188 protein-coding genes and 4 pseudogenes (1 of these 192 cut by a window edge) are annotated in these 216,622 nt (G+C 57.4%); 81 read left to right on the top strand and 111 right to left on the bottom strand.

Annotated elements, in window-relative coordinates; all coding sequences use genetic code 11:
* From QE435_RS09390 to QE435_RS09360, 7 genes are all read left to right on the top strand, one after another.
* Positions 1–521 (top strand): carbohydrate kinase family protein (locus tag QE435_RS09390; RefSeq protein ID WP_349041093.1); only part of this gene is annotated, 521 nt, incomplete at its 5' end.
* Complete coding sequence (locus QE435_RS09385) at positions 518–1,363, top strand: BtpA/SgcQ family protein (protein ID WP_349041092.1); 846 nt, start codon at positions 518–520, stop codon at positions 1,361–1,363. The genes QE435_RS09390 and QE435_RS09385, both read left to right, overlap by 4 nt.
* Positions 1,360–2,094, top strand: coding sequence for a hypothetical protein (locus tag QE435_RS09380; RefSeq protein WP_349041091.1), 735 nt, complete (start codon positions 1,360–1,362; stop codon positions 2,092–2,094). Before QE435_RS09385 ends, QE435_RS09380 begins: the two co-directional genes overlap by 4 nt.
* A 1-nt stretch (position 2,095) precedes the next feature.
* Entirely contained in the window at positions 2,096–2,395 is a 300-nt protein-coding gene (locus tag QE435_RS09375) for a hypothetical protein (protein WP_349041090.1), read from the top strand.
* Positions 2,392–3,156, top strand: a complete 765-nt coding sequence (locus QE435_RS09370) for an ATP-binding cassette domain-containing protein (protein WP_309770572.1) — start codon at positions 2,392–2,394, stop codon at positions 3,154–3,156. Before QE435_RS09375 ends, QE435_RS09370 begins: the two co-directional genes overlap by 4 nt.
* Entirely contained in the window at positions 3,153–4,190 is a 1,038-nt protein-coding gene (locus tag QE435_RS09365; RefSeq protein ID WP_349041089.1) for an ABC transporter permease, read from the top strand. Before QE435_RS09370 ends, QE435_RS09365 begins: the two co-directional genes overlap by 4 nt.
* Before the next feature lie 39 nt (positions 4,191–4,229).
* A complete protein-coding gene (locus tag QE435_RS09360; RefSeq protein WP_349041088.1) occupies positions 4,230–5,183 on the top strand; it encodes an ABC transporter substrate-binding protein in 954 nt (317 codons plus the stop codon).
* Between the two features lie 405 nt (positions 5,184–5,588).
* Here the strand turns inward: QE435_RS09360 and QE435_RS09355 are convergent, their stop codons facing one another.
* Positions 5,589–6,068, bottom strand: a complete 480-nt coding sequence (locus tag QE435_RS09355) for a MarR family winged helix-turn-helix transcriptional regulator (RefSeq protein WP_349041087.1) — start codon at positions 6,066–6,068, stop codon at positions 5,589–5,591.
* A 317-nt stretch (positions 6,069–6,385) separates the two neighbouring features.
* Between QE435_RS09355 and QE435_RS09350 the strand changes: the two genes are divergently transcribed.
* From QE435_RS09350 to QE435_RS09305, 10 genes are all read left to right on the top strand, one after another.
* Entirely contained in the window at positions 6,386–7,435 is a 1,050-nt protein-coding gene (locus QE435_RS09350; RefSeq protein ID WP_349041086.1) for a substrate-binding domain-containing protein, read from the top strand.
* Positions 7,436–7,507: 72 nt separating this feature from the next.
* A complete protein-coding gene (locus QE435_RS09345) occupies positions 7,508–8,746 on the top strand; it encodes an ABC transporter substrate-binding protein (protein ID WP_349041085.1) in 1,239 nt (412 codons plus the stop codon).
* 70 nt (positions 8,747–8,816) lie between these two features.
* Positions 8,817–9,683, top strand: coding sequence for a branched-chain amino acid ABC transporter permease (locus QE435_RS09340; RefSeq protein WP_306927426.1), 867 nt, complete (start codon positions 8,817–8,819; stop codon positions 9,681–9,683).
* On the top strand, positions 9,683–10,735 hold the full coding sequence (locus QE435_RS09335) for a branched-chain amino acid ABC transporter permease (protein ID WP_349041084.1): 1,053 nt from the start codon (positions 9,683–9,685) through the stop codon (positions 10,733–10,735). Before QE435_RS09340 ends, QE435_RS09335 begins: the two co-directional genes overlap by 1 nt.
* A gap of 1 nt (position 10,736) precedes the next feature.
* Positions 10,737–11,465 (top strand): ATP-binding cassette domain-containing protein, encoded by a 729-nt coding sequence (locus QE435_RS09330; protein ID WP_306927428.1) that lies wholly within the window; start codon positions 10,737–10,739, stop codon positions 11,463–11,465.
* Entirely contained in the window at positions 11,462–12,166 is a 705-nt protein-coding gene (locus QE435_RS09325; RefSeq protein WP_306927429.1) for an ATP-binding cassette domain-containing protein, read from the top strand. The genes QE435_RS09330 and QE435_RS09325 overlap by 4 nt, the downstream gene beginning before the upstream one ends.
* A gap of 78 nt (positions 12,167–12,244) precedes the next feature.
* Positions 12,245–13,759: an amidase gene (locus QE435_RS09320; protein WP_349041083.1), complete on the top strand. Its 1,515-nt coding sequence runs from the start codon at positions 12,245–12,247 to the stop codon at positions 13,757–13,759.
* Positions 13,759–14,058 (top strand): antibiotic biosynthesis monooxygenase, encoded by a 300-nt coding sequence (locus QE435_RS09315; protein WP_306927432.1) that lies wholly within the window; start codon positions 13,759–13,761, stop codon positions 14,056–14,058. Before QE435_RS09320 ends, QE435_RS09315 begins: the two co-directional genes overlap by 1 nt.
* 57 nt (positions 14,059–14,115) lie before the next feature.
* Positions 14,116–15,699: a GMC family oxidoreductase N-terminal domain-containing protein gene (locus QE435_RS09310; RefSeq protein ID WP_306927434.1), complete on the top strand. Its 1,584-nt coding sequence runs from the start codon at positions 14,116–14,118 to the stop codon at positions 15,697–15,699.
* Positions 15,700–15,709: 10 nt separating this feature from the next.
* Entirely contained in the window at positions 15,710–17,215 is a 1,506-nt protein-coding gene (locus QE435_RS09305; RefSeq protein ID WP_349041082.1) for an aldehyde dehydrogenase, read from the top strand.
* 196 nt (positions 17,216–17,411) lie between these two features.
* On the opposite strand, the gene QE435_RS09300 is transcribed toward QE435_RS09305, so the two are convergent.
* Positions 17,412–17,801 carry a response regulator gene (locus QE435_RS09300; protein WP_349041081.1) on the bottom strand — a complete coding sequence of 130 codons (390 nt, stop codon included), beginning with the start codon at positions 17,799–17,801 and terminating at the stop codon, positions 17,412–17,414.
* A gap of 96 nt (positions 17,802–17,897) precedes the next feature.
* On the opposite strand from QE435_RS09300, the gene QE435_RS09295 reads away from it, so the two are divergent.
* Both QE435_RS09295 and QE435_RS09290 read left to right on the top strand, forming a co-directional pair.
* Entirely contained in the window at positions 17,898–18,215 is a 318-nt protein-coding gene (locus QE435_RS09295; RefSeq protein ID WP_349041080.1) for a hypothetical protein, read from the top strand.
* 427 nt (positions 18,216–18,642) lie between these two features.
* Positions 18,643–18,873, top strand: coding sequence for a hypothetical protein (locus QE435_RS09290; RefSeq protein ID WP_306927442.1), 231 nt, complete (start codon positions 18,643–18,645; stop codon positions 18,871–18,873).
* 122 nt (positions 18,874–18,995) lie between these two features.
* Here the strand turns inward: QE435_RS09290 and QE435_RS09285 are convergent, their stop codons facing one another.
* Positions 18,996–19,373: a helix-turn-helix domain-containing protein gene (locus QE435_RS09285; protein ID WP_349041079.1), complete on the bottom strand. Its 378-nt coding sequence runs from the start codon at positions 19,371–19,373 to the stop codon at positions 18,996–18,998.
* 98 nt (positions 19,374–19,471) lie between these two features.
* On the opposite strand from QE435_RS09285, the gene QE435_RS09280 reads away from it, so the two are divergent.
* Positions 19,472–20,533, top strand: a complete 1,062-nt coding sequence (locus tag QE435_RS09280; protein ID WP_349041078.1) for an SDR family oxidoreductase — start codon at positions 19,472–19,474, stop codon at positions 20,531–20,533.
* Positions 20,534–20,890: 357 nt separating this feature from the next.
* On the opposite strand, the gene QE435_RS09275 is transcribed toward QE435_RS09280, so the two are convergent.
* On the bottom strand, positions 20,891–21,238 hold the full coding sequence (locus QE435_RS09275; RefSeq protein ID WP_349041077.1) for a helix-turn-helix transcriptional regulator: 348 nt from the start codon (positions 21,236–21,238) through the stop codon (positions 20,891–20,893).
* Positions 21,239–21,339: 101 nt separating this feature from the next.
* Here QE435_RS09275 and QE435_RS09270 point away from each other — a divergent pair, with 101 nt between their 5' ends.
* Positions 21,340–22,440, top strand: coding sequence for an NADH:flavin oxidoreductase/NADH oxidase (locus tag QE435_RS09270; RefSeq protein ID WP_349041076.1), 1,101 nt, complete (start codon positions 21,340–21,342; stop codon positions 22,438–22,440).
* A 506-nt stretch (positions 22,441–22,946) separates the two neighbouring features.
* Here QE435_RS09270 and QE435_RS09265 read toward each other — a convergent pair.
* From QE435_RS09265 to QE435_RS09230, 8 genes are all read right to left on the bottom strand, one after another.
* A complete protein-coding gene (locus QE435_RS09265) occupies positions 22,947–23,360 on the bottom strand; it encodes a DUF3830 family protein (protein WP_309770564.1) in 414 nt (137 codons plus the stop codon).
* Positions 23,361–23,487: 127 nt separating this feature from the next.
* The gene (gene hydA, locus QE435_RS09260; protein WP_349041075.1) at positions 23,488–24,897 is read right to left on the bottom strand and encodes a dihydropyrimidinase; all 1,410 of its coding nucleotides are present in this window, start codon (positions 24,895–24,897) and stop codon (positions 23,488–23,490) included.
* 13 nt (positions 24,898–24,910) lie between these two features.
* Positions 24,911–25,639, bottom strand: coding sequence for an amino acid ABC transporter ATP-binding protein (locus QE435_RS09255; RefSeq protein ID WP_306927456.1), 729 nt, complete (start codon positions 25,637–25,639; stop codon positions 24,911–24,913).
* Entirely contained in the window at positions 25,636–28,569 is a 2,934-nt protein-coding gene (locus QE435_RS09250) for an FAD-dependent oxidoreductase (protein ID WP_349041074.1), read from the bottom strand. Before QE435_RS09250 ends, QE435_RS09255 begins: the two co-directional genes overlap by 4 nt.
* Before the next feature lie 12 nt (positions 28,570–28,581).
* On the bottom strand, positions 28,582–29,472 hold the full coding sequence (dapA, locus tag QE435_RS09245; RefSeq protein WP_349041073.1) for a 4-hydroxy-tetrahydrodipicolinate synthase: 891 nt from the start codon (positions 29,470–29,472) through the stop codon (positions 28,582–28,584).
* A 19-nt stretch (positions 29,473–29,491) separates the two neighbouring features.
* Complete coding sequence (locus tag QE435_RS09240) at positions 29,492–30,184, bottom strand: amino acid ABC transporter permease (RefSeq protein WP_306927461.1); 693 nt, start codon at positions 30,182–30,184, stop codon at positions 29,492–29,494.
* A gap of 65 nt (positions 30,185–30,249) precedes the next feature.
* A complete protein-coding gene (locus QE435_RS09235; RefSeq protein ID WP_309770560.1) occupies positions 30,250–31,083 on the bottom strand; it encodes an ABC transporter substrate-binding protein in 834 nt (277 codons plus the stop codon).
* 104 nt (positions 31,084–31,187) lie between these two features.
* On the bottom strand, positions 31,188–31,835 hold the full coding sequence (locus QE435_RS09230; protein ID WP_349041072.1) for a GntR family transcriptional regulator: 648 nt from the start codon (positions 31,833–31,835) through the stop codon (positions 31,188–31,190).
* A gap of 102 nt (positions 31,836–31,937) precedes the next feature.
* Between QE435_RS09230 and QE435_RS09225 the strand changes: the two genes are divergently transcribed.
* Positions 31,938–32,618 carry a GntR family transcriptional regulator gene (locus tag QE435_RS09225; RefSeq protein ID WP_349041071.1) on the top strand — a complete coding sequence of 227 codons (681 nt, stop codon included), beginning with the start codon at positions 31,938–31,940 and terminating at the stop codon, positions 32,616–32,618.
* 69 nt (positions 32,619–32,687) lie between these two features.
* On the opposite strand, the gene QE435_RS09220 is transcribed toward QE435_RS09225, so the two are convergent.
* The 9 genes from QE435_RS09220 to QE435_RS09180 all read right to left on the bottom strand — a co-directional run bounded on the left by QE435_RS09220 (position 32,688) and on the right by QE435_RS09180 (position 43,906).
* On the bottom strand, positions 32,688–32,867 hold the full coding sequence (locus QE435_RS09220) for a hypothetical protein (RefSeq protein WP_349041070.1): 180 nt from the start codon (positions 32,865–32,867) through the stop codon (positions 32,688–32,690).
* Positions 32,868–33,159: 292 nt separating this feature from the next.
* On the bottom strand, positions 33,160–33,942 hold the full coding sequence (locus tag QE435_RS09215; RefSeq protein ID WP_349041069.1) for an ABC transporter permease: 783 nt from the start codon (positions 33,940–33,942) through the stop codon (positions 33,160–33,162).
* Positions 33,942–34,598 carry an ABC transporter permease gene (locus QE435_RS09210; protein WP_349041165.1) on the bottom strand — a complete coding sequence of 219 codons (657 nt, stop codon included), beginning with the start codon at positions 34,596–34,598 and terminating at the stop codon, positions 33,942–33,944. The genes QE435_RS09215 and QE435_RS09210 overlap by 1 nt, the downstream gene beginning before the upstream one ends.
* 198 nt (positions 34,599–34,796) lie before the next feature.
* Positions 34,797–35,861, bottom strand: coding sequence for an ABC transporter ATP-binding protein (locus QE435_RS09205; protein WP_349041068.1), 1,065 nt, complete (start codon positions 35,859–35,861; stop codon positions 34,797–34,799).
* A gap of 111 nt (positions 35,862–35,972) precedes the next feature.
* Positions 35,973–37,010 carry an ABC transporter substrate-binding protein gene (locus tag QE435_RS09200; RefSeq protein ID WP_349041067.1) on the bottom strand — a complete coding sequence of 346 codons (1,038 nt, stop codon included), beginning with the start codon at positions 37,008–37,010 and terminating at the stop codon, positions 35,973–35,975.
* 68 nt (positions 37,011–37,078) lie between these two features.
* Complete coding sequence (locus QE435_RS09195) at positions 37,079–38,044, bottom strand: 2-oxoglutarate and iron-dependent oxygenase domain-containing protein (protein ID WP_349041066.1); 966 nt, start codon at positions 38,042–38,044, stop codon at positions 37,079–37,081.
* A gap of 74 nt (positions 38,045–38,118) precedes the next feature.
* A complete protein-coding gene (locus tag QE435_RS09190; RefSeq protein ID WP_306927477.1) occupies positions 38,119–38,940 on the bottom strand; it encodes an enoyl-CoA hydratase/isomerase family protein in 822 nt (273 codons plus the stop codon).
* Positions 38,937–42,449: an indolepyruvate ferredoxin oxidoreductase family protein gene (locus QE435_RS09185; protein WP_349041065.1), complete on the bottom strand. Its 3,513-nt coding sequence runs from the start codon at positions 42,447–42,449 to the stop codon at positions 38,937–38,939. Before QE435_RS09185 ends, QE435_RS09190 begins: the two co-directional genes overlap by 4 nt.
* Positions 42,449–43,906 (bottom strand): FAD-binding oxidoreductase, encoded by a 1,458-nt coding sequence (locus QE435_RS09180; protein ID WP_349041064.1) that lies wholly within the window; start codon positions 43,904–43,906, stop codon positions 42,449–42,451. Before QE435_RS09180 ends, QE435_RS09185 begins: the two co-directional genes overlap by 1 nt.
* Positions 43,907–44,040: 134 nt before the next feature.
* Here QE435_RS09180 and QE435_RS09175 point away from each other — a divergent pair, with 134 nt between their 5' ends.
* Positions 44,041–44,793 carry a FadR/GntR family transcriptional regulator gene (locus tag QE435_RS09175; RefSeq protein WP_309770550.1) on the top strand — a complete coding sequence of 251 codons (753 nt, stop codon included), beginning with the start codon at positions 44,041–44,043 and terminating at the stop codon, positions 44,791–44,793.
* 39 nt (positions 44,794–44,832) lie between these two features.
* Positions 44,833–45,828 (top strand): MDR family oxidoreductase, encoded by a 996-nt coding sequence (locus QE435_RS09170; protein WP_349041063.1) that lies wholly within the window; start codon positions 44,833–44,835, stop codon positions 45,826–45,828.
* Positions 45,829–45,895: 67 nt separating this feature from the next.
* Here QE435_RS09170 and QE435_RS09165 read toward each other — a convergent pair whose 3' ends face one another.
* The 8 genes from QE435_RS09165 to QE435_RS09130 all read right to left on the bottom strand — a co-directional run bounded on the left by QE435_RS09165 (position 45,896) and on the right by QE435_RS09130 (position 56,138).
* Positions 45,896–47,086, bottom strand: a complete 1,191-nt coding sequence (locus QE435_RS09165; protein WP_349041062.1) for an amino acid aminotransferase — start codon at positions 47,084–47,086, stop codon at positions 45,896–45,898.
* A 65-nt stretch (positions 47,087–47,151) separates the two neighbouring features.
* Complete coding sequence (locus QE435_RS09160) at positions 47,152–48,144, bottom strand: ABC transporter ATP-binding protein (protein WP_349041061.1); 993 nt, start codon at positions 48,142–48,144, stop codon at positions 47,152–47,154.
* Entirely contained in the window at positions 48,141–49,157 is a 1,017-nt protein-coding gene (locus QE435_RS09155) for an ABC transporter ATP-binding protein (protein ID WP_349041060.1), read from the bottom strand. The genes QE435_RS09160 and QE435_RS09155 overlap by 4 nt, the downstream gene beginning before the upstream one ends.
* Positions 49,157–50,038, bottom strand: a complete 882-nt coding sequence (locus tag QE435_RS09150; protein ID WP_349041059.1) for an ABC transporter permease — start codon at positions 50,036–50,038, stop codon at positions 49,157–49,159. The genes QE435_RS09155 and QE435_RS09150 overlap by 1 nt, the downstream gene beginning before the upstream one ends.
* 7 nt (positions 50,039–50,045) lie before the next feature.
* A complete protein-coding gene (locus QE435_RS09145) occupies positions 50,046–50,999 on the bottom strand; it encodes an ABC transporter permease (protein WP_349041058.1) in 954 nt (317 codons plus the stop codon).
* Positions 50,996–52,567 (bottom strand): ABC transporter substrate-binding protein, encoded by a 1,572-nt coding sequence (locus QE435_RS09140; RefSeq protein ID WP_349041057.1) that lies wholly within the window; start codon positions 52,565–52,567, stop codon positions 50,996–50,998. The genes QE435_RS09145 and QE435_RS09140 overlap by 4 nt, the downstream gene beginning before the upstream one ends.
* A gap of 330 nt (positions 52,568–52,897) precedes the next feature.
* Positions 52,898–53,833: an isocitrate lyase/PEP mutase family protein gene (locus QE435_RS09135; RefSeq protein WP_349041056.1), complete on the bottom strand. Its 936-nt coding sequence runs from the start codon at positions 53,831–53,833 to the stop codon at positions 52,898–52,900.
* 421 nt (positions 53,834–54,254) lie between these two features.
* Positions 54,255–56,138: a LysR family transcriptional regulator gene (locus tag QE435_RS09130; RefSeq protein ID WP_349041055.1), complete on the bottom strand. Its 1,884-nt coding sequence runs from the start codon at positions 56,136–56,138 to the stop codon at positions 54,255–54,257.
* A gap of 254 nt (positions 56,139–56,392) precedes the next feature.
* Here QE435_RS09130 and QE435_RS09125 point away from each other — a divergent pair, with 254 nt between their 5' ends.
* The 12 genes from QE435_RS09125 to hutH all read left to right on the top strand — a co-directional run bounded on the left by QE435_RS09125 (position 56,393) and on the right by hutH (position 69,944).
* Positions 56,393–57,736, top strand: coding sequence for a UbiD family decarboxylase (locus QE435_RS09125; protein WP_349041164.1), 1,344 nt, complete (start codon positions 56,393–56,395; stop codon positions 57,734–57,736).
* Positions 57,733–58,311: a UbiX family flavin prenyltransferase gene (locus QE435_RS09120; RefSeq protein WP_349041054.1), complete on the top strand. Its 579-nt coding sequence runs from the start codon at positions 57,733–57,735 to the stop codon at positions 58,309–58,311. The genes QE435_RS09125 and QE435_RS09120 overlap by 4 nt, the downstream gene beginning before the upstream one ends.
* Before the next feature lie 103 nt (positions 58,312–58,414).
* A complete protein-coding gene (locus QE435_RS09115; RefSeq protein WP_349041053.1) occupies positions 58,415–60,028 on the top strand; it encodes an ABC transporter substrate-binding protein in 1,614 nt (537 codons plus the stop codon).
* A 68-nt stretch (positions 60,029–60,096) separates the two neighbouring features.
* Entirely contained in the window at positions 60,097–61,029 is a 933-nt protein-coding gene (locus QE435_RS09110; protein WP_349041052.1) for an isocitrate lyase/PEP mutase family protein, read from the top strand.
* A 168-nt stretch (positions 61,030–61,197) separates the two neighbouring features.
* Entirely contained in the window at positions 61,198–62,160 is a 963-nt protein-coding gene (locus QE435_RS09105; RefSeq protein WP_349041051.1) for an ABC transporter permease, read from the top strand.
* Positions 62,157–63,080, top strand: coding sequence for an ABC transporter permease (locus QE435_RS09100; RefSeq protein ID WP_349041050.1), 924 nt, complete (start codon positions 62,157–62,159; stop codon positions 63,078–63,080). Before QE435_RS09105 ends, QE435_RS09100 begins: the two co-directional genes overlap by 4 nt.
* Position 63,081: 1 nt before the next feature.
* The gene (locus QE435_RS09095) at positions 63,082–64,098 is read left to right on the top strand and encodes an ABC transporter ATP-binding protein (protein WP_349041049.1); all 1,017 of its coding nucleotides are present in this window, start codon (positions 63,082–63,084) and stop codon (positions 64,096–64,098) included.
* Positions 64,091–65,086, top strand: a complete 996-nt coding sequence (locus QE435_RS09090) for an ABC transporter ATP-binding protein (protein ID WP_349041048.1) — start codon at positions 64,091–64,093, stop codon at positions 65,084–65,086. The genes QE435_RS09095 and QE435_RS09090 overlap by 8 nt, the downstream gene beginning before the upstream one ends.
* 9 nt (positions 65,087–65,095) lie before the next feature.
* Positions 65,096–65,608: a TIGR02444 family protein gene (locus tag QE435_RS09085; RefSeq protein ID WP_349041047.1), complete on the top strand. Its 513-nt coding sequence runs from the start codon at positions 65,096–65,098 to the stop codon at positions 65,606–65,608.
* A 5-nt stretch (positions 65,609–65,613) separates the two neighbouring features.
* Entirely contained in the window at positions 65,614–66,990 is a 1,377-nt protein-coding gene (locus QE435_RS09080) for an amidohydrolase family protein (protein WP_349041046.1), read from the top strand.
* A gap of 4 nt (positions 66,991–66,994) precedes the next feature.
* A complete protein-coding gene (locus QE435_RS09075; protein ID WP_349041045.1) occupies positions 66,995–68,266 on the top strand; it encodes a Zn-dependent hydrolase in 1,272 nt (423 codons plus the stop codon).
* 64 nt (positions 68,267–68,330) lie between these two features.
* On the top strand, positions 68,331–69,944 hold the full coding sequence (gene hutH, locus QE435_RS09070) for a histidine ammonia-lyase (protein ID WP_349041044.1): 1,614 nt from the start codon (positions 68,331–68,333) through the stop codon (positions 69,942–69,944).
* Between the two features lie 249 nt (positions 69,945–70,193).
* Here hutH and moaA read toward each other — a convergent pair whose 3' ends face one another.
* The 4 genes from moaA to QE435_RS09050 are packed head-to-tail and all read right to left on the bottom strand — an operon-like array spanning position 70,194 to position 75,035.
* Positions 70,194–71,219, bottom strand: a complete 1,026-nt coding sequence (gene moaA, locus QE435_RS09065; protein ID WP_349041043.1) for a GTP 3',8-cyclase MoaA — start codon at positions 71,217–71,219, stop codon at positions 70,194–70,196.
* Positions 71,213–72,553, bottom strand: a complete 1,341-nt coding sequence (locus QE435_RS09060; protein WP_349041042.1) for an FAD-dependent oxidoreductase — start codon at positions 72,551–72,553, stop codon at positions 71,213–71,215. Before QE435_RS09060 ends, moaA begins: the two co-directional genes overlap by 7 nt.
* Positions 72,550–72,855, bottom strand: coding sequence for a ferredoxin family protein (locus tag QE435_RS09055; protein ID WP_306927491.1), 306 nt, complete (start codon positions 72,853–72,855; stop codon positions 72,550–72,552). The genes QE435_RS09060 and QE435_RS09055 overlap by 4 nt, the downstream gene beginning before the upstream one ends.
* Before the next feature lie 53 nt (positions 72,856–72,908).
* Positions 72,909–75,035 carry a molybdopterin-dependent oxidoreductase gene (locus tag QE435_RS09050; protein WP_349041041.1) on the bottom strand — a complete coding sequence of 709 codons (2,127 nt, stop codon included), beginning with the start codon at positions 75,033–75,035 and terminating at the stop codon, positions 72,909–72,911.
* Positions 75,036–75,228: 193 nt separating this feature from the next.
* On the opposite strand from QE435_RS09050, the gene QE435_RS09045 reads away from it, so the two are divergent.
* On the top strand, positions 75,229–76,122 hold the full coding sequence (locus QE435_RS09045) for an AraC family transcriptional regulator (RefSeq protein WP_349041040.1): 894 nt from the start codon (positions 75,229–75,231) through the stop codon (positions 76,120–76,122).
* Positions 76,123–76,320: 198 nt separating this feature from the next.
* Here QE435_RS09045 and QE435_RS09040 read toward each other — a convergent pair whose 3' ends face one another.
* The 3 genes from QE435_RS09040 to QE435_RS09030 form a co-directional block, all read right to left on the bottom strand.
* On the bottom strand, positions 76,321–76,941 hold the full coding sequence (locus tag QE435_RS09040) for a BA14K family protein (RefSeq protein ID WP_349041039.1): 621 nt from the start codon (positions 76,939–76,941) through the stop codon (positions 76,321–76,323).
* A gap of 137 nt (positions 76,942–77,078) precedes the next feature.
* Positions 77,079–77,936: a DUF1236 domain-containing protein gene (locus QE435_RS09035; RefSeq protein WP_349041038.1), complete on the bottom strand. Its 858-nt coding sequence runs from the start codon at positions 77,934–77,936 to the stop codon at positions 77,079–77,081.
* A 20-nt stretch (positions 77,937–77,956) separates the two neighbouring features.
* Positions 77,957–78,262 carry a DUF1236 domain-containing protein gene (locus tag QE435_RS09030; RefSeq protein WP_306927502.1) on the bottom strand — a complete coding sequence of 102 codons (306 nt, stop codon included), beginning with the start codon at positions 78,260–78,262 and terminating at the stop codon, positions 77,957–77,959.
* Positions 78,263–78,494: 232 nt separating this feature from the next.
* Here QE435_RS09030 and QE435_RS09025 point away from each other — a divergent pair, with 232 nt between their 5' ends.
* From QE435_RS09025 to QE435_RS09015, 3 genes are all read left to right on the top strand, one after another.
* The gene (locus tag QE435_RS09025; RefSeq protein WP_349041037.1) at positions 78,495–78,890 is read left to right on the top strand and encodes a DUF1236 domain-containing protein; all 396 of its coding nucleotides are present in this window, start codon (positions 78,495–78,497) and stop codon (positions 78,888–78,890) included.
* A 181-nt stretch (positions 78,891–79,071) separates the two neighbouring features.
* Positions 79,072–80,442 carry a sensor histidine kinase gene (locus tag QE435_RS09020; protein WP_349041036.1) on the top strand — a complete coding sequence of 457 codons (1,371 nt, stop codon included), beginning with the start codon at positions 79,072–79,074 and terminating at the stop codon, positions 80,440–80,442.
* Entirely contained in the window at positions 80,439–81,068 is a 630-nt protein-coding gene (locus tag QE435_RS09015; protein ID WP_349041035.1) for a response regulator transcription factor, read from the top strand. Before QE435_RS09020 ends, QE435_RS09015 begins: the two co-directional genes overlap by 4 nt.
* Positions 81,069–81,168: 100 nt before the next feature.
* Here QE435_RS09015 and QE435_RS09010 read toward each other — a convergent pair whose 3' ends face one another.
* The 24 genes from QE435_RS09010 to QE435_RS08895 all read right to left on the bottom strand — a co-directional run bounded on the left by QE435_RS09010 (position 81,169) and on the right by QE435_RS08895 (position 103,551).
* Entirely contained in the window at positions 81,169–81,441 is a 273-nt protein-coding gene (locus QE435_RS09010; protein WP_349041034.1) for a hypothetical protein, read from the bottom strand.
* 368 nt (positions 81,442–81,809) lie between these two features.
* Positions 81,810–82,010: a hypothetical protein gene (locus QE435_RS09005; RefSeq protein ID WP_349041033.1), complete on the bottom strand. Its 201-nt coding sequence runs from the start codon at positions 82,008–82,010 to the stop codon at positions 81,810–81,812.
* A gap of 498 nt (positions 82,011–82,508) precedes the next feature.
* Positions 82,509–83,603 carry an ABC transporter ATP-binding protein gene (locus QE435_RS09000; RefSeq protein ID WP_349041032.1) on the bottom strand — a complete coding sequence of 365 codons (1,095 nt, stop codon included), beginning with the start codon at positions 83,601–83,603 and terminating at the stop codon, positions 82,509–82,511.
* Positions 83,600–84,400, bottom strand: coding sequence for an ABC transporter permease (locus tag QE435_RS08995; protein ID WP_349041031.1), 801 nt, complete (start codon positions 84,398–84,400; stop codon positions 83,600–83,602). Before QE435_RS08995 ends, QE435_RS09000 begins: the two co-directional genes overlap by 4 nt.
* Before the next feature lies 1 nt (position 84,401).
* Positions 84,402–85,277: an ABC transporter permease gene (locus QE435_RS08990; protein WP_349041030.1), complete on the bottom strand. Its 876-nt coding sequence runs from the start codon at positions 85,275–85,277 to the stop codon at positions 84,402–84,404.
* A gap of 74 nt (positions 85,278–85,351) precedes the next feature.
* Positions 85,352–86,362: an ABC transporter substrate-binding protein gene (locus QE435_RS08985; RefSeq protein ID WP_349041029.1), complete on the bottom strand. Its 1,011-nt coding sequence runs from the start codon at positions 86,360–86,362 to the stop codon at positions 85,352–85,354.
* Positions 86,363–86,420: 58 nt separating this feature from the next.
* Complete coding sequence (locus QE435_RS08980; RefSeq protein ID WP_306927522.1) at positions 86,421–86,735, bottom strand: NIPSNAP family protein; 315 nt, start codon at positions 86,733–86,735, stop codon at positions 86,421–86,423.
* A 4-nt stretch (positions 86,736–86,739) separates the two neighbouring features.
* Positions 86,740–88,206, bottom strand: a complete 1,467-nt coding sequence (locus tag QE435_RS08975) for an aldehyde dehydrogenase (RefSeq protein WP_349041028.1) — start codon at positions 88,204–88,206, stop codon at positions 86,740–86,742.
* Between the two features lie 4 nt (positions 88,207–88,210).
* Positions 88,211–89,251 carry an LLM class flavin-dependent oxidoreductase gene (locus QE435_RS08970; RefSeq protein WP_349041027.1) on the bottom strand — a complete coding sequence of 347 codons (1,041 nt, stop codon included), beginning with the start codon at positions 89,249–89,251 and terminating at the stop codon, positions 88,211–88,213.
* Entirely contained in the window at positions 89,248–90,186 is a 939-nt protein-coding gene (locus tag QE435_RS08965) for a flavin reductase family protein (RefSeq protein ID WP_349041026.1), read from the bottom strand. Before QE435_RS08965 ends, QE435_RS08970 begins: the two co-directional genes overlap by 4 nt.
* Complete coding sequence (locus QE435_RS08960) at positions 90,183–91,028, bottom strand: alpha/beta fold hydrolase (RefSeq protein ID WP_349041025.1); 846 nt, start codon at positions 91,026–91,028, stop codon at positions 90,183–90,185. Before QE435_RS08960 ends, QE435_RS08965 begins: the two co-directional genes overlap by 4 nt.
* Before the next feature lie 11 nt (positions 91,029–91,039).
* Entirely contained in the window at positions 91,040–91,642 is a 603-nt protein-coding gene (locus QE435_RS08955; protein ID WP_349041024.1) for an amino acid synthesis family protein, read from the bottom strand.
* A gap of 116 nt (positions 91,643–91,758) precedes the next feature.
* Positions 91,759–92,937, bottom strand: coding sequence for an iron-containing alcohol dehydrogenase (locus tag QE435_RS08950; protein WP_349041023.1), 1,179 nt, complete (start codon positions 92,935–92,937; stop codon positions 91,759–91,761).
* Between the two features lie 77 nt (positions 92,938–93,014).
* Complete coding sequence (locus QE435_RS08945) at positions 93,015–93,746, bottom strand: amino acid ABC transporter ATP-binding protein (protein ID WP_306930131.1); 732 nt, start codon at positions 93,744–93,746, stop codon at positions 93,015–93,017.
* 28 nt (positions 93,747–93,774) lie between these two features.
* Positions 93,775–94,464, bottom strand: a complete 690-nt coding sequence (locus tag QE435_RS08940) for an amino acid ABC transporter permease (RefSeq protein WP_306927534.1) — start codon at positions 94,462–94,464, stop codon at positions 93,775–93,777.
* A 74-nt stretch (positions 94,465–94,538) separates the two neighbouring features.
* On the bottom strand, positions 94,539–95,399 hold the full coding sequence (locus tag QE435_RS08935) for an ABC transporter substrate-binding protein (protein WP_349041022.1): 861 nt from the start codon (positions 95,397–95,399) through the stop codon (positions 94,539–94,541).
* 179 nt (positions 95,400–95,578) lie between these two features.
* Positions 95,579–96,277, bottom strand: coding sequence for a GntR family transcriptional regulator (locus QE435_RS08930; protein ID WP_306927537.1), 699 nt, complete (start codon positions 96,275–96,277; stop codon positions 95,579–95,581).
* A 152-nt stretch (positions 96,278–96,429) separates the two neighbouring features.
* Complete coding sequence (gene purU / locus QE435_RS08925) at positions 96,430–97,314, bottom strand: formyltetrahydrofolate deformylase (RefSeq protein ID WP_349041021.1); 885 nt, start codon at positions 97,312–97,314, stop codon at positions 96,430–96,432.
* Positions 97,315–97,398: 84 nt separating this feature from the next.
* On the bottom strand, positions 97,399–98,706 hold the full coding sequence (glnT, locus tag QE435_RS08920; RefSeq protein WP_306927540.1) for a type III glutamate--ammonia ligase: 1,308 nt from the start codon (positions 98,704–98,706) through the stop codon (positions 97,399–97,401).
* Between the two features lie 85 nt (positions 98,707–98,791).
* Positions 98,792–100,120, bottom strand: coding sequence for an FMN-binding glutamate synthase family protein (locus tag QE435_RS08915; RefSeq protein ID WP_306927541.1), 1,329 nt, complete (start codon positions 100,118–100,120; stop codon positions 98,792–98,794).
* Between the two features lie 15 nt (positions 100,121–100,135).
* Positions 100,136–100,822, bottom strand: coding sequence for a GXGXG domain-containing protein (locus tag QE435_RS08910; RefSeq protein WP_349041020.1), 687 nt, complete (start codon positions 100,820–100,822; stop codon positions 100,136–100,138).
* Positions 100,823–100,858: 36 nt separating this feature from the next.
* Entirely contained in the window at positions 100,859–101,764 is a 906-nt protein-coding gene (locus QE435_RS08905) for a glutamine amidotransferase family protein (RefSeq protein ID WP_349041019.1), read from the bottom strand.
* Positions 101,765–101,860: 96 nt separating this feature from the next.
* Positions 101,861–102,541, bottom strand: a complete 681-nt coding sequence (locus QE435_RS08900; RefSeq protein WP_306927546.1) for a helix-turn-helix domain-containing protein — start codon at positions 102,539–102,541, stop codon at positions 101,861–101,863.
* Between the two features lie 35 nt (positions 102,542–102,576).
* Positions 102,577–103,551, bottom strand: a complete 975-nt coding sequence (locus tag QE435_RS08895) for a GlxA family transcriptional regulator (RefSeq protein WP_349041018.1) — start codon at positions 103,549–103,551, stop codon at positions 102,577–102,579.
* A gap of 91 nt (positions 103,552–103,642) precedes the next feature.
* On the opposite strand from QE435_RS08895, the gene QE435_RS08890 reads away from it, so the two are divergent.
* Genes QE435_RS08890 through QE435_RS08875 form a run of 4 tightly spaced genes read left to right on the top strand, consistent with a single transcriptional unit; the run spans position 103,643 to position 108,694 of the window.
* Positions 103,643–104,893, top strand: coding sequence for a sarcosine oxidase subunit beta family protein (locus QE435_RS08890; protein WP_349041017.1), 1,251 nt, complete (start codon positions 103,643–103,645; stop codon positions 104,891–104,893).
* Positions 104,894–104,917: 24 nt separating this feature from the next.
* Positions 104,918–105,193 (top strand): sarcosine oxidase subunit delta, encoded by a 276-nt coding sequence (locus QE435_RS08885; RefSeq protein WP_349041016.1) that lies wholly within the window; start codon positions 104,918–104,920, stop codon positions 105,191–105,193.
* Entirely contained in the window at positions 105,190–108,153 is a 2,964-nt protein-coding gene (locus tag QE435_RS08880; RefSeq protein ID WP_349041015.1) for a sarcosine oxidase subunit alpha, read from the top strand. The genes QE435_RS08885 and QE435_RS08880 overlap by 4 nt, the downstream gene beginning before the upstream one ends.
* Positions 108,146–108,694 (top strand): sarcosine oxidase subunit gamma, encoded by a 549-nt coding sequence (locus QE435_RS08875; RefSeq protein ID WP_349041014.1) that lies wholly within the window; start codon positions 108,146–108,148, stop codon positions 108,692–108,694. The genes QE435_RS08880 and QE435_RS08875 overlap by 8 nt, the downstream gene beginning before the upstream one ends.
* A 34-nt stretch (positions 108,695–108,728) precedes the next feature.
* On the opposite strand, the gene QE435_RS08870 is transcribed toward QE435_RS08875, so the two are convergent.
* The 4 genes from QE435_RS08870 to QE435_RS08855 are packed head-to-tail and all read right to left on the bottom strand — an operon-like array spanning position 108,729 to position 114,528.
* The gene (locus tag QE435_RS08870) at positions 108,729–110,078 is read right to left on the bottom strand and encodes an FAD-binding oxidoreductase (RefSeq protein ID WP_349041013.1); all 1,350 of its coding nucleotides are present in this window, start codon (positions 110,076–110,078) and stop codon (positions 108,729–108,731) included.
* Between the two features lies 1 nt (position 110,079).
* Positions 110,080–110,781, bottom strand: coding sequence for an SDR family NAD(P)-dependent oxidoreductase (locus QE435_RS08865; RefSeq protein ID WP_349041012.1), 702 nt, complete (start codon positions 110,779–110,781; stop codon positions 110,080–110,082).
* 34 nt (positions 110,782–110,815) lie between these two features.
* Positions 110,816–112,438 carry a hydantoinase B/oxoprolinase family protein gene (locus tag QE435_RS08860; RefSeq protein WP_349041011.1) on the bottom strand — a complete coding sequence of 541 codons (1,623 nt, stop codon included), beginning with the start codon at positions 112,436–112,438 and terminating at the stop codon, positions 110,816–110,818.
* Positions 112,435–114,528 carry a hydantoinase/oxoprolinase family protein gene (locus tag QE435_RS08855; RefSeq protein WP_349041010.1) on the bottom strand — a complete coding sequence of 698 codons (2,094 nt, stop codon included), beginning with the start codon at positions 114,526–114,528 and terminating at the stop codon, positions 112,435–112,437. Before QE435_RS08855 ends, QE435_RS08860 begins: the two co-directional genes overlap by 4 nt.
* Between QE435_RS08855 and QE435_RS08850 the strand changes: the two genes are divergently transcribed.
* Entirely contained in the window at positions 114,517–115,368 is an 852-nt protein-coding gene (locus tag QE435_RS08850; RefSeq protein ID WP_349041009.1) for a TetR/AcrR family transcriptional regulator, read from the top strand. The two genes, QE435_RS08855 and QE435_RS08850, sit on opposite strands and share 12 nt — an antisense overlap.
* Here QE435_RS08850 and QE435_RS08845 read toward each other — a convergent pair.
* From QE435_RS08845 to QE435_RS08835, 3 genes are all read right to left on the bottom strand, one after another.
* Positions 115,341–116,105, bottom strand: a complete 765-nt coding sequence (locus QE435_RS08845) for a helix-turn-helix domain-containing protein (RefSeq protein WP_349041008.1) — start codon at positions 116,103–116,105, stop codon at positions 115,341–115,343. The genes QE435_RS08850 and QE435_RS08845 overlap by 28 nt on opposite strands.
* Before the next feature lie 167 nt (positions 116,106–116,272).
* Positions 116,273–117,922, bottom strand: a complete 1,650-nt coding sequence (locus QE435_RS08840) for a hydantoinase B/oxoprolinase family protein (protein WP_349041007.1) — start codon at positions 117,920–117,922, stop codon at positions 116,273–116,275.
* On the bottom strand, positions 117,922–119,973 hold the full coding sequence (locus QE435_RS08835; protein ID WP_349041006.1) for a hydantoinase/oxoprolinase family protein: 2,052 nt from the start codon (positions 119,971–119,973) through the stop codon (positions 117,922–117,924). The genes QE435_RS08840 and QE435_RS08835 overlap by 1 nt, the downstream gene beginning before the upstream one ends.
* Positions 119,974–120,448: 475 nt before the next feature.
* Here QE435_RS08835 and QE435_RS08830 point away from each other — a divergent pair, with 475 nt between their 5' ends.
* From QE435_RS08830 to QE435_RS08810, 5 genes and pseudogenes are all read left to right on the top strand, one after another.
* Complete coding sequence (locus QE435_RS08830) at positions 120,449–121,978, top strand: ABC transporter substrate-binding protein (protein ID WP_349041005.1); 1,530 nt, start codon at positions 120,449–120,451, stop codon at positions 121,976–121,978.
* Between the two features lie 129 nt (positions 121,979–122,107).
* Positions 122,108–123,055 carry an ABC transporter permease gene (locus QE435_RS08825; protein ID WP_349041004.1) on the top strand — a complete coding sequence of 316 codons (948 nt, stop codon included), beginning with the start codon at positions 122,108–122,110 and terminating at the stop codon, positions 123,053–123,055.
* Positions 123,052–123,612, top strand: a pseudogene (locus QE435_RS08820) (ABC transporter permease); the annotation flags it as partial. The gene QE435_RS08825 and the pseudogene QE435_RS08820, both read left to right, overlap by 4 nt.
* A gap of 40 nt (positions 123,613–123,652) precedes the next feature.
* Positions 123,653–123,889, top strand: coding sequence for a hypothetical protein (locus QE435_RS08815; protein WP_349041167.1), 237 nt, complete (start codon positions 123,653–123,655; stop codon positions 123,887–123,889).
* A gap of 12 nt (positions 123,890–123,901) precedes the next feature.
* Complete coding sequence (locus QE435_RS08810; protein WP_349041003.1) at positions 123,902–125,725, top strand: ABC transporter ATP-binding protein; 1,824 nt, start codon at positions 123,902–123,904, stop codon at positions 125,723–125,725.
* Between the two features lie 187 nt (positions 125,726–125,912).
* On the opposite strand, the gene QE435_RS08805 is transcribed toward QE435_RS08810, so the two are convergent.
* On the bottom strand, positions 125,913–128,261 hold the full coding sequence (locus QE435_RS08805; RefSeq protein ID WP_349041163.1) for a LuxR C-terminal-related transcriptional regulator: 2,349 nt from the start codon (positions 128,259–128,261) through the stop codon (positions 125,913–125,915).
* A gap of 138 nt (positions 128,262–128,399) precedes the next feature.
* Here QE435_RS08805 and QE435_RS08800 point away from each other — a divergent pair, with 138 nt between their 5' ends.
* From QE435_RS08800 to QE435_RS08760, 9 genes and pseudogenes are all read left to right on the top strand, one after another.
* Positions 128,400–129,428 carry an ABC transporter permease gene (locus QE435_RS08800; protein ID WP_349041002.1) on the top strand — a complete coding sequence of 343 codons (1,029 nt, stop codon included), beginning with the start codon at positions 128,400–128,402 and terminating at the stop codon, positions 129,426–129,428.
* On the top strand, positions 129,428–130,309 hold the full coding sequence (locus tag QE435_RS08795) for an ABC transporter permease (RefSeq protein WP_349041001.1): 882 nt from the start codon (positions 129,428–129,430) through the stop codon (positions 130,307–130,309). Before QE435_RS08800 ends, QE435_RS08795 begins: the two co-directional genes overlap by 1 nt.
* Positions 130,310–130,313: 4 nt before the next feature.
* Positions 130,314–131,960 carry an ABC transporter ATP-binding protein gene (locus QE435_RS08790; protein WP_349041000.1) on the top strand — a complete coding sequence of 549 codons (1,647 nt, stop codon included), beginning with the start codon at positions 130,314–130,316 and terminating at the stop codon, positions 131,958–131,960.
* A 17-nt stretch (positions 131,961–131,977) separates the two neighbouring features.
* Positions 131,978–133,534: a hydantoinase/oxoprolinase family protein gene (locus tag QE435_RS08785; RefSeq protein ID WP_349040999.1), complete on the top strand. Its 1,557-nt coding sequence runs from the start codon at positions 131,978–131,980 to the stop codon at positions 133,532–133,534.
* Complete coding sequence (locus tag QE435_RS08780) at positions 133,527–134,660, top strand: DUF917 domain-containing protein (protein WP_349040998.1); 1,134 nt, start codon at positions 133,527–133,529, stop codon at positions 134,658–134,660. The genes QE435_RS08785 and QE435_RS08780 overlap by 8 nt, the downstream gene beginning before the upstream one ends.
* Before the next feature lie 43 nt (positions 134,661–134,703).
* The gene (locus tag QE435_RS08775; RefSeq protein ID WP_349040997.1) at positions 134,704–136,299 is read left to right on the top strand and encodes an ABC transporter substrate-binding protein; all 1,596 of its coding nucleotides are present in this window, start codon (positions 134,704–134,706) and stop codon (positions 136,297–136,299) included.
* 114 nt (positions 136,300–136,413) lie between these two features.
* Positions 136,414–137,490, top strand: a complete 1,077-nt coding sequence (locus QE435_RS08770) for a DUF917 domain-containing protein (protein WP_349040996.1) — start codon at positions 136,414–136,416, stop codon at positions 137,488–137,490.
* Positions 137,487–139,032: pseudogene (locus QE435_RS08765) on the top strand (hydantoinase/oxoprolinase family protein). The gene QE435_RS08770 and the pseudogene QE435_RS08765 overlap by 4 nt, the downstream one beginning before the upstream one ends.
* 37 nt (positions 139,033–139,069) lie before the next feature.
* Positions 139,070–140,014, top strand: a complete 945-nt coding sequence (locus QE435_RS08760; protein WP_349040995.1) for an isoaspartyl peptidase/L-asparaginase family protein — start codon at positions 139,070–139,072, stop codon at positions 140,012–140,014.
* Between the two features lie 322 nt (positions 140,015–140,336).
* Here QE435_RS08760 and QE435_RS08755 read toward each other — a convergent pair whose 3' ends face one another.
* The 22 genes and pseudogenes from QE435_RS08755 to QE435_RS08650 form a co-directional block, all read right to left on the bottom strand.
* The gene (locus tag QE435_RS08755; RefSeq protein ID WP_349040994.1) at positions 140,337–141,776 is read right to left on the bottom strand and encodes an FGGY family carbohydrate kinase; all 1,440 of its coding nucleotides are present in this window, start codon (positions 141,774–141,776) and stop codon (positions 140,337–140,339) included.
* Positions 141,776–143,038, bottom strand: coding sequence for an FAD/NAD(P)-binding oxidoreductase (locus QE435_RS08750; RefSeq protein ID WP_349040993.1), 1,263 nt, complete (start codon positions 143,036–143,038; stop codon positions 141,776–141,778). The genes QE435_RS08755 and QE435_RS08750 overlap by 1 nt, the downstream gene beginning before the upstream one ends.
* On the bottom strand, positions 143,035–144,432 hold the full coding sequence (locus tag QE435_RS08745; RefSeq protein WP_349040992.1) for an NAD(P)/FAD-dependent oxidoreductase: 1,398 nt from the start codon (positions 144,430–144,432) through the stop codon (positions 143,035–143,037). Before QE435_RS08745 ends, QE435_RS08750 begins: the two co-directional genes overlap by 4 nt.
* Before the next feature lie 102 nt (positions 144,433–144,534).
* Entirely contained in the window at positions 144,535–145,311 is a 777-nt protein-coding gene (gene eutC, locus QE435_RS08740) for an ethanolamine ammonia-lyase subunit EutC (RefSeq protein ID WP_349040991.1), read from the bottom strand.
* Positions 145,311–146,711: an ethanolamine ammonia-lyase subunit EutB gene (locus QE435_RS08735; protein WP_349040990.1), complete on the bottom strand. Its 1,401-nt coding sequence runs from the start codon at positions 146,709–146,711 to the stop codon at positions 145,311–145,313. The genes eutC and QE435_RS08735 overlap by 1 nt, the downstream gene beginning before the upstream one ends.
* An 8-nt stretch (positions 146,712–146,719) precedes the next feature.
* Complete coding sequence (locus QE435_RS08730) at positions 146,720–147,514, bottom strand: ABC transporter permease (RefSeq protein WP_306927601.1); 795 nt, start codon at positions 147,512–147,514, stop codon at positions 146,720–146,722.
* Positions 147,515–147,526: 12 nt separating this feature from the next.
* Positions 147,527–148,407 (bottom strand): annotated as a pseudogene (locus QE435_RS08725) (ABC transporter permease).
* Positions 148,404–149,477, bottom strand: coding sequence for an ABC transporter ATP-binding protein (locus QE435_RS08720; RefSeq protein ID WP_349040989.1), 1,074 nt, complete (start codon positions 149,475–149,477; stop codon positions 148,404–148,406). The pseudogene QE435_RS08725 and the gene QE435_RS08720 overlap by 4 nt, the downstream one beginning before the upstream one ends.
* Before the next feature lie 242 nt (positions 149,478–149,719).
* Positions 149,720–150,760, bottom strand: a complete 1,041-nt coding sequence (locus QE435_RS08715; RefSeq protein ID WP_306927607.1) for an ABC transporter substrate-binding protein — start codon at positions 150,758–150,760, stop codon at positions 149,720–149,722.
* A gap of 62 nt (positions 150,761–150,822) precedes the next feature.
* Positions 150,823–151,488, bottom strand: coding sequence for an RraA family protein (locus QE435_RS08710; RefSeq protein WP_349040988.1), 666 nt, complete (start codon positions 151,486–151,488; stop codon positions 150,823–150,825).
* Between the two features lie 14 nt (positions 151,489–151,502).
* A complete protein-coding gene (locus tag QE435_RS08705; protein ID WP_349040987.1) occupies positions 151,503–152,306 on the bottom strand; it encodes a carbon-nitrogen hydrolase family protein in 804 nt (267 codons plus the stop codon).
* 126 nt (positions 152,307–152,432) lie between these two features.
* Positions 152,433–153,341: a LysR family transcriptional regulator gene (locus tag QE435_RS08700; protein WP_306927614.1), complete on the bottom strand. Its 909-nt coding sequence runs from the start codon at positions 153,339–153,341 to the stop codon at positions 152,433–152,435.
* A gap of 285 nt (positions 153,342–153,626) precedes the next feature.
* Positions 153,627–154,376, bottom strand: coding sequence for a GntR family transcriptional regulator (locus QE435_RS08695; protein WP_349040986.1), 750 nt, complete (start codon positions 154,374–154,376; stop codon positions 153,627–153,629).
* 90 nt (positions 154,377–154,466) lie between these two features.
* On the bottom strand, positions 154,467–155,705 hold the full coding sequence (locus QE435_RS08690) for a Zn-dependent hydrolase (RefSeq protein WP_349040985.1): 1,239 nt from the start codon (positions 155,703–155,705) through the stop codon (positions 154,467–154,469).
* Between the two features lie 38 nt (positions 155,706–155,743).
* The gene (locus QE435_RS08685; protein ID WP_349041162.1) at positions 155,744–157,057 is read right to left on the bottom strand and encodes an aminotransferase class III-fold pyridoxal phosphate-dependent enzyme; all 1,314 of its coding nucleotides are present in this window, start codon (positions 157,055–157,057) and stop codon (positions 155,744–155,746) included.
* A 41-nt stretch (positions 157,058–157,098) separates the two neighbouring features.
* Entirely contained in the window at positions 157,099–158,166 is a 1,068-nt protein-coding gene (locus QE435_RS08680) for a phosphotransferase (protein WP_349040984.1), read from the bottom strand.
* Between the two features lie 69 nt (positions 158,167–158,235).
* On the bottom strand, positions 158,236–159,663 hold the full coding sequence (locus QE435_RS08675) for an amidase (protein ID WP_349040983.1): 1,428 nt from the start codon (positions 159,661–159,663) through the stop codon (positions 158,236–158,238).
* 19 nt (positions 159,664–159,682) lie between these two features.
* Positions 159,683–161,035 (bottom strand): aspartate aminotransferase family protein, encoded by a 1,353-nt coding sequence (locus QE435_RS08670; protein WP_349040982.1) that lies wholly within the window; start codon positions 161,033–161,035, stop codon positions 159,683–159,685.
* Positions 161,036–161,156: 121 nt separating this feature from the next.
* Positions 161,157–162,857: an ABC transporter ATP-binding protein gene (locus QE435_RS08665; protein ID WP_349040981.1), complete on the bottom strand. Its 1,701-nt coding sequence runs from the start codon at positions 162,855–162,857 to the stop codon at positions 161,157–161,159.
* A gap of 2 nt (positions 162,858–162,859) precedes the next feature.
* Positions 162,860–163,699: an ABC transporter permease gene (locus QE435_RS08660; RefSeq protein ID WP_309770451.1), complete on the bottom strand. Its 840-nt coding sequence runs from the start codon at positions 163,697–163,699 to the stop codon at positions 162,860–162,862.
* Positions 163,696–164,667 (bottom strand): ABC transporter permease, encoded by a 972-nt coding sequence (locus tag QE435_RS08655; protein ID WP_349040980.1) that lies wholly within the window; start codon positions 164,665–164,667, stop codon positions 163,696–163,698. The genes QE435_RS08660 and QE435_RS08655 overlap by 4 nt, the downstream gene beginning before the upstream one ends.
* A 69-nt stretch (positions 164,668–164,736) precedes the next feature.
* Positions 164,737–166,284, bottom strand: a complete 1,548-nt coding sequence (locus tag QE435_RS08650) for an ABC transporter substrate-binding protein (RefSeq protein WP_349040979.1) — start codon at positions 166,282–166,284, stop codon at positions 164,737–164,739.
* Positions 166,285–166,538: 254 nt separating this feature from the next.
* On the opposite strand from QE435_RS08650, the gene QE435_RS08645 reads away from it, so the two are divergent.
* Positions 166,539–167,486 (top strand): glyoxylate/hydroxypyruvate reductase A, encoded by a 948-nt coding sequence (locus QE435_RS08645; RefSeq protein ID WP_349040978.1) that lies wholly within the window; start codon positions 166,539–166,541, stop codon positions 167,484–167,486.
* Here QE435_RS08645 and QE435_RS08640 read toward each other — a convergent pair.
* Complete coding sequence (locus tag QE435_RS08640) at positions 167,480–168,139, bottom strand: GntR family transcriptional regulator (protein WP_349040977.1); 660 nt, start codon at positions 168,137–168,139, stop codon at positions 167,480–167,482. The genes QE435_RS08645 and QE435_RS08640 overlap by 7 nt on opposite strands.
* 12 nt (positions 168,140–168,151) lie before the next feature.
* Here QE435_RS08640 and QE435_RS08635 point away from each other — a divergent pair, with 12 nt between their 5' ends.
* Positions 168,152–168,448, top strand: a complete 297-nt coding sequence (locus QE435_RS08635; RefSeq protein ID WP_349040976.1) for a hypothetical protein — start codon at positions 168,152–168,154, stop codon at positions 168,446–168,448.
* A 46-nt stretch (positions 168,449–168,494) separates the two neighbouring features.
* Here the strand turns inward: QE435_RS08635 and QE435_RS08630 are convergent, their stop codons facing one another.
* Complete coding sequence (locus tag QE435_RS08630; protein WP_306930137.1) at positions 168,495–169,214, bottom strand: SDR family oxidoreductase; 720 nt, start codon at positions 169,212–169,214, stop codon at positions 168,495–168,497.
* Positions 169,215–169,625: 411 nt separating this feature from the next.
* Here QE435_RS08630 and QE435_RS08625 point away from each other — a divergent pair, with 411 nt between their 5' ends.
* On the top strand, positions 169,626–171,095 hold the full coding sequence (locus QE435_RS08625; RefSeq protein ID WP_349040975.1) for a sensor domain-containing diguanylate cyclase: 1,470 nt from the start codon (positions 169,626–169,628) through the stop codon (positions 171,093–171,095).
* 171 nt (positions 171,096–171,266) lie between these two features.
* On the opposite strand, the gene QE435_RS08620 is transcribed toward QE435_RS08625, so the two are convergent.
* The 10 genes from QE435_RS08620 to QE435_RS08575 all read right to left on the bottom strand — a co-directional run bounded on the left by QE435_RS08620 (position 171,267) and on the right by QE435_RS08575 (position 180,712).
* Positions 171,267–172,133 (bottom strand): D-amino-acid transaminase, encoded by an 867-nt coding sequence (locus tag QE435_RS08620; RefSeq protein ID WP_349040974.1) that lies wholly within the window; start codon positions 172,131–172,133, stop codon positions 171,267–171,269.
* A gap of 59 nt (positions 172,134–172,192) precedes the next feature.
* The gene (locus QE435_RS08615) at positions 172,193–173,128 is read right to left on the bottom strand and encodes a glyoxylate/hydroxypyruvate reductase A (RefSeq protein ID WP_349040973.1); all 936 of its coding nucleotides are present in this window, start codon (positions 173,126–173,128) and stop codon (positions 172,193–172,195) included.
* Positions 173,129–173,160: 32 nt separating this feature from the next.
* The gene (locus QE435_RS08610) at positions 173,161–173,574 is read right to left on the bottom strand and encodes a VOC family protein (protein WP_349040972.1); all 414 of its coding nucleotides are present in this window, start codon (positions 173,572–173,574) and stop codon (positions 173,161–173,163) included.
* A 121-nt stretch (positions 173,575–173,695) separates the two neighbouring features.
* Positions 173,696–174,919 (bottom strand): gamma-glutamyl-gamma-aminobutyrate hydrolase family protein, encoded by a 1,224-nt coding sequence (locus QE435_RS08605; protein WP_349040971.1) that lies wholly within the window; start codon positions 174,917–174,919, stop codon positions 173,696–173,698.
* Between the two features lie 24 nt (positions 174,920–174,943).
* Positions 174,944–176,113 carry a Xaa-Pro peptidase family protein gene (locus QE435_RS08600; protein WP_349040970.1) on the bottom strand — a complete coding sequence of 390 codons (1,170 nt, stop codon included), beginning with the start codon at positions 176,111–176,113 and terminating at the stop codon, positions 174,944–174,946.
* Complete coding sequence (locus tag QE435_RS08595) at positions 176,110–177,207, bottom strand: mandelate racemase/muconate lactonizing enzyme family protein (protein WP_349040969.1); 1,098 nt, start codon at positions 177,205–177,207, stop codon at positions 176,110–176,112. The genes QE435_RS08600 and QE435_RS08595 overlap by 4 nt, the downstream gene beginning before the upstream one ends.
* Positions 177,204–178,367: a M20 family metallopeptidase gene (locus tag QE435_RS08590; RefSeq protein WP_349040968.1), complete on the bottom strand. Its 1,164-nt coding sequence runs from the start codon at positions 178,365–178,367 to the stop codon at positions 177,204–177,206. The genes QE435_RS08595 and QE435_RS08590 overlap by 4 nt, the downstream gene beginning before the upstream one ends.
* A 13-nt stretch (positions 178,368–178,380) precedes the next feature.
* Positions 178,381–179,145 (bottom strand): amino acid ABC transporter ATP-binding protein, encoded by a 765-nt coding sequence (locus QE435_RS08585; RefSeq protein WP_349040967.1) that lies wholly within the window; start codon positions 179,143–179,145, stop codon positions 178,381–178,383.
* Positions 179,142–179,870: an amino acid ABC transporter permease gene (locus QE435_RS08580; protein WP_306927654.1), complete on the bottom strand. Its 729-nt coding sequence runs from the start codon at positions 179,868–179,870 to the stop codon at positions 179,142–179,144. Before QE435_RS08580 ends, QE435_RS08585 begins: the two co-directional genes overlap by 4 nt.
* Before the next feature lie 32 nt (positions 179,871–179,902).
* Complete coding sequence (locus QE435_RS08575) at positions 179,903–180,712, bottom strand: ABC transporter substrate-binding protein (protein ID WP_349040966.1); 810 nt, start codon at positions 180,710–180,712, stop codon at positions 179,903–179,905.
* A 278-nt stretch (positions 180,713–180,990) separates the two neighbouring features.
* Between QE435_RS08575 and QE435_RS08570 the strand changes: the two genes are divergently transcribed.
* Positions 180,991–181,920 (top strand): GntR family transcriptional regulator, encoded by a 930-nt coding sequence (locus QE435_RS08570; protein ID WP_349040965.1) that lies wholly within the window; start codon positions 180,991–180,993, stop codon positions 181,918–181,920.
* Positions 181,921–182,040: 120 nt separating this feature from the next.
* On the opposite strand, the gene QE435_RS08565 is transcribed toward QE435_RS08570, so the two are convergent.
* Positions 182,041–182,637, bottom strand: coding sequence for a TetR/AcrR family transcriptional regulator (locus tag QE435_RS08565; RefSeq protein WP_349040964.1), 597 nt, complete (start codon positions 182,635–182,637; stop codon positions 182,041–182,043).
* Positions 182,638–182,911: 274 nt separating this feature from the next.
* Between QE435_RS08565 and QE435_RS08560 the strand changes: the two genes are divergently transcribed.
* The 4 genes from QE435_RS08560 to QE435_RS08545 all read left to right on the top strand — a co-directional run bounded on the left by QE435_RS08560 (position 182,912) and on the right by QE435_RS08545 (position 187,837).
* Positions 182,912–183,871: an XdhC family protein gene (locus QE435_RS08560; RefSeq protein ID WP_349041161.1), complete on the top strand. Its 960-nt coding sequence runs from the start codon at positions 182,912–182,914 to the stop codon at positions 183,869–183,871.
* A gap of 146 nt (positions 183,872–184,017) precedes the next feature.
* The gene (locus QE435_RS08555) at positions 184,018–184,551 is read left to right on the top strand and encodes a 2Fe-2S iron-sulfur cluster-binding protein (protein WP_349040963.1); all 534 of its coding nucleotides are present in this window, start codon (positions 184,018–184,020) and stop codon (positions 184,549–184,551) included.
* Positions 184,548–185,537, top strand: a complete 990-nt coding sequence (locus QE435_RS08550; RefSeq protein WP_349040962.1) for a xanthine dehydrogenase family protein subunit M — start codon at positions 184,548–184,550, stop codon at positions 185,535–185,537. The genes QE435_RS08555 and QE435_RS08550 overlap by 4 nt, the downstream gene beginning before the upstream one ends.
* On the top strand, positions 185,534–187,837 hold the full coding sequence (locus QE435_RS08545; protein WP_349040961.1) for a xanthine dehydrogenase family protein molybdopterin-binding subunit: 2,304 nt from the start codon (positions 185,534–185,536) through the stop codon (positions 187,835–187,837). The genes QE435_RS08550 and QE435_RS08545 overlap by 4 nt, the downstream gene beginning before the upstream one ends.
* An 85-nt stretch (positions 187,838–187,922) precedes the next feature.
* On the opposite strand, the gene QE435_RS08540 is transcribed toward QE435_RS08545, so the two are convergent.
* Positions 187,923–189,983 (bottom strand): TonB-dependent siderophore receptor, encoded by a 2,061-nt coding sequence (locus QE435_RS08540; RefSeq protein WP_349040960.1) that lies wholly within the window; start codon positions 189,981–189,983, stop codon positions 187,923–187,925.
* A 364-nt stretch (positions 189,984–190,347) separates the two neighbouring features.
* Here QE435_RS08540 and QE435_RS08535 point away from each other — a divergent pair, with 364 nt between their 5' ends.
* From QE435_RS08535 to QE435_RS08515, 5 genes are read left to right on the top strand one after another with little or no spacing between them, the layout of a single operon-like run.
* On the top strand, positions 190,348–191,169 hold the full coding sequence (locus QE435_RS08535; protein ID WP_306927673.1) for an ABC transporter ATP-binding protein: 822 nt from the start codon (positions 190,348–190,350) through the stop codon (positions 191,167–191,169).
* On the top strand, positions 191,166–192,182 hold the full coding sequence (locus tag QE435_RS08530) for an iron ABC transporter permease (RefSeq protein ID WP_349040959.1): 1,017 nt from the start codon (positions 191,166–191,168) through the stop codon (positions 192,180–192,182). The genes QE435_RS08535 and QE435_RS08530 overlap by 4 nt, the downstream gene beginning before the upstream one ends.
* On the top strand, positions 192,182–193,216 hold the full coding sequence (locus QE435_RS08525; protein ID WP_349040958.1) for an iron ABC transporter permease: 1,035 nt from the start codon (positions 192,182–192,184) through the stop codon (positions 193,214–193,216). Before QE435_RS08530 ends, QE435_RS08525 begins: the two co-directional genes overlap by 1 nt.
* A 13-nt stretch (positions 193,217–193,229) precedes the next feature.
* The gene (locus QE435_RS08520) at positions 193,230–194,168 is read left to right on the top strand and encodes an ABC transporter substrate-binding protein (protein WP_349040957.1); all 939 of its coding nucleotides are present in this window, start codon (positions 193,230–193,232) and stop codon (positions 194,166–194,168) included.
* A gap of 46 nt (positions 194,169–194,214) precedes the next feature.
* A complete protein-coding gene (locus tag QE435_RS08515) occupies positions 194,215–195,114 on the top strand; it encodes a MurR/RpiR family transcriptional regulator (RefSeq protein ID WP_309770418.1) in 900 nt (299 codons plus the stop codon).
* Between the two features lie 138 nt (positions 195,115–195,252).
* On the opposite strand, the gene QE435_RS08510 is transcribed toward QE435_RS08515, so the two are convergent.
* From QE435_RS08510 to QE435_RS08485, 6 genes are all read right to left on the bottom strand, one after another.
* A complete protein-coding gene (locus QE435_RS08510) occupies positions 195,253–196,662 on the bottom strand; it encodes an HD domain-containing phosphohydrolase (RefSeq protein ID WP_349040956.1) in 1,410 nt (469 codons plus the stop codon).
* 215 nt (positions 196,663–196,877) lie between these two features.
* Positions 196,878–197,153, bottom strand: coding sequence for a transcriptional regulator (locus QE435_RS08505; RefSeq protein WP_349040955.1), 276 nt, complete (start codon positions 197,151–197,153; stop codon positions 196,878–196,880).
* A gap of 59 nt (positions 197,154–197,212) precedes the next feature.
* Positions 197,213–198,112 carry a glycine betaine ABC transporter substrate-binding protein gene (locus QE435_RS08500; protein WP_349040954.1) on the bottom strand — a complete coding sequence of 300 codons (900 nt, stop codon included), beginning with the start codon at positions 198,110–198,112 and terminating at the stop codon, positions 197,213–197,215.
* A 66-nt stretch (positions 198,113–198,178) separates the two neighbouring features.
* Positions 198,179–199,063 (bottom strand): proline/glycine betaine ABC transporter permease, encoded by an 885-nt coding sequence (locus tag QE435_RS08495; RefSeq protein WP_306927687.1) that lies wholly within the window; start codon positions 199,061–199,063, stop codon positions 198,179–198,181.
* A 42-nt stretch (positions 199,064–199,105) separates the two neighbouring features.
* A complete protein-coding gene (gene proV, locus QE435_RS08490; RefSeq protein WP_309770412.1) occupies positions 199,106–200,338 on the bottom strand; it encodes a glycine betaine/L-proline ABC transporter ATP-binding protein ProV in 1,233 nt (410 codons plus the stop codon).
* A 580-nt stretch (positions 200,339–200,918) separates the two neighbouring features.
* Entirely contained in the window at positions 200,919–201,731 is an 813-nt protein-coding gene (locus tag QE435_RS08485; protein WP_349040953.1) for an ATP-binding cassette domain-containing protein, read from the bottom strand.
* 178 nt (positions 201,732–201,909) lie between these two features.
* Between QE435_RS08485 and QE435_RS08480 the strand changes: the two genes are divergently transcribed.
* The 7 genes and pseudogenes from QE435_RS08480 to QE435_RS08450 all read left to right on the top strand — a co-directional run bounded on the left by QE435_RS08480 (position 201,910) and on the right by QE435_RS08450 (position 211,708).
* Positions 201,910–202,791, top strand: a complete 882-nt coding sequence (locus QE435_RS08480; protein WP_349040952.1) for an AraC family transcriptional regulator — start codon at positions 201,910–201,912, stop codon at positions 202,789–202,791.
* Between the two features lie 212 nt (positions 202,792–203,003).
* Positions 203,004–205,153 (top strand): annotated as a pseudogene (locus QE435_RS08475) (TonB-dependent siderophore receptor).
* 86 nt (positions 205,154–205,239) lie between these two features.
* Positions 205,240–206,106, top strand: coding sequence for an ABC transporter substrate-binding protein (locus QE435_RS08470; RefSeq protein WP_349040951.1), 867 nt, complete (start codon positions 205,240–205,242; stop codon positions 206,104–206,106).
* On the top strand, positions 206,033–208,090 hold the full coding sequence (gene fhuB / locus QE435_RS08465; protein ID WP_349040950.1) for a Fe(3+)-hydroxamate ABC transporter permease FhuB: 2,058 nt from the start codon (positions 206,033–206,035) through the stop codon (positions 208,088–208,090). Before QE435_RS08470 ends, fhuB begins: the two co-directional genes overlap by 74 nt.
* Before the next feature lie 139 nt (positions 208,091–208,229).
* On the top strand, positions 208,230–209,084 hold the full coding sequence (locus tag QE435_RS08460; protein WP_349040949.1) for a ferric iron reductase: 855 nt from the start codon (positions 208,230–208,232) through the stop codon (positions 209,082–209,084).
* Positions 209,085–209,408: 324 nt separating this feature from the next.
* On the top strand, positions 209,409–209,810 hold the full coding sequence (locus QE435_RS08455) for a molybdopterin-dependent oxidoreductase (protein ID WP_349040948.1): 402 nt from the start codon (positions 209,409–209,411) through the stop codon (positions 209,808–209,810).
* Positions 209,807–211,708: a bifunctional diguanylate cyclase/phosphodiesterase gene (locus QE435_RS08450; RefSeq protein ID WP_349040947.1), complete on the top strand. Its 1,902-nt coding sequence runs from the start codon at positions 209,807–209,809 to the stop codon at positions 211,706–211,708. The genes QE435_RS08455 and QE435_RS08450 overlap by 4 nt, the downstream gene beginning before the upstream one ends.
* Positions 211,709–211,851: 143 nt before the next feature.
* Here the strand turns inward: QE435_RS08450 and QE435_RS08445 are convergent, their stop codons facing one another.
* Positions 211,852–212,490 carry a TetR/AcrR family transcriptional regulator gene (locus tag QE435_RS08445; protein ID WP_349040946.1) on the bottom strand — a complete coding sequence of 213 codons (639 nt, stop codon included), beginning with the start codon at positions 212,488–212,490 and terminating at the stop codon, positions 211,852–211,854.
* A gap of 142 nt (positions 212,491–212,632) precedes the next feature.
* Here QE435_RS08445 and QE435_RS08440 point away from each other — a divergent pair, with 142 nt between their 5' ends.
* Together QE435_RS08440 and QE435_RS08435 are read left to right on the top strand one after the other, a co-directional pair.
* Entirely contained in the window at positions 212,633–214,669 is a 2,037-nt protein-coding gene (locus QE435_RS08440; RefSeq protein ID WP_349040945.1) for an NADH:flavin oxidoreductase, read from the top strand.
* 448 nt (positions 214,670–215,117) lie between these two features.
* A protein-coding gene (locus tag QE435_RS08435) for a DEAD/DEAH box helicase (protein WP_349040944.1) crosses the window boundary here: on the top strand, positions 215,118–216,622 show its start. The gene runs 1,507 nt beyond the window's last position; the window shows 1,505 of its 3,012 coding nt (coding positions 1–1,505); it begins with the start codon at positions 215,118–215,120; the stop codon falls past the right edge of the window.

The following is a 216,622-nucleotide window of genomic DNA, read 5'->3' as shown; positions in this document are numbered from 1 at the left end:
ATATCGCTCATATCCATACGTCCTTTTTCGGGCCTGCTGCACACGGCTTGGTCGAGCGTGCCCGCTCCGCAAATCTGCCCTGGTCCATCGATCTTGAGCCCGCGACGTTTTCTAGTGGCATAGACGCGCTTGCAGATGCCCTGCTAGGCGCCAGTGTCGTCTTTGTGAATGACAGGGCCGCAGCCGCTTTGGGTGACGATCCTGTTGCAAAGCTTCATTCAATGGGCGCCCAGACAATCGTTCGCAGCCGTGGCGCAGATGGAGCGGAGCTCTATCAAAGCGGCATCGTCATCACCGCCCGACCACCTCTCGGCGTGCCCATTATTGACACCACAGGTGCGGGCGACTGCCTCGCGGGATGGTTTCTCTCCGGACAGGCGGCCAGCTGGGCGCCCGAGGTCATAATACGCCGCGCCGTGATCGCCGCCACTCTGTCCTGCAGGAGCGTCGGCGCTCAATCCGGCTATCCGAGCCTGGAAGAAGTCAAAAGTTACTCTGTAAATACGGAAGAGATCGCATGACAGCCCCCATCGTATTGCCTGCGAAAGCCAACGCACTACAGGCACATTTCACTAAACCCAAACCAATCATCGGGGTAATTCATCTCAGGGCACTCCCGGGGGCACCGCGCTACGAGGGCGAAGCAATGGCCTCAATCATCTCCGCGGCGATCAAAGACGCCAAGACACTCGCCAACGGTGGTATCGACGGCATCATGCTCGAGAATGCCAGCGACATGCCGTTCTCTCGCCCCGAGGATATCGGTTTCGAGACCGTAGCAGGCCTTACCGCCGTTTGCCAGGAAGTGCGCAATGCGGTTGATACACCAATTGGCATAACATGCGTTGCCAACGGAGCAATCCCAGGTCTTGCGGTGGCAAAAGCCGTCGGAGCGAAATGGGTGCGAGTGAATCAGTGGGTTAATGCCTATGTGGCCAATGAAGGATTTCTCAATGGGCCGGCAGCCCAGGCGTTGCGATATCGCTCCAATATCGGCGCGAAGGATGTTTCGATCTTTGCCGACGTTCATGTGAAATTCGGCGCTCACGCGATCACCTCCGACAGATCAATTACCGAACAGGCAACCGACGCAGAATGGTTCGATGCCGATGTATTGATTGCGACAGGCACGCGAACGGGATCTCCCACACAGCCGGATGAGGTGAACGAGGTGCGCGCAGGAACAAACCTCCCTGTTATTGTCGGTTCGGGATTATCTTCGGAACAGGTCCCTGCCCTGATGCAGGTCGCGGACGGTGCCATTATCGGACAGTGGCTCAAGGTCGATTCCCGCTGGTGGAATCCGGTCGATCCCGCCCGTGTCGAGGCCTTGATGACTGCAATGGAAAAGGTGCGGCGATGACGAGCCTGACGGGAGATACGGACGTCTTCTCGTCGGCGGCTGCTTCCGGGCCTCCTAAGGCTTCGGTTATGTTCCTTGCCTATCGACAGGACGATCTACCTGGAATTTATGCTGAACATCACCGAGAGGCGGTCCTTTCGGTGCTGCACGAACTGGCGAATGAGGGCTGGACGCTGGCCCTGCGCAAAGTGTTCGATCCAGCGTCGAACAATGATCCGATGGGTATCGATACCGGCTTTACACATGACCACGATATCGCTGGCGTGTTTGAAGCCCCGAGCCTTGAGGTAGCGATCGAAGGCACAATCAGGTTGGAAAAGGCTGGCTGGGCCCGGGCTTTCCGAACAGAATGGCTCATGGGCGTGAAGGAGTTTGCGCCGGTGATGGGTGACGGCGCAATCTCCGATCACGCATGGGTCTTTCTCGCACTTTGGGAATGGAACGACCAATGGTGTGAAGCAACGCCATCGGAACGCACCGAATACGACTTTGAGTGCGATATAGCCTTCAAAGGTGACCTCGCCCACAAAGTAAACATTGCGGGCCGCCATCGCATGGACTGGTCGCATCGCTGGCACCATCTCGGCGCCTGGGAAGTGGCCCATCCGGATATCGCAGACTCCGCCATTCGCGGCCACGAGGTCGTCGCTGATTTCAAATTCACCACATCCCGACACATCGTGGGCCGCCTGACGCCGCTCTCCGACCTTCTTGCGCCGAGGTTTCTTTGACATGACAAACTCGATATGGATCCATTATTCCCGCCCACGCCCGCATTGGTATCTGCTCAGTGATCCCGAAAAGACCGCACTGGAAGAGAGCTGGAACGCAGTTCGCGACAAGGCGAAAGCAATTGGTGGAGCGACGCAGGGACGCTTTCACATCCGTGGTCAGCACGATTTTCAGGAGGTCGAGATATGGACCTTTCCGCAGACAACGGATGCCTTTGATCATTGGGCGAATCTGTGTGTCGCGCGTTACAACGAGTTCTACGCCTTCTCCAACAATATCGGGCTGGAGCTGGACGTATGAGCCAGCCCCTGCTCGAAGCCATCGGCATCCGTCGCACCTTTGGGCATGTTCAGGCTTTGAGAGGGGCGGACTTCAACGTCTTTCCAAACGAGATCGTGGCGCTGATCGGCGACAATGGCGCAGGAAAGTCGACTTTGGTGAAAATCCTGTCGGGCGCGGAGCGCCCTGACGGCGGCTCCCTTAAAATTGATGGCCAGGAGGTCCGTTTCGGATCGCCACTTGATGCCCAACTCAATGGCATCGCGACGGTATATCAGGACCTGGCGCTCGCGCCCGATCTGACGCCGGCCGAAAATCTATTTCTCGGCCGGGAAATCCTCAAGCCCGGCGTCCTCGGGAAGCTAGGCTTCATAGACCGCAGCACGATGCGGACCCGCGCTGTCGAGCAATTCGCCAAGCTTGGCGTGCAATTGAAATCCCAAAGGGTCGCCATCGATACACTGTCGGGAGGACAAAGACAGTCCGTGGCAATCGCCAGGGCTGCGATGTGGGCACGCAAGCTCGTCATCCTCGATGAACCAACCGCCGCCCTGGGGGTGATTCAGACGCAACGTGTGCTTGACCTATGCAAGAGGGTTAGAGACGCGGGAACTTCCGTCGTGCTCATCAGCCACAACATGACGCAGGTTCTTGACGTTGCAGATCGGGTTCAGGTGCTTCGACTTGGCCAGACCGTCGCCGACCTGCGCGCCAGCGAGACCAATGTCGAAAACCTTGTTCGGGCGATGACCAGCGGACAGGTAACGGAGAAAACTGCATGAGCGACGAAACGACCGTAGCAGATGTCAGGTCGACCGGAGACCGCTTTCTGCGCCTCGTTACAGCCGGTTGGATCTTCTTTCTACTGATGGCGCTGATCATGATCTTCGCCGTATTGCGGCCTGCGCAATTCGGCTCTGGCTACAATCTCCAGCAATTGGCGATCAACGCCGCAATCCTCCTCGTCCTGGCAACGGGACAAACTTATGTCGTCATCACGTCCGGGATCGATCTGTCTATCGGTTCGGTGCTCGTATTTGCATCCGTGGTATCTGCCAAGGTTATGCTTGCGCTCTCCGGCGCCGATGGGGCCACTTACGGCACAACGGCTGCCGGCTGGGACATTATCGCTATCGGCACGGTCGCAGCACTCATTAGCGGCGGCCTGTGGGGAGCGCTCAACGGGTTTCTGATCGCGGTCGCCCGCATACAGCCGCTCATTGTCACGCTCGGCACTCTCGGCATGGCGCTCGGCGGCGCGCAGATCCTGTCAGGCGGCGTGGACGTTCGCGCGATGCCGGAGCTTCTGGTGAGCCATGTCGGTTCCGGTCGCCTATTTGGAATACCAATGCTGGTCATCATCGCGGCCATCACGGTTGTCATTGCCGGAATTGTTCTTCATCTGACGCGTTTCGGTCTGCAGGTCTTCGCGGTGGGCTCGAATGCAGAAGCCAGCAGACGGTCCGGCATCCCAACGACTGCGCGCCTCATCCAAGTCTATACGATCTCGGGAGTGATGGCGGGCATAGCCGCGGTCATGGCGAATGCTCGTTTTGCCACGACCACGATCAACGGTCACGCCATGGACAATCTTGCAACGATATCGGCCGTGGTGCTCGGCGGAACCAGTTTGTTCGGAGGAGCCGGCACAGTCTTTGGGACGGTCGTCGGCGTCTTTATTCCAATCATCCTTCTCAATGGCTTTGTCATCCTCGGCATTCCGCCGTTCTGGCAGACTGTCGCGATGGGTGCCGTGCTGATCCTCGCCGTCTGGATCGATCAACTCAAACGACGGCTTCGCAAACGCGGCAAGTGACGCCACTGCCGTAATGAAAAGGGGAACAAAGGAAAAGCCATGAAAAAAGCTATCGTCGTCACCACCATCACATCTGCCTTGCTTGCAGCATCCGCCTGGACTGCGACAGCCCAGGAAGAAAAGAGCGTCTCGCTTGTTCTCGGATCTAGCGGCAGCCCCTTTTATCAGGCCATGCAGTGCGGAGCCAAAGCCAAGGCCAAGGAGTTAGGACTGTCGTTGACTGTCTCGGCGGCAGACCAATTCGCAACAGATGCACAGATCCCAGTGATCAACGCCGTTACTGCCGCGGGCCCGAAAGTTGCGGCCATTGTCCCCACCGACATGCAGGCGTTGATCCCGCCGATGCGCGAACTATCCACACGCGGGACCAAGGTTATCACGGTCGATCAGACGATCGCAGATACGAGCTTTGTCCATACGCAGATCCTGACCGACAACGAAGCTGGCGGCGGAATGGCGGCTGACCAAATAGCATCATTGATCGGCAAAACCGGCAAGGTGCTGGTGATCACCCAGCCACCAGGCTCGTTGGCACAGGACGCGCGCGCAGCTGGTTTCGAGAAGACATTGAAGGAAAAATACCCACAGATCACGTTCCTGGGTGCCCAATACCAGTCGAATGATCCGCAAAAGGCGGCGGAAATCGTCACCTCGACGCTATCCGCTCATCCCGATCTCGCTGGCATTTTTAGCACCAACGATCAGGGCGCGATTGGCGCAGTAACCGGATTGCGTCAAGCGGGCGCTGTCGGGCGTGTGAAAATGGTCGCCTATGATGCAGCAAGTGCCGAGGTCGCAGCTCTGAAGAAAGGTGACATTCAGGCGCTTATTGCGCAAAATCCAAAACTTGAAGGCGAAGTTGCAATGGAGACGGCGGCCAAACTGATCGCCGGTGAGAAACTGCAACCCGTTACCATGACTGAAATTGTCGCCATCACCAGCGGTAATCTGGAGTTGGCGAAAAAGTACGAATACATCGCCGACTGCATGTGAGTTGACGAGGGTTGCAGTACAGCGCTGCAGCCCTCCATTTTGGGGCTGGAGCGGCGTCGGAGCGCGGATCGTTAATGGCGTTATCGCAGGTGATCGGCGATCACAGTAACCGGTTCACGCAAGCACGCCATTCAGACACCGCACCTCCCATCGCCATTGTATCGGCAAGAATTAAGTTCAAGGTCACGAACTAGGCGGAATACGAAGCAGGTTTTCGTCGGCGTGACAGCCTGACAATTTGGATAACGCTGGAGCCGGTGCCGTCCTGATAGGCGCGGAGGTGGCAACCGCGCAATTCCAATCCACTGGTCGAGATATCAAGCATGGTGATCGCTAGATGCTTTGCGACATAGCGAGACATTGGTCAGAGCCCGACTCCGCGTGGTGAAGTTCGCGCAACACCTGTCAGACTTCCTGTGACCCGCTGAAAGCTAAGGTATCATGGCTTTTTTCACCACCACTCTTGTCGGCGGCAGGTCGCCTGGATTCGCGCAAGACCGACCTCAGGAGTCCTGACAGGTCGTTAAGAGCCGCCGCACCCAGAGATTGCGTAAAGCTTCTCTCTACACCTTCACCGATAGACGCCAGTTGTGCAAACGTCGCACTACCCTTTTCAGAAAGGAAGACAAGAACCCGGCGCCTGTCATTCGGATCCGGACCGCGGAACACGTCGGCGGACGCAACCATCTTATCTACGATCTTCGTCAACGTCGGAGAATCGACGAAAACCTGTGCGGCAAGATCACCCATCGGAATGCCACTGCGGGCCGCCAGGGCCTTGAACACGCGATATTGCTCAAGCGACACACCGTGAGCTTTGAGAGGGCCTTCGAGGGCCTGCTCAATCTGACGGTTAACGCCTGAAATAAGGTCAGCCAATTGCATGCGACTACCTTCCATTCACAATACATCGCGTTTCAATATTTCATTCTACATATAATTTTCGATATGCGTCGCGCAAGTCGTGCCAAGCGCTAAAATTTCGCACAAGAATTGTGCAACGCAGCGAACAGCTGAACAGGTTTTCCGCTTCCCGCCGCCTCCCAAAACCGGAGAGACCTAGCCTATTTAGCAAAAAAGAAGCAAAATCATCATGTTCATTCCATTTTGACAACAGCCGCCGCCGATCTGGATATGGCATAGTTCCTGCTTCTCATTAAGCCGTGTTCCATTCAGAGGAAACACCAATAGGAGCGCGGACATTGAAGCCTGTGCGGATAGGTCTACTCATCGCCCAACAGGGATCCGCCGGACTGTGGGCTCCCTCTGCTGAGGCATGCGGTCGTCTGGCGGTTCAGGAGATCAACCAGAATCAGGGAATCCTCAAACGCCACATTGAATTGCATGTCGTCGATGCAGGTTCCACCGCGGAATCCGCCGCGGAGGCGGCCCGACATGCCGTCGAAGAACGCCGAGTGGCCGGCGTCGTATCGATGATCCCCAGCTATGCACGCGAGTCGGTCGCACGCGCGACGAGCGAGCGGGTCCCGCTGGTTTACACTCCCCAGTTCGAAGGCTATGCCCGGGAGCAAAATATCCTCACCACCGGCGAAACCGCCGAGGAACTCATGGCCCCTGCCTTGCGCTGGCTGATGGCACGGAAGAATGCGCGCCGCTTTTTCCTGTGCGGCAACGACTATATCTGGCCCCGATCCAGTCTGAAGATCGCGCGCGCGTTCATCGAACGCGCAGGTGGAATCGTAACCGGCGAATTATATTCGCCGGTTGGAGTGCTCGACTACGACGAAATGCTGGACCGGATAAAGACCACCCGCTCCCATGTGGTTCTTCCGTATTTCCTCGGCTCGGACAGCATCGCATTCAACCGTGCGTTCTACGAAATGGGTCTTTCGCCGAGCGTCTTGCGCTTCAGCTCCGCGATCGACGAAACCATCGTATACGGTCTGAACGAAGACGAAACGGAAAATGTCTTCGTTGCCTCTGCCTATTTTTCGGCAATGCGCTCGCGCAATAACGGCGCTTTTCTCGAACGGTACCACACGGCCTATGGAGACAATCCACCGCCAGCCAACGCTTTCGGGCAATCGTGCTACGAGGGGATCTATTCCCTTGCAGCAATGGTCGAGGAGGCAGGCAGCTTCGATGTGCACCTGCTCAAAAAGGTTTATGGACGGGTACCCCTCCAGAAGACAGCCCGCGGCAACGAAGCCAAGCCAGCGGTTGGCAGCAGCCACCCAGTCCATGTTGCCCGGCTGGACGGCTACGATTTCTCGATCCTGAATGCACCTTAAATAATAGTTGCTTTTTCAATTATTGTATTTTTAAATAACCCCATAGTGATCATCACAAGGGGAACTCAAAACATGATCCTGTCTCGCCGCCGCTTCCTCCACCGCACCGCGTTGACCTCCGCCGCGCTCGTCGCGGCCCCCGCCATCCTCCGTCAGGGCGCACTAGCCGCCGACGATACCATCCTGCTGGGCTCGCTTCACGATCAGTCCGGCCCTCTTGCCGCATCCGGCGTTCCCATGGTCTACGCGCTGAACCTCGCAGTCGAGGAAATAAATACCGCAGGCGGCCTGCTCGGACGCCAAGTCAAGGTCGTCCATTACGATACTCAGTCGAACATCCAGATGTACTCACAGTACGCCCAGCAACTGGCCCTGAAGGATAAGGTGGCCGTGGTGCACGGAGGCATTACCTCTGCCTCGCGCGAGGCCATTCGGCCGACATTCGACCGCTTCAAGGTGCCGTACTTCTACAACGTTCTCTATGAAGGCGGCGTCTGCGACCGCAACACCTTCTGCACCGGAACGACACCAGCACAGACCGTGGAAAAGCTCGTTCCCTCCGCTATGAAGAAGGCGGGTAAGAAAGCCTACATCATCGCCGCCGACTACAATTACGGGCAGATCACCGCCAAATGGATGACGAAATACGTCAAGGACAATGGCGGCGAGGTGGTCGCAGTCGACTTCTTCCCGCTTGACGTTACGAACTTCGGCCCGACTATCTCCAAGATTCAGGCCGCCAAACCTGACCTGATTCTGTCAGCGCTGGTGGGCGGCAATCACACCGCCTTCTATCGTCAATGGACATCGGCCGGCATGAAGAGCCAGATTCCGATCGCGTCCACGACATTCGGCCTCGTCAACGAACCTTCGACGCTCGACGCCGCCGAAAGCGACGCCATTCTCGGTGCTTACGGCTACTTCGAGGAACTCAACTCGGCGGCCAGCAAGAGTTTCGTGGAGAAGATCAAGAAGGCTCATTCCGATACGCCCTACATCAGCGAGTTGGCTGCCGCGACTTATGAAGGCGTTCATCTCTGGGCACTTGGCGTGAAAAAGGCGGGCGCGATGGACCGGTTGAAGGTCGTCGAAGCCCTGGAATCCGGCCTTTCCTTCGACGGACCGACGGGCAAGGTGACGATCGATAAGGCGACCCACCACACGACACGCAACGCCTTCCTGGCAGAGGTGAAGGATCGAAAGTGGTCGGTGCTGGAAAGCTATCCAGATGTCGCTCCGGCCGACACTGCAAGCGTCTGCGACCTGGTGAAAAACCCGAACGACACCAAGCAATACGTCATCAATCTCTGACGATCCCGCCGGACGGCGCGCAGGCGCGCCGTCAACCCGCAATCCCTCCCTTATAAGGAGAAGGATCGACATGGATATCTATCTGATCCTGCTGCTCGACGTCATCAACGGCGCAGCCTCTCTCTTCCTGCTTTGCCTTGGACTGGCGATCATCTTCGGCATGATGAAGATCATCAATCTCGCCCATGGCGAATTTATCATGCTCGGCGCCTACGCCACCGTCATCTCCACCAATGCCGGCGTCAATATCTGGGTGTCGATGCTCCTCATCGCCCCACTTTTCGTCGGCCTTGTCGGGCTGGTCATAGAACGTTGCCTTATCCGTTTCCTTTATGGCCGCCTGGTCGATTCCATGCTTGCCACCTGGGGGCTCAGCCTGCTCATCATCGGCATCGTAACGACCGTGTTCGGCAACACGATACAGGGCGTCCCGACACCTCTCGGCGGCTTTTCGATCGGTAATTACCGGTCGAGTTACTACACGCTCTTCCTCATGTTCATGGCCATCGTGATGATGGCGGTCATCTACGGCGTGATGCGTTATACGAGGCTCGGCCTGATTGCCCGCGCCACTATGCAGAACCCGGCGATGGCCAACACGCTCGGCATCAATCCGGCACGCGTCTACATGGGGACCTTTGCCGCAGGTGCCGCGATCACCGGCCTTGCCGGCGGATTGCTCGCACCGGTCTCCGGCATCACACCGGTCATGGGCGGCGCCTATGTCGCCAAGGCCTTCATCAGCGTGGTCGGTGGCGGCAGCGCCATTCTCTCCGGCACGCTTTCGGCGGCAACCCTCTTCGGTTCAATCAACCAGATAGGTGCCTATTTCACCACTCCTGTCTTCGGCGAGGTACTCGTGTTCACTGCCGCCATCGTCCTCATCCGCCTCCTGCCCCAAGGCATTTCCGGCCGGTTCTTCAAGGGGAATCTCTAATGGCAAACCGTCTTGCTCTTTCTGCGCAGGCTGCGGCGGTGGTTGTCGCTATCGCGGTTATCATGGCAGCCCCCTCCTATCTGGAAATCTTCTCCCTGATGCAGGTGACATTGTTTGCGGCCATGGCCGTGCTCTCGCTGAGCCTCGCCTTCATCTGGGGTCTTGGCGGCATCCTGTCATTCGGACAGTCCGCCTTTTTCGGCCTCGGCGCATATACTTACGCCATCGCGGCAATCAACTTTCAGGACTCAACGCAAGGGATCATGCTTGCCATCCTCGTACCGTCCATCTTCTCCGCCATCCTCGGGTACTTCATCTTCTACGGTCGGATCTCGGATGTCTATCTGGGTGTCATTACCCTGACCGTCACGCTCATCCTATTCAATGTCGTCAACTCGACGTCGGGTGACGAGTACAGGATCGGCGATGCAATGATCGGCGGTTTCAACGGCATTCCCGCGGTACCGACCTTCAACATGCCCTTCGACCCCACCAGCCCCTTGTCGCCTGAAGCCGCCTGGTGGGCAACCGCCGGGACACTGCTCTTCGTCTATCTTGCATTGCGGCTCCTGCTTGCCAGCCCCTTCGGTCGCGTGATCGTGGCGGTACGAGAAAACGAAACCCGTGCCTCACTGCTCGGCTACGATCCGCGCCTTGTCAAACTAATGACCTTCATCATCGGCGGTGCCGTCGCTGGACTGGCCGGAGCACTCTACGTTAATTGGGGTGCGTTCGTGGGGCCGACGATCTTCAGCCTGAGCCTGTCGGCGGAAATCATTATCTGGATCACAATCGGTGGCCTTGGCACCCTTCTTGGCCCATTGGTGGGCTGCGTCCTTATCGAGTACATCGTCGCCAGCATTGGCAGCCAACAGACGCTGAATTCCAATCTGGTGCTCGGAGCGGTTCTACTGGTCTTTGTCCTTCTTCTTCCGAGGGGTCTCGTGCCAACCATAAGGGATATCCTTCTGCGTCTCATTTCCCTCCGCACACGCGTTCGGCAGAGCGCACCGGCCCCGACTGCAAATCCGCAACCCGCAGGAGCAGACTGAAATGACGGAACCTCTCCCCCTCCTCAAAACTGAGCACTTGACCATGCGCTTCGGTGGAGTGGTCGCCAATGACGACATCAATTTCACCTTACAGGAGATGGAATTAAGGTGCCTGATCGGTCCGAACGGTGCTGGCAAGAGCACCTTCTTCAAATCGCTGACGGGCCAGCAGACGCCGACCTCCGGCACGATCGCCTTTCGAGGTCAGCCGATCGCCGGCAAGCTGCCGCATGAGATTGCCCGCATGGGGATCGGCATCAAGACGCAGGTGCCGAATGTCTTCAACGGCCTTTCCATATCCGAAAACATATGGCTGGCCGCTCGTCGAAAGGCGACACCCGTGGGCCTGCCCAAGCTCGTTGCCCATGTCCTCGACCTCATCCAACTGTCTGGGGACAAGGAACGGATTGTTGGCACTCTGTCTCACGGTCAGCGGCAATGGGTGGAGATCGGGATGGTTCTAGCCGCCGAGCCGGACCTGATCCTGCTCGATGAACCGGCTGCCGGCATGACCGACGAGGAGACGCTGCGCACCGCCGACATCATTCGCGACATCAACCAATCCCGCGCCATCGTCGTTGTCGAACACGACATGGCCTTCATTCGCCTCATCGCCAAAACCGTGACCGTCTTTCACCAGGGCCGCGTGCTGATCGAAGATACCGTCGACAAGGTGCTGGCGGATCAACGTGTTCGCGATGTCTATCTCGGAAAGAAGGTGGCGGCATGACACGACTTCTCGACGTTAAGGGACTGCGCTCCGGCTACGGCCGCATCCCAATCCTCGCCGGTGTCGACATGACGATGGACGAGGGTGAATATCTGGGCATTCTCGGCCATAACGGCATGGGAAAGACAACGCTGATGCGAACGCTCATGGGGCATCTTCCAGCCACGGGCGGCACCGTCGAGTTCGCCGGCAAGACCATCACCGGCATGAAGCCCTACGAACGGTCCCGGCTCGGCCTTGGCCTGGTGCCGCAGGGGCGAGAAATCTTTCCCGAACTCAGCGTCATGGAGAACCTCCGTATGGGGTTGGCGTCGGCGCCACGCGAGGACCAGGCCGTCATCGATACAGTACTGGAAGATTTCCCGCGGCTCGTACGGCTTCTCGATCGGCGAGGCGGTGCGCTTTCCGGCGGCGAACAGCAGCTTCTGGCGCTCGCCCGCTGCCTGTGCACCCGCCCCCGCCTGGTCCTGCTCGACGAGCCCACCGAAGGCATCCAGCCCTCGATCATCGAGGAAATGATCGAGACGCTTCTGGCCCTCAAAGCCCGCTGGAAGCTTTCGCTCATCGTCGTTGAGCAGAACCTGGAATTTATCACCGCGCTGTCGGAACGCATCCTGCATATCCAGAAAGGCCGAATGACCGGCGAACTGGACCGGGATGCCATTCTCTCCGGTGAAATAGGCCTCGCCGCCATGGCCTAACCTGCCGGGAGGCACCCGAGCCTCCCTCCCCACATTGCCAATCTTTAAAACTCTTGTCTCAACAGGAAAGGATGAGTCATGTCCATCACACGCCCCACCATCGACGATGTCGCGGATCTCGCCGCTGAACTCCATATGACCATGTCGCTCGCGGAAGCAGCCGAATATCACGCATTGATGGGCGGCATGTTCGACGCCTACGACGTGATCGACGCCCTGCCCAATCCGATGCCACAAGTGAAATATTCCCGTATACCCGGCTTTAAGCCGGCGCCGGAAGACAACAAATACGGCGCCTGGGCGATCAAGACCGAAGTCAAAGGCGCTGCGGAAGGCAAACTGGCAGGCCGAACAGTCGTTCTCAAGGACAATGTCGCACTCGCGGGCGTCCCGATGATGAATGGCGCGACGACGCTTGAGGGCTTTATTCCCGCGGCCGATGCGACCATCGCCACCCGCATGCTCGATGCCGGTGCGACCATTGTCGGCAAGGCCGTTTGCGAACATTTCTGCCTTTCCGGAGGCAGTCACACCTCCGATCCCGCGCCGGTCCACAATCCCTGGCGCATGGGCTATTCCGCAGGCGGTTCCTCGTCCGGTTCGGCGGCCCTCGTCGCATCCGGCGAGGTTGATATGGCCATCGGCGGCGATCAGGGCGGCTCGATCCGTATTCCAGCCTCCTTTTGCGGGATCTACGGCATGAAGCCGACACACGGTCTGGTCCCCTATACCGGCGTGATGCCGATCGAATCTACGATTGATCACACCGGTCCGATGACAGCCTCCGTCGCTGACAACGCGCTGCTCTTGGAAGTGCTGGCGGGTGCCGACGGGCTCGATCCGCGCCAGTATTCACCGCAGGTCAATGCCTATACCGAAGCGCTCGGCAAGGGCGTGAAGGGCATGAAGATCGGCATTCTCAAGGAAGGTTTCCTGATGCCGAACCTTCAGCCGGAAGTCGATGCGAAGGTGCGGGCGGCAGCCGACAGGCTTGCAAAACTCGGCGCCGAGGTGTCCGAAGTCTCCATTCCAGAGCATCTGACAGCGCTTGCGGCGTGGAACCCCATCACGCTCGAAGGTTTCGTAATGCAGATGATGCACGGCAACGGCATGGGCTTCAACTGGAAGGGGCTTTACGATGTCGGCCTGATCGAGGCCCATTCGACTTGGCGCCAGAAGGCGGACGACCTCTCGAAGACGCTAAAGCTGACGATGCTCGTCGGCCAGTGGGGCCTCAGTCACTATCGCGGCCGTTACTACGCCAAGGCTCGCAACATCTCCATCGCAGTAAAGGCCGCCTATGATGCCGTCTTCGCGAATTACGATCTGCTTTTGATGCCGACGCTGCCCTGCGTTTCCACGCCATTGCCGGCCAAGGACGCATCGCTTGAGGAGATCATAACTCGCGCCTTCGAAATGACCGGCACGACCAGCCCGTTCGACGTGACGGGGCACCCTGCCATGTCCATTCCCTGCGGTCTTGCGGACGGCCTTCCCGTCGGTCTCATGCTCATCGGCAAGGACTACGCGGAAGCAACGATCTACCAGGCCGCCAGTGCCTTCGAGGCGGACGGCGACTGGAAGACGTTCTGATGCAGACGATCAGCGCTATCATCCGCGTCCTGCCCGGCAAGGAGCAGGTCATGCACGACGCGCTTCTTGCCGTCGCCGCCCATGTGAAGGCGAACGAGCCGAAGACACTCGGCTTTTTCATCGCCCAAGGTGACGAGGACCCGTGTGTGTTTACGACCTACGAGCGGTTCGCCGACAAGGCAGCGATGGATGCGCACAACAGCTCCGAGGCGGTGGCGACCTTCTTCGCCATCGCCAAGCCTATCCTCGATGGTCCGGTAACGCTGGTGACCGCCATCGAGACCGGCACACCGAACTAAAGAACTGGCTGGCGGAACGTCCGCCGGCCTCCCTCGAAGACCTTACGGAAGAACGCCATGTACGACACGATCATCGTGGGAGCGGGATCGGCCGGCTGCGTTGCCACCTATCGGTTGAGCCAGGACGAGAGCCGCAAGGTCCTCGTTCTCGAAGCCGGGCAGGACGCGCCCCTTGCCTCCAATATCCCGTCCGACTGGGTGACCATGTTCAACACCCGCGCCGACTGGGGATATTACACCGAGCCGCAGGCGGGGTGTCGCGGTCGCCGCGTTTTCTGGCCCCGCGGCAAGATGGTCGGCGGGTCCGGTGCCTTGAACGCCATGATCTACATCCGTGGACTGGCAAGCGATTACGACGCCTGGGAACAGGCCGGATGCGCCGGATGGGGCTGGCGTGACGTGCTGCCTGTTTTCCTCTCCAGTGAGGACAATGCCGATTTTTCCGACAACCCCTGGCACGGCACCGGCGGACCGCTGCATGTCGGTCACGCACCCTACGTCGATGAACACGAGTACCAATGGCTGGAAGCCGCGGCTGCGGCGGGTTATGCCCGCACCCCCGATTTCAACGGGCCGCGGCAGGAGGGAGTCGGCCTCTTCCAGTTCACGATCAAGAATGGCGAACGTTGGAGTGCCGGCAACGCCTATCTTCGCCCCGCCCTCCTCCGTCCCAACGTGACGCTCACAAAGGGAGTCCTGGTCACCGGATTGATCGTTGAGAACGGCCGCGCCACCGGGGTCAAGTATCTCGTCAACGGCGTACCGGAAACAGCGTATGCCTCAAGCGAAGTGGTGATGGCGGCCGGCGCGATCGGCACCTGCCATATATTGATGCTTTCCGGCATTGGCTCAGCGGATGAGCTGCGCCAGATAGGCATATCCCCCCGACACGACCTGCCCGGCGTAGGCAAGTCGCTTCAGGACCACCTCAACATTCCTGTTTCCTTCTACTCCAAGAAGCCCATGGGCATCGGCGCCTGGACGGAAGAGATTATGAACGAGAGCATGAAGGAATGGCAGGACCGTCGCAGTGGTATGCGCACCTCGCCCTGGGTTGCCGCAGGCGCGCATGTCTGTAGCCGGGAAGGCATCGAGCCTGACCTGCAGCTTTACGGCGCGATCACCCCGCACCGCGACTACGCCCGTTTTCTTGGCGGTCGCTCCGGCATCACGGCCCACTGTGTGCTTCAGCGTCCGAAAAGCCGCGGTGAAATCCGGCTTCGGTCCGCCGATCCGACCGAACACCCCGCGATCGATCCTCGCTATTTCGTGTCTGACGAAACGGGCACCGATCTCACGACATTGGTCGAAGGCGTTCGCATAAACCGTCGAATCCTGTCTCAAGCGCCGATCCGTGATCTGATCGACTACGAGCTTTCACCCAGCGCTGAATGCAGGACGGACGAGGAGATCGCGGATTATGTGCGCGGCCACATGGCGACACTCTACCATCCCTCCAGCACCTGCCGCATGGGCACGGACCCGCTGGCGGTCACCGATCCCGACACCATGAAGGTTCACGGACTGGAAGGCCTTCGCATCGCGGATGCCTCCGCCATTCCGATCATGGTGTCCGGCAATCTCAATGCGCCCACGATCATGGTCGCTGAACGCACCTGCCAGAAAATCCTCGCAGCCTAAGGATATCCCGATGACGATCGCACCTCAATCCAGCCACTGGCAAGAGAAAGCCGCCACACTAAGGCCGGAAGGCCGTCTGTTTATCGACGGCGATTACGTTGCCGCAAGATCCGGGGCGGTTTTCGAAAGTCTCAATCCCGCAAACGGCACCGTTCTCGCCGAGGTCGCACGCGGGGATACTGGAGACGTCGACCACGCGGTCGCCTCCGCCCTTAAGGCCTTCAAGGCCGGCATATGGTCCCGCATTCCACCACGGCAGCGCATGGCCGTACTCTACCGCTTTGCCGACCTGATCGAGGCCCACACGGAGGAGTTCGCACTTCTCGATACGCTGGACATGGGCAAGCCGATCAGCGAAATGCTTTCGGTCGATGTGCCGCTGGCGCTGACCTGCATCCGCTTTACGGCCGAATGCGTCGACAAGCTGCAGGGAACGGTCGGCGCGACCGCGCCGGATGCCCTATCCTATGTATTGCGCCAGCCGCTTGGTGTCGTCGGCTGCATCGTTCCCTGGAACTATCCTCTTCTGATGACCGCCTGGAAGATTGCCCCCGCTCTTGCGGCTGGGAATTCTGTCGTCCTGAAGCCAGCCGAGCAGTCCCCGCTTTCCTCCGTGCTGCTGGCCCGACTTTTCGTGGAGGCCGGCGGACCTCCCGGCGTCTTCAATGTCGTCAACGGCTTTGGTTCGGAAGCCGGTAGGGCGCTTGCTCTGCATCATGATGTGGATAAAATCGCGTTCACCGGGTCGGTCGAGGTCGGCAAGCTGATGATGACCTATTCCGGTCAGTCGAACATGAAGAAAATCTCGACGGAATGCGGCGGAAAATCGCCCCATGTGATCATGGCCGATGCAGCCGATCTGGAAATGGCGGCGGACTGGACTGCCATGGGCATTTTTGGCAATCAGGGCGAAGTCTGCTGCGCCGGGTCCCGCATTCTTGTCCAACGAAAGATCCTGCCGGAATTCACCTCACTGCTTCGGATGAGGGCGGAAAACACATATCGGCCGGGGGATCCGCTGGACCCGGCAACGGGTATGGGGCCTCTGGTCGACATCGGGCAGCAGAAACGCGTTCTGAACTATATCGGTCTCGGAAAGCATGCCGGTGCCAACTGCATCTCGGGCGGCGGCATACCCGTTGGCCTCGAACACGGCGCCTATGTCTCTCCGACGATATTCACAGATGTGACAAACGATATGACCATCGCCAGGGAAGAAATTTTCGGGCCTGTTGCCAGCCTCATCGCATTCGACACCTATGAGGAGGCACTGGCGATTGCCAATGACACACGCTTCGGTCTCGCCGCCGGAATCTGGACCTCCGATCTGGGAAAAGCTCACCAGTTTATAAGGGATGTCGAGGCAGGAATGGTTTATGTGAATAGCTATATGATCGGAGACATGCAGTTTCCGTTCGGAGGATGGAAAGAAAGCGGAAACGGTCGCGACAAGTGCATGGAGGCCCTGGCTTCCTACACGCAGACAAAAAGCGCCTGGCTAACCATAGGGATGTAGACCCTATCTAAGATCCTCGCCGCAGACTGGCTAGCTCCCGATAATTTAAGCCGTTTTGAACTGGAATTTTCCACTCGTGATCCCTGAAGGGAAGAAGAGGAGAATTCGATGAAGGCGTCTGAGTTTTCGTAAGCGCAGATTTCGGTTGTTTTGAAGCAAGTAGACAACTGACGTCACGGAGAAATGTACCGCACATTTAAACGGCGCTCGCCACTCCAGGTGCGACCGTGATCGAAGTATCGTCCGTCTCCAGCAATTTCAAAAGGTGATCCAAGCTGTAAGGCTTTGGCATAAACGCCCAGCCCAGTCCGACATCGTCGCAGACATCCCGACCTGACACGACAACGACCTGCGTCAGCGGAGATACGCTTGAAACCATTCCGGCGAGATCGAGGCCATTGAGGTGTCCTGGCATGTCGACGTCAGTGACCAATGCATCGAAGCACGGATTGCGTCCGATCGCCGCGACCGCCTCAAGGACGTTCGCTGCCTGCACAACAGTGTACCCATCGTCCTGGAGCGCCTCAACCAATATCAATCTGATCAGAAGATCGTCTTCTACAACGAGCACAGTACGCGGGGACATGGGTGGCTCCAATGGCTATCGGTTACTCAACTTGTCCACGCCCGTTTCGATCATCCCTGCTACTCAGTATTTGCCAACATATTTAATTAAATCTGAATGACCAAACTTGTACTTGAAAGCTCACTCTCCTGCCATCACATGAACGTAGCAAGAACATTCATGGGAGAAGTCATGATGACATCTGGTGAAAAGCAGCTTTCCAAGACCGCAATTCGCACCTTGTCGGCGATCCACCAGTATCGCTACCAGCGACGTTCTGGTCGTGTGTGGCTGGTTGGCGACAAGCGCATCTCGACCTCAACCGTTGCCAACCTTGAAAAGGAATCTTTCGTCAGAGAAATCGCCACAAATGGCTCTCCTCGCCTTGTCTTAACTGACGAAGGCAAACGCTTTGTCGCTAAGGTTGGTGAGTAGGGTAGTTGGGACCGTCGCAAATTGCGCGGATCGAATATTTCGGTTGATTTTCTCATCATGGCCACGGGCATCATACCTTTGGCAATGTCAGCATCCGTGGATGTCGCTTTGACGTTTGGTTGGGTTTGGGGGGGGAAGGTATCAATGTTCGACACATGCTTCAGGCATAGAAACCGACCTGACCGTTGCAGCTAAAACTGACGATCGAGAAAAACCCAGATCGGTGCGCAGCGTCCTCCTTGCAGCTTTTCAAAATATGGTTCTCGCGCGTCCGCGTAGAACGCGGTTGTTTCGCAGCATGCCTAGTCTGATAGGCCCATGGCCGCAAAATTGACCTCTAGGAGTTGCCTCACAGTTTATTTCAGTGCATCATAATCCGGCAGTACCAGCTGCATATTCTTCATTTGCCAAACCTTAGGAGGTCCAAATGGAAGGTGCACCCGTACGTTTTAGAGCGATCGAGGACTGTGAAGCCTCAGGAGTTCCCATTCCCGCTGGCCCCTATATCGGTAGGGAAAAAATTGAAACAGCGCACAACCGCCCCGCAGGGCGAGCCTTTCTCTACAGCCTCGATATGGCAGAGAAAAACACAATCTTGGATGTGACGCCCTTGGTCGAACTCGGCAAAATCACGGTCGTCCGGCAAAGCGCGCTATAGGCAAAAATCCTAAAATAAAATTTTGTGAGAAACCCTCTGCGTCGGAGGGTTTCTTTTTGTGGTTAGGCGACCAGCCAATGACCAAAAGAATTCCGTAACGAAGCCGACCTCGTTGCGGGCACTTACCGTCTTGAGCTGGGACGGGGTTCAAGCGCATCCAGCGCATCAGAATTGTCCCTGCCCCAAGCGTAGAGCAACTCGACGGGTTCGACGAAACGCTTGCCTAGTCCGGTCAGCCGATATTCCACAGCAGGCGGTCTTGTCGAATACACATGTCGCGAGACCAGGCCGGAATGCTCCATTTCCTTCAACGTTTGCGTCAGCATCTTCTTTGAGATGCCTGGCAGGCTCCGTTCCAACACACCTGTCCTTGCGGCACCCTGATGAATTTTATGCAACGTGTGCAAGATCATGCTCGTCCATTTGGTCGAGAACAGTTCGAGCACTCGGCGGGGCGCACAGTCCTCGCGCCAATCCTCTTCATTGCTGCCCGGCTTCATCGTGGTCACCTCCTGGTATCCATGTCCCCAAACTGTCCCGTCTACATGTCGGCCTGCCGGATGCCTAACTGTAGTTCAATCAAAAATGGAGTGTCATCATGGTTAGAACAGCATTGGTCGTCGGCGCAAGCGGGATCGTTGGCAACGCAACGTCAGAGCTATTGGTGAAAGAAGGCTGGAAAGTCTACGGGTTGGCGCGTAGGCCTAAGGATCATAATCGGATCGTGCCCGTTGCTGCCGACTTACAAAATGCAGAAGAAACGGCGCGTGCTTTGCACGACGTCAGACCCGATGCGGTCTTTATAACCACATGGGCCCGACAGGAAAGCGAAGCGGAAAATATACGCGTCAACTCCGCGATGGTTCGTAATCTTTTAGCTGGGCTCAGTCCTGCTCAATCCACACGACACGTGGCGCTGGTTACCGGACTGAAGCACTATCTCGGGCCCTTCGAAGCTTATGGCAAAGGCGTCCTGCCGCAAACGCCATTTCGTGAGGAACAGGGCCGTCTTGATGTTGAGAACTTCTATTATGCGCAGGAAGATGAAGTTTTTTCTGCCGCTGAGCGCGACGGTTTTACCTGGAGTATCCACCGTCCACATACCGTTATCGGCCAGGCGGTCGGAAATGCCATGAACATGGGAACGACGCTTGCCGTCTATGCTACCATTTGCCGAGAAACCGGTCGTCCATTTCGCTTTCCCGGTTCGTCCGCTCAATGGAACGGCTTGACAGATATGACCGACGCCAACCTTCTGGCGAAACATCTGGTTTGGGCAACCGAGACGCCGCAGGCCGGCAATCAGGCGTTCAATGTCGTCAACGGAGATGTTTTTCGATGGAAATGGATGTGGCAGAGAATTGCAGGATGCTTTGGCATAGAGCCAGCACCCTTCGATGGCACAATCAATCCTCTGAATGAGCAGATGAGCAACGATGATGTGATCTGGAGAGACATCGCCAAACGCGATAATCTGTTGGAGCCTGAAATCGACCGTCTCGCGTCTCCATGGCACACGGACGCGGATCTGGGCCGCCCCATCGAGGTCGTCACCGACATGAGTAAAAGCCGCCGTCTTGGCTTCAACGAATACCAGCCGACCGACGATGCGTTCTTCGCCCTTTTCGCAAGCCTTCGCAAGAACCGCCTTATCCCCTAGAAACTTTGATTGCCACGAGCGGATTAGGAAAATGAGACCGCGCCAGCTTTTGCTGGCGCAGTCAATGCGCCAGTTCAATCGTCGAATAAAGTTTCCTTCGATAGTCAGAGCTCGATCGCCTCGTACGGGTCAAGCAAAGCTTTGCAACCGTCCCATACCGTCCTGATCGCTACTCGCTGGATTCAGCGACTGAGCGGGTGGAGAGGAATCAAAGGGGCGTGCTCCGGCGCTGCGGTCAACACTGCCATAGCGATAGCCCAAGTAATCTGGGGGCGAGATCATGAGGTGTTGGGTCTAACTTATCGCGGAGATGCCCGGTACCGTCAGCACCGCACCGTGTTACTCCATTGCGACGTCTTATTGCTTCGCCGTCTGGACATCGGAATGATGCTGTTTGGGTGCATTACGCATCGCTGCTTCGACCACATCGAGCAACCCCGGGAAGCGCTCATTCAGTTCGGCACGCCGAAGCGCATTCATATGTGTGACGCCTTCATTGCGTGTCCACACCAGCCCAGCTTCGCGTAACACGCGGAAGTGATGTGAAACGCTAGACTTCGGCCTGCCCCCGTCCAGTGCACTGCACGTTGCCTCATCGGTAACGCAAAGCTTTTGCACGATCTCAAGGCGCACTGGATCACTCAGCGCGTAAAACAATTGCTCTAGGCTGACTTCGTGAATGGCGGGATGCTTCATGACTCTCATACCACCATCATTAACACGGGTATCAATTTAATGCCATTGTTCTATTGTATTCGAACTAACGAAGATGTAGACCCACCGCATTCTTGAACCGGAGACCAACAATGGCAAAGCTGTTTGACACTTTCAGCCTCAAAGGCATCACCCTACGCAATAGAATAGCGGTTTCCCCAATGTGCCAGTACATGGCCACGGATGGTGTGGTTTCGGACTGGCATCTTCCTCACTATGCGGGCCTAGCGCGCGGTGGCGCGGGTCTGGTCGTACTGGAAGCAACGGCTGTATCAAAGGAAGGGCGGATTACGCCCGGCGATCTCGGCATCTGGAACGATGCCCAGGCTGAAGCACTTCGCCCAATCGTTGAGGCCATCAAATCCGCAGGCTCGACGCCGGGCATTCAAATCGCCCATGCTGGCCGCAAAGCCAGTGCCAATCTGCCCTGGGAGGGTGATGATCATATAGCTGATGGTGACCCGCGTGGATGGCCAACTATCGCACCGTCAGCAATTGCCTTTGGCGGCGACCTCGGAAAAGTGCCCGCTGAAATGACAAAGGACGATATAATTCGCGTGCAGCGGGATTTTGTTGCTGCAGCCGAACGGGCTCGCGATGCGGGGTTCGAATGGCTTATGCTGCATTTTGCCCACGGTTACCTGGCGCAAAGTTTCTTCTCCGTCCACTCCAATCAGCGGCAAGATGAGTACGGCGGAAGCCCTGAAAACCGTGGGCGGTTCTTGATTGAGACACTCGCGGCGGTGCGCAAAGTCTGGCCCGAAAACCTCCCGCTCACGGCCCGTTTCGGGGTGATCGAGTTCGATGGACGTGACGAAGAGACCCTTCGAGAATCAATCGCTTTGATTCGCCGCTTAAAGGAAGCAGGCCTTGACGCAATCGACGTCAGCATCGGTTTCTCCACGCCAGCGGCGCAAATCCCTTGGGGTGCCGCCTTTTTGGCGGAGATCGCCGCACGCGTTCACGTGGAAACAGACCTGCCGGCATCGACCAGCTGGTTCATCAGCGATCCTGTTCAGGCTGATGCTCTTATTCAAGACGGAAAAACGGATCTGGTGATGCTGGCCCGTCCACTCCTCGCCGATCCGCACTGGCCTTATGCCGCAGCAAAAGCGCTCGGCGTTGAAAATCCCGCTTGGGCAACACTGCCACCACCTTACGCCCACTGGCTGGCGCGCTACCGCACTAACTGATCGTCCAGGTGACACCAGCGTGCTTCGATCCGATGAGATTGGAGCACGCGGGTTGCCGCCAGCGAAGGTCTAGGTGGACGCGCTGCCAAGCAATCTGCTTGAGCCGATTGGACTTGGGTAGTTCCGAATGACGAGCCAAGCCAGTATTGCCTATAACTAGCCTTCGAGCCGGCGCCAAAAGCAACCATCCGATAAACCTGTTTCGGACCTGGCAACGGAGGACAGTTATGCATAATGCTTGGTTGTCCACATCAACAGCGAATACAGAGCCAGATCACTGCAAATGATCGCTGACATGCAAGCCCGCCGTGCGCCACTCGGTCGAGACGGTAACGCCGTTTTATATAGTTCCTGCGAACAATCTCGACCGCATTGGTAATATGATTGCCGGAGCCGGAGCCGCAATCTGCGCCTCATTCGCGCGTAAAAGCCGGAGAGGCGACTATCTCTGGAAAAATTATCGCCAATCCAATCTCATGCTTTATGTAGAGATGAAAGAGATGCATTCACTCCACGGCTTCGAACCGGATATCCTGCGCGCCTTCCCACAGGACGATGCGGCCCAGCTCAGGCAACTTGTCGAGGTTTGACTTGATCGTGATGAAGTGATTACCAGCCAGCTGGCCCATCTTCGACGAGAAGTCAACGCCGCCGTAGGCGAGCAGGATCTCGGTCTCGCTGATGCCGCCCGGGTAAAGAAGGATGTGGCCGGGGGCAGGGTGACTCGTGTGGTTTTCATATCCGACACCGAAATCGTGGTCGCCGAGCGGAATCCAGACGCCCTCTCCAGACCAGCGCACGTGAACGATCTTGCCTTCAAACGGCATTTGCTTCAGAAAAGCTTCCGACGTTTTTGGAGCCTTGTCTGTTTCCAGTACCGCGTCAAATTCGAACGGACCTGCAGTAATCTTCAATTTCATGCTGTTTCCTTTTATGTAAAATCCGTGAGGGTCTCTGCCTCTCCTCGAAAAGGCAAAAGCCCTATCCCTTCGCTCCTGGCGGTTGCGAGCCTAAAGTCGGCTCCCGCCATTGGTGGAACTGCTCCAATCAGACTGAGCGCATCGAGCGTATCGTGGCAGAACGGTAGGTACCCTGCCCTTTCTGGCCAACGAGTGCGCCGTCTTCGACCATGATAGTCCCCGCAACGATCGTTGTTATCGGCCAGCCCTGAATTTCCAGGCCTTCATAAGGCGAATAGTCCGAACCGTCGTGCAGATCCGCGTGTCGGATGACACGACGCTCCTCAGGATCCCAGATCGCGATATCGGCATCAGCGCCGACCGCAATCGTTCCTTTTTGCGGATAGAGACCGTAGGTCTTGGCGTGATTGGTCGCGGTGATCGCAACGAAACGCGTCAGGTCGATACGTCCGCCCATTACGCCCTGCGAAAACAGGATCGGCAATCGGACCTCGACGCCTGGAATGCCGTTCGGGATATGGCGGAAGTTCTCGCGGCCCTTGGGGTTGAGCTTGCCCGTCACATCGTCGTAGCGAAAGGGGCAGTGATCGGAGGAAAACAGCTCAAAGACGCCGGTTTCGATGCCGCGCCAGCATTCCTTCTGGGCGGCCTCGTCTCGCGGCGGTGGGGAGCAGACGTATTTCGCCCCTTCCCAATCCATGCCTTCCAGATCCTTGGCGGTCAGCGTGAGATATTGGGGGCATGTTTCGCCGACAACCCGAACGCCGCGCTGACGCGCACGCATGATTTCTTCCATCGCCTCGCCATTCGAAACATGCACGATGACGATCGGCACGTCGGCGATTTCGGCCAGCGACAGAGCGCGATGCGTCGCCTCCCGCTCCACCGCGATCGGTCGTGTAGATGCATGCGCCCTCGGGGCGACATTCCCTTCAAGTTCGTGCTTGTTGATGAGAAAGCGGATGGCATCCTCGTTTTCGCAGTGAACCATGACGGTCGCACCTGTACGGCGGGCGACATCGAGCGTCTTTAAGATATCCGCGTCATTCAGGCGCAGATTCTCATACGTCATGAATACTTTGAGGGACGTGTAGCCATCCTCCACTAGCGCCGGAATTTCCTGTCCAAGCACGGCATCCGTCGGGTCGGAAATGATCAAGTGGAAGCTAACATCCGTGTAGCATTCGCCTTCGGCGAGCTTGTGATACTCGGTAAGGGACGCGCGCAATGGCTTGCCTTTCTCCTGAAGGCAGAACGGCATGACGGTCGTATTCCCGCCGAAGACCGCCGAAAGCGTCCCACTTGCGAAATCGTCCGCCATGACAATCCCCTCGCCTGAGGGCTGGGAGATGTGTACGTGGCTATCGATACCACCGGGCAGCACGTATTTTCCGCTCGCGTCTATTGTTTTCGCCGCGCCCGTCAGCTGCATCCCGATCTGGACGATTTTACCGTCCTTGATGCCAATTGATGCTCGATAGACGTCTGACGCCGTCGCGATCGTGCCGTTCTCGATGATGAGGTCGAATTCTGTCATGGTTTGCGTGCTCTCAGTGCTGGAGGATCTTGCTGAGGAAGGCTTCTGTACGCGGGTTGTGCTTGCCGGCGAAAAACGCTTCGCTGGGGCTGTCTTCAACGATCTCGCCCTGATCGATGAAGATGACGCGGGTCGCCACGCGACGCGCGAAACCCATTTCATGGGTCACGACCATCATCGTCATGCCGTCTCGCGCCAACGATGTCATAACGTCAAGCACTTCGGAAATCATCTCTGGATCAAGCGCGGAGGTGGGCTCGTCAAACAGCATGGCGAGTGGGTCCATGGCAAGTGCGCGGGCAATTGCCACGCGTTGCTGCTGGCCACCGGATAGTTGACCGGGATATTTGCGCGCATGGTCGACGAGCCCGACACGATCGAGCAGCTGCATCGCTTTCGTCTGCGCGAGTGTATCGCTCCGCCCTAGAACGATCCTTTGGGCAAGCATGATGTTGTCCATGATCGTCAGATGCGGAAATAACTCGAAATTCTGAAACACCATGCCGACACGAGTTCGGAGGTTGGGCAGGTCCGTTTTCGGATCGCCTACTTCGATGCCGTGGACACGGATGGAGCCCTTCTGAAAAGGCTCCAACCCGTTGACGCATTTGATCAGCGTCGATTTCCCCGAGCCCGATGGGCCGCAGACAACCACGACTTCACCCCGGTCGACATTCACATTGCAGTTCTTCAAAACCTCATAGGGGCCGTAGAACTTGCTGACGCCGTTGATCTCGATCATGAACGACCTTTCTTGAAGCGTGATATGGAGAATGGCTGCAATGCCCGACCGGTTTCTCGGCCTAGGACAAGCTGAGCAGTGAGTTGGCCGACGATCGGGCCGAGAGTATAGCCGTTCGATGTGACTGCATTGAAGAATCCGGGCTGGTCGGGATGTTCGCCAAGAATGGGTGCTCCGTCGATATTGATGTTCATCGCAGCCCAGCTGCGGATGACATGCAACTTTCTCAAGGCCGGCACCACATGCTGTGCTACCCAAAGATTTCCCTCAAGACTGGACAGAAGTGGGCGAGGATGCTGGAATACCGGATCGAGTCCGGCCGTCCAGCCACCACCGATGATGAAGTTTCCGTTTGCAGCCTGCTTAAGTGTCAGGTGGCGATCGGCGTGAGCCACGAGGCAGGATATCGTCGGCGCGGCCGCCTCCGTGACAACCATCTGTAAGGGCGCACCGAAAACCGGAACGTCAAGGCCTAGCATCGCGCCGATCCGGGCGGAGAAAGCGCCCGCCGCGTTTACGACACGCCCTGCCCGGATCCGCCCACGGTTCGTTTCAACGTCAAATCCGCCGACAACCGGCGTGATAGAAATTACCTCGCAGTTGTCGATGATCCGGGCGCCTGCCCCACGCGCAGCCTTGAGCACATGCTCAGTGGCAATGAGCGGATTGATCTTGCCCTCCTGCGGGCAGTAGGCTGCGCCGACAAACTGGCGTGAAAGCGCGGGCTCAATCTGCCGCAGTTCGCCCTGATCCACGATGCGGCATTCAATACCGGCCTTTTGCTCGACTGCGACCTTCTCCTTGAGAAAACGGAGATGCTCATCGGTCTCTGCCACCATAAGCCCGCCGGTCACTTTCATCTCGAAGTCCCGCGCGAGTTCGCGTTGCAGGGATGCCCACAGCGAGATCGAATCCCGTTGAAGCGGTAGGGTCTGGGCCGCAGGCGCCCCTCCCCCTTCCGAGCGGGCTCCATGATCGAAGGAGAGCAGCTGGGCATGCAGGCTGCCGGCATTGCCGCCGGAGGCGAGCGAGTTGGGGAAGCTCCGTTCCACCACGGTCACGTCCTCGCCCTCACGCGCCAGAAACAACGCCGTAGAGATCCCGGCAATGCCGCCGCCGATCACCAAGGTGGATGTTTCGCTCACCTGCAAAGGCTCAGTATTTTTGACCGGCGGACGGTCGGGCAAGACAGCCCGCTTGTGTCCACCCCATTCCGGCTTTTCGACAGCCAGCGCAGCAAGGGGAACAGGGCGCAGGGGCATCTGCGGTGCAAGAAAGCCGCGCGTCTCGTCGTTCCGATGGAGAGATTTGGCGATGCCAGCGATAGAGGGTCCGCAATAACGGCTCTGGCAACGCCCCATACCGGCGCGAGAAAGGCGCTTCAGCGTCGCGACGTCGAGCGCGCTGTCTTGGGCAAGCTCTCGAAGCGCTCCAAAGGTGACGCCTTCGCAGCGACAGAGTATCGTCTCGTCAGGCGCGGCGTGTGTGTCGCTCGTGGCCTGAGAACTTCCGGCCGCGAAGAGGGCCCATAGGGCCTTTTGAAATCCCCTATGCCGGGAAAGCTTCTTTTCAAGCCAAGTCGTCGACGTCGCCGAAAGGCCAAGTTTTCTTGCCACTGCGATGCCGGCAAGCCTCCCAGCCGCCATTGCGACATGCGCACCACCGAAGCGGGCTGCCTCGCCCACGACATGCACGTCCGGCAGGCTTGTCTCGCCATCGCTCTTGCAGATAGCGACAAGATTGCCGTTGACCACTTCATGCGCGCAACCAAGCAGGCGGGACAGTTCATTTGACGGGGTAAAGTTGCCGCCAACAAGAAGCGTGTCGGCGGCAAAAGTCACGCGCCCACCGGGGCCAGAGATGGCAATTTCCTCGACGCTGTCGGCACCAGACGCTGCGACGACGTCGCTCTCCCAAAGGATGGGAACACCTGCCTTTCGCAGGCCCTCGAGCTGTCGAATGCCCTTCGTCGCAAGCAGCGGATTGGCCGCGAAGAGCTGCAGCGCGAGGACTGGCCTCGTCCACGGAGCGGGTGCCTTTTCCACCAGCGCAACGATGGTCGCTCCGGCCTTGAAGAGCTCTGCGGCGATCTGAATGTTCAACGGCCCGTTACCGGCGACGACGATACGTTTCCCAGCAACAGCTCCATAGCTTCTCAGTAGCGTCTGCGCCGATCCGGCTGTCATCACCCCCGGCAGGGTCCAGCCCTGAATCGCAGTCGGACGCTCGTGAGCCCCGGTTGCGATCACGGTCATACGAGGTTTGCAGTAGAATGCCCCATTGGCACCAAGACAGCCGATGATTGGCGTCGACGCATCCCGTCGCTCGGCGCCCCAGACGGTGCTGCCTTCAAGAAAGGTTACGCCGGCATCTCGGGCAGCTCGAACAAGGTCTGCACCCGACAAAGCCTGCTCGTCATTTTCGAGAAGACGGCTAGCCGTCCCCGTCAGCGGCTGTTTAAAGAACTGCCCACCGGCAGAGGATCTTTCGTCGAGCAGCATAACGGACGCGCCCGCCGATGCGGCGGCCTCGGCTGCGCAGAGACCTGCTGGACCTGCGCCGACAACCAGGAGATCGGTTTCGAGGATGGGAATGTGCGCTGGGGTTTCCGCAAGGTCATCAAAATCCGCCGACATGAGATCAGGCCGGGGCTCGGGCCGGGTGATCGTCATGCCAGGCTGGACAGAGGTCATGCAGGCCCGCTGGCTCGCCTTGCCATTTACCGTCACAAGGCAATCCTGACAGGCCCCCATGCCACAGAAAAGACCCCGCGGCTCGCCTTTTAGACCACGTGAAAAAGAGTGGCGGACAGCTGCCTCCATCGCGGCTGCGATGGTCATTCCCCTTTCGGCCTTGATCACTGTTCCATCGAAGCTTATCTCGATGGGCGTGTCGGAACCCGGCGGGTATTGCGTCGAGACAGCGGGCATCGTCGTTCTTCCTCAGGCCGTGAAAACCAGGCCGAAATCGGAAACCAGCTGCTTCATCTCAGCATCCTGTGCCGCAGGAAGCGGCAAACGCGGAGGGAGAGGCGTTCCTGCCTGAAAACCCATATGAGTGAGCAAGGACTTCGAGCCGGCGACATAGGCCTGTCCGCCAACGGCCTGAATGACAGGCAGCCATTTTAGATAGAGCGCGCGCGCTTCATCGAATTTCTTCTCGTCAGCGGCCAGCTCGAAGATCCGCGCCATAGGACCTGGTGCGACGTTCGATGCGACGGCAACCCACCCCTGAGCGCCCATTACGAAGGATTCGAAGCCGAGAATGCCGCCGAATACGGTCATGTTATCGCCAGCGAGACGAATGATGTCCCGTACGCGGGTCACTTCGAGCGTCGATTCCTTGATATAGTCGCAACCCTTGATTTCGGCGATGCGTTTGACGAGCTCGGGCTTGAGATCGACATTGGCGGTTGCCGGATTGTTGTAGACCATGATCGGGATGGAAATCGCCGCGGCAACCGTCCTGTAATGCTCGACCAATTCATCATTTGTGGGCGTGCAATAGAAGGGCGGAATGATCATTACTCCGTCAGCGCCCATATCTTCAGCCTTGCGGCTCAGCCGCACGCATTCACGCGTATCCTCTGCACCCGTGCCGATGAGGACCGGAACCCGGCCGGCAGTCGTTTCGATGACTGTGCGAGCGACGGCATCGCGTTCCTCTTCGCTTAGCGACAGGAACTCGCCTGTCGAGCCAAGCGGGATCAGACCATGAATGCCCTCTTTGATCTGCCAGTCTGTGAAAGAGGCTAGTGCGCTGAGATCAACGGCGCCATCGCGATCCAGTGGCGTAATCATAACCGTGTATACGCCGCGAAATGTCTTCGTCATGTGAGTAAGTATCCTGGTGTTAACGCTTCTCGTTGATCGACAACCGGGCGTCGGCTTGTCCGAGACGGTTTTCTATGTATCGCTGGAAGAAATCCCAGAGCGTGGTCAAAAGCAGATAGTAGATGGCCGCAACGGCGAAGAGCTCGAGCACCATGAAGCGCTCCTGAATCAGGACCTGCGTGCGTCGGAGCAACTCCTCCATCGAGATGACGGATGTCACCGAGGTCGTCTTCAGCAAGCCATTCACCGAATTGCCGAGCGGCGGGATAATGACCTTGAACGCCTGCGGCATGACGATATGGCGCATGATCTGTCTCTCAGTCATGCCGAGTGCACGCGCAGCACGAGATTGACCTTCAGGAACGGCACCGATGCCAGCGCGAATGATCTCCGCAAGATACGCGGCCTCATTGGCCGCCAGCCCCACCAGGGCTGCCTGGATTACACTCAGCTTGATGCCGAAGAGCGGTAAGGCGGTATATAGCGCGATCAACTGCACCAGCAGCGGCGTTCCCCGAAACAGCCAGATATAGACCTTGGCGAGCATCTGCACCGAGCGCAGATGCGACCGCCGCATCATTGCCAACACGAAACCCAGGACGAGACCGGCGATCAGAGACACAACGGTCAGCCAGATCGTCGTAAAAACCCCACCAAGGATGAAGGGATTGACGAGATACCCGAAAAAACCCGACCAGTTCCATAACGTCATCAGACCATCTTCCTACAAAATACGCGAGCGTGGAGACCACGCCCGCTATGTTCAAATCAGGCCGGTCAGCGGCCAGGACCCTTGACGGAATAGTCGCCGGCAACCATCGGGAGACCGTATTTGTCGAACAGCGTCTTGAGCGAGCCATCCGCCTTCATGCCCTTGAGCGTGGCGGAAACGGCATCCGCAAGAGCCGGGCTCTTGAACGCAACCGCGACAGGCGCGGGATAGAGGCCGCTGATGGCGCGTTTGAAATCGCCACGAGCGTCGTATTCCTTAGCCACCGCATCAATGGACACGACGCCGTCAACCTGGCCGGCACGCAATGCCTGGAAGGCAAGAGCAAAATTGTCAAATGTCCGAATTGAGAGGCCCGCCTTGCCAGCGTCGCGGAGCTCCTTATCCAGAAGACGGGTCTTCGTCTCCTCGAAGCCGCCGATCTCGACGCCGATCGTCATGCCTGCCAGATCATCCTTCGACTTGACGCTCTTGTCAGAGTTCGGCGCAATCGAAATGCTGATCGCCTGATCTTCATAGGGGATCATCTGCATGACCTTGGCGCGCTCTTCCGTGAAGAAGATGCCTGTATTGATCATATCCCAGCGGCCCGCCTGCAGACCGGGCACCATCGCGGAAAATTCGATGCGAACATATTCAGGCTTGAGGCAAAGTCTCTTGGCGATTTCCTCGCCCAACTCCACACGCATGCCTTTCAACTGGCCACTGGAATCAACGAACTGCAGTGGCGGCAGGGTGGGGTTGGTCGACATCACCAGTGTGCCGGGCTTGATAAGCTCACCGGCGGCGACCTTTGGGTCACAGCTTTGCGCGAAGGCGACCGATGCCATCATCGAGAACGCTGCCGCAAGCGTGAAGCGGGAATGCAAAAGCTTTGTCATATTGGCCTCTGGGGTTGTTTATATTTATTAGCTCCACATTTTTGTATTCATGTGGGATCCCACTTTTATACACTAATGGTCTTATCGTGCAAGTCTGCCATCGATCAATAATTGGAAAGGACGCCTTGACGCACGATTTCGAGATGAGACGCCATGGCCTTACGAGCGCGTTCAGCATCATGACTAGCCAGCGCCATAATGATTTCGCGGTGTTCCGCTACGCCGGGCTTAACGCGGGTGAGTGCCATCTGCCGTTCAAATATCGTTGTATATCGCCGCATCTCAGCAATTGTTGCCGACATGAAAGGGTTGTCGCTGTGATCCGCGATAAAGTCGTGTAAGGCATCATCGGATCTCCAGACCTCCTCGGGGTCGGGCTCTGGATCGGCCTCGATGATATCCAAACTGGCGAGGAGACGGCCCACATGCTCCTCATCGGCACCGGGAGCGGCGAGCGCCGCGGCCGTCGGCTCCAGCAACATTCGCATCGTCAGGCTGTTGAGATAGTCTTTGAGCGTGATGACCCTGACGCAAAGAACACCTCGCTCGTCACGCACCAACAGCCCCTCCCCTTCGAGTCGGCTGAGAGCATGCCGCATTGGGGAACGCGAGACGGCGTACTGCGAGGCAAGACGGCGCTGCTGGATGACACTTCCCCCAGCTAGGCGGGCGGAGGTGATTTCGGCAAGAAGCAGCCCATAGGTTTCCTGTGCAAGGCTTTCCTCAACTGCTTCGCTCACGTCATCACCCATGCTACCCCTTTCCCATCAACGCCATCCTCGATTATCATGAGAAATGGATTGTCTGTTAAAGTACAGCCCGGAACATCATTGCAAGGATGAAAGACCAGCAAATTGACAGATATCTCGGCGACCACTGCTGAAAAACCGAGTGAACGTGGGCCGCACAACCTCGCATCCCTCGCCTATAACGCTGTTTCAGACATGATCCGCCATCGGAGCCTGAAGGGCGGGTATGTGATCGTGGAGGCCAAGCTTGCCGAAGCGCTTGGTATTTCAAGAACGCCGCTGCGAGAAGCGCTCCAACGGCTGGAGGGCGAAGGCCTCGTGCGCAAGGGCGACGGGCGCAACTACGTTGTACGGCGCGTCGATATCGGCGAATACCTGCAAAGCTTGCGGCTGCGCCTTCTAATCGAGCCTGAAGCGGCAGTTCTTGCCATCCCCAACATCCCGCGACGCCAGCTTATGGCCGTTCGCCGGGAAATCCACGATCTCCTGGACGCGACGGCCTACCACACCGACGCGCACTGGTTTTCGGACGACAATCTGCACAATATGATCATCGATTATTGCGGCAATGCCGTCATGGCAAAAGTCTTGCGAGAACTGCGCGCCACCACCCGGCTGTTTGAAATTGATCGGCTCAAGGACAGGTTGAAACCAGATTCCAGCGAGCATCTCCTCATCATTGAAGCAATCGAGCGGGGTAGCGCGGTGGATACGCGCAAGTCCGTCGCGATTCATATAGAAAGCCTGATAGCCTTCGCTCGGGAACATTTGGGCGCCCTGGAGTAGAGAGGCTGCCCTGACAGGATGGCTCGGTCGCAGGGCTGATAGCGCTGCAAATGTGAATTCTCTTGGTCTTCAGGAGCCGTTCATGAGCAATATCGACACCTCGTTGGCAATCGCGCTTGTGGCCGGAACTCGTCGATTACGCCAGTTCGCGTAGCCCTTGGTATCAATCAGGATCAGTTTCCAGGCTGGTGCGGATTGGCTTCTCCATATTTGCCTCCACATCGCCTGCGACGGACGAATGATCGCCATATGATCAATCATTAATTGCTATAGAGAGCGCCTCTCACCCAGATGCTCTCTTTTGCGCGAATGACGTTCTTCCCATTGGTAACCTCCCGAAGGCACGACGTTTGGGAATCTCCGTTTTAAAACATGGGAGCATCAGGATTTGGCGAGAGCGGCATCGCTGGCGAGATACCACCAGGGCTGACGACATCGCAGCGGGTAGCGCAAGGCTTGGCGTGAAGCGGGGAAGCATCTGGCTTGCAATAGCTACCACTACCGCTCGCGGAAACCGATCGCGAAGCCCGCCGGTTTGCCGTCAAAACCGGTGAACCCGTAAGCCAAGCACCTTTTCGGACACAACGACCACCACAATCGTCATTACGATAGATAGGGTCGAAACCGCTGCGGCTTCAGGTGTGAAATTCGTCCTGAGATAATCATAGATCTGGATCGGAAGCGTCGCCGTCCCGACATTCTTCAACATGAACGATATCGTGAAGAGATCGAAGGAAATGATGAACGCGAAGAGGCAACCACCGATCACTCCTGGCTTGATCAACGGCAGCATGATGCGCCTGAAGCGAGTAAACGGGCCTGCGCCAAGGCTGCGCGCGGCCAGGCTCCACGAGGGCTCGTAGGCCTCCATCGCCGCCGACACATTGATGAAAACGAAGGGCAGCGTCATGAGCACATGCCCAATCAACATGCCAGCCATGGTCGTCGTGCCGACTCCGATCGCGTAGACGAAGAACAGAAGCGATATTGCTGTCAGAACTTCCGGCAGGAGCAGTGGCAGCAGCATCGCCAGCCGAACGCTTTCCTTCCACCGTCCCGCATGCTGCACGTAGAACATAGCCGCCATTGTTCCGATGACGCCGGAAATCGCGGTCGAAACGGCTGCTACCCACAGGGAGGTCCGAATTGCGAGCCAGAAAACATCGTTATGGAAGAAGACGACATACCACCGGAAAGAGAGCCCCTGGGGCGGAAAGGTCAAAAATGCGCCCGCATTGAAGGATGCGCCGACAACCACGAGAATGGGCAGCAGCAAGAAGCCGTAGATGACGAGGCAATAACCATTCAATATGTGCTTGGACATCAACCAATCTTCCATTTCATGCGCGTAAGCCGCGAGAAAATCACGACAATCGCTGCTCCGGTGAGCGAAAGCATCAGTGCCATGGCAGAGCCGAAAGGCCATTGGAACGTATCGATCAACGCATCCACGACGCTGACCGCCATCGTCTTCACTCTAAGACCGCCGATTAATGCTGGCGTCACATAAGCGCTTAACGACAGCACAAACACCAGAATACAGCCCGCCTGAATACCGGGCATGGCAAGGGGCAGGATGATACGCCTGAAAACAATGAGCCTCCCGGCACCGAGGGAACGCGCAGCAGACCGCAATGACGGGTCAATGCCCTGAAGCGCACTCATCAACGGCAGGATCATGAAGGGAAGGAAGACGTGGACAAGTGCGATGACAATTCCGAGGGCGTTGTACATCAGTCCGATCGGGCGATCGATCAGCCCGAGATTCAACAGCGTCTTGTTGATGATGCCGTTGTTCCCAAGCAGAATTGTCCAGCCGTAGCTGCGGATTACAATGCCGACAAGAAGCGGCGACAGCACGAGCCCATAGGCAAGGCCGCGAAACCGCATCTTTTCGCGCGAGAGCTGCCAGGCGATTGGAAATCCGAGAACGAGGCACAGAAGCGTTGTGACCAGACCGATCAACAGCGTATTCGCCACCTGCTGCAAATAGAAGGAATCTGTGAGCAGCCTCAGATAATTGCCAATGGTAAATCCTGGCGCATAGGGTGCGCCATGTGGCCGGATTGCGGAAACTCATGACCACGATATTGAGGTATGGCAGAACGAGAAAGAGGCCGAGTAGCAAAACCGATGGCATGATCAGCAGGATAGGATAGGTGGATCTAGCGCGACTTGTCATGAGATCGTTCCTGGTACCCAGAACCGCTCGCTATCGACCTTTACCGTTACGCGATCACCGGGCTGAAAGCGGTTACGAGGAAAAGTCTGAACATTCAGCGTCTCGCCGTTTTCAAGCACCAGGCGGTAGTCGATCAGGCTACCGGAATAATAGCTCTGCAAAACCGTTGCGATAACGCCGGGCCCCTTGGCTCCGACAGATGCAAGTTCGATAGCTTCCGGTCGCAATAGAACCGGAAAGGAACCGTCGTTCGACGGTAGCACGCCTTTGATATAGGCCGCGCCAAGCGCGGTTTCGATAATTGACATGCCATCGGCACCCCTGCCGGTCATGCGGCCCGGCAGTGTATTCACCTGCCCGACGAACTGCGCGACCTCCAGGCTCGCGGGCCGATCATACACATCGGAGGGGGAGCCATACTGCGCGATTTGCCCTCCGAACATGACGACGATCCTGTCCGACATCGTCATTGCTTCGGCCTGATCGTGCGTCACATAGACGGTGGTAATTCCAACGCGCTTTTGCAGATCTCGAATGAAGACCCGCATTTCGTCCCGAAGCTTGGCGTCGAGATTGGCGAGCGGCTCGTCGAGCAAGAGTATGCGCGGTTCGATGACGAGGGCACGGGCAAGCGCCACGCGCTGCTGCTGCCCACCCGAAAGTTGGCGCGGATATCGCTCCGCATACCCCGAAAGCTGCACCATATCCAGAACCTTGGCGGTGCGGTTTACGATGTCTGACCGGGAAATCTTGCGCATCTCCAGCCCAAAGGCGAGGTTCTGCGCCACCGTCATATGGGGAAAGAGCGCGTAGTTCTGAAACACCATGCCGATATCGCGTTTTTCCGCCGGGATATGAGACACGTCCTGGCCGTCAAAACGGATGGCGCCGGATGTGACGTCCTCGAAACCTGCGATCATCTTGAGCGTCGTCGTCTTGCCGCATCCCGATGGCCCCAGTAGCGATATGAACTCACCATGTCCTATCTTGACGGAAATTCCGTTGACGGCGCGGGAGGTACCGTAATGCTTGGTCAGCTCTTCTATGCTCACCTCGGTCATGCTCGATCTTCCAGATTGTCCGTGCGGCGTACCGCAACTCTTACTGCGTCGGGGAGAATGCCGGGTCGTTCCGAGGCGACCCGGCTGCATTGCCTCTCGGAGAGCCAGAAACTACTTCATGATCTTCGCCCAAGTCTCTGCAAAGCCAGCTTGTTTCTCGTTCATGAATGCCCAATCCCAAGTCAGGATCTTGTCCATCATTTCGCCCGAAATTGGCACATCCTTCTTCAGATCGTCAGGGACGATAACCTTCGCGTTGGTGGGCGAGACGAAGAACTGCTTCATCAACGGAACCTGTCCTTCAGGCGAGAGAAGGAAGTTGGCATATTGATAGGCCAGATCCTTCTCCGGCCCGTTTGCGAGAATGTTGAGTGTCTGATCGAACATCAGCAGACCCTCTTCCGGCACGATGACATCGATCGGAAGTCCTTGGCTGCGCAAACGCGCGACCTCACCGAAATCGAAGGGAGCGACGACGAACTCGCCGGATGCGATGCCGGTTGAAAGGTTGAAATCGGCTTGTATGACGGGCCCGAGCTTTTCCAGCGCCTTGAAGCCCGCATCGACATCGTATTGATCCTTGCCGAAGATCTTGGAGGCCAGCATCAGCTCCATTTTGCCAGCCGTGTTGGCAAAATTGTAAAGGCCAATACGTCCTTTGAACTCGGGGTTCTCCCACAAATCCTTCCAGCCTTTGGGAGGTGTCTGGACCATATCGGTACGGTAGGCGAGGCCGATGGGAGACACCATCGCGATAGCACCCCAGCCATCGGTCTTTTTGGCAAGCGGGTAGAGGTCGGCATAGTTCGGCAATGTTGCCAGATCGAGCTTTTCGAAGAAGCCTTCCTTGCGCAGGCTTGATGCAAATGCCTCATTCGTCATGAGGATCGAGTATGGCGGCTTTTGTGGCCCCGCTGCACGTAGGTTGGCGCTCCAGACACGACCATTGCCAGCGTCCAGCGTCACCTGAGCACCGCTTTTCTGAGTGAAGGCTGGAGCCATAGTCTGGCGCCAGAACTGTTCCCATGCGCCGCCCAGCGTCGGCACGACGAGTGTCTTGCTTTGTGCCCATGCTGGCACGCCCAGCATGGTCGCCGCTGTCATTCCACCCATTCCGGCAAGGATCTGCCGCCTGTTCATGTTCATCATCGAAGTTCCCTCAAACTGGTTTTGATTTGGTCATGCACTGTGGGCAGGCGGTCTTCCGCTTCTTGCCGTCAGGTTCTACCGAAGGCCTGGCTGGTCTTCAGTGAAATGTAATCGCCGTAGGTGATCGGTTCGTATTTAGGGGCCCCTTTTGCTGCAAAAGGCGGGAGGCACTGGATCACAGTTTCCCTGGACGGGTTGAGGAAGAACGGGATGGACTGGCGACGAGTTGTGCCCTTGAAAGCGCCAGGCGGGTTGGCAACTCTGTGCGGAGTAGAGAGCCATTCATCGTTGGACCAGCGCATGAAAGCGTCGCCGATATTGATGACATAGGCCCCTTCGACATTGGGTGCATCAAGCCATTCACCTGCCCGGTTTTTCACCTGCAGTCCACCCGGGGACGCCTCCGACCGGAGGATCGTCATGAAACCGTAGTCGGTGTGGACACCGGCGCGAAGTTGCCCTGGAAGCGGACTCTCCGTCTGTTCCGGATAGTTGATAACCCGCAATGCCGAGAGATGATTTTCAAAGGCGGGCTCGAAAAAATCCGGTGCAAGACCTATCGCTTCGCAAAAGGCGCGCCTGAGATGACCCGCAAGCCTTTCCATTTCAGCGAAATAGTCTGCAAAAGCCTGTTGTAATCCTTCGGGACGGGTTGGCCACAGATCACCAGGCAATCGCGGTCCGAAGTTCAGGCTCTCCTTGTAATCGCCGGGCGTCTTAATCCCAAGGGTCGCCGCAAGCGCCTCGTCTGCGAGCGGTGAGAACGCGACGCCGCCTTCCATCGCCGTACCCCTTCCCTGCCCGACTTTCCATTCCTGTGGCTCGTCGAAGAAATCGCGAGCAAGATTATAAAGACGCGTTGTGACCTCCGCCTTCACACCATGCCCCGTCACGAGAAAGAAGCCGGTCTTACGGCACGCGTCCTCTATGGCAGCAACCACCGCATGGCCCGCGGCTTCGCCGTCGACAAAGGGCGCGATGTCGATAACGGGTATCATGTCCTGCACGTCATTCGGCGCTGTGCTCGTTTGCATCCTTGGAGCTTCCTTCCTTGATCGTGGTGATGGCAGCACGCGCTGGCGCCGCCGGACGCTATGAAATACCGGTGTCAATCGAGCCCTTTGAAGGGAGCATCCCGGAACTCCAGATACTCCTTCAGTGACATTTTCTGCAGGTTTCGCATCCACTCCTGCCCGTCGCGGCTGACATGCAGCGCAGCGATGGCGTGCACGTTGAAATCGAAGGACGTCATCAGGCCGGCAGCCATCTGCTGGTTGTTGATGGAGGACTTGGCGAATTTGATCGCCGGTACCGGCATGCGGGCGAGCTTGCGCGCTAGGTTCTCGGTCTTTTCCCGCAATTGATCGGCGGGCACGATCTTGTTGATAAGGTGCATGCGCAACGCTTCCTCGGCGTCGACCACATCCCCTGTGTACATCAGCCAACGCACGTCGCGTGTCGCGAGCAACCAAGGCATGAACAGTGCGGGTGGTCCCGAATTGTGCCGCACCTCCGGTTCACCGAATTTCGCATTGTCGCTTGCAATCGCCAGATCGCAAGCCATCACGAGTTCGAGCGCACCCGCCAGCGCATACCCATTGACAGAAGCGATGACAGGAATCGGTGCCTTCCAGATATTGAGAAGCGCTTGGGCATTTTCCGACATATCTGCATGCCAGTCCTCGATATCGACATCATAATCGGCGCCTTGAAGATCATACCCGGAGGAAAAGGCGCGTCCCGCACCAGTGATGATCAGTGCATTGACCTCCTTATCGGCAACAGCCATGGCAACGGCTCGATCGATTTCACGCACCGTCGTCTTGTTCATCGCATTGAGCTTTTCAGGACGATTAATGGTGATCGTCGCGAATTTGTCGTGGTCATCCTTAACGTAGAGGATCGTTTCAAAAGCCTCGGAAGTGCTCATATGCTTTTCCTTTTCGCCGCGTTTTGATCCACCGTCGGCGCTCGTGTCTGGTCATTGGCAGGCGGCGCAAGCAAGGCCGCCATTTTCTTTTCAAAGCGGCCAACCGACGCCATCTTGACGGGCCCGAACCCTTTGATTTCTTCCGGCAACCGCGCGAGAGCAACGGCGCGGTCAAGCGTGTCGACGGAAAGCTCGCTCGTGAGAGCCTCGATCAGCGCGCGATAGTTTGCGACCAGCCGCCTCTCCATTCGCCGCTCCTCTGTATAACCGAAGGGATCAAGCGGTGTGCCGCGCAGAAAACGCAGCTTTTCGAGAACTGCGAAGGCGGGAGCGATCACCTTTTCCGGGATGGCCACTTTCGCAGGATTGCCGGTGCGTTTGTCGACCCGCCGCGACAGAAGTGGTGGCGCCAGATGATGCCTGATGCTGAAGTCACCTTCGAACTGCGCTTCGATGGCCTTTCTGAAGCTTCGGTCACGATGCAGACGCGCCACCTCGTATTCGTCTTTGTAGGCCATCAGTCTGAAGGCATTTTTTGCAACAGCCATGGCAAACGCTTCGCCCGCCATCAGCCTGTTCTCGGCCGCCCGTGCTGCAGCCACAAGCGTCCGGTATCGTCTCGCATAGGCGGCGCTCTGGTAGGCTACGAGGAAAGCCGCCCGGCTTTCGACGACCATGTCGAGAGTCTCGACGGGCTTCGCGTCAGTAAGATCAAGTCCCGCGGCGTTGGCGACGAGATCGGGGGACACCGCCGAGCGACGACCCCAGCCGAAGGCCGCCCTGTTCATCGCGACACCCGTTCCGTTAAGTTCAATCGCCTTATCGATCGAGGCAAGGTTGATCGGTACCAGGCCGCGCTGCCATGCATGACCGAGCAGGAACATGTTGGCGGCTATCGCGTCGCCCATCAGAGCCGCCCCGAGCTTTGTTGCCGCAATCAGATGAACGGCATCCTCACCAGCTGCGCGTCGCAGCGATTTCAGCGTCGCCTCCTGCTGGAAATCGATCGCCGTGTTCTGCACAAAAGATGCCGTGGGCGCGAAATGGTTGTCGAGGACGGCGCGTGTCCGGCCAACGCCGAACGTCGATAGAGCATTACGACCGGCCGATACGACGATGTCGAAGCCGAGCACGAGATCGCTTTCCCCAATCCCGATGCGGACCGACGACAAGGCGCCAGCGGTGCGTGCAATGCGAAGATGCGAAATGACTGCGCCGTTCTTCTGCGCAAGCCCCGTCTGATCCAGCGTCTGGACAAAAAGTCCATCGAGATGCGCCGCCATTGAGAGGACGGCGCTGACGGTGATCACGCCCGTTCCGCCAATCCCGGCCAACAGCATATTGTATGGCTGCGTTCCGATATCGGAGAGAAACGGTAGCGGAATATCGTCGAACGTCTCTTGTTTGGCTTTTGCAGCCGGCTTCTTGATCTTTCCACCCTCCACTGTGATGAAGCTCGGACAGAAGCCCTTGATGCAGGAGAGGTCAGTGTTGCAACTCGACTGGTTGATCTTCCGCTTGCGGCCAAACTCAGTTTCCTGCGGCTCTATGGAAATGCAATTGGACACGGCCGAGCAGTCACCACATCCTTCGCAGACCAACTCATTGATGAATGCGCGCTTGTCCGATACCGCGAGCGCCCCCCGCTTACGACGGCGGCGCTTTTCTGCCGCGCAGACCTGATCGTAGACCAGGACAGTCACCCCATCGATTTCGCGCAATTCACGTTGAACCTGGTCGAGCTCGTCACGATGGTTGATCGTGACATCTGATGGCAAGCGGCCCTGCCAGACCTCGGGATGCTCGGCGACAACGGCTACTCTCGCCGCACCTTCCGCCAACATCTGGCCAACGATTCCGGGCACGGAGACGTCGCCATCGTGTTTTTGCCCGCCCGTCATGGCGACCGCATCATTATAAAGAATCTTGTAAGTTGCGTTTACTTTCGCAGCAATCGCGGCCCGGATCGCAAGCAGGCCCGAATGAAAATAGGTGCCATCGCCCATATTGACGAAAATATGCTTTTCATCGGTGAATTGAGAAAGCCCGATCCACGCACCGCCTTCGCCGCCCATCTGGGTAAAGGTGGAGGTATTTCGATCCTCAAGACCGATCACCATCATATGGCATCCGATACCGGTGGACGCCCGGCTTCCTTCCGGCAGCCTTGTCGAAACGCTGTGCGGACAGCCGGAGCAGAAATACGGATCGCGTCGAAGGGCCGGGCTTTCCGTCGCGCTGGCTGCTATGAGCGCTTCCATCTCGAGCGACCGACGTTTAAGATCATCGGGCTGCGAGCCTAAGACAGCAAGGATTGCTCTTCCCACAGCCACCGCATCAATCTCACCAACGGCAGGGAGAAGCGGCATATTGTCTGGCCCGAATTTACCGAACACGCGCGGCCTGTCGCCCGATGGCATATTGAAGAGCAGCGCCTTGATCTGATCCTCAATGACCGGACGCTTCTCCTCGACGACCAGAAGCGTTTCTACACCGGCTGCAAAGCGTGCTATCCCCTCCGGCTCGATTGGCCAAACAAGGCCAACCTTGTAAAGCCAAATACCCAGTTCGCCAGCACGCCGCTCATCTATGCCGAGGCGTGAAAGTGCGCCCATGAGATCCAGCCAGGATTTCCCAGTCGAGACGATACCAAGGCGCGCCTTGGTGCCCAGCCCCGACCACATACTGCGGTCCAACTGATTATGGCGGGCAAATCTGTGAACAGCGGAGAGCTTATCTTCCAGCCGGCGCTCCATCGCGTGAGGCCCATCGGGCCAGCGGAGTGAAAGATTGCCCTGCATGTCGGGATAGACGATCGCAGGATTATCGGGATCGAGATCGACGGTGGCCGTACATTCGACAATCTCGGTCTGGCACTTAAAGCCGATCCAGGCGCCCGAATAGCGGCTGAGCGCAAATCCAAGCAATCCGTAATGGATGTATTCGGCCACACCGGCCGGAGAAAGGAGAGGCACCATCGCCGAAATCAGGTTATGTTCGCTTTGATGTGGCAAAGTCGACGACACCGCGCCATGATCGTCGCCGACAAGCACCAACACGCCGCCATGCGGGTTGGTGCCGACGGCATTGGCGTGTTTGATCACATCCATGGTGCGGTCGACACCCGGCCCCTTGCCGTACCACATTGAGAAGACCCCGTCGTAACGGACGCCGGAGAACATTGCCGTTTGCTGTGTTCCCCAGACGGCCGTCGCCGCCATGTCTTCGTTGAGGCCAGGTTGAAAGCGTATATGGTGCTGCTCAAGATAGGTCTTGGCACGCGCCATCTCGCGGTCGAAACTCGCCAGCGGAGATCCGCGATAACCGGAAACGTAACCGGCCGTATTCAATCCTCGGGCCAAATCCCTTTGCCGCTGGATCATCGGAAGCCGCACTAAGGCCTGGGTACCTGACACGAGGATTTTCCCCTGGTCGACCGTGTACCGGTCATCGAGGCTCGGTGCTTTTCCATTCGGCAATGCGTGAGACATATCGGCCAGGTTCTGCATTAGGCACACTCCGATACGCTTGGTGACACCATGTCGAACACTCGGCCAGGATTGAGGATAGTCTTGGGATCGAACGCAGCCTTTAGACGCCGCATCGCCTCCATTTCAGCTTCACTTCGCCCAAGTGGCAGCCACTTTTTCTTCTCCACACCAATGCCGTGTTCGGCTGAAATCGCTCCATCAGCGCGGATGACGGCGGAGAGTGTGATATCGGCCACGCGCGCGTGATGATGACTACGGACAAGAAAATGGAGATTGCCATCGCCAAGGTGACCGAAAACATAGATTTCGGCGTCGCGATCAAGGGCCGTAATTTCGCAGCTCGTGACATCGATAAAAGCCTGCATGCTGGTCAAAGGCAGACTGACATCGAAGCCGGAGACATTGTCCATAGAGAAGATAAATTCGCTTGCCGCTTCCCGAAGTTTCCAGATGGCGTGATATTCCCGCTGTGATTGCGAAAGAGACACGTCCGTCACGATGCCACTCTCGTAGCAAGCCATCAGCGCCTCGGAAAAACGCACGTCGTCATCGGACTCGTGCTGGCCTTGCATTTCCACAAGGGCATACATGCCCGCCCCTGCCGCAACAGGCGGCTGGGCACCGCTCAGCGACAAAACTCCATCATAAACATTCGGGAAAATCACTTCGAAGGCTGATAAGGAAGGGCCGAGCGCGGAGCGCAGATGCTTTAGAAGAGCAACGGCGGCACTTAACGAAGGCAACGCGCAAAAGGCGTTCGCTTGCGACCGTGGTTCGGGATAAAGGCGTAGGCATGCCCGCGTAACCACGCCGAGGACACCTTCGGTTCCGATGAAAAGCTGATTGAGGTCGAAACCTGAATTGTCCTTGGGCAATCCCTTCAAGCTCGTCAATATAGAGCCATCCGCAAGCACAGCCTCAAGTCCCAAAACCTGAGACCGATACATGCCGTAGCGAAGAACACGAATACCGCCCGCATTGGTGGCAACATTGCCGCCCACCGTAGACGTACCTCGCGCGCCAATGTCGACGCCGAAAAACAGACCGCGCGCTGCCGCAGCGTCCTGTACCGCCTGCAGCGTTACTCCCGCCTCGGCTATGATGGTGGCCGCATTCTCATCCACTGGAGAAAGGCAGACCATTCGCTCCAGCGAAATCGACACTTCACCGGGGCGCGGTCTCGCACCACCTGCGAGCCCCGTCCTGCCACCCTGGATCACAAGTGGCTGACTCAAACGATTGCATTCCGCCAGAATAGCGGACACTTCCGTTGTGTTCGCAGGCCGAAATACGATGATCGGGCGGTCACCCTGCTCATCGGTGGCATCGCCACGATACCGCTCGCCAACATCATCACCGGCGAGAACAGCTTTACTGCCGATTTTTTCATTCAGACGGCGCAGTAATTCTGCATGCCGGCCGACAGGCGCAGACGCGCCTTGGGCGATTCCCGCCCGACCAGTCGATCCGCCCAATTTCGTTCCCCTTGGTTATCTGGATCGAGGTGAGGTTATCGCCTATCTGATATTTGTCAAACCTATATTCAATTTTCAGTGGCGTTTTTGAAATGACCATGGCATCTATGGATTTCAGGCGAGGACAATAATCGATGACGTTGAAATTTGATGAGGTGGTGAGGACTGGCATCGCCAAGCAGGTCGCAGAAAACATCAAATCTGCGATCATGGATGGTCGGTTGAAGATCGACGAGCGGCTTCCAACCGAGGAAGATCTGGCGAAAAACTTCGGTATATCGCGGCCAACCGTGCGTGAAGCGTTAAAACGTCTGGCCGCGCAGAACCTGATCCAGTCAAGGCGCGGCCCGCTCGGCGGAAACTTCGTCAAACGACCGGATCCGGAGGGCCTCTCCAAGGCGATCACAGGAGCAGCGACGCTGCTTGTCGGCATCGGCGCGTTCGATATCGACGAAATCATTACAGCGCGTCTTGAGACAGAAACGATCTGCTGCAGGCTCGCCTGTGAAAACCACGACACTGCGCATCTCGAACGAATGGCAGCGGAGATTGATATCCAGCGTGACGAGAGCATCAGTGACGAAGATTTCTGTGCATCCGACGTGCGCTTTCATCGCGCGCTGGTGGACTCCACGTGTAACGGCCCGTTGAAATTGATGATGTACACCGTGATCGAGTCCTTCATTCCAATCACAAACATGATCGTCTTCCGGGTGCGCGAGCGCCGAAAGGTTGTCGGCTTTCACCGCCAGATTATGGAGGCCGTCGCAAAGCGCGAGACCGAAGCAGCCACAAAGGCGTTAGGGGATCTGCTGGCCTACATTCGCAACAGTTACTCGACCGCAATGGATGCGCGCGACAGGATGAAGGCCGCGCCGCAGACCTGACACGCCAAACCACTAAATTCAGTGTAAGAAGGGGAACGCATGTCCGATACATTCCAGGCAATGGTCATCGACATGGCCGACGCCAAGCCACAGGCTGGCTTCCGGCAGCTTTCAATCACCGATCTGCCGGATCACGATGTTCTCGTCGAGGTCCATTACTCTACCGTCAATTACAAGGATGGTCTGGCGCTGACCGGAAAAGGCCGTATTGCCAGACGCACCCCTATGGTGGGCGGAATAGACCTTGCCGGAACAGTGGTCGAATCCCGGTCGGACAAATGGGCGCCAGGCGACAAGGTCATCGTCAACGGCTGGGGTCTGTCTGAAACGGAATGGGGCGGATATTCGCGATTCCAGCGGCTGAAACCGGAATGGCTGATCGCACTGCCGGAAGCATTCAGCCTTTTGCAAGCGATGTCCATCGGCACCGCTGGCTACACCGCTGCGCTCTGTGTCGACGCGCTCGAGGACTGGGGAACGATCGTTGCGGATGATCACGAAGTCCTCGTGACCGGTGCCGCAGGCGGTGTGGGCTCGGTGGCGATCAGCCTGCTGGCGAACAAGGGTTACAATGTCACTGCGTCGACAGGCCGCCCCGAAACGCAGGACTATCTCGCATCACTCGGTGCAAGCGGTTTCATCGATCGGACATCGCTTTCAGAAAAAGGCGGTCCTCTGCAAAAGGAGCGATGGGCCGGAGTGGTCGACTCCGTCGGATCCACGACGCTCGCAAACGCACTCTCCCAGACCATCTATGGTGGAGCTGTTGCTGCCTGCGGTCTCGCTGCAGGCGCAGACCTGCCAGCAACCGTTCTCCCCCATATCCTGCGCGGCGTGGCGCTTCTTGGCGTCGATTCCGTAATGGCGCCCATGGAGAAACGGATCCGCGCATGGCAGACCCTTTCCAAGCATTTGAAGCCAGAGCACATCGAAACACTGGCGAGGGTCGAGCCTTTCTCCAAGCTTCCGACTCTCGCGCAGGATATTGTCGAAGGCAAGATCAGGGGACGCGTCGTGGTGGAGATCACACCGTAAGTCCGCGCCGACGCGCGGGATGGCAGCGCTGCGAACCCAGCATCGTGGCTTAACAACACCTCAGTACTTATGATGAGCGGATAACATGCGTTACCGCATCGACAAAGTGGGCGATCTTGTCAGGATGCAGCCCGGCTATGTTGATGCGACCATCCTCGACCATATAGATCGCAAATTCTGAGCGCAGTCGCTCGACCTGCTGTGGCATCACGCCGAGTTGCGAGAACATACCCTTATTGCCAATTAGAAAATCATACCGCTCGCTTTGACTGCGCAGCCGAAACGCTTGTGCAAGTGCCTGTCGCAGGCCAACAATCGTGCTTCGCATCTCCTCTAATTCACTGCGCCAGTCAGAAGCCAGATGGTCGTCCTGCAAAATCGTACTAACGATGCGCGCTCCATGGTCAGGAGGCATTGAATAACCGATACGCGCTCTTACGACCATGTTCGCCTGAGCGATTTTTGAAAGTTCCTGCGTTCGCCCCAGCACGAAAGCAACGCCGGTGCGTTCACGATAGATACCGAAATTCTTTGAGCAGGATGACGCCACCAGCATGTTTGGAACGGTGGCCGCCAGATGGCGCACACCGAATGCATCATCCTCGAGTCCATCACCAAACCCCTGATAGGCAAGATCGACAAAAGGCACAACGCCTGTTTCGACAAGAAGGGAGCCGAGGTCACGCCATTGCTCTCGCGTAAGATCTGCACCGGAGGGGTTGTGGCAACAACCATGCAGCAAAATCACATCACCAGCCCGGGCGGAAAGGACAGCGCGCCTCATCGCCTCGAAATCCGCAGCGCCCGTCGCCTTGTCCAAGTAAGACCAGCGTTGCGCGGTCAAACCAAAATCCTCGAGGATCGAAAGGTGATTGACCCAACTCGGATCCGGAACAAGAACTGTTGCATTGGGTGCAGTTTTGGCGATCAGGCCGCACAATACCGTGAGCGCTCCAGCCCCACCCGGCGTTTGGATCGCGCTTATGCGCTCGAGCGGCCCGTGATCTGAAAACACAAGCTTGGTCATAAGCTCGCAAAAAAGTTGGTCACCAGCCGGGCCGACATAAGTCTTGGTGGTTTGCTCAGCCAAGATCCGCGATTCAGCCTCTGTAACGGCGCGAAAAACAGGGGTGATGCCGGAGGCATCGCGATAAACGCCTACACCAAGATCGATCTTGTTCGGACGCTCATCCCGCCTGAAAATCGGCATCAGAGCGAGGATCTTGTCTGGCTCCGGCATGGAGAGGGAATGGAACACTGGCTTCTTCCTTCGCTTGAAGACGGGAACGCTCTCTGCGGTCCTCTCACGGGGCAGATAGGGCGTCACACATGGTGGCAAGCCGCCTCATGATCAGGTCCGATGCTGCGTAATTGAGGTATAATATCCCTGCATTCGGCCGTCGCCTGGCCGCATCTCGGGTGAAATGGGCAGCCGGACGGCTTGTTCATTGGGCTGGGAACTTCACCGCGCAGCACGATCCTCTCTCGTTTCTGTTCGGCGTAATAATCGGTAATCGGAATGGCAGATAGAAGTGCCTTGGTGTAAGGGTGGCGCGCGCCGGAATAAAGCTGCTCGGCATTTGTAACTTCTACTAGCCGTCCGAGATACATGACTCCGATATGATGGCTGATATGCCGCACAACGGCCAGATCATGGGCCACAAACAAATAGGCTATACCAAGCTCTTTCTGGATGGATTTAAAGAGATTGATAATCTGCGCTTGAATGGAAACGTCGAGTGCCGAGACAGGCTCATCGCACACAATCAGCTCCGGCTCACAAGCTAACGCGCGTGCAATACCCAGCCGCTGCCGTTGGCCACCGCTCATTTCATGCGGATAACGCGGTCCCATTACCGAACCAAGTTCCACGATATCGAGAAGCTCGTGGACCCTGCGGCGCACTGCGTCTCCCCCTAGTCTCGCTCTACCAGCCAGAACAACCTCTTCAAGAATGCTGAAGGCCGACTGACGAGGATCGAGCGAGCCGTATGGGTCTTGAAAAATCAGCTGCAACTCACGACGATATGGGCGGAACTCCCGTTCGCTCAACCGCGAAAGATCGCGCCCTTTGTAGAGAATACGACCTTCGATCGGATTGTTGATGCCGAGTAGGCTCTTGCCGGTGGTTGTTTTTCCACAACCACTTTCCCCAACGAGACCGAACGTTTCACCTTTGCGAATGCTGAAGGACACATCATCGACAGCTTTAATGTCACCGATCTTCTCGCGCGTGAAACCGTGGCGGAGAGGAAAGTACTTTCGGAGATTTTCAACCTTGATCAAAGGTTCATCCCGGATGCCATGCTCGCTCATCCGCGCACTCCAGTACTGGCACTCATTCCAAACAGATGACATGCCGCGCTATGGCCGGGTGAACCAACCGGGCGCATATCGGGAAACACACTTTCGGCGCATCGGGTTTGTGCAGCCGGACATCTCTTCAAGAAAGTGCATTGATCCGGCAAATTGCTCAACCGAGGTGGCGAACCTTCGATAGGAACGAGATCATCGTCTTTGCTTCCCTCCAGCTTTGGCATGGAGTTTAGAAGTCCTTGGGTATAGGGATGTTTCGGATCGGTGAGCAATTGCTCCGTCGTCCCGGTCTCGACCACCTTTCCTGCATACATCACATAAACGCGTTGGGCATACCTGGACACCAACCCAAGATTATGGGTGATGATGATCAGCGACTTGCCATGCCTTCGAACTAGATCAAGCAAAAGCTCCATGACTTGCGCTTGGGTCGTCACGTCCAGCGCGGTCGTCGGTTCATCGGCAATAAGCACTTTCGAATTACAGGCAACGGCGGTGGCGATCATGACACGTTGGCGCATGCCACCGCTCATCTCGAAGGGATAATTCTTCATGCGTGCGGCAGGGTCAGGAATGCCAACAGCTTCAAGGGCTGCAATCCCGCGTTTCCAAGCGTCTTTCTTACTGAGACGCGCATGAACCATGATCACTTCGGAAAGCTGCTGCCCAACGGTCAACACAGGATTCAGCGAGGTCATCGGCTCCTGAAAAATCATGGCGATACCGGCCCCGCGCACCGCGCGCATCTCTCGGGACGTGGGTTTGTATTGCAACAGAGACTGCCCACTGAAAATCACCTCCCCGCCAAGAATTCTGCCGGGAGGAGACTGGACCAGTTGCATGACCGAAAGCTGGGTGATGGATTTTCCGCAGCCGCTTTCGCCGACGATCGCAATGACTTCGCCCTCGTCTAAATGATAGGAAACATCATTGACCGCTTTCACTTCTCCTTCCTCGGTGAAGAAGGACGTTCTGAGGTTTCTAACCTCCAGCAAGTGGGCATTCCGTGCCATCAGAGCTTTCCCTTCAAACGCGGATCGAGCGCATCCCGCAGGCTATCACCCACCACATTGAAGGCGACGATGACTGCGATGATGCAAAGAGCAGGACTGACGACGAGCCAGGGAGCGCTCATCAGATAGGGATACACATCCGAAACCATGCTGCCCCAGGATGCCGTTGGCGGCCCGATACCCACACCTAGATAGCTGAGGGTCGATTCCGTCAGTACGCCGTTGCCGAGATTGATCGTGAACAACACGATCAAGGTCGGAAAACTGTTGGGCAAAAGGTGTCGAAGCAGAATGACGTGAGGCCTTTGACCGATGAGCTTCGCGGCCAGTATATAATCATTCTCGCGTAAGGACATGACCAGACCATTGACCATACGAATGTAGGTGGGAATGAACCCGATGCCTATCGCGAGCACGACGCTTGCAACACCGCTGCCCAGAATTGCAACGAGAATGAGGGAAAAGACAAGATTGGGCACACTAAGGAGTACATCCGTTAGACCCATGATGATCCGGCCGGGTAAGCCGCCGGCATAGCCAGCGTAAAGGCCAAAGCCAATGCCCACCGTTGCGGCGAGAATACCTGCCATAACGCTAACGGCCATGGACACGCGCCCGCCGTAAATAATACGGCTCAATACGTCCCGACCCAAGCCGTCCTGACCCAGCCAGTGGGCAAGAGACGGTGTATGGAAAGCCCCTTCGAGATCCTGGGCATTCGGATCATACGGCGCGACTAAATTGGCGCACAACGCTAGTAGTCCAAACATGACGAGAAGACCAAAACACATGCGAACGATGAAACCGCGGCCAAAAAAGCGGCTTGTTACGCGTGTCTTGGATGGAACCGGCTTGATGTGCGAGATCACAGCTTCTTTCATGGCCGCATCACCGTGAAAGTCGTTTGATGCGAGGATCGATCAGGGCATAACTCATGTCGACCAGCAGGTTCGACATGATTGTCACAAGGGCGATGACCAGAGTTGCGGCCTGAACAACAAGATAATCCCGGTTCAGAATGCCGTTAAGCACCAGTTGACCGACGCCAGGAATATTGAAGATGGATTCGATAATCACGGCGCCGGCAATGATTTGCGGCATTTGCAGTCCGATGATGGTAACAACCGGGATCAAGCTATTTTTCAAAGCATGCCGGAATATCACCCTGCTTTCGGACAATCCGTTGGCGCGCGCAGTGCGAATGTAATCCTGGGTCATGACTTCGAGAAGACTCGAGCGCATGTACCGGGCAAGAACTGCAAAAACATAAATACTATTGATAAAGATCGGCCATATGGCTTTGTGCAGGTAGGCAGCGAAATCCACCCATGGCGCGGTGTAGCCCTGAAGCGGTATTAGTCGGAACTTGAATGCGAGGATAAATACACCGAAAATAGCCACGAGAAACCGAGGCGTTCCGAGAAAAGCGTTTACGACGAAGGTCAAAATCTGATCGATCCATCTGCCTCTGGTGATAGCGCTTACGATGCCGATCGGTAGCCCGAGAATGATCCCTAGAACAATGGAGGGAATACCGATCGTCAACGTGGTGGGAAGGCGCTGGCTGATCATGGCAGAGACGTTCTGCTCATTCAGTACAGACTTTCCAAAATTCCATTGCAGGACGATGCCGCTAATCCAGCGCAGATACTGGAGGATCAATGGATCGTTCAAACCCATGCGATTGCGATAGGCCTCAATGGCATCCGCCGATGCAGAATCTCCAAGAGCAATCAGGGCTGGATCGCCGGGCAACCCACGCATCAAAACAAACACCAGAATGGAGACCACCAGTATGAGGAAGGAGGCAATCCCCAGCCTTTTCGCAAGATACCGGATCATTTATCGAGATACGCGGTAGAGAGTGATGCAACAGAGAAAAACGTCGCGCCGATTCCTGAATCCTTGACCCGCCGATTGAGGACATAGATGGTCGAATATTGCGCGATGGGGGCATAGATCGCATATTTATCGATCAGCAGCTTGTTGGCTTCGCCCACTGCCTTGACACATTCTGCGTCGGACGTCGCGGAGACTGCCTGTTTTAGCGCTGCGCTCACATCGTCGGGCCTGAGCATTGTAGTCAGTCCCAGAACACCACCAGTCAACCCCTTCGGGAACATGCTGGACATCTGCATCGCGACATCCACGTAAACGCTGGAGGTATGGTACCACATGCCGCTGCCCCAGCCTGTTTCAGCCTTGTTTGCGGCAGCTCCTGTCAAAAGTTCGATTTTGGCCTGAATACCAATCTTGGCCATATCAGCTTGAAGTATTTGGAGGGCGATCTTGTTCGTGTCGCTGGAGGCGGCTTGAATACGCGTGGAGAATCCGTCGGGAAAGCCCGCCTGGGCCAACAATTGCTTTGCTTTGTCGATGTCGTAGTCGTAACCGACAATGTCTTTGTTGAGGTAATGGGTGCCTATGCCAAACTGGCTGGACACCTCTGCGTATCCCAGAAAAGCAGAAGTGATAATAGCCTTTTTGTTAACGGTGTGACTGATTGCTTGCCGAACCAGCAGGTTCCCCATCGGGTCGTCATTGCCCGAATTCAAGGAATTGAAGACCAATAAGGACGCGTGGTCTTGCAGCGGTTCGATTGCCGCATCGAACCCATTCGCTGAAAGCGTTTTCACGCCGTTGAGACCCAGACCTACCAAGGCATCAATCTCATCGGACATCATTGCCGCCTGACCGACCAATGCGTCGTTGTAGATCGTATAGGTCACACCATCGAGAGGGACCTTGCCTCCCCAGTACTCGTCATTGCGAACGAATACCTTGCTGACATCGCGCACCCATTCCTTTAAGACGAACGGGCCCGTACCCACGGGGTGCTGTTGGCAGTACTCATCGCCATATTTTTCGTAATGTTCTTGTGAGAACATGTAGCCGCATTCGCGCGACAGCGCTGCCGGAATGAAGGATGTCCACGTCGATAGCACCAGTCGAATGGTATAATCATCGACAACATCAACAGCCGTAATCGATCCCAGCAATGCGGTGCGCTTGGCGCCCACCTTGAGATAATGGTCGAGGTTCCATTTCACCACGGCAGCATTCAGGACGGACCCATCGGAAAATTTCACGTTTTGACGAATGCGGATCGTGTAGGTTCGGGCTTGCGGATCTGCTTGCACGGATTCAGCAAGCCACGGCGCTATCGTGCCATCTGCGGTAGGCTTGAAAAGCGATTCATAGATCGGCCACGAGTAAATATAGTCATACGGTCCACCCGTCATCGCAAAGCACAGCATGTTATAATTCAGTTCGGCGCCGGCGCCTATCTTGAGGACACCTCCTTGAACCCCTTTTGCCATAGCAAGGCCCCTGACGCTTTCCATGGCACTGAAGGCGGCTAGGCACAGACTGGCTTTGATAACGCTTCTGCGATTGACGCTATTGATCATGATGATCTGTTCCCAATTTTTCTTAATCTTATGGTGATCTTGCCGCGATGGATTTACAGCCTATCGCCAACTCTTGAGGTATGCCCTAGACGTCGGGCCACCCTTCTGCTCTGAAGCTCTGCTTCGGACGAAATTGACGCGCACTCAACCTCATCTACGGGCAAAGCCCACACCTTCTTTGACGGAGTTGTTTGACGATCCCGCTAATCCGGACACGTCATTCTAGAAAGCTCTGTCATTTCCGGAACAAGGTGCGGCTCTGGATAAAATATATTTTTTACCGACTGCAATACGTGCCATCAGTTTCCGAGAGAGGCTCTTGCGAATGTGTCAGAACTTATCGGTCGGACCGGTAAAATGCTTTTCCAGGCGAACGGCCAAGGCCTCGTCGGGGTTCGACAGGTATTGCCGCTCTCTATTCACCCACTCGCCGCCTCTAAAAAAAGCGCTCATTGGTGAATAGTGGAACTTATATCCTGTATGGTCGTGGGCGGTGGCGATATATTCATTCGTGCCGCTTTCGAAAACGTGTCGTCCCGCGTCCAGAATGGCCAACATCGCTGCTCGAAAAGCATAATGAACGCCAACGAACTTGTAGCCGTGTTCTCGCAGGCCAGCGATGTCTTCCGCACGTTCCCTTTCCATATTCGGATACCAGAACGGCGCCTTCACATGTTCAGCCACTTTTTTGGCAGCAGCGATTTTGCTGCCGTAAATCTTGGAGCGATTGAGCTCCAGCGGACAAATAATATCCGCACCTACTTCGAGATAGCGATTGCAGCGTTCGACGAATTCGTCAAAATCAGTATCGACGCTGTGGTCGCACCGTGCAAGTAGCAGGCAGTCCGTTCCCGCCATCCCGTCTTTTGCCGCTTGAAACCGGTATACGGCCTCGTCGATGGGCAAGAGTCCTGGCCTGCCATTCGCGGCGAGATCCGTTACTAAGATAGCCTGTGTTCCGGCTTTCGCCAGCCGCCGGCATCCTTGGAATGTCTGCAGAGGCCGTCCGAAACCTTCATCGGCGTCAATGAACAAGGGCATATCTGTCATGTTGGTGATACGCTCGGCCATAGCAGCGTATTCATCAACGGTCAGAAGTTTCAGATCTGGGATACCCGTATAGGCGCAGGAAAAGTCACTGCTGGATATCATCACCATCTTGAAGCCGTTTATTTCGGCCGCCTTTGTCGACATGCAGTCAAATATTTCAGGAACGTAGTATAGATTGTCGTCCCTCAAATATTCATACAGTTTCTTATACGCCATCTTTAATCTCCATGTGAATTTCTCGCTTAAATCTATGAATAATTACATGAAGCCGATTTGGGATCGAAATTTGTGTAGGAATTATTTCAGGATGATGGGGGCGATTTTTTGGTTTGCATAGGCAGCAAAAATGAAAGTGGGTCATAGGTTTTTTAGAATGGTCGCTCACCGCCACGACCGTTTTCGCTTACGGTCAATGTCATAGGCACAGCGACGCACCGACCCTTGGCAGCACTTTATCCTGAACCGCTTCATCTACTCTCGATGAGATCCCTGTGATGCTCTGACGTAGCAGCCGGGATGCGAATGTTAGGGGCACATTCTCTTCGCGATCTGTAAATTACAGCTCGACACGTTAGGTCATCATCTCAATACGCAATACGACCGAGAAACGTTCATCTGTCCTTTGCCAGATGCTCTATTATACCAAACTGTCGTTATGTTTCCTGCCGAAGATTTCGACCATCGTTTTCATCACTGCACGCTCAGCACCGGATAATTCACGGTCGGCGGAAAATATGATGGAAAGCGTTCCTGAAATTTCCTTCTGATTTATCCTAACGGCAACCAACCCGCCAGTTTCCAGATCTTTCTTCACCGAAGACGCAGGCAAGATAGTGCATAGGCTTGCACGCCTGACCATAGCAATAGCGAGCGCCAGCGAGCCGACCTCTATCGTGGACTGCGGTTCAAGGTTACGAGCATGCGTTGCAGCAAGAAAACTCTGGTGAATGCTGAGATGGCGCGCGCCCAGCACCAAAGGCAGTTCACACACGTCGGCCAGATTGATCTCGCTACGCGCACCGAAATCAAAGCGCGGATTTGCAACGACAGACAGCGGTTCGCTCGGTCCAAGTAAAACACGGGGAAACTGAGGTTGCACAACCCCGACGATGGCGAGGTTCAACTCACCGGAGCGGACCTTGTCATGCAGGGTTGTGTTCGAGGCTTCCGTGATCTCCATTTTTAAAGATGGGTGCTGAATGCTGATTATTGTCAGCGCTTCAGCGACCTTCTCGGTCAAGGCACTATCGTGACCGGAACTCGGCAACATGCCGATGGACACCCTGTGCTGGGTATGGGCTGCAATGTCGCCCGACTGCCGCAATAACCGATCTTGCTGCTTTTCCGCTTCCGCCATGAGTGGCCACAGGTTAATCCCCGCCCCTGACGGTACAGCACCATCCTTGCTGCGTTCGAAAAGACTCGTGTTTAGGACCTTTTCCATCGCGTGAAGCTGGGCTGAGACCGACGATTGAGAAAGATTGGCAACACGCGCTGCCGCTGAAATTCCTCCGCAGCGATGCACAAGATTGAAGTAATGCATCTGCCGCGCACTCAACTGCGGATCGAACACGACGTTTTGCTCTTCGCTTTCGATGTTACTGCGCAAAAATGCGGTAAAAATCTCAGCCTTCGCCTTCAATGCACCGGAGGTGCGCACATCCACTCTCGATTCAAGCGGTGGCATCAGAGCTTCACGATAGATGCGGTTTATTCCCAGGCGGTTCGCGACCATGCTGGAAGGCAGCATGAACCTCATGTGAGGAAAGTCCGAAAGAAGCCGGCCCAACTCCGACGGCTCGGCATCGACAAATTTCACCCGTCCGGCCATGCCGTGTTGATCCGCATAGCGTGCAACGAGTTGCATTTGATGAGCGCTCATTCGGACAATTGCAAGAACGTCCGTATCCGTCGTGAGGTCAGTTGCCTGATCGGTAGCGCTGACGACTATCCATGGATCGATATATAGCAAGTCGGAGACGTTTTTTTCCGAACGCTGAGGCTCGCCGAACTGGGCGCCGATCTCGATCCAAGCGCACCGCTCTTGGGCAATGTAATCCAGTGGTGCATTTACCAAGCCGCCATGGGTGCTACCTTGGGTCATGCGCGCTGCATCGGCGAACTGACAGGAAATAAAGGTCTCGGGATGCAGCGCGCCCGTTTGCTGGATCGCTCGGCTCATCGCTTTTGTCAGCCGGCCAATGGAGAAATTGAGGTTTATCTGGACAGATAACTTCTCAAGTCGCGATGAAGGTATCGTCAGGCTGCGCCTTGAGAATTCTTCAAGATGCAGGAGGGTTGACGCGTTTCGGTAAAGCCAGAACGCTGAGGGCAACAATCCTAGATACCGGCCCTTTCGCACAAAAAGCTTCATATGGAGCCGCTCTTCAAGACCATGCAGCGCCGCGCTGAGCACGGACGGAGCGACACCAAGCTCCTGAGACGTTCGCGATATGCTGTGATTCTGGCAAGCCAGAACGAACTTCGCCAGTGGTTTCAGTTCAACGCCATAATGATCCATATCGCAAACCATAAGGATGGAGCGCATCTATCTCAAGATGAGAATAAGAGAAGCTGCGTGGGCCATCATTCGATTTTTACGATGGGACAGTTAGCTGGAACACGGGTATACAAGGCATCCGTCCAATTTCATATTCCCCAGGCACCTCCAATGATTTTCGAAGGCGGTTTCCCGTGGCATATGACGCGATTCCAAATATTCATCAGCCAGAGCACAAGCCTTTTGAAGACCATAAGGATCAGTCATGCCGCAGCATGCTGGAAGCCTTACACCGAGAAGGTGAACTGCTTGTCATCGATACGGAAATCGATCCTCTCTATGACCTTTCCGCGCTCTTATCCCTGACCCATGAAAGCTTTGCGGTGCGGGCCAATCGGCTGAAAGGATCGAAATTTCCTGCTTTTGGAAACTTGTTGTCCAGTCTTGATCGTATCGCCATGGCGCTTAGTGTACCGCGCACATCCATACAGTCTCGACTGCTGGATTCGGTGCAGAACCCTATCCCACCCGTCATCGTCAGGAATGCACCGGTTCAGGAATGCTTGTTCGAAGAAGGCGTGCTCGCACACCTTCCGATTCCGACTTTTTTCGATAAGGAAACGGGTCCCTATATCAGCGCTGGGATGATGATCGCCAGAGACCCAGAAACCGGTCTTGGCAATGCCTCCTATGCCCGCTTGAAAATCCTTAGCCCGACCGAGGCCTTGATCGGGATTGCGCCCAACCATCATCTGGCAATCATGGCGCGAAAGGCTGCTGACAAAGGCGAGCCTCTTCCCTTTGCGGTGGTGCTGGGTGCGCATCCGGCTATTCAGCTTGCCGCATGCCTCTATCTCGGCCTTGGTGACGACGAAATCCATTGCGCAGGGGCGCTCCTTGGGGAGCCTGTACGCATGGTCCGCTGCCTCAAAAGCGATATTCTAGTGCCAGCTGAAGCCGAGATCGTCATTGAAGGACACATTCATGCCGACACTCCGGTCGTCGAGGGACTGGTGTCGGAATATCACGGCATGTACGAGGATTATGGCAGCGGTGTTCTTGCAACATTCGATAGCATGTCCACGCGTGGCGATGCGATGTTTCAAGTGATCGAGCCGGGCTATCATGCGGAGCATATCTACCTCGCTGCTGTTCCGATTGCGGCGAGTCTGAAGGCCCAACTGTCCCGCTTCATTCTCAACGTGGGTGAAGTAGCGGTAACCGCCTCCGGTTCTGGGCGTACCAATGTCGTCGTACAGATAAACAAGCCACGGCCTGGGCAAGCCCGCCGCGCGATGGCCATCTGCTGGGGCGCTGTGTCAATCGTGAAGACTGTCACGATCGTGGATGCGGATATCGATCCGTGGGACATCAATGCCGTTGAGTTGGCAAAATCGACCCGTATGCGGGTAGAGCGCGACGTTCTTATTATCCCCGGCTTGCCTGCAGATCGCTCCGAGCCGCAGGAAGATGGCAGCATGGTCACCAAAATCGGTTATGACGCCACCTGCAAACCCGGAGATCGCAAAGAAGGCTACGACAAAGCCGTTCCCCCGCAGTCCGCCTACGACCGCATGCGGCTGGTTATCGCAGCTGCAACGGCGGAGGGAAACATTTGAAGCGGCTGATTGTTGCGATAACCGGAGCATCGGGTGCCTGTTACGGAGTTCGCGTTCTCGAAATGCTGCGAGACATGGACGGTATCGAGAGCCATCTTATCATCTCACCCGCAGGTTTACGCACGGCGATCAAAGAAGACGTCATCGAAAATGCCGATCAGATCCGGCAACTTGCCGACGTGGTGCATAGCCACAAGGATATCGGCGCCGCCATTGCATCCGGTTCGTTCCGGGCCCATGGCATGGTGGTTGCCCCGTGCTCGATCAAGACACTGAGCAGCATAGCCCATTGCTACAGTGACGATCTTATCACCCGGGCAGCGGATGTCTGTCTTAAGGAAAGGCGTCGCGTCGTCCTGATGGTGCGCGAGACCCCGCTGCATGCGGGACATATCGCGCTGATGGACCAGGCGACACGCAACGGCGCAATAATCATGCCGCCGGTGCCGAGCTTCTACACGCAACCGAAAACGCTCGCCGATCTTGTCGGCCAGACAGCCGGGCGGGCGCTCGACTTATTCGATCTCGATCATCCATCGGTTCGCCGCTGGAAGCAGGAGCAATATCAAGACTGATCGATACGCCGGTCCCGACACGCTCGGGGCAGATGTTATTCGCCGTTCATAAAACAAGGGGAACTGCGGTGGTTCTAACGAGCCGCGGCTAACGGAGAAAACAATGACCAGAACACTATACACTCACAAGACAATTACCTCGAAGGTAGCGCTCGCCTTTGCATTCACCCTGTTTGGCGCAAGTGCAACGACCTTCGGCCTAAGACCCGCCGCCGCTGAAGAACAGCCGATCAAGGGCGGCGAAATGACGATCATCAATGGTTCGGATATCAAGAGTTGGGACCCGGCGGTCATCGGAGGTACCTATCCCGGCGGTCCGATGGACATGCTCGACGCGGTCTACGGGTTTATCGTCTACGTCGATGTGAACGGAAAGGTGCAAGGAGGCTTGGCTCAAAGACTCACCAGTGGCGATGCCAAAGTCTGGACACTGAAACTGCGCGAAGGAGTAAAATTTACTGACGGCACGCCCTACGATGCCGAAGCGGTGAAATTTAACTGGGAACGTCAGGCCAATCCAGAGACCCTTTCTCCATCTCAGGGTTTCGTTGCATCCTGGGTGCAGGGCGTCAAGATTGTCGACCCATCCACGATTGAAATCACCCTTCCGAAGCCCGACCGCAATTTCGGTTCTTCACTGGCGCAGCTCGCACCTTTCGTCGCGTCGCCCCAGGCGCTGAAAGCCGCCAAAACGAAGACCGATATCAAACCGGTTGGCGCTGGCGCTTTCTTGTTGGAGAGCTGGAACCAGGGCGTCTCAATGACGATGAAGCGCAACCCTCAATATTGGGATCAGCCCCGCCCCTATCTCGACACTTTGAAATTCGCCATCATCCCCGAAACAAACAGCCGCATTGCCACAGTGGTTCAAGGTGGCGCGACGATGATGGCCGGATATCCATATCAGTTCGGGTCCAACGCCACGGCTCCCGGCATTGCCACGCACGAAATTCCGATCCCGGGCCTTTACCGCGCATATTTCAACCAGAAAAGCGGTGTCTTTACCGACCATCGGGCCCGAGAAGCGTTTTACAATGCGATCAACCGGTCGAAGCTAATGCAGGCCTACACGCAGGTCGGCGGCTACGACGTCCCAACGAATTACTTCAGCAAGGCTTCTCCCTATTACGATCCGGCCGATACCCTCCCAGGCTATGATCCCAAACATGCCCAGGAACTGTTTGATCAACTTGCCAAGGACGGAAAGCCGTTCAGTATCAAGCTCGTCACCTACTCCAATTCCGATCTGAAGAGACTGGCCTCCTATATCCAGCAAACCTTGAGCGCCTATGACAACGTCAAAGTCGATCTGCAGCTCGTGGATCAGGCCATGCTTAGCCCAACCTGTAAGGCACAGATGAACTTCGACTTTTGCGTCGACGGTGGTGTTTTGGTTGCCAATGGCGCGGAGCCAATCATTTCCAACCTCCTGAGTTCAAACGGAAATGACAACTGGGGTAAGTATAACAGCCCCGAAATGGACAAGGATCTGGCGGAAGCCAACAGCACCATGGATCCGTCAGCTGTGAAGGCTGCCTACGACAAGGTTCAGAAGTTGATCGCCGCCGACCTTCCGCTCTACATTTTCGGCTCCGAGACCCGCCACCTGCTTCTGCGCGACAATGTCGGCGGCATTGTCCCCTCGAACGGTGGCATCCTGCAGAAACAATATTTGTTCGTCTGCAAGGACGCATGCGCGTCAAAAGCCTCGAAGTAACGCAATTCTCCTGAGTTTGGCGAACCGCAGATAAAGTTCGCCACTCGATCCCCTGAAGGTGTCGATCCATGTTTGATAAAAGGCCGCGAACCACATTTCGTGAATTGTTCTCCAAGGAACAGGTATTTACCCCCTGCGTTTGGGATTGCTATTCGGCCAAGGCGGCAGAAATGGCTGGGTTCAAGGCAATTCTGTTAAGCGGCGCATCGCTGGGTTTCAGTATGTCCGGGGTGCCGGACATGGGACTGCACAATCAGGAAGAGCTGATCTGGGCCACAGACCGCATTGCTGACTATTCACCCCTTCCTCTGATCATCGATGCGGACGACTGCTTCGGCGACGTGGCGCAGGCTTATCGGACATGTCGTAGACTAGCAAAGGCCGGGGCAGCCGCCATCTTGTTGGAAGATACGCCGAACGAGCGCGGCTATGCCCGGTTTGGCCGTGCCATGGAGGCGGCAACGCTTGCTGGTAAGGTGGATGGCAATATCGATCATCCGGTCGTTTCACAGGAACTGTGGCTTGCCAAGATCAAGGCGGCCCTTGACGCGTGTGCCGGTACAGACTGCGTGGTGATTGCCCGCACCGAATCCAAGCTGGAAAAAGGCCTTGACGATGCGATCGAGCGTTGCGCTCGGGCTTCCGAGCTTGGTGCTGAAATGACCTATGTGCATGGCCTTCGCACATTGGAAGAATGCCAGAAGGTCGCAAAGACACTTCCGGGCTGGAAGATGCTTGGCGATGTGGCCACCGTAAATGGCAAGGCTTTTGTTGAGTTAGAGGATATCGCCGCCCTCGGTTTCAATATGGTCACCATGCATTATCTCGAAAAAGGCTCGATGTACGGCATGATGGATTTTGGCCGGCGGGTTTTTACCGATCGGAGCACTCGTTACGCCGACGAGCACACCATGGGCGGTTACTCCAAAGAAGAGCAGCGAGACATGTTGGAGCGCGACATGGGCTGGATGGATGCCGAGGAAGAATGGAAGAGAATCTGAAAGCCTGCTTCCGTTCATTCTCCAGACCGCAAATGAAGGTTTCGGCAGACAAAACATGGATACGCTCCGTTCCAGAGCGTGCAACCATTCATTTGATCTCAACCGAAACCCATCCCTCAACACGCATTGACGGCTATTCCAAAGCAGTTGCCGAAAGGAGGTGACGACTTGAGCAGGAAAGTAGCACCCTATTTCAAGGCAGTCGTGACCCGTCTTCTGGCCGGCATTCCTGTATTCATCCTGGTAACACTCGGAGCTACAGCGTTGTCGAGCCTGGCTCCTGGCTCGCCGGCACAATTGATCCTGGGCGACAATGCGACCCCGGAGCAGATCGAGGCGCTTAACCGTACTTACGGCTATGATTTGCCCGTCTTGGAGCGCTATCTAAAATGGCTTGGCGATCTGTGTCGTGGCGATCTTGGTCAGACCCTGTTCTCCCAGCAGCCGATGTTGCAGGTGGTCTTCGATCGGGCCATGGTGACATTCGAAATAGCGGCACTTGCGATGTTGGTGTCAATGATCGGCATTCCCCTTGCGATGGTCGCCGCAAGCCATCCCGGCAAGTTTACCGATCGTATTTTGCGCTCCATCGCATCGGTGGTGCTTGCAGTTCCAACATTTGTCATCGTGGTGCTTTTGAGCTACCTTTTTGCCATTGAGTTGCGGTGGCTGCCAGCCACAGGCTGGGTCTATTTCTCCGAAAATCCGCTGGCAAACCTTTGGTACGTGGCGCTGCCGGTACTGTGCCTCAGCCTCCATCAAACGGCTTACCTTTACCGCGTTGCTCGAAACGAGTTTGTCGCTACGCTTCAGGAAGATTTCATCCAGGTAGCAAAGGCCAAAGGACTGTCGCTTCGATATATTCTGTTGAAGCACGTTCTGCGTCCATCCATGCCGCAGATCCTGACAGTGATGGGATTGTCACTGACCTATATGTTGGCGGGCTCCTTTATAGTCGAGAGCTACTTTGCCGTGCCTGGCATTGGCTGGACCATGCTCACCGCCGTGAAAAGCCATGACATGCCTTTGGTACAGGCGATACTGTCGCTGACGGTTGTAATTTTCGTCGTCATTTTCATGCTGGTGGACATCGGCTACGCCATCATCGATCCAAGGGTCGACGTGGTATGAGCATGCCGGTTCACCCCCCTACATCCGTGCCTGAGCCTGGCGAAACGGAACTCTGCGCCATCGCCCGCGCCCACATGCCGTGGTCTGCCCGATTGCGCCTCCCGGGCTCCAGCCCTTTTGAACTGATCGCCCTTGGCTTCCTGCTGGCTCTTGTGCTGACTGCGGTATTTGTCGATTTCATTCCGGGGCTCGTCAGCCCAAAGCTGCCTTATGGTGACTTTTCCCAGCCGCCGGAATGGTCTCTCAATGGCCTTCTTGGTACGGATGATATCGGCCGCAGTATACTGTCACGCGTCCTTTATGGAGCCCGAGCCTCATTGATTATCGTGGCTGTCGCCACGTGCATCTCCGTTTCGTTTGGGCTTCTTCTCGGACTATTCGCCGGTTACTACCGCGGCAGTCTCGAGCGGATGGTCGATCTCTATACAAACACAATGTCGGCTGTGCCGTCCATTCTTGTGGTGCTCGCCTTTGTAACCGCCACCGGTCCCTCCGTTCTGACCATCATCCTTACATTGGGTGTTCTCGATATCGGCACATATGCTCGCGTTGCCAAGGCGGGTGCAGTGTCCCAAAGCAACCGAGACTATATTCTGGCAGCCCGTGCCATGGGTGCGAGGGACACTCGTATCCTTCTGAAGGAAATTCTCCCCAATCTGATCCCTGTGTTGACCGCTGTCATGCCCACCTTGATGGCTGGCCTTATTATCACGGAAGGTTCTCTTAGCTTCCTCGGCTATGGCATTCCCGCACCGGCACCCAGTTGGGGCGGCATGATCGCCAGTTCGACGGATCTTCTCAGCCGTTTTCCCTTGCTGATCCTGGGACCTGTCATGGCGATCGTGCTTACAGTCTATGCCCTGAATACCGTGGGGGATTACTTCGCCCACCGCCTGAACAGCCGTGAGAGAGGGAATTGATATGGCCTCGTTGACCGGCTCACACCCAATCCTTTCCTGCGATGATCTATCATGCACCATCACCGCTGAACCTGCACCGCTGCAAGTGCTGCATGGGATCGACTTCTCCGTGGCGCGATCTAGGACACTGGGCATCGTAGGAGAATCTGGTGCCGGCAAATCCATGCTTATCAAGTCGATCATGGGGCTTACTCCCGCACCTGTCAGGGTCGAAGGTCGCATTGTTCTCGACGGTACAGACCTGTCGACGTTGAGCCTCAAGGACCGCAGCCAGATGATCGGCCGCAAGGTTGGCATTGTCTTTCAAAATCCGATGACTTCTCTCAACCCGTATGTGACCGTGGGGCGACAGATCGAAGAGACAGGTCGCTTCCATCTCAATCTCAGCCGTGTCCAAGCTCATGACCGGGCTGTCGAACTGTTGGACGTTGTCGGCATTGCCGACCCCGAGGATAGCTACGACTATTTTCCACATCAGTTTTCCGGGGGGATGAAGCAACGCATCATAATTGCCGGAGCGCTTATGTGCCGCCCGGATCTGTTGATCGCTGATGAGGCCACGACGGCCCTAGATGTGACGGTACAAAAGGAAATTCTCGACCTTTTGCAAATCCTTCAGGAAGAGCGGCAGATGTCCATGATCCTAGTCTCGCACAATCTCGGTGTGGTGGCCGGGCGCACCGACGATATCCTAGTACTCTATGGTGGCCATATTGTCGAAATGGGCAGGACAGCAGATGTCTTTCGACATCGGCGGCATCCTTATACCGAGGCTCTGCTGTCTGCGATGCCGCGCATCGACCAACCCGCCCATGCGCGGCTTCGCACCATTCCGGGTCAACCTCCAAGCCTTGCGAGCCAATCGACAGGGTGTCCCTTTGCGCCTCGGTGTCCGGGGGCACAAGAAATCTGCCGACGCATCATGCCGCCAATGACGATTGGGGAGAATGATCACCGTTTCGCCTGCCATTTTCCTCTCAATGACGTGACCAGCCAACGGGAGGTTTCCCATGGCTGACCTGGCTTTGAACATTTCAGATCTCTCCGTCGAGTTTACGCGGCGCGGTAGGGTCATGAAGGCCGTCGATCATGTTTCCTTTTCGCTAGCTCAAGGCGAGACCCTTGGATTGGTTGGCGAAAGTGGCAGTGGCAAAACCACCATCGGGCGGGCATTGCTCAGGCTTTTGCCTGAAACCGACACACGCTGGACGGGATCTATCGAATATCAAGGCACGGATCTGGCGAAGCTGCCGAAAAGCGGGATGCGAAGCATGCGCCGTCGGCTGCAAATGATTTTTCAAGACCCGCTCTCCTCCTTCAACCCACGAAGACGGGTTGAGGATATTGTTGCCGAAGGCCTAGTAATACACGGCGTTGCGAAAAAAGAGCGGGATAGACGCGTCAGGATAGCGCTCAAGGATGTAGGATTCGATCTGGAAAACGTTGCCGGCCGTACACCCCATCAGTTTTCCGGCGGGCAATGCCAGCGCATTGCCATTGCCCGGGCGCTGGCTGTCGAGCCCGAACTGATTGTTTGCGATGAGCCCGTAGCATCGCTCGATGTTTCTGTTCAGGCGCAGGTAATCAACCTGTTGCAGGATATCCGCCAAAACCGCAAACTCACCATGGTTTTCATCTCGCACGATCTGGCGGTGGTGAAGAATGTAAGCGATCGCGTGGCTGTGCTTTACCGGGGAAAGATTGTAGAGATCGGCCCCAGCTCTGCAATCTATGCTCTGCCCGCCCATCCTTATACACGCACCTTGCTGAACGCCGTACCGGTTGTCGATGGCGGGCAAAAAATAGTGCCTGACCGCAAGCGCATCGAGGTGCCATCAAGAAATCAATCCATGAACGGCTGCGCTTTCAGAGCGCGTTGCCCCCGCGCTACGACCATCTGCACAGACAAGGAGCCCAACCTGGACCCGACTTTTGCCGGTCAGATGGTCGCCTGCCATCATCCGCATGATGAGCCCTTCCAAGCCTCATTCGCAACGTCGGTGTGAGGGACGAAGATGGTCGAAGCAGAAGAATTCGCGCGACAAGCATGGGAAACCATGTGCGATCTTTATAGCGCACCAGCCGTGCCCCAAGTCTGCCTGCAGCTACAGGATCGGTATGACGTCGATGTACCTTTGTTGCTGCTATTGCTCCATGCGGATCGGCACGAATTTGGAGCCGATACCGCGCTAGTCGCCAGCTGGCTGACACAAGCGGCGGAATGGCGTGAAGACGTTGTGAAGCCGCTCCGACGTATCCGGCAGACGATGAAAAGCCTCTACACGGAACAAGATGAGCGTCAGCTTCGCGATGCCGTCAAAGCGCTGGAACTGCGAGCCGAACAGCTACATGTCCATCGCCTTGCCAGAAGCCTGAAGTGGGAAATTCAGAGGCAGCAAGGGCACCAAATGGCTGACGTCTATTTGCGCAGCTGCAACGTGCCGGATGCAGAACGCGCGACAGCACTGACCTTTTTTAGAGATGAGACCGCCTGTTTGAACAGGAAAGACGGCAACAAAGAAAGATAGCCGATATGAGCGAATACGACAAAGTGGTGCGAGGAACCCTCGTTACCGAAGACGGTGTCACCGAAAACGGTTTTGTAGCTATACGTGACGGCGTCATCGCCGGACTTGGAAGCGGCACGGCGCCGGCTGCCAAAGATGTTTACGACTTCGGCTCGGCGTTGATCCTGCCCGGCGTGATCGATGGGCAGGTGCATTCCAGGTCGCAAAAGGATCAGGAGGACTTCATCTGGTCCACGCGCTCCGCTGCGGCGGGCGGTGTTACCACCATCGTTGACATGCCCTATGATGCAGGGGGGAAACTCATCTGCACCGCCGAGCTGCTAAAAGAAAAGGCTGAAAGTGCCGCCACCCAGGCTCGCGTGGATTTCGCCCTCTATGGCACCATCCGTCCGTCAGAGGGGCCAAAGCACATTGCCGAGATGGCAGAGGCTGGAGCAGCAGGCTTCAAGTTTTCAACATTCGAAACGGATCCCAACCGCTTTCCCCGCATACCGACGCCCTTGCTCCATGCGGCCTTCGCGGAAGTATCGAAAACCGGGCTGATTGCCGGCGTTCACAATGAGAATGACGAATGCGTCAAAGTCTGGAGCGAGGCCGTAAAGGCAAGTGGTCGAACCGATTACCTCACTCATGGCGAATCGCGCCCGCCCATTGCCGAGACACTTGCCATAGCCGAGGTCTACGAGATTGCAGCATCTACCGGATGTTCCGCCCACATCGTGCACTGCTCAGTCGGACGCGGATATGAACTTGCGCAGGCTTACAGGTCACAAGGCGTGGATGCCACAATCGAAGCTTGTATCCATTATCTTGTCTGCAGCGAGGAAGAGGACGTATCACGTCTTCTCGGCCGGGCAAAATGCAACCCACCGATCCGCTCGGCCAAAGAGCGAGAAAAGCTTTGGCAGCATCTGGCGGCAGGTCATATCACCATCGTTTCGACTGATCATGTCGCGTGGAGCCTGGCGGCAAAATCATCGAAGGTCATGCTGGAGAATGCATCAGGCATGCCAGGCCTTGAAGTGCTCGCGAGCCTTCTGCTCGATGGGCTCACAGATCGCGGCTTACCCCTCTTCCACGCAGCAAAGCTGCTCAGCGGAAATCCTGCCCGCCTGTTCCGCTTGACGGCGCAAAAGGGTGCCCTGGCGATCGGGCTGGACGCGGATCTTGCGGTTTTTGCCGAAAGGCCCCGCATCTATGACGCTGCAGCCAGCGGGCATAACGTCGTGGGGTGGAGCCCCTACGAAGGAAGGCGCATCCGCCATACAGCAATCGCTACGTTCCTGCGCGGCCAGATGATTTATGACGGCAAGGACGTTCTGGCCGAACCCGGGACCGGCCGATTTATCACGCCGACACGCGCAGTCTCAAAGGCGGCCTGAACCGATGACCGCGATGCAATCCATTCCCGGTGTCGATCGGTCAAAGCTGCAAGGGGACTTCGATGCGCTGGCCGCGCTAACGGAGCCTGACCGCCCCTGGACGCGTCGCTCCTTCACTAGTCTGTTTCTGCAAGGCCGCGATTATCTAAAAAGACGTTTCGAGGAAGAAGGGTTGAGCGTTCGTATCGACCCGGCGGGCAATCTGATCGGTCGATGGAACGGCACACTTGAAGATGCGCCGGTACTCATGACGGGCTCACATAGCGACACGGTGCCCAGCGGTGGACGCTTTGATGGAACAGCCGGCATTCTATCCGGGCTAGCCGCCATCCGCGCGCTGAAGCTTGCCGGATACAAGCCGCAACATACGATTGAACTCGTTGATTTTCTGGCCGAGGAACCCAGCGAATGGGGGCTGTCATGTATCGGTAGCCGGGGTATGGCTGGCGCCCTCACCGCACAACATCTTTCGCTGCAAGGACCAGAAAGCGAGAGCCTGCATGACGCCATCAACCGGATCGGGGGGGACGTTTCACAGCTGGTCGCAGCGCGCAGGGATGACATTGACAGTTACGTGGAAATCCACATCGAGCAAGGGCCCGTCCTAGAGGCGAAGCAGATCCCTATAGGGATCGTGACCGCCATCGCAGGTATCAGTCGCGTGCGAATTCGCTTTGAGGGCGTTGCCGGCCACGCTGGAACCTCTCCTATGGACATGCGCGCCGACGCGGCTCTGGCAATGGCGTGGTTTACTCTCGCCGTTCGTGATGCCGCCTGTGCTGTCCAAGGTAAAGGTCATTTTACGGCGACGACCGGGGTGCTCACCATAGAACCGGGGGGCGCTAATGTCGTCCCCGGAGCATCAGAGGCTATTGTCGATATTCGTGCGGAAGACGACGAGATGATGGACCTTTTCATTGATCGGCTTGAAGTAACTGCGAATGCGGTTGCAGCGCGGGAAAAATGCCAAGTCACGCGATTTGATCGCTTGAGCAAGACGCGGGCCGTTGCCTGCGATCCTGCGCTTAGAGCCGTTCTTGACGATGCTGCCGCCAGCCTCGGCCTGCAAACCCTACCCTTGGCCTCCGGTGCCGGCCATGATGCGGCGTTCATGGCCCAGATCACGCGATCCGCGATGATATTTGTCCCATCGCGGGAGGGAAAAAGCCACACACCGGAGGAATGGACCGACAACGAGGCCATGGCCTTGGCCGCTGACGTGCTCGTCAGCGCCCTTGTCCATCTCGACAGCGCGCCGAGGCTGCCGGCGGACTGAAAAGCCACAGCCTCAGACGCGACGAAACTCGATCAAGATAATTCATCAATTAAGGATTGACCCTATGACAACGATAATTCTGGACGGCGACAGCCTGACTATTGAGCAGACAGTACAAATTGCGCGCCAAAACACTAAAGTCGAGATTGCAGAAGCAGCCCGGGCAGAGATCATCAAGAAGCGAGCCTATATCGAAGAAAACTGGCTGACGGAGAATGCGCCCGCGACATATGGATTCAATACCGGCGTTGGGAAGTTGAAGGATTACAAGATCAATCAATCGGACAATGAGCAGTTCCAGCTTAACATCGTCCTGTCGCATTGTTCCGGCATTGGTGAACCGGCATCAGAAGAAATTGTCCGGGCCATGATGGCAGTACGCATCAACGCATTTTGTGTCGGTGTTTCGGGGTTGCGGATCGAGGTTGTGGATCGTCTTGTCCAAATGCTGAATAGCGGCGTTCACCCCGTGGTGCCCATCCAGGGATCTGTCGGTGCATCCGGAGATCTGGCTCCCCTCGCCCACATGGTTTCTGTCCTCATTGGTTATGAGGATGCCGAGGCGTTCTATAAAGGAGAGCGCATGCCGGCTCCCCAGGCGCTTGAGCTCGCGGGCATCAGTCCGGTGACGTTCGAGCTAAAAGCCAAGGATTGCCTGGCCCTCATCAACGGTAATAGCCTGTGTGCAGGCATGGGCGCGTTAACCTTGCATGACGCGGAGGAACTGATGAAGACGGCCGATGCAATTGGCGCCCTCAGTCTCGAAGCCATCCGGGGGGAACAAGCCGCGTTCGATGCCCGAATTCACGACGTTCGCAAACAACCCGGTCAGATTTTGACCGCTGAAAACATCCGTCGAATGATCGAAGGCTCGCGCCGCACGTCGGAATCGTCGCGGGCAGTGCATCTTGAAGATGACATCTTGCATCCAACCTACCACCCGCGTGTACAAGACCAATATTCTTTCCGCTGCCTGCCTCAGGTTCATGGCAGCTGCCGAGATCAACTCGACCACGCCAAAACAATTTTGACTCGCGAACTAAATGCCGCAACGGACAACCCGTTGGTCTTCTGGAATGAAAATGGTGCTCTAGAATTTCTGTCCGGCGGGAATTTTCACTGCGAGCCGATCGCTTTCGCCATGGATATCCTCGCCATCGCCCTAATCGAGATTGGCAATATTTCCGAACGCCGCCTATTTGCTCTTTGCGATACCACGCTAAATTATGGTCTCCCACCGAATCTCGCGGGCAAGCCGATTGGATTGAACTACGGCTACGGCATTATTTCAACCGCTGCAGCCGCCGTCGCCTCCGAGAACAAGACACTAGCGTTCCCATCGGTCGCCGACACCATTCCGACCAAGAGCAGCCAGGAAGACCATGTCTCCATGGCCGCATGGTCATGCCGCAAGGCGCAGCAGGTGCTGGACAATCTACCGAAAATCATCGGTGTAGAATGCCTTTTGGCAACCAAAGCGATTTACCTGACCCGCCACGTACTGGGCAGCTTCAAGCTCGGTCGCGGCACGCAGGCGCTTTACGAGGCTTTGGCTTCGGTCATTCCGCTGCAGGAAGGCGATGGCTACACGCAAAAGCAAATCAAGCCCGCCTTCGCCATGGTGACTGAGGGGAAAGTATTGACTGTAGTGGAAGAAGCGATCGGCACCCTTCGCTAGTATTCAAGTTGCAGGGAGTAATCCTCCAATTGCGCATATCGATCATTTGCTCGCCCTGAAGCCCGTATCAGGGTGAGCGATCTAACGTGCGCTGTTAGGCTTTACATGGCATTGTGGTGGGATCGCCTCTCCCGCAATAGCATAAGCGCAGAGAATGCTACCGAGAGCCTAGCTTTAGCGTACGCGGTGCTGAACAGATGAGGTTGCAGGCCTTCCCCAGCAAGGCCCACTGACAAAGGCTCTTCAGTTTCACCCTCCTGTGTTCGACATGTGACGGGCAATTCTTGGCGTCGACATTCTGTCTAGAACGAAGTCATGACCCTTCGGTTTGCTCCGGATCGCGGCCAGGATACTGGCAACAAGTGCTTGGTCTCCTGGTGAAGAGCGCATAATGTCCTTCAGATCGGCAGCATCCTCCTGGCCGAGGCAGGTATGCAGCACGCCTGCGGCTGTCACGCGAACGCGGTTGCACCCCTCGCAGAAGTTATGGGTTAGTGGCGTAATGAAACCGATCAGGCCACCTGTTTCTTCGATACGAGCATATCGCGCTGGGCCACCTGTGCGCTGAGACACTGGAGTGACCGTCCAGCGAGCCTCTATGCGACGACGCAAGCTGTCGAGCGGCAAATACTGGGCTAGTCGATCCGCACCGGTTTCCCCAAGCGGCATGGTCTCTATAAAGGTCAGGCCCATTCCGCCGCCATGGGCAAAACGAATAAGCCGGTCGGCCTCCTCTTCTGTCACGCCCTTCAGCGCAACCGTGTTGATCTTGACGGCAAGACCTGCGGCTTGCGCGGTCTCGATCCCCTTGAGAACTGTCACGAGCGAGCCACCCCGCGTAAGTTCGGTGAAGCGTTGCGGATCGAGCGTGTCGAGAGAGACGTTGATCCGTCGCACTCCGGCATCCGCCAGCGCCGCTGCATATTCCGCCAAACGGGTGGCATTGGTGGTCAGGGTCAGCTCTTTCAGCGATCCGTCCCGCAGGAAGCGCGAGAGGCTTTGGAATAAAGACATCACGTTCTTACGCATCAGCGGCTCGCCGCCGGTGAGGCGGATCTTGGTCACGCCGAGCTCAATGAAGGCACGCGCCACTCGCTCCAACTCTTCAAGCGAAAGCAGATGCTGCCTTCGCATGAAACTCATTCGTTCCGGCATGCAATAGACGCAGCGCAGATCGCAGCGGTCGGTGACGGATAGACGCAAGTAGCTCACGCTGCGGCCGAACGTGTCAACGAGAGGAGGACGAGTTGCGGTTTGAAGGGCGTCCATCAGCATGCGATCCCTTTTGTGCGCGCTGCGGCGATCATGTCGTCGATGGAAACGAATTTTTCGCGTGGCTTGCCGATAGCACGACCCCGCGCCACCTCCGCGCTGTCGATAAGACGCCACGCATCGAAATCGAGGGGCGTATCGTATCTCCGGCCAAGACTAGAAACGAGCCGGTCAGCCGCACCATCCTCTGGCGACGGCAGGCTGTCGAGATCGATGAGTATCTTCTCGACAGTATCGAGCGCGCAGGCACGGTTGGTGCCGATCGTTCCCTGCGGGCCACGCTTGCTCCAGCCGCACGTATAAAGTCCTGGAACAACCCCGTTCTGCTCCACCAGACGACCATTCCGGTTCGCATGGACGCCACCCGAGCGATCATAGGCGACGCCGTCGATCGGCATCGTTCGACGTCCGACACTGAAGAACACCAAGGTCGTGTCAATCGTGACGGATTGTCCGCTTGGTTCTTCAACATGGTTGCGCCTGAAGACTGCACTCCGGACCCGTTCATCCCCTTCGAAGCGAACAGGCTCCAAATGGAAGCGGAAGAGGCAACGCCGTTCCTTCGTCGCAACGTGGCGGGAAAAGCGTTCGAGGACGTCCATGGAGGCCCTGCGCTCACTATCGAATCCTTCACCGATCACGAACGCGTTGGCCGGTAGATCGTCCTGCTCGACGCCCGGGTCGCATGCCGACAGCGCATCGAATTCAAGCAGTTCTTTTGCCGAAAAACGGGTCTCGGCAGGGCCGCGCCGCCCGATCAGATGCACTTCCCTAATCCGGCTCTCGGAAAGCGCCTCCAGCGCATGAGCGGCGATATCGGTCTGGCGCAATTCTTCAGGCGTTTTGAGGAGAATGCGCGCCACATCGAGCGCGACATTTCCGTGTCCGATGACAAGAGCGCGTTCTCCTGAGAAGTTGAAGGCAAGATCACGATAGTCCGGATGACCGTTGTACCAACCGACAAAATCACTGGCCTGATGGTTGCCTGCCAAGCTTTCGCCGGGCAGGCCGATCTCGCGACCGAGCGACGCGCCGGTGGAGAGGATGACGGCGTGATAGGCACCGCGAAGGGTCTCGACGCTGATATCCGCGCCCACCTCGACACCGCCGACGAAGCGAAAGCCGGGCATCGCCGCGATCCGGTCGAAAACGGCCGTGACTTGCTTGAGCTTCGGATGATCGGGGGCCACGCCGAAACGCACGAGACCGTAGGGGACCGGCAGCCGCTCGAACAGATCGACGGAAATATCCTTCTGCGCGCGCAAAAGGGCCTCCGCAGCGTAGAAACCGCTCGGCCCCGCCCCGACAATAGCAACGCGATACTGCGGCGTCTTCATAGGCCGAGTGCCTTTTTCCGCTCGTCGGCACCGGGAAGCGGTGCCAGACGGCTGGTGATCACAGGCGTTTCAGCCGCCCGGCGACGATTGATCTCGATCCATTTCTGCTGTTCAGGCGGTAAGAGGTAGGACGCCTGTATGGCGCCCACCGGACAGGCCGGCACGCAGCCGCCGCAGTCGATGCAATTTTCGGGATCGATATAGGTCATTTCATCATCGAGATGAAAACACTCGACGGGACACACGGTCACGCATTCCGTGTAGCGACATCCCGTGCATTGGTCAGTCACGACATAGGTCATGTCTCTTAACGCCTTTCACAAAATCTAATTGGTGCCGAAGCCGACAAGGGCTGTCACGTTGGAGCGACCTCAACCAGCACATCCGAGAAAGTCGGGGCGCGTCCGAGATCGGCGAATGCCGGCGGCGTCAGCGCGTGGACGGTCGGCCCGCGACGGTTCGAGCGCTGCCAGTAACCGGCAGGTGCGACCACCACACCGGGCATCACATCTTGCGAAACCGTCGCAAACGCCTCGAAGACACCGCGATCATTGAAGACGCGAATAGGCGTACCGGCGGTGATGCCGCGAAGATCGGCGTCGCTCGGATGGAGGATAACGGCTTGTTCCTCACCGGCCTGAGCCAGCTGTGCAGGCAGATTGCCGTAGTTCGAATTGAGAAAAGCATGGCTCTTTGGGGAGATAAGACTCAACGGATATTTACCGGCAAGTGACGGAGCGCTGGCAGGGCTCTCGTTCGGCGCGATATAGTGCGGCAGCGGATCGACAGGCTCTCCCGACTGATCGCCATTATACCCTTGGCGGAAGAGCGGGACGACGAAATTGCCGGTTTCCGCAAGTGTCGACTTGAACTCGCATTTTCCTGTCGGTGTCGGAAAGTTGCCGTCGCGGTGTGGCGCCCATTCGCCTGCGGCGGGCATGTTCAGCCTGAGATAGCCCTTCTCTTTCAGCGTCTCCAGGTCGATGCCTTCCATCACAGGGCTTGCCCAGTCCATCGACTGCGCGATCATTTCGTCATCCGAGCGATGGAAGAACGGATCGTCGATCCCGAGCGCTCCGGCAAGCCGCCGGAATAGTTCGGTGTTCGGCACGGCCTCTCCGAGCGGCTCAATCGCCGGATTGTTGTAAGACAGATAGAGATGGCCCCAGGAAAACATAATGTCCTTCTGCTCGAGTTGGGTCGTGGCAGGCAGAAGAATATCCGCGTAGCGAGCCGTATCGGTCATGAAATGCTCGCTGACGACAGTGAAGAGATCATCACGCGCGAGACCTGTTTCCAGCTTACCCTGCTGGCTCACCATGGACATCGGATTGGCATTGTAGACGAACAGCGAGCGGATGGGTGGATCGAGCGGAAGCTCGCCAGTCAAGGCCGGGCCAAGCTGCCAGGAATTGATCACCCGCATCGTTTCCGGCTGAAGGTCTGGGCGCATCAATCCACCCCAATTGACGGGGAATGCCCAGATCGGCAATTGCAGAAGCCCGCCGCCGACATGTTTCCAGGCGCCGATCAGCGCTGGCAGACAGGCAATGGAGCGCACTGTTTGGCCGCCGCCGGCATGGCGTTCCACCGCAACGCCAATGCGGATGACGGCAGGTGGTGTCGAGGCATATTCCCGCGTCAGCGTATAAATATCCTCCAGCGGGATGCCGGTTTCGGCAGAGGCAAATTCCGGCGTGTATTGCTCCACCCGCTCGGCAAGTTCGGCAAAGCCCACCGTATGCGCATCGATATAGTCGCGGTCGATCAGCCCTTCCTTGATGATGATATGCATCATCGCCATGGCCAGCGCGCCATCCGTTCCCGGCCGGATTGGAATATGCCAGTCGGCCAGGCGCGCTGTGCGGGTGCGCACGGGGTCGATCACCACCAGCTTCGCGCCGTTCTTCTTCGCCTGCTCGATGAAGGGCCAGTGATGCGAATTTGTACTGAGCGTGTTGCAGGCCCAGAGGATGATGTATTTCGAGTGGATGAAGGCCTCCGGATCAACCCCCGGCGTATGACCGATGGTCATCATATAGGCTGTGCAGGAGCCGGAATCGCAGAAGGTGCGCTCGCTGACCGTTGCGCCAAGCTTGTTGAACAGGGGATCGCCGACATTCAGCCCGTTGATGATCCCCTGCGTGCCGAGATAGCTATAGGGTAGGATCGCCTGCGCACCGTCGGTTGCGATGATGTCCTTGAACGTCGCAGCGATCTCCGCCAGCGCCTCGTCCCATGTAATCCGCGTGAATTGACCGCTGCCCTTCGGGCCGGAGCGCCGCATAGGGTAAAGCACGCGCTTGTCGCTGTAGACTCGATCCTGATAGTTGTTGACCTTCACGCACAGACGCCCGCGCGTAAACGGATGGTCCGGATTGCCGCGCACGGCGATCGCCTTGCCGTCCTCGACGGTGGTGAGGATGGAGCAGGTATCGGGACAGTCATGGGGGCAGGCTCCGACAACGGTTGTGCGTGACATGTTCAACTCCAAGTCATTGCGCCTTCGATAGGCAGTGCTTCAATTGTGAGCAGTCTGACAGTCTCTTTAGGGCTTGCCTTTATCCGCTTCTGCGATTGGCTATTCCGTTTGTGCGAAAATCGGTCCGAACGCCGACTGGCCTGGATCTTGCATAGAGTTCTATTGGCGAAACCTATAAGCGCGGAGAAGACACTTGCTTGGTCATTCCGTCGATAAATACGTCACCGGAACCATGGTTCAGACCTCGAACGCCAACGGCTGGGGCAACCTGCTGGCGGAACGTTGGCGACATGAGGCTGGAGAACTGCCCTCCCTCGTGCCGCGCGACACGGAGATCGCGGTGCTTCTGCGCGGCCGATCTGTCGTGGATCGGCGCGGCGGCGGCATGCGTCAACACACCGTGGCCAAGCGGGGCACGATCTGGCTCTGTCCCGCCGGCGTGGAAGAAGAGTTCATCTCCGTTTCAGAGCAGATGGACGACTGCCTTCACATCTTTCTGCCGGGACGGCCCTTTTCCGACACCATATTACGGGAATACGATCTCGATCCCGCGCGCATCGAACTTCGCTATGAAGCGATCGACGAGGATCCGTTCATCGAATTTGCGGCCAATCAAATCTTACGTGAAATGTCCAGCGAGAGCGCCGGAGGCCGGCTATTTATCGAAACTCTTGCTGTGTCGCTATCAGCCCATCTCATTCGCTCTTACTCCGGTAGTCCAGTCACGCCTTCGGGAACCGTAAGAGCGGAAAAGCCACTGGACAGCAAGCGGCTCCTCCGTGTCGAGGAGTATGTGGATTTTCATCTGGACAACGATCTCACCGTCACCGATCTGGCGTCCATTGCCTGCATGAGTGTGGGGCATTTTACCCGGGCGTTCAAACTGGCAACAGGCAAAAGCCCGCATGTCTTCGTCAACGACAAGAGAATGGCGCTCGCCAAGCAAAGGCTCTCCGACGAAAACTGGACGATTGAAGCCGTGGCCTTGGCCGCCGGCTTCTCATCTCATGCCAACTTCACCCGTGCCTTTAAGAACACCACTGGCATGACGCCGAATGCATTTCGTGCCGTCGCTCGCGGCAATTAGATTGTGCCATTACCACGACATTATCCCGCTGGGATCCTTGTTTAATTGGAACAAGGCTAAGTCCAGCTGCGAACGAACGGGAAATTCATGCGATCGCTTGATCGTCCCGCCCCCATAGTCCGCCCGATGAAGCCCGCTCTTAGGAATCGACACAACAATATCGACGCGAGCGTGCTCGCTGGACGACTGCAGAGGAGACTAGTTGGAAGCCTGTTGGGCGAGTGAAACTCTTCTATAGTGCTCATACGCCATTTGCGAACCGGGCTGGCATTGTCTTCTCGGCCCCGAAAAGGGCTGATAAGAATTGTCCTCGACCCGGTAGGACCGATATCGGCTCATGCACGAGGCGACGTGATTATCGTCAAGCGAAGCGACTTGCTGCCCTGTTTCAGGCTGCGCTACCTCCGTCGGTGGGATGCAGCGCTGACGTGGGCCGCCGCCAAATGGTTGGTAGCTTTTGTCCACCTTCAGGTAAGACCGGTATCTGTTGGAGCACCATTCATCTGCCTTGGCTTCAACGTCGGTCTCGGCTGTCTTTTCCATCAGCGGCGTGCCGCCCCTATTCAGTGGCTCGCTTCGAGAGCCGCTATGGGAAGCGAGTAGTTTGGGGGCATCGATAAAGGCGGGTGGCAGACGTTCATAGGCTTGCTCCCTTGGATCAACGCGCTTCACTTCCGCTGTCCACAACGGTTCCTGACTTACATCAAGAACGATAGGAGAGACGGATTTCGGCCTGAAATCGGAAGCAATCCTCATTCCGCCGCCGATAACGGGCAATGAGCAAAGAAATAGAACGGAGCCGACAATAACGTTTTGCATGGGGTGCATCACCAAAACATCGAGAGACAGGCAGAGCAGCGAGACGATATTTTTTTGAGCTCTGGGCACAGAATGGGCCGATCGAACTGTTGGTCGCGCGGCGGCGGTCAACAGTTCGATGAGAGGCAGCGAAACCGTCAGATCGTCAGCACGTAGACGATCTCGTAGCTTACAGGATCGATGATGATGATCCGCTCGTCGGAAAGAACGATGTACTCGTAATCGCGGTACTGGGGCACGATCTTGATCATCCGCGCGGGGAGCTTGTGCAGCTTCACAGTTCTTGGAACTGCGGTCCCTACCGACACGCTGAATGTCGGACGGACGGCTTCGACTTTGTTCTCGACAATGACATTTCGGATTTCGGTGCGCTGCTCAGTGGTAACGTTGATGCTCACGTTAGAGCCGTTTTTGTCTTCCTGTGCCGTCGCAGATGCCGCGCCGGAGACGTCACCGGTTTTCGAACCCGCATTGCCTGTGGTTTCGGTTGTTGTCGCGGAAGGACGTGTCGCGTCCGTGCCTTTCGGGGTCTCAGTGGTGTGTGAAGTCTCCGATGACGTGGTGGCTCCAGCCTTCTTGTTCATTCCCGACGAGTTGGACTCGACCTTTGCTTTCCCGGTAGGCTGGGTCCCATCGGTGCTTCCTGCGCTCTCACCCCTTACATCTTTCTTCTGTGAAGCCGCCCCGGCGTTCATGGCTGGTTTCGCCTGAGTTTCCGTCCGAACCGCAGAGTTTGTGTCTGCTGCTGGCGTTTTTATCTCTGACTGACCAGTCGCCTCCGCTTTTCCGCCTCCCTTTCCAACTTCGGTACCACCCTTGGTCTCAACAGAGACGTTTGGCGGGTTTTGCTTTTTTGGGAGTAGCGCGGGGTTGGTCTGGCTGTTCGTGTCTGGCGAAGCGTCCTGTGCCACCGCGCCAAATGGCGACAGGGTAGTACTTGCGACAAGTGCGGCCAGAATAGCCATCTTCGGGGTATGTGACATGTTTTCCTCCATCAATCGTTCAGGTTGCCGGCTTAATTCATGATCCGAATGATCTTGCGGGTGCCGGGATCGACGATTGCTGTCTTTCCGTTGACGACGACGTAGCTATAGGCGACGTCTGGCGCATCGATCCTGTGCAGCTCCACCGTTTCTGGAACGGCAGTGCCAACCACGACATCGACGTTGGGCACATCCACCGAAGTGACCGTGTGCGCGGTTACGTATTTTTGGATGACCACTTCCTGTTCTGGGCTGATCACAACGGTCTGCGCGTGCAGAACGCTCGATGTGCCGATAACGATCATTGCAGCCGTCACAGCGAGGACTTGGGTTTTCATGTGTTTCCACCTTGGCAAGTGTTGCTCTTTGCCTGCGGTTGCAGGTGCCGTTCCAAAGTAGATTGGGTGGGAAGCGTTCCGCGCTTGGGTACTCAGTCCGATCGCCATAGGACTTTGGTCGCAACGCTCTGATCAAGCGCCACCGCGACTAGGGCACAAAGTCCTACGCCCGGAACGGATGCAGGTCGAAAATATTGATGGGGTGTTGAAATTCTGTCCAAGGAGAACACCCATGCAGATGAAACAGCTTTCTTTCCTGGCCCTCGCAATGTTGGTCGCAGGCGCAGCACAGGCTCAGGAGTCGACCGTTACCGGCGCGGCTGGCGGCGCGGTTACTGGCGCAATCGTCGGCGGCCCGGTCGGCGCGGCAGTTGGGGGCGTGGTGGGCGCTGTCGCAGGCGCAGCTATCGATCCGCCGCCACCGCGTGTCGTTACCTATGTCCGTGAGGCGCCTATGCCAACCGACACGGTTGTCGTTCAGGAAAAGGTCGTTGTTGGCGAGCCGCTGCCTACAACGGTGGTCGTTCACCAGGTTCCGGATGAACCGAAATACTCTTATGCCATCGTCAATAAACAGAGAGTCATCGTTGAACCTTCCACGCGAAAAGTCGTGCAGGTTATCAACTGATGGCGAAGCCTGCCGGATTGTGACGTCCGGCGGGCTTTTTCATGATTCTTAAATAAGTCGTTTCGTATATGAAGTAGGTCTCCTCCACCCACGATCCTTCATCCAAATCATAAATTAATTTAATCTAAAGTTCGTTGAGATGAACCTCCACGGCAGAGTGATGACAGGTAGGCGAGTGACTATGTTAGGTGGCGAAATCGCCCGTCTTTCATCTAAGGCCTTGGGGTCTCTTTCGCTCGCCCAACAGTTTTTCCTCGCTGGTGGTCTCGTCTCGTTGTGCGGAACGGTGCTGATTGGCGTGTTCGTTACGGGTCAAATCGTTGAGACCGTAACGAGGAATGCAGGTTCGACCACGGCACTGTACGTCGACAGCATCATTGCACCAATCCTACCCGATCTCACCCGATCGACGAAACTCGACGATTCCATCGAACGAACATTGGATGAAACACTCGGACAGGGGGCGTTGGGCAGACGCCTCGTTTCGTTTCGTCTGTGGACAGAAGATGGAACCATTATCTACTCCAACGACAAACGGCTGATGAACATGGTTGTGCCCCCTGGCGAGAACCGAAAGAAGGCGTTCGCCGGGCAACTTGTCGTACATTTCGACGAGGTCGGAGATCCCGAAAGCGATGCGGAACGAGCGCTCGGCGAACCCCTTCTGGAAATCTATAATCCGATCTTGCAGCCCTGGTCTGGAGAGGTGGTTGCCGTTGCGGAGTTTTATGAACGGGCCGTCGATCTTGAGAGAAGCCTGGCGCGGGCACGCTTGAAAAGCTGGATCGTGGTCATCGCCGTTGCCTCTGCCTTTTTCGCAATTCTTTCCACAATCGTGCTCAAAGGCAGCAGGATGATCAGGCGTCAGCTGAGCGAGATAGAGAATCTGGCGCGCCGCTTGCAAAAAGGATCACAGCGCTCGGTCGCCTTGAACGAGCGGCTGCTGCGCAAGATTGGTGCCGATCTCCACGATGGACCCGCGCAGCTCATCGCCTACGCAGCACTGCGGGTGGACAGCGAGAAGTTTCTTAGCGATCAGACGAGCAGGGCTGAACGGGAGTCTGAGACGACAACGATCAAGGCCAGCCTTGATGAAGCTATCCGGGATATTCGCAACATCTGCCGGGGCCTCGTCTTGCCAGATATAGAAAATTTGCCCATCGAAGACGTCGTAGGACGAGCGATTGAGCATTATCAATCCCGAGCTGGAACACGTGTAACGACCTCCATCGAAGATGTGGACGCGAAGGTCGGAGTTCCCGTCAAGATCTGTGCTTACCGCTTCGTGCAGGAAGGTCTGAACAACGGTTGGCGCCACGCGGCGGCGGCGGATCAGAGCGTGTCACTCAGACAGGAGGGCGCGCAGATCGTCGCTATCGTTTCAGACGCCGGTAGCGGCTTTTCACTCGACGAGATTGGACCGGACTGCATCGGATTGTCAGGCCTTAAAGAACGAATTGAGAGTCTCGGTGGTCGTTTCGAAGTTCGGACATCGTCGAACGGAACGCACCTCACCATGAGATTGGATACTATCGATGTGAGCGATCAATGACAGAAAACATCAAAGTCGTCATCGTTGATGATCACCCTATATTTCGCTCGGGTGTATCGCAGAGCTTGAGGGAATGTGGTTTCGACATTCTGGGCGAAGGCGGGAATGCCGACGAGGCGTTGGCGCTAGCCGCCAAATTCACCCCGGACGTCATTCTTCTGGATATATCGATGCCCGGCAACGGGCTAGCCGCTATCAGGTCGATATTGAGCCTGTCTCCTTCTATCCGTATCCTCATTCTCACCGCATCTGAGCGCGTCGATGATCTTCAGATAGCAATCCAGTCTGGAGCAGCGGGATATGCTCTCAAAGGCGTCGGCTCCCGTGAATTGGTCCAGGTATTGCGGACCATTGCTGGCGGCGGACGTTACGTTCCCACCGAACTCGGTGCGAAATTGCTGGCCGAACGAAAGGCGGCATCGGAGCTCATCGAGCAGCGTCAGGAATTAAGCAACAGAGAACGGCAGGTGATGGATCTCATCTCTATCGGGATGAGCAACAAGCTCGTGGCACGGAAGTTAGGCCTTCATGAGAAAACCGTGAAGCATCACGTGACAAGGATTTTTGCAAAGTTACAGGTCAGCAATCGCACGGAAGCTGCACTGTTATGGAGAGATCGGACCTAGTCTGAATTGGTCGCTTGAAACCTTGAACGATCCTTCGCCGTTGCAGGACGATCTACGATGACCCGACCCTTATTGTCACGCATTGAATAGCGTCCTCTTCTTAAGGTCTCAGTGATTCCATTGGAGTGACGCACTTCAAGACCCTGCCCCGACTGCCGGCCACCCGCTTCATTCCCATTTGAATTCTCGGCTCCATCAGCGTCCGATGCTCTGCCACCGCCATTGCTGTTGCCTTTGCCGCTTCCACTGCCGTTGCCGCTTCTGCCACCGTTCCCGTTTCCGCCGCTGTTGCCACCACTGTTTCCGTTTCCATTGCCGCCACCGTTTCCTCCGCCGTTGCCGCCACCATTCCCGCCGCCGTTGCCCCCGCCATTCCCATTACCACCACCTCTACCTTGAGCAACAGCGGCCTGAATGCCGGCAATCTGCGAAACTTGCACAACAACCAACGACACCGCTCCTCGTCCAACCAAGGGTAGGGTCATGAAGTATTTAAGCACGTCTCTTCTCGTACGCACTTCGATCTCCGTGTCTGCAGATGGTGTTAGAATCGGCGCGAACCAATCATCTCTACTGGTGCAGTAGGCTGCCAGAGTTTCGTTTGGTTGAAAACTGCCTCAGGGTAGTCAAAGCAGAAGGTTGCGTGATGACTTTGGACCGGGTTTCGACTCCAAAAATTTGAAGATCGATTTCGGTTTCACAGATCGATCGACCATCTCACGAAAGCGGTAGCATTTAAAATCAAGGATCAATAGCAGCTGGCTGTATCGCTTTTCGATGACCATCGCCCTGATTTTGGTGGCGCCTTTTCATTATCTTGTCGATCAAGGCCCTGTCTCCACCGAAGCGATCCATGACATCGGCTGCTCTCGAGATGCTCAGAGAATATTTTTGTTGAAGTTGCTCCAATGTATAGGGTTCGGTCCGCCTGCTCTGATCCATCTCATTCTCCTCACGCTCTATAACGAGTATAGTCTGCAACCCAGTTCTCGATCCGAACGCCGTGCTGGCAATGGCGCTCACGTCGTTTAGAAGCGCAAAAAACCGCGGCCTCTTAGTTTGTGTGGAAAATCTCCGGCTTTTGAAATTCACTGGAGATCAGCTTCCGTCCGTTCAACACTTTTTATCCGGCGGTGGTTCATCGATTAGGACTTTGTGCCCGCATCGACTGTTGAACCCTTGCCGTATGGCCAGAAAACAAGGTGAGGCCACGCTGGATTGCCCAGATTTCAGCGTAACGATAAGGAACAGCCGACTGGCTCCGCAGAGTTAGGAGCGTTTGATCGGCATTAAGCGCACACTTGATCGCAAGGGTCGAAGAGCAATGGGAGCAATGGCAGGAAAGCCGTTTGATCAGTTTTCAACGAATTACACTGAAGTACCAGACACCGATATCTGTTGATCGATGCCCGATGTCGGAATGAGACAGATTTGCCCATCTCATCCTTGTTCTCGACAGAAGACCTGTGCTGACGCGGGCTCAAAGCCCAGATGCACAAGATCACCGCGGTTGAGGCCTGATATTGCCTCATGGCCGAATGGCAGGCGTACAGCGACCGGCTCCCCGAGATCAGTCCGGGTAACGACATGAACATTGTTGCCAAGAAAGGTGATATCGCTGACCGTGGCTTGGAAGCGGGTTGAGGTCTGGGGCGGAGTGCGGCTGAGGTGCAGTCGTTCGGGTCGCAGCATCAGCGAGGCTTTTTTACCGGGCGCGGCCTCTCCATGCATCGGAACATCGCCGAAAACGATGTCCGGCCCAAGAGAAACCGTTGCGCGACCGCCAGATGCGGCAAGGAGATCGCAGGTGATGAAATCGCTGTCTCCGATGAATTCCGCGACGAAACGGGTGGCAGGATGGGCGTAGAGTTCCGGACCCGTTCCGATCTGGTCGATCACACCTTTTGAAAATACGGCGATCCGGTCGGACAAACGCAACGCTTCTTCCTGGTCATGGGTAACATAGAGGATCGTCACTTCCGTTTGCTGATGAATGCGGCGGATCTCAAACTGGATTTCTTCCCGGAGCTTCTTGTCGAGGGCAGACAGCGGCTCATCCATCAGGAGAACGGGCGGATCGTAGGCAAGGGCGCGGGCCAGGGCCACACGCTGCTGCTGCCCGCCGGACATTTGTGCAGGTTTTCGGTCTTCGAAACCTTCAAGCCGCACAAGCCGCAGCATCTCCTTCACCTTGGCATCGATTTCTGCTTTGCCTTTACCGCGAACCTTCAGCGGAAAAGCGATGTTTTCGCCAACGGAGAGATGCGGAAAAAGGGTGTAGCGCTGAAACACCATGCCGATATTACGCTTATGCGACGGCGTTGACAGCAGGCTTTGGCCATTCAACAGAATATCGCCATCCGTCGGCTGTTCGAAGCCCGCCAGGATGTAAAGCGTGGTGCTTTTTCCAGAACCGGACGGACCGAGAAAGGTCATGAATTCGCCCGGCTGCACATCGAGATTGACGTTTTGAACGGCAATAACGGGCCCGTATTGCTTGCGAATACCGCGAATTTGCAGGAGTGGCTGTGTCATGTTTTCAGTCCTTTTCGCACGGCGGCAACAAGCAGCATGAGAATGATGGTCACCGCGATGAGAAGTGTCGACGCAGCGGCGATCACCGGTGTCAAATCCTGGCGAAGCGTCGCCCAGATCTTCACCGGAAGCGTCTGCAAAGTGGGGCTTGCCATGAAAATTGCCAGCACAACCTCATCCCAGGATGTGAGGAAGGAGAAGATCGCCGCGGAAAACAAGCCATGGCTGATGGCAGGCAAGGTGACGCGGATTTTCGCCTGAAGCGGACTAGCGCCACACAGGACCGCCGCATCCTCGATCGACTTGTCAAAGCCTTCGAGCGCACCGGTCAGCGCCAGAATGGAGAACGGCAGAGCCACGACAAGATGAGCAATGACGAAGCCCACAGTGGTGCCAGCCAGTCCGAGCTCGAGGAAGAAGGCGTAAAGCGCAACTGCAAGTACGACCACGGGCAGGATCATTGGCGTCATGAACAACGCACGCAACGTGGTGCGGCCAATGAAGCGTCCACGCACCAAACCAAAGGATGCGACAAGGCCGATCAGCACCGATAAGACCGTGACCATCGCGGCAATTCGCAAACTTGTCCAGGCCGCTTCCAGCCAGCGCGGGTCGGCAAAGAAATCTGCGTACCACTTCAGTGTCCAGCCGGGCGGTGGAAAAATCAGCCACTGCGACGAGCCGAAAGACAGCGCCGCTATGAAGATGATGGGCAGAATGAGGAAGGCGGCCGTTAGAAGCGTGATGAAGAGCAGCAGCCATTTCCAGACGCCAAGGCTGTTATAATTCAAAAGCATGTCAGCGCTCCCCTGCCCCGGCGGCGCCGAAGAACTTCAACTGTATCGCATAGAGGGCCAGAGTAACGACCAGCAGCACGAAAGCCGCCGCACCGCCCATGCCCCAATTGACCAGCGATTGAACGAACTGGGCGATCAGTTCCGCGAGCATCATGTTCGCGGTTCCGCCGAGCAGCGCTGGCGTGACGAAGTAACCGAGCGACATGACGAAGACCATCAATGCACCCGCCATCATCCCAGGCGCCGCAAGTGGAATGAGAATGCGCGTCAGGGCCTGCCAGCGGGTCGCGCCGCACAGCGCCGCTGCCTGAAGGATGGCCGGGTCGATCTTGCGGATGACACCATAGAGCGGAATGATGATAAAGGGCAGCATGATATAGGTCATGCCGATCGTCACGCCGGTGAGGTTGTTAACCAACGCAAGCGGCTTGTCGATGATGCCGAGATTGATCAATGTCTTGTTGATGACACCTGTTCTCTGCAACAGCACCATCCAGGCATAGGTGCGCGCGAGAAGGTTGGTCCACATCGATAGCAGCAATATCGCGAAGATGATCGACGCCAGACGCGAGGGCATAATAGCCAACGCCCATGCGACCGGAAAGCCGATAACCAGAGACACCACCGTCACCAGTGCCGAGACTGCAAAGGTGTTGAAGAAGATCTTCAGATAGGTCGAACTACCGAGAAGGGCCGCGTAATTTCCAAGACCGAAAACCGGTTCTGTAACGCTTCTGCTCAGAAGAATGACAACCGGGACGACGAAGAACAGAACAATCAGAAGCAACGCCGGCAGGGTGGCCACAAAGTTGCCGGGGCGGAAAGGCAGCCTGGAGCGCGCTTTCGGGCTGACTGCATCATTGGTGAGTGAAACCATGTCCGAACCTCCCGGAACTAGAAAAACGGCGCGGACGCCAAAAGCGCCCGCGTCACTGCTTCATTCGGCTTGGTTCACTTCGCCTGCCAGGCGTACCAGCGCTCTCCGATCTCATCGCGATGCTGCGCCCAGTAACCCATGTCGGCATTGACCTGGCTTGCGGTCTGCTGGTCCGGTAAAGTCTTGGCAACCGCCGGGTCCATGAGCTTGGCGGATGCGATATTGATCGGCGCATAACCCGTTGCCGTCGCCATTTCCGCCTGCGGCTGCGCCGAGGTGGCGAATGCGATGAACTTCATCGCCGCATCCTTGTTTTTCGTTCCTTTTGGAACAACGAGCGAGTCCGCTGCGGTAATATTCTGCTCCCAGGACGTCTCGACCTTCACACCGCTTTTCTCAAGTGCGGTCATGCGGCCATTCCAGACACTCCCGAAAGGTGCTTCCGCAGACGCGATCAACTGCTGCGACTGCGCACCGCCCGACCACCAGACGATGTCGGACTTGATGGTGTCTAGCTTCTTGAAGGCGCGGTCGAGGTCGAGCGGGTAGAGCTTGTCGGCGGGCACGCCATCGGCCAGAAGTGCAGCCTCGATGACGCCGGGAGCGGACCATTTGTAGAAGGTACGTTTGCCCGGAAACTTCGTCGTATCGAAGAGATCGGCCCAGCTTTTTGGGCAGGCTTCAACCGCATCGACATTGCAACCGATGACGAAGGAATAATAGAAGCTGCCGACGGAGTAATCCGTGACGAAGCGGGGATCGAGCTTCGATTTGTCGATGACGCTGAAGTCGAGCTTTTCCAACAGGCCTTTCGGTCCGGCCTGTGCCGCATAGTCACCCTCTACGTCCACCACGTCCCAAGTGACGCTATTCGCTTCGACCATGGCTTTCAGCTTGCCATAATCGGTGGGGCCATCCTGCACCACATTGATGCCGGTCGACGCCGTAAATTTATCGGCCCATGCCGCCTTCTGGGCGTCCTGCGTGGTGCCTCCCCAGCTGGAGAACACCAGATCTTCCGCCTTGGCGGATGTTCCAAGGGCAAAAATAACTGCGCATGTCGTCAATACCAGTTTCGATTTCATGTTCCCTTACTCCGCTTTTGAGCTTGTTATTGGTATGCGTATCGTGATCGGCAGCGCTTCACTTCAAGGGCGAAAATGCAGCCGGTTTCATGATCTTGTTTTCAGCGACTTCGATGAGATCGCGGATTTTTGGCAGGAAGGCGAGCCAACGCGGATCGGCCATCAGCCGTGCGCGGCGCGCTTCGCGGTCGTCCAGGCTGGAAAAGGCCCAGATATGCACGATCTCGTTGATCGGCCCGATTTCGGAGAAAAAGTATCCGATAAGTTCGCCAAGATGACTTTTCTGAATCTCGATACCCTCGTCTTCCACGACTTTGAGGTAGGCCGGAATTGCTCCGTTCTTCAGCCGGTAGGTGCGGATTTCGTAGAACATCGGCTTACCTCATCACGAATGGATCGGGGATAGGATCGTCGGACGTTCTCAGCCACACGGTTTTGGTGCGGGTATAATCAAGTGCAGCGGCAAGACCTCCCTCTCGGCCATCGCCGGAAAGGCCAAAGCCACCGAAGGGCGCGATCGGCGACACCGCCCGATAGGTATTGACCCAGACGATTCCGGCACGGATCGCCTTCATCAACCTGTGGGCACGTGTCAGGTTCTGCGTGAAGACGCCGGACGCCAGGCCGTAGACGGTGTCATTGGCAAGCAAGACCGCTTCTGCCTCCGTATCGAACGACATCACAGACAGTACAGGGCCGAAGAATTCTCTTTCCATGGAGGGCGAGCGGATGCCGTCACAATCCAGAATGGTCGGGCGGTAAAAGTAGCCATCCCCATCGATCGCCTCACCGCCGGTCACCACCTTCGCGCCTGCCTCAACAGACACCGAGACCAGCGAGACGATGTGTTTCCTCTGCCGCTCCGTTGCGAGCGGGCCGACTTCGGTGGCCATGTCCAGCGGTGAGCCGATGCGGATCGCCTCTGCCTTTGCCTTCAGAATATCGAGGAAACGATCCTTGATGCTGCGCTCGACGATCAGCCGAGAGCCCGCAACGCAGCTCTGGCCGGTGGCGGCAAAAATGCCTGCGACCTGCGCATTGGCAGCGCTTTCCAGATCGGCATCAGCAAAGACGAGGATAGGCGATTTGCCGCCGAGTTCCAGCGATGTGGATGCGAGGTTTTCCGCCGAATTGCGCACAATATGGCGTGCTGTTTCCGGTCCGCCGGTAAAGGCGATATGCGCCACCTTCGGATGCGTCGTCAGCGCCGTGCCGCAAGAGGCGCCGAAGCCGGTGACGATGTTGACAACGCCTGGGGGGAAGCCCGCCTCATGCACCAGCCGTGCAAATTCCAGAAGCGGTGCAGGTCCGTCTTCCGATGCCTTAATGACGATGGTGCAACCCGCCGCAAGCGCCGGACCGATCTTGACCGCCGCGAGAAACAGCTGGCTGTTCCACGGCACAATTGCCGCCACGACGCCCACGGGCTCGCGCCTCAGCCAGACATCCATATCCGGCTTGTCGATCGGCAGATAGGCGCCCTCAATCTTGTCGGCAAGCCCGGCATAATAACGGTAATATTCCGCGACATATGCGATCTGCGCCGAGGTCTCTCGAATGATCTTGCCAGTGTCGCGCGTTTCGAGTTCGGCCAGCGTCTTCGCATTCTCGGCCACCAGATCGGCAAGCCGATACAAGAGCTTGCCGCGTTGCGTCGCGGTGAGTTTAGACCACACAGCGTCATCATAGAGCGCCCGGTGCGCAGCGTCGACTGCGCGTCCGACATCCGCCTCCCGGCTTTCCGGCATCTGCGCCCATCCTTCGCCAGTAGCGGGATCGACGCTTGCAAACTGCCCTTCGCCATCTTCGAACCGTCCGTCGATGTAACATTGGAAACGGTGCATCCGCTTACTCCTTGAAGGCTGGCATGACATCGGAAAGGAATCGTTCGAGGGATGCCTTTTTCCGCTCGAAGCTCATGCCGGTATCGATCCAGAACGAATACTCATCATAGCCCATCGCCTCATAGGTCTTGATCCGGGCGATCACATCATCCGGATTGCCGATAACGTTGTTCGTGCGCATCACCTCGGCAGACAACATAGCGTTGCTCACTATGTCTTCCGCTGGGATGCGCTCGATCAGGCCCTGGTGAACGGGCTTTTCGTTTTTGAACCAGGCGAAGAAGTAGTTGTAGTAGACGCTCATCTCATGCGCGGCTCGCGCGATATCTGCATCATCGGAGCCGACATAGGTATGGCGAAGCAGCATGATTTTCGGGCGCGGCTTCTCCGGGCTCTTGGCACAGGCGTCGTTGAAGCGGCCCATCAGGGTCTCGACCTCATCATCGCCCTGCCAAAGCGGGGTGACCTGCACATTGCAGTCATTGGCAACGGCAAATTCATGCGAGTTTGGATCACGCGCCGCTACCCAGATCGGCGGGAATGGCTGCTGTAAGGGTTTGGGAGCCGATGTTGTCGACGGGAATTTGTAGAACTCCCCATCATGGGCGTAGTCACCGGCCCATACGCCTTTAACCGCTGGGATGAGCTCACGCATACGCTGCCCCGCACCCCAGGCATCGAGGCCAGGAAGCAGTCGCTCATATTCAAAGGAATAGGCGCCGCGGGCAATGCCGATGTCGAGGCGACCGTCGCAGATGAGATCGGTCATCGCGGCTTCGCCGGCAAGCTTGATCGGATGCCAGAAGGGCGCGATCACCGTGCCGGTTCCCAGACGCGCGGTCTTGGTCCGGCGGGCGAGATCGGCAATCGTCACGAAGGGGTTGGGCGCAATGGTGAAATCCATGCCGTGATGCTCACCGGTCCAGATAGTATGCATCCCACCCCTGTCGGCGATCTCACAGAGCTGGACGAATTCCTCATAAAGGGTCTTGTGGTCCTGGGAGGCGTCGAGCCTTTCCATATGAACGAACAGCGAGAATTTCATGGACGGGCACCCTTGATCGAAACGGGATGAACCTTGCCTGCGGTTTCATTGCCGACATAAAGGCCGAAATTGCCGATGGAGCTTTCCAGTGCGAAGCGGTGGACGATGTCCGCAGTCGCACCGGATTCGAATATTGCCGAGGTCAGCGCGTCAGGCTCGAAGAAGCGCCCTTCGCGTGGGGCTCCATCGCCTTCAGCTAGAGCATGATAGACGATGTGCTGCCGGCCATCGGCTTTGTCTTCGTAAACCGAATAAAGAAAGCCAGTCCTGATCGATAAACCTGTGAGTTCCTCAAGCCGGTCGGTTAGCGCCGCCACCGGATCCCCACCGGCAACCACGCAAGCTGGAAGCGAAAGCCAATCTTCGCCCAGGAGATAAATCTCGCCATGCCGCTCCAGAACCGCCCCGACGGCGACCTCGCCTTCAGCCGCGGCAGACACGGCCTTGGCGGCCAGCATGGGGGTGAAGTAACCCCCGCGAGCATAGCCGAGGCCATTTCGCCCGCTATTGTCGAAAGCCGAAATGCGGCCGAGCAAGATCACATGATCGCCCGCATCGATCACCTCCTGCATCGAACACTCGAACCACGCCGAAACTTCGGTAAAGATCGGCGACCCATTCGGCGCGACCTGCCAAGCCGCAGCGGCGAAGCGATCTTCAACAGGACGAGCGAAGGTGTTGGAGAGGTCCTTCTGGCCTTCGGAAAGAATGTTGACGGCAAAGGTCTTCGCCGCCGTCATCGTGGCGAAGTTACGCGACGTGCGCGCAAGGCAGATCAGAAGCAGCGGCGGATCGAGCGAAACGGAGGTGAAGGAGTTTGCGGTAAAGCCAATCGGCTTACCGGCATCGTCCCGTGTCGTGACGATTGTGACCCCTGTTACAAAGGCGCCGAAAGCATCGCGCAGGGCGCGTGGGTCAAGTGATGGAACGGTCATTTCGCCTCCTCCTCGATAGCGAGCCATTCGGCCATCAATGCGTTCACAGTCTCTGGCGCGGTGAGGTTGACCATATGGCGATGGGTATCCACGATGCGGACGTAACCCCGTGGCGTAATCGCCGCCATCTGCTCCGCCATCAGCGGCGTCGAATTGGGATCGTCAGAGCCAGTGAGAAAAAGCGCGGGACATGCGACGGACGGCCAGCAACCCGCATAGGTCTCGTCTCCACCGGCAAAGGCATTGTAAGCGACCGCGTAACCTTCGGGGTCGACCATATCCAGCCAGTTGCGTGTCAGTTCCCGCGCATGGATGCTCTTCGGGTCATTGCCGAACCAGCGCAAAAGTGGGCCTTGCTTGTCCACGCCGTTTGTCCGGATCGAGGCAGCACGCGCCAGAACAGAAGCCTTTGCCGCTGGATCGCGGCGATAGACACCATTCAGATAAGCCACCCGCGTGACCCGGTCCCCGAAGGTTGCCGCGGCACCACCCGAAATCAGAGCGCCCATGGAATGGCCCGCAACGTTGGCGCGCGTAATCTTCAGGTCATCGAGAAAGCGTCCGAACCAGCTGACGAACTCTTGGAGCGTGCTTCCCTCGGGAAGGCGCCTGCTGCCACCATGCCCCGGCATATCGACGGCGATGACGTGATGGCTCCGGGAGAGCGCCTCGATTTGTGGTTGCCAGGCTTCGAGACGCATTCCAACGCCATGAATGAGGATGAGGTTTTCGCCCTCCCCCGCTTCGAAGTAGGCAGCGCCGCCCGCGGTCGTCTTCCGTGGCAACGTCGGTGCCGTTGCCTTGTCAACATGGACTGCGGGTGAACTGAGAGCGTCCTGCATCAGTGCGGCCCTCAAACGCCGGCCGGATTGGCAACGTCCTGGCCGAGATCTTTCAAATCCTGATAGCGATCTCCAATACGATGGTGAGGCCGGCCACCAACGGACGCGCCGAGCGCAACGATGATCTCATCAGCTGCCGGAGCATCGGGAATTGAGGTCTGGATTGTCAGATAATGGGAGCGGCGACCTTCGTCATTCTTGTCCATCAGTGGGATCATGATCGGCGCATTGCCGGGGCCGCGCGTGTTGGAGAAGGCGAGATAGGACTTGGCACCGACGGCCTGACGGTAATGATTACCGAAACGCAAGGTATGGATCAGTGCCGATGCATGTTCAATCTCGCCGTCGAGACCGACGACCGCAGCCTTCCCATAGCCTTCGACCGCATCTCCCGAGCCAACGGCATCAAGGATCATCTTGGTCAGCACTTCGCCAAGCACTGGCGCAGCCGCGTGGATTTCCGGCTTCAGATCATCAACGAAGCCCTTTCCTGCCCAGGGATTTTTCACCACGGCCAGTGCGGCAAACAGCTTCAACGGCGTTGCAGCCGCCTTGCCTCCCTCTATCAACGTCGTTTCGACCTGCAACAATGTCTTGCGGATCTGGATGGACATGGGCGCTCTCTCCGTCGTTATGATGTCTTATGGTATGCCATAATATTATGCTGTCAAGAACTGGATGCATGCAGAGGAAAATTTAAAATAAATCTATTTTTCCAATAACTTAAATTCTATACCGCCTCCAATCGCCCGTCATAGGCGAGTTCATAGAGATGAGTCATTTCCGCCTCATTCGGAATACGCGGGTTGTTTGCAGGCGTTCCTGAGGCAAGCCCCTGTCGCACCATTTCCGGCAGGAGGCCGAGATACCGGCTCCTCTCGATCCCGAATTCTTCCGGGGTGGGCACCTTCAGTCTTTTGTTGAGACCGATGAACGCCTCCACCAGCTTAGCTCCGGCAACAGGGTCGCTATCGTCTGACGTGGCGCACCCTAGCGCGCGAGCCGCCGCCGCATAGCGCGGCAAGGCGGCATTCAAGGAAAACTGCGTCACCAGCGGCAGCACCATGGCATTCGACATGCCGTGAGGCACGTGAAAAAAGGCGCCAATCGGTCGGCTCAAACCATGGATCAGGGCTGTAGAGGTATTGGAAACCGCAAGTCCAGCATGGGTGGCACCGAGCATCATTGCTTCGCGTGCCGTCCGGTCGTTTGGATCGTTCGCGACCCGCTCCAGATGAGCGCCGATGAGCTTCAACGCGGACAGCGCCAGTGCCTCGGCGTGGGTATTGCCATTCCGGTTGACCAGTGCCTCCAGCGCATGAGTCAGCGCATCAATGCCGGTATCCACCGTGACGCGATAGGGACAAGTCAGTGTCAGCTCATAATCGATGATGGCCGCGACCGGCAAAGCCGCAGTGCCGAGGATCAACATTTTTTCGCTGGCGCCCGTATCGGTTACCACCGCAGCACGCGTAACCTCGGAGCCGGTTCCCGCAGTCGTCGGGATGGCGACGACTGGCATTACCGTGAAATCGACGATGCGCGGTACCTTCAGCGCTCGCAGCTCCTCACCACTTGTAGCAACGATTGCGCCCGCCTTGGCAGTATCGATAGCACTGCCCCCACCAAGCGCGACCAAGCCATCATGGCTTCCATCTGAAATCCGATCCACCAAGGACTGGATGGTGATGTCTGTAGGATCTTCCACCACGTCGGAGAAAATCGCGGCGTCGACATCCTCATCGGCAAGAGCCTGCAAGAGGGCATCAGCATGGCCGAACTTCCGCATGACCGGATCACAGACAAGCAGTGGACGGCGAACACCGAGCGATTTGACAATGCCCGGCAATCGAAATCGACTTCCGCCACCGATCAGCAGTTCGCGCGGCATCAGGACACGGTTTATCATTGTAGTCTCCGTCGCTCTAAGAAAATTTGAATTCCATCTGCAACGCAGGCCTCAGATGCGCATCAACCGCAGCGACCCTAATGCGCCAGGATTTTCGACAGGAAGGAGCGCGCGCGTTCCGTCTTGGGATGGGTGAAGAAACTGTCGCCCTCGCCAATCTCCACGATCTCTCCGCCATCCATGAAGACGATCCGATCGGCCACCTTGCGGGCAAATCCCATTTCATGGGTGACGACCATCATCGTCATACCCTCTTGGGCAAGCGACACCATGACATCGAGAACCTCGTTGATCATTTCCGGATCGAGCGCGGAAGTCGGCTCATCGAAGAGCATCGCGACAGGGTCCATCGCAAGCGCACGGGCAATCGCCACACGCTGCTGCTGCCCGCCTGACAGCTGGCCTGGATATTTGCGGGCCTGTGCCGTCAGCCCAACCCGCTCAAGCAGAGCATTGGCCTTGGCGAGCGCTTCATCCGGCGAGCGCCCCAGAACCTTTTCCTGCCCGATGCAGAGATTTTCGAGGATCGTCATGTGCGGGAAGAGTTCGAAATGCTGAAACACCATTCCCACCTTGGAGCGCAGCTTGGGCATATCGGTCTTTGGATCCGTGACCTCGACCCCGTTGACGACGATGACACCGTTGCCCACCGTTTCCAGCGCGTTGACGCATTTGATCAGCGTCGACTTTCCTGAGCCGGAGGGGCCGCAGATCACAACGACCTCACCCTTGGCGACGTTGAGGCTGCAATTGGTCAGGACTTGAAAAGTGGGTCCATACCATTTGTTGACGGAGTGCAGTTCGATCATACCGGTTGCTTGTGACATCCTGCTCTCCTTAATGCGCGTCAGCAGACATTGGGCCGTAGGCTTTGCCGAACCGCTTCTCGATGCGGCGCTGGATCAGTTCCCATGCGGTTGTCATGGCGAGGTAGTAGAGAGCTGCGACGGTAAAGAGCTCCAGAACCAGAAACTTCTCCTGAATGAGGACCTGCGTGCGTCGCAGAAGCTCTTCCATGGAAATGATCGAGGCGATTGAGGTGGTCTTAAGCACACCGTTGACGGAGTTGCCGAGCGGCGGAATGATGATGCGGAATGCTTGTGGCGCCACAATGTAGCGCATGACCTGCGCCTCCGTCATACCGATTGCGCGTGCCGCATTGACCTGCCCCTTCGGCACCGCGGCAATACCGGCACGAACGATTTCGGACAGATAGGCGGCCTCGCAAAGTGAGAGACCAATCAGCGTCGATTGCACCACGGTAAACTTGATACCGATCTGCGGCAGGCCGGTATAGATGATGATCAGTTGGACCAGAAGCGGTGTGCCACGAAAGATCCACGTGTAGAAGTAAGCCGGACCGGAGAGGATGCGGTACTTCGACATGCGCATTACGGCGATGATAAAGCCCAAAGCCAAACCCGCCGTCATAGCGAATATGGTAAGGCCGAGCGTAACCAGCGCGCCCTCGAAGAGATAAAAATTCGTCAGATATTCGAAAAAGCCTTCCCAGTTCCAACCCTTCACGTCGATCTCCATTGCATGCCGTAACGGTCGCGGCGGAGAGCATCCGCCGCGCTGAAAGTCGGGATGGATGAAACTCAGCCTTCAGGGCCGAGAACGGAAAGATCGCCCGGTGCCATGCCAACACCGTAGCTTGCCATCAGCTTTTCGAGCGATCCGTCGGCCTTCATCTCCTTGAGAGCGGCAGACACGGCCTCTGCGACGTCTTTGTTGCCGAAGGAAAGCGATCCGGGGGTCGGATACATACCAGACAGCGCGTGGGTAAACTCACCACGATCCTGATACTGCTTGGCGACCGGATCGATCGATACGGCGGCCTGCACCTGACCGGCACGCAATGCCTGGTAGACGGTAGCGTAATTGTCGAAGAGATTGATGGTCATCGGCGTTAGACCACGCTTCTTGAAGTCTTCATTCAATTCCTTGATCTTGCGCTCCGCATACCCGCCGATATCTGTGCTGACCGCCTTGCCGGCCAGATCATCAACCTTGGTGATCGGATCTGATGCACCCACTGCGGTGGAGATGCTGATCGCCAGGTTTTCGTAGGGGATCATAAATAGGATCTTGCGACGTTCTGCCGTTACGAACAGTCCAGCATTGATCATGTCCCAACGTCCACCCTGCAGACCCGGCACCATGGTTGCATATTCCGTGCTGATATATTCGGGCTTGAGGCAGAGACGCTTGGCGATTTCATAACCCAGCTCGATGCGCAAGCCCTTCAGCACACCCTGCTGATCGGCATAGGCCATCGGTGGCAGTGTCGGACTTGTCGCCATAACGAGATGGCCTGGCTTTATCAGTAAGCTATCTGCAATTTTCGGTTTGCAATCCTGAGCAAGGGCTGCGGTTGAAAACAGCAAAAGGCTAGCAGCTGCCAGAAGGGCTTTGACAGACACGGTTTCGCATTTCCGAAATTTCGGATTCCAGTTCATTGTGAGCTCCACTCTTTATATTATTGATTATGGCATACCATCACATCAAACGAATTTGTCTGTCAATAAGGTGACGTAAATTTTATAAACTATTGTAATTTCAGATGAATTTACGCACAGCACGCCAACGGCTGGTCGCGCTGAACCGCCGCACCGTAGAATATTTGCGTGCCGAATGGCTAAGCTTCGGCGTTTTTCTGTGCCGTCAAAACGGCCTCGGCTATCGCACAGGCGCTGGCCACATGATCGAGCGCCGCTTGGTAAGCGACGTCGCCGTCTCCCTGGCGAATAGCCTCTACGATCTTCTCCATCTGTGCCGGGCCTTCGGTGTCGCGGCTCTTGGTCTTGATCGTCATGGAGCGAAGATGGTTGATCCTAACGGTGAGAAGATTGACCACACCCCAGGCCACATGCCGATCAACCTTGCTGAACAGCGTCTGATAGAAAGACGAGGTATGCGCAAGAACGCCTGCCATGTCCTTTTTCGCGTAACTCTTGCGAATTTGATCAAGCGATGCTTCCAGCGCCGCAACGATAGCAGGATCGCGTCGTTCGGCGCAGAGCCGGGCAGCCATTCCCTCCAACGCACCGCGGATCTCGTAAATCTGCTTCGCCTCGTCCAGATCAAGCAATGCGACGATCGGGCCTTTATTTGGCAGGTTGGCCACCAGCCCTTCGGATTCCAGATGACGCAGAACCTCGCGAACGATGGTACGCGAAACTCCAAGCTGCGCGCAAAGATCGCGCTCTACCAGACGATCCCCTGGACGAAAGTAGCCATTTACGATCGCATCCCGGACCTTGTCGAGCGCAAGCTCTCTCAAGGTTTTCGTCGGACGTTCAACGCGAATGGCATTTCCCGGCAAAGCATCGTTCATGGTATCACCTCATCTGTCGCTTGCCTGGTCGTGCTCAGGGCAGAATCAGGATTTGGCTTTTAATATTATGGCGTACCAAAATATTTAGCGACGCTGCATGATGATGGCAATCGCCAGATGACAATGGGCACTGCTTGCCTGCTATCAAACCTTTATCCCATCCGCTCCGAAGCATAAGAGCCGGGGCTTGGCGGAAAGACGACGGTGCGGTTGCCATTCAGGAACACTCTCTTATGGATATGGGCATGGATGGCGCGCGCCAGCACCTGCGCCTCCACGTCACGGCCAAGCGAGACATAATCCTCCGGCGACTGGGCATGGGTGATGCGCACGGTGTCCTGCTCGATGATCGGGCCCTCATCGAGATCGGCAGTCACATAATGGGCTGTGGCACCGATCAGCTTCACGCCGCGCTGATACGCCTGCCTGTAAGGATTGGCACCCTTGAAGCTTGGCAGGAAGGAGTGGTGAATATTGATGATCTTGCCGGACATCGCTTCGCACATTCTATCGGACAAGACCTGCATATAGCGAGCCAACACGATCAGTTCCGTGCCGCTGCCTTCGACAATATCCATGATCCGGCCTTCGGCCTGTGGCTTGTTCTCCTTCGTCACCGGAATGTGATGGAAGGGGATATCGTGATTGACGACGACCTTCTGGTAATCGAAATGGTTGGAGACCACGCCGACGATATCGATCGGCAGCGCGCCAATGCGCCAACGGTAGAGCAGATCGTTGAGGCAGTGGCCGAAGCGCGACACCATCAAGAGCACTTTCGTGCGCTTCGCCTGATCGTAGAGCCCGACCTCCATGCCGAATGTCTTCGCAATCGGCTCGAGGCCCGCCGCCAGTTCCTCGCGGGTCGCGCCCTCTTCCGAGATGAAGCCGACGCGCATGAAGAAGCGGCCTGTCTCAAGATCGTCGAACTGCGAGCTATCGACGATGTTGCAACCCTTCTCCGCCAGAAAACCCGAAATGGCGGCCACGATGCCGCGTGTGGACGTGCATGTAACGGTCAGGACGAAACTCGTCATCTGGCGCCCTCTCTACAATCGATGGGAAAAGCCCGCGCTACCCGAGGAGCGCGGGAAAAGCCGCAAGGCGGCGGGGAAACCTTATCAGACGTCGAGCGTGGTCTGGTGCTCCCAGGCAGTGAACTGGGAGCAATAACTGTTCCACTCGCCATGCTTGAGCTTCAAATACGCCTTGGAGAACTCGACGCCGAGGGCCTGCTGCAACGCCTCATCCTTCTCATATTCGCGCAGCGCGTCGAGAAGATTGAGCGGCAGTTTTGGCGCATCCGTGACGGTATGGCCTTCGCGATACATGTCGATATCGTGATGGGGACCCGGATCGGCCTGAGAGCGAACGCCGGAAAGGCCGGCTGCGATAATGATGGCCTGCAGCAGATAGGGGTTCACCGCACCGTCCGGCAGGCGAAGCTCGAAACGCCCGGGCCCCGGTACGCGCACCATATGAGTACGGTTGTTGCCGGTCCATGTCACCGTGTTGGGTGCCCATGTGGCGCCGGATACGGTGCGGGGCGCATTGATGCGCTTGTAGGAATTGACGGTCGGATTGGTGACAGCCGCCAGCGCCGAGGCATGTTTCATGATGCCGCCAAGAAAGGTCTTGCCCTTGGCGGAAAGGCCGAACGGCATCGCCTTGTCGGCAAAGGCATTGATCTTGCCGTCCAGATCCCACACGGAAATATGCGCGTGGCAGCCATTGCCGGTCAGACCCTTGAACGGCTTCGGCATGAAGGTGGCGCGAAGGCCGTGCTTTTCAGCAACGGATTTGACCATGAATTTGAAAAAGGAGTGCTTGTCGGCCGTTTGAAGCGCGTCGTCATATTCCCAGTTCATTTCAAACTGGCCGTTCGCGTCTTCATGGTCGTTCTGGTACGGCTTCCAACCTAGCTCCAGCATGTAATCGCAAATTTCGGCGATGACATCGTAGCGGCGCATCACCGCCTGCTGATCATAGCAGGGCTTTTCGGCGGTATCATATTCATCGGAAATCTTGCTGCCGTCGGCGGAAATCAGGAAGAATTCCGGCTCGACCCCGGTCTTCACCCGCAGGCCTTCGCTTGCGGCTTCGGCAATCAGCTTCTTCAAGACCACACGCGGCGCCTGTTCGACAGGCTGGTCTTCCATCACGCAATCGGCGGCGACCCAGGCGACATCCTTCTTCCATGGAAGCTGGATGACCGAAGAGGCATCCGGTATGGCAAAAAGATCAGGATGGGCAGGTGTCAAATCGAACCAGGTGGCAAAGCCTGCAAAGCCTGCGCCGTCCTTCTGCATGTCTGCGATCGCTTCGGCAGGCACCAGCTTGGCGCGCTGCCCACCGAAGAGATCGGTGTAGCTGATCATAAAATATTTGATGCCCTTTTCGGCTGCATATGCGGAGAGGTCCAGTGTCACGTCATTCCCCTTTTTTGGTATCAGACACTTGATTTTAGAAAGACGGCCGCATCCTCCCAAACGCGCCCGTCCTTAATGCATGCTTTTAGAAGCCACCCTTGCCGGGGAACCAGTTCGTTCCTGCCAGCGGCACCTGCGCCATGGCTGCGGCCTCCATGGTCAAGGCCACCAGGTCTTCCGGCTCCAGATTGTGGAGGTGGTTCTTGCCGCAAGCGCGTGCGATGGTCTGCGCCTCCAGCGTCATCACCTTCAAATAGTTGGCAAGGCGACGACCGGCAGCGACCGGATCGAGACGCGCGGCAAGCTCCGGGTCCTGCGTCGTGATGCCAGCCGGGTCTTTGCCTTCGTGCCAGTCATCATAAGCGCCAGCGGTGGTGCCGAGCTTCTGGTATTCCTCTTCCCATTTCGGGTCGTTATCGCCAAGCGCCACGAGTGCTGCGGTGCCGATCGCCACCGCATCGGCGCCAAGTGCCAGAGCCTTGGCCACATCGGCGCCGGAGCGAATGCCGCCCGACACGATCAATTGCACCTTGCGATGCATGCCGAGATCCTGAAGGGCCTGGACCGCGGGACGAATGCAGGCAAGCGTTGGCATGCCGACATTTTCGATGAAGACGTCCTGCGTGGCAGCCGTACCGCCCTGCATACCGTCCAGTACCACCACATCGGCACCAGCCTTCACCGCAAGCGCTGTGTCGTAATAGGGGCGCGCACCACCGACCTTGATATAGATCGGCTTTTCCCAGTCGGTGATTTCACGCAGTTCGAGGATCTTGATTTCCAAATCATCCGGGCCGGTCCAGTCGGGATGGCGGCAGGCTGAGCGCTGGTCGATACCCTTGGGCAGATTGCGCATATTGGCGACGCGGTCGGAAATCTTCTGGCCAAGCAGCATGCCGCCGCCGCCGGGCTTGGCACCCTGGCCGACGACCACCTCGATGGCGTCCGCACGGCGCAAGTCCTTCGGGTTCATGCCATAGCGAGAAGGCAGATACTGGTAGACGAGGGTCTGGCTGTGGCCGCGCTCCTCATCCGTCATGCCGCCGTCACCTGTCGTCGTGGAGGTGCCGGCAATCGTGGCGCCACGGCCAAGGGCTTCCTTGGCATTCCCGGATAGCGCGCCGAAGCTCATGCCCGCGATCGTGATTGGCGTTTTCAGCGTAATCGGCTTTTTGGCAAAGCGCGTGCCGAGCGTAACACTCGTGTCGCATTTCTCGCGATAGCCTTCGAGCGGATAGCGCGAGATGGAAGCGCCAAGAAACAGCAGGTCGTCAAAATGCGGTACCTTGCGCTTCGTGCCAGCACCGCGAATATCGTAAATGCCGGTTGCCGCGGCGCGGCGGATTTCCGCGAGCGTATGGTCGTCGAAGGTTGCGGACTTGCGCGGCGGGGTGAATGGGTTGTGGTAGCTCATCGTGTGATCCCTGCCTCAATATGCATCGGCGTTGTCGATGTTGAAGGTGTAGAGCGTGCGAGCCGAACCGTAGCGCTTGAACTCGGTCGGCTTGGCATCGGTGATGCCTGCCTTGTCGAGAAGCTCCGCCAGCTTTTCGAGATGCTCGGGCCGCATTTCCTTTTCGATGCAATCGGCGCCGAGGCTCTTGACCGAGCCACGCACGAAAAGCTTTGCCTCGTAAAGACTGTCGCCCAAGGCGTCGCCCGCATCGCCGCAGACGACGAGATGACCGGACTGTCCCATGAAGGCCGACATGTGGCCGATATTGCCCTGCACGACGATATCGATGCCCTTCATCGAAATGCCGCAACGGGAGGCGGCATTGCCCTTGATGACGAGAAGCCCGCCGCGACCGGTGGCACCCGCATATTGAGAAGCATCGCCTTCGATGACGACGGTGCCGGACATCATGTTTTCCGCGACACCGGGACCTGCAGAGCCGTGAACGGTGACGGTGCCACCGTCATTCATACCGGCGCAGTAATAGCCTACCGAACCATGCACATCGACGGTCACGGGACTGTCAATGCCGACGGCGACGGCGTGATGGCCGCGCGGATTGACGACTTCAAATTCGGTGTCGTTCGTACCGGTGGAAAGGCCGTGTAGCGCCTTGTTGAGGTCACGCAACGGCGTATGAGAGAGATCGAAGACTGGCATGGATATGACTTTCACACGGATAGGCCGAGAGCGGCATCAGGCTGCTTTTTCGTGGTCCCAGAAATAGACGGTCGCAGGCTCCGGCTCCCAGACGCGAGCGGTCTCAATACCCGGCAGATTGACCAAGGCACGATATTCCGAGCCGAAGGCAACATACTGATCCGTCTCGGCCATGACGGCGGGTTTGCAGGCAATCGGATCGCGCACGACACCGAAACCGGACTTGGTGCCGACAACGAAGGTGAAGAAGCCGTCGAGATCGTCGAGCGCACCGGTCAGCGCTTCACCCAGATCCTTGCCCTTGGCCATTTCTGCCGTGAGATAAGCGGCCGCCACCTCGGAGTCGTTCTGGGTTTCGAAACTCATGCCCTCACGAACCAGCTCGCGGCGCAGGTTGTTATGGTTGGAGAGCGAACCATTATGCACGAGGCATTGGTCCGAGCCCGTGGAGAAGGGATGCGCGCCAAGCGTCGTCACCGCCGATTCCGTTGCCATGCGGGTGTGGCCGATGCCGTGGGTGCCGGCCATGGAGCGCACGTCGAAACGGGCAACAACGTCTTTCGGCAGGCCAGTCTCTTTATAGATTTCAACGCTGTCGCCCGACCCCATCACGCGCACATTCGGACGGATTGCAGCGAGAACGGCCCGGATCGCATCAAGCGCGTCCGACGGAATGTCGAGAACGGCATGGGTGCTCTTCACCGTCACCGAGGCATCGACACCGTTTTCCTTCAGCGCGTCGGCAAGACCGGAAAAATCAACGTCCGGGCTGGCCGACTGGATCGTCACCTTGGCGCGCCCTGCGGCAGCACCGCCATAGATCGCAATACCTGCCGAATCCGGCCCACGATCGGTCATGGTGATCAGCATATCCGAGAGCAGCTGACCCAGCTGCGGCTCTAGACTTTTATCTTTCAGGAATAATCCAACAATGCCGCACATCGATATGCACCTCCGTTCGTTTCTGAACAAAGGCGTATCATATGGAATTCCAAAGCGTCAACTATCAGGAATAAATTTTTCTTCTAAAGCAATCCTTCAGTCACCGGTGACCCGACGCTGAGGGTAGGAAATGATCGACAAGTAGCGCGCCGGAAGCTGCACCAAGACCTCCGGTCCATGTGGCGCATCCGCATCAAAAAACAGGCTATCTCCCGCCTGCATTGTGAAAAGCTGCTCTCCGTGGCGATAAACCACCTCGCCCTCCAGCATGTAGAGAAACTCCATTCCCTCATGCTGAAAGGTTGGAAAGACATCGGAGTCCGTGGTCAGGGTAATGAGGTAGGGCTCGACGGTAACGCCGCTTGTGTTGTTATCGATATGTCCGAGCAAGCTGTACTGGTGCCCAGCCCGTGTGCCCCGGCGCTCGATATTGACACCCTGCCCTGCTTTAACAAAGGTGGCGCTACGCGGCTCCTCAAAGCCACGGAAGAAGGCGGTGATCGGCACGCCCAAGGCCTTGGAGAGGGTCTGCAAGGTCGTCAGCGACGGCGAGATGTTGCCGTTCTCGATCTTAGACAGCATACCAACGGACACGCCTGTCGCCGATGCCAGATCGGTCACGGTAATACCAAGCTTCTTGCGATAGGCCCTTACCTCATGACCAATCGCCATTTCCAGATTGTTGACCCTGGGCTCGCGAACGGCATGAGGGTCCTGCGACAGGAACTGTGCGGCGTCGCTCGTGGTGGTGTCCTTGGCCATTGGTTGCTCCGGCATCGGCTTCGTTAACCCTTCCTTACAGGAAAGCAATTTTAATTCGGAGGAATTTTTTGCCGCAGCGTATTGGGCGTTTTGCCAAAATGAACCTTGAAGCATCCGGAAAAGTGACCGGCGCTGGAAAAACCGGTGGCAAAGGCCACTTCGGCGATGGAAAGCGGGCTCTGCTCAAGCAACCTGCGGGCATGGTCGAGGCGGATCTCGCGGTAGGTGTCCAGAAACGACGTCCCGAGTTGGCTTGCAAACAAACGATCGAGATGGCGCGGGCTCGTTCCGGCAAGCTTGGCCATGGTCTGACGGTCGAGCGGGTTTTCGATGGTGGCTTCCATTTTTTCCAGTACCGTCAACACTGCAGGATGGTGGGTGCCATAACGCTCCGCCAGCGAACCGCGCTGCGGCGCGCTGGGTTCGGCCACGGCCGTGTGAAGGAACCAGTCGCTCACACGCCGCGCGAAATGGGCGCCCATACGCTGTGAGATCATCGCATGCATCATGTCGAGAGGCGCAACACCGCCAGCACAAGTGATCCGGTCGCCATCGAAAACGAAACGCGCCTGTCTGGGCGTCAAATGGCCGAATGCCTCGCGCAGCACCGGCGCATGTTCCCAATGGATGGTGAAATCGCGATTGTCCAGCAGGCCCGCCGCAGCAAGAATATAAGCGCCACTGGAAATGCCACCGACGCGTACTCCCTGCCGGGCGAGGCGCCGTAGAACTGCCAAAGAACCCTCCGGCAGAACCCAGTCCTGTGGTGTGCCGCCGGCGCACACAAAAATCGTGTGACATGTGTCGCCGACGATCGACAAAGGTTGACAGTCCACGGGAATGCCGGATGACGTCCGAACAGCCTCCCCATCGAACGACAATGGGATCGCCTCATAAAGATCGGTCCCGGCAATCAGATTGGCTGCACGCAGGGGTTCGGCTGCGGAGGCATAGGACATCAGCGCAAAGTTCGGCATGAGAAGGAAGCCGATCCGCTGAGCATTCTTCTGCTCAAATGTGGACATGTCTCTTTTCTATATCTATCCGTCCTATTTCTGCAATGCCCAAAAATGTAACGAGCGTACCCTTGCCTTACATCGTTCGAGGTCAGGCCAGATGCGCTATTCCGCTTTTTCCATTTTGATGAACGGCCTTCGTGGCAACAAAGCCTGGAAGCCCGCTTGGCGGGATCCCGCGCCCAAGCAGCATTACGATGTCATCATAGTTGGTGGCGGCGGACACGGGCTGGCAACAGCCTATTATCTCGCCAAGGAATTCGGCATCACCAATGTGGCAGTGCTGGAAAAGAACTATATCGGCTCCGGTAATGTCGGACGCAACACCACGATCATCCGCTCCAACTATCTCCTGCCTGGCAATAATCCTTTCTATGAGCTGTCGATGAAGCTGTGGGAAGGCCTGGAGCAGGATTTCAACTTCAACGCCATGGTCTCCCAACGCGGCGTCCTCAACCTCTATCATTCCGATGCACAGCGCGATGCCTATACGAGGCGCGGCAATGCCATGCGTCTGCATGGCGTCGATGCCGAATTGCTGGATCGTAGTGCCGTCAAGTCCATGCTGCCATTTCTCGATTTCGACAATGCGCGCTTCCCCATCCAAGGCGGCTTGTTGCAGCGGCGCGGCGGCACAGTGCGTCATGATGCCGTCGCCTGGGGCTATGCGCGCGGGGCAGATCAACGCGGCGTCGACATCATCCAGGGCTGCGAAGTGACCGGCATTCGCCGCGAAAACGGCAAAGTGGTCGGCGTAGAGACGAGCCGCGGCTTTATCGGCTGCGGCAAGCTGGCGCTCGCGGCAGCCGGTAATTCCTCGCAGGTGGCGGCAATGGCCGGGCTGCGCCTGCCGATCGAAAGCCACGTGCTGCAAGCCTTCGTCTCGGAAGGCCTGAAGCCCTTCATCGATGGCGTTGTCACCTTTGGTGCCGGACATTTCTACGTCTCGCAATCCGACAAGGGTGGCCTCGTCTTCGGCGGTGATATCGACGGCTATAATTCCTACGCGCAGCGCGGCAACCTGGCGACGGTCGAGCACGTCGCGGAGGCCGGCAAGGCGATGATCCCTGCGCTTTCCCGCGTCCGCGTGCTGCGCTCCTGGGGCGGCATCATGGATATGTCGATGGATGGTTCGCCGATCATCGACCGCACCGATATCGACAATCTCTATCTGAATGCCGGCTGGTGCTACGGCGGCTTCAAGGCAACGCCCGCCTCCGGCTTCTGCTTTGCCCATCTTCTGGCGCGCGGCGCGCCGCAGGAAACCGCAACGGCCTTTCGTCTGGACCGCTTTCAACGCGGCTATCTCATCGACGAAAAGGGCCAGGGCGCCCAGCCCAATCTTCACTGACAAAGCGGATCAAGGACATTCGAAATGGCAAGTCTCGTGCCCTGCCCGCATTGCGGGCCAAGACCCAAGGAAGAGTTCACCATCAAGGGTGCCGTTCTTCAGCGACCCGCACCGGACGCAAGTGCGGAGGCATGGTTCGACTATGTCTATCTGCGCGACAATCCGCGTGGCGACTATGAGGAATATTGGCACCACACCGCAGGCTGCCGCCGGTGGCTGGTGGTGACCCGCAACACCGCGACCCACGCCATCAGCGCCTGCGAAGACGCCGCCGATAAGACAAAGGTGAAAAGCGCATGACATCCCACCGCCTGACCGCTGGCGGTCTGATCGACCGATCCAAACCGCTGTCCTTCACCTTCGATGGCAAGACCATGCAGGGTTTCAAAGGCGATAGCCTCGCCTCTGCCCTGCTTGCAAACGGCCAGAAGCTCGTTGGCCGCAGCTTCAAATATCACCGTCCGCGCGGCATCCTGACAGCGGGTGCGGCGGAACCGAACGCGCTGATGACAATCGGCAAGGGCGGCAGAACCGAGCCCAATACCCGCGCCACAATGCAGGAGCTTTATGCCGGTCTGGAAGCGCGAAGCCAAAACCGATGGCCATCTCTCGACTTCGACATCGGCGCGATGACCGGACTGATCTCGCCGTTCCTCAGCGCAGGCTTCTACTACAAGACCTTCATGTGGCCCGCCGCCTTCTGGGAAAAGCTCTACGAGCCCTTCATCCGCCGCGCGGCAGGCCTCGGCAAAGCGACCTATGAGGCCGATCCCGACTCCTATGACAAATGCTGGGCGCATTGCGATCTACTGGTGATTGGCGCCGGTGCTGCTGGCCTCGCTGCGGCTCTGACTGCCGGACGGGCTGGCGCGCGGGTGATCCTTCTCGATGAGCATTCCGTCGCAGGCGGCACACTTCTTTCGGAAACGGCGACCATTGGCGGCATCAGCGCGCCGGAATATGCTGCAGCCTGCATTGCCGAACTGGACTCTCTGCCGAATGTCACTGTCCTTACCAGAACGACCGCCTTCGGCTGGTATGATGGCAATGTGTTCGGGGCAGTCGAGCGCGTGCAGAAACATCTGCCCGATCCTAAGCCCACTATTCCGGTCGAGCGTCTGTGGCGCATCGTTGCGAAGCGCGCCCTGCTTGCAACCGGCGCTGAAGAACGGCCCCTGGTCTTCGGCGGCAACGATGTTCCCGGTGTGATGATGGCAGGCGCGATGCGCAGCTATCTCAACCGCTACGCGGTCAGCCCCGGCAAAGCGACGGCGATCTTCACGACCAATGACAGCGGCTATGCGCTGGCCCGCGATCTGGAAGCGAAAGGCGTTCCGCTTGTCGCCATTATCGATAGCCGCAGTGAGCGAAACCCCTCCTATGCGGGCAAGGCCCGCGTCATCAAAGGTGGCGTCGTTGCCAATACCAGGGGTAGCAAGGCGCTCGCCGGCGTCGAAGTCTACAGAAATGGCACGACCGAACATCTGGATGTCGATGCGCTCGCCATGTCCGGCGGTTTCAGCCCGGTCATTCACCTCGCCTGCCACCGGGGCGGAAAACCCGTGTGGTCGGACGAAGAGGCAGCCTTCCTTGCGCCCGGTCATCTCGATGGGCTGGATCTTGCCGGTGCCGTCTCTGCCACGCATGGCCTCGCCGCATGCCTTGAAGACGGCGCCAACAAGGGTGCCGCACTGGCGCAAGCTCTCGGCTTTGCCGCAACTACACCGTCCTTCGGACCGGTTGAAAACGATATTGTCGTCCCGCCGGCAAAGGCGCTTTGGTCCATTCCGGGAATTAAGGCAAAGGCCTTCGTCGATTACCAGAACGATGTGCATCGCAAGGATCTCGGCCTGGCGGTGGTCGAAGGCTATGCCCATGTGGAGCTTGCCAAGCGTTACACGACCAATGGCATGGCGACCGACCAAGGCAAGCTTTCCAACGTCAACGCCATCGGACTGCTTGCCGAAGCGCGCGGCGTGTCTCCAGCAGCGGTGGGCACCACCACCTTCCGGCCCTTCTACACGCCGGTTTCCTTCGGTGCACTGACAGGCGCCTACCATGGCCACCATTTCCAGCCGGTGCGCAAATCACCGCTGCATGGCTGGGCAGAGAAAAACGGCGCGGTGTTTGTCGAAACCGGGCTCTGGTATCGCTCCTCCTGGTTTCCGCGCAAGGGCGAAAACGGCTGGCGAGAAAGTGTCGACCGCGAAGTTCTGAATGTCCGGAAGAATGCAGGGCTCTGCGATGTCTCGATGCTCGGAAAGATCGAGATTTGTGGGCGCGATGCCGCGGAATTCCTCAACCGCGTCTATTGCAATGCGTTCCTCAAACTTCCCGTCGGCAAGGCGCGTTACGGTCTGATGCTGCGCGAGGACAGCATGATCTATGATGATGGCACGACGAGCAGGCTGGACGAGAACCGGTATTTCATGACGACGACAACGGCCTATGCCGCAGGCGTGATGAACCATCTGGAATTCTGCGCGCAGGCACTGTGGCCCGATCTCGACGTGCGATTGGCATCCGTCACCGATCAATGGGCGCAGATGGCGATTGCTGGACCGAAGTCCAGAACCATTCTCGAAAAGATCGTTGACGACGATCTTTCGAACGACGCCATTCCGTTCCTCGCTGCGAAAGAGGTCTCGCTCTTCGGTGGTCAGTTGCACGGGCGTCTGTTCCGCATCTCCTTCTCCGGCGAACTTGCTTATGAGCTCGCCGTTCCCGCGGGCTATGGCGAAAGTGTCGCTGACGCACTGATGCAAGCTGGCGCACCGGAGGGCATCATGCCCTATGGCGTCGAGGCGCTGAGCGTCCTGCGCGTCGAGAAGGGGCACGTGACCCATAATGAGATCAACGGCACGGTCGTGCCAGCCGATCTCGGCTTTGGCAAAATGGTGTCCACCGCCAAGGTGGATTTCATCGGCAAGAACATGTTGGAGCGCGAAGGGCTTTCCGCCAGTAACCGGCCAAGCCTCGTCGGCGTCGCGCCCATCGACAAAGGCCAGAGCTTCCGCACCGGCTCCCATATTCTGGCAAAGGATGCCGACGCGACGCTTGAAAACGATCAGGGCTATGTGACGTCCAGCGCTTTCTCACCGCATATCGGCTCCACCATCGGCCTTGCCTTGGTCAAGAATGGCAGAAACCGGCATGGCGAAGAAGTGATGGTCTGGAACGGCCTTCGCAACGAATTCACCGCCGCGCGCCTCTGCGATCCGGTTTTCGTCGACCCCAAGAACGAGAAGCTCCATGTCTGATCCACGGCTCGATTTCAAATCCGGTTACCAGCCCCTTCTCCGTCCCGAGCTCGCAGCAAAAAGAGCGATCTCCTCAGACGCGATCCGGTTGTCGCCATTGCCGGAAGGCACCATTATCCATATCCTCGCCACACCGGGCGCAGCGGAGGTGGAAAACCACCTGAGCGCATTGAAAAAAGGCGCTGTTCGCGCCGTGTCTCCGGGGCAATGGCTTATCGTCAGCGACGAGATCATGTCTCATGCCGAAATGACAGCGTTCTCCGTTCAGCTTGAACCGCAGGCGACAGCGGTGGATCAGAGCCAAGGCCGTGTGCGTATGCGGATCGAAGGCAGAATGGTTGAGCGTGTGCTGGCAAAAGGCACGGCGGTCGATCTCTCGATCCATGCCTTTCCCATCGGCCACTCTGCCACAACGCTGATCGGGCATATCACTGCGCATGTGACGCGCATAGAAGACCACGCTTTTGAGATCCTCGTCCTGCGGGGCTTCGCAGAAAGCCTCTGGGACGATCTCGTCCTCATGTGTCAGGAGTTCGCCTGATCAAAGAACTCTGCCAGTGATAGATCGGGGACGATCACAGCCAGTGCTGAATTTCCAGGCGGCTGCCATCGCTGAAGCGCGAGAAACGGAAGGGCGACGGGTCCACACATGGCGCATCGCCCGTCGCAAGGTCGCTGAGAAGACGCCCCGCGCCGGGTCCAATTCCGAAGCCATGACCGGAAAAGCCCGTTCCTATGATCAACCCCGGCAGTGCCTCCACCTGGGATATGACAGGAATGACGTCCGGCATGGTATCGATCATGCCGCCCCACGACTGGGCAATCGCCACATCCCGCAAGGCGGGAACGCTAGCCCGCATATGAGCCTCGACCTTCGTCAAAAAGCTTTTATCGGGTGAGGGATCGAGAACACGGATTTTCTCGTAAATGCTTTTTTCGGTTAAAGACCGTGCCCTGTGCCCTATCAACGCGTCAAAGAAAGGTTTGCCGAAGTTGAACGTGAGGGACTTCCGCTCCATCCGAAAGGCCGGAAAAAATTCACGGAAGAAGCGGAAGCTGTCCGGGACGATGTCGACAAGGCTGGTGGCGGATGACGCGACCGTATAGCCGCCATCCATCCTCTTGCGAAGGGTGAAGTCAGAGAAGCCCACCGTCGGTTCGATGCCTGCTTCGACAGGGGCGGTTCTCATCACGGATGACAGCACTTTGAGCTGCGGCAAACGAACTCCATGGCGACGAAGAAAATGCGAAGACCAAACGCCTCCCGCAACAATCACCGTGGAAGCTCTGATCCGTCCTTTTTCGGTCACCACACCTGCGACGCGGCCTGCCTCTATATCGAGACCTCGCACGGCGCAGTTCTGCAAGATAACCGCACCATCCCTCTGCGCCCGGGCCGCAATTGCCGGAGCCGCCAGTTGGGGTTCGGCTGCAGCGTCCTGAGGAACGAAGATACCGCCAAACGTCTTCCGCCCGAGCCCGGTAACCACGTGCGCCACGTCATCATGGGCGAGATTTCGCACATCGATGCCGAAATCGCGTGCGGCGCCCGCCCATCTGTCGTACCGCTCACGCGCCTGCGCAGTTTTCGCCCTATAGATGATGCCTCGTTTGCGATACCCGACATCCACTCCGGTCTCCTGATGCAGCGTTTCCCAGATCGAGTGGGACTGAAGCATGAGCGGCAGTTCGCGCGTATCACGGCCCGCAAGTCTTACCCAACCCCAATTTCGCCCGGACTGTTCGCCACCAACGAAGCCTTTCTCCAATACGGCCACACGGACGCCTCGGCGGGCCAGCTCGAACGCTGCTGAGACGCCGATAATGCCGCCTCCGACGATGGCGACATTGACAGCACTTGGAACCTGTTCGGCACTCACGACTGGCGTGATGGGGGGCATGCGATAAGGGAATGAAACACTCATGTCAGTAGCAGTCTTCCACGCTGAAATGTACCGGAATTTCCGAGATGCTGGCCGTGGAAGGAAGCTCCAAGACCATGTGCACGATCTTCGCAACATCTTCCGGCCGGGTCAGTTCACTGCTGTCCCGCCCTGCCAGTGAATTGCCCATGTCCGTGGCAACGAAGCTCGGACAGATGATCGTCGAGCGAACGTCATTGTCCTTGCCGCACTGGCGAAGCGCGTGGCCGAGTGCAACCAAGGCGAATTTGGACATGGCATACAGCCCGGAATTTGCCGACTTCACTCTTTTGCCGGAGAGAGACGCGACCGTAACGATGCGTCCTGCCTGCGCCCCTGCCAGATGCGGCCAGGCAAGCTGGGAAAGACGCATCGGAGACTTGACGTTAACGTCGAAAATCAAGTCGAAATCTTCCTGTCCAGCTTCGAGCACCGACTTTGGAATCATGATACCGGCATTATGAACCAGCCCGTCCAGCCGTCCGAAACGGGCGACTGTTGCGTCCACCCATTTTCGCTCGCTTTCAGGATCGAGTGCATCAAAATGGCACAGCAATGCGTCTGGATGGCCAGAATAGCTCGAAGATGCAGGCGTGCGCATCCCAAGGCTGACGTTCCAGCCCGCAGAAAGGAGCTTTTCCGCAATGGCCGCGCCGATGCCGCGCGATGCTCCGCTGACCATAGCCACGCGCTTTGATGAGGTCATGCCCTTGTCCTTTCCATACATCGCCTCTGGTGGATCAGGCTGTCTTGAGGGCGACACGCTCTTGCGATTGCTCCTCGGGCAAATTCCGCATTCCCCAACCACCGCCACCGGGGGTCTCCACTATCACGGTTTCACCCGGCGCCAGCGTCACGGACCCCTTACCGGCCAGGGCTTTGATATTGCCTTGCCCGTCCCGAACGGAGTTTTGTCCGGTTGCTCCCGATGCGCCTCCGTGAAGGCCATAGGGTCCAGTCAGTCGCCGGTCGGATTGCAGCGAGACACGCGCCTCGTGATCGATAGCGGTGATGGCGCGGATCAGTCCTTCGCCACCGACATGATACCCGTCTCCTCCCGAGCCCTCACGAAGCTCATAACGTTCGATGCGCAGAGGATAGCTGATCTCGAGCGCTTCCACCGGCGTGTTGAGCGTATTCGACATATTGGCATGGACACCGTGCATGCCGTTGCCGTAGGGCCGCCCGCCCTGCCCCCCGCCTATCGTTTCGATGTAGGTGTAGGGACGTGCATTTCTAGGATCGCGCCCACCAATGCCAATGAGGTTCATCGTACCTTGGCTCGCAGCGGCAATGCGCTCCGGCGCGATCTGAGCGAATGCGCGAAGCACGGTATCGGCCACGCGCTGCGTCGTCTCCGTATTGCCGGCGCAGACCGCAGCAGGTGCGCGCGCATCGAGAAAGGAGCCATGCGGAATGCGGATCTCGACAGGGCGCAGCACACCGGCATTTGGAGGAAGCGTGGCATCGGTCAGAATCTTGATGGCATAGAATACTGCCGAATGGGTCATAGGCTTTACCGCATTGACATTGCCGCGCCGCTGCGGTGCGGTACCCTCAAAATCGAACACAAGGCCGTCAGGAGAGACCTCGACCGCCACTTTGATGAGGACCCTTTCCGGGCTGGAACCATCGTCGTCCAGCCAATCCTCCGCTTCGTATCGTCCCGGAGGAAGTTCGGCCAGGCGCTTCAGCATGCGCCGTTCCGAATAAGCCAGAATGGCGGACAGGCCCTCCTTCAGACCATCAACGCCAAACCGCGCCGCAAGCTCTTTGATGCGGGTTTCCCCCACGCGCAAAGCCGCCAGTTGAGCGTTAAGATCGCCGCGCCGCTCTTCCGGCGTGCGGACATTTGCAAGCACCATTCGCAGGATACCGCTCTGCTCCACACCGCTCTCGTAAAGTAGTACAGGCGGAATGATGAGGCCTTCCTGATAGATCTCGATGGAACTGCCAGGCATCGAGCCGGGCTCCATCCCGCCCACGTCCGAATGATGAGCACGGCTGGCCACATGCGCAACCAGCACGCCGTCCGCGAAGACTGGGGCAATCAGCGTAATGTCGGGCAGATGCGCGCCAGCGATGAAGGGATCGTTGACGATAACGACATCGCCCTCCTTCAACGGCGGCAACTCGGCCAGCGTGGGGCCAACAGCCTTCAGCATCGACCCCAGATGAACGGGAACGTGTTCCGCCTGCGCAACAAGCTCCGCATCGGCGTTGAAGATGGCGCAGGACGCGTCCATGCGCTCCTTGATATTGGGAGAAAAGGCGGTGCATTTGAGAACGACGCCCATTTCCTGTGCGGACGCCTCCAATGCGTTGCGCAGCACTTCAAGACGGATAGGATCAAAACTGCTCATGCTGCTACCTCAATGATCAGGCTGCCGGATGCGTGAACGGTCAATCGATCACCCGGATAAAGGACGGTGGTGGAGGAGACTTCTTCAATGATGGCCGGACCAAGGATGACGTTGCCGGCTTTGAGCTTGTCGCGATCATAGACAGACGCTGTGTGGAAAGCGCCCTTGGTCCCGGTATCGCCCGGCTCATAATAAACCTGCCTATCGCCGGTGCGTGCATCGTCCGACGGGACAGGCCCACCCTCCTCCAGTTCAGGCAACACAGGCGTATCGATACGGCCAATGCCGGTGACACCGAACCCCGCAATCTCGATGGCCGCCTTCTGATCCGCGTGACCGAAACGGGCGCGGTGGGCAGCATGGAAGCGTTCAGGCAGAGCCGTCCACCAATCCGCTCCGCGTGGATCAACCGTAACAGGCAACTCGAACGACTGACCCTGATAACGCATATCGATGCGAACTTCCATCTCGCGGCGATCCTGTGCGACGCCATCGTGATCGAGATGCGCATCTGCCCGGTCCGTTAGCCGCTTGATCCGAGCTTCCGCTTCGGTCTTTGTCATCGCGTCATAAGCAACGACATGCGTCTCGACAAAATCATGACGCAGATCCGAGATCAACTGACCGAGAGCACACAGAATGCCTGGCGTGGGCGGGACCATCACACGCGGCATCTTTAATTCACGGGCAACGGGGCTGCCATGCATCGGGCCAGCACCACCGAAGGGTACGAGGGCGAAGTCGCGAGGATCATAACCGCGTTCGACAGAAACCACGCGGATGCCGCGCACAATATTGGCATGGGCGACCCTCAATATTCCCGCCGCTGCCTCGTAGACGTCGAGGCCAAGCGGCTTGGCAATGACATTGTCTATCGCACTCAATGCGCCGTCCAGATCAAGCGTCATCGTGCCGCCGAGCCTCGACTCCGGCGAGAAACGTCCGAGCACCAGATTGGCATCCGTCACCGTGGGCAAGGTCGCGCCGCGACGATAACACACAGGCCCAGGCACGGCTTCGGCGCTCATCGGGCCCGCCCGCAACGCGCCGCCATCGTCGATCCATGCGATGGAGCCACCGCCTGCACCGATGGCGTTGATATCGATGACCGGCAGCCGGATCGGCACCGTCTCCAGGCTTGCCGAACGGGTGATCTCCGGCCGTCCCGCACGGATAAGGCTGATGTCGGTGGAGGTTCCGCCAATATCCATGGTGATGATGTCGGGAATGCCAGCCAAAGTCGCAACATGAGCACTGGCAACGACGCCGCCGGCAGGACCGGAAAGAACCGTGTGAACCGGTTTCAGGCGTGCGCCCTCCAGGCTCATCAATCCGCCCGCTGCATCCATCACCATGACCGGCCGGTCTGCTCCGAGTCCAAGGCCTTCCTTCTCATCCTGTAACATGCCGGAAAGTGAGGAAAGGTAGCGGTTCATCACCGGACGGAGATAAGCGTTAAGAACGGCGGTCGAACCACGCTCATATTCACGGAACTCGGCATTGACCTCGACAGAGGCAGAAATTGCGACGTCTGGGAGCATTTCCGTCAGAATGTCGCGTGCCCGCAATTCGTGGGCGGCATTCGCGTAGGAGTGGAGGAAGAGGATGGCCACAGCCTCGACACCCGCGGCCTTCATCGCCTCACCCGCCGCCCGCACATCGCTCTCGTCCAGGGGCTGCAATTCTTCGCCTGTGGGCAGAATGCGACCGCGCGCGGTGAAACAAAGCTCCCGCGGCACGAGCGGCTCCGGCTTCACCTTGGTAAGATCGAACAGTGTTGGGCGGTTCTGCCGCCCGATTTCGAGCATATCGCGAAAGCCGTGATTGGTGAGAAAGGCTGTCTTCGCCCCATTGCGTTGAATAACCGCATTGGTCGCGGTCGTCATACCATGACCGACATAGGCCACATCTTCGCCTCTTGCACCTTGAAGACCCAGCGCCTTGCGCAAACCCTCCAAGGTGCCCAAGGCTCGGTTCACGGGCGTCGTCGACACCTTCGCGACGGTGATCGTCCTCGTTTTCTCATCATAGGCAATGCTGTCGGTGAACGTTCCACCGACATCGGAAGCAACGCGAATATGTGGGGTCATGACCAGCCCTTGTGTAACAGTAACGTTTCCGTTACAAAATCAGAAGTGTTCAGCGGTGTAAAGCGCTTTTATCCCGCACGTTTCAAAATTCATTTTCCAGTTACGAAGATGTCCATGCGACGGAAAAAGATGATATGGACCAGCCCTCAAAGGACCGAGTGCATGGACAGCGACAAACCTCAAACTCAAGGATCGAATAAGGCGCCATACGGAGCGCATGCCGCCCGAACTTTGCGCACACGCAAAGCAATTCTCGCCGCAGCAGCAGGCGAGTTTGTGGCGCACGGGCTCGAAGGCGCGAATATGGAGGCGATCGCCAACGCCGCAGGTGTAAACAAGGCGCTGATCTACCGCCACTTTTCCCGTAAGGAACTGTTGTTCCGCCACGTCCTGGAAGATGCCTACAGGGCAATGCGTGACGCTGAAGAGGCGCTGGACATGCCGGCAGATCCAGTGGCAGCGCTTGACTGTCTGACGGCCTTCACCTTCGATTATTATTGCAACAATCAATCCTTCCTGACGCTGGTCGGTATTGAAAACCTGCATGGGGGCGAAAACATTCGCGAATCTGAACGAGACATCGTGCATGCAGAAAATATTTCGCGCATGGTCGCCGGTATCTTGCAAAGAGGCGAGAATGCCGGGCTCTTCAGACCTGGCCTGGACCCGGTCGAACTTTGGCTTTCCATTTCCAATCTCTGCTGGGCGACGGTGTCCACGGTTCACACAATCCGCTTTACCTTCGAACGCGATGTTCTGGCCGAGCCGGCGCGCAGCGCGCGCCTTGCCCATATCCAGGAAATGGTACGGCGTTACGCCTTGTTGCCAAACCACTTGTAAGGAAGCGACTCTGTCATCAGTGCGATGCAGCGTTGAACCTCTTCGTCCGATACGCTGTTGGCCAGCGCCAGCAGCGACACGCCGGTTTCGCCATAGCGATTGTCGCCAGGCGCCGGGGCGAAAGCCAGAGTCCAGACCTCGTATCCTGCCGCCTTGCGTGTGCCGATCACATATCCTTTCTCCAGGAACATCTCGATTTCCGAACGGATTGTATCGACGTCGAGCTTCCACATCTCGTAGTGTGGCGCATTGATCTCGAGGATCCGTTCGCGGGATTCCTTGTCGAGCCGCGCGATCATACAGACGCCCGCATGACCAATGCCAAGTGGAAGACGCCCGCCTACCCCAGACAGGAGAGGTTGAACCGGAGCAGCACTCAGTTGAAAATCGAGGCAAACCGACTCGAAACCTGAACGCGCCATCAGAAAGCTCGATATGCCGGTACCAGCGGTGACCGAAATCAGTGCGGGCCGAAAAAGATCCACCAGATCGCCGATACCCGGCACTCTCTGTGCCAAAGCGTAGATGGCATTTCCCAACCGGTAATTGCCACGACGCCCACTTTGTTCGACGAAGCCGTAATGGGAAAGCCCCGTCAACGCGCGATGAACGGCCGATTTGGCGTCGCCGATCGCTTCGGCGATTTCTGCAAGGCTCATGCCTGCGCGGCCTCCATTGCCCAGCGCCAGCAATATTTCGGCTCCCCGTTCGACATTGCTGGAAGACTGCTTTGCCATTCCGTTCCTCGATCTCCAGTGAATATAACATGGACCAAAATCCGATTATTGGAACCGATACGGAAGTGAGATGCGACAGTCAAGCACAACAATGGGTTGCGCAACTTTGTATTCTGCTGAAAAAAGACCCGGGTCTCGGCTGCCGAGAGCCCGGGCCAGGTGGGAAATCAGATGCTCCGAGCGAGCCGCGCATTTTCGAGCGGAACCCGCCCGTCCCGTAGATCGGCGGCGGCAGATGCAGAATCTCGCCTCTCTGGGTCACCGTATCCGCCAGCCCCAGGCGTTATGATCTCCAGAATGTCTCCCTTGTAGATATCGCCCGCACCGTTCACCAAACGCTCGGGAGCGCCTACAATGGTGAAGGAGCCATTGGCGCCTGGGAGGCCGCCATTCAGACCCCATGGACGCGAGACGAAGCGTGACCCACCGACCGACACGCGGCAGTCAGCCTCTGCACGATAGACCCTTCGCAAACCCATGCCACCACGGAATTCACCTGCGCCGCCGGAACCATCGACCAGTTCGTAGGCCATCAAAGTCAGCGGATATTCGGTTTCAAGCGACTCGAGCGGCAGATTGGACGTGTTCGTCATGTGCACATGCACACCGTCAAGCCCGTCCTTGTTGTGTCGCGCTCCGAACCCACCGCCGATCGTTTCGAGATAGACCCAGAGACTACCGTCAGGGCGCGTGCCCGAAAAGCTTGCCACCGCCACCGAACCGTTGCAGGCTGCTGTAACGCGGTGCGGCACCACCTTTGCCAGCGCGCCATGAATAAGATCCACCACCCGCTGGCATGCGGCAATACGTCCATCCACGGCCGCAGGATGCGCGCAATTCAGCAACGTTCCCTTTTCGGCAGTGACATGGATGGGCCTTGCAAGCCCCGCATTCGGCAGAACCGTGGGATCGACAACGGTCTTCACGGCGTAATACACGGTCGAAAGAAGGGCGGTGTAGACGACGTTCAACCCGGCACGGACCTGTGGCGGGCTGACGAAATCGAGATGCATCTCATCGCCTTTGACAACGATCGTGACGGAAAATTCAAGCTGCTCGCGCAGCGACTCGGCGTCGAACAGATCAGAAAACTGATAGGTGCCATCCGGGATGGAGGCGATGCCCGCCCTCATCTTGCGCTCTGCATAATCCATCAGTTCGCGACCTGCCGCGAGAACGGTCTCAGTCGAATACTTATCGCACAGTTCCTTGAAACGTGTGACCCCAAGACGGTTTGCGGCCATCTGCGCACGCAGGTCCGACATGCGCTCATGCGGCACCTGGCAGTTCAGTAGAAACAGCCTCTGAATATCGTCCTGAAGTATTCCCTTGCGATAAAGCCGAACGGGAGGAATGCGGATTCCCTCCTGATAGATGTGCGCATGCCCACGGTCGGCAAAGTCGGAGTGATGCGCCGTGTTGATTGCCCAGGCCGTCAGCTTACCGTCATGGAATATCGGTTCGGCCAGCACGATATCCGGCAAATGCGTACCGCCGCCCTCATAGGCATCGTTACCGATGAACACGTCGCCGGGAGCGAGGCTCCCCGCGTCCACATGGTTCAGAATATAGGGGATGAAGCCGATGAAGGACCCGAGATGCATGGGAATATGCTCTGCCTGGCAAAGCATATAACCGCTTGCGTCGAAGAGTGCGGTGGAGCAATCGCGCCGTTCCTTGATATTGGTGGAGTAACTGGCCCGAACGAGAGCCTCGCCCATTTCTTCAACGGTGGAAGCGAATGCACTGCCGATCACCTCGACTGTGATGGGATTGAGGGCTGGGGCGGTATTTTCGGCGATGGCAACCTTCGTCATCACTTCTCCTCCACGATAAGATTGAGGTAGGCGTCGACCTTTGCGGTATAGCCGACAGGCAAGACAGTGGTGGAATCCATCTGGTCGATAATCGCAGGGCCCGCCACGAGGTTGCCCGGCTTCAGCAGGTCACGATCGTAGAGCGTCGCCGGAGTGAAGCCACCTGCTTCCGCCATCCATACATCGCGCATGCCGGTGACAGCTTGGGATGAATCCTCACCCTCGATCGGGCGTGGTTTGAAGGCAGCTTTCTCGACCCGCCCGCTGGCGGCAAGGCGGTACGTAACGAGTTGAACCGGCTCTCCCTCCGCAACGAAACCGTAAAGCTGGCGATGCGCCTGCTCGAAACGCTCATTGATCAACCGCAGAGTTTCGGCGTTAACTGGGCCGTCGGGTACCGCAACGGCAATCTCATAATTCTGTCCGGCGTAACGGCAATCCACCGTGCGGTTGACAATACGTGCGGCAGGAGGGATTTTTTCCCGCTCGAACCATGTATCCGCCCGTTCAGCGAGACCGGCATACAAGCCCGACAGCGTATCCACATCCACGTCATCAAGGCGATGCAGAACCGTCGCGGAAAAATCCGTCCTCAGATCGGTCATCAGCAGGCCGAGCGCGCAAAGGACGCCAGGCGTTTTCGGAACGACGATCCGCCTCATGCCAAGCTCACGCGCAAGGCGAACCGCATGCACGGGACCCGCACCACCAAAAGCAACGAGCGCATAATCACGGGGGTCATGGCCGCGCTGCACGGAAATCACGCGGATTGCCTTCGCCATATTGGCGGTCACGATATCGAGAATGCCGTTGGCTGTCTCCAGGACGCCCATGCCCAGTTTATTTGCAAGCTTCTCAACGGCCCTGACCGATAGCGAACGGTCGATCTTCATCCGGCCGTTGAGCAAATATTCGGGGTGCTGTGTTTGCAAAACGACATTGGCATCCGTTACCGTGGGCTCATCGTTTCCGAGCCCGTAGCAGGCGGGCCCTGGATTGGCTCCCGCCGAGCGCGGCCCAACCTTGAGGTGGTTGCCAGAGTCGATATAGGCGATCGACCCGCCCCCCGCACCGACGGTGTGGATGTCGAGCATCGGCGCTTTGATCGGATAACCATGGACGACCGATTCATTGACGACCCGGCATTGACCATCCGCCAAAAGCGCCACATCTGAACTGGTGCCGCCCATATCGAAGGTAATGAGATTGTCGATCCCCGTCATGCGGCCGACCGCCTGCGCGGCAACGACACCCGTCGATGGGCCCGACAGGACGGTACGAACAGGCATCTCCGCCGCGGCATCGAAGCTGATGACGCCACCATTCGACTGCGTCAATTGCGGCGCGACCACGATCCCCAAATCGGACAGCTTGCCGGACAGTGCCTTTACATAACCCTGCATCACAGGACCGAGATATGCATTGACGACCGTCGTCGATAGGCGTTCGAACTCACGAAATTCCGGAGCGATCCGGTGCGAGAACGAGTGAAAAGCCTCCGGAAACTCCTCCTTGAGAATGCGCGCTGCGATCTCCTCATGTTCGGCATGGCTGAAGGAATAGAGGAAGTTGATCGCAACAGCCTTCACGCCCGCCGCCTTTAGCGCCCGAACCGCTTCACGAAGACCCGCCTCATCGAGCGGCGTTTCTACCGTACCATCTGCCAGCACGCGCTCGGTGATCCCGAAACGCAGGTGGCGTTCAACCAGTAGTTCCGGCTTGTCCGCCTGCAAATCGTAAAGATCTGGGCGCTTTTGGCGTCCGATCTCCAGCAGATCGCGAAAGCCGCCCGTCGTCAGAAGTCCTGTTTTTACACCTCTGCCTTGGATAAGCGCGTTCGTAGCAACCGTGGTTCCATGCCCCACATACGAGACTTCGCTCGCGTCGATCCCGACGCGCTCTATGCCGTCCGCCACGCCCTGCGTGATACCCCGGGAAGGATCGTCAGGCGTCGAAGACACCTTCCAGATCATCAGCTCGCCAGTCTCGTCCTCGAACAGACATACGTCAGTGAAAGTCCCGCCTGAATCCACGCCCACTCGCCATGCCATGGCCCGCTCCTTTTTTCGATACGCGCCGCATAAGACGTCCTCTCAAGCCCATCTGCGCGGCATTGCAGGCAAGCGTCGGGGTTCCAGACGGAGAGCTAGACACTCCGCACATCCGGTCGATCAACGAATTTCGCCTGTAATTGAAGCCTAGGGCGACCCCTGACGACTTGTCAATTCAAATTCCATTATTACGACCAAATAAAATAATTGGTTCCAATATTCAGAATAAAAGCCAAGGCACCCCGAAATTTTGCCGACAAGTCGATCTTATTCCGATATTTAGTACAGAAGATGATCGCTGGACTAATTAATGGAATTTCTCTTGACACTCAGAAAAAGGTCTCTTTATTGTTTTCGATAACGACGGGACCAGTCCTGCACACTCTATTCGGACTGGTAGACACCAGGAAAAAGGGGCCGCAGACGCATCACGCCGGCTGGCAAGCATGTATCAACACATAATGGGGAACTAACCATGATACTCGATCGCCGTACCCTTCTGAAACTCACTGCCGCTTCCGGTGCCGTCTTCGCGATGGGCGCGCCACAAGCCTTTTCCGCAGCAGGCTCCGACACATTGCGTATCGGCCTCTCGACATATCCGGCCCATCTTAAGCCATGGGTGAATGTCGGATATGCTGGCCAATTGCTCTCATCGCTGATTAATCGTTTCCTCATGGCCTATACGCCCGAAGGCAAGCTCGTCGGTGAACTTGCGGAAAGCTTTGAACGCGATGGCGACCGCACCTGGGTCGTGAAGCTCAAGGAGGCAAAGTTCTCCAACGGCCAGCCGGTGACATCTGCGGATGTTGAGTGGAACATCGAGAAGATCAAGGCCGAGGGATCGGGTGCTTCGACGCGTGACTCCATGATGGACGTCGAGAAAGTGGAAATCGTTGACGACCGCAACTTCAAGTTGATGACGAAGTTGCCGAATGCCGCGCTACCCGCTCTTTTCGCCAACCCCTTCCTCCAGATTATTGCCAAAGGTTCGACGGAGAAGCAGGATCACGGGGTCGGTGCTGGTCCGTTTGTTCTGACGAACGCCGAAAAGGGTGTCGGTTTCGATCTTGAGGCGTCTCCGCATTATTTCAAAAGCGGCCTGCCGACATTCAAGAAGGCCCGTGTCACAGCCTACGCAGATGAAAACCTGCGAGTTGCCGCGATCACTGCCGGTGATGTGGATGTCATCGATTACGTTCCTTGGAGCGCAATGGACCAGCTCGACAAGGACGCGAATGTGAAGCTGGAGACCGTCGCTACAGGCGCCTTCATGTTCCTATCGTTCAACGGGGCGGGCGTATTCAAGGATGCCCGCCTTCGGCGTGCCGTCGCACTCGCAATTCGTCGCGAGGAAATCGTCAACGGTGTATTCTTTGGTCGCGGCGCAGTCCTCGGCGGCGTTCCCCGTTCGCAGACAACGCCCTTTTACAATGCAGAATTGGCGAACGCGCAGACCTATGATCCGGACAAAGCAAAGTCGCTTATCAAGGAGGCAGGTGCAGAGGGTGTCACTGTTAATCTGCTGTCCACGGCACAATATGGAATGCACCGCGACACCGCCGTCATCGTGCAGGGTCATCTCGCCGAAGTTGGTATCAATGTCACGCTCACGCTGCCCGACTGGTCAACACGTGTTACGATGGGCAATCGCGGCCAGGGAGATTTTGCAGTCCAGGGACTTGGTCTGGAGACCTTCGATCCCGATGCTGCAAGTTCGCTGATTGACCCGACACTGTCTCCGACGTTCTTCCGCTCACGCAATTTCGAGGTTCCGGGGCTAACAGATCTTCTAGCGAAGGGTCGCGCCGAGTTCGATCTGGAGAAGCGCAAAGCCATTTATGCGGAAGTCGACAAACTCGTCATCGAGTACACGCCTTTCTGCGGGCTTTCATATCGCGCCACAGGCTTCGCGCACCTGAAGCAGGTCAAAGATTTCCACATGCTGCCGGATCAGATCTCCCCGTTTTCCGGGCGTCTCTTCGACGAGCTTTCGATATCGTAATAACCGCGTCTGGCCGGTCCTGTGCAGACAGGACCGGGTTCCATCTCTTCTCCTCCATGCATTTTCTTTCAGAACGATGACATCGTTCTCGAGACGCATTGCATGGCAGACTCGCGGAGGATTGCCCTCATGTTCTGGTTCATGCAGAGAATTGCCATTTCCCTGGCGCTGCTCTGGGTCGTCACCAGCCTCGTCTTCCTTTCAATTTATATGGTTCCCGGCGACCCGGCAGAGCTTCTTCTCTCCGGCGACGGCATGACACCCGACCCGGCATCGATCGCCCAGCTTCGCAGCGAGCTTGGCCTCAACCGTCCAATTGCCTCCCAATATGCCGATCGCCTTGCTGGCCTTCTCCGCTTCGATCTCGGAAACTCCATGATCGACGGCTCGCCGATAGGCCCGGAAATCGCCAAACGGCTACCCCGTACGCTGGAACTGGTTGCCGCAGCCGCACTCATAAGCCTTATGATCGGTATTCCGACAGGTGTCGCGGCAGGCTTGAAGCAAGGCAGCAGGTTTGACCGCATATCGAATTTCATCGCCGGTTTTGCCCAAGGCATACCCGTTTTCGTCGCAGGCACCATCATTATCCTGCTTTTCGCCCAGATATGGAAGCTCGTTCCGGCCGGAGGATATGTCAACTTCAGCGACGACCCGGTCAAACACCTAATCCTGCTTGCGATGCCGGCCTTTGCCATCGCGCTTGGTCTTGCGGCGATCGTCGTTCGCATTGCCCGTGCCTCGGTGCTGGACGTTCTGCCGCTGGATTATGTTCGTACGGCGCGTGCAAAAGGTCTGCCGCAAAGACGGATTGTGGTCCGTCATGTTCTTCGCAACGCGCTGATGCCAGTCATCACAGTTTTCGCCCTTAATCTCGGCGGCCTGTTTGGCGGCACGGTTCTGGTAGAATATGTTTTCAATTGGCCGGGGCTTTCCGGAATGCTGGTCAGCGCCGTCAATTCGCGTGATTATCCGAGCGTGACCGCCGTCATCCTTGTCATTTCAGCTCTTTTCATCACGCTCAATCTTATCGTCGATATTGTGTACGGCATCACCGATCCAAGGGTCCGCAAATGACACGCTCACTTCGTCTCATCTGGCCGGTGCTGTTCGCGTTCGTCGCGATTGCCTGTCTGCTGGCCCCTCTCCTTCCACTATCGGATCCGTTGAAGATGAACATGGGACAGCGCTTTGCTCCACCTTCCGGCAGCTTTCCACTGGGTCAGGACGAGATGGGCCGCGATATTCTGTCTCGCATGCTGTTTGGTATCCGCATCTCGCTTTTCATCGCTCTGTCGACGTCACTCCTATCGGGCGTCATCGGTACGGCGCTCGGCATATTCGGTGGTTACATGCGCGGCATCTCCGAAATCTTCACGCTCCGGGCTATGGATATCGTTCTTTGCTTCCCGCCGCTTCTGCTGGCTATGCTTGCCGTCACGCTTTATGGCCCCGGCCCGATGACGCTGATCCCTGTTCTGGCTGCGGTCTTTGTTCCAGGCTTCACACGTGTGGCCTATGCCAGTGTCTTGACGGTCCGCTCTCAGGACTATGTGGAGGCCGTGCGGGCCATGGGCGCCAGCAACGGCCGGATCATGGTGAAGACCATTCTACCGAACATCGTAGGCCCGCTTCTGGTCCAGGCCAGCTTCGTCACCGCCGCTGCCGTCGTCCTTGAATCGGGGCTCTCTTTTTCTCGGACTGGGTGTCGTCCCGCCCTCTCCCTCGCTTGGCCTGATGATCGGAACAGGTCGTGCGGCGATCGTCCATCAACCCATGCTGCTCGTCTGGCCATGCTTGGCACTGGTGATGATGATCCTGATCCTGAACGGCGTGTGCGATCTCCTGCGAGACTGGCTAGATCCACGCTCCGCAGCAGCATTGGGCGGCGTTGGCAAGACGGGTGCATAAGGAAAAGGTATTATGACCGAAGCAACGCCTCATCCTGTCCTTTCCATCCGGGACCTGAAAATCTCCTTCCTGCGCGATGGCAAGTTCAACGCCATCGTCCGCGACCTCAACCTCGACATTCATGCCGGCGAAACCCTTGCGATCGTCGGCGAGAGCGGCTCTGGCAAAAGCGTTTCGGCGCTCTCGGTCATGCAGCTTCTGCCGCAAAATGCGAGCAGGATCGAGGGTTCCATCAAGTTGAAGGGAGAGGAGCTGATCGGCACCTCGCCGTCTCGGATGCGCGAGATTCGCGGCAACCAGATTGCAATGATCTTTCAGGAGCCTATGACGAGCCTCAACCCCGTGCTGACGGTGGGTGAGCAGATCGCGGAACCGGTGATCGCCCACCGCGGCATCTCCAAAAAGGAGGCGCGGACAGAAACACTCAAGCTGATGGAAAAGGTACGGATTCCCTCCGCGGCCAGGCGCATCGATGATTATCCGCATCAATTTTCAGGCGGTATGCGCCAGCGCGTCATGATCGCGATCGCCTTGGCCTGCCGCCCGGCACTTCTGATCGCCGACGAGCCAACGACCGCTCTAGACGTGACGATCCAGGCGCAAATCCTCGACCTCATCAAAACCCTTCAAGAAGAGGAAGGCACTGCCGTCCTGTTCATCACGCATGATATGGGAGTGGTCGCTGAAATTGCCGATCGGACCATGGTACTGTATCGGGGCGATCAGATCGAAACAGGCGCGACGACCGACGTCTTCGCCGCACCGAAGCGGCCCTATACACGGGCACTGCTGTCCGCTGTCCCTCAACTGGGGTCAGCCAGCGGAGGCGGTCCACGCCCTTTCCCAGTCATAGACATGGAAACCGGTCACGCACTCCCAGTTCCTCCCCGACAGGACACCGTCGATACGTCAGGCATGCCGCTTCTGGAGGTAGAGAAGCTATCCGGCCGTTTCGAAATTCGCTCCCCCTATACGCGCAGGGTGCAGGCCCGTATTCATGCGGTTGAAAATGTCAGCTTTTCTCTGGCTCGCGGCGAGACCTTGGCTATCGTCGGAGAGTCGGGTTGCGGAAAATCGACCACTGGACGCCTGCTGGCTGGATTGAACAATCCGCAATCAGGCTCAATTCGGATCAATGGCAATGACGTAAAGTCCTTCCATCGGGCCGATCTGTCACGACAAGTACAGATGATTTTCCAGGATCCGTTCGCCAGCCTCAATCCCAGGCTGACGGTTGAGAATGCCATAGCGGAACCGCTTCTCATTCATGGGCTGGACACGGTGCGGAATGCACGTCAGCGTGCCCGCGATCTGCTTGCCGACGTTGGTCTGTCGGCTGATATGGCTAAGCGCTATCCGCATGAGTTTTCCGGGGGACAGCGCCAACGCATCTGCATCGCCCGCGCATTGGCCTTGGAGCCTAGCCTTATCATTGCCGACGAAGCCGTGTCGGCACTCGATGTTTCCGTCAAGGCACAGGTCGTCAACCTTATGCTGGATTTGCAGGAAAAGCTGAAGCTCGGCTTTCTTTTCATTTCCCACGACATGGCGGTGGTCGAGCGTATCAGTCACCGCGTGGCGGTAATGTATTTGGGAGAAATCGTCGAGACCGGACCACGCGAAGCTGTGTTTTCCAACCCGCAACATCCTTATACCCAGCGCCTGCTATCAGCTGTTCCTCTCCCAGACCCCTCCCGAAGGAAAATGCGCCATAAACTGCCTGTCGGGGAACTCCGCAGCCCCGTTCGGGACAAGAATTTCAGCCCTCCTGCACGCAGTTATCGGGAGGTTTCTCCCGGACATGTCGTCCAGGTCTGGTCGGAAGACTGGTTCTGAGGTTTGGACAAGATCGCGCTGACAATCTCATTTCGTAGGTATATTCGAACGAATATTGAATACTGTCTTTCAGCCGACCCAAAGGCCAATCTATATCAGCCTGCAGGAGCACTTCACTTTTCAAGCCATCTGCCGCTTATTCAATAATCTGATCGTGCCCCGACCTGCGTCGCAGTTCCTATTTGTCTTAGAGCCAGTTCAGCGCCTTTGCTGCTTGGATGGCTTCGGACCGCCGACTACAATCGAGCTTACGGAAAAGGTTGCCCAAGTGGAACTTCACAGTCACTTCGGAAATGTTCAGCGTCTGGGCGATCTTCTTGTTCGACATGCCACTGGCCAGCAGTTGCAGCATCTGCGCCTCTCGCTGTGAAAGCCCGCCCTGCAACGCGCGCGCCTTGGGCGAATTTACCGAGTCTGCAAAAATCGTCAGCGCAGTACGGACATCGGAAGACGTCTCGATGAAACTGCGGATGCGGCGATTATTCAAAAGCGGTGCCAGGAATAGACGCTCCTCAGACAAGACGCCTCGGCAGCCAAGCCGGGTCGCCGATTCGAGAGCTGTCAGGATATGTGCACGCGCGGACACGTTGTCGCGGCGCTGATGGGCGGCATAGCTCTGCCAGATCTTGAGGGCCACCTTCTCGCGGTTTGTCACTTTGGGATTTGCGATCATCGCATCAATCTGCCGAGACAGATAGGCTCGCGGCGTGGAAAGATGCACCGCATCGCGCAGCCATGCCATCACGTAAGCGATCTCATCGCGGCGCGCCAGCCGCGAAAGATCCTCATGTGCGCTTTCAACCCAGTTGCGACCCATGGGCATGCGAATGGCCGAAAGCGTCGCCGCAGCGTCGGCCCATCGGTTGGCGTTCTGGTACGCGATGGCCGTCCTGATCTCCATCATCGCATGAAACTGAAGACCTTCCGACAGATGGATCCAAAGACCGTCAAGAAAGCCGGGCCGCACCGTCATCGGGAAATGGTCGATCAGCACCTGCGACGCATAGAATAACGCAAACTGCATAAGGCTCGGCCAGATTTCCGCCGCGGCGAAGTTCTCGAATTCCTGCTCGACGAAGTGCAGCAGGTCGCGAGGCTTCCCCGCTTCGTAGGCAAGGCAGGCCTCTGCAAGCCGCAGCATGCGGAACTCCTGCGCCGCATCATGCGGCACCTGCTCCAGCTGCGCCCTCGCTTCCTGCGCTGCCCGGCGCGCCAGAAGAACATCCCCGCTCATCAGCCGCAAGACGATCTGATGGAGATGGATGAAAAATTCAAGCAGGGGCTGCCCCCCCATCTTGCCGAAGTAAATGAGGGCGCGTGCGGCTGCAGCTTCTGCCTCGCGGAAGTTGCGGCGGCGAATCTCGAATTCCAGCAGGGCATTATAATAGGCGGCCCGTTGCCGGTAGTTGTCCAGCGGGTAATCCGCCATGAACTCCCCGAACCGTGCAATCATAGCGTCATTCGGGGTCAGATCCTCGGCAATCATCAGGTTCAGCCGGAATGTTTGCGCGGCAAAGGAAAAGCGGGAGTCCCGCGCCAGCACTTTCAATGGATCGAGATAGTCAGATCCAAGGCTCTTGCTGACCAAATGCCGCACACGCTGCAACTCGCCCTGTTTGAGCAAAGCGCGGGTGACGGCAAAAAGAACAGTCTCGTTCGTCGCAATCATATCCTGCGAGAACCGCATGATGATCTCGCGAAACCTGTCGATGCTGCTGCGATAGATCAGTTCACGCCCATGCGCGCGCTCAAGGATTTGCGCGGCCTGTGTCTCGTAACCGCGGTCAAGCAGCATCGCCATGGCCGCAAGCGAATTGCCCGCTCTTTCAAAAGCCGTCGCGACCTCCATCACCGCGCTGCCGGCCTTCAAGATATCAAGACGCTCCCCCGCAGCCCGGGTTAGACGGTGTATGAGTAAGGGGTGATCCTCGGCATGTCGTGTCAGAAAGGGTGGCAGTAGCTCCGCCCATTCCGCCTTGAGTTCTGCAGAAGGACTTTCCAGCCAGAAGCAAAGCTCAACCGTTTGCGACGGGGAAAGATGCGACAGATAGTTTTCTCGCAGATAGTCCACGCACAACGCTTCGTCTGGATTCCGGGCAAGAGGCAGGAAAGCAGGCCAGCCGGCATAATCGTCAAGCGCTGCGCGCCGCTGCTCTGGTGGCAGGTATTCGGCCTCCTCTTTCCCCAGGCTGAGATCATCCGGGCCAATAGTGACCGAGCCGAGATGCAGGATTTGCCGCGCCAGCCCACTGATCCGTTGCTCGGGACGACAGGCTATGACCAGGAAACGCAGATCCTCAAGAGGTCCAGCCGGCATACGCGCTGCCCGCACGGAGACTGGAACGTCCCACAAAAGGCAGCCCCTCACCACATCATCGCCTCGCGGTTGAAGTGAACGGCATACAGGTGCGTAGAATTGTGTCGCCAGCATCTCCAACAGGACGCTCTTACCGGCTCCTGCGGGCGCTCGCAGAAAAACCACACCGGCGCTCTCGCTGGTGATGCGACGACATAATTGGGTTCGCGGCAGTAGCATGACGATCAGCAAATAAATCACAGCACGACAAAAACCTATACCTTTCTTTAAAAAAACTATACCTTATGCAGATTGCTCAAACTGGTTGTCGATGAAAACTTGTGCGCGGGAAAACGATGCACAAGGAACTTTCCATCGATGCAGCAACATCCGCTGATGGCCATTTTGAACAGGCTCGGCACCTTCGTGCTGGTCATGGTCGCATTGTCCATCATGATTTTCGGCTTGGCGCGCGTGGTGCCCGGTGATCCGGCCAGAATGGCGCTGGGGCCCGCGGCAACGCAGGAGCAGGTCGATGCGCTCCGCACACAGATGGGTCTCGATAAACCGCTAACCGTTCAATATCTCGACTATATCGGCAAAGCCCTGCGCGGAGATCTGGGGTTCTCGCTGGTGTCGCAACGTCCCGTCACCACCGATCTCGCACAGACGGTTCCCGCCACAGTCGAACTGGTGTTGGTCTCCGTCATCTTCATGTTTCTCATCGCCATCCCGCTTGGCGTTATCACCGCACACTATCGCAACCGTCCGCTTGACCACATCGGTCGCATCCTCTCGCTCACCGGCGTGACGATCCCGAGCTTTCTGTTCGCCATCACGCTCCAGTTATTGGCTGCGCGCTTTCTTTCGGGCTGGCCGATCATCGGCAGGATCGATCACGCGCTCGGCTGGCAGGGTGGAGCAACCGGATTCATTTTGATCGACGGCCTTTTGGCTGGACGCCTGGATGTGGTCCTCGATGCGCTCAAGCATCTGGCGCTGCCGGCCTTTGCACTTTCCATGGCCGGTATCGGCCAAATCACCCGCATTACCCGCTCCTCGATGATCGAGAACCAGCGCAAGGACCATGTCCTGACCCTTCAAAGCTTCGGCGTGCCGGAGAGAGTGATCATTTTTCGCTATCTCTTGAAGCTCTCCTCCATCGCTCCTCTGACGATCATGGGGCTGGAGTTCGCTTCCCTTATCGGCAATGCCTTCGTCATCGAGATGGTCTTCGCCTGGGGCGGCTTCGCATCCTACGGTTTGAACGCCATCCTTCAAAAAGATCTCAATGCCGTGACGGCCGTCGTCCTCGTCGCCGGACTGTTCTTCATCGTCGCGAACCTGATCGTGGATGTTCTGATCTCAATGATCGACCCGCGCCTGCGCCGCAAGGAGGCTCGTTGATGGCCGACATGAATATGCTTGAACCAACAGATCGCGGCTTCAGTGCCGGTTACATGATGTGGTATCGCTTCAGCCGCAATCCGGCGGCGGTCATTGGCTCGCTGATCTTGTTGTCTGTCTTGCTGCTGGCGGTTTTCGCACCTTGGCTCACACCCTATCCGAAACACATCGGCGCGGTCGTCGATTTCCGTGCGCGGCACATGCCGCCCGATCTGCAACATTGGTTCGGTACCGACAAAGCCGGACGAGACATCTTCTCCCGTACGATTTTCGGGCTCAGGGTCTCGTTGCTGCTGGTCATCGGCGTGCTGGGCGTCTCGGTGCCCGTCGGCACGGTGCTCGGCCTCATAGCCGGTTATTTCGGCGGCTGGACGGAAAAACTCATCACTGGGCTGACGAATGTCATGCTGGCCATGCCGCCTCTCGTCATGGCACTCGCCGTGTCCAACCTGTTGGAACCGACGCTGATGAATGCCATGATCGCCATCACGCTGCTCTGGTGGACGTGGCATGCGCGATTGATCTATTCGGTGTCGAAGTCTATCGCATCAGAGGATTATATCGAGGCTGCACGTCTTGCCGGCGCCGGCCCGATGCACATCCTCTTTCGGGAAATCCTGCCCAACTGCGTCTCCGTCATTTCCGTCAAAACCACGCTGGATGCCGCCTTCGTCATCCTGTTCGGCGCGACGCTCAGCTTCCTCGGTTTCGGCGTCAAGCCTCCGACCCCTGACCTCGGATCGATGGTGGCCGACGGGCGCCAGTTCATGCCTGACTTCTGGTGGGAGGTGCTTTGCCCTGGCGCCGCCGTGCTTTACGTGACGCTGGGCTTCAATCTGCTAGGCGACGGCCTGCGTGACATGTTCGACGTGGAAAGCTAACGCCATGACTGAACCGCTTCTCAAGGTCGAAAACCTCAACGTCACATTCACCAATTATGGCCGCACGCGTCAGGTGCTGCGCAATGTCGGCTTCACGGTCGCGGCGGGCGAACGCGTAGCGCTGATTGGCGAAACCGGATCCGGCAAATCCGTCACCGCCAAAGCGATCATTGGCACCTTGCCGAAAAACGCCGCAATCGCCTCCGGCGCTATTGCGATCAATGGCCGCAACGTCTTGTCCATGCCGCGGCGCGAGCGCGAAGCGCTTAAGGGTACAGCCTTCTCGCTGATCATGCAGGACCCGCTATCCTCCTTTAATCCGGTCTTCAAGATCGGCACGCATCTGGACGATGTCATGCGTTTTGCCGACAGGCGAAACGGCATCGCGTCATCGAAATCGGAGCGCCGTACCCGAATTGCCGCGGTGCTTCGTCGCGTGCAGTTGGGTGATACAGAGCGGGTGATGAACGCCTACCCATCGGAGTTGTCGGGCGGCATGCGCCAGCGTGTGCTGATCGGTCTTGCCCTGCTGCATCAGCCAAAACTCTTGATCGCGGATGAACCCGGCACGGCGCTCGACGTCACCACACAGGATGAGATTCTCAACCTCATCAATCAACTGGTCGCCGAAGAGAACATGGCGCTGTTGATGATCACCCACAATCTGGGGGTGGTGCGCAAAGTGGCGGACAGAGTCGTGGTGATGCACCATGGCGACATTGTCGAAACCGGTCCATGTACACAAATCCTGCAGAGCCCCGCGCAAGATTATACCCGCTCTTTGCTGGCCGCCGTACCACCTCTTTACGGTTCACGCGTCACAAGCCGGGCGCAGAGCATGCGCCCGCCCATCGTGACGATAGAAGGATTGAACAAGATTTACGGTCGGCGCAATGGCTACCACGCCGTTCGCGATGTGAATCTGACGCTGAGAGAAGGCGAAATTTTTGGTCTTGCGGGCGAATCCGGTTCCGGCAAAACCTCCGTTGCCCGCATGATCATGGGTCTTTCGCGCCCGACATCGGGCAGTCTGGTCATCAATGCTCCAGCGCCCAAACGCGGCAAGCGGCTGACGCAAATCGTTTATCAAAATCCTGGCACGTCGCTCAATCCGAAGCGAACCGTCAAGCAAACGCTTGCCCTGCCGCTCAAGTCGATCGGCATGGACGGGCAGATGCGTGAGGACCGTATGCAGGAGTTGATGGGGCTTGTGCGGCTGCCGCAATCCTATCTCGGAAAGTATCCGCACGAGCTTTCCGGCGGCCAGAAACAGCGTGTGGCGATAGCCCGTGCGCTCGCCGCGGATCCAAAGATCCTGATCCTCGACGAGCCGACAGCGGCACTTGATGTTTCTGTGCAAAAGACCGTCATCGACCTTCTGCTTCAGCTTCGCGAGGAACTTGGCCTCACCTACATGATGATTTCCCACGACCTTTCGCTGATGCGCAATTTCTGCTCGCGGATCGCCATCATGCTGCGCGGTGAGATCGTCGAAGACGGCGTGACATCGGACGTCTTTGCCGCGCCCGTTCACCCGTACACACGCGCCCTGATCGCAGCCATTCCCGTCGTCACCGACGAAGAGGAACGGCTTAAACCCACCGTGACTGAAGAAGAGCGCATGCGCTTTCTCGTCAAAACGACCGATTGATGGAAGAGGAGCCTAACGTGTATCGCGTTGGAATTGACGTCGGCGGCACAAACACCGATGCCGTCGTGTTACAGGACAAAACGGTCCTGGCGGGGGTCAAAGCCTCCACCACCGAGGATGTGACATCCGGTGTCATCGAAGCCCTTGAGAAGGTCATCGAGGCGTCCGGGATCGACCGGCAGCAGATCAGCGCCGTGATGATCGGCACGACGCATTTCACCAACGCGGTGATTGAGCGCCGCCACATGGACGAGGTTGCCGCCATTCGCATTGGCCTACCTTCGGGTGCAGGCTTGCCGCCCATGGTCGACTGGCCTGACGATCTTCGCGAAATCGTCGGCAACCACGGCTATCAGGTGCGCGGTGGCTATGAATTCGATGGCCGCGAGATATCGCCCCTCGACGAAGACGAGGTCGTCCGCATTGCCGCAGATATTCGGACAAAGGGTCTGAAGGCCGCCGCCGTGACCTGCGTGTTCAGTGGCATCAACGACACCATGGAACTGCGAACGAAGGAAATCTTGCGACAGCGTTGCCCGGGCCTGCCTGTGGTCATGTCCAAGGATATTGGCAGGCACGGCCTGCTTCCCCGCGAGAGCGCTGCCATCATGAATGCCAGCCTGTTATCGCTCGCTGACCGGACCGTCGCCGCGTTCGGCGAGGCGCTGAAGGCCGCGGGAATACCCTGCCCGTTCTACATCACTCAAAACGACGGTACGTTGATGGCCGCAGATGTGGTGCGTGGCTTCCCCGTGCTGACCTTTGCGTCCGGACCCACGAACTCCATGCGGGGCGCCGCCTTCCTTACCGGCTTGAAGGATGCCGTCGTGGTGGATGTCGGTGGCACCACCTCCGATGTCGGCTCGCTCTCCCACGGTTTTCCTCGCCAGGCCTCGACGACTGTCGATATCGGCGGTGTGCGAACCAATTTTCGCATGCCGGATGTCTTTTCCATCGGCCTTGGTGGCGGGTCGCTTGTAACGAATGGCGATCATGGCTTGAGCATCGGCCCGAAATCGGTGGGCTATCGAGTTCGTCGCGAAGCGCTTTGTTTCGGGGGCTCGACACTGACCGCGACCGATATCGCCGTTGCGGCTGGCAAAGCGGAGGTGGGGGAGAAGGCACTGGTCTCCAATCTCGACCAGAAGCTGGTGGATTCGGCGGTCAAGAAGATCAACGACATGCTGGAGGCCTGCGTGGAGCGCAGCCGCATTTCGTCCTCGCCCGTGCCGGTCATCGCCGTTGGCGGTGGTTCCATCCTGATGCCCGATCGTATCGGCGATCTGGAGGTTATTCGGCCCGAGAATTTTGCCGTGGCAAATGCCGTCGGTGCCGCAATCGCACAGGTTAGCGGCGAGACGGATCGGGTCTTCTCACTGATCGATGGACGCACGCGAGAAAGCGCACTGGCCGAGGCCGAAGCGGAGGCGCGCAACAAAGCAATTATGGCTGGCGCGATTGCCGAAACGCTGGAAGTCATAGAGCGCGACGACATGCCTCTTGCCTACCTGCCCGGCAATGCCACGCGCATTCATGTGAAAGTCGTTGGAGAAATGGGAGCCAATCATGGGTGAGACACGCAAGCTGAAATATGACGACGCGGCATTGCGTACGCTGACCCGGGAAGACCTCGACGCACTGGAGATCGGTGCTGGCATCCTTGGCACCGGTGGCGGCGGCAATCCTTATCTCGGCAAGCTTTTGGCGCTGGAAGCCATGAAAGCAGGATACGAGATGAAGATCCTTGCAACCGACGCCATCGAGCCAGACGCGCTTTGCATGTCTATTGGCGGCATAGGTGCACCCGTCGTCGGCGTCGAGCGCATTCGCGAAGGCCGGGAGGGCCTGCGCTGCCTGCGGGCCATGGAAGACCTGATCCGCACCCCGGTCGATGCCATTGTCTGCGAGGAAATTGGCGGCTCCAACTCCATGAACCCGCTGGTGACGGCGGCACTTGGCGGCCTGCCGATCCTTGATTGCGACGGCATGGGCCGAGCCTTCCCCGAAATGCAGATGACCACCTTTTCCATCTACGGCCATAGTTCGACGCCGTCGGTGATGTGCGATCTGCACGGCAACGCCGTGATCTTCAGCCATGCGGTTTCTGAAGTGTGGCACGAGCGAATGGCGCGCGCCTGCGTCGTCTCGCAGGGCGGTGGCGCAATGCTGGCAACGGCGCCGATGCAGGCGCATTACGTCCACCAGTACGGGATTCCAAAAACCTACACCAAGGCGATTGCCATTGGTGAGGCAGTGATCCGCGCTCGCAAGCAGCAGGAAGACCCGATTGCCGCGGTCTGCGCGCTGGAAGGCGGGCGACGTATCTTCAATGGCAAGATTACCGATCTGAAGCGTCATCTACGCGGCGGCTTCGCAGTCGGCGATCTGACCCTCTCCGGCTTCGATGACTGCGCCGGTCAGACTGCGGGCGTCGCAATTCAGAACGAGTTCCTGCTGTTCAGCCGCGACGGCAAGGTGGAGGTCACGGTACCAGACCTGATCGTCCTGCTCGATGTCGACACGGGTTACCCGATCACCACCGAAGTTCTGCGCTATGGTCAGCGAGTGGCCGTCATCGCCATTCCTTGCCATGACCTATTGCGCAGCGCCCGAGCGCTTGAAGTCGTAGGGCCTGCAGCTTTCGGTTACCCCGACATTCCTTTCTCACCGCTGCCCGTTCCGGTCAGCAAGGCTGCCTAACCATAAGTGGGGCCAATGCCCCACAATAAAGAGGAGAACTATAATGAAAATGCCTGTGATTTCTTCCCGTCTTGCCGCGTTGGCGCTCGGCACAGCGCTTGCTCTGCCGCTTGCATCTTCCACAGTCCTTGCGGAAGACAAGGTATCGGTCGCAGTCAACACGATGCAGATCTTCAGTTCGCTCGACCCGGCAAAGGTCACGGACTACACCGGCTACATGGCCATTGTGAACATGTATGACGGCCTGACGACGGTCAATCCAAAAGGCGAAATCGTACCGCATCTGGCGAAATCCTGGGACATCTCGCCGGATGGACTGACCTACACCTTCCATCTGCGAGACGACGCAAAATTCCAGGACGGCACGCCGGTCAAGGCGACCGATCTCGTCTGGTCAATCCAGCGCCTTCTCGGCATCAACAAGGGCCCATCCAACCTGATCGTCGGCGTTCTGAAGCCGGAAAACGTGACAGCGCCGGATAACGCCACTCTGGTGATGAAGATCGAACGCCAGTTCTCCCCCTTCATGGCCGCGACGCCTTTGATGATGGCACTGAACAAGACGCTGATCGAAGCCAATGCCAAGCCGGAAGACAAGTGGGGCGAAGCCTATGTTGGCGAACATTCCGCCGGCTCCGGCCCCTACAAGCTCGTCAGCTACAACCGCTCCGCCGATATGGTGATCGCCCGCAATGCCGACTATTTCCTTGGCTGGACCAAGGGCAAGCCGATCGACGAAGTGCGCTTTGTGCAGACAAGTGACGATGCCACCGTCAAGGCGCTTGCGGAGAAGGGCGAACTTGGCCTTTCGTCACATGGTCTCGGCAACGACACTTATGAAGCCATCGGCCGTATGAAGGGTTACAAACTCATTCAGACCCGCACCGCAGGCGGCTTCGTCATCAAGCTGAACACGAAGGTCTACCCGACCGATGACATCCACGTTCGCCGCGCCATTGCTTATGCGACCGATTACAAGACGATCCAGGAAGTGATCTATCCGGGCTTCGACATGCAAGGCCCACTCTCCGATGCTTTCAAGGATGCGCATAACGGAGATATCAAGCCCGGCGTCTACGATCTTGAAAAGGCGAAGGAAGAACTGGCCAAATCGAAATATGCCGGCCAAAAGATCACGCTGGTCAACAGCTACGTCGCCTCGCTGGCCTTCGAGGCGGAAGTGGCTCTGCTGCTACAGTCGAGCCTGGAGCAGATCGGCATTACGCTCGATATCAAGCCAGAGCCCTGGAACCGCATTGTCGAACTTTCCTCAAAGGTCGAAACGACGCCTGCTTCCACGCAGGTGAACATTTCGCCGACATACCCCTCGCCAGATTCGATGTTCTACAACCAGTATTACTCGAAAGCGTCGGGCACATGGATGTCGATGGAATGGCTACAGAACGCAGAGATCGATAGTCTCATCGACAAGGCGCGCGCAACAACGGACGTCAACGAGCAGAACGCGGCCTATAAGGAACTGCAGACAAAGATCGTCGATCTTCAGCCGGATGTCTGGGCCGTTTCGCCCAACCGCCGCTATGCGGCGAACAAGTGCCTGCAAGGTTACCAGTTCATTCCCATGCAGAGTTGGGATCTGAACTTCTCCAATTTCCATTGGGACTGCAAGGCGGAGTAATGTCCGCTCCATAAACCAGCCCCGCCTCACGGCGGGGTTGGCAAGACACGGAACTTCAAAGGAAAGGCGCATTGCATGCGGCTGGAACGGCCGACGCATGCCCGAGGATGACGCATGATTGAGGAATTTTCCGAAGACGATATCGAACCTTTGGCCACAGGTGCCTGGATTTTAGGAACCGGCGGCGGAGGCAATCCCTATATCTCGACGCTCAATCTGCGCCGTCTCTACGCAGAAGGCCGAAAGGTGAATGTCATGGACCCCATGGCATTGGCCGATGACGATATGGTGGCCGTCGTCTCCAAAATGGGTGCCCCACTGGTCGGTCAGGAACGATTGGTGGATCCCGTGCATCTTGCGCGTGCCGTCGAGGTCATGGAAGATTACATAGGCAAGCCATTCCGGGCGATCATGAGCGTGGAGATCGGCGGGTCGAATGCGCTTTCGTCCTTTCTCGCTGCCGCCATGCTCGACCGGCCGGTCGTTAATGCTGACGCGATGGGTCGCGCCTATCCCGAAGCACAGATGACGTCCTTCGCGATAGGCAATCTTCCGATGTTCCCGCTGTCGCTGGTCGACGTGCGAGACAATGAGGTGATCGTGACGCGCGCGGCCTCCTGGAAATGGATGGAGCGCATCTCGCGCAAGGTCTGTACGGAAGTCGGCTCCACAGCCGCGACCTGCAAGGCACCCCGCACCGGCAAGGAAGTGAAGGAGTGGGGCATTCACTACACGGTTACCAAGGCGACCAAATTGGGACGCGCGGTGATGGAAGCGCGTTCGCGCCATGACGATCCGGTTCAGGCGGTTCTTGAGCATGAGGGTGGCAAGCAGCTTTTCCGCGGCAAGGTGGTGGATGTCGCCCGCGAAACCACCGGCGGTTTCCTCCAAGGCAGCACGACCATTGAAGGCATCGACGCAGATAAAGGCTCGCGCATGGAGCTTGCCTTCCAGAATGAGTGGGCTGTCGCCTTCCGCGACGGTCACCCGGTCGGCATGACGCCGGACCTGCTTTGCCTTCTCGATACGGTTTCAGGCAGCGCCATAGGCACGGAGTCCGTGCGTTACGGGCAGCGGGTCACCGTGGTGGCCCTGCCCGCACCGGAACTTCTGACGACGCCTGCCGGCATCGCCGCCGTTGGACCACGCGCCTTCGGTTATGACATTGACTTCAGATCGGTATTCCCATGAAACGCATCGGTATTGACGTTGGCGGCACCAATACGGATGCCGTTCTGATCGATGGCGACGTGATTGTCGCCGCCATTAAAGTTCCGACAACGCAGGACGTTCTGTCCGGTGTCAAATCGGCGCTCAGCCATGTGGCAGGCCAAATCGGCGCAGCGGATCGCCCGATCGACGCTGTGATGATTGGAACCACTCACTTCACCAATGCCGTGGTAGAGCGCGCCAGACTGGAGCGTGTCGCGGCCATTCGCATCGCTTTACCGACAGGGTCTTCCCTCCCGCCCATGTGCGACTGGCCGAAAGACTTGTACGACGCCGTCGATCCTCTGATTTTCATGGTTCACGGCGGCCATGAATATGACGGCAGTCCGCTGGTGCCGATGATCCCGGACGAGATCCGCGAAGTCGCGATGAAAATCCGCGACGCGGGGATCACCTCCATCGCCATTTCCGCGACCTTTTCTCCGCTAACCACGGAATGCGAGGTTCGCGCAGCGGACATCGTTCGTTCCGTTATTCCCGATGCGCGCATTACGCTGTCTCACATGCTTGGACGCATCGGGCTTCTCGAGCGGGAAAATGTCGCACTCTTGAATGCCGCCCTGCAGACGCTCGGCAAGACAACCGTCCAGGCCTTCTCGGACGCACTGCGAGAGGCCGGCGTGAAGGCGCCGTTCTACCTGACCCAGAATGACGGCACCGTGGCGCTGGCAGATGTGGCTGCGGCGAACCCGGTCCACAGTTTCGCATCCGGCCCGACCAACTCCATGCGCGGCGCAGCCTTTCTGACCGGGCTTTCCGACGCGATGGTGGTGGATGTTGGCGGCACCACGTCCGATATCGGCTGCCTTGTCGGCGGCTTCCCACGCGAAGCCAACAACATCGTTCACATAGGCGGGGTGCGCACGCTCTTCCGCATGCCCGACCTTCTGCCTATCGCGCTTGGCGGAGGCACCATCGTCGACCCCCGCACTGGCAAAATCGGCCCCCGATCGGTTGGTTATCGCATCCTCACGGAAGCGCGTGTTTTTGGCGGCGACACCTTGACGACCTCCGACATTGCCGTGGCCGCAGGACTAATCGAAATGGGCGACCGGGATCGCGTCAGAAATCTCGACCCCGTTTTTGTACAGGCAACGCTTCAAAATATCCGGGACATGGTCGCCGATGGCTTTGACCAGATGAAAGACGTCCGCGGACGAGGTACCCCTTATAGCCGTTGGCGGTGGCGCCTTCCTCATCCCGGAAAGGGTTCCGGGGGCGTCTGAGGTTCTGCGTGTAGAAAATGCGGGCGTGGCCAACGCCCTGGGCGCAGCGATGGCACAAGTCTCCGGTGAAGTCGATCGTGTGTTCTCCGGGCTTAGCCGTGAGCAGGCCCTTGAACAGGCCGAGAGAGAGGCGCAAAACGCCGCAATCGCATCCGGTGCGGAGAAGGCAAGCCTCAAGACGCTGGAAGTCGAGGATATTCCGATCGCCTATCTGCCAGGTGGCGCACGACGGGTGCGGGTGCGCGTCATCGGCGATATCTCCTTCACGGAAGACTGAAATGCTTCCGACGGCCGGATCACAGAGGACTACGCATATGACGAAGATCGCACTGGCCATTCATGGTGGTTGCGGCGTTATGCCCGAAAGCAGCATGACGGCAGCGGAATGGGCTGCCGCACGCGACGATCTGGCAGAAGCCCTTCGCGCCGGTTACGGCGTTTTAAAGGAAGGGGGAAGCGCGGTTGAAGCCGTTGAGGCGGCTGTTGTCGTCATGGAAGACAGCCCGCATTTCAACGCCGGGCATGGCGCCGCACTGAACGAAAACGGCATTCACGAACTGGATGCCTCGATCATGGATGGTGCAACGCTCGCAGCGGGCGCGATCAGCGCATCGCGTGCCATTCGCAATCCTGTCAAGGTAGCGCGCGCGCTGATGACAGATGAGCGCGCCGTGTATCTCACGGGGGAGGCCGCCGACCGCTTTGCTGAGGAAAAAAGCCTCGCGACCGAACATCAATCCTATTTCACCACGCAAAAACGCCTAGAGGCGCTGGCAGCGATGAAGCGTCACGCAGCCTCGGGTACGGAGGCGACGGAAAGCGAAAAGCACGGAACCGTCGGTGCGGTGGCGCTCGATGCGGCGGGCCACCTAGCCGCGGCCACCTCGACAGGTGGCTATACCAATAAGCCGGATGGCCGGGTTGGTGATAGTCCAGTCATCGGCGCCGGCACCTATGCACGTGATGGAGCCTGCGCTGTTTCCGGCACCGGCAAAGGCGAGTTCTTCATTCGTTATGTCGTCGGCCACGAGATCGCGTCCCGCGTTGCCTATCTCGGGCAGGATCTGGAGACCGCAGCCGGAAACCTCGTGCACCGGGACCTAGCCCCCTATGATATCGGAGCCGGTCTGGTCGCCATAGATGCGGAGGGCGCCATTGCCGCTCCGTACAATACACCAGGCATGTTTCGCGGTTGGGTTACGGTCTCTGGAGAGGCGTTTGTAGCCACTCATGATGACGCCTATGCCATCAAACTATAAGCCCTCGATCCTGTCACAACCGGAGGGGACTCCGGCTTAGGAACCCCACCTGTCCATATTCCATATCAAGGGGTCTGGAGTAACGGAGGCAAGCCCGCAGCTGCCGAAACGAGAAAGCGGCATCTAGTCGGGCGCATCATGCCACCTGCTGAGACTGCCCTCTCCGCAGGTTGCACGCTTCTGACGAAGACCCTCTCATAGATGGGGACGTGTCTATCGTCCACGGCGAGCTAAGGGTGCAGCAACATCCTGTCTGAATTGGCGGTTGGGTATAGAACGAGTGAAGCAACGCTTTTCCAAATCATCGGTGTTCTGATGGAGCCTACAGCGACCGATGTTGTCCGGTTGCTATCGCCCCGAAATTTCGAGGGCTTCGCCACCCTCTTGCAATTTCTACAGCGCCCGCAAACCGATCATGGTCTTCGGCTTCAACCGATCCATTGGGCGAAAATATCTCAGCATCGTTTCGCACAGCCTCCATATCGATGCCGCTTAGTTCCGCAAGACCGACCGCCGTTAATTCGTGAACGGTCGGCACGCGGATCGTCCTGCCGCTGGCGGCAGCCAGGAAGCTGGCGAAATATCGACTGTGCGACAGGCCGCCATCGATCGAGATCGTGTGTCCGATCGGTGCGATTACCTGCACTGCTTCGATCAATCGAACCGTCAGCAAAGCAATGCCTTCAAGCAATGCGCGCACCATATCGCGTCGCTCCGTGCCATGGTCCATGCCGATGAAGAGTGGCACAGCCTGTCTGTCCCAGTAAGGCGCCGCAAGGCCCGACAGTGCGGGCACAAACACAAGACCCCGACGAATAGCCGATGGCCCCTCGAAACCATCGAGCTCGGAATGGTCGACATAGAGGCCTAGCTTTCGCGCCCATTCGAGCGTGGCTCCGGCATCATAAACTCCGCCCTCAATGGCAAAAACGGTAGAAGCATCTTGCTTCTGCCAGCCAATGGTAGGAACAAGTTCTTCCACCGAAGGCCGGTGGTCACCAGCAACGGCCAGCAGGAAAGCGCCGGTGCCAAAGGTTATCTTACAATCTCCCAGCTTACGGCAGCCGTGCCCGTAAAGCGCTGCCTGCTGATCGACAATAGAGACCCGCACAGGCGTTCCCTCAATCGCACCGAAGCCGCCATCAACACTGCCGATTGCGGGTAGGCAGTCGAGTGGAACCCCGTGTAGCGCGCAGAGTTTCTCGCTCCAGGCTCCAGTAGCCAAATCGAGTAGCCCGGTGCGCGAAGCCGTTGCCACGTCCGTGCGGAAGCAGCCCGCCAGCCGATCCAGAAAAAAGGCGTCGGTGGTACCGAGCCGAAGTCGTCCTGCGGCTTTCGCTTGAGCCACCCGCGAATTGTTCTTGAGCAGCCACAATAGTTTGCTCGCCGAAAAATAGGGGTCAAGCGGCAACCCACAGATCTGTCTCGATAGCTCCACAGCCGACTGCGGGAAAGCGGACAGTTCTGGCGCAGTGCGGGCATCCTGCCAAACGATCACCGGAGACAACGCTTCGCCGGTCTTGGCATCCCAGGCAAGGCAACTTTCCCCTTGGTTGGCAATCGCTATCGCATCGACCGACCCCGCCGCAGCCAGCACCGCACGTATATTATGTAACAATTCTTCCGGATCATGCTCCACATGGCCAGGAGCCGGATAAGATTGCGTATGGCGCAAGCTTGAAACGACCTCTATCCTTCCGTCGTCGCTTATCACGAGGCATCTGGTCGATGTCGTTCCCTGATCAATCGCGGCAATGCGCATCAATTCGCCTCCAGAAAGTGAAAAGCAATCGCGCTTGCCTCATCCGCGTTACGGGGCATCGGCACGAGCACGCGGCGTTCCGGCAGCCACAAGCCGCTCTTGCTCCACACTTCCGTTTCATCAAGGTAAAGCGAAAGCCGCCCTTGAACGCGCCTGGAGAAGCGGAGCTGAAAGTCCCGGAAAACCGCTTTGTCTATTTCCAGCCGCCTCACCATGGCAGGCACGGCGAGCTTGATCGGTTCAGCAAAAGTAACCGTTACAGCACTTGCGTCACAGGGTTCGCGGGCAAGATCATCCGCGACGGCGGCGCCCACGCGGCGCCCCTCCCGAAAAGACCAGCCGGCCGTTTCCACGGCCCTCAACACGTTTCCGCCAGCGAAATAGAACGGGTTGGCCGTCCGTCCATCCTGATCGATCAGAGGGCCCGCGCTGCCTGCTGCCACCGCAACTGAGGATGTGTCCAAAAGCGCTGCGTCCGGCGTGAACTGCCCGGTGAGGAGCACACCATCGCATTTGACCGTCATGATACGACCATCTGACAGACGAATGTCAGCCTCCTCCACGCGCCCGCGCCCACGGATGTCCTCAAGCTTTGCTTTGCAGAGGAAAGGCACGCCAGCCAATCGCGGGAACCAACGCAAGAGCGACGGCGCCAGCGGCTGCGTCTCCGTTTCGATCATCGCGACAGGCCGTGCGCCGTGTGTCAGACAGGTGAGGAGCGCCGAAAAGGAAACCAGTTCCGAACCGATGATGAGCGGTCGACGAAAGGGCATGATGCTGTGAAAGGCGACGTAGGATTGCAGGGTGCCGGTGGTCACCACGCCAACTGGCCGGTCGCCCGGTAAAAGCCGCGCCGACCGCGGTTTCTCACGCGCGCCCGTCGCCAGGATGACGCGCCGGGCCTTTAACCTTTCGACGCCGCTCGCCGACGTCACCAGCAGAGTAGCGTCCTGTCCCAGTTCCACCACCGAATGTCCGGTCCTGACATCGACGCCCGCGTCCTCCGCCTGCCGCTGTAGACGCCGCGCATAGGCCGGACCGGAATAGATACGGCCGAATTCGCGCATACCGAAAGGCGAATGTCCGCAATGACGGGGTGCGCCCCCTAGAGCCGGCTCACGCTCGAGTATCATCACGCGCGAGACGCCACGTTGTTTCAGCTTCAGCGCCGCCGCGACACCGGCCGGACCACCGCCAACGACAATGACATCAGCGTCCGCATCGTTTTTCAGTTGCTGCGGAGGAGGTTCCTGTGCACTCATCGGCCGTCTCCGGGAGGAACTGCAAGAGGCACAGCCAGACGGTCGCCCGTCATCGCCGCCAACCGGGCATTGCAGTAAAAGCCCTGACACCGCCCCATGCCCGCTCGAGTGCGCCGTCGCAGCCCCCCGAAATCACCGGGCGGAATGGGGCTGGCGAATGTCGCTTCGATCTCGCGGCGGGTCACAAGCTCGCAATGGCAGACGATTTCACCATGATCGGCGCGTTGCCAGTCCCGTTCGCAGGTCTCGGTGATGTTGGGCATCGTCACGTCAGGCACAGCGGCTGGAGGCTCAAAATGCGTGCCGAAACTCTCGTGAAGCGACAGAGCATGCTGTGCGAGACCGAGCGCCGCACTGAGTCCCGTGGATCGGACGCCACCGAGCGTGATCGCACGGCGGTCCGGCCGAGCGGAAATCCGATAATGCTTCATTTCCGATGCGGGACGCAGCCCCGCATAGACAGCGGTCACGGAGACGGAGGCGAGCGCGGGAACAATCGCGGTGCCACGTGCGAGCAGCGCTTCAAGCGCCGCCGTTTCTACCGTTGCACGCTCGCGGTCATCCTGCTCTTCCGCGGTGGGGCCGATGAGGACGTTACCGAACGCGGTTGGACACACAACGACACCCTTGGTAATTTCGGTGGGAACAGGCAGGATGATACGCGGAACGTGGCGGCGGGCGGCCTTGTCCAGAACGACGAATTGTCCTTTCCGGGGCTTGATCGTGAAGTCGGGGACAAGACCAAGTCGGGCATCGACGATATCGCCGTACAACCCTGCCGCGTTAACGACGCTTGCAGCCAGGATCGCACCCGCCGTCGTCTCTATCCGCCACTTGCCGTCAAACTCACCAGATAGCACTTCAGCGTTGCGCACCAGTTGCGTGCCAAGAGCAACCGCCTGCGTGAGATAAGCAAGCGGGGCTGACCAGGGATCGATGACATGTTCACCGGGAACTTCGAGCGCTGCGATAAGACGGTCGGACAAGCCGGGTGTGGTACCTCTGGCTTGCCGGGCCGTGAGCAGACGGAGTTCGCCAATTCCGTTGCGTCGGCCCTGTTCAGCAATCTGCTCCAGGCTTTCAGCCTCGCCGACATTCCAGGCACAGACCAGTGCACCGGTTTCTACCAGGCTAAGACCCATCTGGCCGTGGATGGACAGATATTCCGCCCTGCCAGCTTTCACCAAATCCAGCTCCAGACTTCCCTCTGGGGCATCGAAGCCAGTATGGAGGATAGCACTATTGGCCTTCGATGCCCCGGAAAGGATATCGGGGCCCTTCTCGATGACCACAACCTTCGCACCCGCAAGCGCGAAACGGCGCGCGACCGCGCAGCCGACCACGCCCGCACCGATAATGGCAATGTCGTAGGCTGTGGAGGGGCTGGGGTCCATGGGATTACCTTTCTTTCGTTGTCCGAAAGCGACATCAATCGACGCGACAGATCGTGCCGGTGCTTTTACCGCCCCGGGTCTACGCTTGAGATTTGCCGTGTTTTAGTCGGACAAAGCCGACACAGGCTTTTCGAATTCAACCAGCGTTACGCCACTTGTCTCTTGCTGGCACATGGCCTTGATCAGAGTCATGATCTTGTCTGCCGCTTCGACAGGCGGCACGCCACCATCACGAATATTGGAAATGCAGTTGCGTCGGGAATCTGGCAGTCCAGTCTCCGGTCCGAATGTGACATAGGCGCCAAGACTGTCGGCCGCCGAAAGGCCTGGCCGCTCGCCGATCAGGATCACCGCCACCTTTGCGCCGAGTGCCGCACCCACATCATCCGCCAGAGCGACCCTCGCCTGTCTGGCAAGAATGATCGGAGCCACCGTCAACCCTTCGCTTGCGAGCGCCTCGAGCAACGCCTTTGCGACCGGCACGGCATTTGTTTCCACAGCCGTTGCCGAAAGCCCGTCAGCGACAACCAATGCAATGTCGGCACCCTTGAGATGCCCGTCGATCGTCAGGCGACCCTCGTCTGACAGGGCGCGGCCGAAATCGGGTCGGCGCAGATATTCCGCACGATCCTTGGCGCGGCTTGCAACAAGAACGACATCTGCACCAGAAGCACGAAGGTCTCGCTCCACCCTATCTATATCCAGTGGCCGCCAAACAGCCTGACGCGCCTGCGCGTGATCCAGCAGAAATGTTTGGACGGCACGCGTTGGAAGGCTCGCACCTGTGCGACCGAGCGCAACGCGCGCCTCCGTTTCGGCGCGCAGGATCTTGAGACGTTCCGGTGGATCGGAGATGAGAGACGGCTGGCGTTCATGCATCAGGCGGCGCCCCTTCCAAGAAAATCGATTTCGAGAAGCTCGCGGTTCATCAGCGCTGGGTTGTCGACCATGCGACCGGCAGCGTCCGTCACGCCCATCTTCACCAGCCACTCCTCGAACTCCGGCGCAGGCCGCCGCTTCAGCGTTTCACGGGCGTAGATTGAATCGTGATGGGAAAGCGTCTGGTAGTTCAACATGACATCGTCTGACCCTGGCACTGTAATGACGAAGTTCACATTCGCGGCGCAGAGCATGGTCAGAAGAACGTCCATGTCTTCCTGGTCTGCATCGGCGTGGTTGGTGTAGCAGACATCGACCCCCATCGGCAGACCAAGCAGCTTTCCACAGAAGTGATCTTCAAGGCCGGCGCGGATGATCTGCTTGCCATTATAAAGATATTCTGGGCCGATAAAACCAACGACCGTATTCACCAGAAGCGGTGAGAATTCACGCGCAACGGCATAGGCGCGGGCCTCCATCGTTTGCTGATCGACGCCGAAATGCGCGTCGGCCGAAAGCGCCGCACCCTGTCCTGTTTCGAAATACATCAGGTCATTACCGACAGTCCCGCGGTTCGGCGACAAACCGGCCTCATGCGCTTCTCGCAGGACGGCAAGATCGACGCCGAAACCTGCATTGGCTTTCTGGGATCCGGCAATCGACTGGAACACCAGATCGACGGGTGCCGCGCGCTCCATCGCCCGGATTGCCGTCGTCACATGCCCAAGGCAACAGGTCTGGGTGGGGATATCGAGCCATTGCCGCAGATCGTCAAGCAACTGCACGACACGGATATAGTCCGGCAAAGCACTCGTGGCGGGGTTTACGCCGATCACCGCATCGCCGCTGCCCAACAGCAACCCATCAATGGCCGAGATGGCAATGCCACGGGAACAATCCGTCGGATGATTTGGCTGATTGCGGGAAGACAGGCGGCCGGACAGACCGATTGTATTGCGAAAACGAGTTACGACTTCCCGTTTCGCCGATACCGCTACAAGATCCTGGAGACGCATGATCTTAGAGACCGCCGCCAGCATCTCCGGTGTGAGACCCAGGGTCACCGCTTCCAGTTCCGGCTGCCCGACCTTGGAGTTGAGCAGCCATTCGCGAAATTCACCCACCGTCAACGAGGACACCGGCGCAAAGGCCTGTGCATCGTGCTGACGCGCAATCAGTGCCGAAACCTCATCCTCGTCGGAACTGATCAACTCCTGTTCGAGAAAAGTCGAAAGCGGCAGATCGGCCAACGCCATCTGTGCTGCCAATCTTTCCACCGGTCCGTCTGCGGCAATACCGGCAAGCTGATCCCCAGACCTTTCCGGCGTCGCTTTTGCCATCAAGGTCTTCAAATCGTCGAAACGATAGGTCGTCCCAGCGGCGATCTGTCGATATGCCATCCGTCCTCCTACTTCACGAAAGTCTTCGTCAGACCCACCGTCCGGTCCACGATGAGGACGACGGCAAGCGTGAGCACAATTAGGAGAACTGAGATGGCCGCGACAAGGGGATCGGCCTGGGTTTCGACATGCTGATACATGGCTACGGGAAGAGTCGTAATGCGCGGACCGGTGAGAAACAGCGAAATCACCGCTTCATCGAAGGAAACGAGAAAAGACAGTGCGGCAGTTGCCACCACGCCCGGCGCGATCATCGGCAATGTAACCCGGCGGAAGACCGTTAGTGGCGAAGCTCCCAGTGTTGACGCGGCCTCGTCGAAAATCAGCGGTAGGCCCGAAAGGGATGTGGTCAGCACCCGAAGAGCATATGGCAGTACGATGATGAGATGCGCTATCACCAGACCGGTGAAGGTACCGAGTAGGCCCGCACCAGCGAAGACGATCAGGATCGCTAGACCCAGAACGATCGTCGGCAGAAGCAGCGGAGCGGTAAAAATGGCGAGCAACGCATCGGCACCGATGACCCGCATCCGAACGATCGCGTAGGACGCGGGAAGCGCGATAAGCATGGCGAGAACAGTCACGACGCTGGCAAGGAGCGTGCTAACACCCAATGCGCTCATCATCTTCGAATTGTGCATGAGCTCGACATACCAACGCAAGCTCCAACCAGACGGCGGAAAAGCCATATAGCTGTCGGCAGAAAAGGAGATCGGCACCACAAGCACGACCGGCGCCAGCAGGAACAGGAACATGACGAAAGAAATGATTTTGAGCGCCAACGGAACAGGTCGTTCTTCCATTTTCGAACTCCTTTAAAGAATAGCCCGAAGAAGTCGGGAATAGAGGACAAGCGCGGCACCAAAAATAACCAGAATGATCATCGAAAGCGTTGCGGCAAGAGGCCAGTTGAGTGTCACGATAGCCTGATCATAGATCTCCGTGGCCAGAAGAAAGACCCGCGCCCGCCCCCAAGGAGCTTGGGCGTGATGAATGAGCTGACAGCCAGAACGAAGGAAAGCAGGCAGCCAAGCGCGACCCCAGGCATTGTCAGCGGCACGATGATCCGCCAGAACACCTTCCATGGGGAAGCGCCAAGCGTCTCAGCCGCCTCTTCGATACGCGGATCAAGCCTGCCGAAACCGGCAAGCAGTGCCAAGATCATATAAGGCATCAGGATCTCGGTCAGACCAATGACGACGCCGATCTTGTTGAACAGTAGTCTCACGCCGTTTTCAGCACCCAGCGCGTGGAGGATATTGTTGATAAGGCCGTCATCCGCGAGGATCGCAATCCAGCCGTAGGTACGCACCACAGCCGAGGTCAAAAGTGGCGAGATGACGAGTACGAGCAACAGCGTCTTCCACCGCCCCTGCGTCCGATGAAGATAGAGCGCGATTGGATAGGAGGCTACGAGTGTCAGAACCGTGATGAGAAGACTAGTCAGGATGCTCTGACCGATCAGCTCGAGATAAAAGCCATCCGTCAACGTCGACGACCAGTTGTCTAACGTGTACGCCTCTCCCAGACCGCCACCGCCAAGGCTTTCGCGGAAGGAAAGCAGGAGCAGGTTGAATACGGGCATCAGGAAGGCCAGTCCGTTGACCGCAATGATAGGCCCGAGAAGGAGCGTTGCGAGAAAAACGATCGAGGATGTGCGGTTGCCTGGAGCTGTGATCATGACCGAGGCTGTCATTGGTTTTTTCCAAAGACCAATGTGTCCTCGACGCGCCAAACGAGGCTGACACTGGCGCCAGTCGCCACAGGCGTTTCACCACCCGATGTTGCACGCTCAACGGACAAGGTCTGCCCCTCGGCAGCGATCTCGTAATGGAGAATGTCGCCAGCATAATAGACGTCGCGAACCTCACCAGAGATGCGGTTAATCGGAGCGCCATCGAAATCCGGCATGGTGTCCCCGACAACGGTCATCGCCATGCGATGGGGGCGTATCATCAATTCGATCTTGCCGTTGTGCGACCCCGGCGTTCGCAAGACTGTGTCGCCTACTGTGGTGTGATCGCCGACCGCTTGTCCAACCAGCCTGTTGGTGCGGCCAACGAAGGATGCAACGAAAGCCGTAGCCGGGCGCTCGTAGAGATCATGTGGTGTGCCAAGCTGTTCCAGTTTTCCACCATTCAAGACCGCAACCTTGTCACACATGCTCAGGGCTTCCACCTGATCATGCGTGACGAAAATGGAAGTGATACCGAGTTGTTTCTGGATACGGCGAATTTCAGCACGCATTTCGTCGCGTAGCTTGGCATCCAGGTTAGAGAGAGGCTCATCGAAAAGCAGAATGGAAGGTTCGATGACGAGCGCGCGTGCCAGCGCGACGCGCTGTTGCTGGCCACCCGAGAGCTGTGCCGGACGCCGATCCTCCCGTCCTTCCAGACGCACCATCGAGATCGCTTCCCGTGCGCGGCGCTCGGCTTCCGGGGCCGGAATCTTGCGCATTTCAAGACCAAACATGACATTCTTAAGCACCGTCATGTGTGGGAACAGGGCGTAGCTTTGAAACACCAAGCCGATGTCGCGCTTGTAGGGTGCGAGCTTCGTCACGTCCGTTCCGTCGATCAAGATCGAGCCTGACGTGACAGGAGCAAGCCCGGCTATCATTCGCAATGACGTCGACTTGCCGCAACCGGAGGGGCCGAGAAAGGCCACTAGTTCGCCCTTCGCAATCTCCAGATTGAGATTATCCACGGCGATCACATTCTCATAGCGCTTGACCAGTGAACGTATCGAAAGAAATCCTGGCTGCATAACGTCTGAAGTTCCCATTCTTTTTTGCTTTTCCCCAGACCATGCCTCACCGCGTCGGGCTACAGGACATGCGCTGGCTCTTTATGTGTGAGATCACGTCGAAATTTCCTGCGATTTCAGCAGGTTTCTGGCTTATCGGCCCTGATGGGCTCCAGCTTGGTGGAGTACCAAGGCTACATCCTTCCCACATCCCCCGAAAGGGATGTGGAAATCTTTCGGTGCGTCACATGGGCAAGATCAGCTTAGCGGCTAAGCGGAATAACCTTGCGACGCCAGTCCTGCGTGATCGCGTCGCGAACCTTCGAGAGACCGATCCAATCTACCGGGATAACCTTATCCATAGCCTTGACTACGGTGCGGTCAATGATCTCCGGGGCAACATGCGCCTTGGAATTGGTGGGGGCATAATACATAGCAGCGGTGAAGGCGGCTTGGGCCTCAGGGCTGAGAGCATAGTCCACAAACTTGCGCGCGGCGGCCGACGATGGCCCACCTTTGACGAGGTTGAGGGTGTTGATTTGCAGAATCGTCCCCTCCTTCGGCAGAACGACCTTCATCTTGCCGTTGGAGCCATCAGCATTCACTTGGCTTCGGGCGTTCCAGCCCACGCCGAGCGCAACCTGGCCGTTGACGACATTCGGATAAATTTCCGGCTTAGGCTCCCATGTCTGAATATTCGGAGCCACTTCACCCATGGCCTTGATGCCGGCGTCGATGTTCTTGATGAAATCAGTACCGCCGTTCATATGATCCATGATGATCGTGGTGCCGATACCGACGATATCAGGGGCGCTGAGCATGGCGACTTTGCCCTTGAGGGCGCTGTCTTTCAGGGCGTTCCAACTGTCAGGGGCCGTCTTGATTGCGTCGGTATTGTAGATGAGCACGAGATTGTCGAACGTCACGCCAACGCCTGCCACGCCTTCGAAACGGGCGTTCGGGTAGAGATCGGAGACGTTCTTGGTCACACTTTCATCGATCTTGTCGAACAGGCCTTCGTCCGTGCCTGTCTTGGCCACGGAGACGTCCATCAAGGCGACATCAGACTGCGGAGCGGCCTTCTGGGCGCGCAAGGAGCCGAGCATGGCGGCAGAGCCTTGCTGAGGGAAATATTCGATCTTGATATCGGGATTGGCAGCCATGAAAGGTTCGATGACGGCTTTGGTGTAGCGCTCTTGAAAAAGGCCGCTATAGCCGAGGAACGTCACGGTCTGCTGGGCGTGTGCCGGCAAGGCAGCCGCACCGAGCATGAGAATTCCACCTAGAAAAATAGATTTCTTCACTATCCTGTTCTCCTCTGTTGTTTTTTGAAGTGGCGGACGAGTCCGCCACCCTAATGATCGTGTCACGCCGTAAGCTTGGCCTGCACAAGCTTATTAGCCCCGGAAATATCGGGGAGCTTCTCACCGTTACGCAGCCGCTCCAGAAGCACGATTTCGGCCTCCTGCATGCCGATAGCGCGTTCCGCCATGCCGCGCGCCTGGCTCGGATGAAGTGCAACAACGCCGCTTTCATCGCACAGGATCGCATCGCCGGGATTGATCATCTGGCCACCGACGCTGATAGGAACGTTAATCGCGCCTTCCATCCCAAGAATCTTGGTTGTGATCGGTGACGGACCACGGCACCACATGGGCATGTCCACTTTTGTAAACTCGGAGAAGTCCGTTGCAGGCCCATCGATGACGCCAGCTTTCACGCCTGCCATCTTCATCGTGTTGGTAATCACACCGCCCCAGCAGGCGTGGCGTGTATCACCACACCGGTCGATGAGGACGATATCCCCCGGGCGGACGAGTTGCGTCAGGTAGTGAAGCATGGTCGAATCTGCATTCGGAATACGTAGCGTCACGGCGGTGCCGGCCACTCGCTTGCCAGGAAGCACCGCCCGAACATCGGGGTCGACGAAGCCAGAGTGTAGTACATGACCGATCGTGGCGACTTCGACCTGTTCCAGGAGTTCGATGACGTCCGCGCTGATCTGTTCCGGCATGGCATTAACGATAAACATGTGAATTTCTCCGATCAGAGAACGTGATGGTTTGCAACCGGCACGTTAGCGCGCACCTTGGCCGAATAGTCGAAGTCGAGCGTCACTCCAGCGGTTCCGACGCTGTCAGAGCACTGAGCGATGATGTGACCCCACGGATCTATCACCATGGAATGCCCCCAGCAGGCCTTCTTCCCGCCCGCATGGGTACCGATCTGACCAACAGCAAGAAAATAGGTCTGGGTTTCGACAGCGCGCGCTCGAGCCAGCACTTCCCAATGGTCTTTGCCCGTCATCAGCGTGAAGGCGGCCGGCAGGACGATCACGTCTGCGCCCTTGTCTCTCAAAGCGCGGAACAACTCCGGGAAACGGATATCGTAGCAAATGCCGCAGCCAACGGTCTTGTCGCCAACCTTATAGGTCACGACCTCCTCGCCACGGGCGACGGAGTCGGATTCGCGATAGCTGATACCATTCGGCGTATCGACGTCGAAAAGGTGAATTTTGCGATACCGTGCAATTTGCTGGCCATCGGGACCGAAGACCAGCGTCGAGTTGTAAAAGCGGTTGCCTTCCTTTTCCACGATGGAGCCGGCATGGAGCGTGATCGCATGCTTTTTTGCAAGTGCTGAAAGCAACGTATATATTTCGCCGCCGGGGAATTCCTCGCCGCTCTCATGCATCTCCTGCGGATTATCTCCAAGAAATGCAAAGTATTCAGGAAGGACAATGAGGTCTGGTCTATCGGCCTTTACTGCTTTTTCAATCAGATCAGCAGCAACCGCAAGATTTTCCGTCTTGTTATTTTCGGTGTTCATTTGAACAAGTGAGACTTTCACGTTGCTCTCCTCTCATGTTGCGAGGGGAATTAAGAAGTGGATCTTGCCCCATGACAAACGGAAAAACTCTATCAACACCCATAAGGTAAGCTTATGGATTAATCATTTTGCAATGCAGCACAAAATTTAAGCTGCGACGGTCATCCATGGCATGCTGGTTTCACCGACGATCTCTCTCGCCATATCGGCGATCGCTCGCGCCAGCGCGTTGTCGCCACGGTCCTGATAAACCGTGTGGAAGGTGAGAGGGGGCACAGGGGGCGCAATGTCGAGAATCCGCGCCTCACCTGATGTGATGATACCCTCTACCAGCACCCGCGGCAGCGCCCCCACGCCGACCGCCGTCGCCACCAAACGCGTCATGATCGAGAGCGAATTGGAATTGTAGATCCGACTATCGGACAATCCGTGGGAATCGAGAAGCGCACGCAAAACTTGGTGGGGCTGCGATCCGGCGGAGAAGGTAAGCAGCGGAAAATGCGCAATATCTTCAAGCGTCACGCCCGTTTCCGGTAGCGGCAACTCGACCGCGCCCACCCAACAGGATTCAAAGGTACAGAGCGGTGAGTTACAGATATCAGCAGCCATTATCGGACCCATAATAAAACCGACATCGACCTCACCGTTCTGAATGCGCTGAGAGAGTTTCAGGCTCGTGTCTATGGTCAGGTCCAGACTGATACCGGGATATTGTTCATTCACTCGCCGGATAAGCAGCGGCAGCCAGGCGTATACAATTGTGTCAGCGGCACCGATCCTCACCGTGCCTCTCAAAGCCTCCCGGCTGCTGACGATCTGGCGGAACTCGCCAGTGAGATTGACGATCTTTTCGGCATGCTGCAGCGCCAGACGACCAGCCGGCGTCAGGTTGACACAACGCACATCGCGCGTGAACAGCACAACGCCAAGCTCGCGCTCCAGAGCGGCGATACGATTGGAAACAGAGGCTTGGGTCGTGTGCAATCGTTCCGCCGTCGCTGAAAAGCTGTTTAGACGCGCTGCCCAAAGGAAGGTTTCGAGAAATCGTGTGTTCATGGAATGGAATGTCCTCGCATGTCTCCGGTCCCCCTTTCGTGACTGAAACGTGGGGAATGTTAGTGCATGCTCCGTCTTCTTGCCAACGGCGCTGGTGTGGCCATTCTGGGCGTTGCCAGGCATGAGCAAGGCAAATCATCATCGATGCATCGTGCATTCGCCGGGCCGGCGGCAGCACGAGCGTGTAGCTCAATCTTAAAGCCGTCATCGACAGGTGGCCAAAAGCGTGTAAGGCGGTAACGGTCGTATGAGGCTGGTGTCAGAGGACGCGCGTTTTCAAACGCGTCACATCTCTGCAAGGGCCTTGAGCAGCATGATATCGTCCTTTCCGCTGATGGCGTTTGCGTCCGTCTGAACCACATACTCGACGACGGCAGAGATGCCTCCGAGATGCTCTTTGAGCAATCTTGCGGCTTCATCGTCGTCACGGGCCTTGAGTGCGGCATAGAGCGCCTCGTGCTCTTCGATGACTTCATCGAAATAGCCCATTTTGGGAAAGCCGCGACGGCGCACGCGATCAAGCTGGCCTGTCGCATTGTGGATTGTCTGCCAGACGTTCGGAAAGCCGGCGATCCGGCACAGGAGCCGGTGAAATTCGTTGTCGACCTTGAATGCCTCATTGACGTCTCGCCGCTTGGCGGCGTCCTGCTGCCGGAAAAGCAGAAGGTCGAGGTCGCGTTCATAGACCGGATCGAAATTGCGCGCCGTGAGCCTGATGGTGCGCATCTCGAGGCTTGAGCGCACCAGATGCCCTTCTATCACCTTGCGCATGACGATCTTGTTGACGAAGGTGCCGCCGCTCGGGACGATGTTGACGAGGCCTTCCTGCGCAAGGCGCAAAACTGCCTCCCGCATCGGCGTTCGAGAAATGCCAAGTTCGGCACAGGTCTCTTTCTCGTTCAGCGTCTCGCCGGGCAAGAGTTTCATCGTGATGATCGCATCGCGGATAATGTTATAGGCCCACAGCGCCTTGGGCAGGCTAGCGCCCTCCGCCGCATCCACATCGCCCAGTCCCAACTTCGCGTGAGAATTCACTACAGCCCTCTTTTGCACAGTTCGAAGTATTGCAGCACCCTAGCACATCGCCCCACATTCTTGTCACGAGACGACGCCGGAGCATGAGCCTCAGATTGCATTGGCGAGATCAAGCGTCATTGCAAGGAGAACCCTGGCTCCCGCCGCGACCTGATCCGGCTCGCACCACTCTTTCTCGCTATGGGAAATCCCATCCTTGCACGGCACGAAGATGATCGCCGTGGGGCAGATATGCGTCATCGAAAGGGCATCATGGGCCGTGAGTGTCGGCAGCATCATGGATTTGTAGCCGAGGCGCTCCGCCGCTTCCAAAATCTGGCCGGAAAGTTCCTCCGAGAGATCGAGGCGCTGGCGATAATGCGACGTGGTGGCGTCGATCGCAAGTCCGGTCTCCTCCGCAATCCGCGCAGCGGCAGACTCGATCCGGTCAATGATCGCCGCCCGGCCCGCCTCCGTCGCATGAACGGCAACATAAGACAGCTTGGTCAGGTGCGGAATGTTGACACGGTTGTTCGGCCAGTTCCGGATCACGGTGGCGCTAACCATTCCATCGGGCTCGTTTTCCGCCCCGATCGCCTCTATTTCGAGAATAAGTCTTGCGGCAGCGACCAGCGCATTGCGCCGTTTTGACATCGGCGCCGTCTGCGAATGACCGTTCTCACCGCTGATATCGATAAACCCACTGCATCCCCAGGAACTGTTGGAGACGGCGGCGATCATCGCACCGGCCTCCTCCATCTCCGCACCCTGCTCGATATGCAGTTCCAGATATCGATGCACCGCTCGACCGCCAACTGGAAGTGACCCGGCATAACCGATGCGCGAAAGCTCATCCCCGAGGCAAACGCCACCATCGTCCCTGCGCGACAAAGCGTCATCGAGGGGCAAAAGCCCGGCAAAGATACCTGATCCCATGACGCCCGGCTGAAAGCGCGCGCCCTCCTCATTGGTAAAATTGGTGATCTCGATTGCCCGCCTGGTCGTGATACCTTTGGCATTCAGCGCCCGCACGACCGCAAGCCCAGCCAGCACGCCGAGCACACCGTCGAACTTGCCGCCAGGCATCTGAGTGTCGAGATGGCTGCCAATCATGAGCGGCGGCAAGGACGGGTCTTCCCCGTCCCGCCGTGCAAACATGTTGCCGATCGCATCGACGGTAACGGCAAGACCAGCCTCTTGCGCCCAGTAGCGAAACAGATTTCGCCCTTCCCTGTCCGCATCCGAAAGTGCCGGGCGAAAGCTGCCGCCACCCTGCGTGCCGCCAATTGCCCCCATCGTCATGATGTCGGCCCACAGGCGCTCGGTGTCGATGTCTGGAGACTGGGTCATGGTCTATCCCTCGATGGTCAGGAAAAGTGGATGCGCGATCAGTTCGTTTCGTTCAGCACTGCTTCGAGCGTCTTGAGGAAGATGTCGGCGTGCTCGCGGCCAAACGGCAGCGGTGGACGGATCTTCAACGTATTTCCATGGATGCCAGCCGCGCTGATCAGCACACGATGCTCCCGCATGCGATTGACGACCGCGAGCGAGCGAGCGCCATCCGGAACGCGGCTCACGCGATCCTTGACGAATTCCAGGCCGAGAAACAGCCCGGCTCCCCGTACATCGCCGATGCACTCGAACGACTGCTGGAGCTTGCGCATGCCCTCCAGCATGTAGTCGCCGGTCGATACCGCATTGCTCATCAGGCCTTCATCACCAATGATGTCAAGGACTGCGTTGGCCGCAGCGATCGAAACGTGGTTGGCGCCGAATGTGTTGAAATAGCGAATGTCCTGGCCAAAACGCTCCTGCACCTCGCTCTTCATCACAGCTGCGGCGATAGGCAGGCCATTGCCCATTGGCTTGCCCATGACAGCGATGTCGGGGACGATGCTGTGGCGCATGAAACCCCACATATGCGAGCCGGTGCGGCCAAAACCTGGCTGGACTTCGTCGGCGATATAGAGCGCGCCAGCCTCATGCACGACGTCTAGCGCTTTCTGGAGAAAACCAGCAGGCTCTGAAAATATTCCATCGGTTGAGAAGATGCTATCGGCGATAAAGGCGGCAGGCTTGATCCCGCGACGCTGCATGAAGGCAATCGCTTTGGATATCTCAGTTGCAAATGTCTCGCCCACATCCTTCCCGTCCGCACGGTAGGCATCCGGTGCTGGTACCGTAATCACATGCATTCCGAGCGGCATGTTGGGACCAAGCGAGGGCGAGATAGCGGCTGTTGTTGCCGTTGTGCCGTGATAGGCGTTTTCTGTGATGATAATGCCGGTGCCACCGGTATAGTAGCAGGCAATCCGCATCGCCAGATCAACCGCCTCGCTACCGGTGCAGCAATACATGACCCGGCTCAGCTCTTCCGGAAACGTAGCCAACAGCCTCTGGGAATAGTCGAGGATCTTGTCGTCGAGATAGCGTGTGTGGGTGTTCAACACTGCGGCTTGTTCAGCAATCGCGGCAACAACGCGCGGGTGGCAATGGCCGACCGAAGGCACGTTGTTGTAGGCATCAAGATAGGCATTGCCGTCCGGATCGTAAAGCCAGACGCCTTCGCCGCGTACAAGATGCAGCGGATGTTCGTAAAACAGTCGATAGGACGGGCCGAGCATCGCCTGGCGGCGTTCGATCATCAGCCGCTCGCGCTCCGGCAGGCTGCCGAGCCGCGACGCATCGAAGCCATTGATCATGGTTATGGCCGGCTTGTTCATGTCTGTCTCTCCCTTGGCGATCAAGCGCGGCATGCCGCCGCCAGACGCGCCACGACGTCATTCTTCGAAATTGCATCAAGCCTGGCAAATTGCGCCCAGACGGTGGGACTGTTGCGGGTATAACGCTCCCTGTATTCGGGAAATAACCTTGCCTGCCATTCCTGTATCGCAAGCCGCATCAGCATGCGTGTCTCGACAGCCGGATAAAGCAGTTCGAGTTCGTGAGCCGAAAGCGTCTTCTGCGTCGCATAGCCTTTCAGAAAATCGCACATCGCCTCGACTGGGTCCTCGGCATCGCCCATCTGATAGGCGGCACCCACCGCGACATCGAACAAGACCGGCGCGTGGACCATATCACCGAAATCGATGATGCCACTGATCTCGTCCGGATTATCCTTGCTGACGAGGATGTTCTCCATGTTGAAATCGTTGTGGACGACCTGCGCTGGCAGGGCAGCCATGCGCGGCACAACCAGATTTTCGAAATCGTCCATGGTACGTTGCAGCCGCGCCCGTTGTGCCTCGCTGTCGAAGATGGACAGCAATTCCCGAAGCCCCGCCGCATGCGACATATCCCAGGTGATCCGATGACCGGCGGCCTCGTGGGTAAACCCTTGCAACGCCTTTTGCATGCGACCGAGCAAGACGCCGACGCGATAGCGCTGGATTGCCGAATGCGGCTGCGATTTCTGCGATACGCCTGGAACGAACGTAACCATACGCACACCTCGCGTGCCGCCTTCATCGTCCGTCATGCGAAAATCCACCTCACCGTTTCGTGTGCGAATGATCCGCTGGATCGGGATACCCGGATCTGCGGCCTCCACATGCAGAAGCGCCTGGCTGTGCATACTGGTCATGGCCGGATTTTCTGCGGGGTTGAGGATCTTGAGAAGATATTCCGTGCCATCTGCAAGCGTCAGGCGGTAGTTGCTGTCCTTCTCGCCCCACAGCCATTCCGCTCTTCCGTCGAGCCCGTACTTCTCCCGTGCGATACGCTCTGCCTGATCCGCAAGCACGGTGGTCGCGCTCGTCTTCAGCTCAGCGCCAAGCCCGCTTGCCGTCCCTTGGTGTGCCTTGGAGGCCATGTCCCATTCCCGATACTGCAATTGAATAATCGTCGGAGGCCATCTGGGCCTCCGTGCTGTGTCTTAAGGTTAGGAGAGCCGCGGCGCGCCGATCAGCTCTTCCGGATAGGCGGATTGATAAGCCGCAGCCAGTGCCAACACGATGTCATCACGATAGCGCGGGCCGACAAACTGCAGACCGATCGGCAATCCACCTGCATCGAAGCCGCAGGGCACCGAGACTGCTGGTTGACCGGTCATGTTGAACGGATAGGTGAAGGGCGACCAGTCGGACCAGTCCTTGCCTTCGATACCACCTGGGAAATCAACGCCAGCCTCGATTGCAGTCGTCGGCATCGTCGGCAGCATGAGCGCGTCATAGGTCTCATGAAACAGCGCCATCGTCACCTTGAGGTCAGCCCTGACCTGTTCGGCGGCGACATATTCACGGGCGGTATAGGTGCAACCTTTTTCGTAGATGCGGATCAAGCCCGGATCCATAAGCGTCTTCTGTTCTTGCGTCGGATTGATCATTTCGACAGTGCGGGCTTCGGCAGCATACCACAGGGCAAGAAGAGCATCCTGCGGATTGGAGAAGCCTGGATCGACCTCTTCTATAATTGCGCCCATGTCGGCGAGCCGCGAAGCGGCACGCTCAACGGCAGCGGCCACGTCCGGCTGGACCTCGGCATAACCGAGATTGCGACTGTAGCCGATCTTCATGCCCTTGACGCTCGCGGCCTTCGCAGCTTCACGCCAATTCGGAACCGGACTGGGGCAATAGCCATACATTGCCTTTGGCGTCGGACCGGTCGTGGCGTTCATGAACAGCGCGGCATCCTCCACGGTCCGTGTCAGCGGACCGCGATGCGCAAGCTCGAACAGTGGCGTCGGCGTATCAGAAGGGATCCAGCCATAGGTCGGCTTGATACCGAATGTTCCGCAGAATGAGGCTGGAATACGGATGGAGCCTGCGCCGTCAGACCCCTCATGCAGGACACCCATGTTGAGCGCAGCCGCGACGGCTGCACCGCCAGACGAGCCGCCAGATGCACGGTCCGTGCGCCACGGGTTCAGGGTATTTCCGAAAGCAGGACCGTGGGTAACGCCCTTCCAGCCGAATTCCGGCGATGTCGTCGTGCCCAGGATAGTGACGCCAGCGCCGCGCAGGCGCTCCATGATGAGGAATTCCTTCTCGGACGGCGTGGTCGCACCAAGCGCCGATCCGCGCCGCCAGGGAATACCCTTGACCGGGGTCAGTTCCTTGATCGTCGTCGGCGCACCATCGATGGGCGAAAGCGGCTCACCTTTTTTCCAGCGCGCTTCGGATGCCTTGGCTTCCGCCAGTGCCAGCTCCGGCACGACATAGGCGAAGGCGTTGACGCTCGGGTTGAATGCCTCGATCCGCGCCAGCGACGCCTTGGCGGCCTCCACCGGGGATGCCTTGCCGGAGACGAAGAGTTCGGAAAGCTGCGCCGCCGTCATCTCGCCGAGGTCGGTACTGTTCACTACACCCATGATCTCTTTCCTCTTCTCTTTAGGCTCGTGTCGCTTGAACCGTATCGAGCGCACGACGGACAGCGCCGAACATGTCGTCGATCTGCTCGCCGGTGATGATCAGAGGTGGGCAGAAGCAAATGGCTTCGCCGATATTGCGGATGATCAGACCCTCGTTCTGGCACGCCGCCGCCACCGCCGCAGCGGCGTCTCCTGTATTGGCGTCCTCCCATGGGTTGATCTCCAACGCACCGATCAGCCCGATGCCGCGCGAGGAATGCACGAGCGGATGTTCGGCAAGTTCTGCCAGTCCGCCCAGGAACTTTCCTTCCAGCCGGGCGGCGTTGCCGACGAGGTCGCGTTCCTGGATTATCTTCAGGTTTTCGAGACCGACGGCGGTCGCGACCGGATGGCCGGACGCGGTAAATCCGTGACCGAAGACGCCGATGCGATCAGATTCATCGGCGATTGGCTGATAGAAACGGTCGTTCATGATAATCGCCGACAGCGGCATGTAAGACGACGAAATTTGCTTTGACACAACCAGAACATCCGGCTCGATGCCGAGCGTCTCGCATGCGAACATCTTGCCGGTGCGGCCGAAACCGCAGATGACTTCATCGGCGACGAGAAGAATATCGTATTTCTTCAGAATGTCTTGAACACCGGCCCAGTAACCATTCGGCGGCACCAGCACGCCGCCAGCGCCCATCACTGGCTCACCCCAGAAAGCCGCGATCGTTTCCGGACCTTCCTTCAGAATGAGCTCTTCCAGATCCTTCAGCATGCGCTTGGTGAAATCGGCTTCGCTCTCACCTTCCAATCCGAAATGCACATAGGATGGGCATGACGTGTGGATCATCCGGTCAAGCGGCAGGTCGAAGCTTTCATGGTTGCGCGGAAGACCCGTAATTGAGCCGGAAGCGATGGTGACACCATGATAGCCTTTGATCCGGCCAATGATTTTCTTCTTGTCCTTTTTGCCAAGCGCATTGGAACGGTACCAGACCATCTTGCAGGCAAGGTCGTTGGCTTCCGAACCCGATGAGGTAAAATGCACCTTCGACATCGGCACGGGAGCGAGTTTGATCAACATCTCCGCCAGATCGACAGAAGGCCCATGGGTCTTGTAAGCAAAAGTGTGGTAATAGGGTAGCTTTTCCATCTGCGCCTTGGCAACTTCGGCAAGGCGCTTCTCGCCGAAGCCAAGCGCCACCGACCAAAGCCCAGCAAGCCCCTCGATGTAACGTTTTCCATTATTGTCGATGACATAGATGCCGTCACCGCTTTCGATCACGAGGCCGCCGGATTTCTCGTATTTCCGAAGATTGACCATCGGATGCATGTGATAGGCCATGTCGCGAGCTTCAACAGAGTTTGGCATGATTGTCATGTACTGCTCCACAAACGGGCTCTTTTGCCCAACCAGGTTGATATCGACGAGCCTAGCGGTCTGATTTTGACACTTGCTGCCGCTTGCAGAAGCCTTGAGGGCAAATGTCAAATTCATTCCACTAGGCCATCATTAATGCTTCCTTCGCCCGACCGGGAATGGCCTCGATCAGGCTTTTCGTATAGGGGTGCTGGGGTTTATCGAAGATCGCGCTACCGCTGCCAATTTCGACGACCTCACCCTTCTGCATCACCATCACGCGGTCGCAGATCTTTGCTGCGACGCGCAGATCGTGGGTGATGAAGACGAGGGAAAGGTCGAGATCTTTCTTCAGCTGACCCAGCAGTTCCAAAACCTGGGCCTGGATCGAAACATCGAGTGCCGAAACGGCCTCATCGGCAATGATGATCTCAGGCTCTAGTGCCAGCGCCCGTGCAATGCCGATGCGCTGCCGCTGGCCTCCGGAAAATTCGTGGGGGAAACGGTTCGTCGCCTTCGGATCGAGACCAACCATCTCCATCAGTGCGGCGGCGCGTGCCAACGCCTTCTTTTCGTCCTCACCATAGGCAATCGGTCCTGAAGCGATGATGCGCCCGACCTTTTCGCGTGGATTGAGCGATGAATAGGGATCCTGAAAGATCATCTGCATGCGCCGGCGCATGGCCCGGAGGGCTTCGCCCTTCAAGTGCGCCATGTCCTGACCGCTGAGCAGGATGCGCCCGCCATCAGGGTCCTGCAACCGCACGAGGCAACGCCCCACCGAGGACTTGCCAGATCCGCTCTCGCCGACGATGCCCAGCGTCTCCCCGCGGCCAAGCGTGAAGGACACGTTGTTGACCGCATGCACCTCACGCGCTTTGGAGAACAGTCCGCCACCCATCCGATAGATTTTCGACAAATTCTCGACAGCAAGCAAGGGCTCCCGGTTGCCGACATGCTTCACACCTTCGCCGGGTCGCGGGATCGCCGCGATCAGCTTTTTCGTATAGGGATGCCGTGGCGAGAACAGCACCTCTTCCGCCGTACCCTGCTCGACAATCCGGCCGAGTTGCATCACGCTGACATAGTCAGCAATCTCGGCGACGACGCCAAAATCGTGAGTGATGAACATCACCGCCATGTTGCGCTCTTTCTGGAGCCGGGCAATGAGTTTTAGGATCTGTGCCTGTGTCGTGACATCGAGCGCCGTGGTCGGCTCGTCGGCGATCAGCACTTCCGGCTCCAGCGCCAGCGCCATGGCAATCATGACGCGCTGACGCTGGCCGCCGGAAAGCTGGAACGGGTAGCTTTCTGCGGCTCGTTGCGGATCGGGCAGCCCGACCTCCGTCAGCAGTGAGAGAGCCCTTTCGCGTCGCTCTTTTGGCGTCAGCAAACCATGCGCCTCGAAGACTTCCTCGATCTGTGGCGAAATCTTCATCAGCGGGTTGAGCGCCGACATCGGTTCCTGGAAGATCATCGCCACCCGGCGCCCGCGAACGGCGTAAAGCGCATCCGCTGGCATGGTGAGCAGATCCATAGCACCAAGCAGGATACGGCCCTGCGCCACACGAACCGTCTCCGGCAACAGCCCCATCAGCGCGTTGGCGGACATGGACTTGCCGGAGCCGCTTTCGCCCACCACGCAGAGCATCTCGCCGGGAAAGAGCTTGAAGCTGACACGATCGACGGCATAGGGTCGATCTGCGCCATCCGGCAGCGCGATACTCAGCCTGTCGATATGCACGACGGGTTCGCCCTGCCCTTCTTTCTCCAGCGCACCCGGATGGATAATGGCGGCAGCCTCGTCAACCGTCATGGTCTCAGCGTCGATAGTTTCTGCCATGTTTACCTCCCCTTGCGCGCAAGGCGCGGGTTGAGGGCATCATTCAGCCCTTCACCAACCAGATTAAGCGCCAGAACGGTCAACAGGATCGCAAGGCCCGGAAAGAAGCTTACCCACCAAGCCTGACGGATCACAGTGCGGCCAGCACCAATGATGTAGCCCCAGGACATGATATTGCGATCACCCAGCCCCAGGAAGGACAAGGAACTTTCGATCAGGATTGCGGCCGCCACCATCATCGAGGCAAGCACGATGATCGGCGAGAGCGTGTTCGGCAAAATCTGCCGCCAGATGATCGTCGAATGCGTCTGCCCCGACAGAACGGCCGCTTCGACGAATTCCCGCGAGCGCAGCGACATCACCTCGCCGCGGAGAAGCCTGGCAACCGGCGGCCAGGAAACGACGGCGATGGAGATGACGATCGAATAGATGCTGGGCTGGAAGATAGCGACGAGTACAACTGCCAGCGCGAAACTTGGAACGCTCTGGAAGAACTCGGTGAACCTCATCAGCAGATCGTCCACCCAGCCGCCGAAGTAACCGGCAATCGCTCCGATGGGAATGCCGATCAGCAGAGAGACGACGGTGGAAACAAGACCGACAAGCAAAGAAACCCGAGCGCCATGCGCGAGCCCTGCAGCGAGATCGCGCCCCATCGGATCGGTACCGAGCACGAAGGCATCCATCGTGAAAGGGGGAATGAAGGGTCGCTGTACCATCGCCCACGGTGACTTGGTGTAAACAAACGGAGCGGCAACCGAAAGAATGACAACCAGAAGCAATATAACAAGGCCAACAACGGCACCGCGGTTCTGCGAAAAGCGTTTCCAGAAATCCTTCATGACGTCGCCTTGATGCGCGGATCGACGAGGCGATAAAGCACGTCGGTGATGAGGTTAAAGAGCAGGACCATTGCGGCGGAAACGACGAACACGCCGAGCAGCAGATTGTAGTCTCGCTGCGACAATGCGTCGAACATCAGCCGGCCGATGCCCGGCCAGGCGAAAACGGTTTCGATCAGCACAGCCCCGCCGACGAGCTGCCCCGCCTGCAAACCTGCCAGGGTCACGACTGGCAAAAGTGCGTTGCGCAGCACATGGCGGCGCTGGATGATGCCTGGACGCAGACCTTTGGCCTTCGCTGTCTTGACGAAATCGAGCCTGCCGACTTCCAGCATCGAGGCGCGGGTCATGCGGGCATAGACCGCCATGAAAAACAGACCGAGCGTCATGGCGGGCAAAATAAGGTGCTGCAATATGTCCAGCACGCGGTTGAGGCCAGTATAATTGGCCCCGACCGTTTCGTAACCGAAGCCGGGTAGCCAGCCGAGTTCAACGGAAAACAGCAAGACGCCCATGAGCGCCAACCAGAACAACGGTGTCGCATAGAAGATCAGCGCTACCAGCGAAATGATCGTATCGGCCCATTTGCCCTGCCGTGCAGATGCAAAGGCGCCGGCCGCCACCCCGAGACCGAGCGAAATCAAGAAGGCGGAAAGTGACAGAAGCAATGTTGCCGGTAGGCGCTCACTGATCAGATGGAGCACTGGCAACTGCTGACGATAGGAGTAACCGAGATCGAGCCGGAGGACGGAGGACACATAAATCCAAAGCTGCACATAGAGCGGCTTGTCGAGACCGAAGCGTTCTCTGAGCTGTTGCAGGAAGGCAGGATCGGCATCGCCCGCTTCCCCCGCCATGACCGAAGCCGGGTCACCGGGCGCGGCATGGATAAGGAAGAAATTGAGCACGGTGATACAGATCAGGATCACGGCTGCCTTTAACAGCCGCCCCGAGATGAATCTCAGCATGAGCATTGCTCCGACTAGATTGTCCGGTCTGAATGTCAGGCGGAGACACAGTCTCCGCCTGATCTCGACTTACTTCTTGATCCAGGCGTCTCGCATGGATTCCGGAAGGCCGGATGCCGTCGTTACGATATTCTGGACCTTGCAATTGTAGAGGGTCGGGAAGCCGAGTTCGAGCAGCCAGGCGACAGGCACGTCTTCCTGAAGCTTCTTCTGCACCTGATCGTAAAGTTCCTGGCGCTTGGACGCAGGATAGGCGACAGCTGCTTCTTCAAACAGCTTATCGAGTTCCGGATTCGAATAACCCTCGACGTTGTTGAACGGATTGCCCTTTGCAATCTGAGAGGTCTTGTAGTTGCGATCCACCCCAATTGCCGGATCGCCATTCTGGTAAAGATAGGTGAAGGCGATATCGTATTCCCAGTTGGACGTGCGCTGGTTCCAGCCCGCCACATCGGTCGCCTCGATCTCAATCGGAATGCCGACTTCTTCAAGGTTTTGCTTCACGGCTTCCGCCCAGCGCTGCCAGGTCTCGCCGTAAGGAAGCGGCAGAAGTTTCAGCGGCTTACCATCGTAACCGGCTTCCTTGAGCAGCGCCTTGGCCTTATCGACATTATGCGCGTATTTCGGCTCGACATCCTTATAAAAGGGAAGTTTCGACGAAAGCGGGCCTGTTGCGACCTTGCCGTAACCGTTCCACAGGACATCCTTGGCAAACTCGCGGTCCAGCGCATACATCACTGCCTGGCGGAATTTGACATTGTCCATCGGCGGCTTGCGGTTGTTCAGCCAGAGCCAGGAAAGGGGCGCGAAATACTCCCAGCCTTTTTCCGTTATGCAACTGTTGGGCAGATCTTTCAGTCGCGGAATGTCGAAATTCTCAACGGAACCGCCCGGCAAGACATCGACTTTTCCCGTCTCGAAAGCCACTGATCGCGATGCGCCGTCCGGAATGACCTGATAGTAGAGCTCGTCGAGATAGGGCTTGCCCTTGATGTAATAATCCGGGTTCTTGACAAGATGGATGTAGCTGCCCCGCTTCCATTCATCGAATTTGAACGGACCCGTGCCAATCGGCTTGTCATTGGCTGGATTGGTGGCGTAGTCGGTGCCTTCATAGATATGCTTTGGCAAAATCGGCATCGTGTAGAAGGCCAGACCACGGATGAAGGCCTCGAAAGGTTGCTTCAGCTTGAACACGACGGTCTTGTCGTCCGGCGCGGTAACGCTTTCCACATGGGTCATGAGGTTGCGATGACGCGGCTGCATCTTCATCAGGTAGTCGTTGGCAGAAAACAGCACGTCGGCCGAGGTCATCGGCTTGCCGTCATGCCACTTCACGCCATCCTGTAGCGTGAACGTATAGGTCAGACCATCGTCGGAAATGGTCCAGGATTTGGCGAGCGACGGCTCAGGCTTGAGGTTCTCGTCATAGCGCAGCAAACTCTCATAGATATTACCCCCGACCAGCAGGGCTGGACCATTCGTGGTGGTCCCGATCATAATGCTTGGCGGCTCAGGCTGAACGATGAGGTTCAGTTTTCCGCCTGGCGCGGCCTGCGCCAAGGCCGCCGTTGTTGTCATGCAAAATGCTAGAGATGCAGAAATCAGTCGTCGCATGAAGTTCCCCTTATGGATTTTCGTTTTCTTGCAGACGTCACTTTGCGATTTCATCGCAGCAACAATATACCAATATATCGGTACATCATCTTGACTCTCTGCTTCAGCGCATGTCAAGCACTCCCAGGAATTTTTTGCATAAAACTTAAACTCGCACCAATTTCGCCTAAAAAACAATCATCTCCAACACAGGATGGCGCGATGATGGGCGATGGCTGCGGGCTTAAGAGAGATCGAATAGGAGACTGGGTTTGATGAGCGATGCAGAAACCAAGGGCCCCCACATCGCGCTGATTAGCAGCACTCTCGATTTATCGTTTCTGAAAGACATCTTCGCTGCCTCCAAGATGAACGCCCGGGTGAGCATCTATCCAGAGACTGGCTTTAAAGATGCCGACGTGGCGGTGGCATGGAACCCACCACATGGTCTCTTGGCTGACATGCCTAATCTGAAATTGATTCACAGCATCGCTGCGGGCTTGGACAATATCTTCGCCGATCCGAACCTCCCGTCTGTTCCAGTTTGCCGTGTCGTGGATAACCAGCATGCGCTTGGAATGGCGGAGTATGCCATCTGGTCGGTTTTGCTGTTTCATCGACAGATGGACCTCCATCTGCAAAATGCCGCGCTCAAGCGCTGGGAACGTCCAGCACAGATAGCGGCGCAGGACTACACGGTTGGAATACTAGGCTTCGGCACAATTGGAAGGACCGTCGGACGCAGTCTCCACGCCCTCAATTACGATGTTCGCGCATGGGCGCGCTCACCAAAGCAGGAGGCCGGGATCACCACCTATTGCGGAGACGCGGAACTACCGGACTTTCTGTCCGGCTGCGACGTCCTGATCTGCCTGCTTCCCCTGACAGATGCCACACGTGGCATCATGAATTCCAGCCTGTTCGCACAGCTTCCAAAGGGTGCTGCGATCATCAACATGGGGCGCGGCGAACACGTCGTAGAGACCGATCTTCTGGCTGCAATCGACAGCGGACACCTCCGCGGCGCGGTGCTCGATGTCTTCGTGAAAGAGCCTCTTTCCGATGACAGCCCATTATGGCACCACCCCCGCATCTTCACGACGCCGCATATCGCGTCCATGCCTGATCCGAAAAATGTCGTCGCGCAGATTTTTGAGAATGCGACACGCATCTTGTCCGGACAACAACCGCTGAATATGGGCAGCCGTGAAAGCGGTTACTGAGTTGCTGGGGGTGCCAGCATCAGGTTCAGCGTCGACACATCAAAACCTGGTTCCTGCGCGATCAGGCTCGGCTGATCCGCAAACACATACTCGACGACTGCCGCGATATCATCGAGATGCCGCCGCATGAGATTATAGGCCCCATCGGCATCGCCGGACTTGATCGCTTGGTAAATGGCCCGATGCTCTTGTTCGACTTCGTCGAAATAGCCTGATCTCGGAATGGCGTATCGCCTTATGCGATCAAGCTGTCCCGTGGCATTGTGAATGGCCTGCCAGATGTCGGGGAAACCTGCCATCGTGCAGACCAACCGATGAAAATTATTGTCTACTGCGAACGACTGGTCATAATCTTGCCGCTTGGACGCATCGTTCTGCAAGAAGACTAATAAATCGAAATCCCGGTCGTGAACGGCATTATAAGAATGCGCCGCGATCCGAGCCATCCGTAATTCCAGGCTGGAACGGATGAGATGCCCTTCAATTACGCCTCGTAGTGAGATGGTGTTGACGAAGGTGCCTCCGCTAGGCACGACATTGACCAGCCCTTCCTGCGCAAGCCGCAACACGGCCTCCCGCATCGGCGTGCGAGAAATACCGAGTTCGGCGCAGGTTTCCTTCTCGCTGATCGTCGCGCCCGGCTCCATCTTCATCGTGATGATCGCATGACGAAGGTGGTTATAGGCCATCAGCGCTTTGGGCTGACCGACACCATCGCCGGGGAGGAAGTCGGACTGCCTCAAACGCGTGTTCACCTTAGCCCTCCCCCCATCGTGGTTTTCTTATGTTGCTATACCGATATATCGCAGCTCCTTCCCACCGTCTGCAAAAAAATGTCGCGTGCTGACAGGGGATCGGTTCGGCGAACCAGCGCCGACGACGATGCAAAACAGGGAAATCCGGCGCAGTGGCTGCCGCTCTACATCGAAAAGTTGTTGTTGCCAAGCAATGAAACCGGCTGATCTCTATGGCAAGACGTAACGGCGGAGTACCCGCTAGATCAAAGGCTCACACATGTTGGCCACCGTTGATATGAATTTCCGCGCCATTGATATATGACGACTGCTCGGTGCAGAGAAAATAAATGGTCCTGGCGACTTCGTCCGTGGTGCCGAGCCGACCAAGTGGCACTTCAGCCTCGACCAGCGCATCCGTACCAGGGGAAAGGATCGAGGTAGCGATCTCGCCCGGCGCAATCGCATTGGCACGAACACCACGTGGACCGAATTCGTGCGCAAGTTCGCGGGTAAGCGCCGCAAGCCCTGCCTTGGATGCGGCATAGGCAACCCCTGCGAAAGGATGCACCCGTGAACCCGCGATCGACGTCACATTCACGATCGATCCCTGCGCAGCCTGGAGTTCCGGTAACAGTGCTCGCGCAAGAAGAGCGGTGGAAACGAGATTGACGTTCAGGATTTTCGTCCAGGTCGCCGCATCGGTTTCGGTCACGCCCAGCCGACTGCCGCCCGGTCCCTTCGGCGAGACACCCGCATTGTTGACCAGTGCCGCCAGCTTGCCATCGGGAAGACGGCTACGGACCGTCTGGACCAGTTCATCAATGCCAGCAAGGTCGGCAAGATCTGCCTGAATATGGCTCTCACGAGCCGATGGCCAACGGCATTCCTCAGAAAATGGCTGCCGCGATACTGTCAGTATCCGCCACCCATGTTCCAAGAACAACTTAACCGTAGCATGCCCAATCCCACGACTGGCACCCGTCAACAGCATATATGGGAAGGAAGCCAAGGACATAACTCCGGTTATCAGCGATGGGGATGAGCCCGATATATCGATATGCTAGCGGTAAAGCAAAGCTTTGCAAGCTATTTCCCAAACGCTGCCGCACCCGATGAGGGCGCTGGCGCCGCGCGAGGCGTCCGTTCCCTTGATGGAGATCGTCCGCTGGCTCAGGCAATACGCACACCGATGCTCCAGCTGCGGTCGCTCGCAACTGTCGATCCGTATTCTCTTAAAGACCTCAATACGCCATGGCAGAGTTTGGAGTACAAATCTTGCCCAGCAGATCCAGCCCGCATGCGCTTGGAGCTAATTAACAATTATTAAAGCAGCAGTTACCTGTTATCGGTATGGTTGAGTCGCCGTTCACCTTCACCACTTCGGCATTCTGCAGGAAAACCAATGACCAACGCCCTCGATTCCGACATCTTCAACCTTGCGCCGATCGCTATGTGGATCGAAGATTTCAGCGGTGTGAAGACGCTGTTTGATAAGTGGCGAGCAGAAGGTGTCACCGATATCAGGGCGTTCCTGCAAGAGGACCGCAACCGGGTCGTCGCCTGTTCAAAGCAGATCCGCATTCTCAGCGTCAACGCTAAGACATTGGAACTGTTCGGGGCGGAAAGCCTCGAAGAGCTGAGAGCCAATACTACCGCGGTCTTCCGCGACGATATGCTGGATACCCACATCAATGAGCTGGCAGCGCTGTTCAATGGGGAACTGTCGTTTTCGAGCACGACGGTTAACTACACGATCGATGGACGCCGTCTCGACATTCAGCTGCGTGGCTCCGTACTTCCGGGCTACGAGGCAACCCTCAGCAGGCTGCTTTTGACAACCGAAGACATTACAGAGCGTGAGAATGCACGTCGCGCTGAAGTTGAACACAGACGTCAGGCAGAAGGTGTCTTCGAGCATTCCCCCGTTTCGCTATGGATCGAAGATTTCAGCCGGATTCGCACGTTGATTGAAGACATCCGCAATCAGGGCATTACAGATTTTCGCACCTTTATGGACGTTCATCCGGAATTTATACGCCAATGCATGAGTGAGATCCGGGTCATCGACGTTAATCAGGCGACGCTCGATCTATTTTGTGCAAAGAACCGCTCCGATCTATTGCTACGGCTCGGTGAAATTTTCCGCGACGATATGGAAAAGCCGTTTCGAGAGCAACTGATGGAGCTTTGGAATGGAAATCTCTTTCACCATCGCGAGGTGGTCAATTATGCACTGGACGGATCTGTCCGCCACATCCTGCTGCACTTCTCGGTGTTTCCCGGTCACGAAGACGATTGGTCGCGGGTGCAGGTGGCGCTTGCCGACATTACAGCGCGCAAAAAGGCCGAGACCTATCTGGAATATCTGGGCAAGCACGACGTATTGACCAAACTCTATAATCGCGCCTTCTATGCCGACGAGATGAACCGGCTGGAGCGTAAGTCGTTGCGTCCTGTTTCGGCGGTCATCATCGATCTAAACGGCCTGAAAGAAGCCAATGACCAGCTTGGGCACGATGCTGGCGACGGACTGTTGCGCCGCTTCGGTGAGATCCTCAATGGCGCAGTCGCCGCTCCGAACCATGCCTGCCGCATCGGTGGAGATGAATTTGCTATTCTCATGCCTGGCGCAGACGCAAAAGCCGTCGGCACGATGATGGAAACCATCACGGAACTCTTGAGGATCAACAATCAGTTCTATTCGACCCTACCGCTAAGCATGTCATACGGCGCTGCAACCAGCGAGGCGGGCGAAACGATGGAATCACTCGTAAAACGCGCCGACGTGCTGATGTACGAGAATAAGAAAGCGCATTATGCCGCCACTGAGGTCGGCACCGATATGCAAAGAGCGACAACTCGGACACGTTAGAAGCGGGTGAAACCAGGTTTAGAGCTGGGCAGCACGTTTGGTGTTTGAGCTGGAAAGAGCGTCACCCACATCCCCTCCGAGATGAGATACAGGTAGCTTCGTCCTTAGCGCAGCGGAAACACGTTGGAGGTGCGCTTTCTCACCTCCGTGTCGGTCCACTGGCATTGCGGCTTATATCCGGGCGCTGACTGCTTTTTCGATATAGACGTCCCGGAGCCGTCTGCTGACAGGTCCAACGACACCCTCCCCTATCACCTGGCCATCGATGGAAAGAACCGAGGTGACGAAAGACGTGGCCGACGTGATGAAGGCCTCCTGCGCCTCTAACGCCTCTGCGACCGTGAATGGCCGCTCTTCCAGCAAATATCCCGCCTCTTCTGCAAATCCGAGGACCGCCTTGCGCGTAATACCGTGTAGAATGTCGGACGACAGTCCGCGGGTTACGATCTTGCCGTCCGTCGTCACGATGTAAGCATTGGCGGAGGACGCTTCCGTAACGAAGCCATCCTGCACCAGCCAGGCATCATCGGCGCCGGCTTGATAAGCGGCATTTTTTACCATCGAGGGGTAGAGAAGCTGCACGGTCTTGATATCGCGGCGGCCCCAGCGAATATCGGGTAGTGTGATGACCTTGAGGCCACGCTTGGCCAGAGGACTTTCCAGAACGGGGCGCGCTTGAGTGAACATGACAACGACCGGTGGCGTATCCTTGGAGGGGAAATTGAAGTCGCGGTCGGCATTGCCACGCGAAATCTGCATATAGATCAGCCCCTCATCGACCTTGTTATCCGCAACCAGCTTGCGATGGATGGCCAGCAGCTCCTGCGCGCTCATCGGTGTCGGCATGTCGAGCGCCTTCAGCGAGCGCGCTAAGCGCGCCATATGGCCATCGAAATCGACGAGCTTGCCGCCAATCACGCAGGTGACTTCATAGATGGCGTCCGCAAAAAGATAACCGCGATCGAAGATCGAAACCTTGCCTTGCGATTCGGGGCAATAGTGTCCGTCGACATAGACGATACGTTCAGGAGAGGTCATGAGTGTTCAATTCCCAGAAGAGAAAGCGTTGTGACGGGTGGAGATGGTGAAAACAGGCGTCAATAGCCTCGCCCCATATCGACCGTGGGCGGAAGTATGCCGGCGCTGCGGTAGGTCAGAATATTGGCGGCCACGATCGCCGCTGCCGTTTCTCTGTCGGTTGGGGCAGAGATATGCGGCAGCACGGTGATTGCCGGGTGCTCCCATAACGGGTTTTCGGCGGGAAGCGGCTCGACATCGAAGACATCGAGAACCGCATGCTTCATGGCTCCGGCATTGAGGGCGTCAATCAAGTCTTCGGATACAACGACCGGTCCCCGCGCGAAATTGATAAGGCAAGCGCCTTTCGGCAAGGCCGAAAGCCGGGCGCCGTTGAGAAGTCCTCTTGTCTCTCCGGTCAGTGGGAGAAGGCAGACAAGAATGTCCGAGCGGCTGAGAAGGTGGTTCAGCCCCTTGTCGCCATAGACGGTTTCGACGCCTTCCAGCGATTTTTCCGCCCGGCTCCAGCCCATGACACTGAAACCTGCTTCCTTGAGACGAAGCGCAGAAGCCGTTCCCAAAGCCCCCATCCCCAAAAGGCCGACCGTGACCTCTTCGGGTCGCCGGTACGGAAGCTGCCGCCAGAGGCGTTGCCGCTGAAAATACGCGTAGGCGGGCATGTCGCGAAACAGATAATAGGTCCAAGCGAGCACCGCCTCGGCCATTGTCCGGCTGAGCTCTGGATCGATCAGACGTACGACCGGCAGCCGGCTCTCACCAAGCTCGCCGACGAGACGTTCGACACCGGCCCATACGCTGTGGATCCATTTCAGCCCCGGCAACCGCGCGATGTCCGCGGGATCCGGATTGGCGACGATGGCAATGTCGACCTGTTGCCGGGCCGCCTCATCGAGATGCCGGAACGGGATAATCGTTTCATCCGGCATTCGTCGCGACAGCGCGGTAAGCCAAAGCTGCTCTACGTCCTCGGCCATACGCGTCACGAGAGCGATCATCGGACGGTTTTCTTTTTGTATCTTGAGCGAGATCATTGGGCGAAGACGCTGTCGAAATCCTTGAAACCCTTGACCTCGATCGGGTTGCCGCTCGGGTCGAAGAAAAACATGGTGCGCTGCTCTCCGGGCTCGCCTTCGAAGCGGACCACAGGCGGGATGTCGAAGACGATACCGGCTTCCTCAAGACGTTTAGAGAGCGCCAGCCAGGCATCGAGCTCCAGAACCACGCCGAGATGCGGCATCATCACCATGTGATTGCCAACCTTGCCGGTGCGCGTCGTCTCGAAAGGTTTGCCGAGATGCATCGAGATCTGGTGGCCGAAGAAATCGAAATCGACCCAGGTTTCGGTGCTGCGACCTTCCTTGCAGCCCAGAACATCGCCGTAGAAACGGCGGGTCTCATCGAGATCGTTGACATGATAAGCGAGATGAAAAAGAGAGCGCATGGCGTTTCCTGTTTTTCTTGATGAGGCAAGGCTTAGCTTTCCGCCCGTGATTGTCTTAGAGCACGTTGCGTCGATTTGGACGCATTAAGGACGCGCTCACTCTTTGAACCTGTGCATCGTGCTAATCCGAAAATCGATTCCGATTTTCGGGCCGTTGCCGTAGCAGCGCCGCCTTGAGAAAGGCGACGATCAGCGGATGAGGCGCATCGGCCCGCGACGACAGTTCGGGATGACCCTGCATGCCCATGTAAAAGGGATGATCGGCCACCTCTATCGCATCGACGACCGCACCATCGACACCAAGGGCGGCGACCCTTAGACCATGCGCTTCCAGGTCTCCCAGGATATCTGGATTGAGCCTGAAACGGTGATTGCACCGGACGGTCGTATCGGAAAGAACAATATCCGCAAGCCGAGTGCCAGCGACGGTGCGCGTGATCTGATCGCCGCTGCGATGCTCCGGCAGCAGACCGCCACCGGCCTTTTCTTCTCCCGCCATGGCGAGAAACGTTTTGATACCGGCATCGGGATCGGCTTCCGCCAGATTGGCGCCACGGCGACCGAAAGCTTTCCAGGCAACCGCCGTCGCCATAGTTTGCATACCGAGGCAAAGCCCGACAGCCGGAACAGCATTCTCCAGCGCGAAGGCAGCGACCGCGGTTTGCCCGGGGACATTCTTCATGTCGGATCCACCGGGCAGAAGAACCCCCGCGTAAGGTCGAAGCACCATCTCGGCATCAGCCTCGCCAACATCGACCGGGTCGATAAAGTCGATGGACACCGGGACAGAGAGACTGTCCGCCGCGTCCGCAAGACTGGCGAGCGCCGAAGGGTATACGCCGATATGATCGCTCCTGGCGCCGATGAGCGCGATCCTCAATGCGGCATCGGACGCAGCCTCGGTAGGCGCAAGCGTGATGCGACCGAAGCGATCCCGCCAGGCGAGAACCGCCCCTGTGTCCCGGTTGAGAAAACGGTCGCCGTGATCATCAACGCTCACCACTCCGGTTGCGCGGACTGCAAGAGCCGACACCGCCTCCGCATCGGCCATGAAAGCCGGATGAACGGGTACGACGATGTCATCCATACGGGCCGCATCGAAGATCGCCTCTATTGTTGTCGGTGGGGCGACGGGCTGTCCCGATAGTCGCTCGAACCAGTAAAGCCCGCTTGCGGCCAGCCCGCCTTTGGCGACCGCATGCTGCTTCGCATCGGTATGACGCGACGTATCGAAACGGGCGTCGAGATGCATGAACCGATGGTTCTCACGGACCGCTACCGCTGCGGCAACGGCTCCGTAAAGCGCCGGACTGTCGGTGTCATGATGAACGAGGATAAGGCCCATCGTCAGCTCCGTTCGATCCGTGTTTCAGACGATCAAAAGATTGCGGTCGATCGTGCCGAGGACGCGATAACCGGTCTCTGTTATGACAATCGTTTCGCTGACGCCGACCGTGAAACGACCGTAGATGCGCAGCGCCGGCGGCAGGTGGAAGGTCATACCCGGTTGCAGTTCGGTCTTGACCCCTGCATTGAGGCTGAGGATGGCGCCCTCGCCCCAATCCGGCGCAAAGGAAATTCCGACGCTGTAGCCCAGGCGCTTCTTGAAGTTTTCGGTGTAACCGGCGCGATCAATCACCTTCTGGCAGGCAATATGCGGCACTTCGCATGCTTCACCCGGACGAATGGCGTCGAGAGAGACTTGCAGCGCCTCCTGGCAGACCTTCATCATGTCGGCCGCTTCCTTCGGCGGCTCCCCGATCCACGCCGAGCGCATCAAGGCGGCGTGATATCGATCGTGACACGCCGCCATTTCGAGAAAAGCCGGGTCGCCCGCCGCAATCGCGCGACGGCGCCAGGTGCCGTGCGGTACGCCTGTGCGCGGTCCGACGGAGAAGAGCGGCTCCATGCCGAGATATTCGGAACCGGCGGCGATGGCGGACCCCATCATCGCGGCCACGAGGTCGTTCTCGGTGGCGCCGACACGAATGGTGGCGAGGCCGGCGCGCATGCCCGCATCGACATAGGCGGCAGCCTTCTCAAGCTTCTCCACTTCAAGCGGCGACTTGATGGCGCGGAACGTTTCGATAACGCCGGCTCCATCGCCGATGGTACCAAGCCGAGCCTGCAACGCCTCGTAAACGGCAATAGGCAGGAACCATCCGCGCTTGTCGATGGCGATGCGCCTGGAGGCCAGTCCCCGGCTTTCGATCAGCTTGACCAGCAGTCCGATCGGGTCCTCACCGTCCTGATAGACGACGGCGTCGGAGATGAAGGTGTTGGCGATGAAGTTGAAATATTCGAGTTGGCGGATCAGGAATACCGGATCGCCGTCCGCTGGCAGGATCAGAGCCTGAAAAGTGTAGTAGCCCGGTGTCTGCTGGCCGGTTAGATAAAAGATGTTCTCCGGGCCGGTCACCACCAGCGCGTCGAGGCCCGCTGCAGCAAGTCCTTCGCGGGCGAGAGCCTGTCGGCGCGCATATTCTTCCTTCGGGAAGGCGGATTCCTGTCCCTGGATGATATCGCTGGGAATGGTCATGCTTCAAACTCCTTGACGAGATGCGCCTTCGACGCATCGAATTCCAAACCGAAACCGCTCGTGGCAGGCCCTTCGACACCGCCATCCCTGTAGAGAAGCCCGCTTGCCGCGTCGTTTTCGAGACCGTCGGCTCCGTAGAGTTCGGCAAAGCGGGGCCGGACCGCGCAGCTCAGATGAAGTGCGGCCGCCGTTGCGACCGCGCCTTCGTTCATCTGTCCGACCATGAAGGGAATATTGGCGCCCGAAAGCCGCTTGGCGGCGGCATGGCTTGCGGCGATGCCGCCCAGCTTGACGAGCTTCAGATGCGCCCAGAGAAGCCCCTTTGCAGATATGATCTCATCGACATCGGCGGCTGAGGCGACACTTTCGTCGAGCATCAGCGGCAGTGGGCTCGTCTCCGCCAGCCGTTTCAGCGTGTCCCAATCTCCGGCAGCGACCGGCTGCTCGACATAGGCAAGTCTGAAGCGGGCCAGCGACTGCAAATTCTCGACCGCTTCCGCTTCGCTCCACGAGCCATTGGCATCGATAGCAAGTTTGACGGCATCGCCGAAACGGTCACGCAGGGCCGCTATGCGGGCCATGTCCTCGGCAAAATCACCACCACCGACACGCACTTTCAGGTCGCGGAAACCGCGTGCCACATAGGTCTCGGCCTGGGCCAGAAACCGGTCGGTCGAGGATATGAAGAGGGTCTGGTTGGTAGAGTGCCGTACCATCGGCAAAGCCTCGCCGCCCAGCATCGCGCACACCGTGACACCCTGCTTGCGAGCGACGAGATCGTGAAGCGCGCTGTCGATCAACATCCGAACTGGCGGGATGACATCGCCCCGACCGGCCAACTCGCTCTGCATCGCATCGGGTTCCATCGACCAGTCCAGACCGTTCAGGACGTCCAACGCACTCCGAAGGCAGGTTTCCGGCTCTATACCGTTCAGATATGCAATATTGATGCGGACTTCACCTGTCCCGGCATGTCCACCATGTTCCAGCCTCAGATAGAGCGTATCGAGCCCGCTGACCGGACCGGAGGACGCGGTATGGAGGAGAAGCCCGCCGCCATATCGAAGTATGGCTCTGGAGAGGGACGCTCTCATGGGGCCGGCCGCAGCATCGTTCTGGCCACGTCGCGGTAGATGACGCTACAGGTGATGAATTCATCCACCGGCACGAATTCATCCGCCTTATGGGCGACGGACAGGCTGCCGGGGCCGATCACCGTTCCTTGTGCGCCAAGCGAACGGAAATGCACCAGATCGCAGCCGCCCTGAAAACCGAATGGGCCGGGATCGACAGTGCCGTTCTCCTTACAGGCCTTGAGACTTGCCAGGACGACGGGATGATCGGGCGCGGTTTCAGTAGCGCTGCCGGTCGTGGCCTTAAAGTCGATGATCTCCGCCTTCACGCCGAAACGATCATACGCATCCTTCAGCAAAGCGGCCAGTTCCTGCTTGACGACCTCTTCGTCCTCGCCTGGCACCATCCGGCGGTCAAGCAGCAGGTCGCAGGCACCCGGAAGGACGTTATCCGCATGACCGCCGCTGATGCGCGTCACCGTCAGGCTCGCCTCGCCGACGAGAGAATGCGTCCGCTTGCGCACGACGTCGTTGTGATAGGTTTCAATGAGTGTCAGAAGCTGGCCCGCGCGATAGATGGCGTTGTCGCCGAGATGTGGCGTACCGGAGTGGGCTGGGACACCCTGCACGCGCACCACGGGCCTGAGACTGCCCTTATGCGCCGAATAGGTCGTATTGGAGGTTGGTTCACCCACCACCGCGAAATCGATATTTGGCTTTGTCGAAGCGTAGTATTTGGCGCCTTCGCTGGCAATTTCCTCGTCGCCGACGAAGACACCGAGCAGCGTGCCGGACCATGTCGCGCGGTCTGCGGCCAGCATCCGCATTGCTTCGATCATGGCGATCAGTGGCCCCTTGCAGTCGCAGGCACCACGACCGAAGAGCTTGCCGTCCGCCTCCCGAAGCGTGAAGGCATCGGAGGTCCAGCCGTCGCCTGCAGGCACCGTGTCCATATGGGTATTGAAGGCAAAGACGGGGCCGGTACCGTTTTCCAGCCTGGCTTCGACATTGAAGCGTCCCCGCTTGTATTCGGTCAAAGAGACCGAGAAGCCTTCTTCTTTCAGCAGGCCCTCGACGTAAACAGCAACCTCACCTTCACCGCCTGGCGGGTTCTCGCTGCGAATGGCGATGATTTCCGCGAGTTCGCGTTTCATCCGGGCTGCGTCTGGCATATGAGTCATGATCGGATTTCACCTAGTGCAATATCTGGTCGAGGAAGCGTGTCGCCCGTTCGTTGACGGCGCCTCCGAAGAAGGAATCGCGAGACGCATTTTCGACCACTTCGCCGTCTTCCATGAAAATGATCTGATCGGCGGCGCGCTTGGCGAAGCCCATTTCATGGGTCACGACGATGCTGGTCATGCCCTCGCTGCTGAGATCGGCCATGACGTCCAGCACTTCGCGGATCATCTCGGGGTCCAGAGCCGACGTCGGCTCGTCGTAGAGCATCAGCTTCGGCTTCATGGCAAGCGCGCGGGCAATGGCGACTCGTTGCTGCTGCCCGCCCGAAAGTTCGTCCGCAAAAAAATCGGCCCTTTCGGGAATGCGCACCTTGCGGAGCAGATCCATGGCTATGTCATGGGCGTCGCTCCGGCTCATGCCGAGCACCTTCATTGGTGCGAGCATGATGTTTTCGATGGCGGTAAGATGCTGGAAGAGCTCGAAATTCTGGAAAACCATACCGATCTGACGGCGGACTTCCGTGGCGCGGCGCAACTCACGGGCGATGTCGTTACCTTCGAAGAAGATATTGCCGTCATCGGCTGGCTCAAGCAGGTTTGTGCAGCGCAGCAAGGTCGATTTTCCAGACCCGGACGGGCCGATAATTACCATGGTCTCGCCGCCGTGGACGTTCAGGCTGCACGCCTTCAAGATCTGAAGGTCACCGAAACTCTTGTTGATCCCCATGACCTCAAGCAGCGGCTGGCGTGCGGTGGCTTTGTTAACGTGCTCTTTCATCGGGCCTCTGCCTTTTCGGTAAGCGCAGTCAGGCGCGCCATCAAGGAAACGGGAGGACGCTTATCCCGTCGGCGCTTGCGGTCGAGCGCCCGCTCAAGGAGAAATTGGCCGCCCATGAAAATCGTGGTGAGCGCCAGATAGTAGATGCCGGCCGCCGTCAGCGCCTCGAAGTATTTGAAGTTGGAACTTGCGGTCTGGTTTGCGACCAGAAGCAGTTCTTCCACCGCCACCACCGATACCAGCGCGCTCGTCTTCAGCATGCCGATCATCTGGTTTCCTGTCGGCGGCAGGACGATGCGGGCGGCCTGAGGAATGACGATGTAACGCATGACGGCAAACCGGCTCATGCCAAGCGCAAGGCCAGCCGTCCGTTGGCCTTTCTTGACCGCCTGAAGACCGGAACGAATGATCTCCGCCATATAGGCGCCCTCATTCAGCGACAATGCGATCACGGCGCTGGCGAAGGCGGACAACATGATGCCGAAGGTCGGCAGTACGTTGTAAATGAAGATGATCTGGAACAGCACCGGGGTGCCACGGAAAAGCCAGAGATACAAAAGCGTGACAATCTGTAACGCCTTTACGCGGGATTCCTGCAACAGAGCCACCACGAGACCGGCGATCATTCCGAAAAATAGCGAGATGACCGTTATGATCAGCGTCAGTAACGCGCCGTGGAAGAAAGCGGGTGAAAAGACATAGTCAAAGACCAGATCAAGCGACATCCCGCTCTCCTTTTCTCTTTGTTATGGGGCGGTCAGTTGAAGATCGACACCGATGCCGGCAGCTTCCATTTTTCGATCAGCGTCTTGTAGGTGCCGTCGGCGACGACCTCCTGCAGCGCATCCTTGATCGCCTTTTGAACAGCCGTATCACCCTTGCGGGTCGCCATGCCGATATTGGTATTCGATTCGAACTCTTCTCCGGCAACCTCGTAAACGCCGGGCGTTTCGGTCTGCAAGACGACAGCGCCGGGGGTCGAGTCGAACTCGGCATCGGCACGTCCCTGCCGCAGCGCAAGTGCGGAGTCCTGCCCTGTAGGGAACGTCAGAACCTTAACCGCGGCAAGACCCTTGCCCTTGCAGCGCGCATCGTCGGCACGCGCTTGGCTCTCTTCAATTCCACCAAGTGTCACGGCAATCGTTTTGCCGCAGAGGCTGTCGTCACGACCGGTGATCTTGGACGGATTGCCCGCACGCACGACAACCTGATTACCTACCTTGAGATAGGGAATGAAATCGACCTGCTCGGATCTCTTCGGGTTAATATACATGGCAGAGTTGATGATATCGATACGACCGGCCAAGAGTGCCGGGATCAGACCCTGAAAGTCCATGCTCATCGGCTTTGTTTCAGCCTTCAGCTTCTTGGCAATAGCGGAAATCAGATCGATGTCGAAACCGGTCAGCTGACCATCCTTCTGAAATTCAAACGGAGCAAACGTCGCGGCGACGCCATATGTGAGGGTTCCTTTTTCCACCAATCCGGTGGACGGCAACTCAGCGGCAGACGCCGAGGCGACAATGGCAAGCGACAGCATCGATGTAGCGAAAATGGTCTTGAGCATGCGAGTCCCCTTGTTATTGTTAGGTCAGATTGCATTTTCTTTTAACAACAATACAATTTAAAAAATTTCGGTGTCAAGCGAGAAAGTGAAATATTGAGCAATGCGTATGTATGCTCATTTTTTGATCTTATTGATGAATTTCGCTCCATATTCGATTTTTTCGAGTCTTAAATTGAGTTTGAATGCCGGATTGACCGCACTTCGACCGTTGAGCGGATAGACTTTTGTCGATGAACGGCTATTAGTCAGGATGCAACTATCAGCTTTACGATTGTACGATGTCAGAAAACGATACAAAAACTTCGAGTGCGGTGACAACGAATGCCCAGCAGAGTAGGCACCGCCTTGCCAATCAAATCCTTGACCTCATTCGCGACGCGAGATTTGAGATCGGACATCATCTGCGCGAACAGCAACTGAGCGACATGCTCGGCGTATCCCGCACGCCCGTCAGAGCTGCCCTCACCTTACTCGCGGAGCGTGGCATTGTAGAAGCGCGCAAAAATCAGGGCTTTTTCCTCAAGGCCCAGCATCTGACACTTCACCGCACAGAACTCGAGGTGCCGGTCACGGCTGGCGAGGATCTTTATGCCCGCATCGTGGAGGACCGGCTGTCCGGCATTCTGGGTGACAGCGTCACCCAGGCAGAACTGACACGGCGCTACAAAGTCGACCGGACTCTTCTGCTGCGCACCTTGACCCATATGGTCAATGACGGCTTGCTTTCGCGCAACAGCGGTCGCGGCTGGACGTTCCGCCCAACCCTCGATTCACAAGTGGCCCTGCGCGATAGTTATGATTACCGCAGCACTCTGGAACCGGCCGGGCTGCTTTTGGGCAGTTTCAAGTTTGACGCCGGATTGCTCGAACGATCGCGCCTGGAGCACATCTACCTCGAGGGCCATCCCGACATCGCAGCCGTCGATCCCCGTCTCCTGTTTGATACGGACGCGCAGTTTCATGAAATGATTGCGGGCTTCAGCGGCAATATTTTCTTTCTTCAAGCCATCCAACAGCAGAACCGATTGAGGCGTCTTTTGGAGTTCGGCGGCTATTCCAACCGCCGCCGTGTGCGGGATTGGTGCCGCGAACATCTCAACATCATCTCAGCAATATTCGAAGGCGACACCATCAAGGCATCGGAACTGATGACGAAACATTTAAGCGCCGCGAGAGCTGCGGCTCGACATTACCCAAAACCGAATTAGGACGGAAGTCGGTCGAGATCCCGTTCCCCTGCGATGCTCGATCGCGAAGACTGTCCAAATGAACTCATTTTGGCGAAGGCGAGCGGAGTAATTTTTTAGAGTTCGGTGACCGTCGAACTCTCAGGTGGCACCTGGGTTCGTGCGCAACCCGTCCATGACCAACCGAACGATCCTTTGGGCGCGTAAACGCCAATCGGGTCCTTCCGGTATGGAGTATACCCCGAAGAGCGCATTCAGAACGTCTGCGGCGTCAATGTCTCCTTTGACGGCATGGGCTTCGCGCGCATGGGCCAGAAGGTCTTCAAAGGCGGTATGCAGTAGCGTTGAGCCTTCCGAAAAAAGAGCGGAGTTGGATGTGAACAAAAGTTTCAGACTGTTCGCCATGCCCCGTTTCGTCGCCATGTAATCGACGAACCGGTACATCCATTTTTCGACGGCCATTTCGGGTTCTTCTTCGGCCATAAACGCGCGCGCGGCTGCGGCAAGAAGCTCCAACTCACGCCGATACACGCTCTCCACCAGATGTTCACGTGTCGGAAAATGCCGATAGAGCGTGCCGATGCCAACACCTGCACGCCTGGCAATGTCTTCAAGCGATGCGGACGCTCCCTGCTCAGAAAATGCCAGTGCGGCAATCTCGACCAGTTTTTCGCGGTTTCGCCGGGCATCCGCACGCAAAGGCGGGTGTTTGACCGTTGGCGTAGGTTCCTCGGGCACTTAAGGGGGCGCTCCATAAGAAATGACTTGACGAAAGATCGTAAGCCACTAAGTTAAACGGAGGCGCCTCCGTTTATGGATGCGCCATTCGTTTCCTTAAATCAAATAGGAGGCGGATGTCATGCCAAAATCAGAAAATGGCGATGAAGGCCGGTAGCCGTACCGTTCCACAAGAGCCCAACCATCCGTCTCTTAAGTTGACGTCGAAATCCTGGAGGCACCCGTGACTCGATCGGTAAATACCAACACGAATAACAATGGTGCGTCTCATTGGTTGCCTCGAGACGACAAGATTTCCGTTTTGCCTGCACCTCACAAGGCCCTTTCAACCGATAGAGCCTATGACATTTTAAACTTTGCCATCGACAGCACGGCGGCAGGACGTCACGTGGCCCTATGCACCCTGGTGGAGATACGCGGCGGCTCCTCGCGTCCAATTGGCGCGCATATGGCGGTCAGCGAAGACGGGCGTTACTGCGGCTACGTGTCCGGCGGGTGTACTGAGGCGGCTATTGCCGCTGAAGCCTTGCAGGCCATGAGGAGCGGTCACGACCGGTTCGTTATGTTGGGCGAAGGGTCGCCCTTCTTCGATATCGTTTTGCCCTGCGGAGGCGGGATTACGGTCTCCATTCACCTTCTCAAAGCCGTCGAACCGCTCTGTTCCGTCAACAGGCTGGTGGATAATCGTCAGTGCGCATCACTTCGTTATATGCCCGGCCCCCGGCAACTTTCGCTTGAGCCGGAGGTGACAACAACCGGCTGGGACGACGATGTGTTCGTCACCTGCTACCGGCCAAAAGTGCGCATGATTTTTTCCGGGCGCTCCCTTGAGGTGGAGACAACCGCCCGAATTGCCGAGGGTGCGGGCTATGATGTCATTCTCCCGGACGGTGCGAGCAGCTCCCACATCGATCCTTCGCTGATTGATGCCGACACAGCAGTGGCTCTTCTTCAGCACGATCTAGACCAGGAAATCCCGCTGCTTGAAGCCGCGCTTGCCGCATCGCCGTTTTATATTGGAGCTCTCGGCAGTTCCCGGACACATCACAGACGGGTCGAGGGATTGCGCCAGCGCGGCCATTTGGAGGAGGCGATCGGTCGGATCAAGGCGCCAATCGGAGTTTTCGCAAAAGCAAAAGACGCGCAATCTCTGGCGCTCTCCGTTATCGCCGACATCGCCGCCTCGCGGCAGGCTCACGTCGCACGGAACGAGAGCATCCCCGCGAGACCGTAGTCGGAAGCGCTTCATAACAAAGAACTTGGGCTGAAAACCGCTGCTTTAATTGTCCCGGCGATCGGCCAACGGCAAACATGACCAGACGTTCCACAGGTGCCGCGAGTGCGTTTCCAACGCGGCCTGTCAGATGAGGGAGATATCCAATGCGATTCATCATAAACGGAACGGCAGTGGAGGTAGAGGCGGATATCCGCACCTCGCTGCTTGATCTTATGCGTAACTATCTGGGGCTGACCGGCACGAAGAAGGGATGCGATCAAGGCGCGTGCGGCGCTTGCACCTTGCTCGTGGATGGCGAGCGTATCAATTCCTGCCTCGCGCTCGCTGTTCAATATCAGGGACGCAGCATCACGACCGTCGAAGGCCTTGCCGCAAACGGCAATCTTCACCCTCTGCAGAAAGCCTTCATAGAGCATGACGGCTTTCAATGCGGCTACTGCACGCCCGGCCAACTCTGTTCCGCCGTGGGTATGGCGGGCGAACTCGAACGAAATATCCCAAGCGTCGTCACCGCCGATCTTTCGAGCGACAGTGTGACCGTGGATGAGACCGAAATTCGCGAACGCATGAGCGGTAATCTCTGTCGTTGCGGTGCCTATAACGGCATCGTCGAAGCCATCTCCGAGACGCTGACCCATCAGGCAATAGTCCAGACCGATGAGAGGGCACGCGCATGAACATCTTTTCCTACCATCAGGCGTCGGACGCCGCCTCCGCCATCACTCTCAAGCAAGCGGGTCCCACAGCCAAATATCTGGGCGGCGGGACCAATCTCGTCGACCTCATGCGCGAGACCGTTGAGAGACCGGCAACACTGGTCGATGTCACCCGCCTCTCCAGTGCCATAGAGCAACGCACAGATGGCAGCCTGCTGATCGGAGCAGGTGTGACAAACACGGCACTCGCAGCCCATGGTGCGGTGAGATCGCAGTTTCCGCTTCTGTCACGCGCCATTTTGGCGGGCGCCAGCGCGCAAATTCGAAATGTAGCAACAGTCGGCGGCAATATACTCCAGCGCACCCGCTGTCGGTATTTCTACGACAACGCTGCCCGCTGTAACAAGCGCCAGCCTAATTCCGGCTGCGATGCGGTGGGCGGTTTCAACCGTTACCACGCAATCCTCGGCGCATCTGAAAGCTGCGTCGCGACCCATCCATCAGACATGTGCGTGGCATTGGTCGCACTGGACGCAGCGGTTCATCTTGAAGGCCCGTCCGGCACGCGCCTATTGCCATTGCGTGCGCTTCATCGCCTGCCAGGGGCCACGCCTGAGATCGAAACCGAACTTCATCCAGACGATCTCATCACCGCCATTGAGATCCCGGCCCTTCCCTTTGCCCGCAGGTCCGCCTACCGGAAAGTCCGGGATCGCGCGAGCTACGCCTTCGCTCTCATTTCCGTTGCTGCCGCGCTTGAGATCAACGGCGCTGGCTATGTGACGGACGTGAGGCTTGCGCTTGGCGGGGTTGCCCACAAGCCGTGGCGAGCGCTGAAGGCGGAAGCGCGCCTTCAAGGCCAGAAGGCAAATGCGGAAAGCTTTGCGGCAGCGGCCAAAGCCGAACTCGCTGACGCCATCGGCTTGCGGGACAATAGGTTCAAGATCGAACTTGCTAAACGCACGATCGTCGCGGTTCTTGAAGAATTGAAGGGAGAAAACGCATGAGCGCCGAAACCCAGACGCTACCAAAAACAGCCAAGCCAGGTCGCTGGCAACCTGCCGTTACGACCGATCCACTTTTGCGCAAGCATGGATCGCTCGGACAATCTGTATCGCGCATCGAAGGCCCAATGAAGGTGCAGGGCAAGACACGGTTCGCGGCCGAATTTCCCTATGACAATATCAGCTATGCAGCGCTGGCCTTCAGCACCATTGCACGCGGTCGCATCGTCGAACTGAACGTCAGCGCGGCACAAGACGCGCCGGGCGTCATTCTCGTCATGACCTATAAGAACGCGCCAAGGATGAAGGCGCCATCGCTGATGATGTCGTCACCCACAGCGGCAGGCGCCACCGATCTTCCGGTGATGCAGAGCGACGAAATACACTGGAACGGTCAGCCCATCGCTGTCGTCCTGGCTGAGACGCAAGAGCAGGCGGATTACGCCGCTTCCCTGGTCACGGCAAAATACGACGTGCTGCCAGCGATCACGTCTTTCGAGCAAGCCAAGACGTCGCCGCGGCAACTTGAAACTCTGCTTGGCCAGCCCCCTTTCGTCGAGATTGGCGACGCCGAAACCGCACTTGCCAAGGCCGACGTGAAGGTCGATCTGGTTTACAGAACGCCGCGCCACAATCACAACGCCATCGAATTGCATGCGGCGACGGTTATCTGGAATGATGATGAACTGCGGGTTCATGATGCAAGCCAGTTGCTCGACCTGATTACGGGCCAGCTTGCGGACATTTTCGATCTTGATGTCAGCAAGGTCCATGTGACCTCGCCCTATGTCGGTGGTGGCTTTGGCGGAAAATGTCTCTGGGACCACCAGATCCTGGCCTGTGCCGCGGCCAGGCTCGCAAACCGCCCGGTGCGCATCATGCTGTCTCGCGAAGGGGTCTTCAGAATCGTCGGCGGCCGCACGGTCACCGAACAGCGTGTAGCCCTGGGCGCAAGGGCAGACGGAACGCTCGACGCCCTGATCCACACGGGAACAGCCGCGATGACGCGGCACAATTCCTGCCCCGAACAATTTACCTTTCCCGCGCGCCACCTCTACGCTGCCAGAAACTTTCGTCTCGGCCAGGACGTCGCCGATATGGACATGCTGGCAAACACCTTCATGCGAGCACCAGGGGAGTCGGTTGGAACCTTCGCACTGGAATGCGCGCTCGATGAACTTGCCGAAAAATTGGGGCTGGACCCGATCGAACTGCGCCGACGGATCGAGCCGGAAACGGATCCGACAACCGGCAAACCATTTTCTTCCCGCTATCTCATCGAAGCCTACGAGAAGGGGGCGAAAAAGTTCCGTTGGGACAGCCGCAGCAAGACGCCGCGCCAGAGGCGTGAAGGCGAATGGCTGATCGGTATGGGATGCGCGACGGCGACCTATCCCTATCACCGGTTCCCCGGCGGCGCCGCGCGTATCAAGCTGACGGCGGACGGCCACGTGACGGTTTCAACCGCCGTCCACGACATGGGGATGGGAACAGCGACGGCGCAGGTCCAGCATCTTGCCGCACGGCTGGGCTTGCCGCTCGATCATGTGACCTTCGAGTATGGCGATAGCCGACTGCCAAAGGGTGTGATTGCGGGAGGCTCGACACAAACCGCCTCAATCGGCGGCGCAGTCATCGCTGTAACTGAAGTCTTCGTTGAGGAATTGATCAAGCTTGCCGGAAACGACTCTCCACTGGCAGGACTTTCGCTTTCCGACGTGGATACCAGAGACGGTGGTTTAGCGCATATCAATGACAGCAGCCGCTTCGAGAGCTACCAGTCGATCCTCAAGCGCGCCGGGAGAGACGAACTTGTCTGTGAGGCGGAGGCACCCGCACCGGCGGAAATGCAAGCTTTTTCCATGCATTCTTACGGTGCACAGTTTTGCGAGGTCCGCGTCAGCGCAGTAACGGGCGAAGCGCGCGTCTCGCGTTTCTTGGGTTCTTTCGACGCAGGGCAAATATTGAACCACAAGATGGCGACCAGCCAGTTCAAAGGTGGGATCATCATGGGTATCGGTCTGGCTCTTACCGAAGAAACGAACTTCGACGAGCGAACGGGGCGCGTCGTCAATGCCTCCCTGGCAGACTACCACGTGCCGGTGCAAATGGACGTCCCCGCAATCGACATCCTTTACACCAACAGGCCCGATCCCCAGGCTCCCATGGGGGCACGCGGCATCGGAGAGATCGGCATTACCGGAGTTGGGGCAGCCATCGCCAACGCAGTCTACAATGCAACGGGTGTGCGCGTGCGTGACTTGCCCATGACCTTGGACAAACTGATGACCGGTCCGGATTGACGAAACAGGCAGGGTTTAAACACCCCGGGGTGAAGATCAGATCGAATGCGAGTCAGACACAGAGCCGTGCCTGACCGCCATGAGATTAAAAGCTGATCTTTGCCGTCAATGTCGCGTTGAGCGGCTCACCAATGGAGTTTCCAAGAGCTGTCGTGCCGATTGAGGAGGTGTAGTACGTTTTATCGAAAATGTTCTTCACATTAAGCTGCAGCGCGATGGGTCTCTCGAAATTCAACGTGTAGGTCGCGAAAGCATCGACGACAGCATAACCGGGAAGGAAATACGCGTTGTCGTTCATGCCAGCACGCTCTCCGACAGCGCGCACACCGGAACCCACCTTGAGGGTGTTGCCGCTCCCGCCAATCTCGCCAAAATCATAGGTTACATAAAGCGAGCCGGTGTGTGCGGGCACATTGACAAGACGCTTACCAGCATAGGTGGGATCTTCGAGGACCTCTGCATCAGTGTATCCATAGCTGGCAATGATATCGATGTCATCCGTCAGCGAACCAGCGACATCGATCTCAAAGCCTCGTGAGCGCACGAGACCTGCGGTCTTGACCACGGGCATTCCATTATTGTCCAGCGCCGAATAGGCGACATTCTTTTTCTCCGATGTGTACAGGGCGAAATTTGCCGTAAGGCCGGACGCAATCTCGAATTTGGCACCAACCTCATAGGAAACGCCTTCCTCCGGGTCGAGATTGCCGTAAGGGTTAGCGATGGAAGACTGTGGTCGAAATGTCTTCGCGGCGTTGGCATATAGGGAAACATCAGGCGTCAGCTTATAGACGATCCCGGCATTGGGGACGAGCGCATCACCATGGCTGTCCGTATTCGTTTTGAAGGGGCGTCCTTTGCCTGCCACCAGATCGTAATATTGATAACGCAGACCTCCCACCACAATCCACTGATCGCTCAGATGCCAGTTGTCTTGCAAATACAACGAAGCTGTACTGAGGATCTCCGTCTGGTCGCTGTCGGCCCGCGAAACCGTGGTACAGGCTGGCAGTGTTCCGTAGACCGGATTATAGATGTTGAAACCCGTAACATTACCACATCGCAGGAGATCGGTTCGCAGCGTGTTGGCGTAGTCGTAGGAGGCACCGATCAGGATTTCGTGCCGAAAATCGCCGATCTCGACATCGCCGGTCAAATCCGTCCTGACGGCATGATTGTAAATAGTGGAGCCTTGCGTTGCATCAGCACGGCGCTTGAGGACGCCGGTTGCTGGAGTGTATTCCATGACGCGCGCCTGATTGTCGGAATACACATTGCGGCTGTAGCTATAGTCAATGCCGAGCTTCCAGTCATCCGAGAGCTGGCGGTCGATATCGACCTGAAAGAGATCGGACTTGCCGTCGGTGACATTATAGGGCTCATCGAAGCGGGTTTTACGATCCACATTGACCATGTGGCCGGTGGTCAAATCAAAGATCGTACCGCGATCGAAGGGCGTGCTGTAGTCCTGGTGCATGTAAGACACCGTCACATCCGTGTCTTCACCGGACCAGGATAGCGATGGTGCGATCAGCCAATCCTTGGTTTCGCCGAAATTGCGCCAGTAATCGATGTGCCTGTAATCGCCGATAAGCCGGTATGACAGGTCGGTGCCTTCAAGCGGGCCGGTCACATCGAAACCTGCCGACCCACCGCCGAAGCTGGAAGCACTAGAATAAATGTCGGCGGAGAAAGTGTCCTCTGGTTTCTTCGTCACGACATTGATCATGCCGCCTGGATCCAGGATACCGTAAAGCGTGGAAGATGGTCCCTTTAGCACCTCTACCCGGTCCGTCGTCGCATTGAACGAACGGTTCAAGGCAGTCTTCATCCCGTTGATCAGAATCGAGCCGTCTCGGTTGTCGCCGAAACCACGACGAATGATTGAATCTTGCGTGCCGCCCAGCGTATTCGCCTGTGAAATACCGCTGATGTTTGCCAAGGCTTCATCCAGGCTCGTCGCATGCTGATCCTGAAGAACCTCTTGGCTGACGACATTGACGGCCTGGGGAATATCCAGCAGAGGGGTGTTCGTGCGAGTGGCTGTGGACGTCGCGACGGGTTGATACCTGTTCGTGGCGGCGTCAGCTGCCCCGTTGATCACGATCGTCGAAAGCTGGGTTGGGGCAGCATCCTGCGCGGTCACGCGCTTGGTTTTTTGCCGAGATAGTTCCTGGGCATATGCCGAGCTGCACGCTGCCGCAAAGATACACGAAACAAGCAAGATCGCCGTTGAATGTTTTAAATGTCTCGCTTGTCCCATGATGCGCCCCAGGTATCAAAACTCATGAGCACGTCCATGGATTTCATGACTGTAGTAGTCAATTTTTAATTTGACTACATCTGACCGAGACTGTCCGAAAATGGCCCGGAATTAAGCGATATCTGGAGGCGATCAGCCGAACGCCAAGCGCACTACCCCCGTCAAAAACAACTTTTAAAGACAAAAATATTTGACTACTACAGTCATGATATGCACGTCGTTGCGCCAGAGAAGTTGAAAGTTGACGATGAGCGAAGATACGAAATCTGGCGGCGCCATCTTGTTGGACGCCCAGGCCCTCTCAGCGGCCTACGGTGCCAACGTCGTTCTTGACGATGTCAGCTTCCTCGTGCGCGAAGGGCAGTTGACCGTGCTGGCAGGACCAAATGGTTCAGGCAAGTCGACCCTGCTTTCGCTCCTGGCGCGTATATTGAAGCCCTCCCATGGTGCGGTGCTGCTCAATGGACGGGATATTTCCACGACCCCGAGCAAAGAGATTGCCAAAAAACTCGGTCTCCTCCCACAGGCGCCGCTCGTTCCCGAAGGCATAACCGTTTACGATCTCGTCTCGCGAGGCCGCTATCCGCATCAGGGCTTTTTAAAGCATTGGTCGCAGAGCGACGAGGCGGCGGTAAAGCAGGCTCTTTCCGCGACCTCTCTGGCAGACCTTGCCGGACGCGCTGTCGACAGCCTGTCTGGAGGACAAAGGCAGCGTGCCTTTATTGCCATGACGCTCGCCCAGGAAACGTCCGTCATCCTTCTCGACGAGCCCACGACCTTTCTCGATCTGCGCTTCCAGAACGAGGTGATGGATATGATCGGGCGGCTGACGAGCGATCTGGGGCGAACAGTCGTTGCGGTTCTGCACGATCTGAATGCCGCCTTCCAATATGCAGACCGTATCATCTTCATGAAAGCGGGCCGCATTCACACCATTGTCGACGATCTCGCCGTCTGCTCGGAAGAGTTGATTCGTGACGTCTTCGAAACGACCGTCACGCGGCTGAACCATCCGGCGACCGGAAGACCCGCTTTTCTGCCTGTTCCGGGCTTCAGGAGCAATCCGTGAGAGCAGCCCCCCTCACCGCGCCGACAGTCTCAAGATGGGCGTTGCTGGTGCCCCTGGCCGGATTGACACTGGTTTTGGCTCTCTTACACCTTTCCATCGGCGCAAGGGGAATGCCCCCTTCCGTCGTGCTCGACACCCTCTTTTCCTTCGATCCCGCCAACTTCAATCATCGAATTCTCTTTAGTTTACGGCTGCCACGTCTATGCGCAGCGCTCCTAAGTGGCGCTGCGCTGGGCATCGCCGGCCTGCTGCTACAATCGCTTCTGCGCAATCCACTCGCGGAGCCCCATATTCTCGGCCTCAATGCCGGTGCCAGCCTTGCCGTGGTCGTGGCGACGGCTCTGCCTGCGGCGATCCAGCCGACCATAGTGGAGCGTCCGCTTCTGGCCGCTTGCGGCGGTGCCGTCGTCTTTGCCGCCGTCTTCGCTCTGTCTTCCGCCGGCAGACTTGGCATGACCGTAACAAAGCTGGTTTTCTGCGGTATAGCGCTTTCTGCACTCGCTTCGGCCCTGGTCTCGGCCATCCTACTGCTTGATCAGGAGACGCTGGAGGCCGTTCGTTTCTGGCTTGTCGGTGATCTCGCGGGCGCGTCCTGGCAGCAGGTCATCGCGGCCCTTCTACCTCTCGCCGTTGCTGGCGCCGTTGCACTGGTCATTGCTCCCCGTCTCGATGCTATGGCGCTGGGAGACGCGTCCGCGATCAGTCGCGGCGTGCCTCTCAAGACGACGCGGCTGGTCGGACTTGCTGCTGCGGCCCTCGCATCGGGAACCGCCGTTTCGACCGTTGGACCGATCGGCTTCGTGGGTCTCATCGTCCCCGGTTTAGCAATAAGGCTTACCGGCGGACGGCATCTTCATGCCGTGATGCTGTCAGCCTTGGGTGGCGCCGCCCTGCTGGTCATGGCTGATATCGTCGCCCGCAGCATTTTGCCAGGCCGCGAAGTCGCGACAGGTATCATGACGGCGCTTGTCGGCGCTCCCGTGTTTCTCTTGATCGTGGCGCGGAGGCTGTGATGGAGACGGTTTCAAACTACGTGTCTGTCAGAATTGGCACGTTCTCCGTGCGGTTCCATTTGCAGCGTTGCCTGATGAGCCTGGGGCTCGCCATCCTCTTGCTCGCTTGTGCCATTGCGGCACTCGCAATCGGCAGCGGGCACGCTGGCTTTGGAGATGCCCTCGCCTTCCTTACCGGAATGTCCTCGCATACCTACGACATCGTCGGCGACCTGCGCGCGCCTCGTGTCGCCATGGCGCTCGCTTGTGGCGCAATGCTTGGTCTATCGGGTGCGGCACTCCAGGCTCTGACCCGAAACGGGTTGGCGGATCCTGGCTTGCTCGGGGTGCGAGAAGGCGCGAGCCTCGCTGTGATCGTCACGATCCTCAGTTGGCCTGCCGCTCCGCTTTACCTCCGTCCGATCGTGGGCATGGCGGGCGGACTTACTGCCGCACTCGTCGCCATGTCGATGGCGCGGTCACTGTCTCATATCCGGTTTATTCTCATCGGGATCGGCATTTCCTGGTTTCTCTCTGCCATCATCGCACTGATACTGGTAAGCGCCGACATCGATAACGTGCAAGCCGCCATGATATGGATGGCGGGTAGCCTATCGGGTGTTCAGCCAACGCTGCTGCCGCTTGCCTGGACATGCCTCATTCTTGGAGGCGGTATGCTCGTTCTGACAGTCCGTGCTGCTGAGGCAAGTCTTTTGGGAGAGATCACGGCAATCGGCCTTGGCGTTCGAACCAACCGCTACAGGCTGATTGCGATTATTGCGTCCGTGCTAATGACGGCAGCTGCCGTTTCCTGCGCGGGCAGCCTTGGCTTTGTCGGACTGCTCGCACCGCATCTGAGCCGTTTCATCATCGGTGGCGGCCAGGCTGCACTGCTTTCCGGGAGCGCCTTGATCGGCGCCGGGCTGGTTCTTCTGGCGGATACGCTTGGTCGTACCGTGTTCGCCCCGGTTCAGATACCCGCTGGCATCGTCCTTTCCGTTCTGGGTGTTGTCCTGCTTGTCGGTCTGCTTTGGCAGCGACGGCACCATATTTGAGGAGCTTTTAGCGATGCGCGTCCTTATCCTTTGTGTTTTCCTGTTTCTGCCGCTCATGGCATCAGCGCAGGAAACAATCCGCTTCACCGACGACTTGGGGCGCAGCGTCGACGTGCCCGCACGGCCGCAGCGGATTGCCTCACTGCATGACATCGACGTCACCATTCCGCTCATCGAACTCGGCGTGATGCCCGCTGCAAGCCACGGCCGCATCGGTCCCGACGCCAAGCCTTATCTTCGCTCCGGCTCGCTTCTGACAGGCGTGGATTTCGACAATTCAGCGATCGCATTCATCGGGGCAAACGATATCGATCTCGAAAAACTGGCTGACATCAAACCCGATCTGATCGTGACAACAATTGGCCGGCCGACACCGATCGAGGCCCTGGAACGCATCGCTCCGACAGTTGCGCTGGACGCAGCAAAGTTCGGTGCCCAGCACGTCTATGCCAAGCTTGCCGCGCTGACAGGGACAGAACAACGGCTGGAGGTTCTGGAGCGACGCTATCAAAGCGGGATCGCCGCCTTGAAAGAAGCCGCAGACACATCGGCAATAACCGTTTCGGTGTTCCAGCCGCTCAACGGCAAGATCAACACATATCACACCTACCGCGCGCTTGGACGCGTGCTTCGTGACGCTGGCTTCCGGTTTCCTCCTATTATCGATGGAATTGCGGAAGGCCAACGGATCGAGATTAGCGCTGAACGCCTGCCGGAACTGGATGCCGATTTCATTTTTGATCCCTACCGGAGCGATACAGGTGGAGATTCGCAAAAAGAAATCGCCGAAATGGAGAAGGTGCTGCCGGGATTTTGCGGGTTCTTGAAGGCGTGCCGCGATGGTAAATATGTCATGGTCTCGCGCGAAGAGGCAATTTCCAACAGCTACGCCGCGCTTTCACTCATGACCGCAATGGTGCAGGCAACGGTCGCGCCTCGCCCAGTCCCGTAACCCATTGCGCCGCAATCAGCGGCAAAGCGATTATTTGGAGCCGGTCATGGCAGACAGCACACAGCGCATCCCCTACAGCCGTGGCCGGCGAAAGGACAAGTTTGCCGAGCGGCTCAAGAAGCGCCGTGCGACGCTCTCCCCAAGCCTGCTGACGGTGGCTGAGTATATCGACGGGCACAGACATGCTGTTCTTGGCAAATCGGCACTGGAGATCGCCCGCGCAACAGGCACGTCGGACGCCACCGTTATCCGTGCGATCCAAACGCTTGGTTTCGACGGGCTTATCGATTTGAAGGAGACGCTTGCCGCTCATCTCGGCCAGACGGATTCTCCCTCGGAAAAAATGGCGGTAACGACCGCCGAGCTTCGTCGAAGTGCCGATGCCGCTATAGACTTCGCAATCGAGGAGCAGCGAAGTGCCATGGAGGCCCTTGCTTCAGAGCCGAACCGCCGCGCATTCCGCCAGACGGTCAATCTGCTCGCAAACGCGCGGCGGATCGGGGTATTCGGAATAGGGGCTTCGGGGATTATTGCTAATTACGCATCGAGATTATTCTCCCGCTCAGGCTATCCGTCTTACGCCTTAACAAGCACGGGCATCATGCTGGCGGAGCAGCTTCTGGAAATGACACCGGGTGATGTGGTCCTGGCGATGATGCATGGCCGATTGCATAATGAAAGCACGGCGATGCTGGCCGAAGCCGAGAGATTGAAAGTTCCCGTTGCCTTTATCGTAAGCAAGGCAGACAGCCCGCTTTTGAAGCATGCGACGGTGAGTATCGTCATACCTCGAAGCAAGGCAGAGCAAGTCGCATTACATGCTCCTCTCCTTACTTGCGTCGAAACCCTTATGCTGGCACTTGCAGCAAGAGATCCAGATCGAACCCTGCATTCTATCGACCGGCTTGTCGAAATTCGAGAGCAGGTGCGCCCAACAAAAAGATAGCTGGTTGAAGCCGCCGTGGCGGTGCCTAAGCCACCCTCTCACCCCGCATTACCATTGAAGAAGCCACCGATCCTAGATCGCCTCCTCAATAGTAGAGAGCGCAAGAGCCGCGACTGACGGTATCGGCAGCTCTACGTGTTAAGCTGCTTTTTCAGCTTCATCCGAAGACGAAAGTGACTCTCGCGAAACCGGCATGCCGGCACAAACACTCAAGGGCGTTCTTGCTACGGCACGTTCAAGGGCGCTGATGCAGATTGGATCATGGGAGAGCCCTGCTCCATCCCAGAGTATTGAGAACGCTTCCTGCAGCGACATCGCCTGCCTGTAAGGCCGATCAGCCGTCAGGGCATCGAAGACATCGGCGGTGGATACGATCCGAACTTCCATTGGTATCTGGTCTGCGCTTAGGCCCCTTGGGTACCCTTTACCGTCTAGACGCTCGTGATGCGCGCCTCCGATCAGTGCAGCGTTGGCGAACGCTCCGATTGCGGAAAGAATCTGCTCTGAAAACTCCGAATGTCGCCTCATCTGGTGCCATTCTTCATCATCAAGTTTCCCAGCCTTGTCCAAGACACTGTTGCTCACACCAAGTTTGCCGATGTCATGCAGCAAAGCGGCTCTTTTCAAAACGCGGCGCGTTTCGAAATCGATTTGCATTTCCTCAGCGATAAGATCGGTATAAAGCGCAACGCGCTCGCTATGGCCCGATGTGTAAGGGCTTTTGGCATCGATCACCTTCGCAAAACCAGCGGCGATATCATCGAGATAATCATCATCGGCCAAAACCCCGTGCTGACCCGGTTCGGAAGCGAGAACAATTCTCTCCAGGTCGGGCGAGGTCAGTTCCCTCCAAAATTCTCGTCGCGACGCGATCCTCTCAAAGACGTCAACGAGAGCCGGATCGAACCAATCGCCCTTGCGCTTGGAGATTTCCTCGAGAGCGGCCTGCGAGCCACCGCTGGCCTGGAAGACATCGATCACCTGCGCTAAGAGAGCTATCCTCGAGAAAAGCGGGATTTCCTTTCCGGCAAATCCACTCGGTTTGCCGCGCCCGCTCCAATGCTCATCCAGACCGATGATGCCTTCGGCCACTTTTTCCGAAAATCGCATTTGTCGAGCAATTTCGGCACCGCGTTGACACCTCGTCTGCATGAGGGCAGTCGAAATCTCGCCCCCATTTTTAAGAATATTGAGCAGGCTGCGGAAACGTTCGGCAAGACCCGCCTTCGTTCCTGTGTGGCTGATGACGAACTTCAGAACCTGCCCCAAACTTCCATCGAGGAGCTTGAAGTCATTCTTGAAGCTGATGTCATCGGCCAAATAGAGTTCGCAGATGCGCGACGCGTTGCTGCTGCAGCCCAGATCTTTCAACAGAAGTGTGTAATAGAGATCACGCAGCTCCGGGTCACTGAGGCCGATCTCTCTTCCTATGCTCGTTCCGATGTAACAGCAGCGGATACAATGTCCCTCTGGCTGACCCTCTGTCATATCCAGCGCCTTGCTGAGGGCTTCGATAATCTCAGCCAAACGAATCTGCACCTGCGGCATAACAGATCCTCGATTGAGTTACGACGCTATCGAAAGAGTGTTTCTGAACACTTAGGAGCCCCAATTTTCGCAGTTGAAAATTTCTTTGGCGCAAATGATCCGCTTCACCGGCTGAGACGTGTTTCAAGTTCCGTATGGTTCATCTGGACCCGCGATGCGCTGTGATGACATTTCGGGTCAGGATAGAAGAGGTGTTCGGACCACCCGCACACATTTTAAAAGAGCGCCTCATCACTTGGCCATCGCGGCCCAGGACCGAACCCCGTCGCAAGCCATGTTCCGCTGACATGCAGCGAAGCAGCAATCGTCTCCATATACGCGTGAGCCGGCTCGCTCCGATCATTTTCCCAGGCGCTCCAAACGTCGCTCTCCACGCCGACCATCTTCGCAGCAGTGACGAGCGACAGCGCCGACGCATCGCGCGCCAATGAGATGCGGCCTCCGAGTGTGTCGTTATCGGTCAGCGCTCTGTGATTGGTTCTTCGTTCCATCCCTTACCCCCGATAATGAACCGGCCTCCTGGACTATCGTCTGAGAAGGCCGGATTGCATCAGCTCTGTTCTCCAAGCCAGGCCTTAACCTGATCTGGATGGTCCTTGATGTATTTTTCGATCGCAGCCTCGTAAGAGGACTCCTGGGCTGTGAACATCGCCGCTTCCAAGTCGTTGAGCGGCAACTTCATGCGTGACAGAAACTCCGCAGCCTTGGGGTTTTCTTCCCTGAATGTCTTCGACGCGAGGATGTCGACATGCTCCGCCTGACCCAAGGATTCTTTCGGATCTGTGAGATAGCGGAGCTTGTACTTTCCAAACATCCAGTGCGGGCTCCAGGACGTGGCGACGAACCACTTTTCACTTCTGATCGCCCGGTCAACTGTCGTTAGCATGCCTGCTTCGCTGGAGATCTGCAGCTTGTATTGGTTGAGTTCATAGTCCTTGACCGCCTGTTGCGAAAGTCGCGTCAGGCCAGCACCGGGATCGATGCCCTGGATCGTATTCGACAGCTTTTTCTGAATCTCGGGTTTCTTCAGATCCTCGATTGAGGCGATCTCGCCTTCGGGAATATAGGCTGGGACCACCCACCCTAGCTTCGCGCCTTCATAGACTGTGCCGAGGGTTTCGACCTTGTCCTTCACCTTCGCGAAATAATCCGCGTGGGTTGCCGGCAACCACGCCATCATCATGACATCGATGTCACCCCGGCTCACGCCCTGGTAAAGCGGCGCGACATCCGTCTGGACGAGTTTCACATTCTGGCCAAGCTTTTCCTTGATTAGCTTGGCTGCAAGTTTGGTGACGAACTCAGCGTCGGACCATGGGGCAAAGCCGAGCTTCACCGTTTTCGCATCTTGGGCGATAGTTGGCGTTGCCGAGCCAAAGAGCAGAGCGGCAGCAAACCCGATAGCGCCACCAAGTGCGGCCCGGCGGGTCGAGGAAAGTGTCTTGAACATATGTTCTCCTTTTGGGAGGTTTGAATTTGCGGATTCAGCATCCGCATCGTTGGGCGGCGCAGGGCCTCAGGCTGTTGCCGGAGATAGTTCCTTACGCTCGCTCCTTCTCTTGAAAAGCACCGACCAAAATGCCGACTGGGGCTTTCCAAGACTTTGGGTAAGGCGGTCCAGGATCACCGCGAGGATGACGACAGCGAGACCGCCTTCAAAACCGGTTCCGACATCGAGACGCTGGATGCCCGTGAGAACCGTGTTCCCAATGCCGCCTGCGCCAATCATGGATGCGATGACGACCATGGAAAGCGACAGCATGATCGTCTGGTTGATGCCCGCCATGATCGACGGCATGGCGTTCGGCAGTTGCACCTTGAAGAGCAACTGAGAGGAGGTGCAGCCGAAAGCATTTCCGGCTTCGATGAATTCGACATGCACTTGGCGAATACCAAGATTGGTAAGGCGCACCACCGGCGGCATGGCGAAAATCACGGTTGCGATAGCGCCAGGTACGGCGCCGAGCCCGAAAAACATTGCCGCTGGAATGAGATAGACGAATGCGGGCATGGTCTGCATCAAGTCGAGGATCGGTCTGACAATAGCGGCCACGGAATCCTTTCGCGCCATTGCAATCCCGAGCGGCAGTCCGGCAAGCATCGCCATGAGCGTCGAAGCTATGACGAGTGACAGCGTTTCCATCATTGCCGTCCATAGTCCCATGTGATCAACGAGCCAAAGCGCAAGGCCAGCAAGCAAACCAAAACCTGCGCCGACCCGCCAAAACGACAGGAAGACAAAGATGAGAACACCCACAGGCATGGGAATGGCGGTTAGCGTGTCTTGGATGGTCCCTGTCACGAAGCCGATTACAGTGGCGACGAAGTCCAGGAACGGTGAAAAATTGTCCAAAACATAATTGACGACGGCATCGACGCCGTCCCCGATATCGAAGTTCATAATGTCTCTCCGGTCGTTGGCCGGTTGGGGGAAATGCAAAGATCAGCTTGCGCGGTCGAGCGTTTCAAGCAGTGTCGATTTGCTGATGGAGCCGAGATAGTGCCTGGAGTGATCGATGACTGGAACCGGCCATGGGCTTGCGGCCACCCTTCCAAGGACGTTCGACAAAGGCTCGTCGGCAGGGATCGGTTCGATCTCCGATAGGAAAGCGGCGCGATAAGGGTCCGCATGTCCAGAGCGCATGTTTTCGACAAGCGTGGTTTGGCTGACGACGCCGTGATAGGTTTTGTCACGGCCCAGAATGATCGCGTATTCGCGGTCAAATGTCTTCATTCGCTCAAGCGCGGCGGCAGCGGTCACACCCTGCCGATCAATGATCGTCACCTGCGTTTTCCGCGCGACGTCGCCCGCCTTGAAGACGTGGCTAACATCGACATTCCTGAAAAAGGAGCGGACATAGTCATTTGCCGGGTTCATGACAATTTCATCAGGCGTGCCGACCTGGATGACGTTGCCATTCTGCATGATGCAGATCCGATCACCGATCCGCATTGCCTCATCGAGATCATGGCTGACAAAAACGATGGTCCGGCTGTGCTCGGCCTGCAGGCGGACAAGTTCATCCTGCATCTCCGTGCGGATCAGTGGATCGAGAGCGGAGAACGCCTCATCCATAAGCAGGATTGTGGGCTCACTGGCGAGCGCGCGCGCCAGGCCAACGCGTTGTTTCATTCCGCCGGAAAGCTGATCAGGCATGCTGTCTGCGTAACCGGCAAGACCGACAGCTTCGAGCGCTGAGAGCGCCTTTGCTTTACGCTCGGCTTCTCCCATACCGGCAACCTCAAGTCCGAAGGCGGCATTGTTGAGCACTGTGCGGTTGGGCAGAAGAGCAAAGGACTGGAAGACCATGCTGATATCGCGCCTGCGAAGCTCAATCAGGTCGCGACGGGACATCTTCGTTATGTCTTCGCCATCGATCTTGATTGAACCCGCCGTCGGCTCGATCAACCGGTTGAGCAGACGTAGGAGGGTGGATTTGCCCGAGCCTGACAGGCCCATGATAACGAAAATTTCGCCGGATTTGATATCGAAGCTGGCCTTGTTGACGCCAACGGAACATCCGGTAACGGAGTGGATTTCAGATTTCGTCTTCCCGGCGCGAACCATGTCCAGCGCCTTATCGGTATCCTCACCGAATATCTTGTAGACGTTATTGAGACTGATTTTGGTCGAAACCGGCAGAGCCAGTGCGTCATTTTCAGTTTGAGAATTCATAAAATCAAATTAGCCCAGCATAGAGCGAGGGCATTCTCCTTCTTTGATAGCAATAGGGCCTGACAACCTCGCGGTTTAAGGACCAGGCGGCCCTCGATAGGGTAACAGCTTATTTGCGACATCGCAGCTAGCCGCAGCCTTGAGAAGAAGCCTTCAAAAACTGCGATGGCGCCTTTGCATAATCACTCTTTAATCGAAATGAATATGCATGTTTGCGAACTCCAAGCTCATCGATGGGTGTGTCCTACGGCGATTTTTTTCCAATGTCCATAAAAAAACCTCAAATTTTTTTCGTCCATCGGGCTAAAACTGGCGTTTGAAGGCCGCATTCGACAGAAGAATCAAGCCTGCCAAAGCTAAAAAAGCCTTGTGGTGAACTAAGCGTGACCACCACATTTCGCCAGGAAACGCATCGACCTTTATCGACCGATTTGCGACATCGCGGTATGTGGGCACGCGTCTAGAACCTGGCAGCTGCTCTGAGAGCGGTGGGGGCATTCCGCCTGGCTCAAAGCTGTGGCACCACCATATTTGCCGAACCTTCATTGTGCGCCTAACGCCAAGAAGCGTCTTCGAGGATTTATTGGGCGAAAGCCAACAACCCGCCATTCGATGGCTGCCGCAAAATATCCATGCGGACATCGAAAATGCGCGCAAGCTCCTCCACCGTCATGATCTCCTCAGGTGTACCTTGCGCCATCAGGCTGCCGGAATGCAATGCGACCACCCTATCGCAATAGCGTGCGGCCATGTTGATGTCGTGCAGAACCGTTATGATAGTGATGCCTTTTTTTCGGCAAAGGTCCCGCGTCAGCGACAAGACCTCGAGTTGCTGACCGATATCGAGCGCCGAGATGGGTTCGTCGAGTAACAGGCAAGTGGCGTCCTGAGCCACGAGCATGGCGAGCCACACACGCTGGCGCTCTCCGCCAGACAGGCTGTCAACCATGCGTTCCGCAAATGGGCCGATGCCCGTAAGAGCGATTGCCTCATCGACTTTGGCCTGGTCTGACGTGCCGAAGCGTCCGAGCGCTCCATGCCAGGGATAGCGGCCAAGCGCGACCAGTTCCTTCACCAGCATACCAGGCGCAACTGGCGTTCGCTGCGGAAGGTAAGCGAGCCGGCGAGCGAATTCCCGAGCCCCCCAGCTTTCGAGCGGCTTTCCCTCGAAATGGATTTTACCTGCACTTGCGGGCTGCTGCCGGCCGATCAGCTTTAGGAGGGTGGATTTGCCGGAGCCATTGTGACCTATCAGAGCAACGGAGAGACCCGCGGGAATATCGAGCGTTAGCGGTTGGAGTAGGACCCGACCGTCGACAGCGAAAGTGACATCCTTCAGCGAAACAACGGGCGGAACGGCTTCTACGGTACGAGGCTCGGCGTTCGTCAGCATTATCAGTCACCCGTCTTGCATGTTTCTCGATCAAGCGAGGTCATGTTCGTTCATTTGGCAACATGGTAACACGCCTGCCCATATCGACGTGAACGCGCGCGGCGCGCTCGAGTCCAGGATTGCAGCTAGTTAGAGAACTTGATAATTATATACAAGTTTTACCTTGGGGTGCATAATCATGAATTTCCAGCCGCGGATGGAAAACAGGATCGAAGGTTTCTCTGTCATGGGCGGGCTGCGCCGCCGCTATTGGAACGGGATAACTGCCGATCTCTGGGACGTCGAGTGCGCCTCCTACGCTGGCGGTCACTATACTGCTCGCGACCCCCGCCTCTTTATCCTCTTAGACCAGCGAGGACGTGGACGGTCGAACGTAAAGCTGTCCCCTAAATCTTCCGGCACCCCGCAGGATGGTCATAGCCCGATTTCCTATATTCCCGCCGACATGGATTTGTGGGTTGATTTCGCCGATGTGCAATATGTCCGGCACCTTGATATCCATTTCGATGCGGATGTTCTCGTCCAGCGGCTTTCAGAAGAGATTGATCCGAAGAAGCTACAGGATCCGCAGCTACTGTTCTTCGACCAACGTGTGATGACGCTCGCGCAACTGATCGCGACCGAACTTACCAGCAGCGCACCGCTGAACGATCTTTACGGAGACAGCCTTGCATTGGCGCTCCTGATTGACGTTCTGAAATTGGAAAAGACCTCGCCGCGGCGGCGCAGCACCCTTGCGGGATGGCAATTGCGCCGAGCTACCGATTTCATCAGCGAAAACTGCACCCGCAACATCCGCCTGCAGGAGCTTGCCGAGCTCACCCGAATGTCGCAATCCCATTTCAGCCACTCGTTCAAGGCATCGACTGGTCTGGCGCCGCATGAGTGGCAGATGAGGACCAGGTTGGAGAAGGCGAAGGAACTGCTTTCGCTGGATACCCAACCGCTGACCGAAATTGCGGCTGAAACCGGATTCTCCGACCAGGCGCATTTCACCAAAGTATTTCGCAAGCATCTCGGGACGACGCCCGCACGTTGGCGTAAAGCTCGCCAGTCGTGACCAATGTCAAGCAAGCGGCAAATCTGACCCCGTTGTTAGCAGGCGGGTGGTGCATTTTTGCAAATATCCATTGGCTGTTTTGAGAGATCGCCCAAAAACATCCAATTGCTGCAGATCAAGCCAATCCACCGGAGTAAAGATGAGTTAATTGCTCAGCTATTGCAGGGCCGCATCGAGCTTCGAGGCGGAGAGTTTGGGTAGTGGGGCACATAATGGACAAGACTGGAAGAGGATTTGGGGCGAGGCTTGAGCTGTGCGGAGTGGCGATCATCGCCATTTGCGGCACCTGGCCGGCACATGCGCAGGAGGCTGCGACCACGCTTGCTCCGATCGTTATCCGCGGAGAACGAAATGGGCAAGGCTCCGTCAACGGTTACGTCGCGCGAAGAAATCTTCCACCGGCTCGAAGAGCGATACACCAATTCAGGAAATTCCCCAGGCGGTTTCCGTTATCGGTCGTGAGGAATTGGATGATCGCGGCGTGGTCAACAAGGTGGATGAGGCTTTGCGCTACACGCCGGGCGTCACGACCCAGCCTTTCGGCAACGATCCGGACACGGATTGGTATTACATTCGCGGCTTCGACGCGAGCCAGACCGGTGTCTATCTCGATGGGCTCAGCCTTTTCTCCTATGGTTTCGGCAATTTCCAGATCGACGCATTCGCTCTAGAGCGCGTTGAAGTCCTGAAGGGGCCAGCCTCGGTTCTCTATGGCGGCGCGAATGCGGGCGGTATCGTCAACATGACGAGCAAGCGGCCAACGGATGCCCCCTATTACTACACGGAAGCTGGCGTCAACAGTAACGGCAATGGGTATGGCGCCTTCGACCTTTCCGACAAGGTCAATGAAGATGGCACGATGCGGTATCGTTTGACCGGCAAGATCGGCGGCGGTGACGGCTATACGGATTACACGCACGACTTCCGCGGCTTCATCATGCCGCAGCTGACCATCTCGCCTGACGAGGACACGAAACTCACTCTTTGGGCTTCCTATTCCGGTTTGGACCAACTGCACACCGGCAATGGCTTCCTACCCTATGAAGGCACTGTCATCGACCGCCCCGGCGTCGGCAAGATTTCCCGCCGCTTCTTCCCCGGCGAACCCGATATCGATACCGGCCGCTACAGCCAGACAATGGCCGGTTATGAACTGGAGCATACCTTCGATAACGGCTGGGAGTTGACCTCAAATCTCCGTTATGGGCACCTGAACAAGTACGAGCACTTCGTCTACCCGTACCTGTGGGCGTCAGCAACCGCCCTCAATCGGCTCAACTTCGAGGGCGACACCGCCGCCAATACGGTTGGATGGGATAACCGGATCGAAAATTCCTTCGATCTGGGCGGCATCGAACACAAGGTCATGCTGGGCGTCGATTACCGCCTCTATCACATCGACAATGTGCAGAACTCTGTCTTCGGCTCCGGCACGATCGACGTCAACAACCCTGTCTATGGCCAGCCGCAAGTAGCTCCTTCGCCGCTCTACAACGAGACGGTGACGATGAACCAGCTCGGCCTTTATGCTCAGGATCAGATCCGCTTCGGTGGCGGCTGGCTTGTGACGCTGAACGGCCGTTACGACGTCGTTCATACGGATTTCGACAACAAGCTGACGCCGGCGGGCAGCTTCAAAGATACCGATGGTGCTTGGAGCGGTCGTGCCGGTCTCGCCTACGAGTTCGATAACGGCGTTACGCCCTACATAAGTGCCGCAACCTTCTTCAATCCGCTTGTCGGACGCGGTCTGCAAGGCCCGCTGAAGCCGGAAGAAGGGGAGCAGTACGAAGCAGGCATCAAGTATGTGCCTGAGTTCATGGATGCCTCAATCACGGCCTCTGTGTTCCAGATCAACAAGCGCAATGCCACCGTGTCGATCGCGACTGCACCCTTTACAGATCAGTTGGGCGGGGCGCAGTCGAGGGGCTTTGAAATCGAGGGCAAGGTCAATGTCGACGAAAATTGGAAGCTGCTTGCGTCCTATGCCTATACCGACACCGAAGTGACCAAAAACGATCCCAATCCCGCTCTCGTCGGCAAGTCGCTTTATGTCGTCCCCGAGCATTCAGCGTCCCTCTGGGCGGACTATACCGTGACATCCGGACTGCTGGAGGGTGTCAGCATAGGCGCTGGACTGCGTTACAAGGGCAAGTCCTGGGCGGACGAAGCGAATACGAAGAGCGTACCTGAATCAACAGTTGTCGATGCGGCGATCCGCTACAAGAAGGATGACTGGACGGCGTCGCTCAACGTCACCAACCTCTTCGACAAGACCTATGTGGAAGCCTGCCGCGGTGAGGGTGCCTGCGGATACGGTGATGCGCGCACGCTGATGTTCAAAATCAGCAAAGCCTGGTAAGTTGACAAATTAACACATGTTTCGCAGACGGCTCTCGGCTTTGTAAGTCGAGGGCCTTTGTGACAGGAGCCACATTGAACGTGCATATGACCCGAAGAATTCTGCTTTCGGGCGCGGCAGTACTCGCGGCGGCAAGCGGCGTACAAGCGACACCAGCGGCGCCTCGGGTTGCTACCCTCGATTGGGCCCTTCTTGAAACGCTGCTGGCTGTAGGCGCGAATGTCGTCGCAGCGGCGGAACTCCGCCAGTTCAAAGATGTCGTGGTCAAGCCGGACCTCCCGGAAGGTGTTGCCGATATCGGCCTGCGCGGCACACCCAATTTCGAAGCACTCCGATTTGCGCGTCCAGACGTCATCTTTAACTCGAATTTTTACGCCTGGGCCGATCCGCTCATGAGCCGTATCGCGCCTGTCGAAAGCCATTCGATCTACGTGGCCAGCGAAAACCCTTATACTCTTGCCGAACAAGCAACGATCGCCATCGGTGAGCGCTTGGAACTTGCTCAGGCCCGCATAATGGTCGATGCGGTCGCAACACGGCTCGATAATCTGAAACGTATGATCACCAAAGATTATGGAAGGCCTGTCCTTCCTATCAATCTCGGTGACGCGCGACATTATCGGGTCTTCGGGTCAGACAGCATGTTCGGGGAGGTGCTGAAAAGATTAGGGCTGATGAGCGCATGGCATGGCGCGACAAGCTATTCCGCCACTGCGCCTATGGGCATTGAGACGCTCGCGTCCATGCCCGACGCGACTATCGTCCTCATACCGCCTCATCCCCAAGACGCTTTTGAAGGACTGACTAGGAGCGCATTTTGGAACGCCCTCCCCGCCGTTCGTGAGAACCGCGTGCTGACGCTGAAGTCAATCAATCCCTATGGAGCGCTACCGGCAGCGAGCCGCTTCGCCGAACTTCTTGCTGAAGGGATTTCAGGTGTCCGAAGCCGCTGAAAATTCTTTGACAATAACGCCCGCAGGACGTTCAATCCTTCCTGCACTCGCCCTAGGCTTGGCCTGCATCCTCTCATTCGTCGCGCTACTGTCACTTCGCCCTCATGTCCCGGGCGACGCGTCAATCGCGGGGCCGCTGGATGAGATCCTGTTGTGGAACAGCCTCCTCCCCCGCGCGGCAGTCGCTGTGATTGCAGGTGCAGCGATCGGCCTTGCCGGTACTCTTCTTCAACGCGTGTTACGCAACCCGATCGCGGATGCTTCCACGCTCGGTATCGCGTCCGGCGCTCAACTTGCGCTGACCGTGGCTTTAAGTTTTTCACCGGTGCTGGCAAGTGTGTCGCGTGAATTGACCGCCTTTGCTGGCGGCCTCTTAGCCGTAATAATTGTGTTGGCCCTGAGTTGGAGGCGCGGGCTCGATCCGGTCACGGTTGCCGTTTCAGGAATGATTGTCGGCCTTATCACCGCCTCGCTCAGCGTGACGCTGATCCTGGCACGTGGCGAATACGCCTTGTCGATCAATATATGGGGCGCAGGCGCGCTCAATCAGCAGGATTGGAGCGTTGTTCTTTCTCTGGCACCAAGGCTTATCGCGGGAATCCTCCTGACTGCGCTTCTGACGAGACCGCTGACCGTCCTTGCATTGGACGATGCAAGCGCTCGAAGCCTCGGTGTCGCCTTGTTATGGGTCCGGCTCGCCATCCTCGTTCTCAGCGTCTGGCTCTCCGCCTCCGTCACGGCCGCAGTCGGAATTATCGGCTTTCTGGGGCTTGCAGCCCCAGCTACCGCCAGGATCTGTGGTGCGCGTACCACGGGACAGCTCATCATGGCGGCCCCTTTGGCGGGAGCCGCCATCCTCTTTATCGGCGACTGCCTGACGCAAATCCTGGGACCGAGCTTTTCCGATCTCGCGCCGACGGGTGCCGCTATTGCTCTACTTGGAGGGCCACTACTGCTGGTTCTTCTGCCACGGGTTCACGGCGTTTCCACCGCGACCCAGACAGGAAGTTCTGTCGCTAGACCTCTTCGGAGACCCGCCATCATGCTCTGCATGATAGCGGCCGGTGTGATACTTGTCCTCACTCTCGCGCTGACCGTCAGTCCGACGTTGGACGGATGGCGTGTGGCGACAGGTTCACTGCTTTTCGAGCTTCTACCGTTTCGCCTGCCACGCATACTTGCCGCCGGTGGTGCTGGCGCCATGCTTGGCGCAGCTGGCTTCGTCATTCAGCGGGTGACCGGAAACCCGATCGCAAGCCCGGAGGTCCTTGGGGTTTCAAGCGGGGGCGGAGCCGGATTGACGCTCGCCCTCCTTTTGACCGGTATTCCATCGGGCTTCATTATGCTTGTCAGCACCGCCTCCGGCTCACTCCTCGCCTTCCTGGTGGTGATGGCGATTGCAGGCAAGTCGGGCTTCTCGTCAGAAAAACTGCTGCTCGCGGGCATCGCGGTCAGTGCCTTTTGCATGGCGATCGTCAGCATTATGTTGGCGCAAGGAGATATGCGCAGCTACGTTTTGCTCAACTGGATGGCAGGATCAACCAGCGGCGCCGGTTCTTTCGAAGCCTGGTCATCCATTCTTTCCCTGGTTGTCCTCGCGGCACCGCTATTTTTTATGACGCGTTGGCTCACCATCCTGCCACTTGGCGTCGGATTGTCGAGAAGCCTCGGCGTCGGCATCCTGCGACCACGGTTTATATTGGCCGTCTTCGCTGCCTTGATGACAGCGGTCGCCTCACTGCTTGTCGGCCCTCTGAGCCTGACGGGACTTATTGCACCGCACCTCTCTAGGCTCCTCGGATTCCGCACACCTCTACACCAACTGGCAGCAACGATCATGCTGGGAGCTGGCATCCTCGTATGTGCAGACTGGCTGGCACGGATCGTCATCTACCCGTACCAAGTGCCCGTCGGCCTCTTTGCCGCGCTGATTGGAGGGCCCTATCTCCTCTGGCTCCTGGGGCGAAAAGAGACCGTTGCATGAGGAGAGGACGCTTTACTTCCGAGGAAGGCCGTTTGGGTCATGACCGTGACAAGACGCCTCGCCTCAATCTCGAATCGGTGCTTGTTCACATCCTTGCTTCGAAATGGCCGCTAGCTCGGTCCATCATCAGGTTCAAACGATGGCTGTAGCTAAAAATACATCTCTGTCGCGGAAAGCCCTCGTCCTGCACGCATTCGAGACGCAGGCCGCCTATGTGCCGGACATGCGTGCGGAGTTGGAACCAGCTGGCACCGATTGGATCAGTGCTCAGACGTTCTTCTCAGATGACGAGGCTATGGACGAATTCCTTGCCTTTGAGCAGTCGCGTTACGCGAGGACGGATCTCAAAACCGCCGGCGCGTTTTTGATGAACGATTACGCTTACATCTTCGCCGCGACAACTGTTCCGCTGTTTGTCGGTTTTGGGCTTGTTCCTGAACTCTCTCCTGCCTCCGTCACGCTATCTTTCTATACCAAGAAGCAACTGCATCACGGTAAGATTTATCGATCTCGGCGCGCCCATATGCGTTTCGACGAAGCCGGTATCCGGCACGGCCGACTAGACGATCCCGCAGACGGGGACCTCTATAGAATCGGGATCGAAAACCATTTCTGCCTCGTCGTCGATCGGGTTCACGCGAAAACAAAGCTTTCGCGCGCTGCTCTTTGGAGGCTCGTCGGCGATGCGATTGCCCAACTCTTTCTGGATGCCGGCCTGCGGTTCGATGCAGTCGAGGCTGCGAAAGCCGCAGCGATGCGCATTCTAAAAACGCCGGGTTCGCCACTTGCAAATCGCGAGCTTCATTACTTCGACGTGACGCAATGTGATCGGCAGGGAAAGGCGATCAGAGAAACGTTCCGCCAACGCGGCGGTTGCTGCCGATTTTATCTGGTCGAAGGCGGCACCTGTTGTTCCACCTGCGTGTTGAAATCGCCTCAAGACCGAAACGAAGAACTCCAGCTTGCCATGCGCCAAAATCTGAGCTTCGGTTAATCGATCATTCGGTTCAACGACCTGCAACAGTCACTTGATGAGGCGTGATTGTGCTCCAGCACGAAGTATTTCGCGCTTCAAATCCAAGGACTTCGATAACAATCTTTAAAAGTCGAACGTTTGCCGATGCGGCATTAAATAATTATTACACATAACATAACACTAAAAATGATTAAGATTGAATACAACGATACTTGAGGTATGGCTGGGCGATCGAACTGAGGACCACCTATGCCAACTCGCCGACTATTCATTGCTTGTTTAACCGGGCTTGTGCTTGGAGGTTCTGTGAGCAGCAGAGATGCTCAATCGTCGGAGCCAATCTTGAAGGTACAGGGATTGTCGTCTGGCAAACAAACGTCGATCGTTCTCGATCTCTCTGCAATGGACAAGATGCCCAGGACCACGTTTTCGACAACGACGCCGTGGCATAGTGGCGTCACCGAGTTTAGTGGCGTGTTGTTGAAGGATTTCCTCGCCGCGACGCAGTTGAGCGGGACGAAGTTACAAATCATCGCTTTGAATGACTATGAAGTGGAAGCGGATATATCCGACCTGAAAAAGGCCGGTGCGCTCTTGGCGACCCGCCAGAACGGAGCGATTATGCCAGTCAGCGATAAGGGGCCGGTGTTTCTCATTTTCCCCTTCGACAGCCGCCCCGAATTGCAGCATCAAACCTATTACAGCCGAGCTGTCTGGCAAATTGCGGAAATCAACGTCCAGTGAGAGCAATCGGCGATACGATTGACCTCCCAATCCGCTACCGGCGTCTCAAGATCACCTTGACGCTGGTCACGGCAGTTCTTGCCTTGATCGCGGTCGCAAGCTCTTTCCTGGCTTTCAGTTACCAGCGCCACATTGTCGAAGCATCCCGTTACAATCGCACATTCGATCTCGGCCAAACTGCTGTCGAGTTGCTGCGACTACAGTTTGCTCTTCAACAAGCCCAGACATCGGGCGATATCAGCGATGTGTCATTTCGACTTAGCATCATAAACAACCGCCTGAAGATACTCGCTTCCAGTTCCTTGACGAGCGACGCCAAGCAAAAGGCGATGCTGGAAGATCTCAAGAAGGTCGTATCTGCGCTCGCACCGCTGGTCACTGAACCGCATTCGCCGGTGGCGATGCGCGAAGGTGTCTCACGGCTCCAGCCGTTCATTGCGCCAGTATTGCGGCTTGGTTCGATTTCGCATGCCAATGTCGGCGACGAAATTCAGCAAAATCAAAGCCAACTCAGCATCATCTTCGCCACGATCTGCTTCGTGACGATGACATTCGTTGCATTCGGCGCCGTTCTGCTGGTTTTTGTCTTTCGTCAGAACGCCAAGTTGGACCGCGTGGTGAGAATAGACTCCTTGACCGGCATCGCAAACCGCGTCGGCTTCTACGCTTCGATCTCGGCGAAACCCAGTGTCGAGCAAGCACTGATCATTCTCGACGTCGACCATTTCAAGATGGTCAACGACACGTTGGGCCATGCTTCCGGGGATCAATTGCTTGTCGAACTCTCCAAGCGGCTTAGCACATCTTGTGCGGGCGCAACCGTCATAGCACGCATTGGCGGTGACGAATTCGCGATCCTCTACACCGGCTTAGATGCCGAGCAGGGCGCTGTTGAATGCAGCAAGCGCATTTTGCAGGAGGTTCGCGCGCCCTTCGAGATCGATGGCAGATTGGTTCCCTCGAGCGTAAGCCTCGGCATCAGCTCAAGCACTGTCAATTCCGATCGCGGTTCAACCCTGTTCAGACATGCCGATATTGCACTCTACGAAGCTAAGAAGGCGGGGCGCGATCGGTTCATGACCTTCCACCCGGACATGAACCAACAACTCACGCGCCGACAATCCCTCCAAAACGACTTGGCGACGGCGACGGAGAAGGGTGAGCTCTTCCTGCTTTTTCAGCCGATCGTCGATCTTGCGACCGGTGCGACGCGAGGCTTCGAGGCGCTCCTGCGTTGGCAGCATCGTGAACTCGGTCTCATTTCTCCCGCGGAGTTCATTCCGATTGCGGAAGAAAGCGGTCAGATCGGCCCTATCGGCTCCTGGGTCATTGAAGCCGCGTGCCAGCATGCGGCCCTGCTCCCTGCCGACAGATTCATTGCGGTCAACGTATCCGCTGCTCAATTGACGGATCCGTCTCTTGTGCTCCAGACGCGCGCATGTCTGAAAGAGTACGGTATATCTCCGCAACGACTGGAAATCGAAATCACGGAAAGCACGTTGATCGAGAATGACGAGCGCGCACTCTCCGTGCTCCATGAACTCCGGCTCATGGGCTGCCGCGTTTCCCTTGACGACTTTGGCACCGGCTACGCCTCACTCAGCTATCTGCGTCGCTTCCCCTTTGACAAGATAAAGATCGACCAGTCATTCCTGCGCGGCGCATCTCATCGCGAGGAGGCCGCAGCAATCATTGCCGGGACATGCGATCTTGCCCATCGGCTGAAGTTGACGATCGTTGCCGAAGGCATAGAAACCGAAGAGCATCGTGAAATTGTGCGAGCCGCGGGATGCCACTTGGGTCAGGGCTATCTGTTCGACAAGCCTCTGACAGCCGAAGCATCCATATCAAGGATCGCTTTCGAAATGGAACCCGATGTCTTTCAGAAGTGCGGATAGAGGGATGAATGCTACCGGGGTGAAGCCTAGCTGACGAAACTGGCAAATGGTCAACTTGGTGCCCGATGTGGGTAACGGCAAAACATCTCGGTCGGCAAACGCTGGACCAACACTCCCCTCACGCAGCATGCAAATGTCATGATCTATAACACGTCCACATCTTTGACGCCGTGGCGAGCGAAAAATCGTTCGAGATCGCGTCGCTGGGGCGCAATACCGGTATAGACCTCTACGTAATGCGGAATGCGCTTCATGCGCAAAGCAATATCCTCTTGCGTGCGCATCGAGACGTAACCGATCTGAACGAGATAGGTGGTGCGCGCCCGAACGTCCGCATCGAGCTCAGTGTGGCCGAACCGCATAAACATATGCTGAAGCGCAGATAGCCTTGCACGGTCGGCAACCTCAATCTCCTTCGATATGTCCTCGGACTGCAGGGCCCAGCTCCGCACGGCAAATTCAAAGCGTGGATCGAAAAGTTCGGTGTCGATCCAGCAGTCAAAGACATTGAACATCGCCTCAACGACGCTTTCAGCATAGGCCTCACATTGTTTGACCAGGTTGCCGGTATTCTTCTCCCGCCAGCGTGTGAGAAGCGCTGCCAGAAGCTCTTCTCTGTCCTTGAAGAACCAGTAGAAGCTCGTGCGGGACAAGTTCAGCTTTTTCCCGAGCGGCAGGATTTTGACCGACTCGACGCCGGTTTCCAGCAAGGCCTCATAGGCTGCCTGCAACCACACCTCTTGCGAACCCCGCCAGCCACTATCGTTTGAAATCTCTGTCATGACTGCTTCCTATCGAAACGCTGGGTCGGCAACAATCGCGCAACTGGCATGGAGATGTGGAATGTACTTTGATGTTCTCTATATTGACACTTGTGTACATTATTTTTAGGCTTGTCCGCAACCCATCTTGCGGAGAAAGCCGATGTCGAACGATCCCCTCCTCCAGCCTTTTCAACTCAAGCACCTGACGCTTCGAAATCGTATCATCGTCACGGCGCACGAACCGGCTTATCCTGAAGACGGCATGCCGAAGGAGCGGTATCGCGCCTACACGGTCGAGCGCGCGAAAGGTGGTGTTGCGCTGACGATGACAGCCGGATCAGCGGCCGTATCGAGAGACAGCCCTCCTGTTTTCAACAACCTGCTCGCCTACAAGGACGAGATCGTCCCATGGATCCGCGACATGACGGATGCCGTGCATGAGCAAGGTTCGGCGATCATGGTCCAACTCACCCATCTTGGCCGTCGGACCCGATGGGACAAGGGCGACTGGCTGCCGGTCGTCGCCCCGTCGCATCATCGCGAGGTGGCGCATCGCGCCTTCCCCAAGAAGATAGAAGATTGGGATATCGAGCGTATCATCAAGGACTTTGCCGACGCTGCGGAGCGGATGAAGGCAGGTGGCATGGATGGCGTTGAATTGGAGGCATACGGCCATCTCCTCGAGCAGTTTACCTCGCCCCGTACCAATGAACTGGATGGCCCCTATGGCGGCTCGCTCGACAACCGCATGCGCTTCTGTCTTGACGTGCTTGGCGCCATCAGAAAGCGCGTTGGCGACGACTTCATTCTGGGCATTCGCTACACAGCAGACGAGCGGCTGTCGGACGGCACGGGGTCGGAAGAGGGTCTTGAGATATCGCGACGCCTCAGAGATAGCGGCCTCATCGACTACCTCAATATCATTCGAGGCCATATCGATACCGACCCAGGTCTGACGGATGTCATTCCGATTCAGGGCATGGCCAACTCGCCGCATCTCGATTTCGCCGGTCAGATCAGATCGGCGACCAATTTCCCCACCTTCCACGCCGCAAAAATTCCCGATGTTGCAACGGCTCGCCACGCCATTGCGTCCGGCAAGGTCGATATGGTTGGCATGACGCGCGCCCATATGACAGACCCCCACATCGTCCGTAAGATTATGGAAAAACGCGAGGACGACATAAGGCCCTGTGTCGGCGCGAATTACTGTCTTGATCGCATCTACCAGGGCGGCATGGCCTTCTGCATCCATAATGCCGCGACAGGGCGAGAAGTCGATATACCTCACACCATACCCAAGGCCCCTCAACGTAGAAAAATCGTCATCGTCGGTGCGGGACCGGCGGGGCTTGAGGCGGCGCGTGTGTCTGCGGAACGCGGCCATTCGGTGGTCGTCTTCGAAGCCGCCAACAATGCCGGTGGACAAATCCGTTTGACGGCTCAAAGCGAACGCCGTCGCGAGATGATCAGCATCATCGACTGGCGGATGAGCCAGTGCGAGAAACTCGGCGTTCAGTTTCACTTCAACACCTGGGCGGATGTGGAGACAGTGGAAGCTGAAACGCCAGATGTGGTGATCATCGCCACAGGCGGGCTTCCCCATACCGAGGTTCTGGCAGCGGGCAACGAACTCGTGGTTTCGTCATGGGACATCATCTCGGGCGATGTCAAACCCGGGACGAACGTCCTTATCTATGACGATGCTGGGGACCACGCAGCACTCCAGGCTGCCGAGATTGCCGCAAAGGCCGGTGCGAAGGTCGAAATCATGACACGTGACCGCGCGTTTGCACCCGAGGTCATGGGCATGAATCTCGTGCCCTACGTCAGAGCATTGCAGAAGCTCGAAACCACGTTCACGGTGACTTATACTTTGACTGCAGTGGAGCGAAGCGGAAACCAGTTGCTGGCGCATATCGGCAGCGACTATGGCGGCGTCGACAAGCGCAAGCTCTTCGACCAAGTGGTGGTCAACCACGGAACGCGGCCTCTCGATGAACTCTACTTCGAGCTCAAGCCTCGCTCGCTCAACGGCGGTGAAGTCTCCTATGATGAGTTGATCGCAGGCGAAGCCCAATCCGTAACGCGAAACGAAAATGGCACGTTCCAGCTTTTCAGGATTGGTGATGCGGTGGCAGCCCGTAACACCCATGCCGCGATCTACGACGGTTTGCGGTTGGCGAAGGATCTCTGATCGATCAAATCCAATCGAAACGAATATGAACGCATCCCGGACGGCTCGTTGGAGAGCCGTCGCTCACGCGCCGCAGTGACGACGTTGGCAAGGAACCGGCGGGCGAGAATTTTGTTCTCGCTAGCCGGTGAAATTGCTAATGAAAGAAATGCTGATGGATGTGAGTGCGTCTAGACCAAAAAAGAAAAGAACCGCCACACCCAATCCCATTCCTCAACCGATAAAGCCATTGAAGCTGCCGCCGGGATTCGTTGCAACCAGACTAGCGGCATTGATCACTCAGTCCAAAAACCCGCTCTGCTACGTCGCGGCGAGCGAGGGAGACGCTGACCGGATCGCTGAAGCGATAAGCGCTCTATTCCCAGAAATAAACCATGTGGTTTTTCCGCCCTGGGATTGCTTGCCATATGATCGCGTCCCGCCTTCGCGCCACTGCATGGGCCGCCGAGTGGACGCGTTACGCATATGGACGAAGGAAGGATCCGATCGTCGGCTGCTACTGACCTCCTTGGAAGCGCTGTTCCAACGTGTCCCCCCGGAAGACCTGATTGCCGAAAGCGTCTTCGAACTGGAAGTCGGAAAGCCTTTCGACCGCGACGCCTTTATGGATTTCATCCGACGCACGGGATACACGGAAGAAGGCGTTGCTGACGATCCGGGCGAATTGGTTGTCCGTGACGGTGTCATCGACATTTATCCCGCGGGCGCTCCAGGGCCAATGCGGATTGTCCTGGACGAGAATGACACCGTCATCGAACTGCACGGCTTCAACCGCCTGTCGCAACGCACGGAAAGTTCGATGGAAAAGGTGGCGATCGGCCCGGCATCTGAGGTCATCAAGGGCGAGGAGGTCTCAGAAGACGCCGGCCTATCGACTGGCATCATCGAGACGTCGCTCTTTCGCCGGTATGACGTCATGCCAAGCGTGTTTGATCTTCTGGGAGACGCGGCCTTGATCTTGGGTCAAGGCATCGATGATAGGCTGGAACACTACCTGGAGATTATTGATGACGCTCGCCAGGCACATATTGATTTTAATGCATCGGATGCACCATCGCGTCGATCGTTCTATCTCGACCGCCGCGAATGGGCCGAGCAGACCGGTCGTTTACGGATAGAGACCCTAAACGTTGACGCGGGGTACGAACTGCCGACCAAGACATACGAGGCGGATTACCGTAAGTCGGTGACCAAGTTCGCGCAGGATGCCCTTCAAGAGCAAAAGAAGGTTGTCATTGCCGGCAATGGGAAGCGCGCGGAGGCCCTCTATCGGCGACTGGAGAAAGTTACGGAATCGACAGACGGCCCAGTCGCTCAATGGGATGACGTATTGAGAGCTGCACCGGGCACTCTTATACAGATCGCCTGTAACCTACAGGAAGGATTTGTCGATACGAGGGACGGTATAGTGGTCGTTGCTGCACCCGATGAAGCGATGACCGATGCCGCCTCCAATCAACTGCTCGCGGAACCAGAGCTTCGGATCGGCGACGTGGTCGTGCATGAAGACCATGGCGTGGGCGTTCTCAAGAATCTTGAGACGATCATGGTCGAAAACATCTCTCGCGACGCCGCACGACTGGACTATCGCGATGGAGATTCAATCCTCGTCCCCATGCAAGAGTTTGACAAGCTCTGGCGCTATGGCTCCGAGCCCGAAGCGATTTCGCTCGATCGCCTCCACACCGAAGCTTGGAGCAAAAAGCGACAGAAGATTGCGGAGGACATCCTTTCCACCGCCCGTCACCTTTCAAAAATCGCCAAGCACAGGCAATCCTCACCGGCAGAGACATTTGCACCTGCCCGTTCTCAATTTGCAGCGTTTACCCGTCGTTTTCCTTTCGCCGAAACCCGCGATCAATCGAAAGCGATCAATGACGTTCTTGCCGATCTCGCATCCGGAAGAGCCATGAACCGTCTCGTGTGCGGAGATGTCGGCTTCGGAAAAACTGA

This window comes from Agrobacterium sp. SORGH_AS 787, from assembly GCF_030819035.1.
GTDB classification, from domain to species: Bacteria; Pseudomonadota; Alphaproteobacteria; order Rhizobiales; family Rhizobiaceae; genus Agrobacterium; species Agrobacterium larrymoorei_B.
This window is presented reverse-complemented; position numbering and strand designations above follow the sequence as displayed.

What these genes read in the sequence shown, in the direction of transcription:
- QE435_RS09030 (WP_306927502.1), bottom strand. Translation starts at nt 78,262, where the DNA reads ATGAAAACCCAAGTCCTCGCTGTGACGGCTGCAATGATCGTTATCGGC.
- QE435_RS09385 (WP_349041092.1), top strand. Translation starts at nt 518, where the DNA reads ATGACAGCCCCCATCGTATTGCCTGCGAAAGCCAACGCACTACAGGCA.
- QE435_RS09200 (WP_349041067.1), bottom strand. Translation starts at nt 37,010, where the DNA reads ATGATGAACATGAACAGGCGGCAGATCCTTGCCGGAATGGGTGGAATG.
- QE435_RS08905 (WP_349041019.1), bottom strand. Translation starts at nt 101,764, where the DNA reads ATGTGCGGCATTGTTGGATTATTCCTGAAAGATAAAAGTCTAGAGCCG.
- QE435_RS08760 (WP_349040995.1), top strand. Translation starts at nt 139,070, where the DNA reads ATGACGAAGATCGCACTGGCCATTCATGGTGGTTGCGGCGTTATGCCC.
- QE435_RS09235 (WP_309770560.1), bottom strand. Translation starts at nt 31,083, where the DNA reads ATGACAAAGCTTTTGCATTCCCGCTTCACGCTTGCGGCAGCGTTCTCG.
- QE435_RS08630 (WP_306930137.1), bottom strand. Translation starts at nt 169,214, where the DNA reads ATGCTGTTGACGGGTGCCAGTCGTGGGATTGGGCATGCTACGGTTAAG.
- QE435_RS08945 (WP_306930131.1), bottom strand. Translation starts at nt 93,746, where the DNA reads ATGATCGAACTGCACTCCGTCAACAAATGGTATGGACCCACTTTTCAA.
- QE435_RS09025 (WP_349041037.1), top strand. Translation starts at nt 78,495, where the DNA reads ATGCAGATGAAACAGCTTTCTTTCCTGGCCCTCGCAATGTTGGTCGCA.
- QE435_RS09125 (WP_349041164.1), top strand. Translation starts at nt 56,393, where the DNA reads ATGCTGGAAGCCTTACACCGAGAAGGTGAACTGCTTGTCATCGATACG.
- QE435_RS08880 (WP_349041015.1), top strand. Translation starts at nt 105,190, where the DNA reads ATGACATCCCACCGCCTGACCGCTGGCGGTCTGATCGACCGATCCAAA.
- QE435_RS09160 (WP_349041061.1), bottom strand. Translation starts at nt 48,144, where the DNA reads ATGAGCGAGCATGGCATCCGGGATGAACCTTTGATCAAGGTTGAAAAT.
- eutC (WP_349040991.1), bottom strand. Translation starts at nt 145,311, where the DNA reads ATGCATGAACGCCAGCCGTCTCTCATCTCCGATCCACCGGAACGTCTC.
- QE435_RS08520 (WP_349040957.1), top strand. Translation starts at nt 193,230, where the DNA reads ATGCGCGTCCTTATCCTTTGTGTTTTCCTGTTTCTGCCGCTCATGGCA.
- QE435_RS08620 (WP_349040974.1), bottom strand. Translation starts at nt 172,133, where the DNA reads ATGACCTCTCCTGAACGTATCGTCTATGTCGACGGACACTATTGCCCC.
- QE435_RS08505 (WP_349040955.1), bottom strand. Translation starts at nt 197,153, where the DNA reads ATGGAACGAAGAACCAATCACAGAGCGCTGACCGATAACGACACACTC.
- QE435_RS08515 (WP_309770418.1), top strand. Translation starts at nt 194,215, where the DNA reads ATGGCAGACAGCACACAGCGCATCCCCTACAGCCGTGGCCGGCGAAAG.
- QE435_RS08800 (WP_349041002.1), top strand. Translation starts at nt 128,400, where the DNA reads ATGCAGCAACATCCGCTGATGGCCATTTTGAACAGGCTCGGCACCTTC.
- QE435_RS09295 (WP_349041080.1), top strand. Translation starts at nt 17,898, where the DNA reads ATGACCAAACTTGTACTTGAAAGCTCACTCTCCTGCCATCACATGAAC.
- QE435_RS08970 (WP_349041027.1), bottom strand. Translation starts at nt 89,251, where the DNA reads ATGAAATTCTCGCTGTTCGTTCATATGGAAAGGCTCGACGCCTCCCAG.
- QE435_RS08950 (WP_349041023.1), bottom strand. Translation starts at nt 92,937, where the DNA reads ATGATAAACCGTGTCCTGATGCCGCGCGAACTGCTGATCGGTGGCGGA.
- QE435_RS08870 (WP_349041013.1), bottom strand. Translation starts at nt 110,078, where the DNA reads ATGAGTGTTTCATTCCCTTATCGCATGCCCCCCATCACGCCAGTCGTG.
- QE435_RS09290 (WP_306927442.1), top strand. Translation starts at nt 18,643, where the DNA reads ATGGAAGGTGCACCCGTACGTTTTAGAGCGATCGAGGACTGTGAAGCC.
- QE435_RS08625 (WP_349040975.1), top strand. Translation starts at nt 169,626, where the DNA reads ATGACCAACGCCCTCGATTCCGACATCTTCAACCTTGCGCCGATCGCT.
- QE435_RS09250 (WP_349041074.1), bottom strand. Translation starts at nt 28,569, where the DNA reads ATGCCCGCTGTCTCGACGCAATACCCGCCGGGTTCCGACACGCCCATC.
- QE435_RS08850 (WP_349041009.1), top strand. Translation starts at nt 114,517, where the DNA reads ATGTGGGGTCATGACCAGCCCTTGTGTAACAGTAACGTTTCCGTTACA.
- QE435_RS08915 (WP_306927541.1), bottom strand. Translation starts at nt 100,120, where the DNA reads ATGAGCTACCACAACCCATTCACCCCGCCGCGCAAGTCCGCAACCTTC.
- QE435_RS08730 (WP_306927601.1), bottom strand. Translation starts at nt 147,514, where the DNA reads ATGGAAGAACGACCTGTTCCGTTGGCGCTCAAAATCATTTCTTTCGTC.
- QE435_RS09255 (WP_306927456.1), bottom strand. Translation starts at nt 25,639, where the DNA reads ATGATCGAGATCAACGGCGTCAGCAAGTTCTACGGCCCCTATGAGGTT.
- QE435_RS09305 (WP_349041082.1), top strand. Translation starts at nt 15,710, where the DNA reads ATGACGATCGCACCTCAATCCAGCCACTGGCAAGAGAAAGCCGCCACA.
- QE435_RS08720 (WP_349040989.1), bottom strand. Translation starts at nt 149,477, where the DNA reads ATGCAGCCAGGATTTCTTTCGATACGTTCACTGGTCAAGCGCTATGAG.
- QE435_RS09185 (WP_349041065.1), bottom strand. Translation starts at nt 42,449, where the DNA reads ATGCAGAACCTGGCCGATATGTCTCACGCATTGCCGAATGGAAAAGCA.
- QE435_RS08755 (WP_349040994.1), bottom strand. Translation starts at nt 141,776, where the DNA reads ATGCGCATTGCCGCGATTGATCAGGGAACGACATCGACCAGATGCCTC.
- QE435_RS09270 (WP_349041076.1), top strand. Translation starts at nt 21,340, where the DNA reads ATGGCAAAGCTGTTTGACACTTTCAGCCTCAAAGGCATCACCCTACGC.
- QE435_RS08840 (WP_349041007.1), bottom strand. Translation starts at nt 117,922, where the DNA reads ATGACGAAGGTTGCCATCGCCGAAAATACCGCCCCAGCCCTCAATCCC.
- QE435_RS08650 (WP_349040979.1), bottom strand. Translation starts at nt 166,284, where the DNA reads ATGCGACGACTGATTTCTGCATCTCTAGCATTTTGCATGACAACAACG.
- QE435_RS09275 (WP_349041077.1), bottom strand. Translation starts at nt 21,238, where the DNA reads ATGAGAGTCATGAAGCATCCCGCCATTCACGAAGTCAGCCTAGAGCAA.
- QE435_RS08585 (WP_349040967.1), bottom strand. Translation starts at nt 179,145, where the DNA reads ATGAAAGAGCACGTTAACAAAGCCACCGCACGCCAGCCGCTGCTTGAG.
- QE435_RS08930 (WP_306927537.1), bottom strand. Translation starts at nt 96,277, where the DNA reads ATGAACGATGCTTTGCCGGGAAATGCCATTCGCGTTGAACGTCCGACG.
- QE435_RS09050 (WP_349041041.1), bottom strand. Translation starts at nt 75,035, where the DNA reads ATGTCACGCACAACCGTTGTCGGAGCCTGCCCCCATGACTGTCCCGAT.
- QE435_RS08640 (WP_349040977.1), bottom strand. Translation starts at nt 168,139, where the DNA reads ATGAAGATGGAGCCGGGCGCGACGATCAGCGAGAAGGAAACCTGCGCC.
- fhuB (WP_349040950.1), top strand. Translation starts at nt 206,033, where the DNA reads ATGGAGCGCTACCGGCAGCGAGCCGCTTCGCCGAACTTCTTGCTGAAG.
- QE435_RS08580 (WP_306927654.1), bottom strand. Translation starts at nt 179,870, where the DNA reads ATGTCGCTTGATCTGGTCTTTGACTATGTCTTTTCACCCGCTTTCTTC.
- proV (WP_309770412.1), bottom strand. Translation starts at nt 200,338, where the DNA reads ATGAATTCTCAAACTGAAAATGACGCACTGGCTCTGCCGGTTTCGACC.
- QE435_RS08610 (WP_349040972.1), bottom strand. Translation starts at nt 173,574, where the DNA reads ATGCGCTCTCTTTTTCATCTCGCTTATCATGTCAACGATCTCGATGAG.
- QE435_RS08855 (WP_349041010.1), bottom strand. Translation starts at nt 114,528, where the DNA reads ATGACCCCACATATTCGCGTTGCTTCCGATGTCGGTGGAACGTTCACC.
- QE435_RS08495 (WP_306927687.1), bottom strand. Translation starts at nt 199,063, where the DNA reads ATGAACTTCGATATCGGGGACGGCGTCGATGCCGTCGTCAATTATGTT.
- QE435_RS08575 (WP_349040966.1), bottom strand. Translation starts at nt 180,712, where the DNA reads ATGCTCAAGACCATTTTCGCTACATCGATGCTGTCGCTTGCCATTGTC.
- QE435_RS09115 (WP_349041053.1), top strand. Translation starts at nt 58,415, where the DNA reads ATGACCAGAACACTATACACTCACAAGACAATTACCTCGAAGGTAGCG.
- QE435_RS08830 (WP_349041005.1), top strand. Translation starts at nt 120,449, where the DNA reads ATGATACTCGATCGCCGTACCCTTCTGAAACTCACTGCCGCTTCCGGT.
- QE435_RS08845 (WP_349041008.1), bottom strand. Translation starts at nt 116,105, where the DNA reads ATGGCAAAGCAGTCTTCCAGCAATGTCGAACGGGGAGCCGAAATATTG.
- QE435_RS09000 (WP_349041032.1), bottom strand. Translation starts at nt 83,603, where the DNA reads ATGACACAGCCACTCCTGCAAATTCGCGGTATTCGCAAGCAATACGGG.
- QE435_RS08555 (WP_349040963.1), top strand. Translation starts at nt 184,018, where the DNA reads ATGCGATTCATCATAAACGGAACGGCAGTGGAGGTAGAGGCGGATATC.
- QE435_RS09015 (WP_349041035.1), top strand. Translation starts at nt 80,439, where the DNA reads ATGACAGAAAACATCAAAGTCGTCATCGTTGATGATCACCCTATATTT.
- QE435_RS08615 (WP_349040973.1), bottom strand. Translation starts at nt 173,128, where the DNA reads ATGATCGCTCTCGTGACGCGTATGGCCGAGGACGTAGAGCAGCTTTGG.
- QE435_RS08605 (WP_349040971.1), bottom strand. Translation starts at nt 174,919, where the DNA reads ATGGGCCTTATCCTCGTTCATCATGACACCGACAGTCCGGCGCTTTAC.
- QE435_RS08995 (WP_349041031.1), bottom strand. Translation starts at nt 84,400, where the DNA reads ATGCTTTTGAATTATAACAGCCTTGGCGTCTGGAAATGGCTGCTGCTC.
- QE435_RS09300 (WP_349041081.1), bottom strand. Translation starts at nt 17,801, where the DNA reads ATGTCCCCGCGTACTGTGCTCGTTGTAGAAGACGATCTTCTGATCAGA.
- QE435_RS08805 (WP_349041163.1), bottom strand. Translation starts at nt 128,261, where the DNA reads ATGCTACTGCCGCGAACCCAATTATGTCGTCGCATCACCAGCGAGAGC.
- QE435_RS08660 (WP_309770451.1), bottom strand. Translation starts at nt 163,699, where the DNA reads ATGAAGGATTTCTGGAAACGCTTTTCGCAGAACCGCGGTGCCGTTGTT.
- QE435_RS08885 (WP_349041016.1), top strand. Translation starts at nt 104,918, where the DNA reads ATGGCAAGTCTCGTGCCCTGCCCGCATTGCGGGCCAAGACCCAAGGAA.
- QE435_RS08980 (WP_306927522.1), bottom strand. Translation starts at nt 86,735, where the DNA reads ATGTTCTACGAAATCCGCACCTACCGGCTGAAGAACGGAGCAATTCCG.
- QE435_RS08745 (WP_349040992.1), bottom strand. Translation starts at nt 144,432, where the DNA reads ATGGACCCCAGCCCCTCCACAGCCTACGACATTGCCATTATCGGTGCG.
- QE435_RS08690 (WP_349040985.1), bottom strand. Translation starts at nt 155,705, where the DNA reads ATGACCCAGTCTCCAGACATCGACACCGAGCGCCTGTGGGCCGACATC.
- QE435_RS08460 (WP_349040949.1), top strand. Translation starts at nt 208,230, where the DNA reads ATGGCTGTAGCTAAAAATACATCTCTGTCGCGGAAAGCCCTCGTCCTG.
- QE435_RS08525 (WP_349040958.1), top strand. Translation starts at nt 192,182, where the DNA reads ATGGAGACGGTTTCAAACTACGTGTCTGTCAGAATTGGCACGTTCTCC.
- QE435_RS09195 (WP_349041066.1), bottom strand. Translation starts at nt 38,044, where the DNA reads ATGCAAACGAGCACAGCGCCGAATGACGTGCAGGACATGATACCCGTT.
- QE435_RS08975 (WP_349041028.1), bottom strand. Translation starts at nt 88,206, where the DNA reads ATGCACCGTTTCCAATGTTACATCGACGGACGGTTCGAAGATGGCGAA.
- QE435_RS08595 (WP_349040969.1), bottom strand. Translation starts at nt 177,207, where the DNA reads ATGAGAGCGTCCCTCTCCAGAGCCATACTTCGATATGGCGGCGGGCTT.
- QE435_RS09360 (WP_349041088.1), top strand. Translation starts at nt 4,230, where the DNA reads ATGAAAAAAGCTATCGTCGTCACCACCATCACATCTGCCTTGCTTGCA.
- QE435_RS09005 (WP_349041033.1), bottom strand. Translation starts at nt 82,010, where the DNA reads ATGGATCAGAGCAGGCGGACCGAACCCTATACATTGGAGCAACTTCAA.
- QE435_RS08440 (WP_349040945.1), top strand. Translation starts at nt 212,633, where the DNA reads ATGTCGAACGATCCCCTCCTCCAGCCTTTTCAACTCAAGCACCTGACG.
- QE435_RS09310 (WP_306927434.1), top strand. Translation starts at nt 14,116, where the DNA reads ATGTACGACACGATCATCGTGGGAGCGGGATCGGCCGGCTGCGTTGCC.
- QE435_RS09315 (WP_306927432.1), top strand. Translation starts at nt 13,759, where the DNA reads ATGCAGACGATCAGCGCTATCATCCGCGTCCTGCCCGGCAAGGAGCAG.
- QE435_RS09320 (WP_349041083.1), top strand. Translation starts at nt 12,245, where the DNA reads ATGTCCATCACACGCCCCACCATCGACGATGTCGCGGATCTCGCCGCT.
- QE435_RS09100 (WP_349041050.1), top strand. Translation starts at nt 62,157, where the DNA reads ATGAGCATGCCGGTTCACCCCCCTACATCCGTGCCTGAGCCTGGCGAA.
- QE435_RS08825 (WP_349041004.1), top strand. Translation starts at nt 122,108, where the DNA reads ATGTTCTGGTTCATGCAGAGAATTGCCATTTCCCTGGCGCTGCTCTGG.
- purU (WP_349041021.1), bottom strand. Translation starts at nt 97,314, where the DNA reads ATGACGAGTTTCGTCCTGACCGTTACATGCACGTCCACACGCGGCATC.
- QE435_RS08550 (WP_349040962.1), top strand. Translation starts at nt 184,548, where the DNA reads ATGAACATCTTTTCCTACCATCAGGCGTCGGACGCCGCCTCCGCCATC.
- QE435_RS09135 (WP_349041056.1), bottom strand. Translation starts at nt 53,833, where the DNA reads ATGGCGTATAAGAAACTGTATGAATATTTGAGGGACGACAATCTATAC.
- QE435_RS08600 (WP_349040970.1), bottom strand. Translation starts at nt 176,113, where the DNA reads ATGACCATTCCCAGCGATATCATCCAGGGACAGGAATCCGCCTTCCCG.
- QE435_RS09060 (WP_349041042.1), bottom strand. Translation starts at nt 72,553, where the DNA reads ATGAAGACGCCGCAGTATCGCGTTGCTATTGTCGGGGCGGGGCCGAGC.
- QE435_RS09365 (WP_349041089.1), top strand. Translation starts at nt 3,153, where the DNA reads ATGAGCGACGAAACGACCGTAGCAGATGTCAGGTCGACCGGAGACCGC.
- QE435_RS09140 (WP_349041057.1), bottom strand. Translation starts at nt 52,567, where the DNA reads ATGATCAATAGCGTCAATCGCAGAAGCGTTATCAAAGCCAGTCTGTGC.
- QE435_RS08635 (WP_349040976.1), top strand. Translation starts at nt 168,152, where the DNA reads ATGACGAAGGTGGTTATAGGCCATCAGCGCTTTGGGCTGACCGACACC.
- QE435_RS09055 (WP_306927491.1), bottom strand. Translation starts at nt 72,855, where the DNA reads ATGACCTATGTCGTGACTGACCAATGCACGGGATGTCGCTACACGGAA.
- QE435_RS08685 (WP_349041162.1), bottom strand. Translation starts at nt 157,057, where the DNA reads ATGATCAATGGCTTCGATGCGTCGCGGCTCGGCAGCCTGCCGGAGCGC.
- QE435_RS08795 (WP_349041001.1), top strand. Translation starts at nt 129,428, where the DNA reads ATGGCCGACATGAATATGCTTGAACCAACAGATCGCGGCTTCAGTGCC.
- QE435_RS08990 (WP_349041030.1), bottom strand. Translation starts at nt 85,277, where the DNA reads ATGGTTTCACTCACCAATGATGCAGTCAGCCCGAAAGCGCGCTCCAGG.
- QE435_RS09040 (WP_349041039.1), bottom strand. Translation starts at nt 76,941, where the DNA reads ATGCAAAACGTTATTGTCGGCTCCGTTCTATTTCTTTGCTCATTGCCC.
- QE435_RS09355 (WP_349041087.1), bottom strand. Translation starts at nt 6,068, where the DNA reads ATGCAATTGGCTGACCTTATTTCAGGCGTTAACCGTCAGATTGAGCAG.
- QE435_RS08670 (WP_349040982.1), bottom strand. Translation starts at nt 161,035, where the DNA reads ATGACAATCATGCCAAACTCTGTTGAAGCTCGCGACATGGCCTATCAC.
- QE435_RS09095 (WP_349041049.1), top strand. Translation starts at nt 63,082, where the DNA reads ATGGCCTCGTTGACCGGCTCACACCCAATCCTTTCCTGCGATGATCTA.
- QE435_RS09190 (WP_306927477.1), bottom strand. Translation starts at nt 38,940, where the DNA reads ATGAGCACTTCCGAGGCTTTTGAAACGATCCTCTACGTTAAGGATGAC.
- QE435_RS09075 (WP_349041045.1), top strand. Translation starts at nt 66,995, where the DNA reads ATGACCGCGATGCAATCCATTCCCGGTGTCGATCGGTCAAAGCTGCAA.
- QE435_RS09035 (WP_349041038.1), bottom strand. Translation starts at nt 77,936, where the DNA reads ATGGAGGAAAACATGTCACATACCCCGAAGATGGCTATTCTGGCCGCA.
- QE435_RS09020 (WP_349041036.1), top strand. Translation starts at nt 79,072, where the DNA reads ATGTTAGGTGGCGAAATCGCCCGTCTTTCATCTAAGGCCTTGGGGTCT.
- QE435_RS09215 (WP_349041069.1), bottom strand. Translation starts at nt 33,942, where the DNA reads ATGTCCAAGCACATATTGAATGGTTATTGCCTCGTCATCTACGGCTTC.
- QE435_RS09010 (WP_349041034.1), bottom strand. Translation starts at nt 81,441, where the DNA reads ATGGCGGGGGCAACGGCGGCGGGAATGGTGGCGGCAACGGCGGAGGAA.
- QE435_RS08835 (WP_349041006.1), bottom strand. Translation starts at nt 119,973, where the DNA reads ATGGCATGGCGAGTGGGCGTGGATTCAGGCGGGACTTTCACTGACGTA.
- QE435_RS08665 (WP_349040981.1), bottom strand. Translation starts at nt 162,857, where the DNA reads ATGGCAGAAACTATCGACGCTGAGACCATGACGGTTGACGAGGCTGCC.
- QE435_RS09130 (WP_349041055.1), bottom strand. Translation starts at nt 56,138, where the DNA reads ATGGATCATTATGGCGTTGAACTGAAACCACTGGCGAAGTTCGTTCTG.
- hutH (WP_349041044.1), top strand. Translation starts at nt 68,331, where the DNA reads ATGACAACGATAATTCTGGACGGCGACAGCCTGACTATTGAGCAGACA.
- QE435_RS09150 (WP_349041059.1), bottom strand. Translation starts at nt 50,038, where the DNA reads ATGAAAGAAGCTGTGATCTCGCACATCAAGCCGGTTCCATCCAAGACA.
- QE435_RS09230 (WP_349041072.1), bottom strand. Translation starts at nt 31,835, where the DNA reads ATGGGTGATGACGTGAGCGAAGCAGTTGAGGAAAGCCTTGCACAGGAA.
- QE435_RS08535 (WP_306927673.1), top strand. Translation starts at nt 190,348, where the DNA reads ATGAGCGAAGATACGAAATCTGGCGGCGCCATCTTGTTGGACGCCCAG.
- QE435_RS08735 (WP_349040990.1), bottom strand. Translation starts at nt 146,711, where the DNA reads ATGGCATATCGACAGATCGCCGCTGGGACGACCTATCGTTTCGACGAT.
- QE435_RS08710 (WP_349040988.1), bottom strand. Translation starts at nt 151,488, where the DNA reads ATGTTTATCGTTAATGCCATGCCGGAACAGATCAGCGCGGACGTCATC.
- QE435_RS09220 (WP_349041070.1), bottom strand. Translation starts at nt 32,867, where the DNA reads ATGGCGATCATTCGTCCGTCGCAGGCGATGTGGAGGCAAATATGGAGA.
- QE435_RS08860 (WP_349041011.1), bottom strand. Translation starts at nt 112,438, where the DNA reads ATGAGCAGTTTTGATCCTATCCGTCTTGAAGTGCTGCGCAACGCATTG.
- QE435_RS09325 (WP_306927429.1), top strand. Translation starts at nt 11,462, where the DNA reads ATGACACGACTTCTCGACGTTAAGGGACTGCGCTCCGGCTACGGCCGC.
- QE435_RS08470 (WP_349040951.1), top strand. Translation starts at nt 205,240, where the DNA reads ATGACCCGAAGAATTCTGCTTTCGGGCGCGGCAGTACTCGCGGCGGCA.
- QE435_RS08570 (WP_349040965.1), top strand. Translation starts at nt 180,991, where the DNA reads ATGTCAGAAAACGATACAAAAACTTCGAGTGCGGTGACAACGAATGCC.
- QE435_RS08590 (WP_349040968.1), bottom strand. Translation starts at nt 178,367, where the DNA reads ATGACTCATATGCCAGACGCAGCCCGGATGAAACGCGAACTCGCGGAA.
- QE435_RS08750 (WP_349040993.1), bottom strand. Translation starts at nt 143,038, where the DNA reads ATGAGTGCACAGGAACCTCCTCCGCAGCAACTGAAAAACGATGCGGAC.
- QE435_RS08445 (WP_349040946.1), bottom strand. Translation starts at nt 212,490, where the DNA reads ATGACAGAGATTTCAAACGATAGTGGCTGGCGGGGTTCGCAAGAGGTG.
- QE435_RS08675 (WP_349040983.1), bottom strand. Translation starts at nt 159,663, where the DNA reads ATGGGTGTAGTGAACAGTACCGACCTCGGCGAGATGACGGCGGCGCAG.
- QE435_RS09345 (WP_349041085.1), top strand. Translation starts at nt 7,508, where the DNA reads ATGATCCTGTCTCGCCGCCGCTTCCTCCACCGCACCGCGTTGACCTCC.
- QE435_RS09375 (WP_349041090.1), top strand. Translation starts at nt 2,096, where the DNA reads ATGACAAACTCGATATGGATCCATTATTCCCGCCCACGCCCGCATTGG.
- QE435_RS09340 (WP_306927426.1), top strand. Translation starts at nt 8,817, where the DNA reads ATGGATATCTATCTGATCCTGCTGCTCGACGTCATCAACGGCGCAGCC.
- moaA (WP_349041043.1), bottom strand. Translation starts at nt 71,219, where the DNA reads ATGCTGATGGACGCCCTTCAAACCGCAACTCGTCCTCCTCTCGTTGAC.
- QE435_RS09085 (WP_349041047.1), top strand. Translation starts at nt 65,096, where the DNA reads ATGGTCGAAGCAGAAGAATTCGCGCGACAAGCATGGGAAACCATGTGC.
- QE435_RS09090 (WP_349041048.1), top strand. Translation starts at nt 64,091, where the DNA reads ATGGCTGACCTGGCTTTGAACATTTCAGATCTCTCCGTCGAGTTTACG.
- QE435_RS08960 (WP_349041025.1), bottom strand. Translation starts at nt 91,028, where the DNA reads ATGCAGGACGCTCTCAGTTCACCCGCAGTCCATGTTGACAAGGCAACG.
- QE435_RS09155 (WP_349041060.1), bottom strand. Translation starts at nt 49,157, where the DNA reads ATGGCACGGAATGCCCACTTGCTGGAGGTTAGAAACCTCAGAACGTCC.
- QE435_RS08935 (WP_349041022.1), bottom strand. Translation starts at nt 95,399, where the DNA reads ATGAACTGGAATCCGAAATTTCGGAAATGCGAAACCGTGTCTGTCAAA.
- QE435_RS09145 (WP_349041058.1), bottom strand. Translation starts at nt 50,999, where the DNA reads ATGATCCGGTATCTTGCGAAAAGGCTGGGGATTGCCTCCTTCCTCATA.
- QE435_RS08810 (WP_349041003.1), top strand. Translation starts at nt 123,902, where the DNA reads ATGACCGAAGCAACGCCTCATCCTGTCCTTTCCATCCGGGACCTGAAA.
- QE435_RS09335 (WP_349041084.1), top strand. Translation starts at nt 9,683, where the DNA reads ATGGCAAACCGTCTTGCTCTTTCTGCGCAGGCTGCGGCGGTGGTTGTC.
- QE435_RS09370 (WP_309770572.1), top strand. Translation starts at nt 2,392, where the DNA reads ATGAGCCAGCCCCTGCTCGAAGCCATCGGCATCCGTCGCACCTTTGGG.
- QE435_RS08875 (WP_349041014.1), top strand. Translation starts at nt 108,146, where the DNA reads ATGTCTGATCCACGGCTCGATTTCAAATCCGGTTACCAGCCCCTTCTC.
- QE435_RS08790 (WP_349041000.1), top strand. Translation starts at nt 130,314, where the DNA reads ATGACTGAACCGCTTCTCAAGGTCGAAAACCTCAACGTCACATTCACC.
- QE435_RS08910 (WP_349041020.1), bottom strand. Translation starts at nt 100,822, where the DNA reads ATGCCAGTCTTCGATCTCTCTCATACGCCGTTGCGTGACCTCAACAAG.
- QE435_RS08500 (WP_349040954.1), bottom strand. Translation starts at nt 198,112, where the DNA reads ATGTTCAAGACACTTTCCTCGACCCGCCGGGCCGCACTTGGTGGCGCT.
- QE435_RS08645 (WP_349040978.1), top strand. Translation starts at nt 166,539, where the DNA reads ATGAGCGATGCAGAAACCAAGGGCCCCCACATCGCGCTGATTAGCAGC.
- QE435_RS08510 (WP_349040956.1), bottom strand. Translation starts at nt 196,662, where the DNA reads ATGCCGCAGGTGCAGATTCGTTTGGCTGAGATTATCGAAGCCCTCAGC.
- QE435_RS08895 (WP_349041018.1), bottom strand. Translation starts at nt 103,551, where the DNA reads ATGTCCACATTTGAGCAGAAGAATGCTCAGCGGATCGGCTTCCTTCTC.
- QE435_RS09285 (WP_349041079.1), bottom strand. Translation starts at nt 19,373, where the DNA reads ATGAAGCCGGGCAGCAATGAAGAGGATTGGCGCGAGGACTGTGCGCCC.
- QE435_RS08770 (WP_349040996.1), top strand. Translation starts at nt 136,414, where the DNA reads ATGATTGAGGAATTTTCCGAAGACGATATCGAACCTTTGGCCACAGGT.
- QE435_RS08780 (WP_349040998.1), top strand. Translation starts at nt 133,527, where the DNA reads ATGGGTGAGACACGCAAGCTGAAATATGACGACGCGGCATTGCGTACG.
- QE435_RS08900 (WP_306927546.1), bottom strand. Translation starts at nt 102,541, where the DNA reads ATGCCGGAGCAACCAATGGCCAAGGACACCACCACGAGCGACGCCGCA.
- QE435_RS09380 (WP_349041091.1), top strand. Translation starts at nt 1,360, where the DNA reads ATGACGAGCCTGACGGGAGATACGGACGTCTTCTCGTCGGCGGCTGCT.
- QE435_RS08655 (WP_349040980.1), bottom strand. Translation starts at nt 164,667, where the DNA reads ATGCTGAGATTCATCTCGGGGCGGCTGTTAAAGGCAGCCGTGATCCTG.
- QE435_RS08480 (WP_349040952.1), top strand. Translation starts at nt 201,910, where the DNA reads ATGAATTTCCAGCCGCGGATGGAAAACAGGATCGAAGGTTTCTCTGTC.
- QE435_RS08955 (WP_349041024.1), bottom strand. Translation starts at nt 91,642, where the DNA reads ATGTCCATCCAGATCCGCAAGACATTGTTGCAGGTCGAAACGACGTTG.
- hydA (WP_349041075.1), bottom strand. Translation starts at nt 24,897, where the DNA reads ATGACAGAATTCGACCTCATCATCGAGAACGGCACGATCGCGACGGCG.
- QE435_RS08965 (WP_349041026.1), bottom strand. Translation starts at nt 90,186, where the DNA reads ATGACCGTTCCATCACTTGACCCACGCGCCCTGCGCGATGCTTTCGGC.
- QE435_RS08890 (WP_349041017.1), top strand. Translation starts at nt 103,643, where the DNA reads ATGCGCTATTCCGCTTTTTCCATTTTGATGAACGGCCTTCGTGGCAAC.
- QE435_RS08985 (WP_349041029.1), bottom strand. Translation starts at nt 86,362, where the DNA reads ATGAAATCGAAACTGGTATTGACGACATGCGCAGTTATTTTTGCCCTT.
- QE435_RS09205 (WP_349041068.1), bottom strand. Translation starts at nt 35,861, where the DNA reads ATGACCGAGGTGAGCATAGAAGAGCTGACCAAGCATTACGGTACCTCC.
- QE435_RS09240 (WP_306927461.1), bottom strand. Translation starts at nt 30,184, where the DNA reads ATGACGTTATGGAACTGGTCGGGTTTTTTCGGGTATCTCGTCAATCCC.
- QE435_RS09080 (WP_349041046.1), top strand. Translation starts at nt 65,614, where the DNA reads ATGAGCGAATACGACAAAGTGGTGCGAGGAACCCTCGTTACCGAAGAC.
- QE435_RS08485 (WP_349040953.1), bottom strand. Translation starts at nt 201,731, where the DNA reads ATGCTGACGAACGCCGAGCCTCGTACCGTAGAAGCCGTTCCGCCCGTT.
- QE435_RS09330 (WP_306927428.1), top strand. Translation starts at nt 10,737, where the DNA reads ATGACGGAACCTCTCCCCCTCCTCAAAACTGAGCACTTGACCATGCGC.
- QE435_RS08865 (WP_349041012.1), bottom strand. Translation starts at nt 110,781, where the DNA reads ATGACCTCATCAAAGCGCGTGGCTATGGTCAGCGGAGCATCGCGCGGC.
- QE435_RS08545 (WP_349040961.1), top strand. Translation starts at nt 185,534, where the DNA reads ATGAGCGCCGAAACCCAGACGCTACCAAAAACAGCCAAGCCAGGTCGC.
- QE435_RS09280 (WP_349041078.1), top strand. Translation starts at nt 19,472, where the DNA reads ATGGTTAGAACAGCATTGGTCGTCGGCGCAAGCGGGATCGTTGGCAAC.
- QE435_RS09265 (WP_309770564.1), bottom strand. Translation starts at nt 23,360, where the DNA reads ATGAAATTGAAGATTACTGCAGGTCCGTTCGAATTTGACGCGGTACTG.
- QE435_RS08680 (WP_349040984.1), bottom strand. Translation starts at nt 158,166, where the DNA reads ATGGCCTCCAAGGCACACCAAGGGACGGCAAGCGGGCTTGGCGCTGAG.
- QE435_RS09170 (WP_349041063.1), top strand. Translation starts at nt 44,833, where the DNA reads ATGTCCGATACATTCCAGGCAATGGTCATCGACATGGCCGACGCCAAG.
- QE435_RS09175 (WP_309770550.1), top strand. Translation starts at nt 44,041, where the DNA reads ATGACGTTGAAATTTGATGAGGTGGTGAGGACTGGCATCGCCAAGCAG.
- dapA (WP_349041073.1), bottom strand. Translation starts at nt 29,472, where the DNA reads ATGACGAAGACATTTCGCGGCGTATACACGGTTATGATTACGCCACTG.
- QE435_RS08775 (WP_349040997.1), top strand. Translation starts at nt 134,704, where the DNA reads ATGAAAATGCCTGTGATTTCTTCCCGTCTTGCCGCGTTGGCGCTCGGC.
- QE435_RS08700 (WP_306927614.1), bottom strand. Translation starts at nt 153,341, where the DNA reads ATGAACACACGATTTCTCGAAACCTTCCTTTGGGCAGCGCGTCTAAAC.
- QE435_RS09110 (WP_349041052.1), top strand. Translation starts at nt 60,097, where the DNA reads ATGTTTGATAAAAGGCCGCGAACCACATTTCGTGAATTGTTCTCCAAG.